The organism is Paenibacillus sonchi, from assembly GCF_016772475.1.
GTDB lineage: Bacteria > Bacillota > Bacilli > Paenibacillales > Paenibacillaceae > Paenibacillus_AQ > Paenibacillus_AQ sonchi.
Genome location: NZ_CP068595.1, coordinates 4,265,669 through 4,496,354, shown reverse-complemented (window position 1 = coordinate 4,496,354; position 230,686 = coordinate 4,265,669). Strand labels below are relative to the sequence as shown.

206 protein-coding genes and 8 pseudogenes (1 of these 214 only partly in view) are annotated in these 230,686 nt (G+C 46.5%); 41 read left to right on the top strand and 173 right to left on the bottom strand.

The window, feature by feature from the left end; all coding sequences use genetic code 11:
* The first annotated feature begins 110 nt into the window (after nt 1-110).
* The 5 genes and pseudogenes from JI735_RS19820 (at nt 111) to JI735_RS19800 (ending at nt 4,460) form a co-directional block, all read left to right on the top strand.
* Entirely contained in the window at nt 111-845 is a 735-nt protein-coding gene (locus tag JI735_RS19820; RefSeq protein WP_039833813.1) for an IclR family transcriptional regulator, read from the top strand.
* A 292-nt stretch (nt 846-1,137) separates the two neighbouring features.
* Nucleotides 1,138-1,428: a heme-degrading domain-containing protein gene (locus JI735_RS19815; protein WP_202676347.1), complete on the top strand. Its 291-nt coding sequence runs from the start codon at nt 1,138-1,140 to the stop codon at nt 1,426-1,428.
* A complete protein-coding gene (locus JI735_RS37930; RefSeq protein WP_202676346.1) occupies nt 1,344-1,577 on the top strand; it encodes a heme-binding protein in 234 nt (77 codons plus the stop codon). Before JI735_RS19815 ends, JI735_RS37930 begins: the two co-directional genes overlap by 85 nt.
* A 214-nt stretch (nt 1,578-1,791) precedes the next feature.
* Nucleotides 1,792-3,153 (top strand): GntP family permease, encoded by a 1,362-nt coding sequence (locus JI735_RS19805; protein WP_202676345.1) that lies wholly within the window; start codon nt 1,792-1,794, stop codon nt 3,151-3,153.
* A 122-nt stretch (nt 3,154-3,275) separates the two neighbouring features.
* A pseudogene (locus JI735_RS19800) lies at nt 3,276-4,460 on the top strand (multidrug effflux MFS transporter).
* 133 nt (nt 4,461-4,593) lie between these two features.
* Here the strand turns inward: JI735_RS19800 and JI735_RS19795 are convergent.
* The 6 genes and pseudogenes from JI735_RS19795 to JI735_RS19770 all read right to left on the bottom strand — a co-directional run bounded on the left by JI735_RS19795 (nt 4,594) and on the right by JI735_RS19770 (nt 12,238).
* On the bottom strand, nt 4,594-5,487 hold the full coding sequence (locus tag JI735_RS19795; protein WP_039833818.1) for a LysR family transcriptional regulator: 894 nt from the start codon (nt 5,485-5,487) through the stop codon (nt 4,594-4,596).
* A gap of 64 nt (nt 5,488-5,551) precedes the next feature.
* On the bottom strand, nt 5,552-6,772 hold the full coding sequence (locus JI735_RS19790; RefSeq protein WP_083886489.1) for an MFS transporter: 1,221 nt from the start codon (nt 6,770-6,772) through the stop codon (nt 5,552-5,554).
* A gap of 58 nt (nt 6,773-6,830) precedes the next feature.
* Nucleotides 6,831-7,490, bottom strand: a complete 660-nt coding sequence (locus JI735_RS19785) for a type 1 glutamine amidotransferase domain-containing protein (protein ID WP_039833819.1) — start codon at nt 7,488-7,490, stop codon at nt 6,831-6,833.
* Between the two features lie 454 nt (nt 7,491-7,944).
* Complete coding sequence (locus JI735_RS19780) at nt 7,945-9,834, bottom strand: ATP-binding protein (protein ID WP_051051597.1); 1,890 nt, start codon at nt 9,832-9,834, stop codon at nt 7,945-7,947.
* 122 nt (nt 9,835-9,956) lie between these two features.
* Nucleotides 9,957-11,014, bottom strand: a pseudogene (locus JI735_RS19775) (AraC family transcriptional regulator).
* Nucleotides 11,015-11,878: 864 nt separating this feature from the next.
* Complete coding sequence (locus JI735_RS19770) at nt 11,879-12,238, bottom strand: YunG family protein (RefSeq protein WP_039833820.1); 360 nt, start codon at nt 12,236-12,238, stop codon at nt 11,879-11,881.
* Between the two features lie 467 nt (nt 12,239-12,705).
* Here JI735_RS19770 and JI735_RS19765 point away from each other — a divergent pair, with 467 nt between their 5' ends.
* A complete protein-coding gene (locus JI735_RS19765) occupies nt 12,706-13,971 on the top strand; it encodes an IS110 family RNA-guided transposase (protein WP_039833821.1) in 1,266 nt (421 codons plus the stop codon).
* A gap of 601 nt (nt 13,972-14,572) precedes the next feature.
* Here JI735_RS19765 and JI735_RS19760 read toward each other — a convergent pair.
* The 14 genes from JI735_RS19760 to JI735_RS36070 form a co-directional block, all read right to left on the bottom strand.
* Complete coding sequence (locus tag JI735_RS19760; protein WP_039833822.1) at nt 14,573-15,433, bottom strand: DNA methyltransferase family protein; 861 nt, start codon at nt 15,431-15,433, stop codon at nt 14,573-14,575.
* Between the two features lie 88 nt (nt 15,434-15,521).
* Nucleotides 15,522-16,520, bottom strand: a complete 999-nt coding sequence (locus tag JI735_RS19755) for a DUF262 domain-containing protein (RefSeq protein WP_039833823.1) — start codon at nt 16,518-16,520, stop codon at nt 15,522-15,524.
* 63 nt (nt 16,521-16,583) lie between these two features.
* Nucleotides 16,584-17,942, bottom strand: coding sequence for a vWA domain-containing protein (locus JI735_RS19750; protein WP_039833824.1), 1,359 nt, complete (start codon nt 17,940-17,942; stop codon nt 16,584-16,586).
* A gap of 3 nt (nt 17,943-17,945) precedes the next feature.
* The gene (locus JI735_RS19745; RefSeq protein WP_039833825.1) at nt 17,946-19,037 is read right to left on the bottom strand and encodes an AAA family ATPase; all 1,092 of its coding nucleotides are present in this window, start codon (nt 19,035-19,037) and stop codon (nt 17,946-17,948) included.
* Between the two features lie 95 nt (nt 19,038-19,132).
* Nucleotides 19,133-19,438: a hypothetical protein gene (locus tag JI735_RS19740; RefSeq protein ID WP_157771285.1), complete on the bottom strand. Its 306-nt coding sequence runs from the start codon at nt 19,436-19,438 to the stop codon at nt 19,133-19,135.
* Nucleotides 19,439-19,494: 56 nt separating this feature from the next.
* On the bottom strand, nt 19,495-19,851 hold the full coding sequence (locus JI735_RS19735) for a hypothetical protein (protein ID WP_039833828.1): 357 nt from the start codon (nt 19,849-19,851) through the stop codon (nt 19,495-19,497).
* A 32-nt stretch (nt 19,852-19,883) separates the two neighbouring features.
* Nucleotides 19,884-20,780 carry a DUF6744 family protein gene (locus tag JI735_RS19730; protein ID WP_039833829.1) on the bottom strand — a complete coding sequence of 299 codons (897 nt, stop codon included), beginning with the start codon at nt 20,778-20,780 and terminating at the stop codon, nt 19,884-19,886.
* The gene (locus tag JI735_RS19725) at nt 20,777-20,923 is read right to left on the bottom strand and encodes a hypothetical protein (RefSeq protein WP_157771286.1); all 147 of its coding nucleotides are present in this window, start codon (nt 20,921-20,923) and stop codon (nt 20,777-20,779) included. The genes JI735_RS19730 and JI735_RS19725 overlap by 4 nt, the downstream gene beginning before the upstream one ends.
* A gap of 76 nt (nt 20,924-20,999) precedes the next feature.
* Nucleotides 21,000-21,473 (bottom strand): hypothetical protein, encoded by a 474-nt coding sequence (locus JI735_RS19720; RefSeq protein WP_039833830.1) that lies wholly within the window; start codon nt 21,471-21,473, stop codon nt 21,000-21,002.
* Between the two features lie 703 nt (nt 21,474-22,176).
* The gene (locus JI735_RS19715) at nt 22,177-22,686 is read right to left on the bottom strand and encodes a hypothetical protein (RefSeq protein WP_202676344.1); all 510 of its coding nucleotides are present in this window, start codon (nt 22,684-22,686) and stop codon (nt 22,177-22,179) included.
* A 201-nt stretch (nt 22,687-22,887) separates the two neighbouring features.
* Nucleotides 22,888-23,538 (bottom strand): hypothetical protein, encoded by a 651-nt coding sequence (locus JI735_RS19710; protein ID WP_202676343.1) that lies wholly within the window; start codon nt 23,536-23,538, stop codon nt 22,888-22,890.
* Between the two features lie 707 nt (nt 23,539-24,245).
* Complete coding sequence (locus JI735_RS19705; protein ID WP_157771288.1) at nt 24,246-25,172, bottom strand: DUF6973 domain-containing protein; 927 nt, start codon at nt 25,170-25,172, stop codon at nt 24,246-24,248.
* Nucleotides 25,173-25,444: 272 nt separating this feature from the next.
* A complete protein-coding gene (locus JI735_RS19700; protein ID WP_039833835.1) occupies nt 25,445-26,266 on the bottom strand; it encodes a hypothetical protein in 822 nt (273 codons plus the stop codon).
* 209 nt (nt 26,267-26,475) lie between these two features.
* On the bottom strand, nt 26,476-26,676 hold the full coding sequence (locus JI735_RS36070) for a hypothetical protein (protein ID WP_233475975.1): 201 nt from the start codon (nt 26,674-26,676) through the stop codon (nt 26,476-26,478).
* A gap of 358 nt (nt 26,677-27,034) precedes the next feature.
* On the opposite strand from JI735_RS36070, the gene JI735_RS19690 reads away from it, so the two are divergent.
* Nucleotides 27,035-28,093 (top strand): MBL fold metallo-hydrolase, encoded by a 1,059-nt coding sequence (locus JI735_RS19690; RefSeq protein WP_039833836.1) that lies wholly within the window; start codon nt 27,035-27,037, stop codon nt 28,091-28,093.
* The gene (locus JI735_RS19685; protein WP_039833838.1) at nt 28,090-28,305 is read left to right on the top strand and encodes a DUF3006 domain-containing protein; all 216 of its coding nucleotides are present in this window, start codon (nt 28,090-28,092) and stop codon (nt 28,303-28,305) included. Before JI735_RS19690 ends, JI735_RS19685 begins: the two co-directional genes overlap by 4 nt.
* 891 nt (nt 28,306-29,196) lie before the next feature.
* On the opposite strand, the gene JI735_RS19680 is transcribed toward JI735_RS19685, so the two are convergent.
* The 4 genes from JI735_RS19680 to JI735_RS19665 form a co-directional block, all read right to left on the bottom strand.
* Nucleotides 29,197-29,988: an MvdC/MvdD family ATP grasp protein gene (locus tag JI735_RS19680; RefSeq protein ID WP_202676342.1), complete on the bottom strand. Its 792-nt coding sequence runs from the start codon at nt 29,986-29,988 to the stop codon at nt 29,197-29,199.
* 72 nt (nt 29,989-30,060) lie between these two features.
* Nucleotides 30,061-30,270, bottom strand: coding sequence for a hypothetical protein (locus JI735_RS19675; protein WP_039833841.1), 210 nt, complete (start codon nt 30,268-30,270; stop codon nt 30,061-30,063).
* 193 nt (nt 30,271-30,463) lie between these two features.
* A complete protein-coding gene (locus tag JI735_RS19670; RefSeq protein ID WP_039833842.1) occupies nt 30,464-30,682 on the bottom strand; it encodes a hypothetical protein in 219 nt (72 codons plus the stop codon).
* Between the two features lie 93 nt (nt 30,683-30,775).
* Nucleotides 30,776-32,074, bottom strand: a complete 1,299-nt coding sequence (locus JI735_RS19665) for a Kelch repeat-containing protein (RefSeq protein WP_051051598.1) — start codon at nt 32,072-32,074, stop codon at nt 30,776-30,778.
* Nucleotides 32,075-32,298: 224 nt separating this feature from the next.
* Between JI735_RS19665 and JI735_RS19660 the strand changes: the two genes are divergently transcribed.
* On the top strand, nt 32,299-32,457 hold the full coding sequence (locus tag JI735_RS19660; protein WP_157771289.1) for a hypothetical protein: 159 nt from the start codon (nt 32,299-32,301) through the stop codon (nt 32,455-32,457).
* 22 nt (nt 32,458-32,479) lie between these two features.
* On the opposite strand, the gene JI735_RS36980 is transcribed toward JI735_RS19660, so the two are convergent.
* Complete coding sequence (locus tag JI735_RS36980) at nt 32,480-32,602, bottom strand: hypothetical protein (RefSeq protein ID WP_267918917.1); 123 nt, start codon at nt 32,600-32,602, stop codon at nt 32,480-32,482.
* 103 nt (nt 32,603-32,705) lie between these two features.
* Between JI735_RS36980 and JI735_RS19655 the strand changes: the two genes are divergently transcribed.
* On the top strand, nt 32,706-32,912 hold the full coding sequence (locus JI735_RS19655) for a DUF6680 family protein (protein WP_157771290.1): 207 nt from the start codon (nt 32,706-32,708) through the stop codon (nt 32,910-32,912).
* A 372-nt stretch (nt 32,913-33,284) separates the two neighbouring features.
* On the opposite strand, the gene JI735_RS19650 is transcribed toward JI735_RS19655, so the two are convergent.
* The 35 genes from JI735_RS19650 to JI735_RS19480 form a co-directional block, all read right to left on the bottom strand.
* Nucleotides 33,285-33,845 carry a hypothetical protein gene (locus JI735_RS19650; RefSeq protein WP_039833843.1) on the bottom strand — a complete coding sequence of 187 codons (561 nt, stop codon included), beginning with the start codon at nt 33,843-33,845 and terminating at the stop codon, nt 33,285-33,287.
* Nucleotides 33,846-34,388: 543 nt separating this feature from the next.
* The gene (locus JI735_RS19645; RefSeq protein ID WP_039833845.1) at nt 34,389-36,092 is read right to left on the bottom strand and encodes a P-loop NTPase fold protein; all 1,704 of its coding nucleotides are present in this window, start codon (nt 36,090-36,092) and stop codon (nt 34,389-34,391) included.
* Nucleotides 36,093-36,545: 453 nt separating this feature from the next.
* On the bottom strand, nt 36,546-37,445 hold the full coding sequence (locus JI735_RS19640) for a hypothetical protein (protein ID WP_039833847.1): 900 nt from the start codon (nt 37,443-37,445) through the stop codon (nt 36,546-36,548).
* A 113-nt stretch (nt 37,446-37,558) separates the two neighbouring features.
* The gene (locus JI735_RS19635; RefSeq protein ID WP_039833848.1) at nt 37,559-38,020 is read right to left on the bottom strand and encodes a HEAT repeat domain-containing protein; all 462 of its coding nucleotides are present in this window, start codon (nt 38,018-38,020) and stop codon (nt 37,559-37,561) included.
* A gap of 14 nt (nt 38,021-38,034) precedes the next feature.
* Nucleotides 38,035-38,559 (bottom strand): hypothetical protein, encoded by a 525-nt coding sequence (locus JI735_RS19630; protein ID WP_039833849.1) that lies wholly within the window; start codon nt 38,557-38,559, stop codon nt 38,035-38,037.
* A gap of 471 nt (nt 38,560-39,030) precedes the next feature.
* Nucleotides 39,031-39,318, bottom strand: coding sequence for a hypothetical protein (locus JI735_RS19625; RefSeq protein WP_051051599.1), 288 nt, complete (start codon nt 39,316-39,318; stop codon nt 39,031-39,033).
* A 40-nt stretch (nt 39,319-39,358) separates the two neighbouring features.
* The gene (locus JI735_RS19620) at nt 39,359-39,751 is read right to left on the bottom strand and encodes a zinc-finger-containing protein (protein WP_039833852.1); all 393 of its coding nucleotides are present in this window, start codon (nt 39,749-39,751) and stop codon (nt 39,359-39,361) included.
* Between the two features lie 11 nt (nt 39,752-39,762).
* Complete coding sequence (locus tag JI735_RS19615; RefSeq protein WP_157771292.1) at nt 39,763-40,143, bottom strand: DUF5348 domain-containing protein; 381 nt, start codon at nt 40,141-40,143, stop codon at nt 39,763-39,765.
* 60 nt (nt 40,144-40,203) lie between these two features.
* Nucleotides 40,204-40,683 (bottom strand): hypothetical protein, encoded by a 480-nt coding sequence (locus tag JI735_RS19610; RefSeq protein WP_051051601.1) that lies wholly within the window; start codon nt 40,681-40,683, stop codon nt 40,204-40,206.
* A 214-nt stretch (nt 40,684-40,897) separates the two neighbouring features.
* A complete protein-coding gene (radC, locus tag JI735_RS19605) occupies nt 40,898-41,287 on the bottom strand; it encodes a RadC family protein (protein ID WP_267919295.1) in 390 nt (129 codons plus the stop codon).
* 192 nt (nt 41,288-41,479) lie between these two features.
* Nucleotides 41,480-41,839 carry a hypothetical protein gene (locus tag JI735_RS19600; protein WP_233475974.1) on the bottom strand — a complete coding sequence of 120 codons (360 nt, stop codon included), beginning with the start codon at nt 41,837-41,839 and terminating at the stop codon, nt 41,480-41,482.
* Nucleotides 41,840-41,942: 103 nt separating this feature from the next.
* A complete protein-coding gene (locus JI735_RS19595; RefSeq protein WP_039833856.1) occupies nt 41,943-42,830 on the bottom strand; it encodes a hypothetical protein in 888 nt (295 codons plus the stop codon).
* A gap of 28 nt (nt 42,831-42,858) precedes the next feature.
* Entirely contained in the window at nt 42,859-43,530 is a 672-nt protein-coding gene (locus JI735_RS19590) for a RecB family exonuclease (protein WP_083886493.1), read from the bottom strand.
* Between the two features lie 4 nt (nt 43,531-43,534).
* Nucleotides 43,535-43,705, bottom strand: coding sequence for a hypothetical protein (locus JI735_RS19585; protein WP_157771293.1), 171 nt, complete (start codon nt 43,703-43,705; stop codon nt 43,535-43,537).
* A 249-nt stretch (nt 43,706-43,954) separates the two neighbouring features.
* Nucleotides 43,955-44,434: a single-stranded DNA-binding protein gene (gene ssb, locus JI735_RS19580; protein WP_039833858.1), complete on the bottom strand. Its 480-nt coding sequence runs from the start codon at nt 44,432-44,434 to the stop codon at nt 43,955-43,957.
* 44 nt (nt 44,435-44,478) lie between these two features.
* Nucleotides 44,479-45,132: a hypothetical protein gene (locus JI735_RS19575; RefSeq protein ID WP_039833860.1), complete on the bottom strand. Its 654-nt coding sequence runs from the start codon at nt 45,130-45,132 to the stop codon at nt 44,479-44,481.
* A gap of 309 nt (nt 45,133-45,441) precedes the next feature.
* Entirely contained in the window at nt 45,442-46,353 is a 912-nt protein-coding gene (locus JI735_RS19565; RefSeq protein ID WP_202676341.1) for a hypothetical protein, read from the bottom strand.
* A 51-nt stretch (nt 46,354-46,404) separates the two neighbouring features.
* Nucleotides 46,405-46,767: a hypothetical protein gene (locus JI735_RS19560; RefSeq protein ID WP_039833861.1), complete on the bottom strand. Its 363-nt coding sequence runs from the start codon at nt 46,765-46,767 to the stop codon at nt 46,405-46,407.
* Between the two features lie 204 nt (nt 46,768-46,971).
* Entirely contained in the window at nt 46,972-47,253 is a 282-nt protein-coding gene (locus JI735_RS19555) for a helix-turn-helix domain-containing protein (RefSeq protein ID WP_039833863.1), read from the bottom strand.
* Nucleotides 47,254-47,343: 90 nt separating this feature from the next.
* The gene (locus JI735_RS19550; RefSeq protein ID WP_039833865.1) at nt 47,344-47,685 is read right to left on the bottom strand and encodes a helix-turn-helix domain-containing protein; all 342 of its coding nucleotides are present in this window, start codon (nt 47,683-47,685) and stop codon (nt 47,344-47,346) included.
* On the bottom strand, nt 47,685-48,161 hold the full coding sequence (locus JI735_RS19545; RefSeq protein WP_039833867.1) for a hypothetical protein: 477 nt from the start codon (nt 48,159-48,161) through the stop codon (nt 47,685-47,687). The genes JI735_RS19550 and JI735_RS19545 overlap by 1 nt, the downstream gene beginning before the upstream one ends.
* A 679-nt stretch (nt 48,162-48,840) precedes the next feature.
* Nucleotides 48,841-50,199, bottom strand: a complete 1,359-nt coding sequence (locus JI735_RS19540; RefSeq protein ID WP_039833868.1) for a radical SAM/SPASM domain-containing protein — start codon at nt 50,197-50,199, stop codon at nt 48,841-48,843.
* Entirely contained in the window at nt 50,196-50,363 is a 168-nt protein-coding gene (locus JI735_RS19535) for a hypothetical protein (protein WP_157771294.1), read from the bottom strand. The genes JI735_RS19540 and JI735_RS19535 overlap by 4 nt, the downstream gene beginning before the upstream one ends.
* Nucleotides 50,364-50,598: 235 nt before the next feature.
* Nucleotides 50,599-50,766, bottom strand: a complete 168-nt coding sequence (locus JI735_RS19530) for a hypothetical protein (protein WP_157771295.1) — start codon at nt 50,764-50,766, stop codon at nt 50,599-50,601.
* A 295-nt stretch (nt 50,767-51,061) separates the two neighbouring features.
* Entirely contained in the window at nt 51,062-51,763 is a 702-nt protein-coding gene (locus JI735_RS19525) for a hypothetical protein (protein WP_039833869.1), read from the bottom strand.
* An 11-nt stretch (nt 51,764-51,774) separates the two neighbouring features.
* Nucleotides 51,775-52,593: a S1 RNA-binding domain-containing protein gene (locus JI735_RS19520; protein WP_233475973.1), complete on the bottom strand. Its 819-nt coding sequence runs from the start codon at nt 52,591-52,593 to the stop codon at nt 51,775-51,777.
* Nucleotides 52,594-52,658: 65 nt separating this feature from the next.
* Complete coding sequence (locus tag JI735_RS36060; RefSeq protein ID WP_233476499.1) at nt 52,659-53,672, bottom strand: TraM recognition domain-containing protein; 1,014 nt, start codon at nt 53,670-53,672, stop codon at nt 52,659-52,661.
* On the bottom strand, nt 53,672-54,409 hold the full coding sequence (locus JI735_RS36055; protein WP_233475972.1) for a type IV secretory system conjugative DNA transfer family protein: 738 nt from the start codon (nt 54,407-54,409) through the stop codon (nt 53,672-53,674). Before JI735_RS36055 ends, JI735_RS36060 begins: the two co-directional genes overlap by 1 nt.
* A 5-nt stretch (nt 54,410-54,414) precedes the next feature.
* Entirely contained in the window at nt 54,415-54,900 is a 486-nt protein-coding gene (locus JI735_RS19510) for a hypothetical protein (RefSeq protein WP_039833880.1), read from the bottom strand.
* A complete protein-coding gene (locus tag JI735_RS19505; RefSeq protein WP_083886498.1) occupies nt 54,897-55,943 on the bottom strand; it encodes a Rha family transcriptional regulator in 1,047 nt (348 codons plus the stop codon). The genes JI735_RS19510 and JI735_RS19505 overlap by 4 nt, the downstream gene beginning before the upstream one ends.
* A 170-nt stretch (nt 55,944-56,113) precedes the next feature.
* On the bottom strand, nt 56,114-57,043 hold the full coding sequence (locus tag JI735_RS19500; RefSeq protein ID WP_202676340.1) for a hypothetical protein: 930 nt from the start codon (nt 57,041-57,043) through the stop codon (nt 56,114-56,116).
* Nucleotides 57,044-57,280: 237 nt separating this feature from the next.
* A complete protein-coding gene (locus JI735_RS19495; protein WP_202676339.1) occupies nt 57,281-57,901 on the bottom strand; it encodes a hypothetical protein in 621 nt (206 codons plus the stop codon).
* A 132-nt stretch (nt 57,902-58,033) separates the two neighbouring features.
* Complete coding sequence (locus tag JI735_RS19490) at nt 58,034-59,287, bottom strand: FtsZ/tubulin family protein (RefSeq protein ID WP_202676338.1); 1,254 nt, start codon at nt 59,285-59,287, stop codon at nt 58,034-58,036.
* Complete coding sequence (locus JI735_RS19485) at nt 59,284-59,643, bottom strand: hypothetical protein (protein ID WP_157771296.1); 360 nt, start codon at nt 59,641-59,643, stop codon at nt 59,284-59,286. The genes JI735_RS19490 and JI735_RS19485 overlap by 4 nt, the downstream gene beginning before the upstream one ends.
* Before the next feature lie 661 nt (nt 59,644-60,304).
* Nucleotides 60,305-60,748 (bottom strand): prepilin peptidase, encoded by a 444-nt coding sequence (locus JI735_RS19480; RefSeq protein WP_051051606.1) that lies wholly within the window; start codon nt 60,746-60,748, stop codon nt 60,305-60,307.
* 96 nt (nt 60,749-60,844) lie between these two features.
* Here JI735_RS19480 and JI735_RS37925 point away from each other — a divergent pair, with 96 nt between their 5' ends.
* Complete coding sequence (locus tag JI735_RS37925) at nt 60,845-60,997, top strand: putative holin-like toxin (protein ID WP_411829935.1); 153 nt, start codon at nt 60,845-60,847, stop codon at nt 60,995-60,997.
* Between the two features lie 148 nt (nt 60,998-61,145).
* On the opposite strand, the gene JI735_RS36045 is transcribed toward JI735_RS37925, so the two are convergent.
* The 29 genes from JI735_RS36045 to JI735_RS19340 form a co-directional block, all read right to left on the bottom strand.
* Nucleotides 61,146-61,871, bottom strand: coding sequence for a DUF8195 domain-containing protein (locus JI735_RS36045; RefSeq protein WP_233475971.1), 726 nt, complete (start codon nt 61,869-61,871; stop codon nt 61,146-61,148).
* Nucleotides 61,868-63,598, bottom strand: coding sequence for a CARDB domain-containing protein (locus tag JI735_RS19475; protein ID WP_233476497.1), 1,731 nt, complete (start codon nt 63,596-63,598; stop codon nt 61,868-61,870). The genes JI735_RS36045 and JI735_RS19475 overlap by 4 nt, the downstream gene beginning before the upstream one ends.
* A 174-nt stretch (nt 63,599-63,772) precedes the next feature.
* Complete coding sequence (locus tag JI735_RS19470) at nt 63,773-64,663, bottom strand: copper amine oxidase N-terminal domain-containing protein (protein WP_039833892.1); 891 nt, start codon at nt 64,661-64,663, stop codon at nt 63,773-63,775.
* A 223-nt stretch (nt 64,664-64,886) separates the two neighbouring features.
* On the bottom strand, nt 64,887-65,126 hold the full coding sequence (locus JI735_RS19465) for a hypothetical protein (protein ID WP_202676337.1): 240 nt from the start codon (nt 65,124-65,126) through the stop codon (nt 64,887-64,889).
* A gap of 411 nt (nt 65,127-65,537) precedes the next feature.
* Nucleotides 65,538-66,290, bottom strand: a complete 753-nt coding sequence (locus JI735_RS19460) for a hypothetical protein (protein WP_039833894.1) — start codon at nt 66,288-66,290, stop codon at nt 65,538-65,540.
* A gap of 169 nt (nt 66,291-66,459) precedes the next feature.
* Complete coding sequence (locus tag JI735_RS19455) at nt 66,460-67,218, bottom strand: hypothetical protein (RefSeq protein WP_202676336.1); 759 nt, start codon at nt 67,216-67,218, stop codon at nt 66,460-66,462.
* Between the two features lie 62 nt (nt 67,219-67,280).
* Nucleotides 67,281-67,742, bottom strand: coding sequence for a hypothetical protein (locus tag JI735_RS19450; protein WP_039833896.1), 462 nt, complete (start codon nt 67,740-67,742; stop codon nt 67,281-67,283).
* 280 nt (nt 67,743-68,022) lie between these two features.
* Complete coding sequence (locus JI735_RS19445; RefSeq protein ID WP_039833906.1) at nt 68,023-70,230, bottom strand: AAA family ATPase; 2,208 nt, start codon at nt 70,228-70,230, stop codon at nt 68,023-68,025.
* A gap of 112 nt (nt 70,231-70,342) precedes the next feature.
* Nucleotides 70,343-71,197, bottom strand: coding sequence for an SMEK domain-containing protein (locus JI735_RS19440; RefSeq protein ID WP_202676335.1), 855 nt, complete (start codon nt 71,195-71,197; stop codon nt 70,343-70,345).
* 197 nt (nt 71,198-71,394) lie between these two features.
* A complete protein-coding gene (locus JI735_RS19435; RefSeq protein ID WP_039833899.1) occupies nt 71,395-72,267 on the bottom strand; it encodes a hypothetical protein in 873 nt (290 codons plus the stop codon).
* A 423-nt stretch (nt 72,268-72,690) separates the two neighbouring features.
* Nucleotides 72,691-73,488: a hypothetical protein gene (locus tag JI735_RS19430; RefSeq protein ID WP_039833901.1), complete on the bottom strand. Its 798-nt coding sequence runs from the start codon at nt 73,486-73,488 to the stop codon at nt 72,691-72,693.
* A gap of 360 nt (nt 73,489-73,848) precedes the next feature.
* A complete protein-coding gene (locus JI735_RS19425; protein ID WP_039833902.1) occupies nt 73,849-74,565 on the bottom strand; it encodes a hypothetical protein in 717 nt (238 codons plus the stop codon).
* Nucleotides 74,566-74,573: 8 nt separating this feature from the next.
* A complete protein-coding gene (locus JI735_RS19420; RefSeq protein WP_202676334.1) occupies nt 74,574-75,584 on the bottom strand; it encodes a hypothetical protein in 1,011 nt (336 codons plus the stop codon).
* Nucleotides 75,585-75,678: 94 nt separating this feature from the next.
* On the bottom strand, nt 75,679-75,879 hold the full coding sequence (locus JI735_RS19415) for a hypothetical protein (protein ID WP_039833904.1): 201 nt from the start codon (nt 75,877-75,879) through the stop codon (nt 75,679-75,681).
* Between the two features lie 253 nt (nt 75,880-76,132).
* The gene (locus JI735_RS19410) at nt 76,133-76,927 is read right to left on the bottom strand and encodes an outer membrane protein assembly factor BamB family protein (protein ID WP_202676333.1); all 795 of its coding nucleotides are present in this window, start codon (nt 76,925-76,927) and stop codon (nt 76,133-76,135) included.
* Entirely contained in the window at nt 76,927-77,304 is a 378-nt protein-coding gene (locus tag JI735_RS19405; protein ID WP_202676332.1) for a hypothetical protein, read from the bottom strand. Before JI735_RS19405 ends, JI735_RS19410 begins: the two co-directional genes overlap by 1 nt.
* A 19-nt stretch (nt 77,305-77,323) precedes the next feature.
* Complete coding sequence (locus JI735_RS19400) at nt 77,324-80,659, bottom strand: RHS repeat domain-containing protein (protein ID WP_202676331.1); 3,336 nt, start codon at nt 80,657-80,659, stop codon at nt 77,324-77,326.
* Between the two features lie 137 nt (nt 80,660-80,796).
* Entirely contained in the window at nt 80,797-82,833 is a 2,037-nt protein-coding gene (locus tag JI735_RS19395; protein WP_202676330.1) for a hypothetical protein, read from the bottom strand.
* A gap of 139 nt (nt 82,834-82,972) precedes the next feature.
* Entirely contained in the window at nt 82,973-84,994 is a 2,022-nt protein-coding gene (locus tag JI735_RS19390) for an FG-GAP repeat domain-containing protein (RefSeq protein WP_202676329.1), read from the bottom strand.
* 382 nt (nt 84,995-85,376) lie between these two features.
* Complete coding sequence (locus JI735_RS19385) at nt 85,377-87,290, bottom strand: PA14 domain-containing protein (RefSeq protein WP_202676328.1); 1,914 nt, start codon at nt 87,288-87,290, stop codon at nt 85,377-85,379.
* 160 nt (nt 87,291-87,450) lie between these two features.
* Nucleotides 87,451-88,491: an RICIN domain-containing protein gene (locus JI735_RS19380; RefSeq protein WP_202676327.1), complete on the bottom strand. Its 1,041-nt coding sequence runs from the start codon at nt 88,489-88,491 to the stop codon at nt 87,451-87,453.
* A 67-nt stretch (nt 88,492-88,558) separates the two neighbouring features.
* Nucleotides 88,559-90,556 (bottom strand): RHS repeat domain-containing protein, encoded by a 1,998-nt coding sequence (locus tag JI735_RS19375; protein WP_233475970.1) that lies wholly within the window; start codon nt 90,554-90,556, stop codon nt 88,559-88,561.
* Nucleotides 90,557-91,054: 498 nt separating this feature from the next.
* On the bottom strand, nt 91,055-92,461 hold the full coding sequence (locus JI735_RS19370) for an FG-GAP repeat domain-containing protein (protein WP_202676325.1): 1,407 nt from the start codon (nt 92,459-92,461) through the stop codon (nt 91,055-91,057).
* A 610-nt stretch (nt 92,462-93,071) separates the two neighbouring features.
* The gene (locus tag JI735_RS19365; RefSeq protein ID WP_202676324.1) at nt 93,072-93,920 is read right to left on the bottom strand and encodes a carbohydrate binding domain-containing protein; all 849 of its coding nucleotides are present in this window, start codon (nt 93,918-93,920) and stop codon (nt 93,072-93,074) included.
* A gap of 61 nt (nt 93,921-93,981) precedes the next feature.
* Nucleotides 93,982-95,088, bottom strand: a complete 1,107-nt coding sequence (locus JI735_RS19360) for a carbohydrate binding domain-containing protein (RefSeq protein ID WP_202676323.1) — start codon at nt 95,086-95,088, stop codon at nt 93,982-93,984.
* Between the two features lie 140 nt (nt 95,089-95,228).
* Nucleotides 95,229-95,711 carry an RHS repeat-associated core domain-containing protein gene (locus tag JI735_RS19355; protein ID WP_202676322.1) on the bottom strand — a complete coding sequence of 161 codons (483 nt, stop codon included), beginning with the start codon at nt 95,709-95,711 and terminating at the stop codon, nt 95,229-95,231.
* 248 nt (nt 95,712-95,959) lie between these two features.
* Nucleotides 95,960-96,199: a hypothetical protein gene (locus JI735_RS19350; protein WP_039835168.1), complete on the bottom strand. Its 240-nt coding sequence runs from the start codon at nt 96,197-96,199 to the stop codon at nt 95,960-95,962.
* 44 nt (nt 96,200-96,243) lie between these two features.
* On the bottom strand, nt 96,244-101,679 hold the full coding sequence (locus JI735_RS19345) for an RHS repeat-associated core domain-containing protein (RefSeq protein WP_233475969.1): 5,436 nt from the start codon (nt 101,677-101,679) through the stop codon (nt 96,244-96,246).
* Between the two features lie 295 nt (nt 101,680-101,974).
* Entirely contained in the window at nt 101,975-102,601 is a 627-nt protein-coding gene (locus tag JI735_RS19340) for a GBS Bsp-like repeat-containing protein (protein ID WP_202676320.1), read from the bottom strand.
* 697 nt (nt 102,602-103,298) lie between these two features.
* Here JI735_RS19340 and JI735_RS19335 point away from each other — a divergent pair.
* Genes JI735_RS19335 through JI735_RS19325 form a run of 3 tightly spaced genes read left to right on the top strand, consistent with a single transcriptional unit; the run spans nt 103,299 to nt 105,165 of the window.
* Nucleotides 103,299-104,393, top strand: a complete 1,095-nt coding sequence (locus tag JI735_RS19335; protein WP_202676319.1) for a discoidin domain-containing protein — start codon at nt 103,299-103,301, stop codon at nt 104,391-104,393.
* Nucleotides 104,381-104,773, top strand: coding sequence for a discoidin domain-containing protein (locus JI735_RS37920; RefSeq protein ID WP_202676318.1), 393 nt, complete (start codon nt 104,381-104,383; stop codon nt 104,771-104,773). The genes JI735_RS19335 and JI735_RS37920 overlap by 13 nt, the downstream gene beginning before the upstream one ends.
* A complete protein-coding gene (locus tag JI735_RS19325) occupies nt 104,743-105,165 on the top strand; it encodes a discoidin domain-containing protein (RefSeq protein ID WP_267919293.1) in 423 nt (140 codons plus the stop codon). Before JI735_RS37920 ends, JI735_RS19325 begins: the two co-directional genes overlap by 31 nt.
* A 56-nt stretch (nt 105,166-105,221) precedes the next feature.
* Here JI735_RS19325 and JI735_RS19320 read toward each other — a convergent pair whose 3' ends face one another.
* The 34 genes from JI735_RS19320 to JI735_RS19155 all read right to left on the bottom strand — a co-directional run bounded on the left by JI735_RS19320 (nt 105,222) and on the right by JI735_RS19155 (nt 132,883).
* Entirely contained in the window at nt 105,222-107,480 is a 2,259-nt protein-coding gene (locus JI735_RS19320) for an RCC1 domain-containing protein (RefSeq protein ID WP_202676317.1), read from the bottom strand.
* Nucleotides 107,481-107,500: 20 nt separating this feature from the next.
* Entirely contained in the window at nt 107,501-108,001 is a 501-nt protein-coding gene (locus JI735_RS19315) for a hypothetical protein (protein WP_202676316.1), read from the bottom strand.
* Nucleotides 108,002-108,013: 12 nt separating this feature from the next.
* Nucleotides 108,014-108,289 carry a hypothetical protein gene (locus JI735_RS19310; protein ID WP_202676315.1) on the bottom strand — a complete coding sequence of 92 codons (276 nt, stop codon included), beginning with the start codon at nt 108,287-108,289 and terminating at the stop codon, nt 108,014-108,016.
* Entirely contained in the window at nt 108,286-108,603 is a 318-nt protein-coding gene (locus JI735_RS19305) for a hypothetical protein (RefSeq protein WP_202676314.1), read from the bottom strand. Before JI735_RS19305 ends, JI735_RS19310 begins: the two co-directional genes overlap by 4 nt.
* A 99-nt stretch (nt 108,604-108,702) precedes the next feature.
* Nucleotides 108,703-109,803 (bottom strand): WxL protein peptidoglycan domain-containing protein, encoded by a 1,101-nt coding sequence (locus tag JI735_RS19300; protein WP_039834686.1) that lies wholly within the window; start codon nt 109,801-109,803, stop codon nt 108,703-108,705.
* An 18-nt stretch (nt 109,804-109,821) separates the two neighbouring features.
* A complete protein-coding gene (locus JI735_RS19295; RefSeq protein WP_039834685.1) occupies nt 109,822-110,454 on the bottom strand; it encodes a hypothetical protein in 633 nt (210 codons plus the stop codon).
* Complete coding sequence (locus tag JI735_RS19290) at nt 110,451-111,152, bottom strand: CpaB family protein (protein WP_157771334.1); 702 nt, start codon at nt 111,150-111,152, stop codon at nt 110,451-110,453. Before JI735_RS19290 ends, JI735_RS19295 begins: the two co-directional genes overlap by 4 nt.
* A gap of 13 nt (nt 111,153-111,165) precedes the next feature.
* Entirely contained in the window at nt 111,166-111,591 is a 426-nt protein-coding gene (locus tag JI735_RS19285; RefSeq protein ID WP_039834683.1) for a hypothetical protein, read from the bottom strand.
* 10 nt (nt 111,592-111,601) lie between these two features.
* Nucleotides 111,602-112,021 carry a DUF4320 family protein gene (locus tag JI735_RS19280; protein WP_039834682.1) on the bottom strand — a complete coding sequence of 140 codons (420 nt, stop codon included), beginning with the start codon at nt 112,019-112,021 and terminating at the stop codon, nt 111,602-111,604.
* A 59-nt stretch (nt 112,022-112,080) separates the two neighbouring features.
* On the bottom strand, nt 112,081-112,338 hold the full coding sequence (locus JI735_RS19275; protein ID WP_039834681.1) for a hypothetical protein: 258 nt from the start codon (nt 112,336-112,338) through the stop codon (nt 112,081-112,083).
* Between the two features lie 29 nt (nt 112,339-112,367).
* Nucleotides 112,368-112,775 (bottom strand): hypothetical protein, encoded by a 408-nt coding sequence (locus tag JI735_RS19270; RefSeq protein ID WP_202676312.1) that lies wholly within the window; start codon nt 112,773-112,775, stop codon nt 112,368-112,370.
* Nucleotides 112,776-112,846: 71 nt separating this feature from the next.
* Entirely contained in the window at nt 112,847-113,257 is a 411-nt protein-coding gene (locus JI735_RS19265) for a hypothetical protein (protein WP_202676311.1), read from the bottom strand.
* Nucleotides 113,258-113,272: 15 nt separating this feature from the next.
* Nucleotides 113,273-114,142 (bottom strand): type II secretion system F family protein, encoded by an 870-nt coding sequence (locus JI735_RS19260; protein WP_039834679.1) that lies wholly within the window; start codon nt 114,140-114,142, stop codon nt 113,273-113,275.
* 12 nt (nt 114,143-114,154) lie between these two features.
* Complete coding sequence (locus JI735_RS19255; RefSeq protein WP_039834678.1) at nt 114,155-115,516, bottom strand: ATPase, T2SS/T4P/T4SS family; 1,362 nt, start codon at nt 115,514-115,516, stop codon at nt 114,155-114,157.
* Nucleotides 115,513-116,223: a hypothetical protein gene (locus JI735_RS19250; protein ID WP_202676310.1), complete on the bottom strand. Its 711-nt coding sequence runs from the start codon at nt 116,221-116,223 to the stop codon at nt 115,513-115,515. Before JI735_RS19250 ends, JI735_RS19255 begins: the two co-directional genes overlap by 4 nt.
* Before the next feature lie 18 nt (nt 116,224-116,241).
* A complete protein-coding gene (locus tag JI735_RS19245; RefSeq protein WP_202676309.1) occupies nt 116,242-117,501 on the bottom strand; it encodes a hypothetical protein in 1,260 nt (419 codons plus the stop codon).
* Entirely contained in the window at nt 117,479-117,925 is a 447-nt protein-coding gene (locus tag JI735_RS19240; protein ID WP_039834674.1) for a hypothetical protein, read from the bottom strand. Before JI735_RS19240 ends, JI735_RS19245 begins: the two co-directional genes overlap by 23 nt.
* A 15-nt stretch (nt 117,926-117,940) precedes the next feature.
* A complete protein-coding gene (locus tag JI735_RS19235) occupies nt 117,941-119,668 on the bottom strand; it encodes a M23 family metallopeptidase (protein ID WP_202676308.1) in 1,728 nt (575 codons plus the stop codon).
* Nucleotides 119,669-119,680: 12 nt separating this feature from the next.
* The gene (locus JI735_RS19230; RefSeq protein ID WP_202676307.1) at nt 119,681-120,361 is read right to left on the bottom strand and encodes a hypothetical protein; all 681 of its coding nucleotides are present in this window, start codon (nt 120,359-120,361) and stop codon (nt 119,681-119,683) included.
* Nucleotides 120,331-121,692 (bottom strand): TrbL/VirB6 family protein, encoded by a 1,362-nt coding sequence (locus JI735_RS19225; protein WP_202676306.1) that lies wholly within the window; start codon nt 121,690-121,692, stop codon nt 120,331-120,333. The genes JI735_RS19230 and JI735_RS19225 overlap by 31 nt, the downstream gene beginning before the upstream one ends.
* Nucleotides 121,689-123,650 carry a VirB4 family type IV secretion system protein gene (locus JI735_RS19220; RefSeq protein ID WP_039834665.1) on the bottom strand — a complete coding sequence of 654 codons (1,962 nt, stop codon included), beginning with the start codon at nt 123,648-123,650 and terminating at the stop codon, nt 121,689-121,691. Before JI735_RS19220 ends, JI735_RS19225 begins: the two co-directional genes overlap by 4 nt.
* Nucleotides 123,643-124,335, bottom strand: coding sequence for a TraC-like domain-containing protein (locus tag JI735_RS19215; RefSeq protein WP_202676305.1), 693 nt, complete (start codon nt 124,333-124,335; stop codon nt 123,643-123,645). The genes JI735_RS19220 and JI735_RS19215 overlap by 8 nt, the downstream gene beginning before the upstream one ends.
* 95 nt (nt 124,336-124,430) lie before the next feature.
* Nucleotides 124,431-124,781, bottom strand: coding sequence for a hypothetical protein (locus tag JI735_RS19210; RefSeq protein WP_039834663.1), 351 nt, complete (start codon nt 124,779-124,781; stop codon nt 124,431-124,433).
* 18 nt (nt 124,782-124,799) lie between these two features.
* On the bottom strand, nt 124,800-125,198 hold the full coding sequence (locus tag JI735_RS19205) for a hypothetical protein (RefSeq protein ID WP_039834662.1): 399 nt from the start codon (nt 125,196-125,198) through the stop codon (nt 124,800-124,802).
* Nucleotides 125,199-125,364: 166 nt separating this feature from the next.
* Nucleotides 125,365-125,829, bottom strand: a complete 465-nt coding sequence (locus JI735_RS19200) for a metal-dependent hydrolase (protein WP_051051692.1) — start codon at nt 125,827-125,829, stop codon at nt 125,365-125,367.
* Nucleotides 125,826-126,380: an HD-GYP domain-containing protein gene (locus tag JI735_RS19195; RefSeq protein ID WP_051051691.1), complete on the bottom strand. Its 555-nt coding sequence runs from the start codon at nt 126,378-126,380 to the stop codon at nt 125,826-125,828. The genes JI735_RS19200 and JI735_RS19195 overlap by 4 nt, the downstream gene beginning before the upstream one ends.
* Nucleotides 126,377-127,057 carry a hypothetical protein gene (locus JI735_RS19190; RefSeq protein WP_039834661.1) on the bottom strand — a complete coding sequence of 227 codons (681 nt, stop codon included), beginning with the start codon at nt 127,055-127,057 and terminating at the stop codon, nt 126,377-126,379. Before JI735_RS19190 ends, JI735_RS19195 begins: the two co-directional genes overlap by 4 nt.
* A gap of 24 nt (nt 127,058-127,081) precedes the next feature.
* Nucleotides 127,082-127,357 (bottom strand): stage V sporulation protein S, encoded by a 276-nt coding sequence (locus JI735_RS19185; RefSeq protein WP_039834660.1) that lies wholly within the window; start codon nt 127,355-127,357, stop codon nt 127,082-127,084.
* A gap of 551 nt (nt 127,358-127,908) precedes the next feature.
* The gene (locus JI735_RS19180) at nt 127,909-128,535 is read right to left on the bottom strand and encodes a hypothetical protein (RefSeq protein ID WP_039834659.1); all 627 of its coding nucleotides are present in this window, start codon (nt 128,533-128,535) and stop codon (nt 127,909-127,911) included.
* The gene (locus tag JI735_RS19175; RefSeq protein WP_039834658.1) at nt 128,510-128,953 is read right to left on the bottom strand and encodes a hypothetical protein; all 444 of its coding nucleotides are present in this window, start codon (nt 128,951-128,953) and stop codon (nt 128,510-128,512) included. Before JI735_RS19175 ends, JI735_RS19180 begins: the two co-directional genes overlap by 26 nt.
* A gap of 216 nt (nt 128,954-129,169) precedes the next feature.
* Complete coding sequence (gene recD2, locus JI735_RS19170; RefSeq protein WP_051051690.1) at nt 129,170-131,410, bottom strand: SF1B family DNA helicase RecD2; 2,241 nt, start codon at nt 131,408-131,410, stop codon at nt 129,170-129,172.
* Nucleotides 131,410-132,198 (bottom strand): transcription termination/antitermination NusG family protein, encoded by a 789-nt coding sequence (locus JI735_RS19165; protein ID WP_039834657.1) that lies wholly within the window; start codon nt 132,196-132,198, stop codon nt 131,410-131,412. Before JI735_RS19165 ends, recD2 begins: the two co-directional genes overlap by 1 nt.
* 55 nt (nt 132,199-132,253) lie before the next feature.
* Nucleotides 132,254-132,529, bottom strand: coding sequence for a group-specific protein (locus tag JI735_RS19160; protein WP_039834656.1), 276 nt, complete (start codon nt 132,527-132,529; stop codon nt 132,254-132,256).
* 81 nt (nt 132,530-132,610) lie between these two features.
* The gene (locus JI735_RS19155; RefSeq protein ID WP_039834655.1) at nt 132,611-132,883 is read right to left on the bottom strand and encodes a helix-turn-helix domain-containing protein; all 273 of its coding nucleotides are present in this window, start codon (nt 132,881-132,883) and stop codon (nt 132,611-132,613) included.
* A gap of 164 nt (nt 132,884-133,047) precedes the next feature.
* Between JI735_RS19155 and JI735_RS19150 the strand changes: the two are divergent.
* The 3 genes and pseudogenes from JI735_RS19150 to JI735_RS19140 form a co-directional block, all read left to right on the top strand.
* A pseudogene (locus JI735_RS19150) lies at nt 133,048-133,272 on the top strand (helix-turn-helix domain-containing protein); the annotation flags it as partial.
* Between the two features lie 156 nt (nt 133,273-133,428).
* Nucleotides 133,429-134,016 (top strand): ImmA/IrrE family metallo-endopeptidase, encoded by a 588-nt coding sequence (locus JI735_RS19145; RefSeq protein WP_325175522.1) that lies wholly within the window; start codon nt 133,429-133,431, stop codon nt 134,014-134,016.
* Nucleotides 134,017-134,121: 105 nt separating this feature from the next.
* Nucleotides 134,122-135,327: a tyrosine-type recombinase/integrase gene (locus tag JI735_RS19140; protein ID WP_051051689.1), complete on the top strand. Its 1,206-nt coding sequence runs from the start codon at nt 134,122-134,124 to the stop codon at nt 135,325-135,327.
* A gap of 38 nt (nt 135,328-135,365) precedes the next feature.
* Here JI735_RS19140 and sufB read toward each other — a convergent pair whose 3' ends face one another.
* From sufB to JI735_RS19105, 7 genes are all read right to left on the bottom strand, one after another.
* On the bottom strand, nt 135,366-136,763 hold the full coding sequence (sufB, locus tag JI735_RS19135) for a Fe-S cluster assembly protein SufB (protein ID WP_020426758.1): 1,398 nt from the start codon (nt 136,761-136,763) through the stop codon (nt 135,366-135,368).
* Between the two features lie 19 nt (nt 136,764-136,782).
* Nucleotides 136,783-137,223, bottom strand: a complete 441-nt coding sequence (gene sufU / locus JI735_RS19130) for a Fe-S cluster assembly sulfur transfer protein SufU (RefSeq protein WP_020426759.1) — start codon at nt 137,221-137,223, stop codon at nt 136,783-136,785.
* On the bottom strand, nt 137,210-138,436 hold the full coding sequence (locus JI735_RS19125; RefSeq protein WP_039834652.1) for a cysteine desulfurase: 1,227 nt from the start codon (nt 138,434-138,436) through the stop codon (nt 137,210-137,212). The genes sufU and JI735_RS19125 overlap by 14 nt, the downstream gene beginning before the upstream one ends.
* Nucleotides 138,433-139,734 carry a Fe-S cluster assembly protein SufD gene (gene sufD / locus JI735_RS19120; RefSeq protein WP_039834651.1) on the bottom strand — a complete coding sequence of 434 codons (1,302 nt, stop codon included), beginning with the start codon at nt 139,732-139,734 and terminating at the stop codon, nt 138,433-138,435. Before sufD ends, JI735_RS19125 begins: the two co-directional genes overlap by 4 nt.
* 27 nt (nt 139,735-139,761) lie before the next feature.
* Nucleotides 139,762-140,544, bottom strand: a complete 783-nt coding sequence (gene sufC, locus JI735_RS19115) for a Fe-S cluster assembly ATPase SufC (protein WP_020426762.1) — start codon at nt 140,542-140,544, stop codon at nt 139,762-139,764.
* 280 nt (nt 140,545-140,824) lie between these two features.
* Nucleotides 140,825-141,286 carry a Dps family protein gene (locus JI735_RS19110; RefSeq protein WP_025705803.1) on the bottom strand — a complete coding sequence of 154 codons (462 nt, stop codon included), beginning with the start codon at nt 141,284-141,286 and terminating at the stop codon, nt 140,825-140,827.
* A 296-nt stretch (nt 141,287-141,582) separates the two neighbouring features.
* Nucleotides 141,583-141,885: a YunC family protein gene (locus tag JI735_RS19105; protein ID WP_039834650.1), complete on the bottom strand. Its 303-nt coding sequence runs from the start codon at nt 141,883-141,885 to the stop codon at nt 141,583-141,585.
* A gap of 222 nt (nt 141,886-142,107) precedes the next feature.
* Between JI735_RS19105 and JI735_RS19100 the strand changes: the two genes are divergently transcribed.
* A complete protein-coding gene (locus JI735_RS19100) occupies nt 142,108-142,632 on the top strand; it encodes a hypothetical protein (protein ID WP_039834649.1) in 525 nt (174 codons plus the stop codon).
* A 95-nt stretch (nt 142,633-142,727) separates the two neighbouring features.
* Here the strand turns inward: JI735_RS19100 and JI735_RS19095 are convergent, their stop codons facing one another.
* Complete coding sequence (locus JI735_RS19095; RefSeq protein ID WP_020428227.1) at nt 142,728-143,105, bottom strand: DUF423 domain-containing protein; 378 nt, start codon at nt 143,103-143,105, stop codon at nt 142,728-142,730.
* A 168-nt stretch (nt 143,106-143,273) separates the two neighbouring features.
* Between JI735_RS19095 and JI735_RS19090 the strand changes: the two genes are divergently transcribed.
* Nucleotides 143,274-143,732, top strand: a complete 459-nt coding sequence (locus tag JI735_RS19090; protein WP_051051688.1) for a hypothetical protein — start codon at nt 143,274-143,276, stop codon at nt 143,730-143,732.
* A gap of 404 nt (nt 143,733-144,136) precedes the next feature.
* On the opposite strand, the gene JI735_RS19085 is transcribed toward JI735_RS19090, so the two are convergent.
* Complete coding sequence (locus JI735_RS19085; RefSeq protein ID WP_202676303.1) at nt 144,137-145,051, bottom strand: DUF8580 domain-containing lipoprotein; 915 nt, start codon at nt 145,049-145,051, stop codon at nt 144,137-144,139.
* 204 nt (nt 145,052-145,255) lie between these two features.
* On the opposite strand from JI735_RS19085, the gene JI735_RS19080 reads away from it, so the two are divergent.
* From JI735_RS19080 to yhbH, 3 genes are all read left to right on the top strand, one after another.
* Nucleotides 145,256-145,894 (top strand): class I SAM-dependent methyltransferase, encoded by a 639-nt coding sequence (locus tag JI735_RS19080; protein WP_051051686.1) that lies wholly within the window; start codon nt 145,256-145,258, stop codon nt 145,892-145,894.
* Between the two features lie 127 nt (nt 145,895-146,021).
* Entirely contained in the window at nt 146,022-147,023 is a 1,002-nt protein-coding gene (locus JI735_RS19075) for a DUF11 domain-containing protein (RefSeq protein ID WP_039834644.1), read from the top strand.
* Between the two features lie 227 nt (nt 147,024-147,250).
* Nucleotides 147,251-148,411: a sporulation protein YhbH gene (yhbH, locus tag JI735_RS19070; RefSeq protein WP_039834645.1), complete on the top strand. Its 1,161-nt coding sequence runs from the start codon at nt 147,251-147,253 to the stop codon at nt 148,409-148,411.
* 351 nt (nt 148,412-148,762) lie between these two features.
* On the opposite strand, the gene melA is transcribed toward yhbH, so the two are convergent.
* The 6 genes and pseudogenes from melA to JI735_RS19040 form a co-directional block, all read right to left on the bottom strand.
* On the bottom strand, nt 148,763-150,268 hold the full coding sequence (gene melA, locus JI735_RS19065) for an alpha-glucosidase/alpha-galactosidase (protein ID WP_202676302.1): 1,506 nt from the start codon (nt 150,266-150,268) through the stop codon (nt 148,763-148,765).
* A gap of 108 nt (nt 150,269-150,376) precedes the next feature.
* Nucleotides 150,377-151,318, bottom strand: coding sequence for an AraC family transcriptional regulator (locus JI735_RS19060; protein WP_039834643.1), 942 nt, complete (start codon nt 151,316-151,318; stop codon nt 150,377-150,379).
* 197 nt (nt 151,319-151,515) lie between these two features.
* Nucleotides 151,516-153,570, bottom strand: coding sequence for a methyl-accepting chemotaxis protein (locus JI735_RS19055; protein ID WP_202676301.1), 2,055 nt, complete (start codon nt 153,568-153,570; stop codon nt 151,516-151,518).
* A gap of 100 nt (nt 153,571-153,670) precedes the next feature.
* Nucleotides 153,671-154,519 (bottom strand): sugar ABC transporter permease, encoded by an 849-nt coding sequence (locus tag JI735_RS19050; RefSeq protein ID WP_039834639.1) that lies wholly within the window; start codon nt 154,517-154,519, stop codon nt 153,671-153,673.
* Nucleotides 154,516-155,827: pseudogene (locus JI735_RS19045) on the bottom strand (carbohydrate ABC transporter permease). The gene JI735_RS19050 and the pseudogene JI735_RS19045 overlap by 4 nt, the downstream one beginning before the upstream one ends.
* Before the next feature lie 113 nt (nt 155,828-155,940).
* The gene (locus JI735_RS19040) at nt 155,941-157,275 is read right to left on the bottom strand and encodes a sugar ABC transporter substrate-binding protein (protein WP_039834638.1); all 1,335 of its coding nucleotides are present in this window, start codon (nt 157,273-157,275) and stop codon (nt 155,941-155,943) included.
* Between the two features lie 813 nt (nt 157,276-158,088).
* On the opposite strand from JI735_RS19040, the gene JI735_RS19035 reads away from it, so the two are divergent.
* Nucleotides 158,089-159,834 carry an alpha-glycosidase gene (locus JI735_RS19035; protein WP_039834637.1) on the top strand — a complete coding sequence of 582 codons (1,746 nt, stop codon included), beginning with the start codon at nt 158,089-158,091 and terminating at the stop codon, nt 159,832-159,834.
* Nucleotides 159,835-160,371: 537 nt separating this feature from the next.
* On the opposite strand, the pseudogene JI735_RS19030 reads toward JI735_RS19035, so the two are convergent.
* Nucleotides 160,372-168,098, bottom strand: a pseudogene (locus tag JI735_RS19030) (pullulanase).
* A 644-nt stretch (nt 168,099-168,742) separates the two neighbouring features.
* Here JI735_RS19030 and JI735_RS19025 point away from each other — a divergent pair.
* From JI735_RS19025 to JI735_RS18995, 7 genes and pseudogenes are all read left to right on the top strand, one after another.
* On the top strand, nt 168,743-169,780 hold the full coding sequence (locus tag JI735_RS19025) for a LacI family DNA-binding transcriptional regulator (RefSeq protein ID WP_039834634.1): 1,038 nt from the start codon (nt 168,743-168,745) through the stop codon (nt 169,778-169,780).
* Between the two features lie 173 nt (nt 169,781-169,953).
* A complete protein-coding gene (locus tag JI735_RS19020) occupies nt 169,954-170,133 on the top strand; it encodes a hypothetical protein (RefSeq protein WP_202676300.1) in 180 nt (59 codons plus the stop codon).
* Nucleotides 170,134-170,259: 126 nt separating this feature from the next.
* Nucleotides 170,260-170,922, top strand: a complete 663-nt coding sequence (gene pgmB / locus JI735_RS19015; RefSeq protein ID WP_039834632.1) for a beta-phosphoglucomutase — start codon at nt 170,260-170,262, stop codon at nt 170,920-170,922.
* Between the two features lie 169 nt (nt 170,923-171,091).
* The gene (locus JI735_RS19010) at nt 171,092-173,410 is read left to right on the top strand and encodes a glycoside hydrolase family 65 protein (protein ID WP_039834631.1); all 2,319 of its coding nucleotides are present in this window, start codon (nt 171,092-171,094) and stop codon (nt 173,408-173,410) included.
* Between the two features lie 278 nt (nt 173,411-173,688).
* Nucleotides 173,689-175,377, top strand: coding sequence for a glycoside hydrolase family 13 protein (locus JI735_RS19005; protein ID WP_039834630.1), 1,689 nt, complete (start codon nt 173,689-173,691; stop codon nt 175,375-175,377).
* 150 nt (nt 175,378-175,527) lie between these two features.
* Nucleotides 175,528-176,387: pseudogene (locus tag JI735_RS19000) on the top strand (AraC family transcriptional regulator).
* 174 nt (nt 176,388-176,561) lie between these two features.
* Nucleotides 176,562-177,407: a DegV family protein gene (locus tag JI735_RS18995; protein ID WP_039834628.1), complete on the top strand. Its 846-nt coding sequence runs from the start codon at nt 176,562-176,564 to the stop codon at nt 177,405-177,407.
* A gap of 591 nt (nt 177,408-177,998) precedes the next feature.
* Here JI735_RS18995 and JI735_RS18990 read toward each other — a convergent pair.
* The 5 genes from JI735_RS18990 to JI735_RS18970 all read right to left on the bottom strand — a co-directional run bounded on the left by JI735_RS18990 (nt 177,999) and on the right by JI735_RS18970 (nt 183,360).
* A complete protein-coding gene (locus JI735_RS18990) occupies nt 177,999-179,666 on the bottom strand; it encodes a PAS domain-containing hybrid sensor histidine kinase/response regulator (protein ID WP_202676299.1) in 1,668 nt (555 codons plus the stop codon).
* A 282-nt stretch (nt 179,667-179,948) separates the two neighbouring features.
* Entirely contained in the window at nt 179,949-180,656 is a 708-nt protein-coding gene (locus JI735_RS18985) for an ABC transporter permease (protein WP_233182479.1), read from the bottom strand.
* Nucleotides 180,640-181,557: an ABC transporter ATP-binding protein gene (locus JI735_RS18980; RefSeq protein WP_202676298.1), complete on the bottom strand. Its 918-nt coding sequence runs from the start codon at nt 181,555-181,557 to the stop codon at nt 180,640-180,642. Before JI735_RS18980 ends, JI735_RS18985 begins: the two co-directional genes overlap by 17 nt.
* Nucleotides 181,558-181,699: 142 nt before the next feature.
* Nucleotides 181,700-182,635, bottom strand: a complete 936-nt coding sequence (locus JI735_RS18975; RefSeq protein WP_039834618.1) for a sensor histidine kinase — start codon at nt 182,633-182,635, stop codon at nt 181,700-181,702.
* Nucleotides 182,632-183,360 (bottom strand): response regulator transcription factor, encoded by a 729-nt coding sequence (locus tag JI735_RS18970; RefSeq protein ID WP_039834617.1) that lies wholly within the window; start codon nt 183,358-183,360, stop codon nt 182,632-182,634. The genes JI735_RS18975 and JI735_RS18970 overlap by 4 nt, the downstream gene beginning before the upstream one ends.
* Nucleotides 183,361-183,502: 142 nt before the next feature.
* Here JI735_RS18970 and JI735_RS18965 point away from each other — a divergent pair, with 142 nt between their 5' ends.
* The 4 genes and pseudogenes from JI735_RS18965 to JI735_RS18950 all read left to right on the top strand — a co-directional run bounded on the left by JI735_RS18965 (nt 183,503) and on the right by JI735_RS18950 (nt 190,045).
* A complete protein-coding gene (locus JI735_RS18965) occupies nt 183,503-184,474 on the top strand; it encodes a phosphodiester glycosidase family protein (RefSeq protein ID WP_202676297.1) in 972 nt (323 codons plus the stop codon).
* Nucleotides 184,471-185,484, top strand: a complete 1,014-nt coding sequence (locus tag JI735_RS18960; protein ID WP_039834616.1) for a bifunctional glycosyltransferase family 2/GtrA family protein — start codon at nt 184,471-184,473, stop codon at nt 185,482-185,484. The genes JI735_RS18965 and JI735_RS18960 overlap by 4 nt, the downstream gene beginning before the upstream one ends.
* A gap of 465 nt (nt 185,485-185,949) precedes the next feature.
* Nucleotides 185,950-187,344, top strand: a pseudogene (locus JI735_RS18955) (SpoVR family protein); the annotation flags it as partial.
* A 310-nt stretch (nt 187,345-187,654) separates the two neighbouring features.
* Nucleotides 187,655-190,045 (top strand): transglutaminase domain-containing protein, encoded by a 2,391-nt coding sequence (locus JI735_RS18950; protein WP_051051685.1) that lies wholly within the window; start codon nt 187,655-187,657, stop codon nt 190,043-190,045.
* Between the two features lie 121 nt (nt 190,046-190,166).
* On the opposite strand, the gene JI735_RS18945 is transcribed toward JI735_RS18950, so the two are convergent.
* Entirely contained in the window at nt 190,167-191,060 is an 894-nt protein-coding gene (locus JI735_RS18945) for an AraC family transcriptional regulator (protein WP_039834614.1), read from the bottom strand.
* Between the two features lie 192 nt (nt 191,061-191,252).
* On the opposite strand from JI735_RS18945, the gene JI735_RS18940 reads away from it, so the two are divergent.
* Together JI735_RS18940 and JI735_RS18935 are read left to right on the top strand one after the other, a co-directional pair.
* Nucleotides 191,253-191,741 (top strand): DinB family protein, encoded by a 489-nt coding sequence (locus JI735_RS18940; protein WP_051051684.1) that lies wholly within the window; start codon nt 191,253-191,255, stop codon nt 191,739-191,741.
* A gap of 290 nt (nt 191,742-192,031) precedes the next feature.
* On the top strand, nt 192,032-192,388 hold the full coding sequence (locus JI735_RS18935) for a hypothetical protein (RefSeq protein WP_202676296.1): 357 nt from the start codon (nt 192,032-192,034) through the stop codon (nt 192,386-192,388).
* Between the two features lie 343 nt (nt 192,389-192,731).
* On the opposite strand, the gene JI735_RS18930 is transcribed toward JI735_RS18935, so the two are convergent.
* Complete coding sequence (locus JI735_RS18930) at nt 192,732-194,627, bottom strand: PrkA family serine protein kinase (RefSeq protein WP_039834612.1); 1,896 nt, start codon at nt 194,625-194,627, stop codon at nt 192,732-192,734.
* Nucleotides 194,628-194,802: 175 nt separating this feature from the next.
* Here JI735_RS18930 and JI735_RS18925 point away from each other — a divergent pair, with 175 nt between their 5' ends.
* Entirely contained in the window at nt 194,803-195,651 is an 849-nt protein-coding gene (locus JI735_RS18925; protein WP_202676295.1) for a DUF2161 family putative PD-(D/E)XK-type phosphodiesterase, read from the top strand.
* Nucleotides 195,652-195,722: 71 nt separating this feature from the next.
* Here JI735_RS18925 and JI735_RS18920 read toward each other — a convergent pair whose 3' ends face one another.
* The 3 genes from JI735_RS18920 to JI735_RS36970 all read right to left on the bottom strand — a co-directional run bounded on the left by JI735_RS18920 (nt 195,723) and on the right by JI735_RS36970 (nt 198,051).
* The gene (locus JI735_RS18920) at nt 195,723-196,496 is read right to left on the bottom strand and encodes a hypothetical protein (RefSeq protein WP_202676294.1); all 774 of its coding nucleotides are present in this window, start codon (nt 196,494-196,496) and stop codon (nt 195,723-195,725) included.
* 25 nt (nt 196,497-196,521) lie between these two features.
* Entirely contained in the window at nt 196,522-197,217 is a 696-nt protein-coding gene (locus JI735_RS18915; protein WP_039838381.1) for an ABC transporter ATP-binding protein, read from the bottom strand.
* A gap of 708 nt (nt 197,218-197,925) precedes the next feature.
* Nucleotides 197,926-198,051, bottom strand: a complete 126-nt coding sequence (locus JI735_RS36970) for a hypothetical protein (protein WP_267918914.1) — start codon at nt 198,049-198,051, stop codon at nt 197,926-197,928.
* 87 nt (nt 198,052-198,138) lie between these two features.
* On the opposite strand from JI735_RS36970, the gene JI735_RS36965 reads away from it, so the two are divergent.
* Nucleotides 198,139-198,273, top strand: coding sequence for a hypothetical protein (locus tag JI735_RS36965; RefSeq protein ID WP_267918913.1), 135 nt, complete (start codon nt 198,139-198,141; stop codon nt 198,271-198,273).
* Nucleotides 198,274-198,598: 325 nt separating this feature from the next.
* On the opposite strand, the gene JI735_RS18910 is transcribed toward JI735_RS36965, so the two are convergent.
* Together JI735_RS18910 and JI735_RS18905 are read right to left on the bottom strand one after the other, a co-directional pair.
* Nucleotides 198,599-199,816, bottom strand: coding sequence for an aminotransferase-like domain-containing protein (locus tag JI735_RS18910; RefSeq protein ID WP_039838379.1), 1,218 nt, complete (start codon nt 199,814-199,816; stop codon nt 198,599-198,601).
* Between the two features lie 68 nt (nt 199,817-199,884).
* Nucleotides 199,885-200,541, bottom strand: coding sequence for a response regulator transcription factor (locus JI735_RS18905; RefSeq protein ID WP_039838378.1), 657 nt, complete (start codon nt 200,539-200,541; stop codon nt 199,885-199,887).
* A 280-nt stretch (nt 200,542-200,821) separates the two neighbouring features.
* On the opposite strand from JI735_RS18905, the gene JI735_RS18900 reads away from it, so the two are divergent.
* Together JI735_RS18900 and JI735_RS18895 are read left to right on the top strand one after the other, a co-directional pair.
* Entirely contained in the window at nt 200,822-201,229 is a 408-nt protein-coding gene (locus tag JI735_RS18900) for a hypothetical protein (protein ID WP_020428040.1), read from the top strand.
* The gene (locus tag JI735_RS18895; RefSeq protein ID WP_039838377.1) at nt 201,226-202,293 is read left to right on the top strand and encodes a phosphodiester glycosidase family protein; all 1,068 of its coding nucleotides are present in this window, start codon (nt 201,226-201,228) and stop codon (nt 202,291-202,293) included. Before JI735_RS18900 ends, JI735_RS18895 begins: the two co-directional genes overlap by 4 nt.
* Nucleotides 202,294-202,797: 504 nt before the next feature.
* On the opposite strand, the gene JI735_RS18890 is transcribed toward JI735_RS18895, so the two are convergent.
* The 20 genes and pseudogenes from JI735_RS18890 to JI735_RS18795 all read right to left on the bottom strand — a co-directional run bounded on the left by JI735_RS18890 (nt 202,798) and on the right by JI735_RS18795 (nt 226,378).
* A complete protein-coding gene (locus JI735_RS18890; protein WP_020428037.1) occupies nt 202,798-203,052 on the bottom strand; it encodes an AbrB/MazE/SpoVT family DNA-binding domain-containing protein in 255 nt (84 codons plus the stop codon).
* Between the two features lie 123 nt (nt 203,053-203,175).
* On the bottom strand, nt 203,176-203,640 hold the full coding sequence (gene trmL / locus JI735_RS18885) for a tRNA (uridine(34)/cytosine(34)/5-carboxymethylaminomethyluridine(34)-2'-O)-methyltransferase TrmL (RefSeq protein ID WP_039838376.1): 465 nt from the start codon (nt 203,638-203,640) through the stop codon (nt 203,176-203,178).
* A 132-nt stretch (nt 203,641-203,772) separates the two neighbouring features.
* Nucleotides 203,773-204,861, bottom strand: a complete 1,089-nt coding sequence (serC, locus tag JI735_RS18880; RefSeq protein ID WP_039838375.1) for a 3-phosphoserine/phosphohydroxythreonine transaminase — start codon at nt 204,859-204,861, stop codon at nt 203,773-203,775.
* Between the two features lie 109 nt (nt 204,862-204,970).
* Nucleotides 204,971-205,855: a hypothetical protein gene (locus JI735_RS18875; RefSeq protein ID WP_039838374.1), complete on the bottom strand. Its 885-nt coding sequence runs from the start codon at nt 205,853-205,855 to the stop codon at nt 204,971-204,973.
* A 396-nt stretch (nt 205,856-206,251) separates the two neighbouring features.
* Nucleotides 206,252-208,876, bottom strand: a complete 2,625-nt coding sequence (locus tag JI735_RS18870) for a GH36-type glycosyl hydrolase domain-containing protein (RefSeq protein WP_233475968.1) — start codon at nt 208,874-208,876, stop codon at nt 206,252-206,254.
* 919 nt (nt 208,877-209,795) lie between these two features.
* The gene (gene glnA / locus JI735_RS18865) at nt 209,796-211,220 is read right to left on the bottom strand and encodes a type I glutamate--ammonia ligase (RefSeq protein ID WP_020432627.1); all 1,425 of its coding nucleotides are present in this window, start codon (nt 211,218-211,220) and stop codon (nt 209,796-209,798) included.
* 304 nt (nt 211,221-211,524) lie between these two features.
* Nucleotides 211,525-212,571, bottom strand: coding sequence for a 3-deoxy-7-phosphoheptulonate synthase (aroF, locus tag JI735_RS18860; protein ID WP_039838369.1), 1,047 nt, complete (start codon nt 212,569-212,571; stop codon nt 211,525-211,527).
* A gap of 319 nt (nt 212,572-212,890) precedes the next feature.
* Nucleotides 212,891-213,847 (bottom strand): 4-hydroxy-3-methylbut-2-enyl diphosphate reductase, encoded by a 957-nt coding sequence (locus JI735_RS18855; RefSeq protein ID WP_039838368.1) that lies wholly within the window; start codon nt 213,845-213,847, stop codon nt 212,891-212,893.
* Nucleotides 213,848-213,905: 58 nt separating this feature from the next.
* On the bottom strand, nt 213,906-215,354 hold the full coding sequence (locus JI735_RS18850; protein ID WP_039838366.1) for a sensor histidine kinase: 1,449 nt from the start codon (nt 215,352-215,354) through the stop codon (nt 213,906-213,908).
* Between the two features lies 1 nt (nt 215,355).
* Nucleotides 215,356-216,045, bottom strand: coding sequence for a response regulator transcription factor (locus JI735_RS18845; RefSeq protein WP_020432633.1), 690 nt, complete (start codon nt 216,043-216,045; stop codon nt 215,356-215,358).
* 122 nt (nt 216,046-216,167) lie between these two features.
* Nucleotides 216,168-217,859: a S1C family serine protease gene (locus JI735_RS18840; protein WP_039838365.1), complete on the bottom strand. Its 1,692-nt coding sequence runs from the start codon at nt 217,857-217,859 to the stop codon at nt 216,168-216,170.
* A gap of 685 nt (nt 217,860-218,544) precedes the next feature.
* Nucleotides 218,545-219,198 (bottom strand): response regulator, encoded by a 654-nt coding sequence (locus tag JI735_RS18835; protein WP_039838364.1) that lies wholly within the window; start codon nt 219,196-219,198, stop codon nt 218,545-218,547.
* A gap of 29 nt (nt 219,199-219,227) precedes the next feature.
* Nucleotides 219,228-220,283 (bottom strand): HAMP domain-containing sensor histidine kinase, encoded by a 1,056-nt coding sequence (locus JI735_RS18830; protein ID WP_039838362.1) that lies wholly within the window; start codon nt 220,281-220,283, stop codon nt 219,228-219,230.
* Between the two features lie 2 nt (nt 220,284-220,285).
* On the bottom strand, nt 220,286-221,371 hold the full coding sequence (gene liaF, locus JI735_RS18825; protein WP_039838360.1) for a cell wall-active antibiotics response protein LiaF: 1,086 nt from the start codon (nt 221,369-221,371) through the stop codon (nt 220,286-220,288).
* Nucleotides 221,372-221,630: 259 nt separating this feature from the next.
* Nucleotides 221,631-221,768 carry a hypothetical protein gene (locus JI735_RS18820; RefSeq protein ID WP_020432647.1) on the bottom strand — a complete coding sequence of 46 codons (138 nt, stop codon included), beginning with the start codon at nt 221,766-221,768 and terminating at the stop codon, nt 221,631-221,633.
* A 163-nt stretch (nt 221,769-221,931) separates the two neighbouring features.
* A pseudogene (locus JI735_RS18815) lies at nt 221,932-222,386 on the bottom strand (3D domain-containing protein); the annotation flags it as partial.
* 8 nt (nt 222,387-222,394) lie between these two features.
* Nucleotides 222,395-222,784 (bottom strand): hypothetical protein, encoded by a 390-nt coding sequence (locus tag JI735_RS18810; protein WP_202676293.1) that lies wholly within the window; start codon nt 222,782-222,784, stop codon nt 222,395-222,397.
* A gap of 140 nt (nt 222,785-222,924) precedes the next feature.
* On the bottom strand, nt 222,925-224,862 hold the full coding sequence (thrS, locus tag JI735_RS18805) for a threonine--tRNA ligase (RefSeq protein ID WP_020432649.1): 1,938 nt from the start codon (nt 224,860-224,862) through the stop codon (nt 222,925-222,927).
* Nucleotides 224,863-225,352: 490 nt separating this feature from the next.
* Complete coding sequence (locus JI735_RS18800) at nt 225,353-225,523, bottom strand: type II toxin-antitoxin system antitoxin (RefSeq protein ID WP_020432651.1); 171 nt, start codon at nt 225,521-225,523, stop codon at nt 225,353-225,355.
* A 12-nt stretch (nt 225,524-225,535) separates the two neighbouring features.
* Nucleotides 225,536-226,378 carry an SPFH domain-containing protein gene (locus JI735_RS18795; protein WP_039838359.1) on the bottom strand — a complete coding sequence of 281 codons (843 nt, stop codon included), beginning with the start codon at nt 226,376-226,378 and terminating at the stop codon, nt 225,536-225,538.
* 161 nt (nt 226,379-226,539) lie between these two features.
* Here JI735_RS18795 and JI735_RS18790 point away from each other — a divergent pair, with 161 nt between their 5' ends.
* Complete coding sequence (locus tag JI735_RS18790) at nt 226,540-226,722, top strand: hypothetical protein (RefSeq protein ID WP_039838358.1); 183 nt, start codon at nt 226,540-226,542, stop codon at nt 226,720-226,722.
* Nucleotides 226,723-226,823: 101 nt separating this feature from the next.
* Here JI735_RS18790 and JI735_RS18785 read toward each other — a convergent pair whose 3' ends face one another.
* Together JI735_RS18785 and JI735_RS18780 are read right to left on the bottom strand one after the other, a co-directional pair.
* Nucleotides 226,824-227,351 (bottom strand): S-layer homology domain-containing protein, encoded by a 528-nt coding sequence (locus JI735_RS18785; protein WP_202676292.1) that lies wholly within the window; start codon nt 227,349-227,351, stop codon nt 226,824-226,826.
* Between the two features lie 23 nt (nt 227,352-227,374).
* On the bottom strand, nt 227,375-230,686 hold the 3' portion of the coding sequence (locus tag JI735_RS18780) for a bifunctional 2',3'-cyclic-nucleotide 2'-phosphodiesterase/3'-nucleotidase (protein WP_202676291.1). 522 nt of this gene lie beyond the right edge of the window; only the last 3,312 of its 3,834 coding nucleotides appear in the window; its start codon lies off the right edge, out of view — the gene reads right to left on this strand; the stop codon is at nt 227,375-227,377.

Sequence of the window (230,686 nt, the reverse complement as noted above, 5' to 3'; positions counted from 1 at the left end):
TAATTCAATTTATATAAATCTGAAGTCGGTACAAGTCATGGCCTTACAGTAACCCCGAAGCTACATTAGAAATTTGGAGACAAAATTTATACAAGTTTAGAGGTGAATCAATGGACCAATACGAGGTTTCAACCCTAAAGAAAGGACTACTAATTCTTGACGCGTTGCAGCATGGTGAACCCATGAGAATGACTGAGATCATGCAGCGGTTTAACCTTAACAAGTCTACAACCTTTCGTCTTCTATATACGCTGGAAATGACAGGCTTTATTCAAAAAGAAGGTCATGCATACAAGGCTTCTGATTTAAAGGGGTACCATCCATCATCTGCAAATATTCGACTTAATTGGCTAGTCGTTCCATACTTACATCAATTAGCACAGGAGCTTGGCGAAACCGCATATATCGGGGTTTTGGATGGAATGAAAGTGATGACAGTACAAGTGGTGGAGGGAAATCATGCCGTACGCAGCCATACACAAGTAGGTGATTCCGCTTACGCTCATCTAAGTGCGTTTGGGAAGGTTATTTTGGCGCACCTGAGTGATGCGCAACTAAAAAAAATGCTTACACATCTTACCCAGCACAAAGCAACAAAACAAACTTTTGACGACAACCACTTGTTAAGGGAACATCTAAACGTGATCCGACAACAAGGGTACGCTATTGATGATGAAGAAACAGAAGTAGGGTTGCGCTGCGTTGCTGCACCGATATTTTATAATGACAATGTGATCGCGGCATTGGCTATATCCGGTCCTGCCGCAAGATTAAGCCGAAAAAGAGACCGGGCAGTTAGTAAAAAATTGAGGGAATGTAGCGCTAAGATATCCAGTTTGCTTTAGGATATTTTTTAACTTCAAGATTATTGTGCAGACTGCTCTTACCATACGCATATTAAAAGCTTCCTAATAGAAGGTACTAATTACAAGGAGCCCCCAGAATCTGGAGGCTCCTTATGGTTTCGATAAATAAGAAGGACTCTACCCTGTTTATGGACGAATAACAAAACGCTTCCTTCCCCTTCTACATGTTTGTTTCTGTATTAGAAACATTTTACGGTCATTTTGTTTGTTTTCGATGCGTTGAGTATGATTAACAAGGATGTTCACAATATCCTTTTCGGGAGTGGATCACATGAATATTGAGCAATTGGACTACCTGGAACATTTGGAGTATTTGGAAAAGGAACTTATACTAACAGATTTCACAAACGAAAATGCTCTGGAATTAGGATTGATTATCACTAACCTTGCGAAAGCACAGAAAATCCCAGTTGCTATTCTTATCGAACGAAACAACGTCCCTATTTTCACTTATCTAATGGAAAATACATCTATTGAATGTATCCCCATGCTGTACAGAAAAAAAAGATCGTTGATCAATATAATAAAAGCTCGGCCTACATTTCATGTTTCTCCCCGTTAGAATCTAAACCACTTGGGGGTTCGTTTCCGCTTCGTATAAAAAATGTCGGAGTGGTTGGTTCTGTTACCGTCGCTAGCTATTCTGGCATTACAGACCATGATTTTACCGTAGAAGGGCTACGGCAATTCATACGTTTTTACGAGGACTGATTTTCTTATGTTTTTTGAATATTTCACGATATAAATCTGCCGGGTTATACTGATAGCTAATCGTAAAAGTAATTTAACAGAAAGAGTGGTTTACATCTATTTAGGAGTAACGATCAAGCAACAGTCAATTGCAGCTCGTTCGAGGCTAATCCTTCTACCAGGTGCTTTCATAGTATTTTAACATAATTTCAATATCTATCGGAGGAAGCAAGATATGAATTCACTATTCGGTCTCAGTCATAATGGTACCTTAATGTTCTGGACTCTGCTGACCATCGTTTTCCTGGTCATTATGATATCAAAATATAAATGGAGTCCTTTCGTAGCTCTATTGATCTCCGCGTTGTTCCTTGGTCTATTGACGGGCATGCAGCCTGCAGATGTCATCTCTTCTATAACCGGTGGCCTTGGTGGAACACTTGGAACGATAGCGATCGTTATTGGCCTTGGTACGATGCTCGGAAAAATGATGGCTGAATCCGGAGGTGCCGAGCAAATCGCTACCACCCTTGTGGACCGTTTCGGGGAGAAACGCGTCCATTGGGCTATGATGATTGTCGGGTTTATTGTCGGTATTCCCGTATTCTTCGAGGTTGGCATCATCCTGTTGATTCCAATTGTCTTTACCGTTGCACGCAAAACGAAAATGTCACTACTGCGTATCGGTATACCAATTATGGCCGGTTTGTCAACCGTCCACGGTTTGGTGCCTCCACATCCCGCTCCGATGATTGCCATTGAAGCTTACAACGCCGACCTGGGCAAGACCATTCTTTACTCCTTCCTAGTCGGTATTCCTGCAGCGATACTTGCCGGCCCGGTATTCGGTAAATTCATCGGAAAACGGATACAAACCAAGCCGCCTGAAGGGCTTGCCGAGCAGTTTTCAGTCAAAGTCGAGCGGGGATTGCCTGGCTTTGGCATAACTTTGTTTACGATCTTGCTGCCAGTGATTCTAATGCTTATCGGCTCCGCAGCCGATATTATCGATCCGCAATCCACCAGCTTCGTATCAGTAATCTGCAAATTTATCGGTCATGAAATCATTGCATTGCTCATTGCTTCTGTTTTCTCATTCTTCTCGCTTGGATTCGCTCGCGGCTTCAATAAACATGATCTTTCCCGCTTCACCAGCGAATGTCTCGCTCCGATCGCTACGATCATTCTGATCATTGGCGCCGGCGGTGCATTCAAGCAGGTTTTGATTAATAGCGGTGTCGGCAATGCCATCGCCGAAATTGCAAGTGGTGCAAATATCAACGTTATTCTGTTTGCTTGGCTTGTCTCTGCACTCATTAGGGTCGCAACCGGCTCGGCAACAGTAGCCATGACGACCGCAGCTGGTATTGTTGCTCCCGTACTTGCCATGACGCCTGAAGCCAATGTAGAACTTGTAGTGCTAGCTACAGGTGCAGGGTCCATTGTGCTGTCTCACGTAAACGATGCCGGCTTCTGGATGGTTAAAGAATTCTTTAATATGACGGTAGCCCAGACACTGAAATCCTGGACTGTGCTTGAAACAATCCTGTCCCTGACAGGGCTTGTGTTGGCTCTTGTTCTGAATGTAATTCTTTAATGAAACAATAGGGCTCCCACAAATGCGGATATGAACATCTGACCGGGTGCCCTGCCTGCTAGTTCATAAGTATCAATTGTTATTACTTTTTAGATATTGTATAAAGACAGGAGTAACCGAACATGCAACAGTCAATTTACAGAAATCGTTGGAGGCTAATCCTACTATTAGGTTCATTCTCGGCATTAGGCCCTTTGACTATCGATATGTACTTACCCTCCTTCCCCGCCATTACGGAAGATTTCGGCACTCGAGCTTCGCTCGTACAGCTAAGTTTGACCGCTTGTCTGATCGGTCTTGGATTAGGACAGGTTATTATGGGCCCACTAAGCGACGTTCACGGAAGACGTAGACCAATTATTATATCACTTGTTCTATATTTGATTGCTTCATTCGCCTGTGCGATTTCATCGAATATTTACTGGTTTATTATAGCCCGGTTTATTTAAGGCTTTGCCGCCTCGGCCGGAATCGTAATTTCAAGGGCGATCGTTCGAGATTTGTACAATGGAGTCGCGTTAACCCGATTCTTCTCCCTGCTCATGTTGGTGAATAACCTATTTCCGCTCATCGCACCAGTGGCGGGTAGCGGTGTTCTCACACTTACTACCTGGGTTGGTGTATTTATCGTGTTAGGTGTGTGTGGAGTCTTGCTGACCGTTCTAGCTATTGTTGGCTTAAAAGAGTCACTCCCTCCCGAGGAACGAATAGCTAGCAATTTCAAACAACTCTTGCAAGGTATTCAAACACTGCTTGGAGATCGTCAATTCCTCGCTTACGCATTGTCGCAAGGCATTTTGATTGGTGGCCTATTTGCGTATGTATCTGGGACGCCATTTATTTACCAAAACATTTACGGGGCATCCCCACAGATATTCGCCCTTTTGTTTGGTTTGAACGGTCTTAGCCTCATCATCGGTTCTCAGCTTGTGGGTTGGTTGAATCTAATCTTTTCCGAGAGCCACTTCTTCGTTTTCGGACTCCTTCTGTCGGTTGCGTCCAGCCTTACAGCCCTAGCTGTTATTCTGCTGCAGGGACCCCTTCTAGCATTAGTGTTGCCGCTGTTTTGTTTAGTCGCATCAAACGGCATTACGTCCACAGCATCATTCTCACTTGCCCTAGAATCTCATAACCATGTCGCAGGAAGTGCGTCTGCGCTGCTGGGACTGTTACCGTTCTTGATAGGCGCTGTCACATCTCCGCTTGTAGGAATCGCCGGAGAATACACTGCTCTTCCTATGGGCTTGATTATCCTTGTGTCAAGTTTACTCGCGCTTTTGGCTTATTACGGTTTGCGCAAATCCTAAGGCAAATTGAAGAACAGTTGTCGGAAGACAACTGTTTTTTTGATTGTGTGGCTCCTGTTATGGAGGGATGGTATAAAGGTCTTGGAAAAGACGTCAAATGGTTCTTTGTAAGAGTTTTAGGAGGGTCTATGGTTCACATCTTATCGTGACTATTACATATATTTTTTTTCAATGCTTCACTCACGCTTTTTATCATGGGAAAGTTTCGGAATTTGATATGATAAGCTAGGTAAAGTTCATTGCTTACCCTAAAAGAAGGATAGATTATTTTTACATGTTGATTGTGTAATGATTTTTCAAGCATATAACTTGGAAGTGCACTGATTCCCTCCCCATGTTCTATTGCTGTCAAAATCGAATGAAGATCCGGAAGAACGTGCTTGATTTGCATATGCGGCCTTTTCTTAAAGTGTTCTCTCCAAAATCTACGTATGATCGGGAGATCACTACCATAACTGATCCAGTCTTGGGAGCACAACCAGGCTTCAAACCGTTCGGTATCTTCAATATCGATTTCTTTAAAGTGATAAGGCGCGACCAGCACAAACTCTTCTTGAACATAATGGATATACTCAATACCAGGGGCAGGCATTTTTTTTGACATTATAATCATGTCGAGCTTTTCTTCGATTAATAATTCAAGAATATCGGAGGCAATCCCAAAAGTCGCATTAATCCGAAACGGAAATTTGCCCAAATGGGGGGCTAAATTCTCACGAAAATATTCATGGGCTGTACCAATCTTAACCATAGGGATAGTTAAAGAAGTGTCCATCTTGAATTTTTGTGTAGTTTCTTCCAAGGCTTCGATCAACGGAACCACTTGTGTGTAAAGTTCCTTCCCTTTTTCAGTGGGGACCATCTTTCTTGTGGTTCTGGTAAATAATTTTTCGCCAAGTTCGGCTTCCAATGCCGCAAGATGTTGGCTCATTGCCGGTTGAGTCATTAGCCTTGTTTTGGCTGCTTCCGATACTGATCTATGTTTATAGATGCTGATAAAACTTCGGTACCATTCAAAATCGACCATTTCTTCATCCCCTTTAGCTATGGAAATATGAAGAAGGGTAAGCATAGCTTACCCTTACCGTAAATCAAGCCTTAATACTCTTTTTCTGTTGTTGAGCACCCCATAGCGTAAATACAATTCCGACGACGGTAACGATGGAAGCAACCCAAGGAACAGCAGCTAGTCCTCCCCCAAATTGTACATCTATAACCAAGCCTCCGACATATGCACCAAGCGCATTACCAAGGTTAAAAGCTGCAATATTTAAAGTCGACGCAAGCGTTGGAGCTTCTTTGGCCGTATTCAGCATATGGAGCTGCAATCCCGGTACTGTTCCAAAAGCAGCTATTCCCAATATAAAAATAGTGATCAAAGCAGGCACTTTATACTGATCCGTAATTGCGAATACTGCCAAAACGATGGCTAACAAAACGAGTATCCCAAGGAGAGAAGGCATTAATTTACGGTCAGCCAGTTTGCCCCCAATGATATTTCCAATCGTGATTCCGGCCCCAAACAAGACAAGAATGTAAGAGACGGAATTTGCCGAAAACTTTGTAATATCAATTAATATCGGCGAAATATAAGTGAACGCTGTAAAGACTCCTCCAAAACCAAACACTGTCATCAAAAGAGCAACATGAACAGCCGGTTGATGCAGTACACCGAGCTCCTGCCTTAGGCTGGATGGAGATGTTTCTACTTTTGGCACGAGTATGGATATTCCAATCCAAGCAATCAACCCTATTACTGTGATCGTCCAAAAAGTGGATCTCCATCCAAAGGCTTGCCCAATAAATGTGCCGATAGGGACACCCAATATATTTGCGAGTGTCAGACCGGTAAACATGATGGCAATCGCTCCAGCCCGCTTTTCCTTAGGAACCAGTTCAGCTGCGATTACAGATCCAACACCAAAAAAGGACCCATGAGTTAATGCTGCCAGAATGCGGGCTACCATTAAAACACCATAGTTCGGTGCAAGAGCAGCCAAAGCATTACCTGCTATGAAAAGAATCATTAGAAAGAGCAGCAACTGCTTTCGTTTCATTCGATGAGTCGCGACTGTGATGATGGGAGCACCTATGGCAACGCCCAATGCATACCCCGTAATGAGTAGCCCAGCTAATGGGATGGACACCTGCAAGCTTTCTGCCACTTCAGGAAGCAACCCCATGATAATAAATTCGGTCATCCCAATCGCGAATGCCCCTAATGTTAGCGCAAGTAACGCCAACGTCGGGCTTTTACTTGCAGGTTTGTTTTCTGTATTTACTGCACTCAAAATAAATAACCCCCCATCCATTTATACAAAAAAGAAGCATGGGGCCACTACTTAATATAAACAGCGGCCCACACCCCCTTTAACCTAGTTTTTCAATAACAGCTCTGGTAACAGTCAGAGTAGACTGAGGATTCTGACCTGTAATCAAATTTCCGTCAACTTCAAGATGGGATGTCCAATCTGGCGCCGCCACAAAAATGGCTCCCAATTCACGAAGCTTACTCTCAAGGAGGAAAGGAAGAACATTATCCAAGCCAGTTTGTGCCTCTTCCATATTTGTGAATGCATTCACTCGCTTCCCTGCTACAAGGGGGTGTCCATTCGATAATTTGACTCCTGTTAACCCTGCAGGACCATGGCACACTGCAGCAACAATTTTCCCCGCTTCATAAAAGTTACGGACCAATTGATGAAGGAGTTGATCATCCGGAAGGTCATACATTGTTCCATGACCGCCGGGCAGGAAAATCGCATCAAATTCATGGATAGATACATCACCGATTCGAACTGTATTTTCAAGGTGTACTGCGGATTCTAAATTTTCGCTTGGAGTATCATCATTCACGCTGTTTGGATCGATTGGACTTCGTCCTCCGAGCGGGCTTGCCACGGTAACCTGGTAGCCTTTCTTAATAAACTCGACATAGGCTTCAGCGAATTCGGATAACCAAATGCCCGTTTTTCTTCCTTCTTGTATATCTGAATGATTAGTTACTACAATCAAAATGTTCTTGTTCACTTTACTTCCTCCCTTTAGTTTGTTGGTTGGTTACAGACATTATTCTAAGATCCACCTACCAATAAGACAAATTAGATTATAACGATGTATCCATAAATAAATTTATAATAATCCTGTTGAAGAACATGACAAAGACTCTTCCGACTACTCGCCGGAAGAGTCACTTAATGGCTAACGGATGGTACAATAGATTCTTAATTAATTTACTCAGAAAACGCTGGAAAGACTAAATCAGGAAGATCTCACGGTGAATCAGGACCGTAACTTCAAATTCCCAAATGGAGTAACCGTATTGGGTCGCTCGGGTTGTGCCATACGTTACACTAAGGAACTTAAATTTGTCATCGATCGTTAACCATGTTTAACTCTTTTTATATCTGTGATTTTATCTTTTAAATATATACGGTTCATTTCCCACTTGCTGCGGTTAAGGTTAGTAGTCTCATCCATATAATTAAGCTTCCACCGTAGGAGCCGCCATAGAATGGGCCTCCTGAATGCCCAAAATGGCCATGATGGCCGTAAACCAGCTTTCTACATCTCTACTAGTATCAATCTCACAAAGCTGTTTGTAAGTCATTTTCATAGCGACTTCATGATTTAGCCTCTTTTTAGCCTGGGACACTTTTTTCTTGATCTTTATATCTTCAAGTAACTCCCAAGGATTATCCGAATTCGCTGCATGCTGCATTTGAGCCACCAAAGTGGGGACATCGTCCATTTCAGAGAAAGTCAATTCAAAACCGTATTCGGCGGCAATTGCTGCAGGATGTATGTAATTCTCCATTTCTCGTTTACTCGTGTAAAAAGCAATAGAACCATTCCCCCTGCTGTTAACCAAATTCACTTCCTTTATGTATTTTGGCTGAGCACCTTCATCCCGATCGTAAATATGGACTTCAGGGATTCCTAACGTTTTAAGATAGTTTGAAGACACCCAGTCTTTTAATGTGCTTCCGCCGAGGTGAAGCATGATGATTCGAGGGTCGTTTTCTAAATCTGGAATAATGGGATTTAAATTACGTAGCATATGGCTAACATGCTTCAAAAACCGAATATCATGCGGCCCTTCTACGCAAACAAATACTTTAACCCGTTGGTCTGGAATGACGCCTAACTGATCGGCAATCCTTTGATATACCGAATCTTCATTATGAGTGATTCGTCTATTGCCGAAAGCATCCTTCTCAATGTATCTTAGATTCTTAACATCAATGAGTCCTGCCAGTCCTGGAACATGGGTGGTAATCATCACTTGACAGTTTTCAGTTTGAGAAAGCTCTAAAAGGGCCTCAATTAGCATTTTTTGATTATTTGGATGTTGGGCTGTTTCGGGTTCTTCAATGGCATAAATAACACCTGGAGCGCCTGAAGCAGCTTGTTTACGTTCGACTTCAGCTCGAAAGAAGTTCAGAAGGACAAGCCGGCGTACACCGCTCCCACGTTTGTTAATTGGGATTTGATCATCACCGGTTAAAGAGAGCTTAAAAAGGCCTTCCCACTTCGGTTCGGACTTAAATTGAGGAGCTAATTCCGTTGCGAGAGCGGGATCCATTTGTCTAAGCTTTTCCAATGTTCTGGTTGCCACGTCCATAACCTGTCGATGAACTGTTTCTTTAATTTGTTCAAGATCATGTTCAACCGTTTTAATAGCTTGTTCAATGGAAAATTTCATCGGATCCTGGACTTCGGAGTCTTCGTCTTTACTTGGACGGTCGGCCTGAAATAAAGCAAACTGCGGGAGAAATTTCTCTAAGCTCCCCCATATGGACTTAGCGTTTTCCTCATTAAGGGAAATGAGCTGCTCTTTTAGCTGGAGATCGGAAATTTGAAGGCGAATAGCATGACGCAGGTCAGGGTTGGAACGTTGATCAATTGTGCTTAGATCGATGCTAAGTTCCTTAGCACGCTTCTTTAATTCGGGGTTCTTTACCTTAATCAGATCAATTGCATTCTGGGCTTGTGGGTGGTAACAAAGAGTGTATATCGTTTCTTTTGGAGATTTAAGGCTGCAATCGTAAATTTTATGTATTTCGAGCTCACCTTGAGAGTTGAGTAAATATTCGTCCGCTAAGGTAGTTGAGGATTGAGAATCCAAAATAACTTCTTGAGGAAAGTCAGAGAACACACACCCAATGACCACTTCTTTATCCGTATTATGTACGCAGGCATCCGTTGACTCCAGTTTGATTAGTTTATTGTTAAAAAAGATTTCCATCGCTTCGAGAATTGTGGACTTTCCAATGTCGTTTTTTCCGATGAGAGCCGTAAAATCATCAATCGGAATCTGAATTTCATCTTTGTAGGATCGAAAATTTTTGATAATGAGTCTTTTTAACTTCACTACTTTCCCCTCCACGAATTTTCTGCAAGATGGAAGTACAGCCTGCCTCAGGATAAAGTGAAGGCTATATTTACCATCTGATAGGTTTATTCTACTATATATAGTAGATTCGTAGGAGCTCATTAAAAACTTATAAATACCATCATAGTCGACATTCCTGACTGTCCTTCTGAAATCGAGTTTGTACCTAAATATTCTGCACGCCAATGGGATGGAGTATTACCTTCCCATATTCGAAAGGCACGATAGAAAGAGTTTTGATCTTCATATCCAAGTAAGAATGCTACTTCTTTAATATCGATCGAAGGCTCTGCTAAGTACTCTCGTGCCAGTTCACGTCAAGCTTCTGTCAACTGTTGCTTAAAGCTCGTACCTTCGTCGGTGAGTCGGCGCTGTAAAGTTCGGTCACTCATCCCCAACTCGCCCGAGACAGCCTGAATATCAGGTCGCCCCCGTGTGAGGGTACGCTCATTATCCACTTAACCATCTCAGTGGTTGAGCGCCTGCGTTGCTGTTCATCCAGTGATCGGTCCAGTACAGGAGTTAGAATCTCCAGTAACTCTTCGTTGTAAGAAACAAAAGAACGATCTAGATCTCTTCGATGTAGCGTCAGACGGTTACAGTTTGCTCCAACCCGAATACGGCAACCAAAGTGATTTTCAAGAGCCTGTAGGTCACCCATGGGGTGCGAAAATTCAACTCGGTGTGCTGTCAAAGGTTGACCTGTGCCCCGCCGACCTAATTCCAGCAGAGATGCCAGCGTGATTCCAATTAGCATCGGTGGACTGGCCTTCTCGTTATACTTCCATTTCAGCTTGATCTTACAAAACTCATCCTCCTCAGTGATACTTATGCTTTCAGGTGGACACAGCTGTTTATACCGTACCATGCGGCTCAGAGCATCTCGGTAGTCCCGAGCATGGTACGGAGCTAACACGGTCGGTGGGTAGTTCGCTGTTTCGAAGACTGTCGCAAGCTTGATGATTCCAATGGCAGGGTCCCCAATGAGATCCGAATAAGCCCGCCAAATCGCGAAGTATTGAGCGGTTGTGACTACAACTGGTTCAGTAATAAAGGTGAGCGGTAATCGTGCTTTGCGAACCACATCGTAGGTAGCAATTCCAAATTGACGTAATCCTGTCCAAAAGCCTGAAGGGATTTTAATACGATCATCATTGATATGGGATGTCTTATATAGATACCTCCTTTAGCTACTTAATTTTACTAAGCTTGTGAACGAAGTCCACAACTCATTTAAGTTGATAACAAGACCTCCACATAGAAGCCTCGATAGCCGAATCATGTCTCCACCCCTAGTCAGATTGCAGTACAATAACATTGCGCAATCTGTTAAACCGTATGAATGGAAAGAATGCCAAGTCGGGACTGGGTGTGGCGAGGTCACCTGTTTATTGTCAGATCGATCTCCATTATACATAACCCATTGGAACGAATACTCTCCTGTGACACACCCGCAGCGGATAACTACAGAACGCGATACAGAGGTCTTTACGGACGTTATTTCTGGAATTCTTGGTCTTTGGTATGCCTTACGGACTCCAGAGCCGTTATTCGTACCGAAAACATACAAACTAAGGATTCTCCGTGTAAATAAGTACAGCTGAGTCCGTAACTTTGCCAAAACACTGAATATTCTGCAAATAAGGTCTCCTGTGTCCGTAAGCAAGTCATAGGTGGTATAATGCAGAGCCGTTTCAATATGAACGAAAAACAACAATGCAATCTGCACTCTTCAAGGTGTTAGTTTCCTATTTCGTACCTATTCTGCCCGTTAGATTAGGAATGTAGCTTTAAACTTGAGTACAGAATTTATTTTATCGGTAATCGGACTATGTTCTTGTCCTTCATTCCGCCAATCGGTACAAGTTTTTGTCTTGGCTCGGGACACGAACTTGTACCAATAAAATAAAAAAGCCGCTAAATTAGCGACTCTCAATTGGAATATATTCTTGTCTCCCGACAAGAATCCTCTTTAATTATTCCACTAGAAGAATTAGTTTACCTATTCAGTTGTTGTTTCCAACTAGTGATAGGTGTTTAGATTGATTAGCATGTTTTGCTTAAGATGATTATACTGATTTCCATTAGTATCTTCATATGCTTCTCCTCTATCCGAAGAAAGATCCATATATATAATATCATCCGTAAATTGAGAAGCTGTAAAATCATAACGGTTTCCATTTATTATATTATAAAAATGCCACCCATCAGGCAATTTAGTCTTACAAATTTCCCCGCCTAATAAATCATTCACTACTAGTGTTGTTACACCACATTGTCCCTTTGCAGGATTGTTCTCACTCCATTTTGAACTTGATTCTAAAGACCAAGATTTAGATAAAGCATCCATTATTTCGTTCACTTTAAATTTCATATTCCTCATATAACCATACACCTTTCAATTTTATTATTTAATTAAATCTACCCAGCTGAATTGCAAATCAAATTAATTCTTGGGAAATTAATTTCTAAACGTTAATACGTTTTGAGGATCTGCTGGTGGCCGTAACTTCTACGCGGATACAACTGAGATCCGTATCCGCACTGATTGAATGATAGCGCCTAAATGTCGGGATCTATGCGGCTGGTCATCATATTGAACCACAGGGTCGGAATAAAGCAGTTATTCGTAATAGCTACTTTCGCTTTTTTCTTTCCTGTTTTCCTACAGGCAAAATGTTTTTACTAATTATATACTAGCCTAGGTCTAAGTTGAAACTATCCTGCCCGTTAGAATTCCTGTAGAATGAATAATTTGGACTTTGTACAAAAAAGAGCGCCTCTGTAACATGGGAGTTGGGTACGGGTCTACAGCCCTTTTAATCTCACCATCTAGGAGGTCGCTCTACTATGAAGTTTAAGGCTCAAGACAAGCAAAATCAACTTATTGAAAACATTTCCTCATTTCATCTAGTTGTCGGTGTAGATATTGCCCAGGAGACGCATGTCGCTCGCGCAGTGAGTTTCCGGGGAATTGCTTTGGGATCACCATTTGAGTTCGGCAGCCATGGTGAGGGCTTTCGCCTGTTCAAACGCTGGATTCAAGATCTGCTCAAGTCTTACAAGCTAAACAAAATCATTGTGGGTATGGAACCCACCGGACATTACTGGCTGAGCCTGGCTCGTTGGCTCCTAGACCAAGGAATTGAGGCTGTTCTTGTTAATCCACACCTTGTTAAAAAGAACAAAGAAAACCGTGACAATACTCCATCCAAAAGCGACCGCAAAGATGCACTCGTCATCGCAGATATGGTCAAAAACGGCTACTATTCCCCAGTACGATTCAACCCGGAGGCCTACGAGGAACTGCGGATTCTCATGGCTAATCGGGACACGGTTACCAAGCGCCTCAACAGTGCCGTTAACCAGGCTCATCGCCGGGTAGATATTGTGTTCCCAGAACTTCGGCAAGTCTTTAAAATCCTCACCTGCACGAGTAGCATTGCTACCTTAAGACTGTTTCCCCTGCCGAAAGAGATTAGCCTACTAACGACAGAGCAAGTCATTACCGGCTGGAAGAAACACGTAAAACGTCATGCGGGTTTGCGGCGGGCTGAGCTGCTTATTACACTAGCTAAATGCAGCGTTGGTACTACAAAGGCACTACGAGCCCACAAGTTGCACTTGGGTCAACTGCTCGAAGAATACGACTTGGCACAGCGCCAGCTTGAGCAGATTGAACACGAAGTACATCTCGTGCTGGAGCGCATTCCCTATGCCCAAAAGTTGCTTACCATTCGAGGTGTAAATGTAACTAGTTTAGCCGGTGTGTTGGGAGAAGCTGGTGATCTTAGTGGTTATGCACACGGAAATGCCTTACTTCGTCATACAGGTCTAAATTTGGCTGAAGCCAGTTCTGGGAAATGGCGCGGGAAAATGGTGCTTAGTAAGCGCGGCCGTCCGCGTCTAAGGCGTTTTCTTTATCTTATGACGATGTGCATGGTCATGACCAATCCAGATGTCAGGGCTCTGCACCACCACAATGTAGACGTGAAAAAACTTAAGAAAATGAAATCTATTATGAAATTATGTGGTAAAGTGGCCCGAATACTTGTAGGCCTAGCCAAGAGCAGTGAAGCATATCGCTCAGCGAAAGTATTTCCGCAAGCAGCTTAAGTGACGTTATTTCACCCGTTGATGTATTCGCAGGATAGACAAGAAGCACGGAGTATCGGGAGGCATTAAACAAAAGGGCTCGGACCCGTTCCGTTAGAAATACCGACCTCCACCCCTTAGTTAGATGTGACGAAGGAATGAAAGGGCGCTTGAGACCCGTTGAGACATGGGAGTGAAAATCGCTAGGGGTGACATGGAGACGTGCAGAATGTGGTATAAATTGGGTGATTTACCCTCACCTTTATTCTTGCATGCCCTTACGGTCGTTCCAGGCCACCGCCTCCTCTAGTTCCTTCTTATCTCTCACTTAGCTAAAGGTGAAATCCTGCGAATTCATGAGCCTGCGTAAGAAAACTGAATCATTTTGAGGGAGCTTAATGAAGCATCATCAGTCTAATACTTTATTTCCTCAGTCTAATACTTTATTTTTCAGTCAAGAACTTTATTTTCTTCTGACACCATCTCCGTGCGTTAGCGGTGTTACCTGCGCCGTCAGGCCAGCTTCAGGAGGGACGAGTACAAGCACACTACCAAGAGTTGTAGCCAGTAAGAGAGAAGCTGGCGCAATAAATTAGCACCAGCTTCTTCCCATTTTTATTAGTTACATTTTAAAATTGAAGGCTAACTGACCTATCCCTGAATCACTATTTACAATTAGTGGGATTGGTTCTTGTTCATCGAATCCCTTGACCTGACCTGGGATTGCAATCCAAGGCGCATAAAAGTACATTTGTATTTTGCAGAGTTTGATAGCAATTGAGGATATATCCATACCGGAACCACGTAAATAATAATTGGAGGCTGGCAGCAGCATTGCTCCGCAACCCACACAGGGGTCATTTACCGTTTGGCGCTTCATTTCTTCCGGTACTCCCTCAGACACCATCTTAACCATCATACAAGTGAGATGAAAGGGAGTGGGGTAATAGCCTAAACCAGCCTTATAGCCTTTTCCTGTTTGCTCACAAAGGATACCCGACAAATAATCTGTCGGATTGTCCAGTAAAAGAAATAAGTCAAATGAACGGTAGTAGTATTCATTAAGCTGTTCCGAAATCTGGAGGGCTTCCTCAGAAGCTGCAAGACCCCATAATAGCCAGTCTGCAAAATTCTCTATATTTGCTTCATGATGTTTTAAACACGATGAGAGCATTTTCTTTGTACTTTGGGCTGGATGTGACCAGGTATCTGTCCATTGAATCTGTGGAATTGGCCCACTGCCAGCAATCGTCCCCTTTAAAAGAATATCAGGCCAATATGTCCATCTTCCCCACAGTAAGTCGTCATAAGTAAACAAGAAAGGGAGTAACCATCCCCGTTTTTCGAATACTTCGTAATGATGCTTCGGTAATCCACCAATCGCTTGTGCGTACCTGCATAAAGAATCTGGTAATCCTGCAAGTTGTTCTCCCGTAAATCGTTCAACCCGATAAAGTTTAACTCGGTCCGTTTCTTTTTTCATCTCTACAGCTCCCTAGAATTCTCCCCTGCTGCACCGGGGAGGAATATTGATTCCCTGTGCAGAGGGGTCCTGAAACTAATAGGATGAATTAAGTATTCATATTTAACTCCATTTGTAATGGATACTGCTCCATATCCTTAACCATGAAACCAATCCGCTTTGAGGCAAATCCTTTACTGGTCGCTCCTTTCTGACATAGCTGACCATATGGACTATCAGTTGTATAACGGTCGATCAGAAATGACTTCGCCCACTGACCGAACTGATCTACCGACCATTGTTCCTTCCTTGCAGTCTCAACCACCTGAAACAGTGAGCCGACATGCACCTTCTTTAGACTCTTCCGTTCCTTTCCATCCCAATTGCGGAAAGCACCATACAAATAATCTATTCGATTCTCCACTTCATCCAAGACGGTTGCAGAAATCTCATTTAAGCTTGAAATAAAGCGCCCCAGCGACGCTCCACCAAAGTCAATGTCTTGCTCCATCACAACGGCTACAAACTGCCAAATCAGTTGTTCGTCTACGTAGCGCACTCTATCAGCCTCTGTAAAAGCCAGCTTCTCGAAGAAAACATGCTGGGCTGTGGCCTGTACGGCATCCCGTACATCCGCCGCTACCTTGACCCTTGTCTTTTCTGTCGATGTGAGTGGCACGGATTGATTGACCCGATAAAATAACTCTTCAACTTGTTCAAATGTGCAGTCCCGAAATTCGGTAACTGTGAAGTTATAGGTCAGAAACTCAAACTGTGCATCACTGGATAATTCCGCGCACTTCTTCCCGGCCAATCTCTCGCCATTGAAGTCTGCCGTGCCGTTACTTAGTTTGTAAAGACCATCTTGAAAAAAGAACGTCGATTCCCAGCGCTGCCGACCATCTATAACCCAAACATATCCATCTCCATTGTCCCAAACCAGAATATTTGGGATATACCAGTTCTGAATCATGGATTCAATCAAGTAAGAGCGCCGATCCTTTTTCCATACAGAATTGCGCTGAAACGGAAGATCAAACCGAATCTGATCCCGCATGTTCAAAAGGCTTTTCGTTGTCCGCTGGATACTTGCTCTTTTCATTTTCATAAAATTGACCTCCTGAAATATGAAAACGAACCGGTAGCTTTCGCCCCGGCTCGTCCCTGTATTTTAAATTTCAAATACCTGATAAACCGCCTCATCCTCAAAACTGGATGCCTTAACAATCCGATCTGAGAAAAGCTCAACCTCAGATGCCTTCTCTGTCCCCAATAAAATCGAAAGCACACGAATTTCGCGTTTCGCCTTTAGATTCTTCCATCTATCAAGAAACTCATTAGACACATTGGCATCCCCATCTGTAACGAACACAATATCTGCTTTGTTAAACCCGCTATTCTGGATGACTTTGGATGCCTGATTCAGCGGAGATTCAAAGTTGGTTCCGCCTCCACGAAACATCTCTGCCAAGTTAATCATGTCCTGTACTGTGATCTTCCCTCGTTCATAGATCAGTGGTTTACTAGCTGATCCTGAAAAGGGAATGAGTGCAAAATCCCGCCGCTGCTTCCGGGCAATACTCATAAGAGCAAGAGTAAAACCTTTAGAACGGGTATCCTGACTAGACATACTCCCTGATTGATCCAGACATAGAACAATCGGCCCTTTTCCAAGCTGCTCCTGTCCCTTTAGTTCATACTGAAGCAATTGGCCCTCCGCATATCGGCGAAGGGTATCCAGCCGTGTAGCGGGATGGCTGAGTAACATCAGTTCCGCTGGTAGCAAATGCTCCGGTGCATTGCCCATCGTTACACCACTGCGATTTGTTGTTTGCATCGCTTTGGTACGCTGTTTCTTTTGGGCGATTACCTTGAGCCTGCCCGCCCACTCTGCGATTTGCTTCATTTTCTTGTTATTAGCTAAAGACTCTCCAAAGCGAATTTGTTCTCTCAACGGCACCTTTCTCAGTTCGGCTTCCCCGCTACCAGCCTGTAAGCCACCAAAGATGGAAATAAGGTTCCCCTTGTCCTCTCTGACTTGATTTCCGGCTTGCTGGAGGGCTTGGGATAACTTTCCACCGTCTGCTTCCAGCGCCTGTTGTAGCGCGGCTACAGCTTGTGTCATAGCCTCCTGGTTTCCAGCAGTTCCTTCAGTGATTTGCTTCTTCCATTCTTCGTCATCTTTTATTTGTTGATCGATCCAGTTCGTGATCGTTTCGCTGTATCTAGCAGTGCCAAGGGCTGAGGCAATATCGTCCAGCCGGGTAAACTCCCGGAGATCATGGTATGCCTCTTCATTCATAACACGTTCCATTAAGACCCGGTTCATTTGTAACTCTGGTGGTGTCTCTGGTAAAAGTTGAGGATTCATTTTAAAAAGTCCTGCCCATACATCCCCAAGCAAAGGGCCAAGCGTAGGGAAAGCGGACTCTCCCTTACGCTCTACCTCTTGCAGCTTAGCTGACATATCCATGATCTGTTCAAAACGGCGACGATCAAACGAATCCGTATTTAAGACTGACTCGTTCATACACTATACTCCCAGCGCCAGATCAGCGACTTCTTCCATCGACTTCTTCAAAAGCTCTTTCAGATCACTGATTTCACTACGCTGTGGGTAGCTTTGAGATAGCTTCTCTATATCTGCTGACAACATCTTCAGCTTCTTCGTTGCTTCAAGCGCCTGATCCGGCGTGCTGTTCGTTTTCACGGCCTCCAGTACGTCCTTGACTTGCTGAATGGTTTCTTCCATTTGGCGCTTTACCGCGTCCTGTGCGTGTTTTTTGACAATGGCAGCGACTTTTATTCTCTGCTCGGGCCGCTCCCACAAGCTGTTTTTCAAGAGCAATACATCTTCCCTTTCGGCATAATCTCGTCCGGCCAATACTGCTTTGGCCCGAATAATGGAGAGCGACTGCTTGAATCTGCGGTCAGAGGGGTGAATGCCTTCATCCTTCAGTTCTTTGCGAATACGCCCTAGTGTTTCATACACATCATCGGGAATCGTAACCGTGTCACTGAAGAACTGAAGCTCGTACAACTCCTCCAGCGTCATGCTTGCAGGCACCGAAGCCGTCCCTTTGAGCATTTGGAGGAAGGAAACATCCTCGCCGATGTAATCCACTTCAAAGCGAATCAGGAAGCGGTCAAACAAGGCTTCCAGCCCTTCCCCCTCTTCGGGATATTCGTTCGAGCTACCAATCAGTGACATCAGCGGAACTTGTGCTGGCGCACCATCGTTATAGAATAGTCGTTCATTCACCAGCGTCAAGAGGGCATTTAGGATGGCACTATTTGATTTAAAAATCTCGTCCAAGTAGGAGATATGTGCTTCTGGCAGTTTGCTTGTAGTATTCCGCTTATATACGCCCTGCTCCAGCTCCTTCAAGGACAGCGGCCCGAACAACTCTTCGGGTGTAGTGAATCGTGTCAGCAGCCATTGGAAATATCCGGCTCCGGTAATTCGTTTAGTCAGATCACTGACCATTGCGGTCTTGGCAGTGCCGGGAGGCCCAATCAGTAAAGCGTGCTGCCGGGCAATCATAGCAACCAAAAGTGCTTCAACCACCTCTTGGCGTTCTACATACTGCTGGGACAGTGCATTTTGAATGTCTTTGATTTTCATAGTAACCCTCCACTATTCATTTTTTGAGAAACAAAAAGAGCCGAAAATTCCCGCATGGGATTTCTCAGCTCTTTATCTGCAATTCATACTGTGGATCAAGGAGTTTGATGAAATGCACCTTCCCGCTCCAGTACATCCAGCAGCAACGATTCATTTTCCGCTGCCTGCACCGGATCGGCCTCCTGAACTCCAAGCTCCGCCTTTACTTTTTGAAAGTAGCTCTCAGGAATTTGAGAATAATCAATGGTCATTACAGCTTTGAGTTCATCTGGAATGGTTTCGGTGATGCTCTCTACAACTGTGGTAGAATGCAAAGGATAGTGTTCCTCCCCGTCAATGACCTCATAGGGGAAATTCGTCGTTTTAACATCGTTAATCAACATGTCTTTAGTTCCTTTCATCGTAAAATCACCGCCCTTGTATGGATGATGCCATTATACAGCAAAGTGGCGGCTCCTTACATATGACGACCATGCTCGGGACGAATAACCGTAATCACCGAAAACAAAAGTCCGTTTCTTCGCATTTTTATTGCCAGTCCGATTGCAATCCTGCCGCTCTCTACCTGTCCTGTTATCGTCAATACCGGGTCTTCGTTGGTATACGGCGATTCACCGAAAGGATACCGAAAAGGCGCGTGCATCTCGCTTGGAGAGAAGTGATACAGCACGGATTCCACTTCCCTTTTCGCAATCCGTCTCTCCTGCATACGCTCTCCCGAATGTTGACTATAACGAACCTTATTCAGCTCAATATGCTCTCTGAGCACTTGAGAAATGAGCGTCCAATGCTCCATAAAAGCTTTTCCTTCCATGCTCGCATCCCTTTCGCTTTATAGGATCATTTTCAACTCTCCATATTGCGTAATGCCGTCCCGACCTTCTCCCGAATCATCGACACACAGCGTTCCATCTCCTTCAGATCACCGGTAATGATGCTTTCGTACTGCTTAAAGTCGGCCACAACACGCTTGGCATCAAGCAGAATCGGTTTCAGCTCATTCTTTTTCATCTGATCGCCAATCCCGCTCTCACAAGCCCGAAGCGTGTCCTGCAAATGCTCATGTAGCTTGCGGGTAATCATGTTTTTCATATCTCTGGTATCAATCAACGGGATTTTTTCCGCTTCGCCTTTCTCAAACGAAGTAACGAGCTGGACCAGGGAAATGAGCTTTGATTCGAATTGTTTTGGCACAAAATAAATGCCACCACTCGGTCTAACTGGCGTAGGCGACATACTTTTCAGGATATTGGAAATCATCGTCCGCAACGTGGTCGCGCCGTAATGCTGCCTATAGATGTCAAAACGTTGGGCGGCACTTCGCACTAATTGCTCGGCTGTAGCTGTTACATATCCAGTGTCCACCTGACCCGTTTTTCGATCCAGTACAACGGAACCAGCATCGCTGTGATAATTGAGCCGTCTGCCTTTTGTATCTTTGGTTTCACATACCAAATTTCGTTGTACAAACTCATGTGTGGAAACCACCTCACGGTACATGTAGTTTTCATATACACCGGGAGCGACTTCACGTTTGAATTTGTCACTGGTTGCTCTACGGAATGCGTCTGGAAGGCGTATCTCATTTGGCATCCAACCTTCACCCAGCCCGGAAAGAATAAGCTTGTCCTTCAGCTCATTTGGCGTAATCAGCATTTCAGACAGAGAGTGCCATGTCAGGTGACCAATTACATTTTCATGATCTGCCTTCACCGCAGCCACATCTTTTAAAATAGAGTTCATTCTCCATTACCTCCTCTGATATTTAGCAGATAGCCTACTCTCTGGCAGTATTCCGTGCGTGTCATTCCACCCAGCATGTAAGCAGCAAACGCTCGTTCAATGCGGTGCGGAATGGGGCAACTGACAATCATCCATTTTTCCATTCATCTTCGCTCCCTTCTACAAAATGAAAAATCCGAACAAGCCCAATTGCGCCTGTTCGGATTTTCTTTTTTTGAATTACAGCCTTGGCGAATACCACAAGGCTTCCTTCTGTTCCATATGCCGATTCAGCAAATCCATATCATTCATGAGTTGCTGCCGGCCTGCTTCACGCCGTTCTAAATCATCCAGTAGGGTATGCGCATACTCCATAATCTGCTGAACATTTTCCCAAAACGGTTTTCCTTTCAGGGACAAGATATCTACCTTGCCCTCGTCCTTCTCGGTACCGTCTACTCCAACAACAACATAGGTCAAAATGTAGAAATTTTTCTTACCCATGTTGTAGAAAATGCTATTTCCCAATTCAATTTCCTGTTCATCACTTCCAAAAAAATCAGGAATGACGATCTGAAGAACCTTGGATATTGTGGATATGAAAGTTTCTGTCTTTCTTCTCCGCTCCCGCTCCTCCGCTGCAAAGCTTAACGCTTTGCGCTCGGTTTCCAAGTTAACATCGATGGACTTTTCAGCTTTTTTCCAATTGAACATGTTCATCAACCTTTCTGTACTTTTTGGATAACGCAAAAAAGCCGATCTCTACATGAAAAATCCATGCAAGGATCGGCTTTGAAATACGCTTATTGGTTTTGAATAACGGTAACAAAACTTTTACAGAGTCCTTTCGGTACTCTCACCCTTATCTCTGGCAAATGAGAGCTTGGGGTATAAAACCTTTTTGCCTGCTTTAACCTCACTCTTTCTTTCCTTGTCTTCATCAAAGAAAGTCAGCAGGATCGAGGGAAACGCTTGATTGAACAAATATCCCTACTTGTATGGCTTTGTGAAGATCAAACCCTAAGTGAAGGGATTTCCTTTGTCTCCTGCAAATGGGAGTTTAAGGTGAAATGAATATGCATTTTATTATATCTCTTTCATACTTAGGATGCAAGCATATGTTCGGTTCTAAGGATTCTTATCGTCAGTTATAAGATACAGACTGTTTAGTCCACCCCAACTGTTGAACAGTATTTTACACCGTTTATACCTCATATGACGGACTGTCTTATTCTAGATGATGTGGTCAATGTAGGAAAATCCCCCAGGCTGCGGCGAAGCTTCTCATACTCCGGATCGTCAGGCTATAGATTAATCGGCGGGTTGTAGGCTGCTGTATTTTCTCTATTGGGATGATTCTGATGTCCATATGAAAGCTCCTCTACAAAAGAAAATGTGCCTATTATAGCGCCTTCCTTTATAAATTATTATAAAGTTCGTTTATAACTTCATAACACTTCTTTGATTTCTCATTAATATTTTCAATGTCTCTTACAGAAGTAGGTGTTAGCCATTCAGATGTATCTTCGGGATTTAACCAGCATTCATGCAAGTAGTTGTTATACACGTCTGTTATTTTTTCAATGATTCTCTCTTCATTAACACCAATTGAGTTCTCAATCCCATCACGACCTATGTTATTGAAGTCTCGTGGAGTACGATGGACAACTATATTTATTTCTCCAATATTACTGAAATTCTTTTCTAATGCCCCCATTATTCTTTCGATTCTTACCTTCACCTTTTCTATGTAAAACTTAGCCATTGTCTCCTTTAAAGTTTTTTGCTCCTTTCGAACTTCCAATGTAAACAAAACTCCAGCTGCACCTGCTATACCAGAAAGAACTGAGCCAATTGCTGATAATGCCTCTCCAAGCGCCAATAATATACCCCCTATTTCCCTTCTTTCTCTTCCAGTATCAGACAATAAATATTAATGGTCAAGGAAGAATATATCATAGAGTGAGTTTTCTTTGAGTTGAGTTAGTTTTTCATCTTGGGGCTGGTTCAGGTTTCGACACAGGCCAACGGAATCGGCCCGCCCTGCTCATTTCCGCACATCATCACACAAACGCACGTTCCTGTATATTAGGCCAAAGAACAGCTCATAGAAGTGCTTGTGGAATTTTCAAGTTAACTTACTGTTCTGAACAAATAAAAGTATTTTTTTTATATCGGTTCGTTTTGATTCTAATATCAGAAGGACCCATAAATGGCTAATTAAAATCCCAAGTTTATTATGTAGTCTATCACCATAAATTTTTATGAGATCAACATATTTTTTCTCATAATCCACCTTCATTTCAAGCGAGAACGTAGAAAGAAAGTCTTCGTAGTATTGCTCGTTAAATAAAAATCCCAAATTATGAGCATATTTGTTTCGAAAGTCATTAAGTTTTTTTAATGCCGGCACCCACTCTTCTTCAACAGCTCCTAGTGCCGTTGCTAAATCAAGCTTCTGCATGAATTTATACTTGCTTAAGATTTTATCGTCTAGTAGGAATTGAGCAAGTAGTTCAGTCAATTCATGTTCCACGTACAAATGTCCTCGTAGAATAATTGATAAAAAATCATTACTCTTTATATCATCAAGAAAATTTATATATTTTGGGATAATCTCATCTAATATCCCCTCTTCTGTCACTTTTAAATATGCCTGTACAATATGAAAATTATCTTCCATCGTGACAACTCCCTTCAGCATAAATATTTCGACATCTAGGTTTATTTTACCTTTTGGCATTTTACCCTGGAACAAGATTGTGCGGTTCCTTCCCATCGGCCCCAAATGCAGCTTTTACACTTCGACGGCTGTCAGGGAGGGTCTTTTAACCACTGCTGCTGTTGCTTCTTCTTCAAGAATTATTCCCCCAATAGAAAAAAGCCGATCCATAAAGGAACGACTTTGGCTGATATATGTTCGATTTTGTGCGAAAAAATGAAGATTTTGGCGAAATTCGTACACCTAAAAGAATGGCGTCTGCTCCGCATCCGCAGCAAATGCGCTGCGCCCTTTGCTTAAAAATCTTTACGGACTTTGTTACTAAAGAGGATAAATACATTCTACTGATTAAATAGAATTTGTGTCAAAATCATAAAGACTAATGTAGAGTTATTATCTCCTAATAACTAGCCACTCTCACTTTATATCTCATTAACTCCACTTTTCTTTACTTATTTGTACATAATATAGTACAAAATAGGGGTATAAATCAAAATATTAAGTAATATAGTTACGCAAACAAGTAAAATCGGAAATGGTTTTTTGTTAATGAAAAATAATATAAACAAAACAATACTGATTATCAGCAGAAGTCCCGGATAGAGGAATAAATTAGATATTTTATCTTCATTTGATATATCACCAGGAGGATAAGATGACGCATTTAGACGATCTATTTGAATCCAGATAAGAGTTCCGATCGAATAGATTATCAAAAACAGAGTATTAACTGTGATATATATTTTTTTCCTCATAACAATACCTTATTGCCAAACGCTATAGGCTGTAGCTTTATTATTTGCACTTACAGTATTGTACCAAACTAAGTCAGTCCAATATGCATCGTTAAATGCCTGTAAATAAGCATCTGAAGAACTATAACCTCTTAGTGAATATTTTCTGCCAGCCGAATTATTGCATAAATCCATAATACTAGAACCATCAAACGTATTGGTAAAGGATGTAAAACTTGCTCTTGTATCGCTTACGACTCCAGGCAGATAATCAGTGGCATAAGCAATTTTTTCAGAAGTACTACTAACAGGCACTGTTGCAACATATTTCGCACCAATTAATGCTAGCTCGTGATTATCAGCTATAGTACGAGCATCAGCCACTCCAATTGTAAAACCCATGATAAAGTTCCAAGAAAAATGTCTCAATGCATCAGCTGGGTTATCCCAAGTAACAGTTCCAAACCCATTTTGAGCGGCATATGTAATAGCTGCACTACGGGCTGTATTTGATGCTGAAAGACCATCAAGAATGTGAGAAGCACTTACTCCTGCATTCATATCTAATACAAATTCAAGTTGCTTAGTGAAGGTGCTCTCATCATATGCCATAGTTGTAATTCTATCAGTTGGTACAGGATCAATAATATTCGTGAACTCAGCTAGATAAATATCCATGTTTTCTTTTTCACTTGTTGTCAGTTCATCAAATGATTTACCTTCAACACTTTTAAAAAATTTCTGATATTCTTCAATAGCTTCAATTGAACTTTGACGTTTGGATTCAAATGAAAAATTAATATCATTAGCACTTTGTTCTACAGCACCACCAGTTCCGTAAACCTCGGATGTTACAGTTCCGGCATTATCCTCTGCAGCAAGTGCTACTGAAGGAATAGCTAAACTCATACAGATAACTCCTGAGTAAATAATGCTACTTAGTTTCTTTATTTTCAATATATTCACTCCTTTTGTAGTTGATATATAATTATTGATTTTTTTTACTTTTTTTCCATCCTACTAAACACCTGTATATTCCTTTCGTTTTTACGAAATTACACTATTTAGATATATATGAACAAAAAAAGCGAGAGGAGGTACGCCCCGGTTAAGTGCCGCTGCTGCGGCCGTGCGTGTCACTCTCGCCTGATTTCCACAGTACAAATATATCATGCACATAACCTAATGAACGGCCATTGTGCGGTCAATAATCGGTCAAAAAACGGTCATTATCTTAACTCAATACACTCTATCATACATTCATTGTTTAAACTCAATTCAAGCCTGGTGTTGTTATCTATCAAAGGTACATATTCCAACACATCTCGCCCCCTGTAGAAAGCAAACCTGTACTCCCTTTCTTTCTTATGATCAGGATTTTTTATAAATGGTGCTAGAAAATAGAACCTATTTGCCAGAGCGGTCCAGAAAATGCCTAAAAATTCTTTCTTATACTGAGCAGATTTACCTGAAAGTTTTAATTTTTTTAAGAGTAGGTCAATATCAATTTCATTTCCACTATCAACAGTTGTTGGAGTAGACGATAAATAACTGTAATCTGGAACTTCTCCATATATAAAATATTTCTTCGCTTCCTTAATTAGATCCATTATCATTGCTTCTTGTTCAACTTCGTTATAGTTGACCTTCCTATGATCAAACTCTTTAAAATAAACACGTTGATCAACTAGCGTTTGAAATTGTTTTATTAATTGGTCTTTATCAAAAACGATCTTCTTAGGACCAAACTCCTTGACCATAAAATCGTCATTTTCTTCTTCATTAACACAAAAAATGAAAATGTAATTTTTTATGTATTCTTTTGTTTTTTCTTCCGTAGGTGGATTCAAGACATCACGCATTATTTCTAAAGCTAGTTTTTGAAAGTAATCATTCGTTTTTTTTAAAAGCCGGTCAATCATTTGTTTTATATAGACTGTATCAAATGGATCATTTACTTCTGGCTTTGAAGTCATAGATACCCATAAATTTCTTTTATGAAAAATACCATCCATACCAGCTTCTTTAGTGTAATGATACAATTTCGACATACTTGTCCTTCTCTCCAAGTGTTTATTTCTATTATTGAGAAGAAAATCCAAAAAGACAACAGCCTTTTTAGGTTTCAACTTGATCAATTAAGATTTCTAATCCTAGCGAACATGCCAACACATAAATCGCCCTTGACTTCACTCTCCGATATTTTCGTTCACTCATCCCCAGCTCCCCACAAGTATAGAATCATACTCATCCTCATGGTCTAGGTAGCGCCGCTGAATAATCTCCCGCTGAGCCTTTTAAGCCGCCCCATTGCCAGCTCCAGCAGCATTGACTGCCGCTCCAATTCCAATTTCCTATCCGTATTCCATACCGCTATATTCTCCGTCGTCCGGCTTATTGCATTGGTAGAGCCGTGATAACGAGGCTCTGGACTAGCCGTGAGCGCCGCCTGACGGCGCACGAAGCCAAATGCCGGTACACACGGACCGTCCTAGATATTCCTCCACCTAGTGACGGGTCTCTGTTTCGTCGATCAGGAGAATGTCAAAAGCCAATTGTATTGCAAATTTTCCGCTTTTCCCCATGATAATCTCCTCATTCATAATATAATTCGAATGAAGGTAAGAATTTGGCCTCCACCCGGACCAAGGTAATGGGGGGATTTGTAGTAATATTCACTTTTGTTTACCATTGAATAGTTGAGAGCATAAAAAACCGAAACCTCTCCACAGGAGTAATCTAGCCGAGTTTCGTTTTATGAGTAGAAAATATTCCCTTATTCTGATAGACTACTCCCAGAACTACCCAGGGGGGATATTATGAAAAAAAGAATTGCTCTATCAATGATTTTGTCTGTTTTACTAATTTTGCTTCCTGTTATCGCTAATGCGCATCCAGGAAGAACAGATTCGAATGGCGGTCACTATTGCCGTACCAATTGTGCCAAATGGGGACTAGAAAACGGTGAATACCATTACCACAATGGTGGAGGATCTAATTCGGCTCCAGCCGCCACTGCCAAACCAACAACGAAACCAGCTACAAAGCCTACATCCAAACCAACTGCTACACCAGCTCCTACTTTGATCGTACCCAAAAAACAAAATATCGGCACGCTGCAAGTCTATTATTTTGATGTGGGCCAAGGTGATTCTACACTGATTCGGACTCCAAAAAATCAATACATACTTATCGATGGTGGTAACAATGATCAGGGTAAAAATGTAGTTAAATACCTGAACGCTCTCGGTGTAAAAACGCTTGATGCCATGGTGGCTACACATCCTGATGCTGATCATATTGGTGGGTTAGATGATGTACTAAAAGCACTCGATGTTAAATCGGTATATGCGCCAAAAGTGTCACACACCACAGAGACTTATAAAGATTTTCTAACCGCTGTAAAAAATGAAGGCCGTACAATTAAATCCGTGACCAAGGGAGTAGCCATTCCTCTGACTGGCGTTGATGCTAAATTCTTAGCTCCCATAAATTCATACGGTGATGACTTGAATGATTGGAGTGCCGTCCTTAGGGTTACTTATAAAAACAAGTCCTTCCTCTTTACGGGCGATGCTGAGAAGGCTTCAGAAAACGATATGTTAGCCGATGGTCTAAATTTAAAGGCTGATGTATTAAAAGTCGGGCATCATGGTTCCAGCAGTTCAACCAGCAAAGCTTTTCTTGACGCCGTCAAACCGAAGTATGCAGTCATTAGTGTGGGTAAAAACAATTATGGACACCCCGATTCCGGTATACTTACAAGGCTGAAAAATGCAAATGTTTCAGTATTAAGAACTGATCAAAAAGGTACGATAACCGCAATTTGCGATGGGAATAATATAACCTTCACGACAACCAAGGGGGCATCTAAATGAGGAAGGGAATCGTTGACCGCTTCGAGGGGAAATACGCCGTCATCGAATTTGACGGTAAAACTGAGGATGTCCTAAAATCAGAATTACCTGCAGAGGCTAAGTCAGGAGATACTCTGATCTTTGAAGATGGTAATGTCATAATAGACAAAGAGGATACTGCATCACGCAAAAAGGAAATCGAAGATTTGATGGAAGAACTCTTCGAAGATTAAGCAGAACCCCGGGGAAAACCCGGGTTTTTATTTATACACTCTCCAGTTAGTAATCCGTTTAGTAGTCTATTAACTGCCATCCATTATTCCCGGCCCTGCCGCTCTGTACGCCCCGCTTCGGAGAAATGTCGTAAGGCAATTCCTTTTCCACCCCTCAATAATTTCGGCAGTCTCTATCGGCTTAGACACTTCCCATGTTATGTAATTTTCGGCAGCCAGTATTTTAAACCCCTTAATAATATCCGCTGACCGCCGCCCGCTTTAACGTCCCAACTCTCTGAGAGTCGGCATCCGTTTGAAGCGATATTGATAATGAGATATGATCCGCAGCAGCTTACGTGGGGTATCGTCAAGCATATCTCCGCTCCTGCACTTGCTGCCAAGCGAGAATGTTAGCGGTCAGAAATACCCGGGGCGCACCGGTGGTTAAACATGTGGCTCTTATACGGCCATCACGGATGCCGTGTACTTCAATCTTTCGCTGCGTAATATTTCCCGCTTTGTCCATGTATATAATTTCGACGGTATGACCAATACCCATTTGCATCTTTGATCGCCTCCAAATAAATAAGAACATTAGTTCGTATTAAAGCCGCGGTAGGGATTTTTAAGCAATATAAAACCGCCAGATGGTATCTGGCGGTAGAGCATTTCAACTTAATATCTAACTTTTTAATTTGTAGACTCAACAGAAGACTATTTAAAGGTTTTTGTTGTTAAGGATTTTCAAGAAGGATAGTGAGTTAATTAGCAATGAAATCGCAAAATTTTTTAGTTAGGTTAATCTCAAGTAAAGGTTCCCAAAATAAGAATTGACCTTGAGGATTAATTTCGAACCAATAGTATTCACCATCGTCTGACTGCTTTAAATCAATTACCCCATTTTTAGATTCATTTTTTTATGAAGTCAAATATTTTATTTTCAATATCATCAGGTAATTTATATATACTGAACTTACAATTTCTTAAGATTCTCCAATCCACTTCTTCGGTTTCTATTAATACAGTAGTTATCTCATTGCCAAAACAATGCACACGGAAGTGACGAGTTCCTTCAATATACTCTTGATACATTGTGGGACACATTGTAATGTCCAAGTCATCTTTCAGGTCACTTTTGTCAATTTTCATAGCTCGAAGTGTAGTTGTTCTTGTGCCTCGCATCGGTTTAATAATTAAACTTGTATTTATTTCGTTAACAAAATTTAATAAATCAGTTTTGCTTTGTGTAACTATAGTCTTAGGTAGATTAAACCCACATAATTCAGCTGTCTTCATCTGTATTAATTTATTCGTCGCAGTTTCAGTTTCGTGAATACCATTAATCCATTCTCCTTCAAATACATTGGTGATTCCACCCATTAATGCCTCGAAAGTTTCAATATTAATAAAATCTTTATGGGATTCGTTCTCAATCTGACTTGAAATGAGCTGATTTTTCGATCTTCTTCTCCACCAAATCTTATCTAAATCTCTGATATTGATTGCTTCTTTATTATTGTCAGTGAGATACATATTATTGTACTTATTTTTGTCAGCATAAAAACTTAATCCCTCATCTCCTGCTACCTGGTCCACTTCAAATATGTAAGCTTTAGTATTAAACCCTTTTTTAAGTGCATCGCTAATTATGTAAGCATGAAAATCATCATGTATAGAAAATATACCTACTCTATTTTTCATAAATCCTGCCTCTTTTCTTTTATATATTTTTAGTGGAATAAGTTAATAACTTATTCCACTGCTTTTTTCTTTTTAATCCTGGTCGCAATCATCAGCTCTCGAGGGATTGCCGCTAGGGCTTTCACAACATGAACCCGAACCATCAAAAGTTACGGACTTGATTCCCACACTTTCTCTCATCAAATGCTCCCAACGTTTTATTTCTTCAGGACTTTCCAACATTTTAAATTCAGTAGGTTGAAAATAAAACACTGCCGGTTTTGTGTTATTTAATGCAGTCATTCTAGTCACCTCCTATTGTTTCAGTGAATATTATTCCCGTTTTATGTTCTTATATACTTTTATAACTTTTCCCCATAAAAAAGTTTGCATACTTTCGTTAGCGGCTATAGTTAAAATAAATTAATAAGCTCTCGGGAACTAAAAAATATTACAGCAGGTTTGAATCGAAATAAACCCGCCGGGCTTGACGGGTTTATTTTATGTATGCTCTAAATTCAAATCGTTCGCGGACGAACTGAGCGCCGTTAATCTTGATTGACTCCGCCGTGTATCCCTCAACGATCCCGCCGTAATCCATCAGATAGCCGATTGGGTCCGGCTCTTCCCTATACCATACGGATACCTTGGATAGTGCGAGGGCAGCCGCAAGGAAGTCGGTATCACTCTCCAGGACTTTATATGTAGTACTCAAGCAATCACTCCTTATGAAAATACCCCGCCGAATTGGCAGGGTACAGTACTTCCGTTACATCTATTTTAGCTTGACTGGAACAATGTGTAAATGTTATTTTGCAGAATATTCGTCTACGCTGAAGGTTAGTATTTTATCAAATATCACGTAATCCTTCCGGTTTGTAAAAGGGCCTTTGTTATTGTCGTGCTTATCAATGGCATACGATGCCTTCCCAGTACCAGACTGTTTATTCTCATACCAAGCAATGAAGGCATTCACTTCATCCATGCTCAGGTCAAATTCTTTTTCAAGGCCGGTGTTCATCGTCACGACCAGGATCGCACGGTCACCAGTTGGTTGCTCTGGAGTTGGAGTCGGAGCTACGGTTGGTGAGGGCGTAGGAGTCGGAGTTACGGTTGGTGAAGACGTAGGAGTCGGAGTTACGGTTGGTGAGGATGTAGGAGTCGGAGTTGATTCTGGTGCCACTGATAATTTCTCAGCAGTGTTTGTCGCTCCCCCAAAGACATACAGTGAATCATTAAAAACTATACTTCCAAATCCCCAGCGCCCAACATTTAAACTCGGTCCCGCTGTCCATGTATCTTTTTCAGGATCGTATACTTCTACTGTAGTTAATCCTGTGCTTGCACTATCATACCCACCAATAACATAAATTTTATTTTGGTAATTCACCGCTACTATAGTATCTCTGCTTGTTGGTGCGCTGCTTTTATACGTCCAATTATTAGTAACTGGGTTATAGACTTGTACTTTATTATATACAGATGTGTTGTAGCCTCCATTAAATACGTAGATCAAATCATTATAAGTAACTGCTCCTGCTCCATGAACAGCGGTAAGTAAATTTGCCTTCGTAGACCAAGTGTTTGATATAATGTCATACTCCTCAACATTACTCAAGCCTTCCGAGGATGCATTCAAACCACCAAAAACATATATTTTATTATTAACTGTAGATGAAGTAGTTAACCCTCTTGAGGTAGAGGCATTCGCTCCAGATGTCCAAGTATCAGTAACCGGATCATATATTTCAACTTTATTGGTATATGTCGTATTTAAAACTAAAGGATTTCCAGTGCTCCCACCAATTACATATATCTTACCATCCACCACTTCGGTAGAAAAAATGGATCTTGCTGTCGGCATGCTTTTCTTACTAACCCACACTTTTCTCTCAATATCATAAACGTCAACATTGTTCAAAGCGCCGTTACTATAACCACCTATAAAATATACCTTTCCGTCTACTTTCACTACCCCTGCCCCTGGTCTATTAAAGGGCATTTGATCCTGCAATTCCCACGTTTCACCTGCTGCGGACGCTTGAGTGGACAATATTCCAAAAATTAAAACAATAAGAGCTAGAACAGGAAAATATCGACGTTTCATTTTATCTCTCCCTTAATAACGTTTAATCATTCTTTTTCAATATAGACTAAAAAAGGGTGAACAAACAGTCTGTTATTCGACAGAAATTTACAATACACTTAAGGGTTATTGAGGAAATATGTGGGTTTGATTCAGGGGGCAAATTCTATGTCTACGGTAAGGAAATTTTCCCTTCAGATAGAAAACGAGGTGTATAATAATCAGAAAAGCCCGGAGGTACGCCTATGGATAAAAAGCTAAAACAAAGCTTGAAGGTCACTGCACTGATTCAGGATCCTTTCACGTTCCGGGTCCAGATTGACCACACTGACGGCCAGTTCCGTGTAGCCTTGCTCATTAACCATCACTTTGTACCGCTGATGGCCACCGACCAAGTTCCCTGACTATTCGTTCCAAACGATAGGGTCAATAGCCGAATTCATCCAGGCTCCCGTCTAGCTTCTCATTCCGGATCGCCTGGCTGAAGTCAACGCGGGGGTTATAGACAGCCGCATTGAGTTGTTCAATCGGTACGACTCTTATGTCCATAGGAATCCTCCTCGTGTGAGAATGCTGGTTGTATCATTTTTCCAGGATTTTAGTATAATGACTCTATTTTTAAAATATCGATTTGAAAAGGGTGGGCTATATTTTGAATACAGATTTGCTTGATAAATTAATCATAGGTGTGACCTCTGCTATTATTTCGGGGGCAGTTGCTGTATTTATATCGACATGGATTTATAAGAAAAATGAAACACGTAAAACAAAATTGGAAGTCTTCCGAAAGCTAATGGGTCATAGAAACGACATCCATTCAAAAGAGTTTGCAGAATCCTTAAACTCCAGTATTCTATAACTCTCCAGAAGTCATTACAGCTTTGAAAGCTTTTCATGATGTCGTTACATCATCTTATAGAAATTCCGAACAAATTGAAGGTAGATTACTCGAATTATTTAAAGAGATAAGTCGAGATCTTATAATAAGTGTTGACGCTTTTTCTGATAGTTTCTTTTTGCGACCATTTCAAACTAAAAACTCATCAAATACACAATAGTTGAGCTGGTTTTTCGTCGCAGGGTAGGTGGAAACTCAGCGTGAGACAATGAGAAGCTGCCCTCCCTGCCCTTTTCGATCCTCCACCCCACAAACACACGTTCCCGATAATAAAGCCTGAGAATGGCTCACGAAAGGTCATATATGCATATGAAAAAAGCACCGGTAAGGGTGCTAATCTGCTGGTATCTCTATTATTGATACTAATTCAAAATATTTGACAAAATGTGAACCAAACAAAGTAAGTTTTGTTTCAGTCTTAGTTAGTCTAGGCCTTCTAGCACCACGAGCGTCTATCATTTCACCAATTTGTTTATATATTGTTTCTATTGTTTCCTCCAAATTTCTTTTTCCCTTATCTATTAATCCAAGACTTTCTAAATGATTGTCGATATATTCCTCGTAGCTTTGCTTCTCTCGATATTTTTCTCGTTCACCTGGATCTTCTGGAGGAAGTGTAATTGAAAGTTTAGGGTGACGAGCAGTACTATCTCTATAGCATTGGCTAAATCGAAATAATCTTTTAAGCTCATCAACTCTCAACTCTCGAAGAACATCGAAGTATACTAACATCTTGCTTTCTTCTCTGACTTCGTTTTTATAAGTGTATTCAAGACCATTTATAATCAGATCTATTTTTTCCTCTTCGTGTTCTTCGAGCAGTTCATCTAAAATAAAGGGAAATGCCTTTTTTCGTATAAACTCATCTAAAAGTCTATTATTCTGTTCAATCATCAAGTATGAAAGACCTAATAATCGACCTTCAACTCTTTTTAGCCTGAGTTGAAGCCTATGCATTTTATATGCATTATAAACTTTACCTATATAAGGTAGAGTATCTGCCGTTCCTTCTATAAGAGCGAATACTGGTGATTCGGGACTTATTCCTAATAATTCAGTTATTCCCCCAATTTTTTCTGTTCTTATGTTCTATCCCTCCCACATCAAATTTCGACATCTAGGAATATTTTCCCTTCTATTTTACCTTGAAACAAAACTATGCGGTTCCTTCCCATCTGCCCCATATATTTTTACTAGCCAAGGATTCGACAATACTTTACTATATCCTCTAATATTTTTCGGTGAATTTTGTCAATTTTTCGTATTAGCTTTTCAGAATGCAAAAAGCGAGAGGAGATACGCCCCAGTTAATGCTGCATCACTGCAGCCGTGCGTGTCACTCTCGCCTAATTTCCACAGATCAAAAATACCTAGTAAACATTTTAATGACGCTTAAATCCACATGATTTTTATATATCCTACTTCATAATTAACAATTCATTGTTTGAAAAGTTCCTTAAGTCTATGTTGTAACATCTTATCCTCTATAGATTGATGAACTGCAGTGTCATTAACATAATTCTTGAAATCCACATAATAGTTTTCGATTTGCCAACTTCTTTGTATTGTTATCACTAGTTTTTTTATCCTATGACACCAACCCCACTGTTTTTCAGTAATTTTTCCTGATGGAAAAGGAAATAAATATTTGTAAGTCGACAAAACTGTTAATAAATCCTCTTTAATAATAGTTATTTCAGGATTTTGTTCAATTAATTGAGTCAATTCTTTCAAATGTAATGGTTCATAAAATTTCTGTTCGTAGCACTCTATTATTTTTTTGATCAAACGATTAAAACACTCAATTTTTATGCTTTTATAAATAGATTCAACCAAACTTAACGCCTTGGGACTATCTGTATGAAATTCCCAAATATTGAATTCATTCTGATCCACATCAACTTTCTTCTTTATATTCTTCTTTATTGATTCCAAAATCTCTTCGTTGCTGAGATCAAAGTCGATTGATAAAATTTCACACCAAGATATTGCAGTAGATACTTCAAAAATAATTTCATTAATACTTTCAGATCCATTTAATTGTTTAATACGTTCCACTGTTCGGTTTATAACCCCTAATATTTCCTGATCAGATGAATAAAAATTATGGGTTTTTTCCTTATAGTTATTAATTGTATTAATTGCCCCAATTAAACTTTCTTTGTTATAGGCGCCTGTCTCATACCACTTTTTTATAAAGTGAAACACACCTTTGCTCAAAACGTTATCTAGTGAATTTTGTATAATGAAATTACACAAATAATCAATCGTCCCATTCTCACTCTCTTGATAGTATGCTTTCATATACTCAACATTATTTGCTTCACCGTCTAATAATCTCAGCTCTCCATTATGCTCAATATTAAAAAAAACTGTTGCAAAGCACATACGATAAAGATCATCTTTTGTAAATTTATCTGTGAAATATTTATCCTCAATTACAGTCAAAACTTCTTCAATAAACAGACTGGTCTTTTCAAAAGTTCGCAAATTGTTGAAATCCAAAGCATTGATTTGCTCCTCTAATACTCTCCAAATGCTGTTCCCCAAAATTTGTATAGGTGCCTCATCTGCATATTCTTCAATTTTATAAATACGATCTATAGCCTTTTCTTGATAGTTGATAAACGTCTCTCTATCTACATCTTCAAGTTGGTCCGTCGCAGCGATGAGAACAATCTTTATTTTTTCTATTTTTGAAAGGCTATCTATAATACCAAACACTTCTTTAATATCAAGTTCAGGATGCTTTCTCTCCAAATCGTCGAGTACAATAACAAAATTCTTAATGCTACCTAATTCTTTATTTAAATTTTTATGTATGTTTGCTATTAACGGTATTGACAAAGAAACGCCAAAATATGAAACGTCGAGTGTATTCATTTTTTCCCTTAATACATTCATCAATTTCTTAACTTTCCCACTCGGAGCTTTATCAAGTATGTGGAAATATATTTCTTGAATTATACTATTTACATCTTTTTTCCCGAATAAAGATACATAACAGGCTTCTGAATAATTTTGAATAAAATCTATGACGTATTTGGTTTTTCCAATTCCCCAATTACCATTTATCAGTACCTTCTGGTAATGAGAATCTTTGAATTGGTCAAGAACATCCAATATTTTATTAGCTTTCATGAATCACCCTCCCATTATATGAATAATAGTATCTTAAGTATATTATAGTTTTTATTTAGTAAACGTAAATTAATTATTGAAAATGATTTACAACGAGAACCTGTCCTTCAGTGGCTTATAATCGGGGTTTAAAATGACTTTTGCTCCATTCGCCCCTTTCCGTTTATTTTATTAAAAGGGACTTAACAGAACGAAACCAATTACATGTATGTCCTTTGGTTGCAGCCTTACATACATTTGCATAAGCTTCACAAGCAGCAATTGGCCAGAAATAAATCGGCTTTTTAAAAGTACAACGCCTCTAAAAAACGCAAAAAAGCCGATCAATGCACTAAAAATCCATGCAAAAATCGGGTTCTTTTCCTAATTCCCAACCTAAAGAGGGGATCCTCGCGTCAATCAACACATGATATTTAGCATTACTGTATCACTTCAAATGTTACTTTGCTGTAATCAAAATATTTTTAAACTTTTTGGGGATAGCATGTATCCACAAAATTCTGTATATGGACCTCTGTCAGCGACACTCGGATCTGTTATAATTCGGTTGCTGTTGTCGGTCAATCTTGCAGCAGTCTGTCCAGGTTTGTGAGCCCAATTTCCATCACTGCATTGGCGATACCAATGATAATCAGAAAAGTCCGGCCCTGGCGCTATAACTAAAGCCATAAAAAAACGAGGAATTTCTTCTTCGGAAAAACAACTGTCTGTTCGGTGACATCCATCCGCAATTGCCCCCCGAGTTACTTCATTACAAGTGATTTCGTTGTACATTTGTCCCGCTCCACGTCCGGGTTGAGCAAAAGAATCTGTTCTTCGGTTAGAAGCAAAATTGTAACAATTATTTTTTCTAATGTGTTCAGAGTTATTCCAGAAATTCGGTTCAAAATTGACTTTCTCATAAGGACATGTTTGATTGATATCCTGCAACTCAAATGGCTTGGACTTATTGCCTGATGGAAATTTTTTTATTGACATGTTCTTCATTTGCCCAATAACCCACTTATTTATTTTTGACTCGAAGTTGGATTCAGAACCATCGGAGTAGTTTGAAAAATTGTGAAGTAATTTTTCAATAATTTCAATGCCTTTGGATTCTAACATTGAATAACCATTTGCCAAACCGAAACTCTCCGGCAATGCGAAAAATTGCGGCAAGTAATCGGACTCTAGAGAAATGTTAATACCACGATACCCCAACCCTGATTGATTCTGAGTAGGGGCGTCTGCATCAGTTATAACCCCTCTATTTAAAGCAATCTCCTTTAGTATTCGTTCAGCGGCATCTTTATCCGTAATTGAAAATTCAGGATTTGGTTTACCTGAATACATATCAATAGTAACTTTGAGCATTGGGAAACCTCCTGTTGTCTAATTAAATTTTTTTGAATAGTCTTGCCTGTGAGATTTAGTCTTCCCATTTTATAGAAACAAAAACTCCCGGGCCAAGACTACATTTCTAAAATTTATTGCTTTATCTTGTTATACACTTCAGTCGCAAAAAGTCTGAGCTTGTTGTTTTCCGTACTTGTAAGCTTCTTGACTTCTGATCGAATGGAGTCATTTGCATGAAATTCATCATTGGAAATGGAAGTTAAGGCCATTTTCCGAACTCCCAGATCATTGTCGTTCAATAGAAATTTCAAAGCGTCTGAAATGGAATCTCCTAAATGCTGTTGATTGTTAATGGCAGCGGCTGTTGCTACACGCACCTCAGGGATTAAACTGCTGGCACCCTCGTTTAATACTTCAGTCACTTTGTCGCTTTGTATCAGACTTGCAGTATACACTGCTCGCGGCGCCAGTCTATCTCCTCCGTTTTTAGTTATATCCAGTAGATAAGGAAGAATTTCCGGACCCATATCTGCAGCAGCATTATAATCAGGTTCATCCCGATCGAGTAAATCGATTAATGTTTCCTTTAACATGAATCAAGTCCTCCTTAAGGAATGGTCGGAATTGTATACGGGCTTTGTCTAATTGTTTCAATTTCTGGACTGACCAAATCTGGTGGAGGGTTAGTTATATTATTCGTCCCCCCTCCTGTCATCAAACGATCCAGATCGTTGACATGAGATAATCCCAGCACATGGCCTACTTCATGGCCAAGCGTCCAGACACTTGCCACTCTCGTTACTACAGCTCCAGGCCGTCCAGAAGGATGAGCAGCACAACCGTTGTAAGGAGGGATTGTGGAGCGGACGAAGTATATCGCCAGTTCATTATCCTTCATATTATTTCGGTTACTGAATAGCTTGTCCTGTTCTTGAGTCGTTTCTCCCTTAACACATCGGCCAACATCAAGATCCATCAAAAGAGGCTCTGTCAATATTTCTGTGCTTATAATATCGACTTGAATATCTGCAGTCGCATAAACTTTTTTCATGGCCTCTACCATTTCATCAATCGGAATTTGAGGTTGTTCCAGAATCTTCAAGTGCAACTTTAAAGCTTCTTTTTGTGCCATTGAACTAAGATCCTTTCTCGATTGTATTAGCAACACTTTATTATCTTGCCATCGATCTTTATTTTTATGCTTCTGTCACATATAATTTGACATCCAAATAGAACCATACGAAAAACAAGGTTGTTAACCCGGTGTATAGACAATCTTCACCAGCAGCAGACTTGAATAAAACAGCAAGTAGGTAATTGCTGCTCCAAATTTAGTAGAGTTATTCGAACTTACGCCCTAACGTCAACTGCTCCGGCATTGTGATCACAGCTTCTTTATCAAACGTATCTGTTATCCATCTTCCGCAGTAGGGATTTCCGTCTACCGAATCCGCTCGGAAGAATACTAGCCTATGACCGGCTGGGTCGATGATTCTATGCTCCAAACGCACCGGACAGCCATCAATCATATGTGTCCAATCTCCAGACGGTGTAATACAAATGGCACTGGTTAGTTCCACGCATTGCTGCCAATTGGTCAGCTTTAGCATGATAAATTAATGCCTTCACGTACGGTCTCGGCTGATCTGCGCTTGATTCCCGGTATCGGCCCGTTATATCCCGCCAGTTCCAATTGCCGCTGGGCTTTTCTGAACACATAGTCCAGGTTCTCGCCCTGCCTGATCGTCCCGTCCTGCTCCAGATGCTTATTTGGAATCCATACATTTTGATTGGTGCCGCCCAACGTATATCGCTTGGCTTTGTAATCGGTATAGTTCCGCTTAATTAACTGGAGTTCGATTCCTTTATATTGTTGAACAGCGACATTCATGGATATTCCCCCTCGTGTTCGTGTACGAACTGCTTTACAGTCATTCCTTGTACCATTCTGGCTGGCGGAGAACGAATAGAGCCTTATACAGCATGTCTCGATCAAACCATCCAAAATGACATTCATTCATTGGTATCCCAAGTGCATTAGCTAAGCATCGGTAAGCTTTTTCCCTTTTTATACTGATGTTCAGCTTCCACACTGGATCAAATAAGGAATGGCATTGCTTCTTTAATTCCCGCAGTTCACGATTAGCTAATCGACCAAGCGGTACTTTCGTCCCATTGTGAACACCAACGTAAGCATCACAAGAAGTACATTTATAACAGCGCCCATTGCCGTATTCTCGGCCGTAAATGACAGCATTGCTGGTAAAAATAACACGACTGCCACAGTAAGGACATGCTATCGGAATCGGATAATCATCTATCATTTCAGTCCCCTTTATCCTATTTGCTTTAGACGTACCCTCAGACCTTCCAATGCGACATCACTGTAGTTCACCAAGTAGTAATCCCACCCGTTATGTTCGATACAAGACTGAATCCAACGCTTCTCCTCGCCATCCTCAAACAAAAATTCAACGGCTGCTCCAGAAATGAATTCAAAGCCATTTAGCGTGTATCGACCATTGCTTCCCTTTTTCAAGCAACCTTCATCTGCTACCTCAGCAAACGCTCGTTCCAGCATCCAAACGATGTCCTCCAGCTTATCTTCTGCTTTGACATACACCCCACGCTGGTACATAGACTCAGGATCGCCGGAGTTGTAATGCCCCGGCCAATCCTTTTCGACATCATTAATCATGCGAGCGACTTTCTTCATTTGCGGCGCAATCTTTGCAGTTCAGCCTTGATTTGCTCAGGTTTACTCATATCCATCTGTCTATCCCTTCCTTTTCTTCAGCTTTTGTATGGTCAGATGCCCAATTTCAGACGCGCTCATCACCGGCTTGCCCGCTGCTTCTTCTAACGTCCATCCCCGGCTAACACGGCTGCGGAACGTACTATAGGAGATCCCCAGCCGAGCGGCCTGTTCCAATAATTCAACAGGATATTTCCCCCGTTGTTCGCGGGCTTTACAAGCCTGTTCCTGTCGATTAGCAAGCGCTGTTGTTGCCGCCCGCTCCTGCTTCCAACCCAATTGATTCACACGGTAGATGAATGTGGAGTAGCAAATTCCATTTCGTTCGGCTAATTCAACCCACCGCTGCTCTACTCTGTTCTTGGGCTGAGGAGCAGTATCAATCGCCTTCGTCTTTGACCAAGCTAATGTGCGAACACGTTTTTCAAGCAAAGCTGGTCTTATCCCTCGCTCTTTCGCCATTTCATACTCATCTGGAGCAATATAATATTCGTAACTCACAATCCCCCAACTCCTTTATAAAAATGGCAACCACCACAGAGGTAGTTGCCATAAATTAATTTTCAATTCTTTTTCCAAGTAAAGAAGGGAAAGCCCACTTCCCCCGTAATCGACTGTAGGACACTTGAATCTGCGCTTAATAAAACGGCTGCAACCCAGCGCTCTTTTCCCTCCCGACTCAACAGTTGACGTAGAAAACGCTCCTTTGCCGACATTAAACCAATCCTCGTTGTTTGAGTGATACGAACCCTTCTTTGCCAACCACGATGTGATCAAGTACATCAATGCCTATAAGCTCGCCGGCTTTTATTAAGCGTCTTGTTAAAGAGATGTCTTCCGGGCTCGGTGTCGGATCCCCACTCGGATGATTATGTACGCAAACGATGGATGCTGCGCTACACTCGATGGCTGCGCGGAACACTTCGCGTGGATGTACAATAGCCGAATTTAGGCTGCCAATAAAAATTGTCTTCCGTTCAATCACCCGATTTTTTGTATCCAGAAAAAGGACATTAAAATGTTCCTGGTGCAGCGTAATCAAGTCGCCAACACTCTCAAAAACAGCTTCCGGGCCGCTCATCACTTTTGGTTCTCCCTCTTGCATAATCTTTTTTAATGTCTCCAGCAAGTGTTGGGCCAATTTGCGCTTTTTCGGAGGTAGGGCATTCATATCTGATTCTTTCATAAGAAAATCGTTCATCGGGTTCTCCTCTCCGTGCATCCCGCCTTACGGCGGTGTTTGGATGCACACCGCCGCTTGTACCGGGCGAAGGGTTATTTGAAATAAAACATGGAATTAAGCTTTTTTTGAATCAAACCGTTTGCTTTCCTTTTTGTTACCGTACTGAAGTAGCGCCGCTTCATCCCATCCCAGCTTCTTAATCGAAGCCGCAGGCAGGGTAAGCAGTTCCCACGGATTCAGGCCTTCAACAGTTATATTCAGGGCCAGCTCTCTCAGCCGCTGTGGATCAAAGTCCCACGAAACGGTAGTGCTGTAGTTCCAAATCTTATCTCCTGCCTGAAGGGGACCGTTCTGATCTACATAAGTCTTTAAATCAGCCTTCATCTGCTTCACAGCAGCTTCTAAACGCTCCACTTCAGCAGCTACCTTCATAGCTTCCTCGTTTGTTAATACTTTCTTTTCTACGGTTGACAATCTAACCGCCTCCTCTATTATTTGGATAAAAATAAAGACGAGCCTTCCTCATAGGGAGATGACTCGTCTTTTAATAGGTGTTCATTCAAATGGTTTGAAACTTTCAAATATGGCAATCCACTACAACCAAATAATGCTCCGGGTTCACAGTTTTAATGAATATGTTATAAAAAGAATCATGAAAGATTTTAAGTTTGTTATCCTTCGGGTTTTCTGCGTACCACCCTATCTCCTGCTGTTTCGAATGCCAAACTCCGTCCGGCGTTATCACCGCAGAAGGGGAAATATTTAGCATTTCCCGAAGATAGCCTGGCTTATCTCCGTATCTTTTCAAATAGTATTCCGGTTTATAGTATCCTTTGCCCGAAATGTTTTCTTCCCAATTGTGGAATGATTTTTGGAGCATGATCTGAAAATTCGGAGCCAGTACAGCAGGCACATGCATTCCTTCAATCTCCACCGTCAGCCCTTCATATTCTTCGAGTTGTTCAGCGAAGAATATGTCCTTAATTTTAGCTGGATTAGCTTGCTCGCCTGATTTCAGCAAGAGTAAATTTGACCGTCTATCGCTAACCGTCCACCCGTCCCATTTCGCGTTCGGGTTTTCCCAATAACCCCATTTTCCGGTTTCTTCGTCCTTTAAGCGATAGCCTTCATATTGAATCATGTACTCATCAAAGGAGACGTACTTCTCCTTATGTGGAACCTGTACACGTTTCAAATGTGCAGGGACTTCATATTTCGACGCCAGACTATCGGCTTTAACCGTTTGAAAGATGTTATCGTATGGAGAAACCAACCGTCCATCTTCCATTTGAACGAACTCTTCCGATTCGGTTTCATATCTTTGCCTATATGCCTCTTCGACAATAGCGTTGAATTGAAGATATTTCTTTGGGCAACTCCCTTTACCGTTTGCTTGATAAGGGGCCAACAATTCTCCGACATTTTCCAAAACTTCCGTAATTACACCTAATGTAAAATGACCCATTGTTGTTCAACATCCTTTCTGATTTTTTCTAATATGAATAACAATCCAGCACAAATGGGCAATGCTTACAGTGGCTACCCGGTGTGGCTGGAAATAAAAAAGATTTCATATCTGAAAAGGAATCCAGACAAGAAATCTTCAATTCAATCTCTTCGGCTAAACGAAGCGCCCAGTCTCTGGCTTTCACTGCTTCCAAAAGGCTGTATACATAAGCTTCTTCACGACGAAAACGCAGGAAGTAAAGCGCGCCTCGTATTTGCTTAAGTCCTCTCACCTTCATCAGCGCCCATGCATAAAGCATTAGCTGCCATGTTTCATTCGGGCCGTAAGGTCGCCAGTTCGATTTCCAGTCCTTGAACTGGTCTTTTTTGATCCAGTCTACATACCCCTGAAGGCTGATTCCTGAGCCGAGTGGAAGCTGAAAATGAACTTCAGTTTCACCAACCTCCATCGGAGCACGGGAGAGTAATTGCTGCATTTCCTCTCCCGTTACCTCTGGATGAAAGTCGGCTTCAATGAGTCCGGCTGCTATGGCTTCTGCTTCTGTCTCCCCATTGATCTTCAGCTCTATGGCCTTATGAACAGCTTTTCCAAGTGCCAGCGGTTTCGTGACCGGCTCTGATTTGCCCAAAATGTATTTTATATAAAAGCGATACGGGCAAGTCTCGTAAAGAGATAGACGGGAATAGGAGTAGATCATTCTTTCATGTCCACTGGTCTATGTTCTTCACATCATCACACCAATTGCATTTCCAAGTTCCATCTAGTTGCTTGGTGTGATCTTCATGCCCTTCACAATTATCACAAGCAATACCAACGACACTTCCAGCGGGCATTGCTTTCATATCTTCCAACGTTACATCAAATGAATTCATAAGACATACCTCCATGTTCTGGTTTTTAATCAATAAAATTCTTCTGCCGGTTCCAGTTCATCATCATCTGGTTCAAAGTTGCCGAACTCGATCAAGACGAGCATATCTTTAATGAAACGATCTTTTTAGGAATTTGTATCCGAACAATGCTCCATCAAGTGATTTATGACTTTTTCACGACTTAGCATGATATGTACCACCTTTCATTTTTTAAGCGCTGACGATCATCAGTCATTATCGGTCAATGTATCAAAACGGAAGATCCGCATCGTTAATTCCCCAGGCATTACCCCCAGAATTCGTCCCTTGATTCGAACCATTTTGACGATTGGACTGTCCATTTCGGTTTGTACTGCCGCCTGAACTCTTCCCTCCAGAGGATTGTTGGCCCGAGCTGTTACCGTTTTGATTAGGAGTCAAAAACTGAACGTTTTGCCCAATAACCTCCGTGACATAAACGCGCCGTCCCTCGTTATTCTCATAGTTCCGAATCTGAATGCGTCCGGTCACCGCCACCTGACTCCCTTTATTCAGGTAGTTCGCGACATTTTCAGCAACCGTCTTCCAAACAACAACTGGAATAAAGTCGGCTTCGCGCTCACCACCTTGATTCGTGAAAGGCCGATCCACCGCAAGCGTAAACTGGGCCACGGCAACACCAGCAGGCGTATACCGCAACTCAGCTTCTTTGGTCAGGCGACCAATCAGTACCACTTGATTCAAACTCATATTTAAACCTCCATTTCCATGCCTGCCGCTACCGGTTCAGGGCTTTAAGGATGGGACATGTATCTTTGAATAAATTCTTCGACTTCCACGGTCCAACCTGGACGTGATGAGCGCGAGAAAAGTTCCAGCACCGGACTCAGCAGCGGAATTTCAAGAAGCTTTTCTCTTGACTGGATGCGGGCAATATAGTGTGCATACCGCCCTGAATGAATGCCAAGCAGCAGCCAGAAATACGCTCGTTCAAGCTCATGCTGTACAATCTCATTCCACTGCGTCTGCATCCAGTCCAAGGTTCGCAAGTAGTACGAGTAATCCCGCTTCCGCATGACCTGCCAGTCCGGTTCTTTTCCGCCGTAAATGACACGGTAGACTCTCCGCTGTCCGGTTGACCATTGTTCGACAGGATGCCGTTTCCGACTTCGTCTTTTATCCTGGCTTCGGTATCGCTCTTTGACTTCTTCTTCGTTTACACCTTCCAGAAGGGAAATGAAGCGCAGAACACCTCCGCTTTCACCACAGTACCAGCAGCGAAATACTTGACCCTGGCTGTTGAGCGAGAGATAAAATCTGCGCCGTTTCCCCGGCTTACTGTCCTCCTGACAAAACGGACATTTCGCCAGTACTTCTTCGTTATGAATCGTTCGATGGTTCAGCTCCAATTGATGAAGCTTCGCCACTTCCACAATCTCAGGAAGCATGGACGCTCACCGCCCGTAGTGCTTCCTCCATCGTGACGGAAAGTGTCACAGGCTCCCAATCGGGCTGTAGAACAATTCGTTTCGTCACTGTTTTAATTTCCTTGGCTGGTTCCCACCATTGCCAGCGCTTATATATCTCGCTGGCAATGGCTACATGCCTACAACTCCTTTTATTGTTAAAGTTGCACGCCGGGCATTCGTGGCTGATGAGTAAGATATCACCCATCGGCTCAGCCCGTACCAGATACACACCATCGGAAGAATTCGAAGGGAGTACACAAATCAGCGCTGTTCCATCTGTAAAGGTAATCATGCTGCATTACCGATGATATGCACTGATTTCACGATTTTAAATCCATTTTCAATTTCAACTGTCAGCTCGAATACCGAGTCGTTTTGGATGTCATTCACCTGTTCCAATGCTTCTGGAGAACGAGCAATTAACACCTCTTCTTCCCCGGTCGCTAAATTGTTGACTTTCATTTTGGCGAAGGTAACTCCTCCTGGAGAAGTGCCGGTTGCGAAATCCAGCAGTCGGTAACCCTGCGAAGTACCATTTGATGTGCCTTGTGGCTGCTCACTGGGTGTCCGTTGTTGCGTCTGCTTCGGAACTTCCCCTCTACCCTGTCGCTGTTGCTTTGAGTCTTGTGAAGACTGCTGCTTGACTGAGGATGAATTCCCGGCAGGTAACGTAGGACTACTCTCCGTGCCAGCTTCTGGAGTTGGAGTCACATCAATAACATCTAGTTCGCTTTCATCCATCATGCCAAGTCCAGCGATGGAAAGCGTCACTCTCCGCTTCGCCTTCGTCTCACATTTCATGACCGCAACGGCAAACTCATCAGGAGTGAGTGGCAACATCCTTCCCGTCGAAACCTTCTTATGCCGCAATTCATCGAAAATTTTCTCCTCCTTAATCAGAGGAACCGCACCAACCGATTCGTCACAACGACCATCGGAGGTTGTCGCCTTCGCGGTAACACAATACACGTCCCCTATACGTTCCCGGTTCGTGATTGCAATACTGATCGAATGGATCTTCCGAAGCTGATCCGTTGCATCACGCTTGGCATACAGCACCAGCTTGCCATCCAGATTCAAATACTCAAACGGACGCGTCAGCGGATTCAGGCCAAGACTTTCGCAAATCTTGCTGTAGTATTCCAGTCTCTCCTGTGGCTTCAATGCATCCAAATTGCCTTGGACAACGACCTTCTCCATTATGGAAAGTTGTGTGTTTTCCCCATCGTTTTTCAGCTCCTGTTCGTAATTTTAATTTGACTCAGTAAATGTCTTTTGCACCAGTTCATCCAGCGCCCTCCAGATCGCCGTGATTTCACTTTTTAACGGTTCCGGTGCTTCAGAAGCAGCATCATCCAGCAGAGACAATGCTTCTTCCAACGTGGATTGGACATTCTCCATGACTTCCGCTTCATACGTTTGCCGAAGCAAGTCATTCAGTACCGCTTCAGATGAAGATGCCTTACGTTCGTCTTCCCATCTGGCCTTCATCTGTTCCCACTGCTGTTCCTTCGAAATGGCAGCAGTGGGCTGGTTGGCAATTGAAGCTTCCTCTTGGCGATGCTTGGCGTGAAACAGACGCTTAAATAATCTCGTTACCTTTGAACTGGACATGAATTGCACATCCTTTCGGCGTTTGTATAAAATGCAAAAAAGCCGATCTCCACATGATTGTCTCATGCAAAAATCGGCTTTTAAAAAACAGTCTTAGGTTTTAATTAGTGAGTCATAGAGGTAGCGGCTTCTTCATCTATAATGGGCCGCATCCAATTAAAATCCTTTTTCAAATTACTGTACTAACTCGTAGGATTCATCCTTTCAAACCTTCGCTTCAAATGCCTTAAAGCCCAGCGCTCTAAAAACAGCATTGAGAGTCAGCATCTTAACATCCTCAGACCCCGCTTCGATCTGGGAGACGCAATCATGCGTTATGCCCGCTTGCTTAGCCAGCTTACATTGTGTCCATCCTAAAGCAAATCGCCTAGCTAAAACAGCATTTGCTACTGCGACCGAGAAGCTATCCAAGTAAGCAGAAATTTCAGGGTCTTGACGAGCTTCCTGTATAAACTCCAAAAAATCTTGTCCTGGCTGTTTCGGCATTCCCTCTCCCCTTTCGGACAGTACGTAAATAAAAAAAAGCCGTCTTTCAAAATGAAACTGAAAAATCGGCTTCTTAGCTTTAATAAAGTTCTAGGCTTCGTTTGCTGCGTATGCAGCAGCCTCTTCATCTGCCATAGGTCTGAGTCCTTCAATCTGTAAGGCTTTGAACAGCTTGGATAACGCATCCGGCGTAACAACAAGCCCCGCTCGATGATGAGTCAACCCCATTTCAATCACGCAGACATCAGCAAAAGATACACCCGACACATCTGCTAATTGCTGAAGATCGTAGCCCAGCTCTTTTCGTCTTTCCGTGATCATCCGTCCTATGGCCACTTCGGCACTGTCCGCATACTCAGCAACTCCCGGAACTTCCCGTAAAATAGATACAGCTTCCCTGTATCCTTTTTTCAAGTGATCGTATTTACCCATCACTCTTCATCTCCTTTTAGGTTAATGTACTTCTCTGGAGATTGGATGAATGTCGAATATACAGATTTCGTAACCTTTATGATCTTTTCAAATTCCGGAGAGTAGGTAGCTAATTTGATGGTTGCTCTTACAAATACCAAAAATTGAATGTCTTTGATCTCATACGCAAAAAACAAAGCTCTGAATGCACCAGCTCCACGCCAATTCACTCGAAATTCAAGTAGTGGAGGGTGATTTACGAGTTCTTTTACAACTCTAATGGTGTAAAGCCCTCCATCCTTACGCTTCGTTGTGAAAAATACGGTTAGAGCAAGTGGAAGCCCAATGCTTTCCAAAAAGTCCAATGCGCTTAAAACATAGAGAGACAACTGCCCCTTTTCCGGGCTACCTCCAGCTTCTTCACCCAAGGATTTTATGGTTTCAAGTACTTGAGAACAACCGTTTTCATCTTCCAGGAACCACAGAACTATCTCCATTATACCATCCCTTCATTTTTTATAAAACGCAAAAAAGCCGATTTCCACACGGAATCATCCATGTAAAAATCGGCTTTTAATCACTACTCATTACAAATCGCACGCGCATACCATTGCTTTGTTCAGAGCCTTTCGGACTTCATCATTCCTTGTCTCCAGCAAACGGGAGTTTCGGAATCCAGGGTGGCTTTCGCCTTTTGGCCTGCTTTTACCTCACTCTTCCTTTTCTCTTCTTCAGTAGAGAAAAATCAGCAGGATCGAGGGCAATGCTAATGTTCTTTTGGAACATCCCATGCTCTAAACGACTTTGTGAAGATCAAAGTCAAAGCGGTGGGCCAAACCCTTGTCTCCGGCTTATCAAAGGGAGTTTAGGGATACAAAAAATTACACTTTTATTCTAGCACATGTTGGTAAACTATACAAGCACATGTTCGCATGTAATTCCCTATCACTTCCACACACCGTCTTGCTGCCGGAAAAACGTATAGTCCTCTCGCAAATCCGTGTCCAGCATTAGCCGGGCTGACGTCAGCACTGGATTAAGACTTCGGTCATCTTAAGGTTGGTCTGGAATACAAATCAAGCATGACCACCCAAGTGTTTACAAGCACGCGTCAATAATTCATTGTCTCAATAATTCAATTCGATACCAATAGGTATTTCTCTGTTAGATCCAAATTCACACAATTTTTTCATTTTTCAATTCAATTATTTGTTTTAAAATTAAATCTAAAGAGGCATTCCAATGGATACATGACTCTTTTTCATAAAACCCCCCCTTTTTGAAATTATGTTTAACACATCCGCCCATACATAAAGGTAAGAATTTGCAATTCATACATTCATTTATTTTTAATGGATTCAAATCAACCCACTTTGTGAAATTTGAGTGGTTATGGTAGTCTTCCCAAATATGTGAACCGCCTAACGATTTATCATGAACATCTACTCCACATTTAAACACCTGCCCATTAGGATCAATACAGATGGAGTTAGGATTTTGTGCCCCACACGCTCTATATTTCACCTTTGGAATCTCAACTACATCTTCGACTTCTAAATTCGGAAATCTCTTAAGCACCTCTTTCTGAAAACTTAACACATGCCTATAAAATTCTTCAAACGAAATCGTGTCAGATTCTAAATTAGTACACACTGAACTGATAGGGCCTATCATTGAAATATATGGTATTATCCTTCTTTCTCTTGTAAATACAACTTGGTTACTAAGCTGCTCAAGGAGTTCATAAGCCATACTTACTGTTTCCCTATTAACGTTAATTCTTATTGCAATATCAATCTTTTTCGATGAATTTTTGATACCATTCAATACAGAATTAAAGCTCGGATTTCCTCCTTTGAATGGACGGTTATTATTATGTATTTGTTGTGGCCCGTCTAGAGTAATCTGAATATTGGACACCTTTAACTCTGATAATTCATCAACAATATTCGGAGTTAGTCGAGTTCCATTTGATACCATGCTTGCATTATATTCAATTTTCAGTTTATCAGTAAGTTGGATGAACTTTTCCGAGAGATATTTAATTTGTTCGAAAGCTAATAGCGGTTCACCACCATACCAATCAACCTTGAGCTTTTTATATTTACCTTGAGATAGTTTTTGATTAATTTGAGATACTACACTATCGCACACTTCTCTGGTCAATTGAATTCCATTACGCTTTTGATAACAATAGTAGCACTCAAGGTTGCAGTCCATTGTTGTTGCAATTGTTACCGAAAGAATTTGTGAATTTGAAACGGAATTGAAATTATCTTCTATAACTTGCAACTCATCAAAATCAACTGGAACAATAAATCCCCCTTTTAGAAGGGCATTAATAACCTCATTTTCTTTTTGATTATTATTTAAATAAAGTGGTTTATCGTCACAAATTCCATCCAAAATCAAAGCAACCTCTTTAGGTAATTTTATAAAACCTCCTTTTAAACAATTGAATAAAAAACTATTGTTAGAATCATCAAATTTAACTTTGTGATTGTACTTTGAACATTTAAATAGTTTGTTGTTCATACTTGACACACCGCTCTACAACCACAGAGCCTAGTCCCAGATGGTACTTCTTCAGATGGATGTATAACCCATAATTCATTTATTTTTATATTCTCAAGTTCTTTTTCTTTAAGAGTATTAATCTTTACAATTTCCAACCCTACTTTTTTTCTATCATCTTCCATTTCACGAATCCTCTTTTCAAGTTTAATTAAATTTGCTCAAATCAATCTAATAATTCAGCATAGCTAGAATCATTCATTTTTTTTGCACTGTTTAGTAGCGAGTTTGAGTAACCGATACGCTTTCTTAAAACTCCACTAACAACTGTACTTATAGATGATTCTTCCCTTATACAATTAAATGTCTTGGGAAGAATCATCTGTCCATATTCTGTTTGTAATCAATTTTTTTAATTTATCATGCTATACAGATATTTCTGCATCCGCAAAGCGTGGCACCAGATGGTACTGCATCAGCAGGTTGAAAAACCCATAAATCTTCAACTTTTAAATCCGACAATTCTTTTGCCTGAAGTGTATTAATTTTTACAATTTTGAAACCCTGCTTTTGTTCTTGATTTTCCAAAAGTATTCTCCTTTCTTCAAGAATTTACTTTTATTGTTTGAAAAGATTACGTATTATATACATACAAAAAATCAGATATTTGTTTATTCGCACAAAGTTATTAAAAAGAGTTTTTAATTGGATACGACCCAATTTCCTATTCCTAATTGTTTATTAGAACTGTGACTCTTGTGCCAAAACTACATTCCAAACGAATTCTAATACACAACAAAGGAGAGTCATCCGATAACACCGAGACCTTGGACGGCAATTATGGCCTCTACCTCAGTAGGAGACCTAACAGTGTTAAAGATTATTATCTCTGCCAGATGCCATTTTGCTGCCGAAAAAATGTGTAGTCTTCTCGTAAGTCCGTATCCAGTAATAAACGAGCAGAAGCCAGCAACGGATTTAGCAAGGATACCTCCTCCAAGTTCTCCGTTATCACTATGATCGGCTGACTACATCGGCGCAGCTCTCTTTCTGTTGCCGTCATGTCCGAATTTCCGCGCACCACCAATATATACCGCAGAAGGTCCCCAATTTGAACCTTACCTGTAAATGGCGATGCTGCGGGAAGGATTTGAAAACCCTTTTGTTTCTCATGCAGAGCAGCAGCAAATTGAAAGAACACCAGTTTGGATAATACCGATGGAATATCCCAATGACTCCAGCTATTCACACTCTGACCGGATTTCAAAAGCTGGATACTCCGCGGGCCTAACGTAAAGATCGGGATGGTATTCTTGTTCTTTTTTAACTCGTGCTGTACTAGCTTCTTCTCAGCCAGCATTCGCCTCACCTGATGCCTGCGCCAATGAAAAAGGCGAGTCATCTGCACGCTGCCGATACAGCCAATTTGCCCGATGGCTTGAAGCCCAATCTCTTCCATCGGCAACCGAATCGGAGCATAGCCCGCGGAAATCGGCTCTGATAGAATCGTAGGAACAAACATCCATTCATGCGTTAATGAAAAGGGAGACCGGGCTTCTGCCCGATCTCCATGCTGTTTCTCCATCCTGCGCCTCCTTACCGCTTCCGCGTAATTTGCCCAAAGATTTGCTCCTTTTTCATGTCAACGCGGAGAATACGAAGAAACACACGGTCGCCTTGCTTCACTTTGTCAAATGGCATATGCCGAACCAAGGCATCCACACCACGTTCCAGATTTACAAAAACACCGTATTCCACGACACCGGAAACCGTCCCAATATACTCTCCTCTCGTGTTATAGCGCTTGCTGCAATCCGGCCACGGGCTTTTATCCAGCGCCTTTTTGCTGATGACAACCTTCTTTTGCTCCCTGTCCAGTTTCAAGACTTTAACTTTAAAGTGATCTCCAATTTCTGCCACATCTCGCAAGTCTTCCGTCCAACCGTATCCAAATTCCTGAACCGGCAGCTCAATAGAGATCCCGCCAATATCCACGGTCATTACCTTGGCCTGAATGGAACGTACCACGGCGGTAATAACCGCTCCTTGCTCCAGCCACTTCCACGTCATGCCCTCCATATGTTCTATGGCTGCTTGCCGTGAAGCAATGAAAGTATCCCCATCACGGTCATAGGATACGATTTTGAAGGCTACCGGCTCGCCAAGCAGTTGCCGGAAGGCATGTGCGTCCGAAACACCGGAGAATTCCTGTGGAATATAGCCCCGGACTTCACCGACCATCACCACACCGCATAGCTTCTTCAGCTTGACCTCCACCCCGACCATTTCAGCTTGCAGGATCAGATTGTTTTGCTTGGCACTGTATATCTGCGCCCAACCTTCATCATATCCGCTTTGCTCCAGCTTATCCTTGTCATAACCTTCAATCAGTACACGCTTCAGTTCTTCGCTCATGTGTAAAACCTCCATAATTAAAATTTTGGCAATATAAATAACCTCACCGAAGGTCAGTGAGGGTGTTACTCAAATGGGTCTTCTTCAAGTGCTACATTAGGTTGCATTACTTGCTGTTTGTGAAGCTGAAATTCACTGTGTAATTTTATTAGAGTAGGGTTTTTACTTCCATAAATCCGAGACAGCATATCAAAGGCTGTATTGGCATCTTCGTGTTGGGTGATGTCTCCCCATAAATCATTCTCGTTATATTCGAGCTTTAACTCATCTAAAATCCAACAAAATAAATACATTTCAAATGCGTTTTCTTCCCTGACTTTAATATGTGTAGGAATATGTGAAATGTCTTTTATAAGTGCTTCTGTTCTCTTATCAGATTCTTTTTGTTCACTGCTTATGAAGGTCAGTCTTGATGGAAATGCCGTTTTCTCTCCTTTTTGTTCCTCAATTTTCTGTGCTGTAACCTGATCCGAAATCTGCTCATCATGTTTGTGTTTGAAATGATGTTTAAACGCCCAGAACTTTTTTGCAGGTTCCCATTCCCGCCGCTCTTTCCAATCCTGCGGCACGAACACGCCCTTGCCGATCTTCGGTGGCAGCGGCGTTCCGTCCTCCAGCAGCTTCGCTACGTAATGAAACTTCGGCAAGCCGTCCATCAATTGCGTGTAGAATATGCGGTCTTCTTCCTTTTCCGTATCCCGGTAGTTTTCAGGCAGGATGTTCGGAAGGAGCAACTGCTGTTTGAACGTGCTTTGTCTACTGATAATCTGCTTTTTGCCAAACTCCCGGCTGAATTCTACTGCATCCTGGTACGCCAAGCCGCCAAACGAAATTTTATTCCGGCAACTGGTCAGGATGGATTGCTTCATGGCTTTGGCGTTGATTTTCCCGCTCTCGACTTCAAGTTGGCCTAGAGACTGAATCGCGAAAATCCCGGCTGTCTTGAACTCAGCGGCAATGGACAGAAACAGCTCCACATCTGGGTTAATATAGCGTGAATATTCATCTACGATCATGATATGCGGTACGCGCGTGCGCTCCGTTCCCGGCCTGCGGAACGTTCCGCTTTGCAGATGCATCACGACAAATTGACCGAAGGCATCCCCAGCTTTTCGCAGCTTCCCCATTGCGGTATTGACGGCAAGGATACCCCCTCAGCATAATGCTTGTCCATATCAAAATCGGAGTGTCCCGTTAAAATAGGCTCCAAATGGCGATTTGAAGTCAGGTTCTCCAATTGGGCGCGAAGGCCAATGACAAACTGTTGATACTTTTCCTTCTGCGCCCCAAGTAGCTCGGATTGAAAAAACTGTACCAGATCGGACTCACCTTCCTTGAAACGCAACTCCTGCACCTTATCTTCCAACAGTTTCTGATCCCGCATCGTCCGAAGGACATCACCCAAATTGACATCATCCAGATGAAGACGTTTCAGCAGTTTCGTGATATTTCGCCCAGCTAACTCCTGTACCGTGGCGAAAAATGCCTCCTGCTTCCCGAACATGGATTTCAACACGGTAACGGTCGCTTCCGCCACATCGTCTTCATCTCCCTTCATCACAGGAAACCGAGCGCTGTTTGAAATCGTCGGATCGACATGAACACAGGGCAAGTTCATTTCCCCGCACATTTCATTGACCATGCCTGCCATGTCACCCTTTGGCTCAACTACGGATAGTCCCAAGGGGATACCCCGTTTCTTCATGAGAAGCAGTTGGTAGATGATCGGCTTCAGCAAGGTCGCCGTCTTCCCGCAGCGGGTAGGGCCAACAACTAGCATGTGTGTAAATAGGTCACTTCCACTCCAGCGAATCATTCACCTCACTCCTTCATCGGGATTTCTTCACCTAAGTTCAGTTCTATATCTGGACTACGAATAAATAGACGTTTGAGCTTTTTCCAGCGGTCAACGGGAGTGGGTTTGACGGCTACGAGTTGCTGCTTGCTGACATTGCCACGCCGATTCAGCAAGTTATGCTGCAAACGGGAATTGGCAAAGGTGATGAACGATGAGAAAATAAGTCCGGCAATCAGAGCAGCGTGGAAACCGGCAGCAGCAGACAACGGAGAATCAGGCTGGCCCTTTAAAAAAGCATGGAGTCTCCCGCTCAACGCCATACCCGTCCACAAAAGACCCGTAAAGAAATAGATCAGCTTATTCCGATGCTCCAGCACCCAACCGTACATGTAGACAATCAAGCACAAGATAACCGGGAGCCAACTCCAGAAACCTGCACAATCCGGCAAACGCCAATACAAATAAACCCACCCGCCGAGAGTGAGCATGAGCCATACGAATCCGATCATGGCAGTTCATTCAGAAAGTCGAACGGATCGGTATCTGTAGACTTTTCAATTGGGATAACCGGCATAAAGGAAGTGTAGTTGTAATGGACACCCTGCTCAAACTGTTGTTTGAACGGCATTATATATTCGTCATTTGAAGTCAAAATAAATATTGCTGTACCATCATCTTCCGGCATTACAAAACGACTGATTGGACGCTGCAAAACAATGACCTTGTATTCATCATCAGCAAGTGAAATACGACCGACAAAAGGTGTTTTCTCTGCCTTGATTTCAACCGACACGCAAGGCTCTTTGGCCTGCAAATATTTGACGAATTCAAAGAAGATCAGCTTCTCCAATAACTCTGCTATACTCCAGTATTCAAGGCGTTCCGATTTAATACCCATCCATTCACTTCCTCGCAGCCCCAAAGTATAGACGATTTGCTTTCGTCCATTTAGCCACAACTCATGAGGAAGCAACTCTCCTTTGCACATCATCGAATGAATATGCTTTTGCCCCACTCCGAACAGGTCAATCATCTGCTCACGCTCAATCGCTCCGATATAACCTACTGCCTGCAACAAAACATCTTTTGTCGGAAAATCAAGCACGGCGCTGACGTACACAGGATTCGGTTTGAAAGCCCACGGCTGATTCAGATCGTAGAGCGGGATCACTTCCGGCTGTTCCATTTGGATCAGAAGCTCCGGTGTCGTCTTCTGATTCAGTACCTGGACTCCGTCTTTGATCTCTTGAAATTCCTTGCTCATCCGATTGAATTCCTGAATGTAGCGCTCTTTAAACTGCATGGCTGATTTACCAGTGTATCCCATCGCCAATTTGGTAAATCCATCCCGTGTGATGGTGTACTTCGGATATTCACGGCCCCGTTCGTTAGCATAAGTTGACTGCCCAAAATTGAGCCGTGAGAATTCTTCGCTACACCCCAATGTTTCAATGTCACGCAAAACGTTTTTGTGGACTTTGCCAAATACCTCAGCCACCATCAAGCTATCCGTCACTGGATGGCCGTTCTCCAAGTAAACCAGTTCTTGCATATACAAATCTCCTTTCAAATCACTACTTGATGTGTGTTAGATAAATAGTCTGCTTTAGCTTTACGAATCCCCCCTTTCAAAACTCCGTTCAATGCTTTCTTTCGAGATACCCACAATATCTACATGTGCCGCACTTGATAACTCCTGTTTGTACCGCTCGACTTCCGTCTCTAAACAAAAAAGAAGGACTCGCCGCCCTCTCTCTGGTAAGCATCCACATTGTAATTTCTTAGGCATCGTTTATAAATCATGATGTCGCCAATCAGCACCTCAATGACATATGGCGTTGGAAGCCCGTCGCTTCTTCGAATTCCATAAAGGAATCCGTATTTGTTGCTGCCTTCCTTTACTCGGGTTAACTGCCCATATTGAGACAACAACTTTTGCAGATTTAAAAACGCGTTTGTTGACAGGATGTACTGCCGAGTCAATGTGATTCCGATTTCATCGAACGGCAGCAAATGAACGGGAATCCCTCCGGTTACTAATCCCATTTTGTTACTCATGCCTTCAAATGCGTCTTTGATGGGCCTGCTTTTGTAGTAGATCAAGTAGCCTCGCAATTTCGGGTGCTTCTTAATTTCCGTGATGATCTTTATCAGCGTCTGGTTTCTAGCATCGGGCATGAGCAGGTAGATCATATAGTCCCCCTCAGCGGTACGAAAGCCGCCGACCGTCAAATTCCCACGGTTGAGATGATATTTGCGTTTGATTGCCCGTGAGTCCATAAAAGGCACTTCCGGTATTTGCACATAAAGCTCATTTGCATCCGTAATGTACTGCCTCTGTTGGATAGACAAACCCAAATCCCTTGCCCGATAGTTCTTGCTGTCCAATAAACCGTGCTCGATTAATAAGTCCATCCCCGCTTCGGTCAATCGGACATAGGCCGCGGTTACTGTTTGGCCCGCCATCCTCTTCCCGAAAACATGCGAAGTAATCAGCCCTTCTTTCTTCATGATATACAGGCGTTTATTCCCATATTTTTCACCATTGGAAAAGTGCTTGGTCACAATTTGTCCCTTGGTCATCTCTCTTAACTCATACAGTTCGTGCAGTATAGACAGGTCGCGATCTGTCCATTCTCGCTGTCTTGGCATGGTATTCACTCCTTTCTGCTGGAAATTGAATGCGCCCCTATTTTAGCTGCTGTGGACTTGGAAGGGGGTTTTGCTGGGTTAATGGACGGGGGAGGTGGAACGAGTGGTCAGAATCTCCCGCTCAACTGCGTTTTGCGGTAGCCTCTTCCCACCTTTTCGCTCTTGGCCTCCTGACAGCTATCCCATAACCCCTTGTCTAGTATGAATTTTCAGCATTTTTTCTTCGCAAAAATCGGGTTAAGTCCGCATGGGGTGGTTATCGGGTTCGAACATACCCGAAAAATCATGCCCTGAAGCATATTTCCGACGCACATTTTCAATCATTTTCATAGCATTTTCAGAAGGCGTAATAAAAATCTGAACATGATTTTTTCGAGCCAAATCCAGAAACCCAGATTCCATTACTTCAATTTCCTTCCATGAATCATCTTCAATAAATCCAGCGTATCGAATGGCATTAATTAAGAAGCTACGGTTGCGATTATCCAAATCACGAATCATCAAATTCTCAAAAAAGTGACCAATATATATAAAGGCCGAGCGTAGAGAAGGAATATCCAGTCTTGCAGTTGCTTCCATCGTAGCGCGAATATAGTAATCCCTAACCTTGTTCTTATACTGCTTTTCCTTCATGTAGAGTGGTAACATTCCCTGGTAAGAAAGCTGATGTACGGGATACTCATCCAACATATAGGTACGATAGTGACACGGCGGATAGGCAAGCGGATCAGGTGATGTACTTTCTGGCAATCGTTGAATCCGTTCAGATAGAACTTCACCCAAATTAAAAGAAAGCATAACTGACTGCCGATACATGTCCTCCAAATCCGTCACTTCTTTTTGCTCTTGTTGTTCCATAAAAGACATCTGCATCACTCCAACTTTTTAGAATTTTGAAATGTATCTTATAAATGCTGCACTTAATATAAAAGTTAGTTTTTAACATTTAATTATGTCGCTGCATTTAATATGAAGCGTATCGCTTCCGTCTCATTCCAAGTGGTTTAAAAAGTCAAACGGATCATCGGACACTGTTTTTTGGGGGGCTGGAGCTGATTCTTCCTCTGATAGCAAGGCTTCCAGATCGACGGTTTCTTTCTTTACCAGTGACTTAAATCCAGCCAGCACTTCCGCAATAGCGTCCGTCTTCTGGCTTCGTTCATCCACTTTGCGCTCCAACTCCGCAAGTTCATCCGTCAACTTCGTCACGCCGTTCGGAAAATTGAGTCCAGCAAATACGGTATAAATCGTGACTAGCCCCGGCTGATCTCCAACATAGGTCGCCACCGGATTTTCGTCCAGAATTGGCGTGCATTCGTGTAAGAAGGATTGAATCTGCTCAACAAACGCATGAGTAAACAGACGTTTCGCCGCCGAGCTGTCGGCCACAATGCTCACTGCGCTGCTGGTTGCATCCTCAAGGTCATACCCGGCTGACAGCTCCCCACTCAACACACTTTGCTTCATCGCTTCCATATATGTTACCGGAGAAGCAAGGTCTACCGCCTGTGCAGGCAATACACATTTTGCGATATGCAAGCAGCCGCCCGTTTTTAGCATATTCAGCCATTCAGAAGCGTCGAAGTGGTAGCTGCCGTAAGGCTTGTAGCTGGCGGTGACGGTGTTCAAGTCATGGAGAAGTCGGGCCACATGGCGGTTACATGACTTCATGAAGTCTTCCACACTCTGATTCTGATGTAAGCCGGTCTGGAACAGCTTTTCATTGTCCACAACTACAATAGCCCCCAGCCCCTGCATCGCTCTCTTAATCACTTGCAGACGTTGCAGGGCATTGTCTAGCACCTTCCTTCCCTCGTTTCTACGCGGCAAAGTGAGCAGCAGGCCAAACCGCCCCGCAAAGCCTACGGTATGCAGTAAACGGATCGCCTCGATGACAGCTCCAGTTCCTGTTCCGCCACCCAAGCCACAGCAGATAAAAACGTAATCCCGGTCACTGAAATAGCTTTGAATGGTTTCGGTAATGGCCGTCTTGTGGACAGTGAATGCTTCTTGTCCGAGCTGAATATCCCGGCCTACTCCGCGTTCATATCCCGGCAGCGTAATTTTCTTTACATTCGGATAATCCGGCAGCTTGAGAAGATCCATTTCATTACTGTTAATCAGGATCGCTGTATAGGGCCGCTGTGTATTTTTTGCCGATAACCTCATCCCCGCACACGCATGAGCGATGGAGGTTCCTCCCATCCCCAGCCCCAAGAATCCATACTTCAAACTGATGTTCATTGTCCTCCCGCTTCCTTCCGTTTATTTTGCTCCTGCAACCGCTGCTGTCTGTAAATTAGCAACTCTTTGCCCAAAGGGGATAACGTATAGCGCTTGGATTTCGCGACTTCTGCTACATGTACCAGCGCTGCCCCTTCCAGCATGGCGGCGGCTTCATCCAGCAGATGCCGAGAACGGATCGGCATTTCCTCTGCCTGTGGATGTATCTGCTTATACAGAGCATTGGTCACATCACGCAATTGTTCTTTTTGCACCGGACGACTAGCCATCCTGATTGCAGCAAGCATCCACATCATGTTTTCATTCTTGGCTGTAGCCGATAGCATTGCATCCAAAATCGCTTCTCTGCTCATCAAGGACTCTCACCCCCTCCTTTCAATTCTTATCAAAACAAAAAAAAGGCCCCCGCCTTTTGACGAGAGCCTAATCATTCCATCGTATTTTGTTTTTATTTTATCTACACACCCTGTACGAGGTGCAACCAGGATGAAACTTCTGCCGATCTTACCGGTTTCATTTCAATCCAGACACTCCACAGCGTGACTCAAAACGGCTGAACTGACATCCACGGATAACGTCCTATTTCAATTCTGCGCACTTTATACGGAGTGCGACGTTCCGCTGTTCTATTCATGCTTCTGTCAAAAACATTTCAATTCACACACTCCATACGGAGTGCGACTTCCGGTTCCTCCAGATCAACATCCCAACCACGGCATTTCAATCCACACACTCCATACGGAGTGTGACGAAAAAGGAGATTGAGGACAACATTGTTGCAGTATTTCAATCCACACACTCCATACGGAGTGCGACGGTGAAAATTATGTTATTGTTCTCGTTACAAGATGGATACTACCGATTTCAAATTCAAACCTGATAAAAAAAGTATAGTTCATCCCTTGACTTATTTCCAGTTAATTCTTTCTCTTGGTATTTCGACAAATTCTGAGGTACGAATTCCCCAGTGTTTTTATGTGAGCTTCAGGTTCGCACCTGTCTCAGGCAGTCTCTCCATTAAATCCAAAGCTTTATTGGATACATAAAGATTAAAATGTTCGCTGCAAGAAAAAATGGAGCAATCGGTATCTTCAGCTTCCCGCTCCTCCAAATCAGCATCCCGATAACAGCAAATACTCCTGCTAATCCAAGCAACAGCCAAAGAAAAACCAGTGACTTCCACCATCCCATTGCTGCTCCGACAACCGTAAGCAGCTTAATATCTCCGCCACCTATTGAACCGGGAATGAACAGCGCTGCAAGATACATCAAGCTTGAAGCAGCTACCGTTCCCAACACATAGTATCCATAACCCTGATCGGCAATAAAGAGTCTCGCCAGCAGCATATAACCTAGTCCAACCAGCACCAACCGATTCGGAATGACACGCTTCTTTAAATCGGTATAAGTAGCGTAAATAAGTATTAGTACAAGTGGCAAATCAATCAGCCATCCTTCCATACGTCCTCTCCTTATCCCAAAAATGTTCTGCTACTTAATTACGCAAAAAAGCAGCCTCCGAAAAGACTGCTCATAGCAAACATGATATAATTGTACATGCAGCAGATTGGCTTGCAAGGGCGGCATGGTTCCACTTTTCCGAAAGGAGGTGGTGCCATGGAAGTTAAAGACGCATTAACTTTAATGTTAATGTTCGGGATGTTCATCCTCGCTTTGCTTACCTACTTAAAAAGAAGTAGGCCCCCTTAAGGTTGACGACCAGGGAGCCTAACTTCCACCGTTAACGAGCCAACAGCCCTTAAAAGCGGCTGTTGCAGGGGACGGTTGCAGCCGTCCTTTTCTTATTGTTATTATAAAACTAAAAATACATACATTCAATCCCTCCGCTTTAACTCTTTTACTTTTTCCATAGCTCCGATGTATCTCTCCGAATCTGCCAATCATCATACATACTGCCGTAAATCGTCACCTTCTTTGTTGCACATGCGGAGAGCTGATTACGACCAGCGTAGCTCGCCATGATCTTGACTGTATATTCACCGTCTGGTGTGCTGACTTCCGTGTAGTGCTTTCGTTCGTAAATTTCTTCCCCGGTAGAGAAGCGATAGGATTCAACCGGTAGTTCCCAGGTTGCCGTTTTATCATCCCCACTGGTCTTCACCAGTGTGCGTGTTGTTACGTATTTCCCTTTGGTATCATAAAATACAGCCTTCACATTTGTTGGCCCACTGTATTTTCCACCGAAGGGGATAGGCGTTCCTTCCAATCCCGAAGGCATTTTCGTCTCCCAATCATTGGTATACTTGGTCGTTACCTTCACTTCAAACCCATAACCCGCACGGGTAACTTCGTTAGGGTTCAATCCTTGCTTCTTTGCCCAGGGGATGATCGCCCAACTCCCCCGGCTTTCCCGATCCGTTTCCTTCGGATTTTTCTTGTCCGTTGGAATGCCTTGCTTAGTGTTGACTTCCAAATTAACCTTCAAGTTCTCATTATACGATACAGTTCGAGACTCCCATATGGGATCGGTGTAATCAGTGTACGTATAGGTGTACCAGTGTCTATCCCCATCCGAGTCGGTGTAATAACTCTCACGTGTCTTCTCGGGATACCCCGTAATCAAATTATACGTGACATTCCACTCACCGTTGACATTGCTGTTGTTACATTCATTATAATCCCCCCTTTATTCGGGGTATCCACTCTACAACCAGTTGTAGCTACATTATTTCCCCGATCTTTATCCGGACTTTCTTTCAAGGGATCTACCACAACTCTAATGCTATGAATCCCCTCTGTTCCCTTCCAAAGAAAATTACCTACTGTAACAGAAGTATTTGCAGGCAGTGTTCTTTTAGTTTCATTAATTTGTTTTTCATTCGCATAGAACCGAATCCGTACATTCGGAACCGATTGCTTCCCTACATTTTTAACCTTGGCGGTAATCGTACCCGCTTGTCCTGTCTTTAGGGAATTAGGAGAAATCGTGATGGACTGAGCGATTAGATCATTCTCTGGTCCTTTCACTTCAATCATCCATTCGCCCTTAATTGAGTTATTGTTGTATGCGGTGGTAGGAAACTCCAACGCCCGCTCCTGATGACTGGGATTGTTGATCACGGCGGTTGCCTTAATGTAATACTTACCTGGGTTCTTTCCAACGTCTAGTTTTCCAAGATACGCGTTGAACGTTGCACCTTTGGTCAGTGTCTGCGGGAGCTGAGTATATCGTGAGCCGGTATTAAACTCCGTGGTGATTGCACCACCAATTTTGACAGACAAAGTGTTGGGAATGCCGTTTTTATAAACGTGGTCGGAAGAAATAATATCTTCCCCGTCATAACGAAATTCAACCCACATTTGCCCTTCATCTGTCATGGTCAGCTTAGTAGGAACATAATCCATTGGCTGGTCCACAGAAAGGGTGACACTTTGGATCACGGTACGCCCGTACCCATCGTCCATGATAATGTCTACATCCTTGCCCAAAACGGAGGCAATTTGTTTAGCATTGATCTTGACCGTACCGGTCGCCGTTTCCTTGTCAGTTTCGATATGGATGAACTTGCCTCCTGTCAGGCTCACTGCTTGGCTAAGATCAGGAAAGGCCCCCTTCTTGACCGCAACCAACCGAATATCTCGTTCCGAATAACCATAACCATTGTAGCTGATGCTAAGAGTGCTGCCATTGGTTACTTTCATCTGCGGCCAAGCGGAGACGGTGTACAGAGCGCGGTAGCTACTCCCAACTTTTTGGGATTGGTTAAATTTGATGCCCATTCGCTGCACGATGCCTGCGGTGCGTAAAAAATCAAATCGGTCTTTGATCATATAATAGTATTCGTGCCCTGTTTTAAAAACAGGATCATCTGCGTTTAATGAAAACTTCTTTTTAAAATATTGACGCTGGTTGGTTGCAATTGGTTGACCAGACCATACAGCGTCAAATAAATCTTCAAGAGCATCCTGACTTTTATAGACCAAACCAAAACCATTCTCTTTTGAAAAGTTCGTATCAGCCGATGTCTTTTTAACATTGAAAACATCGTAGTTCTGAACAATACGAGTCTGTCCGTCGGGGAAAGCAAATAGTCCGGCCCATTGATCAAGTTGCCATGGATTATTTATCACCTGCTTGTCCAACGCCGGGATGTAGCCGTTAAAGCCCTTTTCATCCTCCGTTCCATAATTCCAGTTCACATACTTGTTTAGCATTGGTGTGGCGGCAGCCGATACAGTCTGAGTTAAAAGCGTCAAACTGGCTGCGACAGTCAACAAAAACCTCCCTACCTTAATCCTCCTCATGTACAATCTTGCTCCTTTCCCTTCGAAAAATTGTCGTACATCCATAGACAAAAAAAAGAACCTCCCCAACATAAAGGGAGGCTCTAAAATTGTGGTACCATATTTATTTAATTCCCGCACCCTGTGAGGGATGCGGCTTTGGATCGCTGTCCGTCCATACCCATCGTCATTTCAATCCACACACCCCATACGGGATGCGACAGCCAATCTTAATACTGTTTAATTTAAATCTTTTGCTTTTTGGATGACCGAGGTAAGCGGTGACCCGGAATGATTAGCTCCAACAACGATAACATCATTAGTGATACTACCAAAAAGATCGGACAAGTCTTCATTAATATTAGTATCTAACATAATCGTGTAACCTTCCCACTGATCACCTTTTGATTCAGGTTTAGAGATGGACAATGAACCGGCATCCTTGCCAATAGGATAGGAATAAGTTCTTCCTGGAATAAGCTTCACAAAAGACCCATCATCAGCATCTTTACTTCCACTCGCATCCTTCGGCAGCGTAAACGTCAGCTTCCCGCCTTCAACCTTCATATTATTGATGAAAAGTTCTTTCCCCAGCTCCTTCTCCCTCGGCCACTCAAACCCGACTTTGTACATATTGTTGCTGCTTGCAGTCGGCGTTGCAGTAGGAGTTGTAGAAGCTGTTGGTGTAGGAGTTGCCGCTGATCCAGTCGTAATCGTCACCAGATGCTGCTTCTGGTTCCATCCGACCGTTGTACCCAAAGCTTCAGAAACAAACCGCAGCGGGACATATGTTCGATTTTGTTCCAGCCGTGCCGGTACGTCCAATTCCTTGACTACCGAATCTACTGTGACCGTCTTGCTATTAATCTTCATGACTACGGTTTTAGCACCTTGCTTGATCGTTACAACTCGATCTGTGCTGTATCCTACCTTGGCCCCCAGCGCTTCAGAGACAAAACGGATTGGGATCAGCACGCGATTGTCCTCATAGTAAGGCTTGGCATCCGGAAACTTCACCGCCTTGCTATTGACTTGTACCGATACATCTACCTTAGCAGCTGCTGCTGTTCCGGCTACAGTACCAAGCAACATTGCCGCACTCATCAAAAACAAACCTGTTTTTTTCTTCATTCTTTTGCTCACTCCTTTGCTCTGGCTATTTGCATCCACTATAGCTGCGCGTTCTTGACTCATGTTGGATATTTATTAATTTCTGTGCTGTCGGTATATTCATTCAAGTACTTGAAGTATGCGCGTGCTGTCTTGAACGTATAGATTTCAACATAAAAATAGCCCCTTGTCAGGGGTTATTTATCATATGGAAATAGATTCCATATCGAAATTCAGAGCTTCGCTACTTGATTGATTCCAGTATATTCCTCTTAAAAATGAATTGCAAGAGCTTTTGTTCGGCGTATTCATGCTTTCTTTGGAATATAACTGGTGCCAGATCGTCTCCGGTTTCATAGGCTGGGGTAACATGGGGAAGAGAATCTACCCTTTGCGTTTTCCTTCGATGCTGATCCAGCCGCCGTTCCTCAGAATCCGTCTCAATGCCTCTTTCCTTTCCCCCAGCCCCAAGGTTTTCAGCCATAAAAATAGATCAGAAGCTGTTTTGTCCTGTTCCCTTTTCTTTAGGGGATGTCTTTAGTATAAAGCGCGTTCTAGAATCAAGTTGCAACAAGTTTCGAGCTTTTCAATAACAAGATAACTCAACAAAAAATAGCCCCACTAAAGGGTGATTTGACTTGGAGCTATCTTCCTTATCTGAGGATACAGCTTCGCCAATAGTTAAATTTTCATTTTATCCCCAAATCCAGTAAAGATCGAGAGCATTCGTTCATCATATTGAGAGAATTTGGTTTTCCGTTCATTAAAATCTATAATCAGATCGACTCTCTTTTCTGTGTTCAGTAACCATCACATAAAAGAAAACTGGATCAATGTCTTATAGATTCTCCCAGGTGTTCGACAAGTCATCTCTGTCCATTCTCTCCGTATATGCTCATAGATGTCGTTCACTCATAGCTTGCATCTTAGCCTCTTCAAAGTCAATGTTTATAAGGGCCTCAAGAGATCGCTCGACTCCAAAAGGAGTATTCGGCAAGTATGTTACCAAAGTCTTTCCATTGTATATTTCTAATTTGTCATCTCTAAATTTTCGGATTTCTCTTGAATAAACATGCTCAGTTATCTCCGGAATTTCCTTTTTTAACTCAAGGAATTTAGAGTGAATATAATCATATGTTCCTTTTGCATATTCAGTTGTTCTACCTTTGTCAGGAAAAGCTCCTTTATGTACAATATTATTGCGAAACTCAATAGATTTTCTTTTCATTAACTGAGGATGTCGTTTAAAAGTAATTAAATAGAGCATAATATAAGCTCCATACTGTCTTTCGGATTGCCTAGCTAGTTCTCTCCATGATTCATCAAGTTCGGATTCAAATTTAGAGTCATTAACTCTAAATATCTTATCCGCTATCTGTAATGAATCTTGCCCGTTGTAACAAGAAAAAACGTTAATACAGAACTCATGAAAACGCTCGATTGCTGCTGCAAAATTAGAAGCAGCTTCCCTATAATAACCATCGCAGAGAGCAAATAGACCCATTTTGAACAGCAGCTCAAATTTATGACGTTTAATAAAAAAAACATTTTCATGTCCTTTACTACAAGTAAATTCATAGTATAGATCATCTGTTAAATCAAAACTATACTCCTCTTCGCAGGTGACACAAGAAACATACATTATCATACAGAACCTTCTTCTATAAGTTAATTTTATCATTTCACTAAACATAGGTAAGATAAGTGTTCGAAACCATTAATCTAAGTAAAGGTTCGATCTCACAATCACGCTTTTTTGCTCTAACAATCAAAACAAGAAGTCGGAAACCAAAGCCTTGTTATAGGAGAAAGAAATCTCACTTTACAACAAATTCCCCAACTTTTTCAACAAAATTTTTCCAATCAGTAAGTAATGTAGTTGCTGAAGCAGCCCCCTTAGAAGCAATTGCTACAAAACTTTTTATGTTTTCTAATGCCTTTCTTATTCTAGGAAACTTAGGAGTTGTTGATTCTACCTGCTCTTTAATAGTCTCCAAATCATCAGTCAAACTTTCTTTCTCGTCTTCTGTCAGCAGCTCACTTGACTGAATAGTTGGTAACAATTTTTCAATCAACGACATAATTTCATCTATATCATTATTTATTATATTGCCAGTATAATTCACATCTCTCCCGGCAGCATTAATGTTTCCGTAATTGTTGCCTATATTTTGATATATATTCCCCATAACCTTTTCTCCCTCTAGAATCATAATTTTTTTAGCCATTGAATCAACAATATAATCAACTAAGGGCTTGAACGCACTGTCCAAAAAATCCCTGACTATATCATTCCAACTCCCTTTTCTGTGTATAAAGCTGTATGCAATACCTTTGACATCCTTATTTTCTAAGCAAAGATACGACATGTAATCGTATTGTGCCTTCAAATGACTAGCCTCATCAACAGGAGGTTCTATATAGTTCCAATTGGAACCTTCAAACAAAAAACATTGCCTAAAATCATACTCCACCCCGCTAATACGCTCCTGAATAATGTCACTTATGACCGGAGTTGAGTCAATATATACCTTAAACCTTATTAATTGAACAGTTGAGGTATCAGCATCACTCATTAGCATGTTGCTTGATACCCTTCTAAACTCTAAACTCAAAAGCCTCAACTCGGTCAAATTCATTATATATCAACCCCACAATACGGACAGTATACTTTGGAAACACCTGCACAATAATGAACTTTCACATGATTCTCGCAACAACCGCAAGAAAAAATTTCTTCTGTAGTATCGCGATCCTTCAGTTCTTTGATATTGGCCGCCTTAAGCGGCTTAAAATCCATTTTTATAACACTGTTCCTGCTATTTATCCTACAAGCCATTTTACCAAAAGCCTCGTTCAGTTGTTCAATCGCATAATTTGTAACCAAAGCTTGTATCTTCTCAATTGTCTCTCTTGTATAAAAATTATTTTTCTCACTAGTTAAGCCACAATATGGACAAAATAAGTCAAAGACTGGTTTATTATCATTTTGAAATTCGCCCGCGTTGACCTTGAATTCTGAATTGCAAAACGGACATTCAAGCGTTACAAATCCTTCACTATCTCCTTGGATTGAAAAAGATAAGTTCACCTGGCTCATCAAGTTTCCTCCTCGATTATTATCGTTCCTTATCATACGTAAAATAACCTCTATTATTTATCCATCATTTGCTTAATTCGAACAAAAGATCAATTTTCTCTGTTTGTCTATAAAACGCAATAATTTATTACCAACGTAAATAATCCATTAATGGAATTATACTCAAACCAACCTCATAAATGAGGTGAGGCACTTGGGGTTGAAAACCCAGTTTTAGCAAAATAGATTTGTTTTAAAAGAGTATGTACTCAATAATAAGATCTTTTTAACAATCTTAATTTTAGCTTGACAATGCTAAGCTATCATCAGTTATTCCCATCATCATATTATAATGTGCACTATGTCCAGTAACCTCAAACATCTTTTTGAAAACAAATAAATATTTTTCAACTGTATCACTAGTTACTTCGGTATATAAATCATCCATAATGTAATGAGAACCATCGTTTGCCCATGAGATAAGTGAACGACATATAACCTTTTCTTCGTTCTCAAATTTCTCAATAATATCTTCTTCTTTATAATTTCCATAAATTTTAAAATAATTTTCGATAATTCTTCTTATCAAGTTTTGGATTGTACTTGAAGATCTTTCATTCGTATATTTAATTTCTTGCCACATTAGCTCATATGATGACTTAATAGGATTTGTATCATAGCTTTTTATACAAGATACGTTATTAACTTTGCGCAAAATCCAGAAAGTTTCGTCTGCTAACTTATTTGTCCCCTTTCCCTTATTGAAAGTGACCTCTTTATGAAAATAGATATTATGTGTCAAGACGAATAATTGTTTTATTGTACTATGATTATTATTTCTAATTTTTTCAATGATATCTCTTATTAAGTTGCTTACAATAAATACAATATTACTATCCAAGCTAGAAATTGGATCATCAATCACAACAATTTTATTATCTGTAATTCTACTTCTATCATTACTTCCATTTATTAATTGAATAAAGTAAAGGAAGGTAACAAATGTTTTTTCACCTTCACTCAAAGTATCCTTTGCATTCTCACCATCTTCTCTTACTATACGATAACTTCCTTTTTCTGTTGGTTCCGAAAATTTAAAATTTGTAAAATTAAAAGAATTCAATATTTTATTCATTTCATTTATAGATGGCACTACACTAGTTATTTGATTTTCGAGTTCGACAATTTGCTTCACAAACATTTGCTTCATTTTTTTCTTGTTAGCAAGACTATGCGACATTCCATCTATCATCCTATTTAGGCGAAACTCATTTTCAACATAAGTTTTATGTGCATTTGCATTTTCGGATGCGATAAATTTCCAAATACGTGAAATCAAATTATTTCGTTCAAGATGATAATTATCTATCAATTTGTTATGATTAGTTATCTGCTCATTTGCTGCTTTAATTAGACTATTAATTGAAAAGAATTCTTCATCAAGCAATTCAAGTTCTACAGACCTACTTGGTTCACTCTTCTTTAGAGACAACAACAGTAAGTTAGCTTGATGTTTTGCATCAGCAGCAGATTTCTTACTACCTAAACCCTGCTTGTCCAAAAAAACGTTATCCAACTTTAAAATACCATCAATTCGTTCAAAAATATCTCCAACAGATTTCGAATAAAGTGTAATTGCTAATTCAAGATGCTGAATCTTTTTATTAAAATTCTCATCGAAAAGCTGATCTAGCTTAACGATAAATTCCTGTTCCAATTTTCTTTGACAGAATGGACATACTCCGTCTGCTTGGTGCAGATGACTTTGACCTTGTCTTACCCAATCACTAATATTTAATTTTGCAATTAATTGTGAAATGTCCAAATCTTCCTGTCCAATTATTTTTGTATTAAAAATACTGTCAGTTGAAGCTACATTACATTGCTCATATTCTAAATTACGTACTAACTCAATTTTTTCTTTTTGTCCTTTAAAAATATCACTACATTTCTCTTTAAGCTGATTTAACGCTTCTAATTCATGGGTACTCTGAGACTCTAATTTACATTTTTCTTTAAATTTAGCTTTTCTTCCTCTGAAACCTGTAAATGCTTCTTGAAATATATCATCGTACTTTTGTTTTAACTTCCAACATATTTCTTCAAATTCTTTATCGTTTTGATTTTGTGCCTCCCTTTTATCTTGAATATTGTTCTCCAATGCGGAGATATCATCAGAAACTTTGTTTATATTTGTTCTAATTTGTTCAATTTTTCGCTGAATTTCTTGAGACTCCTTACCTAGAGTAAAGATGCCTTTAATATCACTATTCTGATGAAAGTTTTCTTCAATGAACTCTTTATTGTAAACTATCCTTCTTAATTCTAAGTTATTCGTCCATGACACTTGACAGTGAGGATAAATTGAAGTGTTTTTTAAAAAGTCAGAAATAGTTGTTTTCCCACTACCATTTGCCCCATAAATAAAATTCACTTTTTCAAGATTATCTAAAGTTATACCAGCCGCATCATAACTAGCCTTATTTCTTACAATAATTTTATTAATCATAATGGTTCCCTCACTTTCCATGTATGTTAAAATAACTTAGCAAATGTTTGCCTCCTGAATTCCGTGCGCAATGATGTACTGTCTTAGCTAAATTGACATCCTCATTATCTTCTCAATATTTTTTCTTCCCCAAACTTGAACTAATCAAATTCATCTGATTTATAATTTCATCTTTCAATCTGTCAATCTCTATTTTTTCGTTCATTGATAAAATAACAAAATTATCTCTTTTGGATCTATTACATATTCGAATAATGTCAGATATTTTATATTCGATATCTGAAAGTTCACTTTGAAGTGGCTCTGTATATCCTGAGATGGGCTTGGTGCTAATACCTACTTTACTTGTGACACCAGAAGTTATTAAATCTTTTGCTTCTTTCAGCCCACGGATCATGTCCTCATAGCTTCCTTCACAATATCTATCATCTCGTAGAGCACTTCTATCTAGCATTCTTTGAATAACATCAAAACAATCACTATCGCTCAGAGGAGATAATACATGTACAGGAATGCTATTTTTTATCAGATCCAAAATCTCAGTCTTCTGTACTAAACTGCACCCTTTAATTCGCCTTGTTATATAATCAATACCCACGGTTTCAGAATTATTCTTCTTGTAATTTGTGTGATGAAGAAAACCTATAATCGTAATTTTGTCTACATCAACCTTGTGTTTTTCATACATTTCAATAGTCTTCTTAATTTTAGTACTGTCTGCTCTTACTGTGACTTGTAGAGCATGTTTACTTTTTCTATTAATTAGGTCAATGGCTGGTTGATTTAAGTTCTCTACGTTAGCATTCACCCAATTATTTTCTCCATCAAATTTATTAAATAAATCCATGAAAAAGGTTTCTAAAGAAAAACCAATATCATTAAGTGTCGTTTTGGTACTCAGATCTACATGATGTTTTAAAAATGAAAATAGGGCTGTAACTTGATTCATTACAAACTGATCTTGCATATTGTCTCCTCCTGACTTTACCACATTTTACAACCATGAAATTGAGTTTTGCTGCGAGAAATGCTAAGCTTTCCTTTTCGCCCCAACCTGCTTACGCCAGTAGTATTCAACGGTGGAAAGAATCCAGCTTATCTCGAAACCATCAAAGCGTTCTTGCTGCAGATCAATCAGTCAAATCCGATGAATTTGACAGTCCATTAACTATTATCTGATCCCCATTTATTAATTGACTGCTGAACTAAGAGCTTGTAAAACTCAAGAACATTATTATATTTTTCAACTAACTTAGTAGTATTCAAATCTACTAAATGTTCATTAATATAAGTTGCAACACCTGCCATTACAAACGATATTGAGCTTTCCATAGAGTAGCAAATTAATTTAAGAGAATCTTCGGTATTCTCCGGTCCAGGCTCTCCAATAAAGGCTCCATTTTGAAGTGTAATTCCATGACGCATTTGGATTAATGGATTCCCATGTTTCGCCATACATAATGTCTGATACTTTTTATATTCAGCTTCAGCCAGACTTTTAAATGGTATATCTATATTTTGTGTTTGTTTTTTTATAGTATCTTTAGTCATCTTAAATACACTCATCGGCATAGATGTAAAATCAGAATGATTAATCCAATTATCTGCTGCTTCATCATCATCTCCTATTGCTCCGATTGTGAAAGAGGTTTCGTATAAAGAAGAGGCAATTGTAGCAGCTTGTATTGGATAGCCCTTTGACCCGAGTTGCCATAGAGCACGGAGATCATTAATGCATTTTATAAGAAGGCTGTTTGAAACTAAAAATGAACTTCTCAATTCCCTATAATCTTGAGCTGGAGCAATCGTCAAAGTTTCAATTAAAAGATCAAAAGCCAGCTTTAATCCTTCTACATATGATTCCAAGGGTTTCTCAAGAATTTTTCCAGCTAAATATTCACCTTCATCAATTGTAGGCAAGTTGGTAGAAGTTCTTCTAAATCTATTTTTGCTTATCCGTTTTATTTTCGCGGAATTCTTATTATTAATACTGTTTTTCCGATCCATAATTCGGTTATAACTTCTTATAAACCTCAACAAAATTCCTCCTCAAATACTGTTAAAGTGTATAATTTTCTTGCCCGCCTAAATTTTTACTGCAAAATATATTCCATCGCCTGCTTGATCGAGGAAGCTCTCTTCGGTGAGTAGCTTGGAAAAACACTTAGCCAAAAGACACATATCTTTTCCATAATGAAAGAATAAAATGTCCTCGGTTTTAACCCGGTTTAAAACTCACTTATCGTAAACTAGCCTTCGCAACTCTTTGGCCTAGAAATCTTCATATAAAGCTTCATTAATAAATGATCATACTTAGCTTGATAAGCCGTCACACTTTTATTTATATTAAATATCGCATTTTGGCCTTTTGTTATACTATACCTTGTCGTCAAGGCAATCTCCTTAAATTTGCGAAAGCGTAGACTTGTCTTGCCACTCTATGCAGCATTATTTTATATTTTAATCTTCAACTAGAATGTTCCTATACCAATTCACCATATCTTCTCTCTTATTAAATATTAGGGGATTTATCCCATAGCGTCTTGCTATAATACCAGCTTGATTAGTAAAGTCTGACTTGCCTGTAATAAGAATACGAATCTCATCGTTAAGCAGAACCTCATTTTTTACTGCCACTTCCGGATTAAACCATCCATCCATACCATAAAACGGAAGTGAAGCAGGTATGTATGGGAGTGGATCGAAAACATTAAATTCTGCTAAATTGGGATACGTTACTTCAATTATACGTGCAACTATATCAACTCCATTTTCAACTTTTAACATAGATTTTTTGTAAGAGTCTAAATCTGTCTTAGAACTCATTAGATTAGTATACATCGCAATATCATTACAAAAGAACGCATCTGGATAAATAACATTTCCAACAATACTTTGACAAGAACCAGTAAATACAATCATTTCTGAAAATGATTTTTGAAGAAAATGAGAAGAAAAATAAACAAATTCATTTCGTGAAAATGACTCATCAAATGAAAGCGTTCCGCCAAGAGATTCCGCAAAAATCCCCATAGATAGAAGCTTTTTTTTCGAAATAAGTTTTTTCATTTCTAATACATTTTTAAAATTAATCAAAGTCTGTTCATCTGGCAAAGTTTTCAAAACATGAAACAAAGGAATTTTCTTTAGTTTCATTAAATGATCTGAAGCTGGTGAGACTACACCTAATTCCCGAATCCATTCTTCATAGTGTGATTGGTTCTCTTCCAGCTGCGAAAGTGTCGAATATTCTCCCAAAAGTATCCCCCGTTCTCGCTACTCATTTATTTAAATCTCAACAAAGTGTAATAAATAGTAAGTATCTTCTCTCCAACGGGCATAGTCAGCGTTGCGGGTAAAAATTGTGCATCCACTTCTTCGGATCCTAATGATATTATTTACTTGCAATACTGAGTTCAGGGGTCACATAGATAGCCAATAATTCCAACTACTCCAAGTTGCTTATTTGCAACCGGATATGAGTTTTGCTACAAAATTGTAAAGTTGCCTAACAGCCCAACTTTTACTGGAAATCCCTCACCTGTTTGAGCCTGAAGCTTTCGCCGATGAAGAAGAGATGCGGGAATGGTGTACGAGTCCAATCAAAAAATGTTCAGTCTACGTCTCCTTCAATCCAAGTAGCACATTCTCCAATATGTATATCAAATCAGACCTCATAGTGTTTTTAGAAAACATGTCTTTAACATCCCACACCATTCTTCCTAATCTATTAATAAGCCATATAATGGCTAAGGTCACAGAGAAAACAAGAATGAAGACAAGTATGTTATCTGCTATGCTTTTTGAGTACAATGGAGCCACGAGTTGACTAATATTGGGGACTATTAAGGTGATAAACACTGTTGGTGCAATGAATGGTGGTATTTTTTGTGTAGTTTCTTTCTCGAAAGAAAAAATTAATCTTTCAAGCTTCCACTTTTCTAAAAGATTATGCTCAGAAAGATAGTCTGTTACAATCTTCTGTTGGTAATCGTTAAACTCCTGTGTCCGCCAACCTAACTTAAACTGTTTATTCTTTCTACTCAGTCTCAATTTGTCACTTACCACTTCCTTAGCTCTTTGGACAAACAAAACTGCTAAAATAATACAAGCAAAGAGTGAAGCGAGGAATGCAACGTATGAATAATAATACAATATTTCCGGTATTTGTTTTATGAATATTTTACATACTGTAATAATGATTGAAACGACAAGACAAAAAATTACCGAGACTAACGCAATATTTAATGACATGTTGATCCATGACAACTTACTAAGGACTAGAGCCTTGACAGAAGCATTTTTTGAATAGAATTGAAAAAGTCGGTCCTTCATCTAATACCTCACTCTACGGATATTTTCGTTATAAACAGCATTCCCCCTACAACTTCATGCCTGTGGTTTTCCAAGAACTTTGGATCAGTTAGGAACTTCTTTATCATCAAATAAGTTGATTCCTCAGCGTAATTCGTAATTCTACCAAAAAGGCGTAATGCTATCGCATTCCAACGCCTTGAAAAGTAATTTGAATCTGTAGCATCAAGAATATATATTCCACCAGGTTTCAGAAGCTGATCAAAATACTTGAAAATTGTCTCAACCTCTTTTTCTTCACTCCATTGATGCCAAATTACACCTTTAAAATCTAAGACGTAATCTACTTGGGAGATGTTCTGTAATTGAAGTCTATTGGAAAGATCACTATAGGGTGTATCCTTCCAAAAATGAAATTCCAGTAGTTTATGATCTATGTTAATAGATCTATCTTCTTCAATATCTTCAAGTTGATCACAGGCAATAAATCGAATTGGTTTGTTCAATTGCTTTGCCAGTTTTATAGCGATCCTTTTTTCATAATTCGCATTGTTGGCGGCTGGGCTGATGATAGTTAACGGATCAGATTCAATTGGAGCTAACTTTTCCTCAATATATGGATAGATTTTCTCCAACCATTTTTTCTTTTCATTCAGTTTCCTTGTAGCTCTAGCCCAATCCTTTAATCTTCCAGTAGGAGAGTACTCCAAGGAAAGTAAACTAAATTTACTTCCTTCTGCTTTAAGATAACTCCGAATGATGTTATAGGGCCTATTATGTACTAAATACCCAATAGAGAAAATAAGAGCAGAATATATAAATATAGATTCAAAGAGTAAGAAAGCTGGTATTCGATAAAAAACTGATACAGCAATTAATAAAATTCCATAAGGAAAAACACCAAAAAAAGCAAGTGCTAAAGCCTTTGATCCCCCTACTCGAACTTTATTAAATTTCTGTTGGCTTGATAAATCTGTTTCGATGTTCCTTTTCATCTTATTGGCGAATGAACTACCGTAAAAATATGAAACCAATAACATAAAGAGTATAAGCAAAATTGAAATACATAAAGACCAAATAAAATTATTCAGTTCAATCTTCTCCTTCAAACTAACTTTGAAAAACACTTTTACATTAACATGAAAGAGAAATAATCCTCATCACATGCTTAATTTCATCCAGCGGAATGAAGACCAATCCCCTGTCACTAATGAGCTTCACATTACCTTGCACAACAGAAATCCTCTCCGGTGTCCCTATGTAAATCTCTTCATCTTCGGTCGAAATACTCACAACTTGCTGTTTTTTTATAGCCATATTCAGTTCTTTTAGCACACCTTATCGCCTTCCTTTATAGGAATTAATCCCCTGGTAAATAATACTTAATAACTATTACGGCGAAATTTCCGAAAAAATTTAGAGAAACCCAGAAAAAGTTATCATTAGTATTAAGTTGAATTCTTGAAAAATTCTTTTGACAGATCATGATTAAAGAAAAACGGAACAGAGCAATGTAATTCATTTGCTTTGTTCCGTTTAATTATGGGAATTTAATAGTTCTCCATACAACTTCAACATGTTAACATTATTATTTTTGTGTTACTGTAATAACTTGTGTTTTTTCTATCCAACCACTTGTATTGTTTAACAATAAAACAATCTCACCATCTGAGCTAAGAACAGGGAGTGTTAGAACGCCTTCCAATTTTATTCTCCAATTCTCTTTTCCTTCTTTACTAAATGATTGAAGATAAGAATACCCTCTACCTCTACTTTCTTTATAACTAACTGTATATACATTACTATTTATATCTACTATTGGAGGTTGACTCATAAATCCTTCAACCGCTGTCGTCCAAACTTCCTTCCCTGCGCTGTCAACACAAATAAGTTGAAAAAAGGTGGCCCCTACAAATAAAAATCCCGCGTCATTCAAAGCAGGAGATGTAATTATATCTCCCCTTTTAGGACTAAAAAGCCAGTTTATTGTCCCTTGATTGTTTAATGATATTAATTGAATATCATCAATCATATTTGTTTTAAAATATAAGTTACCAAGTTGATCAAATACTGGGAAGGAATATGGCCCACATGTTCCTATTTTGAATTTTTCTAATAAATTCCCAAATCGATCTAAAATCATCATGAACTCATCATTAGATGAAATATATATTTTCCACTCGTCGGATATAACGGGTGTTATTGAAAATTCTGCTTCATAACGAAATATCCATCTAAGGTTTCCATCTAAATCGACAGAATATAACTTTGAACCATAGGTAGTAAAATAAATATTTCCTTCACTATCTGTAACACAAGTTGATGAAACAGCATCATCACATTTAAAATCCCACACCAGATGTCCATCCCGATCAAATGCCATTACTTTATGTCCCTTTGAATCCCATCCCCCGATGTCCCAACTAAGATATAACCATTTTTCAATATTATTGGGCTGGTAAAAAAGAATCTATCCATAAAATTTCGCGAATCTTTATAATGCCAATTGATTTCACCTCTTATATTTATATTATAGAATTCCCCATCTCCTCCAAATAACAAGTCTCTTTTATTGTTTATCACATAATGATTTTGTTTCACTGCTATTGGGGCTTCAAATACAGTTCTTACAGAAGGCTTGGATGGACCAATAAATCTAGATTGTCTTGTCCAACTAACATTAGTGGCTTGCACACTTTCAGTTGAGAAATAACCAACATTGAATCCTCCTCTTCCTTCATTAATATTAAATTCCTTCATAAATACACCCTCTCTTTCTTCAAGGAATTGCAGGAACAGGAATCATTCCACCACCTAATCCTGGTATAAGAATAGGCGTTCGATTGTATAATGGTTCATAGTATTCTTGAACTATTTGTTTCGCTTCTGTGGTAGTTATAAATTCTACTTCCCCACTACGATCTTTCTTATAGAAGTAATAATTAGCCTCACCAGGCTTTAAGAAAACAATACCCATTTTTAAATCATCTAGAATTGGAATATCCGTAATAGAAGGAAGCTGGCCTCCCAGGATTAGATTCCCATCTTTCTTATACTTCTCCAATTGTTTTTTCGGATCTTCACCAAAGAGCGGCTTAACTTCATATACTTCTTTTGTTTTTGGAATGACGACATCTGCCTCATATTTTTTATAGTTTCCCCATATATCTTTTTTCGAGGAGGAAGTTATTGGATACTCTAACACGCTATTGATATTCATCCCATGTAGCTTTTTAGATATATTTAGTTGAGCTATCTCGTGAAAAGCTAGAAAAACATTTCCTAAATTTACCCCTATTGCTTCAAATGTAACTTGCTGAGCACTTAGCTTTTTTGAATTATACATCTTAGAGAGGTGTTGTAAAAATTCTACCGGCATGTGCCCTGATGGATCAGTATACTTCAATGGGTTATTTTGCACATAGGTATACAGGTTTTGACTTATTGGATTATCAATCTGCCCCTCAACCGTATCCTCATTTAAAAACCGCCCCATACTCGGATCATAATACCGTGCCCGCAAATAGTAAAGCCCGGTTTCTGGATCGTACACTTCTCCTGAGTACTTGAAGGAATTGGAGGTTCCCTCCACCTGGCTGGTGATGTTTCCCCACTCATCATAGGTGTAGTTGTTGATTACCACTCCGCTGGTATCCACGATCTGTACGACGTCACCGTGCCCATTGTACAGGTAATAGTAATCCTTGGAAGCTTTCTTATCCTTCTTCACCAGTACCCGGTCCCCACGTACAAAGTTCGCTTGTTCCACGAACACACCGCTGACGATCTTCTCTTGCGAGATCACGTCACCATTCAGGTTATAGTTCACCTGGGTCTGGGTACTGCCATTTGTCTTCATGGAACGCAGGCCATCAGCATAATATTTGAAGCTGGTTGCACTTCCCCCTTTGGTAACGGAGGTTAAGGTGTTCTGCAAATCATAAGTATAGCTTGTATCCACCGTGTCCAGACTTGCACTGCTCGTATCCGATAACGTCTGGCGGTTGCCCCGCACGTCATAGGTGTACGTCGTTTTCGCGCCATCCGGCCGGGTAATGGACAACAGGCGGTTCAGCGCGTCATAGGTATAACTTGTCGTTTGCGCGGTGCTGCTGCCTTTGCGCACCTCGCTTACAGAGATGCGATTCCCGTTATTGTCGTAACCATAGCTGTATCCCGATAGCACGTCACTGCCTTTGGTGTTCGTCATGCTCTCGGTCCAGCCCAGCGCTTTGTTGTACGTATATTCCGTCTTCAGGATGCTGCCATCTGTAAGCGTCGGGTACGTAATCGACTTCACCAAATCGTTCGCGAAGTAGCTGTACTGTACATTGGCCGAAGAAGCACCTGTGAGCGTAGAACTCCCGTTGGTTTGTACTTTATCCAATCGCTGCTTATTATACTGATAGTTCGTGTAAAAGCCCATGTAGTTGTCATTGATCTGTGTCATCCGTCCCAGTACGTCTCTCTGATTACCGATGTACGCCGAGTGGTTGCCAGATAACGAGTATGTGTTGCGCACTTGGCCCAAACTATCCAGAGTTTGCGTTTGGGTGGCCGTGAGTGTGTTGTTCGTACGCGTTTCGATGGTCTGTTTCTGCGGTGCCCCCTCTCCGAAAATCACATTCGTTTCCTGCGTTTGCGCCACATTGTTGACCATCCCGCTGATCGTGCTCTTTTTCAGTTGGCCGCTTTCGTCATACGTATATCCAAACGTGCTGCCATTGCGGTCTGTTTTTGCTGCCAATTGGCCTGCGCTGTTGTAGGTATAGCTTTCATTTTGTAAAGCCCCGTCCTGTTTCACTTTAAGCAGGCCCAGTTCGTTATACGTCTTGGTATTCAGGGTTTGCGGCGAGCCGTTTTTAGCCTGTATCGTCACTTTCGATACGTGACCATTGCCGTCATAGCTGTAGTTGGTGGTCTGGTTCAGCGCATCTTTTACGGCGGATAATCGGCCTAAGGCATCATAGGCATAGGTGGTCGTAACCCCGTCCTCGTTCACATTATGATTAGGATCGGTGTAACCTGTGATGTTTCCCGCGATATCGTATCGATAGGATTCGATAATCTGTTGTTGATTCGTTGGCCAATCCTTATAGGTGGAGGCCGAAATTTTATTTCCCCAGGCATCGTAGGTGTCCTGGACATAGTTCAGCTTCTCGCCTGTGTTCTTATCCTGAATGTAGCTTGTGTTGGTGCGCGCTTTGAATGAATAGTCGCTGACGATGAGATCTCCGTTGGCATTCGTGGCCCGGTTCTGTCTGCCCCACGCATCGTAGCTGACAGTCAATGTATTTCCAGCGGGGTCAATGGAATACACCGGACGCCCCATATCGTCATAATGATATTGCTGGTATACCCATTTTCCTGCATTATCATCGTGGTGCTCTTCCAACAGAAGAAGTCCTAGTCCATTATATAACGCATCTGAATTTGTGATAACGGCATCGTGAGTGGACAAGTTAGTTACGGTTTTAATGGTATTCACTTTTAGAACAAACGTCCCTGCGTTCACAGCATCAAAGTTCACAGAGGTCTGATTATAATAATTGTAATCGATCACTTCACTATATCTTTCTCCTTTGGTATTGGTTCGGACTGGGTAGGTTTCTTTTTTCAATCGACCCGCAGCGTCGTATTCATACGATGTAGTCTGAAGATTACCATCAGTTTTACTTTTCAGTAAGCCGCTTCCCATTTCATAACTCATCTGATTTTTCACAACTTGCTGATCCGGTTGCCCGAGGTTGAACCACTGCTGCTGTTCAGTTGGATAGGCATGACGGCTTTCCGCCCCGAAAACTGTTACAGTTTTGGCCACAGTTTTCCCATTCGAAGTCTTCTCTGCCGTTGCCTGCGAAATTCCTCCGGTTCCATTGCGATAGCTGTAGCTGTACACAGTTTGCTCCCCTAACGCATTAGTTACGGTGGCTGGTCTTCCCTCAGATGTGTACGTATATTGTTCCGTTGCGGGTGTAGCATCCGATTCATTCTGGTAACTGGATACTGCAGAAATCAGATGGTACCTTGGCTCATATTGATACGTGGTTGTATAGCGCTGTTTGAGCACCGGATTGTTATACTTCTCCCCGGTCAACGGCTTGGTTTGACTCACAACCTGTCCCCATTCGTTATACCCGGTTTCGCTGTATAAATGATTGGCTGTAGCATCGCTATCCTGGGCTGAATATTCTGAGATGGTCGTTTGGGTAGGCAACTGAGTAAATAATCCATGAAAGGCAGTATTGGTCGTTACCTTCCGCTCTCCCCCGGTTCTCGCGTTTCTGTTCGAAGGACCCGGCCTTCTTTATCAAAGGTGTTTGTAGTGGTAAGCCCATTGCTGGCTGAACTGCTTATGACTGTTGTTGCCGTACTGTAACGAAAGTCATCTGGCAAATTTAGCGGGAACTCATTAGGTTTATTGCCAGTATAGTCTCCGATATACGAATAGTTGATTTGCTGATATGCCTTTGATCCGGTAAAATCACTTCTTGATTTTATCCGGTATTCTGAAATATTTTCAGAGCTATTGAGACGACGAAGAGCCGGCTCATACTCATAATTTGTATTTGATTTATTATAGGGGTATGTCACTTTCCGCAGCATGGATGTAAATATAAAGCCGTAAGATGAGTACATAGACATATTGTTCCCGTAGTCAAAGGTAGTTTCCTCTCCGATCTGATTCGTAATGGAAGAGAGCACAGGAACATCGGTTTGCAAGGCAGGAATTCCCACCCCAGACTCAATATTAGCTTGTACTTTTTTTCTTTTCAAAATGACTCTTTGCGCTTCAGAGTTGCCATCATTAACAATAATTTCAATCTTCCCGTCCACTTTGGGTTCAATTGTGAATGTAACAACTCGTCCAGTCGTATCTTTAATAGAGGACAATATTCCATCTGTATAGTTAAAGGTAATCGCATTACCAAATCGGTCAACAATGCCGATAAGATCACCTGAAGTTGAAAAATATTCACGCTTCAGATCTAGATATTCAACATAGCCAGAAGATTTGACCTGACCATTGGTGAACTGACCGTTATTCCATGCTTCACTGACATACCGCTTGTCCTTTCCTTTATAATTCATTAAATGAGTGTAATTAGACAGTTCATCATACTCCCCAAGTTTATACACATTTCCAGTTCCTTCGTGATAGTAAATATCAGTAGGGGTGACAACTTCTAGACTGGGGAATTGGAAGGACCACCCCACCCCCAACATAGGACGTACATAACCATAACTACGGTCCCACATTTGAAAGTTAGGGTTCCAATTATCATGAAAAATGAAGGACATCCCTTGGTTCGAGTTATATTTAATTCCGATATCCAAATCCAGCCCGTCTACGCCAGGCAAATGAATCAGGTTTTCTTTTCGGTTCAGACTGCCCGACGAAGGATCGACCACTTCACTGCTCGTATTGCGGTCATTATATTGCGGCTTTTGGACTTGGTTAATCTGCGAACGGACAATCACGTCGTTGATGACGCTCGACACAGCTGCATCGAAGGCAGTGATAGACGATTGAGCCAAAAGTGTAGCAGACGAACCGGACAAATCTTCAGGTCCATAGACTGAGGACATCACAAGTGAACGTTTGCCCCAGGCAGCATCGCTCGACGTTTCGGTGTATACATCCTTTTCCACCGAAGGGCCCACGTAAAGCCCCGATTCCTTTTCAATATCCTTCTGAATATCTTCCCAAGGCAGATTCTTCTCTTGCTTCCATTTCAGGAGCTCCAGTGGTGTCCATTTCGTCTGGCCCATCACCAGAAAGTTCAACCAATACACATCGACCTTGGAGGCTCCCGCCTGAACGAGTTGTTCAATATCTGCTTGGCTCAAATCTGACGATTCCTTTGCTATCGAACGTGAAAGGCCTTGCGAAGAACGTTGCTCTGCATTTCCGCTTTGTATTTGAGCTTTTTTATGGAGAATTTTCGATTTCAAGGTGAGAATGGTGAGCAGGCCGGGGTCCTTTAGAGCATAGACCTCGCCCGATACAGATACCACCTCATCGGTAATGGGACGCTCCAGAGATAACGCCGCCAGATCTTCCGAATTTTCCGGCGCAGGAGTTGGCTCGGGTTTCGACAACGTTGAAGACAAAGGCTTCGGCGTCGCTGAAGGAGCGATTGAAGGTGCAGGATCGGTTGAAGATTTCGGCACAGAAGAGCTTACACTAGCACTTGCTCTTCCCTCCAAGGGTGGAAAACCACTCCCTATTAAAACAATTGTTAGAATTATAGCTAACCAGCGATTGAGTGGATACTTACGTTTCATCCTACAGTTCTCCTGTCATTGTATAATTTTTATCAAATAGTAATAGAAACGGGATGCATTCTTAAGGTCTTTTGATGTACCCCTGTCTTTTGAAACAATTTTAAGTTTGTAAATTTCCCCAAAGGAACTCTGGTTTAGGTTACGAGTAATCCCACACATACCAGGATTCATTGGGATAAATTACAATTGCCTCTGCTTTATGATCTCCGTCAATATCAGCTAACAAATATGACTTTGAACCGAACCCGTAGCCCGAGATCCAGATGTCGTAACTTGTGAATCTCTCACCGTCTGATATAGAAACATACCAATTTGCATGATTAACAATGACCGCATCTGACCTCCCGTCACCATTCACATCCGCTAATATTTGTTCTTCTGATCCAACCCCATGACCGGAAATCCAACGTTTGTACTCAAGGAAGCTTTTACCATTGGATAATGAAACGTACCACGATCCCTCATTTTCAAAAAAGACAACAGCATCCGCTCTCTTATCTCCATTCACATCTGTTAGAAATTCCTTTGTCGCTCCTACACCGTGCCCAGAAATCCATTTGCTGTACGCCTCAAAGCCTTTGCCCGTTGAAAGGGCCACATACCAATTTCCGCTATTTTCTATTACCGCATCCGCTTTTCCATCTCCATTCACGTCCGATAGGAATAATGCATTGGCTCCTACGCCATGACCGGAAATCCATAATTTATAGCCTTCAAACCCGCTACCATTGGACAACGCCACATACCAGCTTCCATTATTCTCTATGACAGCATCTGCCTTTCCATCGCCATCCACATCTGCTAGAAATTGATGCCCAGATCCTATGCCATGTCCAGCTATCCATTTTTGGTAACTTGTAGATTGCTGACCATTGGAGTGTGAAACATACCAACTTCCACTATCTTTAAAAAATAAAACCCCGTCTGACTTTCCGTCTCCATTTACATCCGATACGAATTGAGCATATCTCGCAGCCCCATTCTCTAATGACCAGTCCTTATAGTTTACAAACAATTGACCATTTGACAGAGCAATTCTCCATTCTCCACTATCTACGATGTAATGAGCTATATCCCCTTTCCCGTCACCATTCACGTCCATAATGCTATAGATACCTGGCTCCAAGGTACTCTCCGACAACCACTTTTCATATGATTTAAAATCACTACCCGTGGATAAAGAAACATACCAATTTCCATGATTAACAATGACCGCATCCGACCTCCCGTCACCATTCACATCCGCTAATAATTGTTCTTCTGATCCAACCCCATGACCGGAAATCCAACGTTTGTACTCAAGGAAGCTTTTACCATTGGATAATGAAACGTACCACGATCCCTCATTTTCAAAAAAGACAACAGCATCCGCTCTTTTATCTCCATTCACATCTGTTAGAAATTCCTTTGTCGCTCCTACACCGTGCCCAGAAATCCATTTACTGTACGCCTCAAAGCCTTTGCCCGTTGAAAGGGCCACATACCAATTTCCGCTATTTTCTATTACCGCATCCGCTTTTCCATCTCCATTCACGTCCGATAGGAATAATGCATTGGCTCCTACGCCATGACCGGAAATCCATAATTTATAGCCTTCAAACCCGCTACCATTGGACAACGCCACATACCAGCTTCCATTATTCTCTATGACAGCATCTGCCTTTCCATCGCCATCCGCATCTGCTAGAAATTGATGCCCAGATCCTACGCCATGTCCAGCTATCCATTTTTGGTAACTTGTAAATTGCTGACCATTGGAGAGTGAAACATACCAACTTCCACTATCTTTAAAAAATAAAACCCCGTCTGACTTTCCATCTCCATTTACATCCGATACGAATTGAGAATTGGAGCCAACTCCATTTCCTAATTGCCACTGGTTCAATGTTCTTGAGAGTGTTTTCTTGCTTAAAATGTTACCATTTAAATCATATTTATATTTGGCGACTGAGCTTTGATTTTGATAATCCGTTAAACGACCTGTCTGATCGTAAGAATAAAGATATCCATTATTAGCAAATAACTTATACATTTCTTCTACAGTTTGAGCATTTGCTAAAATTGGTGTTGAAGATACAATAAATAATACGATCACAAAAATATGCGTCTTTATTATCATGTTAAATCCGCATTTATTTTTCATTAATATCTTTATCTCCATTTCAAAAAGTTCAAGAGGGTTTTGTTATCCGGTACATTCTTACATAAATATCATAAAAATTGCCGAAATACTGAACACATAGGTCGCTGTGGAATACCCCTTCGTTAGCTTGAGCAGATTTCCGTTTGCATCGTATGTATATTGAATCATGGAGTTATCCGATAAAATCTCTGTTTCAAGTCTACCTCTGTTATACACAAAGTTCTTCTGTTTCTGGCTGGTTCCTGCCATATCGACAATGATGTAGCTGGAGGTTTTGTATCCTCCGCCCAGGCGTCAGAGGAGTAAAATGTCCCTGAAAAATGAATTAAAACACCGCTGAAAAGTAAAGCTGTCCATCGCGTTTTTCTAATACTTGAGACTTTCATAGTCCCCTTTCTGTTTATTGAGTTTTCTTAAGCAGGTTCCCATTGTTATCATAGTAGTAGTGAACAATAGTAGAATCTGAATTTCGGACATAGTCCAACCGCCCATTAGCATCATAATGATACTCTACTGGAGTATAAGATCTTGCGGGCAAATACAACTGGGCTTGTGGAATAACCTCCTTTACCTGAGCATCACTTGACCAGGACAATTGAAAGGAAGCACCGCCATCGTTTTCAAAATATTCAATACGTATGTCATAGTTTTGTCCTGCGATCAGGTTAATAGGGAGACTTGTCAATTGACTGGCCTGCGGCACCCATTTATCGATAAGTAATTGGCCGTTTACCCAAAGACGTACGCCATCGTCTGATTCTGCATAGAAAGTGTAGGTTCCGTTGTATTTCGGCCGTACGGTTCCTGTCCACCTGACTGAAAACGTATCTGCTCCTATGGAGGCATCTGGTGAACCTTCACCCCATCCAAAACTGATGCTGGCATCCGTGCGTGAGAGTTTAAAGTCTGTTAGGTCCGTGTTGTCATAGTATTCTCCCTTAAGCCCCACACCTTGAGATCCAACAGCTGATGAATACAGCTGGCTTTGAGGCACGAACTCTTTCACTTGAGTGGGGCTTTCCCATAACAGTCCAACTGCTGCACCGCCTAAATTTTCAAAATATTCGATTTGGATATCATATTGATTGCCTGCAACTAAATTAACAGTCTGGCTTTCAAATTGATTAGATTGGTTCAACCAGCGATTCAAAATAAGCTTCCCGTCAATCCATACACGTGCTCCGTCATCTGCATTGATATAAAATCTATAGGTTTCGCTATACTTTGGCTTAATCTTTCCTGTCCACCGGACAGAAAAAGTATCAGGCTCCATAGAACTATCCGGCGAAGCAGTTCCCCAATTAAAATTGACGATAGCGTCCGTTCTAGTCAGTTTTAATCCATTGAGATCCAGATTGTCGTAATACTCCCCTTTAAGACCGGTCCCTTGAACTTCTGCTGGAAGATACAATTGACTTTGGGGCACGATTTGCTTGACCTGACTGGCACTCGACCACTGTAATATTACATTGGCTCCTCCATCATTTTCAAAGTATTCGAGGCGTATATTATAGTTTTGTCCAGCTGTCAGTGTGATTGGCAGACTGGTTAATTCACTGGCCTGCGGCACCCATTTATCCAATATCAATCGACCATCGATCCATAGCCTGACACCATCATCTGCAACCACAGAAAAGGTATAGGTTTCGCTATATTTAGGTTTAATGGTCCCTGTCCATCTTACTGAGAATGTATCTTCTCCTATTGTGGAGTTTGGAGAACCTAAGCCCCAGCTGAAATTAACATTGGCATCCGTGCGTGTTAACTTAAGTCCATTGAGATCCAGATTGTCATAGTACTCTCCCTTTAGACCCACACCAGGAGATTCAGTGGGAGTATTTAGCTGGCTTTGAGGCACAACTTGTTTATTTTGACTGGTACTCGACCATTGTAAAATGGCTGTCGCTCCCCCGTCATTTTCGAAATATTCTATCCGTATATCATGATTTTTCCCACTGGTTAGCGCAATCGGCAGACTGGTTAATTCACTGGCCTGCGGCACCCATTTATCCAGTATTAATCGGCCATCCACCCAAAGTCTGACACCATCATCTGCAACCAAATAAAACGTATAAGTTTCGCTATATTTGGGCTTAATGGTGCCAGTCCACCGAACAGAGAATGTGTCTACCCCAATTGCAGAGTTTGGTGAACCTTCACCCCAATTAAAATTGATATTCGCATCCGTTCGTGTTAACTTAAGTCCATTGAGATCCAGATTATCATAGTACTCCCCTTTTAAGCCATTGCTCTCCGCTGCTGAAGCTATCCCTTTATTAGTGGTTAAATAATGTTGATTAAGAAAAATATCCATGAAATTGAAAAGCAGGACAAGAGTAACTACCAACCCAGATGTCCGTTTTATTAGTTTCAATTTACTCATTCTCCCTCGTATAAAGCCAACTTGTATGCTCGCATGGAATCTCCTTTGGCACTTGATGATGGCCATTTTAGTACATATTTCTCCAATTCTATTATTTGACCAGCTTCCAACTTTGCGAGCTTGTTCCGTTGTCTGTGTGAATCTGCAAGCGCGTACCATCCGCAGTGCTTCCTCCGGGTATATCCAGTACTTTGTTACTATTAACATTTATTAAGCTCATTGAGCCATCTGCATTCTCTCTAAAAATCCATTCCTGTGATGTTGTTCCATTATCCGTCCAGATTTGAACAGCTGATCCGTTGACTGTGCCGCCACCTGATACTTCCAGAGCCTTCCCGCTATTCACATTAATCAATTTATACTTATTGCCGCCTTTATCATAAACCTGCCATCTTTGAGAAGTCGTCCCGTTATCTGTCCAAATTTGGACCGGTGTTCCGTCTGCTGTATTTCCTCCTGTGACATCCACCGCTTTTCCATTACCAGCATTTAATAGCTTATACTCAGCTCCATTTGAAATCGCCTTGACGAGTCTCCACTTCTGAGCGGTTGTTCCATTCCGGGTCCATATCTGCACAGAGGTTCCATTTGTTGTTGCTCCGTTTGTTACATCAAGAACTTTGTTACTATGTATATTTACAAGCTCATATGTGCTGTCACCCTTATCTACAAGGTTCCATGCCTGAGCTTCTGTGCCGTTATCATTCCATAGATGGATGTTTGTCCCGTCCGCAGTTCCTCCCCCGGCTACATCGAGGGCTTTTCCACTATTTACATTGATGAGCTTAAAGGAATTACTCAATGTATTACATAACAACCACCGTTGTGCATCTGTTCCGTTATCTGATTCGATCTGAATTTTTGTGCCATTGGTTGTATTTCCCGCAAAAACATCCAGAGCCTTATTGCTGTTCACATTCATTAATTTATATTCTGAAGGCTGGCAGCTTAGATTCTTCTTCCCAATCAGGTTGCCGTTGTTATCATATTGGAAATTCACATATTTACCTTCAGATATACTCACCAGGCTTAACGCTCCTGTTTTGGTATAGGTGTATTTCATGGCAGCTGCTGTCTGAGTATTAACCATGATTAAAATCAGTATAGCTATAATTGATATATACTTCTTCATAAAATACATCTCCAATCTTTTTAGGAGAACACCCATAAATTCTACAATTCCCAATATCCCAAATATCTCAATCCACCTTCGTACTTATTAGATTCCCGTTCAGGTCATATAAGTATCTAACAACTTGATTATCCGGCATTCTTATTTGCACTAATCTTCCACTCGCATCATACTGATAAGTTGTTAATTGCTGGATGACGATATCATCGATCGAGAGGGCACCACCCCCGTGGATTCCCCAAAACAAATAGTAATTAGCTTGATCTCCTGTAGTAAACGTTACGCTTTTTGTTCCTTGAGTACCTGTGACATCGTTCCAACTGGTCCAGCCTTTCACTTCAGTATTACCGATCCCACGAGCTGAAAAATAAAAAAAGCGATTGTTATCTATTGGCTGCATATCGATGGATTTATAAGCAAAACTCACAGTGTAAGTTGTATTGCTCTGAAACTTCACTTTATTAGTATCCGTAGAGGCAAACTCGATCCATTCCTTGGATGTTGGGGAACTCAAATAGGCAGAATAAAGTCCGTTAACTACCTTTGAAGGATCGCTCGTAATGATTCCAGCTACAGGCGAAAAGTCAGTCCCACTATACGAACCCCTTTCAAAAGATTCACTGACTTTATGGATCGTGATATCATCCAAGGAAAGTGCGCCTCCCTTATGGATGCCCCATATCAAATAGTAATTTTCTTTGCTTCCAGTCGTAAAAGTTACGGTTTTCTTTCCCTTATTCCCCGTTGAAGCCTTCCAAGTCATCCAGCCCTTATCTTCCAGATTATCAGTGCTTCTAGCCAAAAAGTAGAAAAATCGCTCATTCTCCAAAGCATCCATATCTAATGATTTATAGGAAAATGTCACTGAATACGTTGTGTTCCCTTCGAACTTGAACTTACTGGGGTCACTATATGTAAATTCTTTCCACACCTCACTCAACGGTGATGTAAGATAGGCAGAATACTGTCCCGTAATTACTTTCGCAGGATCATTTGTAATGGTACCGGAGCCCGCAGTAAAATTTGTATTCGTATACGCACCGCTTTCGAAAGATTCATTCATCTTGGTGATCTCTATATCATCTAACGAAAGTGCCCCACCTTTGTAGATTCCCCAGACCAAATAGTAATTTTCCTTGTTTCCCGTTGTGAATGTTACCGTACGGGTTCCCTTGTTTCCACTGACCTCATTCCAGGTAGTCCATCCCTTATCTTCTGAATCATCAGTACTCCTTGCTAGAAAATAGAAGCAGCGATTCGCCCCTGCCGACTCCATATCAATAGCCTTATATGAGAAGGTAACTTTATATGTAGTGTTTTTTTCAAACTTGACTTTATTCTTATCTGTGTATGCGAGTGCCTTCCAGTCCTCTGTCCGCAAGGAGCTGAGATACGCCGAGTATTGTCCGCTCACTGTTTTTGTTGGATCATTTGTAATCATACCGGAGCCTGCCAAAAAATTAGTGGAAGCGAACGTACCTTTTTCAAAAGATTCGCTACTGGCAGGAGTGGTTTTTACAATCTGAATGTTATCAATGGAAAGCGCTCCGCCTCCGTGAATTCCCCAAATCAAATAATAGTTTTCTTTATTTCCGGTTGTAAAAGTCATCGTTCTGATCCCACCATCTCCGCTCGCATCCGTCCAAGAGGTATATCCTTTATCCTCCTTTGTATCCGTACTTCGCGCAAGAAAGTAGAAAAAGCGGTTGGCATCTGCTGGCTTCATATCTATGGATTTATAAGAGAAAGTCACAGAATAAGTAGTATTTTTTTCGAATTTAACTTTACTTGAATCCGTATAATTAAATTCTTTCCAGACTTCTGATGGAAGGGCGTTTAAGAACGCAGAGTATTTCCCATTCACTACTTTTTGTGGATCACTGGTAATCGTCCCATTGACCGGAACATAACCAGTGCCAGCATAACTTCCACTCTCGTATGTTTCTCTAGGTACGATAATATTTTCCGCTCCAAATGCTTTACTCTGACCAATACTTAGCATAAAAATAAAAAAGACGGTCTGTATTAAATAGATGAATAACCTGGTTCTTTTCAGAAGATTCACACTCCTTAGGGGCTATAGGAAAACTCAATTAGCAGTTACTACGCGGCTGAGATTTGAACTAAAAAAGAATCAAGTAAATTAAATGTAACCTGCTATGCTTCACCATTATCTTGTCCCTTTTTATATAGATCGATAAAATTCTCAAACTCGTTGAAGGTCATAACTCCTCAACAATCATATGACACTCGCACAATTTTGAAAATGGTGGTAATTTGTCGAAAAACAAATTTTATTGTCGATTTCATCTGTATATTTGACACATTTTTCATCAATTCGCCCAATCACCTATATAGGTTTATTTGTTGTTTTAAGTAATACCAAAAACTTGGGAGTTGGGAAAAATTTAAACTCTCATAATTCCCACTGAGTCATCAATGGTAGGCGTTTGCCAGCCCCCGTTCGTGACTTTCACCCTTGAGATGACGCCCTATGCTGGCGTACTAAAAAAGCTCTTGGAATTCAATCCATGAGCTTTTTCGGCCTCTTACGTTTATGTGATTATTTTTTTCTGCTAATTAAATTCCCGTTTTTATCGTATTCATAGTAGATTTTCATCCCGTCGGGATACGTTACTGTCTTGATCTGCCCCGCAGCATTGTACTCGTACTTCGTTATTAATAGATCTGTGCTCAAAGAAACAAAAACGTATCCTGCTGCAGGCCCTGGTGCCTCTCCTTTCGTAATTATGTCACTCTTCCCATCCCCGTTAACATCTGCCAACCATAAGCTTGCGGTATTTTTAATAATCTTTCGGCCTGAGTACCACGTCCAGGGTTCAAAGCCTGTTCCGTTACTTAATGAAAAATATAACCAACCATCATTAATCGCTCCGGCTTGTCCAATGGAGAGCAATTCTGTTTTTCCGTCCCCGTCTACATCTGCAAACCACATAGTACTGTTGTCATCGATCATTCGGGAGCCCGAATCCCAGGTCCACCATGGATAGCCGGTTCCATTACTTAAACAAACATATACTTGGCCAGAATTCGCGGCACCAGCTTGTCCTTTAGAAACCAAATCTGATTTCCCATCTCCATTGATGTCAGCAAACCACATACTGCCGTTATCATCAATCATCCGTCTACCTGAATTCCAGGTCCAATACGGGTAACTGCTACCTGTGCTTAAGGAAACATATACAAAACCTGCATTCGCAGCACCCGCTTGACCTTTGGCAAGTAGATCGGCCTTCTTATCGCCATTTACATCCGCAAACCACATGGTACTGTTATCGTCAATCATTCGTTTTTCAGAATTCCATGTCCATGTCGGGTAGCCCGTTCCGTTGCTCAGAGCCACATATACAATGCCTGCATTCCATGCTCCGGCTTCACCTTTAGAGATCAAATCCGTTTTACCATCTCCATTGACATCGTCGAGCCACAGCTTACTATTGTCTTCAAGTATTCTTGCGCTTGAATTCCAGGTCCAGCTCGAATATCCTTTTCCGTTACTAAGAGATACATATATAAAGCCCGCATTGTATGCTCCAGCCTGTCCTTTAGAAATCAGATCGGCCTTGCCATCTCCGTTTACATCGGCAAAGCAGATCGTACTGTTATCGTCAATCATCCGTTTTCCAGAATCCCAGGACCATGAAGGATAGCCAGTTCCGTTACTCAATGCTACATATACAAACCCCGCATTCCATGCCCCTGCCTCACCTTTAGAGATCATATCTGCCTTACCATCTCCGTTTACATCGGCAAACCACATATTGCTGTTGTCCTCAAGTATTCTTGCGCTTGAATTCCAAGTCCAAGGCATATAGCCTGCTGCAGCATGTGTGGCACTTGTTTTATCAGCGCCTAGAGTTGAACTCATAGTAAAAAGTACACCTAGTGCTAAGATTAATCGTCTAATTGTTCCTAGTTTACCTGAATTCGGCCATATCTTAATAATCACAAAAAAACCTCCATATTCATTTGACTGCTATGTATGTATTAAACGTAAGGAAATTACTAGTATAATGTAACAGCTATTCCATTCCAAGCATAGTAAAAACTTGTATCGAAAAATGCAGGATGTGATCTATCTTACACAGCCAGTTTCATTTAACTGTAGTTCGATAGCCCATAAACCAATCATAAAAATAAGGCTGTCTTTAACGCACACGCCCATTAAGTACTGAAAGCTCGACACCTAAATCAAGTATACCGACTTGAGAATGGTACATTAGCCAAAAAACTTAATTTTATAGCTGATCTGGGAGTAGAATTCAATAAAGATGGAGAAGTCGTACAAATTTAGAAAACTATTCGTCTGGTGGTGAATGGGAATTAAATAGACAAAAAGGCAGCGATTCCCGGGTTATTGGAGAATCGCTGCCTTGCATTTTTATTCACTGCGGCTTGCTTCCGCACATAATGGGCAAGCGAAAGCCCCCTGACCTCAAGTGTCACTTCTGACGGTTATCGAAGCAGAAAACACCGTGATCCCCGTTACTTTTAGTTGGCCAAACACACTTTCCGGCTCAATCATTCGGCGCACTGCTAAGGTGTATTCCTACGCCTTCTCAGCTTTTCTTAAACTCAACCTTGTCCACTACAAATGTGCCTCCTGAAGAAGATGTCATGTGAAAATGTACCCTCGCTGACACCGCCCCCATTGGTGGCTTTATTGTTCCGCCCACAGTAGTCCATATGTTTAAGACACTTACTTCTGCCAATGTCACTCCACTAATCATTCTTCCAGATGAATCGTAATAATTAACGATTAGTTTAACTTTTTCACTGAGCAAGTTGACTATATTAATCCGACCGCTAAGAGTATATGATGATTCCGCAGATACAGCCACTTCTTGGTATAATCCACCTATTCCAGTCATCCCAATCTTCTGAGCTTGGGTACCGGATGTTACTGTCGAGGTTGTAAGCTGATAATCCCCATAGGCTCCGTATTTTCCCCATCCATCTGCAACACCACCAATTTGAGATGCTTCGAAATCCCCATTTCCAAGCATATTTCCATCTGTAGTTTTCTTGAAATTAACCATGTCCACTACAAATATGCCTCCCGAAGAGGAGTCCATGTGAATATGAATTCTAGCCACCACCGCTCCGGTTGGAGTTTTAATCGTCCCTCCAAACGTAGTCCATACGTTTAAGGTGCTTAATTCTGTCACAGCTAACCCACTGATTGCTTTTCCTGAACTATCAAAGTAGTTGACGACTAGCTTTACTGCCCCACTTTGTAGACTGCTTATATTTATGCGGCCGTTCAAGTCATACAATGTATTCCCACTTACAGCAACATCCTGATATATGCCTCCAGTACCAGTCATCGTAAGTCTCTGGGATTGTTTACCCGAAGTTACGGTCGAGGTTGTAAGCTGATAATCCCCATAGGCTCCATATTTCCCCATCCATCTGCAACACCACCAATTTGAGATGCTTCGAAATCCCCATTTGCTAGCATATTGCCATCTATACTTTTTTCATAGTGAACATATCTACCAACAGTGTGCCTCCAGACGAAGAAGCCACTTGAATATGAATTCGTGCTATGCTAGCTCCTATTGGCGTCTTTATTATTCCACCTGTGGTAGTCCAGGTGTCGATGACACTTACTTCCGCTAAAATCCCTCCGCTGATTGCTTTTCCTGATATATCAAAATAATTTACAATCAATTGAACCTTTCCACTCGACAAATTACTTATATTTATCCGACCGTTTATGTCATATAAAGTATTCCCTCTTACAGCTATATCCTGATACAAACCTCCGACGTTGGTCATCGTAAGCTTTTGAGCCTGCACTCCAGAAGTCACGTTTGATGATATAAGTTGATATTCACCAAATGCTCCGTATTTACCCCATCCATCCCCTACACCATTCATTTGCTGTGCCTCAAAATCTCCATTTGCCAGCATATTTCCGTAGATACTCTTCCGCATCGAAACCATATCTACCACCAAAGTACCTCCAGTGGAAGAAGCCACATGAAAATGTATTCTTGCTATTAGCGTTCCTTTAGGCGTTCTTATTGCTCCTCCGACGGTTGTCCATAGGTTCTGTGCGCCTATTTCGGCAAGAGTCTCTCCACTAATTAAGTTACCTGAAGCATTATAATAATCAACCTTCAGCATCACCGTTCCATTCAGCATATTACTTGGCATTATACGGCCAATTAGCTCATATGATGTATCCCCACCTATCTGTATATCCTGATACAATCCTCCTACACCATTAGTTATTATTTTTTGAGACTGTTTACCACTTGCCACTGTAGACGTTTCTATTTCACCTTTTGGTTCTTGAAAACCTGGGCCTGTATAAGTTCTCCAATAACTCGCAGTTCCACTGCTGGTATCAGATATTTCAAAATCCCCATTTCTTATTAAATTGCCATTTGGATTTTTCCTCATTAGGTTCCCATTCAAATCGTAATAAAAATCAACAGCATTATTAATTGATTTCACTGATTCCAATCGTCCATTTTTGTCATAAAAGTATTCATCCGCATAGGTCCTTTGAGGAAACATGTCAATTATAACAAGGAACAAAATAAATAATAGCATCATATTTTTCAATATTTTTCATCTCCATAATAAGAAATAAGGTTCTTGATCTACAACTTATACTGTGCTTTACTCCTCCAGAATCTCACTTGCCTTATTTTCATAAGCGATGTGGAATGAAGAACACTTCCATGTCACTATCGATCTTCACATTACCTTGCATAACAGAAATCCTCTCCGGTGTACCTATGTAAATCTCTTGTATACAAATTCAAACTCAGCGGATTATCAATCTGCCCCTCAACCGTATCCTCATTTAAAAACCGTCCCATACTCGGATCATAATACCGTGCCCGCAGGTAGTAAGGCCCGGTTTCTGGATCGTACACTTCTCCTGAGTACTTGAAGGAATTAGAGGTTCCCTCCACCTGGCTGGTGATGTTTCCCCATTCATCATAGGTGTAACTATTGATTACCGCTCCGCTGGTATCCACGTTCTGTACAACGTCACCGTGCCCATTGTACAGGTAATAGTAATCCTTGGAGAACTTCTTATCCTTCTTAACCAGTACCCGGTCCCCACGGACGAAATTCGCCTGTTCCACGAACACACCGCTGACAATCTTCTCTTGCGAGATCACTTCACCATTCAGGTTATAGTTCACTTGAGTCTGGGTATTGCCATTTGTCTTCATGGAACGCAGGCCATCGGTATGTTAGTCATCTTTCCTCATTTCATCCCGCAAAACGCAAAAGCACCTGAACCTGTCTTTTAAAGGCAGTATTCAAGTGCTTTAAGGTTTAAGTTGACCGCGGCCCTACGCCGAGCCGTCTAATGTGTAGAGATAATGCCATAAAGCTCTGCCAACGGCCAAGACTACCATTAAACCCGGCTGAGTATTCGCCTACGCGACTTTCTACGTTCTTTTGGCACTTCGTATTTTCAAAAATCCAACATTTCTATACGATATATAGTAAAAAAAGCATCTTCATTAAATGCAAATTTTCTTTCTTTAACCACATAGTCATCTTCAAATATTTCTATAATATCACCCTTGGAGATTGTTGGGATCGGGATTTTGGTCTCTTGTTCAAAGATCAGAATATCACTTTCATAATCAAAAAATCTTGTCAGAAACACTTCTACAGGTGGAAATTTAGGTTCATATTTTGAAATCGGCATGCTTTTATTCTCCTTTTATAAATTCAGAATTTTTATCTGTTTCTTTATGGTCTTATATTTGGTGCATTTGTCCCTGAATTATACCCAGCATTCACTAATCGATTACTTATATCTAGCGGAGTTGTAGTTAAGTGTGCATAAACATTTTCTCTGCCATATTTTAGTTCTAAGTCTGTGACATCTATAGCAATATAGTAATAAGTATAACTAATCCTTTTATTATTTTTCCCGTAAAGTTTAACAGATAAATCTTCATAAGACATAGAATTGGGAGCTATATCCGTAAGATAAACTCCACTACCATAACGTGCATCCCCTCGTCTTCCACCTGCTATAGAAGGATTAATTTTTCTTGTGTCTAAAATACCAGTATATCCTGCTTCATCAGTATAATGGTACAAGATAATCCTCTCTTTGTTGTTGCCATCATCTTTACCTTTAGATTGAGCAACAGGCGGAGCTAGAGGTCTTGTTTGATTGCTGTTACTTTTATTATTCTTTCCTCCCTGAATTACTGTTAGTTTAGGTGCATCAGTTCTTGGAACCTCCACTGGTGCAGCATTCGAATGGTTCCAGATAAGGATACTTGAAGCGCCTATCACAAATATAGCTCCTTCAACTAATGCCGCCGCCGCCGCTCCCTCCAAAACACAAGCATCCCAGAAGCATTTGCCTGAAGGGTCTGTATATTTAAGAGGGTTGTTACCTACGTAAGTATATAGGTTCTGAGTTAAGGGATTGTTTATCTGCCCCTCAACCGTATCCTCATTTAAAAACCGCCCCATGCTCGGATCATAATACCGTGCACGCAGATAGTAAAGTCCGGTTTCGGCATCGTACACTTCTCCTGTGTATTTGAAGGAATTGGAAGTTCCCTCCACCTGGCTGGTGATGTTCCCCCACTCATCGTAGGTGTAGTTGTTGATTACCGCCCCGTTGGTATCCACGATCTGCACGACGTCACCGTGCCCATTGTACAGGTAATAGTAATCCGTGACGCTGTTGTTCTTTTTGTCCTTCTTCACCAGCACCCGGTCCCCACGCACAAAGTTCGCTTGTTCCACGAACACGCCACTCACAATCTTTTCTTGCGAGATCACCTCACCATTGAGGTTATAGTTCACCTGAGTCTGGGTATTACTATTTGTCTTCATGGAACGCATACCATCGGCATAATACTTAAAGCTGGTGGTACCTCCTCCTTTGGTGACGGAGGTTAAGGTGTTCTGCAAGTCATAGGTGTAGCTCGTATCCATCGTGTCCAGACTGACATTACTCGTATCCGATAACGTCTGGCGGTTGCCCCGCACATCATAGGTATACGTCGTTTTCCCGCCATCCGGCCGGGTAATGGATACCAAGCGATTCAGCGCGTCATAGGTATACCTTGTCGTTTGCGCGGTGCTGCTGCCTTTGCGCACCTCGCTTACAGAGATGCGATTCCCGTTATTGTCGTAACCATAGCTGTATCCCGATAGCACGTCACTGCCTTTGGTGTTCGTCATGCTCTCGGTCCAGCCCAGCGCTTTGTTGTACGTATATTCCGTCTTCAGGATGCTGCCATCTGTAAGCGTCGGGTACGTAATCGACTTCACCAAATCGTTCGCGAAGTAGCTGTACTGTACATTGGCCGAAGAAGCACCTGTGAGCGTAGAACTCCCGTTGGTTTGTACTTTATCCAATCGCTGCTTATTATACTGATAGTTCGTGTAAAAGCCCATGTAGTTGTCATTGATCTGTGTCATCCGTCCCAGTACGTCTCTCTGATTACCGATGTACGCCGAGTGGTTGCCAGATAACGAGTATGTGTTGCGCACTTGGCCCAAACTATCCAGAGTTTGCGTTTGGGTGGCCGTGAGTGTGTTGTTCGTACGCGTTTCGATGGTCTGTTTCTGCGGTGCCCCCTCTCCGAAAATCACATTCGTTTCCTGCGTTTGCGCCACATTGTTGACCATCCCGCTGATCGTGCTCTTTTTCAGTTGGCCGCTTTCGTCATACGTATATCCAAACGTGCTGCCATTGCGGTCTGTTTTTGCTGCCAATTGGCCTGCGCTGTTGTAGGTATAGCTTTCATTTTGTAAAGCCCCGTCCTGTTTCACTTTAAGCAGGCCCAGTTCGTTATACGTCTTGGTATTCAGGGTTTGCGGCGAGCCGTTTTTAGCCTGTATCGTCACTTTCGATACGTGACCATTGCCGTCATAGCTGTAGTTGGTGGTCTGGTTCAGCGCATCTTTTACGGCGGATAATCGGCCTAAGGCATCATAGGCATAGGTGGTCGTAACCCCGTCCTCGTTCACATTATGATTAGGATCGGTGTAACCTGTGATGTTTCCCGCGATATCGTATCGATAGGATTCGATAATCTGTTGTTGATTCGTTGGCCAATCCTTATAGGTGGAGGCCGAAATTTTATTTCCCCAGGCATCGTAGGTGTCCTGGACATAGTTCAGCTTCTCGCCTGTGTTCTTATCCTGAATGTAGCTTGTGTTGGTGCGCGCTTTGAATGAATAGTCGCTGACGATGAGATCTCCGTTGGCATTCGTGGCCCGGTTCTGTCTGCCCCACGCATCGTAGCTGACAGTCAATGTATTTCCAGCGGGGTCAATGGAATACACCGGACGCCCCATATCGTCATAATGATATTGCTGGTATACCCATTTTCCTGCATTATCATCGTGGTGCTCTTCCAACAGAAGAAGTCCTAGTCCATTATATAACGCATCTGAATTTGTGATAACGGCATCGTGAGTGGACAAGTTAGTTACGGTTTTAATGGTATTCACTTTTAGAACAAACGTCCCTGCGTTCACAGCATCAAAGTTCACAGAGGTCTGATTATAATAATTGTAATCGATCACTTCACTATATCTTTCTCCTTTGGTATTGGTTCGGACTGGATGCGTTTCTTTTTTCAGACGGCCCCCCCTATCATACTCATAGGAGACCACTTGATTGTTGCCGTCGCTTTCCCGAATGAGCCTCCCCGTCCTCATGTCATATGCCATCGTCTTTTTGACAATAGTCTGCTCTGGCGTGTTCATATTAAACCATTGCTGCTGTTCCGTCGGATAAGCATAAATGGTTTCGGCTCCATAGTGAGTTACACTTTTAGCAACTACTTTACCGCTTGCTGTTTTCTCCGCTATTGCTTGCGAAATTTGCCCCGTCCCATTCGTGTAGTTATAACTATACGTGGTCTGTTCCCCTAGCGCGTTAATTGCGGTTAGCGGTCTTCCTTCCGAAGTATAGGTGTACCGCTCGGATACAGGGTTAGCATCTGTCTCATTTTGATACCAGGACTTCGACTCCATCAGATGATACTTCGGCTCATAGCTCATTGTCGTGGTATAGCGCTGTTTCAGGTACGGATTGTTAAACTGATCACTGGTCAACGGCTTCGTTTCCGTTCCCACCCACCCCCAATTCGTATAGGTTGTTTCCTTAAAAAGGTGGTTGGCTGTAGCGTCGCTGTCCCCGGCCCCATACTCCGAAATCCTCGTTCTTGTCGGAGAATTCTGGAACAGTTCATGAAAAGCGGTATTGGCCACTACTTCTCGTTCCCCGTTTGCTGCTTGCGTATCCGTGGACAGCAGCCTGGCTTTACCGTCAAAGGTTCGGGTCGTGATCGTATTGTTAGAGGCCGTTTCACTTTGCAGTATAACTCTTGAATAGAAACGATAATCCTCTGGTACATATGGGGGATAATGATTGGGGTAGCCGGTATAATCTCCTTCATAACGATATTGGCTCTGATTATATCTTTTAGAGCCGGCCGTATCCCCTCTGGAAATGACTCGATATTCCTGTACCGAATCCATAGAATTAATGTTGCGTACCGTCTGGTCGTACTCATAAGTCGTTTTGGAATGAGGGTATGTGACTCCCTTTAACAAGGAGTAATAATTATAGTTTTGCTCTCCTCCATACCCGCTCCAAGGATCGTATACCGCAAATTGGTAATCATAATTAAAGAAGGTTTCATCCCCGTTCTGGTCTGTAATCACCCATAATACAGGTACATAGGTCACTAATTCATTAACCGTAGTCTTTACTCTTCCTTTGGTTAATGTGACCTTCTCAACCTCCATCCCTCCATCTTTCACACGAATGGTAACATTTTCTCCATAAAAGTCCCCTTCGGTGTCCAGGTTATTCTCATATTCGAATGTCACTACTCGGCCTACTGTATCTGTGATAGAACTGATGACTTCCATATTAAAACCCGAATTTTGGATAAAAGTATGTTTGAACGTAATCGTGTTGCCGAAACGATCTACAATCCCCAATAAAAGGCCTCTTGCAGAAAAATATTCACGTCTTTTATCTGCATACTCTACACAAGTCTCAGACTGATTTTGGCCATTATTAAATTCATGGCTTGAAATAATACGCTTATCCTTGCTTTTGTAATTCAAAAAATTGGTGTATTGGGTAAGCTCATCTCCATTCTGTGGGTAAGGTGCTACAGCAAAGACCCCTCCTTTCCCATCATGATAATAAGAATAACCATTACTATATTGGATCGAAGGGAATTGAAGCGACCAGCCTGTTCCGAGATTATAACGCGATAAGTAATGGTCATATCTTGCTGTGTAATGACCAGTAGATGTATATTCTAGAGCTAAGGAATGGGCTTGATTTGAGTTATACATGATTCCAATATCCAGATCCAGACCGTCTCGTCCCGGTAAATGAATTTCATTTTCTTTCCAGGTTAATGATCCGGAAACGGGATCGACAAGTTCACTGGATACATCGCGATCTCCAAATTGCGGTTTATTCGTCTGATTAATTTGCGCTTGCTTGACTAACCCGTCAAAAACACCGGAAACAGTCATATCAAAAGCGGTAACCTTGGAAGAAGCGAGTTTGAGTTGGCTGTCCGAAAGCAGATCCTCCCCGTATACAAGTGAGGTCACACTTTGGCGCTGGACTACAGAATGAGCTCCTCCCTCATCCTTGTACACAGTATTTGGAACCGAAGGCCGCTCTACTGGGGAAGCTTTCTGATCTTTTAATTCCTGTTGAATCTCTTCCCATGTTAACTTGCCTGTATGCCGCCATTTCAAAAGCTCAAGAGGTGTGTACGTGGATGGCTCCTGCAAAAGAAGATTGACCCAGTACACATCTGCCATTGACGCTCCGGCCAGAAATAATTGTTCAATCACGGATTGTGTCAAATCTTGCGATTTTTGCTTTTGATTGGTCATTGCTTGAGAGCGTGAGGCAGTATCTGACGATGGGAGTTCCAATAACCCTTGCTTTTCTAAAGTTCTCGCTTTAACTGAAAGGATGGCTGCCGGCATTCCCTGACCATATGTAGTCTTCCCTACAGAGATGTTTTCGTTGGGCAGCTCGGGTGCTGCCACAGGCAGGCCCCTATTCATCAGTCTCTCACCATCAACAGGCGCCGATTCTGAAAAGAGCGCTGATTCCTGTGGAATAGATGGAGTTGCCATCACCGTTTCATTTTTCCACATGGGGGGGCTCGGTGTCGCAGAGGGAGCGACGGAAGGTGCAGGAATGGTAGCGGACTTCGACACAGAAGAGCTTACACTAGCACTTGCGCTTCCCTCCAAGGGTGGAAAACCACTCCCTATTAAAACAATTGTTAGAATTATAGCTAACCAGCGATTGTGAGAACACTTACGTTTCATCTTACAGCTCTCCTGTCATTGTATAATTTTAGTTTTATCAAAATCGTGCATCGGTTCTTATCAGCTCTAGGGATTTAAATCTCGTTGTCCTAATACTATTTAACTATTTTCATCTCTTCTAATTCCGTACCTCCACCGCCAGCATCCCAATAATTCTGCTATTCCCATAAGCATCATAGGAATAGATATGAGTGGTGTATGCGCCGGTCTCCTTGTTATGCTTGTGGTATGGAATACGGATTCTCCAGCTTGTACTGGCTATCCGTTCTCCCTCAACCCAAGGGTTTTCCAGGTCATCATGACCATTTCTTTCCGTCCAGGTGGGAAACCGCACGGTCGTTACATTAGAAGGAACCCCTTCAACCATTACCTCGTAAAAACCACTGCTAAGATAAGCGACGGATGGATACGTAAACTTCAGTGCGTCTACTACGGAAAATTCCCATGCTCCCGCATATTTTCCATCTGCATAGATATGGGTGATGTATCTCCCAAGTTCTGAGTGATGTTTGGAGTAGACTACCGTTGCTTTCCATACCCCGTTCCCTATCTTCACCCCGTCAATCCACTCAATATCATCCTGATCTTTATAGGACGTCCACGTCGGGAATTGGACTTTTTGGACTTTGGAATCTACCCCATAAATAAAAACAGTTCCATCAGCCAATAACACCAGTAAAGGCGTAATAAATTGCGAAGCATCCACCACCTTTACTGTAAGCCCGAGAATCATTCTTCCATCCACATAGATATGGTGGGTTATAAGTATTAATACTTCCTCTGCGTTTAGGAAGCCACATATTCCCTTCCCATACAACGGACGCCAGTTTCTCACCTACATCCATTCAATATCATCCTAACCATCTGTTTCGGTCCATGTTAGAAACTCTACTTTCTGGGCGTTCTAGTAACACCAAGTACACAAAGGTCGTAAGACACGGTTGAACTGCTGATCACATACTGCCCAATTGAAGCGCTTTTGTTTCTCTTGAGAAGATTTCCATTACTGTCATATGTATATTGAATCAATGATCATTCTGGCCAATTCCCCGTTTCCCAATCTTCCTTTGTCATACACGTGAGCTAACTGTGTGAAAGATGTTCCCGAGTAATTGACTACAATATAGTCTGTTGTCTGCACATCTGCTGCATGTATGGAGGACGTTCCCCTACCGCGATTAAAGACAACACAGCAACGATCAGCCCCGAACCATTTACGCATTACTCCGATTCCTTATATTTTCATGGCTCCTCTCAACACTTTAAGTAATTCGTTCTCTCTATTTTGCATCATACGACAAAATTAAATATTTGGATATAGAGGTAATTTGTCGAAATTTATCATTAAATGTCTACATTGATTATTTTTCTTGACCATTTAAGGAACTACAAACTAGAATTCAGAATATTACATACCTAATATCCTTATGAGGAGGCTCCTGATGAAATTTCGATATGGCACGTTAATATTACTGCTTATATTGCTCGCTTATTTCAATGAACCAGCACTAGCTACCGCCGAGTCCACAACAGTCGAATCTCTAAACAACTTAAAAACCTATTACCAGTATGACGTAGGTGGTGCAAAGCTGAGCTACACACTCACTCCTTACAATACCGTCTATTGTGTTTATGATGCCAATGGCAACATGCTACGCACTGTTCAATCCGCTAAGCCTGCTCTGTTCACTTCTTCGGCGTTGACTAGCTGGGACGTCTATAAACTGGGGGATGGAAATTCAGGAAGCATCTGGTCGAGTCATGGACATCCGGTTGATCAAGGACCAGAGTGGGTAGCTGTAGACTTAGGCGATGTTCATTTTATCGGAGGAATCAGCCTGACTCCACGTAGCACTTTGAGCTTCCCCAAAGATTTCCGTCTGCAATCCAGTACCGATGCGGTCAATTGGACGGATATCCCCGGTCAAACTTACACTAGCTATTCCAACAACGGAAATATTCAAAACTTTACTTTTAACAATTCTATTGCGGCCCGGTATGTTCGAGTTCTCGCTACAAAATTAGGTAAGGATGATGCGGGGAACTATTACTTCCAATTGGGAGAGTTTGATGTTCATCTGATTAAAATCACAGCTTCCTCTAGCCTTCAGGGCTGGCCTGTTTCACGGTTAATTGACGGAAATAACTCCTCAATCTGGTCTAGTAACGCAAGTGACAATGAGGCAAGTATTGAATGGATCGCTGCAGATGCCGGAGACACAACATTTATAAGCGGAATCAGTCTGACACCACGCAGCACCTTAAGCTTTCCAAAAGATTTCAAGCTCCAATATAGCCTAGATGCCGTTAACTGGACGGATATTCCGGGACAAATTTATACCAACTATGCGAATAACGGGAATGTGCAAACCTTCTCTTTTGACAGCTCCGTAATTGGAAGGTATGTTCGGATTTATGCAACGAAACTCGGCAAAGATGATGGGGGAAGATATTATTTTCAGCTTGGGAATTTACACTGCATCATTCGAAGGTCGCTGCCTCATCCAGTCTGCCCGGATGGTCAGTGGCCCGGTTAACCGATAATAATACCACTTCCACCTGGTCCAGTAATTTACATGGAATCGCAACAGAAAGTGAGTGGGTTGCATTTCATTTGGGCCGAGCGGAGACAGTAGGGAGTGTGACTATCACACCGAGAGCTAAGTATGCTTTTCCAGTAGATTTCAAATTCCAGGCCAGCAATGATGCCGTACACTGGACTGATATTGAAGGGCAATCCTACGTCAATTATCTCAATAACGGTAATGTGCAGACGTTTACGTTTGATAGCTCAATAATCGCCAAGTATATCCGGCTTTACGTAACGAAGCTCGGTAAAGACGATGGGGGAATTACTATTTTCAATTATCTGAACTCAAAACCAATCTGGTCAACGCAGCCGCCTCTGCTACTTTAAAAGGTTGGACGGCAACCCATCTGATGGATAATAACACAAACAGCATCTGGTCCAGCCCTTACCATGCCAGCAGCATCGCTACGGAATGGGCTGCACTTGATCTGGTAAACAGTCAGTCGGTCAAAAGCATCACAGTAACGCCAAGAGGAACGTTAAGTTTCCCACTAGATTTCAAGCTGCAATATAGTAATGACGGTATTCGATGGCAGGATATACCGGGGCAAAGCTACACTAATATCAGCAATACGGGTTCCGCAAGGACGTTTACATTCAGTCAGCCGATATTGGCTCGTTTTATTCGACTGTACGCGACAAGACTAGGCGTAGATGATGCGGGCAACAATTACTTTCAATTAGCCGAATTGAAAGCAAATCTCTTATCTTCACAATAATTTGGAATGCAGCAGAGAGCGAAGCGACTGCTGATCGCTTCGCTCTGCTGTTAAAGCTATATTCCAGAAGCCAAAGTGAACGTAAACTGTGAACGATACGTCCCGACTCGCAAGCCAGTTTTGGTTCCAGGGTGATACGAACTGCCTTCTCCAGCAGAAACAATCTCTACCTTATCTGGCACTCGAAGTGTGAAGCTTTGTCCAATCTGATACTGCCCCATACCTTGGTACTCATTGGCCTGTGCCAATACAACGGGCTGATCACTAAAAACATGATTTCCGGTTTGGCTCACCATTCCAGATTGTCCCGCAAGGGTAGTGGAATTGGCGACATCTACACTCAAGGCATTCGATGGCATTTTGACCACTAAATTGTTCGTGTTATTACTATTGTCCACCACTGGATCACTCACAAAATCCGTGATCTTCAGCGTATAATTCCATCCCGCACCACTCCCTCTGCTGTCCTCAATGACTGAGTTGGTTACAGAATTAATCTGCTGATATGGGTTGGTCGTGCTAATGGTCACATTGTCCAATAATAGCCCGCTGAACTGCGAACTGAAACCACCGCCCAGTACAGTAAAGGTTACATCTTCAGAACCAATCGGGCTGCCCCAACTTGGATCTACTGTCGGCACTGGTGTTGCCGGTACCGTTGTTGGAACGGTTGTAGCTGTTGGACCCGCCGTAGGTGCAGTTGTCGGCGTGGGTGTAGCTGGTGCTACTGTCGATGTGGGTACTGCTGTAGGAGTGCTGCTTGGCACTACAGTTGGAGTTGGAGCCACTGTTGGTGTTGGCGTGGCCGTTGGAAATGGCGTAGCCCCGTTCACTGTCTTTTGGTTGGTCGCCAGTTCTTCACCTGCTTTATTGATTATCCGTACATCCACGGTATGGCTGCCAGATGGCAATGTCACCGCTCCAATGTAATCAACCCAAGTTCCATTGTCGACTTTGATCTGGGTCTTAGCATCAGGATGGGTGGTTCCAGAGTCAACACTAAAACTTCCGTTACCGTTATCTGTGATCTGCGGAAAACCAGATTTTATAATGATTGGATCATTATTCACCTCAATTTCAAGCAGCTTGCTATAAATTCCACCTTCCGCGCAGGAACGAGCCTTAAAAGATATCATACCGGCGGAGGTCAACGTTACAGGAGCCGTATACGGTAACCAAGTAGCTCCTCCATCTATGGAGTATTCACGGTTGGTGATTGCTGGGGAACTGCCGTAATCAACTGTAATCACAGACCGATTGAATTTATCCGTTGACAGCACACTCGTAGGTGTATCCAGAACAACGGGAGCCACATAGTCAACGGGGTATATTTTTGGAAATCCGGTGACGGCTGTGCCATCCGGTAACTTTACAAAATCACCGGATTCGGTGATTCCATAAACAATATATTTACCAGAGCGATCTGGAGCCTGGAACAGCGATAGATACTTTTTACTAAGTGTTGAGAATGAGGAAGCATCACTCCACGCGATTACATCATTATTGTCCTTGAGAGCATAAGTCTGAAATCCATAGGAAGCGATCTGCTTTACATTCTTTACTTCGCCGCTTGGTCCCGATACCTTTACAGGATCCGAAATCACTCCACCCCCTGCAATCCCCGTTCTGCCGGCATTATTAGCCCCGAAGGTATACACATTTCCATCCTTCAAAAACCAAAAAGCACCGGAACCATCTCCAACGACGGATTGAACTCCAGTTGCTATTGTTTTTATGGCTTGAATGGTGTTCCCACCATAGGCCCAATCCGAAAATGGAGTTCCCCAATATTTTAGATCTCCATTCTGTATGGTCGTGTATCCGACTGGTAGATATCTCGCACCAGAAAATGGATTTTTAGCTGGAGTGATGTAACGATGCACATTAGTGATGTCAACCCCAGTAGGTATGTTATACAAAGTGGGGGCACTATCCAACTCGGTTGACGTGCTACCTGGAGCCTTGTATGCATTCCAGTCAGTAAGTGAGTAATTTACTCCATTTATAGTGAAAATACGAGAGGATGCGTCCACAAGGGTAGTGTTGCCTGGTTGCATATCTACACGGCTATAGTTAAAACCGTTAAGAAAGGCCATCTGAAAATTAGCCGATGATGTGAATGCTGGGAAGTATGATGTAATATCTGCAGTCTTAGAAGTTGGTGTGGTCAGCGTGTACTTTCCCATGCCGGAACCTACCATGTAAACTGCATTGTCCTTTATAAAAATAATTGACTCCGGAGACAGTGAATAAATTTTCTTTACCCCCGTTAAGTCTGCCCCAGTTGGGTCAAGGACAAATGTAGGTATGGCCATATCGACAGCACCACCAATAGCTAACTGTCCTTTTGCTCCTGCCCCCAAGCCCAAACAGTTCCATCGCTCTTGAGTGCAAAATAACTAAATTTTGCAATATCTGAGTATTCGTTGTTTGTTAATACTTCAAAATCGACAACATCATCCAGTTTTTCGACTGCACTTTCTCCGGCTTTTTGAGTGTACAGTTTACCCGATTGTAAATATACGCTACCGATTTTAGTGCTACCATAACTATCGTAATAATTATAGTATTTTTCTGATGGACCAGGAGAAACATCCACCGTGTCAAAGCCTCGTCTTTGTAATACTTTATAGCCGTTATCCAAGCTGAAAATATTTAATTCCCTGGATTTCTCGTCAAAGGCTCCTACTTTTGAAATATGGGTGTACGCTGCTCCCTCAACGGTTTGCGTACTCCCAGAAATAACAAGTCCAGGGATGAGCAATGTAAAGGCGAGTGCTAAAGTCCCCCATCTGCGCAGTTTTTTTGGGGGATTATCTTTTGGTTTAGTGATCATATCATTTCCTCCTTATAGTCCTGCAGTAGCGGTGTAGGTGAATGTTGAGGTATATGTTCCCTGCAACAAACCGACCGTCTTGCCATTGCTGCCCTGGATCAGCTTCGGCACCGCCAGCGTATAGTTCACGCCGATCCGGTGCGTACCGGCACCCTCGGAAGGAACTACGCCGACAATTCGCTCATCCTCAGAGCTGAGTACCTTCCCCGTTGCCAGTTCACCATTTCCAGAAGCAAAGTCGATAGTCGTTCCGACCAACGCACCTTTGTACGAAGCCGTGAACGTCACCGCCGAAGCTGGAATGACAAATTCAACTGCTGCACCACCAATCGTCCGCGACAGCTTAAAATCCGTTGCTCGCAGCGTGATGCCCCACCCGGCTGCCGTACCCGCGCATCCATGACATACAGGTCATTTGTGGCTTGTGTAGTCTGCGTGTTCTTCACGCTTAAGGTCACGTCTGAAAACCGGGGCTGGGTCTGGGTCATTTGTAATCCAGAACCCGTCACCGTCACCTCCGACTCATCCGTCTCTGCGTGTACTGCTGACAATGGAAGCAGCAGCATGATGGATGTACATAAAGCTAACCATACTTTTTTCATTCTTCATTCCTCCTGATATGGTCTGTGTCAGGTAGCATTTGCCTGACCTTGATAAATACCGCCTCACCTCCTCAACCTATACAAAAAAGCGCAGACCCCTTAAGAGGAGCCTGCGCCTGATTGTTCAACCGGTATAGGGTTTGTGCTGTCATCCTGCGACTGAGCTTCTTTCTTCTTACGCTTGGACAATGCAAGCGAAAGCCATACGGCTAAGATCAATATCAAAATAAACAGGAAGAAGACCAAAATAATGATCCAGCTATGTTGCCATAACCAGTCTTCAAATGTCTGTTTGACCTCAATCTTGCCGGAATCTATAAGTGCCTGCTTGGACTGCTGTGAATTCTCTCTTGTCACCGTGAAGTTAAACGTACGGTTAATCGTCTTACCGGAAAATGTTGCTTCGTAATAGACGGAATACGTATCCGGCAGCAACAGCTTCTCATTAACGACATAGACCATGTTTGCTGTTGTTCCAGCATAGATGGAATCAGCGGCATAATCGCTCTGGTACATGACCTGATTTTTACTATCTCGGACGATAATCTTTCCTTTAGGCTTTTCAAGAATCGTGCCGCTGTTGGACAAATCAATCGTCAATCGTGAGTTTCCAGCAGGAATGTAGTCATGCCGGAATGCGTCGATACTCATCGTATGCTTGGACTGCTTCGGTTTGTACTCTAATACGATTTGAACTCCAGCGCGGTTTACCACATCAATCGCAACACTTGCTTGCTGGGACAGGGATTTGGCAGGGCTGGCCGGGATACGTTCCTCCGCAGCTACAACCCCAACATACTGACCTGGAGTAAGCGACTTCGGAACCTTTACCCTGAAGCTGAATTGTCGTTCTTCTTTGGGAGCAAGGGTCACGTTTTGTACCTTCTGTGGCGATAGCCAAGAGCCAACCAGTGTCTGCGGCTGTTCTTTTTCGCCAAAGCTCCTTCCGCCGTTTTGGGCTGGCCTAGCATCAGCGGGATACACGGTGAGTGGTAGCGGCTCATTTTTCAAATTACGAAGATAGAAGGTATATTCCCTTACCTGTCCGGGCTGTACCGTGTCCTTATAATAGCCCCGACCTTCTTCAACCGCTTTAATCGGTGAGATCGTAAAAGAGCTATCCGCACTGGCGATGCCCGCCAGCCCAAAACAACTCATACATAACATAAATAACAGCGCTCCAACCTTTCTTATTTCCATACAAAACCTCATTTCTATCTATAATCCTGCAACCAGCGTACTGACCAGGCTTGCCCGATACTCCCCAGATAGAAGCCCGATTTGCTGCCCAGCCTTAAGATCACTTCCACCCTCTACGGACACAATCTGAACTGATGGAGGAAGGGCGACCTTCAAAAGCAAATCTGCCTCAAATCGTCCTTTTCCTTCCCCTTCTTCGGCCTGAAGTACCGTTTGGCTATCGCCAGAAGCAAACGTTCCAGCGTAGCCAACAGGCAGGGTATGCGCATCCTCTGAAGCCACATTTTGAACCAAAAAAGAAACGGAAGCAGCCATAATCTCCGCTCGCACTATCTCTTTGCCTCTTTGCTGCTTGATTGTAAAATTGCTGAGTTGGGCGGTATACTGCCATCCCGCTGTATGTTCCTGATTTATTTCAAGCTGAAATCGCATGGTGAGTTCTTGTGGTTGTTGCAGATCCAGCGATACCGATGACGCGGACAACAATGACACTGCCAATTTCGACTCATACACATTTCTATACACATTAGAAATGACATCGCCTGATTTAAAATAGGCCGTTTCTGTGACTGTCTGAGCTTCCACACCAGTAATCGGCTGTAGGCTACTCAACAAAAGACACATCAGCCCTAGAGCCCCCCAACGCTTCATTGCTCGTTACCTTGCGTACCGGTCGGCACCAGATACACCTTGCCTTCCTCTTGATACTTAATCAACGCAGCAGCGACTAACGGATTATCCGTTTCAATAATCGCAATCGCCGGAATCGGATTCTGGTTTTCTTCACTTTTCGGCTCATACCCATTTTGGTTCTGGCGGTCTTTGACCAATAGATTTTTCAGCAATGGGTCTGTTTCCGGTGTAATCAGTTTCGATGTCTGCTCACCCCGCTCATTTCCAACCTTGATATATACGAACGCATCCACCTTCACACCGGGCTTAATATAGTCCCCTGCGCTGCGTACTTGGTCAGTTGTAACCCCGACAAACATACTTCCCTTTTTCAATGCAGCGCTGGCTCCATACTTGCTTTCCTCTGCTTTTACCAGCATAGATTTAGCTATCGGTGTATTTTGCGGTATCCCCACCTCGTTTGCTACCCAGTTCTGTTCCTCCAGTTCCTTAGCGTCTGTGATGGCATCCGCTGGAGATTCACTTTTCACCACATTCCGAAACGTCCATTTCACCGGATGATTCGGCTTTACGTTCTCGCTGGCTACCGCAACGTATATCATTTCGGTGCGGTTTGAGACATTCCGGTTCTGAACAAAGACACCCGCTCCGGCAAGCAATATTGAACAAAACAAAATAACCAAGCGACGCGTCGTTTGGTTCCATAATCGTTTCAAATGCTTCACTCCCTCAAATAAATTCGGATAAGTAAGGTGTATGCTTTTTGACCGTCAACGGCCATACCGATAACCCGAGCCACTTCCCGGCAATCAGATCGATACGTGTATCAAACTGTGCTTCAATGCGTGGTATCTCACCGCTGTACTTCAAGTACACGTCAAGGGTACTTCCATGCAACAAGTCGTTCGCCATCTCCGAATTCAAATTCAAATTTTGGATTAACGACACACGCAAGGCTTCTCTGGCCGCATCTACATCGACCTTCAGACCTCCCCGTTGGTTATCTATCTCTTTCGTACCGGCGACAATCGCTGCATCCAGTGCCTGCTCTATACTTTTTTCAACTTTCAGGTACGTACCGTAGGTTACAACGACATCCCGGAACAAAAGCAGGGCAAAAGAGGATAACAAAATAAGAGCGATATTCCGTAGCATTTTATCCCTCCTAACGTAAATACGTATGTGCCAGCCCGCTTGTATGGACTTTGATCGGTATCGTGATTTCTTGACCCAATGGCTTTAGCCCGATGAACCTATAATTCATGCTGACATTCAGCTCAATCGTGGCTCCACGCTGAACTAACTTGGGGGTCGCCTCAACCGAAATTGCAGCGGGATTCAGCCCTTGGCTGAGAGCCAGATAATCAAACTGGCTGCGATTCGTGGCATCATAACCATTCTCAGACTTGATAATCTCCATTAACTCATTAGCAGCAATGGTCAGCTTCTGCTTTTGGGTCATATACCCGTACACATCAACCGCGCAATAGAGCATGATGGAGGCGATCAATAAAAAGAATAAAATGGCAATCGCATGTCCTTCCCCTCGGTTGTTACTCAGAACAGAGCGCATTTTTCGAAGCATGGCTCTCCTCCTCTCTGGTAGAAAAGGGCGGGGATGGGGTTCCCGCCCTAACGTTCCAATTAAGAGAGACCATCAATTTTGCCTGTAATGTTGGCAAACAGTTTAGGCAACCAGCCCTTGATAAGCCCCCAAATTAGGACAATACCCAGTACTGCAACCAGCGCATAGCCGAGGATTTCGATGATGGTTGCCCCCTCTTGGTTGCGAATCGGCATAAGCGCCTTGACCGTCAGTTCAGTCAGCTTATCTTGTGCTTTTTCCTTGAAACGACGAACCCGTACTCCAACTTTTTCTTTACCCATTGTCCATGTTTGCATAAATAACATCCTCCTATGTTTTAGAAAATTTAAATGGATTGCATTTCCGACATCACTGCTACAAAAGCCATAATCACCGCAATAAACGCATGTACAGCCACTAACACGTACAGCCCCTTCACCTTTTGGGGTTGATTCCGGGTCACCTCCTTTAAGGACACCAAGCGGAGTTGTCTCAACTCGTCCTTGATGCTCTCAAAGTAAGATTTGGCTTCTTCATATCCGGCATTGTTACCAATCTTGACGGCCGCAGCGAATTCCCGCATCACCGGTACACCCGTTTCCTTGGCGAAAAGATCCATTGCTTCACCCACGCTCATAATGCGTAAATTGGCATTCAGACGGGAAAGCATTTTTCGTGTACGCGGCCCGCTCGTTTCCTCCAATCGCTGAATCGTCGTGATAAATGACTTCCCGGTTTCCAGAGCAATCATCATCTTAGAAATGAGCTGCGGCAAGTCTTTCGTGATCTCTGTCTGGCGGCGTTTATACGCTTTGGGGATTTCGTTCAGTTGAGCTGCAAAAAAAGAACGATTCCCGCAGGAATCGCAACTAAAAGCGCAGGCGCACCCAAGATAAACGGTAATACCGCAAGAGGAAGCGCGCCAATGACAGACTTGACCAAAATGCCCGCAACTTCCATCTCAAACGAATGTTCCTTGTCCAGCGCCATATACATCCGGCGCAGCTTGCCAATCATCCCCCAACCCAGCTTTTGCTCCAACCGAGGTAAGCGATCCGCCATTGCCAACGTTATCGGATCAAACTGCATCCGCTGGCGTTCGGCTGCGCTTTTGGATAGTAGAAGCGCTTGAGTCGCATACCGTTTTTCACGGACAAATCCGGGTAATAGCACATGCAGCAGCCCTACAGTCAACATCAAAACTCCGACAAACAAAATGCCATTTGCAACAAGCAATACGCATCCCTCCCCTTAAAGTTCATCTAAATTGAGTGATAAAAAATCGTCCCCTTTGCCAACCGCAAATAGAGAGGCGGTAGCAAAAGAGACGATGAATATCTGACCATACCATGTATCCAGAAACAAATTCCCGTTGTTACTACTCAGTGAGGATAAGAGGATCGGCATCATCCAGCTCATTGCAACGATAATGACCAACTGTCTCCGTTTGCTTTTTGCTTCAATCTCCAATTCTTTGACCTGGGCAATGTCCTCACTGATTTGCTCCACCGTTTCTTTCAGGCTATCGAGAGAGCGGCGATGAAAACCTTCCATTTGAGCCATCAGAAGCTTAACCCCAAAGTCCTCCAGCTTACGGATACGAATTTCGGCATACAGTTCTTCCAGTACACGTTGCAAGGGCAAGCCGATTCGCAGCTTATCACAAGCGACCTGAAACATGGACTTCGTGCTACCTTCCATATCCGGCAAAGCAGATTCTAGTGCCTTCTGCACATGACCGAAATCCCCCATCTTACTGATCCACAACCGAAGATTGGACGGCAGTTCAAACAAAAGTTGCGTCCGTTTATTCCGCTTTACTTTAAGGATGATATATCTTGGTAGTGTAAAACAAAGAGCCAAGCCCAATGCAATAAAAAAGTAGTTACCTGTAAATAGTGCGATGAGCGCGATGAGCGCTCCGGCCAATCCGATTATCCATAAAAATTCCTTGCTGGACAGATTCCAACCTGCACCCTCGGCTTCCTTTCGGAGTGTTTCATACCCAAACGCCTTGGATAATGAAAAGGATTTAGGTTTATCTCTCGATTTCGGCAAGAGCAAGTGAAGCGTTAATAAGGCCACGCCTGCATACCAGAACACCATGTACCCACTTGTCATTCCCATGCCCCCTTACTCACACCAGCGGGAAATAACTTCTACCGGTGCGCCTTCTGTAATGAGTTTATTTTTCAATTTTCGAAGCTTCCCTACCTGTTGAAATTGCTTTACATTCGGATCAAACGTAAAGATGGTATTGATCAGCGGCTCTTCCGTTCCTTCAAAACCAAGTATTTCTGCGATTTCAAAAACAACGCGTATCCCTTTTCGTTTTCCTGATTCAGTCTCATACTCGTAATATTTTTGAAACAAGACCAAATTAAAAGCCATAGCAATTTGTGAAGCTACCGTGCGATTGTTCCCGGCCAATTGCAGGAAACGGACTAAAGCTTCCTTCGCTCCGTCTGCGTGAGTGGTCAGATGTACAATGTGTCCCGTGTTAGCGGCGACAAGAGCTTGTTGTGCCGCATGTTCATCCCGCATTTCACCAATCAATATGACATCTGGATTTTGCCGCAAGCTCGTTTTGACCAGCTTCGGAATGGTATACGCTTTGCGTTCATCGTCATGCTCTTTCACAATAACAGAGGCAATATTCGGATAGTCCTGATAAGTCGTTTTCCCTTTCAGCATCATTTCCTCCGAGTCCTCAATGCAGAAGAAACGGATAAGACGGTCATAGTAGGATGGAAACCGAATAAGCTGCGTGGTTTTCCCGCTATTGGTTCCGCCTGCAATGATCGTTTTCACGCCATAAGGCAGGATGTCAGCCAGAAACCGAGAAATGTCCACCGAAATGTTACCATAAGCAATACACTCCTCATCCGAATACACGTCTGGCGGAAACTTTCGGATGGATACAACAGGGCTACCGGTACTGACCCCGCCCCTTGTCACATCCATAATGACGTTAATCCGAAAGCCACGATAATTGGCATCAATGATCGGCTCGTTAGCCGTTAGTGTCTTGCCAATAGGCATAAGCATTTTATCAATCGTCCGGTAGATGTGGTCATTATCCTGAAAACGTATCTCCGTCATATGTACAGGGAATCCGTCTTGTTCAACAATCACTTCACCGGGGCCATTAATCTCAATGCTGCTGATGCTTGGATCATCTAGCGCCGGTTGCAGCACACCCATTTCCGTGATTTCGGTCTGCACAATGCTTATGACTTCTTCCATCGGCATACTGAACTGAAGGCCGCGCTGCTCCTTGATGTAATCTGAGATATGATACTTAATGCGGTTCCGAGCCGTTTCATCGACAAATGCTTTTACAAAGTCGTCATTGTGCTGGTCAACGAGATACCGCTGTGTTTGTTCCAGCACTGAACGCAAGCTCGCTTCGTCACTGCGGGTACGAGAGGTCGATTGTAGCACCACGCGCGGTTTGTATTGCACATACTCCACAGGATTAATGATACCGATCATACGCTCACCCTCCCCAACTTCAGCAGCTCTGCGGGCTGAGCGATTAGATTGAAATCCTTCTTGCTCTGTTCTCGGATGATAGAATGACGGGACTCGCTGAACATCAGGAGTTGGTCCGCACTGAAGCCGTAGTCTTCCTTCATTAGCGTATACGCGCCCACCGTTCGAATCCATTCGATGGCTTCCTGCGCTGCCAGTACCACCTTATCGGCTGCACGAAGCGCAAAAAAGGTCATGGGATGAATAAGCTGGCCTTGCAGCACAAAGAACACCCAATCATAGCCGCTGAGTTGGGCTTTCAAGTAAGCTGGCAATTCCAACAGGGTTTGTTCCTGTTGCAGCTTTAGTAGCACCGGAGAATCCGGCTTGCTACGAGGCTGAATGAGCAAACAATCCGCGCCTTCGTGCGGGAATAGATACGAATGAAAGGGTTGAAGCATCCCCCGGTCATAGTCAATTAGCAGTTGGTCAATGGTTTGTACTGAAGCGACTTCTTCCAATCCAAAACGATAGGCAATACGAGGAACACCCAAGCAAGGAAACTCCACTATCGCTACACTCTCTTCGGCTTTACGCAGCAGCGGCAGTAGCGCCTCTAGCAACTCTGTGCTGTCGCCTCCAGCCGGATTCCAAAGTGCCATGACTGTAGCTGACCGCTGCGTTCCAGGCTGTGTATATTCTGCTTTTTTAAACATCTTTTGAAGCAAATCGTTCCCCTCCTTTTTCTACAGTGTTTTTGCAAAGCGTCTCTTTTTCGGCGCTTTTGCAGGCATCAGCGGTGCAACCCAATCGGATTTCCCCTCAAATGGATTGGGGGCATACGGAACATTCATGACCGGAACACCGAAAGGCTCCAGCAGTTCCTTTGTTTCCTTGAACATATCCGGGTCGGCATAATTGACAAGCACATACCCCCGGATGTTCGTTAACAAGGACACGGTTTGGTTTTTCAAGGCATCCCTTACATCCCACGGAGCTGCGGAAAGCACGGCCAATTGGAGATCGCAACGCAGCCACTCTGACATTGCAGGACTGGCTCGCTCCTCTACCGCACTGCCAAGATCCAGCACAATGAGGTCAAAAGGTAAGGCCAACAGAGCAGGAATCCGTTCTGGCGACACATTCGGGTATAATGTGATTCCCTCTTGTTCTGTGAAGGGGTATGCAAGGCTGGCGAAATCAGATGATTTGTCCGGCAGTTGGCATTCGATAGCCGCTACCTTCATCCCCTCTTTGGCAAAAGCAGAAGCGAGCGCAAGCACCGTATGTGTGGTACCGCTGCGCGGTTTCAATCCGATTACACCCACAGCCATCGCCCGCTTAGGAAAGTCAAACCGTAAGCTGGCTGCAGGAGGTTGCTCTGCTTCAAGCGCCTCTGTCAGCTCCTGCAGCTCCTCGTCACCTTGGTGCTCTGCTTCTTCCAACTTCTTTAGCGCTGCTTCCGTCCGCCTGTTGCGAGCATCTTCCCTCTTCTGAGCCATCCAGTTTCCTAACCGCTGGACATGGTGCTTAAAGCTGTCCTTGGACTCCGGTTTCTGCTGAAATTGAACTTCAGTGCCCGGGGTTGGTGGAGCAGGGCGTTTAACACCCTGCTCTCCAAACTCCGGTACGTCCGCCAATGTCTTCTTGGAATATAGCCAATGTTCAATATCTGCCAATTGGAACTGTTCTGTCATATACACGTCGTAAATGCCGAGCATTCCCAACTCTTTGACCCACTGCGTATCAACGGAAGATAGAATGACAATCAAGCGCAGATCAGGCGCGGCGACTCGAATCCCCTTGAGGAGCTTCACACTCTCTGAGCGATTCACGCCTAGCGCCCCGTCCACTAGCGCGGTATCGGCTTCAATACTCCCCGCCTCCACTGCAATTTGAAATTGTTCCAACGTTACATCCGTTCCGCTGACAACATATTCACGCTCCAGCAAAGCCTCTTTCAATGCTGGAAGAAGGGAAGCTTCAAAGACCAGATGAAGTTTCACTTGCGTTTCCCCCTTTACCAAACAACCACTTTAAAACGGACAAAAGGAAATCTGTAATTTGCGGCCAATAATTGAGGATCAGGTATCCCAAAAAAGCAAGTGCCAGGAAAACAAAAGCAGCGGACAGCAGACGGCGGAAAAACAGCCCCCCGATCAATAACAGCCCAAAGACAACAAGCGCTAGGATAATATAGAGTTTGCTGCCACCGACCACAACAACCTGGAGTTCCGTTGCTTTCTGCTCCATTTGCTTGCCTAGCTTATCCGGGTTAAAGTCCTCACTTTGCTGCTGGATCTGCTCAGAGAGCTTCGGTGTACTTGATGCCGTACCGGTCGCACTGGCAGCAGCGGCAACCAGCGGCTGGGCCATCGTGAGCATTAGCAGCAGGGCAATTAGCGTTGTCACTGAACGATAAACATTCATTTGTTCCCTCCTCACTTAAAAGTTAGAAAATTGCTGATAAATGCTGGAGACATTTCGCCACCAATTCGGATCAGCGGCATAATACCCATTTGGATTATTGCGGCTGGAAAGCCACTCAATGGCATCCACAGTGGACGGCTTCTCCTTCGACAGCTTCACTATCGTTTTGGCCGCGATGCGGGCCGCTTCACCAGTCGTTAGCATAGAGCCGCGCCCCACCTTCCAGCTTCCGAAGACATTCCACGGATTGCGGATAATTTTTTCCGCGCTGGGATTCGAGCGTGGAACAAAACTCTGCTCGGCTCCAGTAATGGCGATGAGCAAGTACGGGTCTATGTTTTGACTTTTCGCCGCTTGGTCAATCAGCCTAAGCACATCAGCATTAGCCAACGCGGAGTCTCGGTCATTCAGCCATTGAATAAGAACTGATATATTTAGCGCCCGGTAAGTCAAAATGGAAGATGCAGATTCGCTGTAACCGAAATAGAGCAATGGATTAACAGGAGTGCCACTAAGCCGCACTTCGAAATGCAAATGTGGCCCAGTGGAGCTACCGCTATTGCCTGACTCAGCAACCTGCTCTCTGGCCGTCACCACTTGTCCGTTCAAAACATCTACCCGATTCAGGTGGTAATACCGCGTTTCCAGACCGTTGTCATGCTTGATGATAACGGCTTGCCCGGCTGTACCCATCGCTCCGGCGAAAATGACCGTTCCTTCACGCGCAGCAAAAACAGGCGTACCCGTAGGCACACCGATGTCAATTCCATTATGCATTTTTTTCACACCAGTAATGGGATGAATCCGCACCCCAAACGTAGAGGTAATGTCCCTCCCCTCAGTCGGCCATATAAGCTGCCCGTTCACCGGTGTCCAGTCTGTCATGGGATTGTCACTGCCGTCATCGTTGGATAGAAACGACAGCCAATATTCCAGCAAAAAATCCTGGTCACTTGCTCGGGTAACTCCATGCTGCTTCAGGATATGTCGCAGGGGTTTCCAGTTATCCTCCACGGTTTCCACACGCTCCAGCCGCGGCTCAACAACCTTGGTCGAGAGCGGTCCGGTTGCGGAAGGCGTGGTGCTTGTGCTGACCTCATTTTTATACGAATAGTCATAAGTTCCGTAAATCGTTTCGGCCCGTTCTAGCAACTTCACTGGAACGGATGTTTGAATCGTCCTCACCTCATAGCTGGGCGGTCCAGTCATCGGGGAGTTTGGATTTCCTTCCACCTCGACCACCACTTGTTGGGTCGTGACCTTTTCTTTTGTCACCCACGTAAACCGGGGCCGAACTTCTTTAAAGGTTTGCTCCGGGTGCAACGTCAGTTCTTTCGTTTTTGTCCCACCATAGGTTTCCAAGAAAGACGGATCATTTAGTGCTCGGTCTACCGCCGCCAGCCACTCCCAATTGAATGCATATGGCTCGACCTGAAGCTGCTGATCGGCTGTAAGTCCTTCCTTCCATCTTTCGGCGAGCGCTTGGTACTGCTCAAAAATGTCGTCCTGCTGCTTTTCAGATGTACCATAAAACCAACTGGCAACCCGATCTGTGGTATTGTCCCAGGTATCGGCAATCGCCTGTTTAGGCATTTCAAAGATTAGCACATATGCTAAAAACATCAGAAGCAAAATGCCCAGAAGGGGTAGCGTAACGGGTGCAGTTTTAACCAGTATAAATTTAAGCAGCTTTTTCCCGAGCTTTTTACCAAGACGTTTAGCCATTTGCCATGCCTGCTCCATACGACCCTCCGTTCACAAGTCATAGTTGTAATGTCTACCGCTGGGAGTAGATCGGGGCTGTTCTGATTGACCTTCGCCTGTGTCTTGACGGATGTCGGTATTCGGAGAGATGTGTTCCGCTTGTACATGGCCGCCCGTGATTTTCACACCTGCTTCAGATGTGTTTCCATCTACCCGGATTGAATTTGCTTTTACATCTCCACCCGAGGAGCCGTTATTGGTACCGGATTGGTTATTTGAAACGGAAATGCTATTCGATCTAACTTTGCCACCATTGATCATGATTCCGCTATTTACAACACCCCCGGAACTAGCAGGCTTTGTCCCCGTCTTTGGTGATGACTGGCCCGCTCCGCTGCTAGATGAACCAACTCCAGTTACTCTGCCAACAGTTCCCGTTGAACTTGTCGCTCCCGGTACAGGATTTGAGGACTGCTGAACATCGGATCGACTTCCTCTGTTTGCTTCCCACTGCAACAACTCAACAGGTGGTGTACCCCTGTCCCCTCCGATTTCCTCAGACCTTGTTTCTTCTGGACCATCTATTGCTGATGCAGCCTTATTACTTTGAAACCCACCTACTGCTTTATTTCCTAGCCACATCCCCCCTTTTACAAGTCCTTCGGCTCCTTTACCTAGCGCTCCCCCTGCCTTAGCACCAATCAGCGCACCGTAAGCGGGATTGCCAGCCATAAGTCCAATGGAGGTTCCGGCAACGGCTCCGGCTGCTCTGCTCCCATAATGAAGGGCATACCCTGCCGCTTTGCCTCCCATTTGTCCGGCACTCTGTTTCCAGTTACGCTGCTTGGGCTGACTGATCGCAGGTACGGGGGCCAAGTTTCCTGAGCTTCCCTCTGCCGAAGCTGTACTCCCCCCTCCAGCATTTCTTGAGCTTCATTTCCTCCGCTCTTGGATGACTTTTTCCCCTTTCCACCATTAGGTTTAAACATTCGCCCAAGGGCCATCATCGTACCAAAACCCATCATTTTGCCTATAGAAGCCTTACCGCTGTCTTCAGCACCAAGCAGGCGGTAGACGAGCGCTTGAATGGAAGAAAAGCCAAATAAGTAGGCGACGATCACCCAATTGGATACATCGTCGCTGCCATAATAAAGCAGCAAGAAAAAAAGCCCCAGTGCCAGTGCATGAGCACAGGGCAAGAGCATTTGCGAAATAAATTCGTTCCACCACATTTGCAAGGATTGCCTATACTTTGGAAAGATCGTCAGTATGGCTGAAATCACGAAGGTGGATACTAACACCATGAGGTTAATTATGCGCATTGTGTACTGATAATTGAGCAACGCCGCCATGATTGCTGCTAGCAGAACCAGTAGGGCCACCACGAATCCGCGATACTTGACCATATCATCGTATCCCGTCCCGCTGCCCCAAATCATGTTTAAAAACAAATCCGGTTTTATACCGTGATCCAGCATCGTAGCCCAGATCAGGCTCGTAAACTTCTGAGTGACATAAGCCACGAAGCTCCAGAGATAATAACCGAAACGGATGGACAGTAAACCGACCAAAAAGGCCAACATATAGTCCTTTGCCTTTGAACGTCCGTCTGCACTCATTCCTTGGAACAGCAGCAGACCTGCAATCAGCATGACGGCCAGAATGAAGGGAAACGGCATAAAGCGCTCAAAGCTACTGTATAGCGCGTCAATGGCGTTCATCATACCTTCGGTAAAAACACCTAGATATAGCCCGTCTCTCACATCCGAAGAATTGTCAGCACTGGGGTCTATGCCGAATACCAGAACGACTACATCCTTTGCTCCAAAGAACTTCAGAAGAAAATTGGAAACCGAAATAATCGGCTCTGCTATCGTCCGTTCCATTAGGCCGGGCTTGTGTTCGTCATCCTCATAATACTTTTGCATCTGCTTCCCAATCACACCCTGATTCCCTTGATTGCTTGGGCTGGGTGTTGAACCAGCAGCAAAAACAGGCGATACCTGGACAACCAGAAGGAGAGAAAGCAGGAGAACAAAAGCAAAGCGCGTCACCTTGCTCATCCCACAGCCGCCTCTCGCATTCGCCGCTTTCGTTCCTGATACGCCGGGTCATTCGGATCACTGGTAAACATCATGTTTTCCAGCGGCGAAGCATCGACATGGACTATTGTGGATTGATTATCTACTTTTACCACCAGATCACCTTTGCGGGCCTGATAGACCAGATAGTCCGCCTCACCCTCCGTCAACGCCAGTTTTCCGCGTACCGCATCAATATCGAGCGTTTCCTGGATACCAATCAGTTTGACTGGACTATTTTTGATTGCAGCCATACCTGCTTGAGAGCGCGTGTATACTTCAAGCCCTTGTGTGACAGATACGACACCGGTATTGGTTGCACGACCTTCCCGATAAGCACTCTCCGCCCAAATCGCGCCAAAGTCTTCATCCAAAAAGATGTTCTGTGATTCTTCGATCACCAACTGCTTTTGGATCTCCGGGAACTTTTTGGCCCAGCATTCCATCATCCAGCGTTCGGCAACAAATAAGCCGATGGGTCGCATAATTTCCGGGTCCAGCCGATTAATCGCAAATCCGAACACAGGTGCATGCTTCAGTTCCACAGTAGATGGCTCATCAAAGATCGCATAAGAAGGCATATTTCCGAGACGAGTAAACGGCTTTAACATGTCGGCGGCTTTTCGAACCGCCTCTTGACTGCTTGCCGCCATACGCTGGTATAACCCAACCAGTTCCGGCATAACCTTCCGCTGTCTACCAACCCGAAATTGTCCTTGCTCTCCCTGCGTAGGCGTGTCTTCAAACAGACTTTCAACCTCATGGCTAATACCAGCTTCCTGATACTGCTCCCGTATAGCATGACCGATGAATACCTTCACTTCTCCGGTCAGTGCAGTTCTGTCATAAACAGATATCATCTTAAACGCCAGCGCCTGAACAGAGTTAGAAGCTTCCTCAAGGTCAATGTAGCGATACCCATCTGCTAGTTCTGTAATGTCCACATCATAAGGATTAATCCGATGCTTGGACTTTTCATGCAGCTCCATTGATGGGCAGCCAATCATACTCAAGAAATCCCCATACTCGCCCTTCCAGTCGATGATGCCTACCCTCCTGCCAATATGCGCCGAACGGTGAATAACCAACATCACCGCATACGTCTTGCCCGCGCCAGACCGACCAATAATACACATATGATAATTAGTCAACTCCGGGTGCCAGTTATCAAGCCACACCGGACGACCCAAACGGTCTTTACCGATAATAATGCCGCTGCGGTGGCTGAGTCCACCACCGATGAATGGGAATAAATCAGCTACGTTAGAGCTTTCGAGCGACAAGAAATGCTCTTTCATAATCTCCGGGGAACAAGTCGGCAACACAGATTTCAAGGCCGCGAGCTGCTGACCATCCGCCGCACGGAGGAAGATTGACTTCCCGGCAAAGCGCTGGACCAGCAAGCGGCATAGCTGCATGACGGACTTCCATTCGGTAGAACTGGCAATAACCTGAATACAAACCCGGAAGCTTTTCTCAATGTTCAATCGAATCCGCTTTTGTCTGTCTTTTAAATCAGCGATTTCATCCCGCATGGAATCAATCTTACGAACGTCTTTTTCCTCGACTAAATCGGAATAGAGTCCAGCAATACGGCGACCAATCTCATTTAGCTCCCTATCGTTGCTGGATGGCATGATATGAATCGCTACATCCACATCCCCGTTGCCATACTCACCAATGAGCAAGGAATCCAGCATTCCTGACCACGTATTGCCTGAAGCTATTTCAGCAAAGAATGAGCGGTAGAACCGGGAGGGGATCATCGTTCCTCCCACTTCCACAGCGTAATCGGTTGCTTTGGTCCCACTCCCGACAACTTGACCAGGAATCACTTCATTCATGATCGACGGCGCAGCAAAATCTACGCCTTGCGCCTTGCCTTCGTAAGATGCGGGCTGCACCACTTCTTTCGGTGTCGATCTCCTATGCTTAAACATGCTCTGTCGCGCCTCCTTTCCATTTGGCGTTTAACGAGCGTTTTTCTGGCTGGAATGCACCTGCTTCAATAGCATCCATCATCCGTGCATGAGGCGATAAATCGCGCTGCAACGTCTGATAGGTGTAATTCCATACTCCCGCCTTATCCAGCCGCTGATATTGCATATTGGCCTGTTCACAGAAGCTGAAGATCATTTCAGCGGCTTCCTCCAGCATCTGCTCGGCCAAATCCGCTTTTTCAGCAGCCGTCATGCGGTCCTTGGCAGGAACAGCCCGGCCAAGCCAACCATCTACCGTTCCATTCCCGGTCTTCAGGCCTGGTTGAGCGGTGGACGATGCGCTGTACCGAAGAATGACATACCCTTTGTAGTGGCGGATTCGCCCTTCTTCCGTGGACTGCTCCAAATAGTCCGCAACCTCACTGCCGCTCTGCTTGAGCTTTTCCGGCAAGTTCAGCTTATCTGGCTGATCGCGGTAATATGAAGTGTAGTCCCTCATTTCAAAGAGTTGGGACTGCATGACCAGTGTGTATGGAATGCCTATCGTGTTCACGAGCGCCAAAAAGTTCAGCCATACCGCTCTGTTCTCTTCCCTTGAGGCATTTTCGAGATTGGCAGGCTGAACTTCAAGCACCATTTCAAACGAATCTCCATTCTGCACAAGACCGTCCATGCTGACATCCACATCCTTAAAAAGCAGTTCTTGTATACTGCTTGTCTTTCGTCTTGACCGTAACCACCAAACAGCGACGAACAGTAGCAACAGGAATATCAAACCCTTCATCGCTTCCCCTCATCCCAAACTGGTGTCCGGTACTTTCGGTAATAATAACATCGCTGACGGAACCGCAGGGCAATCAGAAGACGGTAATACCGCCAAATCGGCAGGCCCGTCTTCGGATGTTTTGCATAACACAAATACAGACAGAGCGCAAAAGGAATCAATTGATGCAACCGCGAGTACAGCCAGTCATGGCCGATAGGAGGTACAAGCTGGGCAAAGCGATATGATAAAAAAGCCCCCGCCGCCCACCACAATGTCTGATCCAGGCTTAACGCTACGCCAAAGATTCGCAGAAAGGTTTCCTTAATCTTGCTCTGGTACGGAACCGGATGATATTGTCCCCACATGTTCTCACCTCACATAAGTTACAGCTTACCTAGATCAATACCAAGAAAATTGAAAATCATCCCTAGAATAGATTCTGTCCAGAATGAGAGAATGAGAAAGACCACAAAGAACATAATTCGGCCTTTCGTCTCCCTGAGTGAATCTGGTGAAAAGCCTGCTCTAAAATAGCAAATGCCCAGCCAAATGCCAAACACCACCGTCAGCGTCACAAAAATTTTGCGTGCCGACGATATGACCTTTTGAGTAGAATCATCCACTTGTTTTTCCAGCCCGGACACATTGTCTTTCCCTTGGCTGCTCACAATCTTGTCCTTAATCGAATCAGCGTGTGCACTCTGTAGGGTCAAGCTTAGACCCAGTATGGCAAACAACACCAGTGACAGCATGATTCCACTGCGCTTTAACCTCAACCTCACGATATGGCCCCCTCCTTTCTCTTCTGTACCACGCCTGTTCGTTTATCGCGCCGATATTGACTGACGACCCAAACGACAGCGTGTTTTTGACTAATCCAGCCAGCAAACAATGGCTTCACCTCCTTCCAACTTTATAAAAAAAGCGCCTGCAGCTAGAGTGCAGACGCTACGCGTGTAGCATATTCAAAAAAAGCAGATATCCGCCAGTAGCCACCCATGCACCCCAGCAGGCAATCGCTGCAACCTCGATGGCAATGGGGGGAATGCCGAATAGTGGAACACCGAATTTAATGGGTATCGGCCATAGCAAGGCTACGTAGCCAGTAAATAAGTCCAGCAGAAGATGAGAGCCATACCCAACCGCAAATGCCACTGCCCAGCTAGGAGACATCGCATGGAGAATAAACCATAGCCCTGCTCCCAGTAGCAGGGAGTGGGTCACCGTTCGTTTGCCTGGAACCTTCTCTAATATGCTGGGCAGCAGCGGAATAAACCGGCCCAACAAGCTGTTTGGACGGTCAATATCCGGCAGCAGACTGGCGACAACAACAATAGCAAGTGGGGCTGGGGAATGGATGCCCAGCACTGCCGCTGCTGTTATACCGCCGATAATATGCGAAACGCCATTCATAATCCAGCCACCGTCTGCTGTTGCCAAATCATGGCGATGAAGAGATTAGCAAGCGCCGGATCGAAATGGCTTCCCTTATGCTGGGCGATGTACTCAAGCGTGTCTTCTACGCTCCATGCGTTCTTATAGCTTCGTTCCGAAGTCAGTGCATCGAAGACATCGCACAATGCGACAATACGGCCACATAACGGAATTTGTTCCCCTTTTAATCCCCTTGGATATCCACTACCGTCCCAGTGCTCATGATGGGTAGCTACGATGATTCTCGCAACGTCCATCATCGGATTCATCTGGTAAACAGACAGGATAGACAAGCCATATTCGACATGTCGCTGCATACGCAGCCGTTCTTCGGCGGTCAATGGCCGATTGGCCTTAAGCAACGATTCGGGAATCGAAATTTTACCAATATCGTGATACACGGCGGCTTCACCGATTAATGCCGCCTCACCAGCGCTTAACCCCGCCTGCACTGCAAGCGCTTCGGCTAATTGACCGACTTGTTTGGCATGGACAGCATCCAACAAGTCCAATACATTTTTAAAAATCAAGGGGTTTCCTCCTTCAATATGTGATTCAGTTCCTCACGAAGCCACTTGGCGGCCTCGCTTCCGGTATCCAACACCTTCTGAACTGTTGTTAGCACCTGTCTGGCTTGCTTTTGCTCCTGATCGCATTCTGGTTTGGCAAGATGACTGACCCCTTCCTGCTCCAAAATCGTTTTGCGCAGTTCGCGTGTGCTCATTGCCTCGTCACTCGCTTTAACCAGCATCTTAGCCGGTTGGTGTGCGTGACTTGCGACTCGGTGATGATACCAACTTAGGGAAGTGTTACGTGATTCCGGTGTTGGAAAGGTACGAAATACATGCACCAGCTCCCGGATTTGAGCCGGGCTAATACCAATTTGTGAAGACAAATACTTTTGTCTTGCCCCTGCGGAGAGCATAGCATCAAGCAGTTGACCTTTGACAAAGCGAGTTTCCTGTTCTTGCTCGTCCACCTGAATGTATGCTTGCAGTAAGTCCTCCACCTTGGGCTGTGGGACGGGCTGCGCTGCCGGTTGCTGAAAGGGCAGCTTAAGTACAGACGCGATGTCTTCCGGCGTTACGCCTTCGCATCGCTCACCCGTTACCGGGTCTACATATTCGCAACGATGCTCGGAATCCTCTCTAATCTGCCTAATCGTCTGTGGGCTGTGGATGCGCTCTGGCTTGGTCAATGTTTCCATTGGACTTTGCTCCTTTCACCTTGGCTACAGTGCTGCTTCGAGCGGAAGCGTCCCCACATGCAAGGCTAAACCTGTAACTGACTCACCATCCAGTTGATGTTTGACAAAAGAGGGCGTGCAGACGAGACGAACTTCTTGCGCAGTCATCAAGCTACCAGCAACCGCAACCGCCTTGAGCGCCTGATTCACAGCTTTCGCGCCGATGGGCTGGAGTTCTGCTTGTCCCTCCTGGCGCATCGACCATACGATTGCGCCTGCCAATTGGTTCACTCTGGATTTAGCCGATACTTTAAACAACATGTGATCTTCCTCCTTTTTTGTGGTATAGGCGGGCTACTGTATTTCTGCAAACTGAAAATTAAAAAGCCCCCAACCCGTAATCCAGGTCAGAGACTTCGCAAAACGTCAGCGCACGCGCATACCTTTTGTAATTTGGGGGCTGGGGGCGGCAGGGATTATCTGAAGCGCTCGATGTGCCACGCTTCCGCTCTACCGACAACGTAACAGAACACCGTCCATCGCTTCTCCCCACTCCCCACCAGCCCCAAGGGTTTCAATCATTAAAAAAAGAACAGGTATAGATGCGCCTGTTCTTTTTCTATGGAGTTGGGGGATGTCTTTATTATGCTGCGCGTTCTAGACTCAAGTTGATTAATCTTTGTCTTCCGATCTACAACTCCGTGTTCGCAATATATAGAGTTAGAATATATAAACTGCCAAATCTCAAAAACCTTTGTTGTATAAGGCTTTTTCGACCTTTGGGGTAGGAAAATTTCTGCCTACATGTAGGAAAATTTTTGCCTACCCCCTTTCGAGACTACTCCCTGTTCAGCTCTAAAGGCAAAAAAAAATTAGCGCTTCCTCCTGAAGCGCTTCTCCCGTTCTACCAGCCTTGCATACTCATCATTTAGCCTAAAATCCAGCTTCCACGGTAATAAAACTTTACTCTTTTCCATCCGATCAAAACTGGCGACTTGTCTCGCCGCCATCATATTGATTTTATTCCGATCACCGGAATAGGACACTTCTGGATTCACATAGAGTGGACGTTCGCTCACCACTCTACCGTAATTCTTAATCTGAGATGGATCTACAAGTTCGTAAAGAATCCCTTTATGAATCAAATGGTGAATCAGTCCTCGGGTACTCCGCAGCTCCCGCTTGAGTAAGGCGGCGATATCCGTAATGCTGCAATAGCGATCCAGTGAAGGATGGATAATGAGATTCGTCCCAAGTTCGACTAAAACGAGCAAATCCACAAAGAGCGCTTTTTCTGCATTCGTCAAATACTCCTGCTGAATGATACACCAAAAATTTTCATTGATGAGCGGTGAAAATCTGGCCCTGTTCTTTTCATTTCTGCGGATATACATAAATCCTTTTTCATTGGCCTTTTGTTCTTCCGCATTCATAATTTCAGGATGGAGTTCTTCTCGTTGTTTCGCTCTGTACTCAGCCTCTTGTAGTCTCTTCCTCATGTAAATGTCTCCATTTTCCGTAGCGTTTCCCAGCAACCAATGAGATAGGAAAAAAGATACCTCTATCTTCAAGGTATCGTCGCATTATTACTGCTTTTTCAACAACCTTCAGTGGTACTCGGTCCGGGTGGGCAACAATCATAATTTCTGGATGTACACTCCAGCCCTTTTCAGTTTGGAGCAGAATCCCTTTTTCTATTAAAGACTTGATTAGCCCTCTTACACTACGTTCCGAACGCTTGATCTTTTGGGCAATGCCTTCTATAGTAGATTTCTTTAAATCATTCTCTTCATCCATCAGAATTGAAATATCCATTAAAAATGCTATCTGGGCTGATGTTAAGTATGAATGTTTAGTTATGAAAATAATGTTATCCGATACGTTGTATACTACTTCGATCTCTTCAGTTTCGTTCATTTTTACCTCCCTATAAGCCTTTACTATACCCAACATAAATACATTCACTCAGTAAAACAGAAAAAAGTGTAATATTGACGGTTTCCAGATTCCAATTATGCTGCAACAGCTAGACTCATGTCGGATAGATTTTCGTAGGCAAATCAAACGTTCGCCTTGCTTGACTGTTCTCAAAGCTTCCACAATGATATGCACATTTCCATATTTTTTTCGAACTTACCGAGTCGCACAGACTTTGCTCATTTGCAGCATATGCAGTTCAATCTCTGCTCTCAGCCCCGTATTGCGTTGAATCAGCTTATTATTGCCTACAGCAATGTTCAATGCCTTCCGAGTACCAATCATCGCACATACCCGTTCTGCCCTTGTCAGCCCCGTATAAATCAGATTTCGAGCCAACATGACATAATGACTGGTCGATACCGGCATAATGACAACTGGGGCTTGTCCACCTTGAGCTTTATGGATGGTGATCGCATAGGCCAACCAAACGTCCTTTAGTTCCTTCTTGTTATAGGTAACAGCTCTACCTTGAAATTCGCAAACCAGTCCGATTTCGTCCGTCAGCTCCCCTTCCTCATCTCGAAGGAATGTGGTTCCCACAACTACACCTATATCTCCATTAAGAACTCTCTTGTTGTAATCATTGCGAACCTGAATGACCTTATCACCCTGACGATAAATGCGTTCCCCGATCACCAGCTCCACTTTACCCACAGCCGGAGGATTTACCGCGGCCTGCAATGCACGATTTAATTCCTCTGTGCCAATCACGCCTTTCTTCATCGGGCTAAGAACCAGAATATCCTCCAGCTTGTAGCCCTTCTCCAGAAACCGCAGCACACTTCGGACAATCAGGTAAGCCGTTCGCTCTGGGTCAGCCTGTTCAATGAAAAAGAAATCATCCTTATCCTTATCTATGACAATAGATTCGCCTTGGTTAATTCGGTGCGCGTTCATAACAATCTGGCTTTCCTGTACTTGCCTGAAGATTTCTGTTAACCGGACATGCGGCACTCCGGCTGCAATCATGTCATGCAGTACGTTACCCGGCCCTACAGAAGGGAGTTGATCGCTGTCTCCAATCAGAACAATTTTCGTTTTGGAGCCAACCGCTTGAAAGAAATAATACGCAAGTTGAAGGTCTTTCATGGACACTTCATCGACAATAATCAGGTCATATGGAAACGGCATTTCCTCTCCATACATAGGGTCAGCCCCAGGACAAAATCCTAGCATCATGTGAATGGTTTCTGAATCCAAGCCGGATACTTCCCCCAGCTTGCGCGCTATGCGTCCTGTTGGCGCACATAGACCGATGTTGGCCTCCGGGTACTCCTTACAGTAAACTTCAATCATCGCCTGAACAAGCGTGGTCTTCCCCGTCCCTGGGTTTCCGGTGACGATCAAAAGCTGCTGCTGAAACAGCTCACGTATCGCTTCACGCTGCTTCTCTGCTAACACGATGCCATGCTGTAATTGATACTCCCGAATAGACAATTCTCGTATTGTATGCTCAATAGTAGGCATAGCAAAGCCAGCCCGGTTTGCCATGCAAGCCAGCTTATGTGCGAGTTTCTTTTCATAGATGTACAGATGCTTCGGGTATACCCTATCGTTTTCCCAAATGACCTGTTCATGGGCAGACATCAGTTGTAATTCGGTTTGCACATCCTCTTCCAAAACATTATTCAAAAGCTCTTTTGTTCGCTGGGTAAGCTCAGTTTCGGGGATATAGCAATGACCACCACCATAGCACAACTCATTCAGCACAAAATGTAATGCTGCATTCAGGCGATACGGTGAGTCGGAGCTGATCCCAACCGACCTAGCAATTTCATCTGCCTTCAAAAAACCAATCAAACGGATTTCTGTTAGTTTGTAGGGATTTCGGCGTACAATATCTACACATTCCGCTCCCCATTGCTTGTACATTTTAGTCACAGTATCCGCGGTTATCCCATAAGGCAGCAACGTCATCATGATCTGCTGAATTTCAAAATTACCCTTCACGCTTTCAGCAATCTGTACAGCGTACTTTGCACCAATACCTTTAATTCCTGTTAGGCAATCTGCTCCCTCGGCCATAATGCATTCAAGAGCCTGATCTCCAAGACGCTGCACGATCAGTTCGGCCCGTTTTTTCCCACATCCCTTCACAAATTTGGACGCAAGAAATGAAGTGATCTGATCTTTGGTCTTAGGCAGCGGGCGTTCCCAATGCTCTACAGCAAATTGCTCCCCATATTTGCTGTGCTGCTCCCAACGGCCGTGAACCGTAACATTCTCTTTTTTGTTCAGCCCAAACAATGAACCTTTAATCGCATACGGTTCGCTGCCGTTATCTGGTTGCCAACATGCAATTCCGAAGTTGTTATCTGCATTCAAACTTCCGTTTCTCGGATGAATAAAGTAAAGGATATGTCCAGTGCTGGACTCCAGTTCGGCGGTTTCCATCAGCCTTTACCTACGTTGCGTATGTAATTCAGTAGACGGGTGATGATGACCGTTGGAGATAGTTTGTCGGACTCATCGATTTGTAATATAATGGTATTCATCATAGACTTAGGAACACGAACGCATTCCTTACCACCGCGAACCAGCGTCTTTATTCTGCTCATCAAGCTGTCCATTTTCACTTTTACTAATTCTGTCGCAACCATGCCTTTATCTTCTTCATATGTAGTTTCGGTCAGTTGACTCATGTTTTGTTCAGCGGCCTTCAATACTTGTTCTGCAACTACACGTTCTTCTTCGTTGCTTGCAATATTGACTTGATGGAGAGCTTCCTTTACACCACGTTCAGTTTCGTTCACCTTGGATACTTCCGATGCAGTTGCGTTTTCCTGAACGGGTACAGCAACCTCGATCTTTTCTTCCATGTCAAGACCAAGCATATTGTGAAATTCTTCGGCACCAATGATTTGACCTGAATTGGTAAATTGCTTCAAAACACCTGGGATACTCTTAATAAGGTGCCACACATCTGCGGGAATATAGGCAGATTGGTTGTTTTCATCAACGGAGTAGTTCATTTCAAGAAAAATATATCCGGGCATCACCGCACGTTGAATTTCTTTGCCAAAGCTACCGTCACTAAGTATGCGGACTGTAGATTCTGTAAAATTATGAATAGCTTTAATCCATTTTTGAGCAGTTTCGCTTTTAGAAAATGCCCATTCCATCAGCTTTTGAACGTTGTTTTCTTTGCCAGTCTTGACTTGGATTGCAAATGCGGCTCCCATGCTTACTTGCCCCCTAAATTAATAATTTCTATGCTTGTGACATGTTTTTTAATGTTCATCCCGTTTGCTCAAGTAGCCATTCCCTTAAAAATTCTCTTGTTTCATGCGCCGGAAAGTACCATTTACCACCTACTTTTCGTTTAGGGAATCTAGGATCGAAAAAGAAATATTCTTGAATTGTATTCCAACTCATACAAGTTCTTTTTTTTAGTTGGTTCGTATCCCAAAAAACAAATTCATTGTCAAATTCCTGAATAAGTTGCTCCACTTGCTCACGACAAATTTTGAGAATCTCTGCTTTGTTTATCGTTACGGAAAGAAAATCTTTCATTTAATCACCTCGCCAGTTGTGCGTTGTTTTGCTGAGTTAGCGATGACAGACAGGAGCAGCAGATTAACAGTAATCTTTCTATTAGGCGGAGAACTGCTTTTTTACAAGTTCAGCTCTTTCAAATATTTCTTTTCGCTTTTGTACGTTTTTTTCGTATTTCTTTCCCAAAAAAATATGATCATATTTTATATCAAACAGGATCATTAACTTTTCCAGTATTTTGTTAGGTAAGTTACTGGAATCTTGCTCATAATTCCAAAGAGTTTTTGCACTTATATTCAAAATACCAGCTAATTCCTTTTGGGATAAACAAAAGCTTTCTCTGAGCTCACTAATACTTTTTGTTTTATTCATTTTACTACCTCCCAACAAATACGTATTTTTCGTATATAAATACATGATCCAAGAATAATACGTTTTAAACGTATTGTCAACGATGTAATCCTTGTTTTTCATTTGTTAATACCGTATTATAGGAATAAATTACGGTTATTTCGTATTTTCAAGGAGCTTAGACCATGGAAAATGATCCGAAGGTTATTATTGCGGAAAACATTAAAAAGTATTTAAATAAAAATAAAATGTCACAAAAAACATTAGCAGAAAAAATTAGCCTCCGCCCCTCAACTGTTAGTGATTATTTAAACTATCGCTCCAAACCATCACATGGAGTAATACAAAAGATTGCTGACGTCTTCGGGGTTCATAAAAGTGATATAGATACAACGTTTAAGTATGAAAATACTCAAGAACCTCTTATAATTAAAGAAGAAAATGAAGAAAAAAAGCATACTATGCTCTTAATGTAAAGGAAACTCGAGATATCGCTAAGGAAGTTGAGCAAATTCTCGCCGACTTGGAATCTGATAAAGCTCTCGCATTCAGCGGAGAACCAATGGATGAAGAAACAAAACGCTTGTTTGCCATTTCCCTTGAAAACTCACTGCGGCTGGCAAGGGAAATGGCGAAGAAAAAATATACTCCAAAAAAATATAGAGAAACTGAATAATCAGAGGATGGGAGACAGTATGATTAAACACGCTGTTACCCAACTGGTCAAAAAATACAGAACGAACGATCCCTTTGATATTGCATCCCAGAAAAACATTCTTGTTTTTTTTGAATTGTTGGGCGAGATGTTTGGCTATTATAATTACAATCGTCGCTTCCAAATGATACACATCAACTCGGAAGCTAAAATAGAAGAACAACGCTTTACCTGTGCACATGAACTAGGTCATGCAATTTTGCATTCTAATGTCAATACCCCTTTTTTGAGAAAGCACACTCTTTATTCTGTAGATCGAATTGAGAAGGAAGCTAATCGCTTTGCTGTAGAACTTCTCGTTCCTGACGAGTTACTTCTAAAAGGTGCAACGATCCAAGAAGTTGCTGCTCTCTGTGGCATTCCTGAAGAAGTAGCAAAGTTAAAAGAACTTTCAAATCGGAGTTTTTGGCAAAACGAGGATTCATTTTTTCATCCTTAATCATTTCAATATAGTTCAAAAACAATAGACCTTTGCGCACTCCTGCCGTAAGGTTTTTTAAGTTTACATATGAATAGAACAAACGTTCGGGAGGCGATACTTAATATGGCAACCTTCAGAAAACTTAAAAGTGGGAAATGGCAGGCTCGCGTATCAAAAGAAGGCGATGAGTTCAGTATAGGTACATTTCGAACAAAAAAAGAAGCAGAAATCGAAGCAGCTAGAGTCGAAGAAAGAATATATTACGGTCAGACGTTAAATGACCGCAATATGCTATTTAGTGAAGTCGTTGAGATATGGATGAAGCATAAGCGGTCCAATTTAAAAGACTCTACTTTCGAACAGGTAGAAACTATTGTAAGACTACACATCCTCCCTTATTTTGGTAATAAGAGAATCATGAAGATCCGGCGGTCTGAAATAAAAGATTGGATTCAATCGTACGTGGATATGAAGGATGAAAACGGGGAACCGAAATATTCATACGGCTCCTGTACGAAGTATCTTTCGGTTATAAAAAGTATTATTCATTATGCTGTTTATGAAATTGAGATCCTTGAAAAAAACCTTGCTGATAAATTAAAGGTGTCTATAAAGGACTCAACAAAAAAGAAAGAACCTGTAAAATATCATTCTTTAAGTGAATTAAACAAACTTCTCGATTTTATGAAAGAATACAAACACCAACGATTTGAAGGCTATCCTATATACTACACTCTCATGTACTTTCTGAGCCGATCTGGACTACGGATCAGCGAAGCACTAGCATTGAGATGGTCAGACTTAAAAGGAGATAAAATAACAATCGAAAGACAAACCAGTAGAAATAATAACAATGCATTGAAACTGACCACTCTTAAGAACACGTCTTCCTATCGTACAATTCGAATAGAAACGGATGTGGTAGGAGTTTTGGAGAAATTTAAAACTATTCAAGACAACCTCATAATGAATAGCCCAACATTCCATCAAAACAAAGACGGGATCATTTTCCAAAACTATCTTGGCAATTACTTAACTCCTTCGACTGTGCGTGAGTCAATTGAAAAATACTGTACTAAAGCAGGGGTTGAATATAAGGGGACACATGGATTCCGGCATACTCATGCTGTTTTGCTTCTTGAGTCTGGAGCAAGTCTTCTGTTTGTATCCAAACGGCTGGGTCACAAAACAATAAAAACCACAGCTGACACATATCTTTCGATAACTCAAAAAATAGAAGAAGACGAACTTGAAAAGTTCGCCTCCTACACTAAAAGAGAAATTGAATCGGCACAAAATCGGCACGACCTTTTAATTCCTTCGCAATAAACCCCCAAAAAGGCTGATATATCAAGCTTTTCAGAAGGTTATCCTATACTGCCTTCCATTTCGAACTTGATAAGACGGTTCATTTCTACCGCATATTCCATCGGCAGTTCTTTGGTGAAGGGTTCAATGAAGCCCATAACGATCATCTGGGTAGCTTCGGCTTCGGTAAGACCACGGCTCATCAGGTAGAACAGCTGCTCCTCGGATACCTTGGAGACGGTCGCTTCATGCTCCAGCACGATGTTGTCGTTCATGATCTCATTGTAAGGAATGGTGTCCGAAGTGGACTGGTTATCCAGAATGAGCGTATCGCATTTGATGTTCGACTTGGCGCCTTCCGCTTTGCGGCCGAAGGAAGCAAGACCACGGTACGTTACTTTACCGCCGTGTTTGCTGATCGACTTGGAGACAATTGTCGAAGTGGTGTCCGGTGCCAAGTGAATCATTTTGGCTCCTGCATCCTGGTGCTGGTCTTTGCCTGCAACCGCGATGGACAATACAGAACCTTTGGCTCCGCGGCCTTTGAGCACAACCGCAGGATATTTCATCGTCAGCTTGGAGCCGATGTTGCCATCGACCCATTCCATCGTTGCATTCTCTTCAGCAACGGCACGTTTGGTTACCAGGTTATAGATATTCGGCGCCCAGTTCTGAATGGTTGTGTAGCGGACGCGCGCGTTCTTCATGCACAGGATCTCTACCACCGCACTGTGCAGAGAGTTCGTGCTGTAGATTGGAGCGGTACAGCCCTCTACATAATGCACGAAGCTGTCTTCGTCGGCAAGAATCAGGGTACGCTCGAATTGGCCCATGTTCTCGGAGTTAATACGGAAGTAGGCCTGCAGAGGCACTTCACATTTTACGCCCTTCGGAACATAAATGAAGCTTCCGCCCGACCATACCGCGCTGTTCAAAGCAGCAAATTTGTTATCCGCAGGCGGGATAATGGTGCCGAAGAACTTCTTGAACAGCTCCGGGTGCTCCCGCAGCGCCGTGTCGGTATCGGTGAAGATGACGCCCTGATCTTCAAGGTTCTTCTGCATGCTGTGGTAGACAACCTCGGATTCGTACTGCGCCGAGACACCTGCCAGGAATTTCTGTTCCGCTTCCGGAATCCCCAGCTTATCGAAGGTTTCCTTGATCTCGGAAGGCACTTCCTCCCAAGTCTTCCCTTGCTTCTCGGAGGGTCTTACATAATACTGGATATCGTCAAAATCCAATTCGTCAAGATTGCCGCCCCATTTAGGCATCGGCATTTTATAGAACTGCTCCAGGGCTTTCAGGCGGAAATCCAGCATCCATTCCGGTTCATTTTTGATGGCGGAGATTTCTTTAACAATTTCGGCCGTAAGTCCTTTACCAGACTGGAATATCGACTTATGCTCGTCACGGAACCCATATTGGTACTCTTCCATATCAGGCGCTTTCTTAGCCATGGTGTCAGCCTCCTTGTTTTTAATGTTCTTGGTGATGCTCTTCTTCCACGTCTATGCCTTTGCGCAGCGCGTTCCATGCGAGTGTCGCACATTTGATCCGCGCCGGAAATTTATTAACACCGGAAAGGGCTTCGATATCTTCGTAATCTTCAAAATCCACTGCTTCCCCCTTCATCAGGGAGGAGAACCGGTCAGCCAGCTCTAGCGCATGCTCTACGGTCTGGCCTTTGACCGCTTCCGTCATCATGGAAGCCGACGACATGCTGATCGAACAGCCTTCGCCGCTGTAACGGGCGTCCTTCACGACGCCATCCTCCACCTTAAGCTGGAGCGTAATACGGTCGCCGCAGGTAGGGTTGTTCAGCTCGATCTTCAAGGCGTCATCTGCAAAAGAACCACGGTTCCGGGGATTTTTATAATGATCCATAATTACACGTCTATACAAGTCATCCAAGTTCATAGGCGAAATACTCCTTTGCCTTAATTAAGGCTTGGACCAGCGCATCTACATCCTGTTCTGAGTTGTACAGGTAGAAGCTGGCCCGGGCCGTCGAACTGACCTGCAGCCAGCGCATCAGCGGCTGGCAGCAGTGATGCCCGGCACGGACAGCCACGCCTTCGGCATCCAGCACCGTAGCCACATCATGCGGATGGACATCTCCGAGATTGAAGGTCACCACGCCGACTTTACGGTTTCTCGGACCATAAATCGTCAGGCCGTCCACCTCCGAGAGGCGCTGCTCCGCGTAAGCGGCCAGCTCCATCTCATGACGGTGGATTTCATCCAGCCCGATTTCCTGCAGGAAATCAATCGCTGCCCCGAGGCCGACCGCACCGGCAATGATCGGTGTGCCGCCTTCAAACTTCCAGGGCAGCTCCTTCCAGGTAGAATCATAAAGGCCGACGTCGTCGATCATTTCACCGCCGAACTCCACCGGCTCCATGGCTTCCAGCAGGGCCTTCTTGCCGTACAGGGCGCCAATGCCGGTAGGCGCAAGCATCTTGTGGCCGGACAGTGCGTAGAAATCGCAGTCGAGGTCCTGAACATCCACCTTCATATGAGGTGTGCTTTGAGCTCCGTCGACAACGATTACTGCGCCGTGGCGGTGAGCGATGGCTGCCAGCTCTTTTACCGGATGGGAAATGCCCATTACATTGGAGACATACGCTATGGCGACGATTTTGGTCTTATCCGTAATCGTCTGCTCGGCATCCTCAAGCGTGATGGACCCGTCCTTCTGCAGAGGAATGAACTTCAGGGTTGCCCCTGTCTTCTTCGCCAGCTGCTGCCATGGAATAAAGTTGCTGTGATGCTCCATCTGGGTGATGACGATCTCGTCGCCTTCACCAACGTTGGCCGGGCCGTAAGACGAGGCTACAATATTCAGAGCCGTCGTTGTGCCGCGGGTAAAGATAATCTCCTTCGTGCTGCGGGCGTTAATGAACTTGGCCAGCTTCTCGCGGGCCCCCTCGTAAGCATCCGTAGCCCGGCTGCCGAGCGTATGGACACCACGGTGCACGTTGGAGTTATCCCATTCATAATAGGACTTCACGGCTTCGATGACCTGGCGCGGCTTCTGTGAGGTTGCCGCGCTGTCCAGATATACCAGCGGATGCCCGTTGATGGTCTGATTCAATATGGGAAATTGCTCCCGGATGGCGCTGCTGATCATTGGCCTAACTTCCTTTCCACAAGAGATTGGAGCTGATTGCGCAGTCCCTCCAGTGGAATTTGCGACACTACAGGAGCAAGGAAGCCGTATATGATCAGTTTTTCTGCATCATGCCGCGGAATTCCGCGGGACATCAGGTAGTACACCTGCTCGTAGTTAACCTGTCCTACGGAAGCGGCATGGCCTGCTGTTACATCATCTTCGTCTATAAGCAGGATCGGATTCGCGTCTCCGCGCGCCCCGGGACTCAGCATCAGAACTTTTTCCGTCTGCTGGCCATCGGCACGGGTTGCGCCCTTCTCGATCTTCGTAATTCCGTTAATAATGGAGGTCGCCGCATCCCGCATCACCGCACGGGTGATCATGTCACTCGGCGTGTTTTTGCCGAAATGCTGCGCCTGGGTCGTATAGTTCAGCTTCTGCGAGCCTGATCCCACGGCGATGACTTTGGCATCGGAGCTTGCCCCGTTGCCCTTCAGCACCGACTTGGTGTCGCTGGCTGTATCCCCATAGTTCATCTCGCCGACAATCCATTCAATCGTTCCGTCATTCTCCACAACGGCGCGGCGGTAAGTCACGTCAGTCGTGTCCTCACCTAACTGATGCACTGTGGCATAGCGGACTTTGGCTCCTGCACCCACGAACACCTCAACCGCACCATTGTGCAGTCCGGCTTCAGTTTTGTCCGACACATAGTTGTCGACATAGGTCACTGAGCTGTTCGTGTCGGCAACAATCAGAATATGCGGAACAAAAGCCGCTTCGGCATCATCGGTAAGCAGCACCGCCTGCAGCGGGGTCTCGACCACCACGTTCTTCGGAACATAGAGGAATACCCCGCCGTTCCAAAGGGCCGCATGCAGCGCGGCTAAAGAGTGCTCATCAGGCAGTACGGCCTTATGCAGATAGCGCTGCACCAGATCGCCGTGCTCTTTGACCGCAGTCTGCAAATCGGTGAAAATTACGCCTTGTGCTGCAAGCTCCGGTGCAAGGCGGACATAGATGGCGCCGGAGTTGCGCTGTATAATCAGGCTGCCTTCTTCCTGATCCTTGATCAGTGCGGCAACAGAAGCAGGAGCTTCACTAAGTGCAGTGATGGCCTGGCCTGCTTTGTAGGTTCCATAGTTATTCACATTCCAGCGGTCAATCCGGGTCTTCTCCAGTTTCGGCAGTGCCAGGCCAGCGGCCAGCGTAAGTGCGTTCAACCGGCTGTCCTTCAGCCAGCCCGGCTCGCCGCTGCTCTGCGACCAATCGGCGAGCAGCTGTGCATCCACCGGAAGAATGGTTTGTGTCGTCATAAGTGGTTTCCTCCTTCCTGGCGTCTCTTAAGCTTCCTGTCCTACGGTTTCATCTTCAATGCCGAGTTCTTCCTTGACCCATTCATAGCCTTCCGCTTCCAGACGTTCTGCCAGCTCAGGACCGCCGGATTTCACAATCCGTCCCTGCATCATGACATGTACAAAATCCGGCTTAATGTAATTCAAGAGGCGCTGATAGTGGGTAATAACCAGGAAGCCGCGTTCCGGGCTGCGCATCGAGTTGACGCCTTCAGCAACAATTTTGAGCGCATCAATATCCAGGCCGGAGTCAATTTCGTCAAGAATGACGATCTTCGGGTCCAGCATCATCATTTGAAGAATTTCGTTGCGTTTCTTTTCACCGCCGGAGAAGCCTTCGTTCAGATAGCGGTGCAGAAACTCAGGGTTCATATCCAGTTCCTTCATTTTAGCTTCCATTTGACGGATGAAGCGGATCAGGGAAATTTCATTTCCTTCTTCACGGCGGGAATTAATGGCGCTGCGCAGGAAGTCGGAGTTCGTTACGCCGCTGATTTCACTCGGATACTGCATCGCCAGAAAAAGACCGGCGCGCGCGCGTTCGTCAACAGCCATTTCCAGCAGGTCCTCGCCTTCAAGAACGGCTGTGCCCTCGGTAACCTCGTACTTGGGATGGCCCATCAGTGCGGAAGCCAGGGTGCTTTTACCGGTACCGTTTGGTCCCATGATGGCGTGAATTTCGCCGCCCTTCATTTGAAGGTTGATGCCCTTCAGAATTTCTTTTCCTTCAATCGTCGCTTTCAGTCCTTCAATGACAAAATCTGCTGCCATAATAATGTTCCCCCCATTGTTCGATTTGCGAAATCAGAAAGCTGTATTGTAACAGGTAATCCCTGATGCCAGCAAAAATTAGATTGTATATCACATTAAAATAATTATAAAGTGAAACGCAGTGATTATCAATGATTCTCACTAATTTTATTACAAACCGATTTTTTTTACAAACATGTATTTTCATATCCGGTTTCACGGATCGACAAAAGGCAAAAAATAAAGCCTCCGTACCGGAGGCTCTACTCTATTTGGAACTGCGTGTATGAGACAGGAAAGATCAACCCAGGAAAGAACGCAGCATCCACTGATTTTTTTCCAGATCGCTGCGGATTTTGATGAACAGGTCCGCTGTTGGCTGATCGCTCACCTGCTCGGCCAGTTCAATGCCTTCTGTTAGCTCTTCAGCTACAGTGGCGAAGTCCTCAATCAGCGTCTGAACCATGCCCCGGGTATCTTCCTTGCCGGTCGCTTCCTGAATGGTTGCGAGCTCCAGATATTCCTTCATGGTCGCTGCCGGACTGCCCTTGATGCTGAGCAGGCGTTCAGCCACCTCGTCCATTTTGAGGGTAACATCATCATACAGCTCTTCGAATTTTACATGCAGGGAGAAGAATTGCTCACCCTTCACATACCAGTGATAATTATGAATTTTGACGTACAGCACGTTCAGGTTGGCAACCTCACGGTTGAGTACTTGTTCGAGTGAAGTGGTGTTGACTTTGTTCGATGCTTTAGCCATTGTATAATCCCTTCCTTATCCATAATTTAGCCGGCTGCCTGTCCATGGTCCGGCAATGCAGTGTCTATATTGAATTTACCCTTCCGTACAGAAGACGAAACAAGAAATATGACCGGGCGCCACCGGCTGGAATCCCTGCTGTCCCCATAAATCGAAAGCTATGTATAGGATGAGCCAAGCCCGCTTCCCTTATGCCCCGTCCGCATAAAACCGTCTCCACTTGGCTCACTAGGCACAGAAAAAGAGGCCCGCAGGCCCCGCTTAATCCATACACCAGTACATCACAGAGTGCTGCCTTACAGCATGAGGAGGAGGGCATCCGCACCAGTTATTCCGGGTACAATCCCCAGCTTCTCAGCCTCTATCGTTACAGACTCCAGCGGGGCAGCCAGAAGCTGCGGCAATGTTCTCACGCCAACGGCCCGGGCTGCAATGATCCCCCGGTCGCTTAGCGTTTCGTTAAGAAGGCCTACATCGAGCGCTCCGCACATGATATATCCTTTGCTCGTGCTGATGGAAAGCAGCGTAGTTTTCGGAAGCTTCACTTCAACACCAACCAATATATGCCCGCCTACATTAACAGGCTCCATTGTAACCACTTGCACTACCTCCTTCTACTTTATCCTCATCACGATGTATGTGTATGCTGTTTTTCCGGGCAGCGTGTGGGCGATAGACCTAAATCCCCTGCAAAACGCAGGGGTCAATAGTCCTTGTTTTTTCGAGAAGGAGGTATATGCTTATTGTTTAATTAGTGGTATAGTTTATATACTTTAAAAATTGAATTTCTAATTGTGTCTACTGACAAAGCTGGGGGATTTATGGACAAGAAACTACAACATACGGATGGCAATTATCTGTTCAATGTCGACATCCTGATTAACGCCCGTACTAACCCGCTTGCACTGCAATATTTACTTGAAATATTGAACAGCAACGACAAAATCACAGATTTCAACATCAACTCGGGTCTTGAGCTTGGAAGAACGATTGACCATCTGCTGCGTTCCGCGAAGCTTGCCCTGAAACATGAATCTGCAGCAGCCGTTCAAGTCCCTGTGAAATTGCCAGTGAAGCCAACGGACAAGCAAGCCGGCAAGCCCGTATCCAGCAGTATTCCTGCTGACGCGCCAGGAGAGACCCCTGCAGATGCATATGGAAAAATCAGATTATACATTCAGAACAACCAATTGGTCCGGCTCCGCGCCAACCGTCACGGCAAACAGGTTTCCATGCCCTGCCGTATTCTCAATTTTGATGAAGCGGCCAATTCAATCAGCGTATACCATGTGGATGAAAAGCAAGTGTACACGTTCAAGCTCAATGAGATTGACGAATTTTCGTAGTACCTTTTTGCTGTGGTCCCGCGCCAGCAAGCACCTGCCCGGATTGTCCAGGCAGGTGCTTGCTGGTTTGTATGGACCTTGCGGCTCAGCAACATTCACTTGTTCCGGGACAAAGCTTCCCAGGCCAGGCAAAGCCACCCGGCCAGAAAACATACCCCTCCAAGGGGAGTAATTGCTCCAAGCACCTTGATACCGGTAATGCTCAAGGCATACAGGCTGCCGGAGAACAAAATAATTCCCAGAATCAGCAGCCTCCCTGCCCAGCGCAGGCGTGAACGCTCTCCCCATTGACCCGCAGCCAGCCCGATAAGAATCAGCCCCAGTGCATGAATCATGTGGTAATGTACACCTGTCTCGTACACCTTAAGGTAATCCTCGCTGATTACCGGTTTGAGCAAATGCGCTCCGAACGCGCCTATGCCGACGGACAGCATGGCAAGCAAGGCTCCCCAGGCCATAAATCTTCGTTGCATGGATACACAGCTCCTTAAGATTGAACTTCCCCTATCTTACCGTAACCCGGCTGTTTATTTCCAGCAGCCGCTGCTACATTTTACAAACAAGACTTGCTTTTGCCGCCATCTTATGGAAAAGTGGATACTATCAGTCATTAATCCATTCAGGACATAAGGAGTGCACCCATGGACGATTATTCTACGCCACACACAGATCCTTCCTCACCACGGCCGCAGAGTACGGTCCCGGAGACGGGATTACCACCACAGCAGCATGCAACGTATGAAGAGAACAAACGGGACTTCAAACATTCCGGACCCGGAATTGCCTCGTTCATCATCGCCTTGATTACCCTTATAGGCTATATTATCGCCTTTGTAGTTGTAGGTGTCCGGTCCTCTTCCCTTGTAAACGGAAGCGACTCCTTTATTGCCGATAGCGCAGAGGCTATCTTCTATCTCGGAATATCTGTGCTCATCCTGGCAGCATTCAATGTCATCGGAGGGGTGCTGGGCATTATCGGGCTTACTCTCCGCAAGCGCCGCAAAGTGTTTGGGATCATCGGCACTATCATTAATGCGGTTTTTCTGCTGCTGTTCATGCTGATCATCTCCACCGTACTCGTAAATGCCGGCTCCGTTTAAGACTTAACCCGTACCAAGCACAAGGGACCGGTTCGGAAGCTCTCCGGAATCGGTCCCTTATTGTGCTTCTATTCTGTTAGTATATGAGCTGAACTGGAGAAAGTTTGGGGAACGTGATGAGGCTCATCAGGAACTGAAGCTAAGTGGAAAAAGTAAAACTATTTAGCTGAAATCCTGGCTACAAAAGGTTTTAGTGGGATTTTGTACACTTAATTCATGCTTATTCATCCCATATGGACGATATCAGCCGGATTAGTGGTACTTTTTCCCACATAGAATACTCCGTAAGCCGAATGAGTTAAATTAGTGATACTTTTTCCACTAACAAAGACTGCCCTTTTCATCGATTTTTAAGTTCAATAATTGCAGCTCCTGCTATGCTGCTCCCTCAGCCTGCCCACCGGCTACTGGCTGACCAGACTGTCCAGCGAAGCGTAGACATGCGGCCCGAAGCCTTCCGAGGCTTCACGCTGCGGAATGTTCAGCCTGATCACATACCCCTGCCCTGCAATCTCCTTCACCGCATACTCGCGGGTCAGCCCGTTCCCCATGGCTGTAAGATAGAGCCGGATACCGGACATCCGCCGGCCACGTTCTTTTTGATCGAGTGCGGTCACTTTCCCTGTAGGGGACAGTTCCTTTTCGCCCTCCAGCTTAAGGGAATCGAGATTGAAGTCCGAAGGCAGCTTGGTGATCTCAGCGTAATACTCCGGGTCAACTTTCATGGCCAGTCTGCCGGTCTTCGCATCAAAAGTGAAGATATCAAATACATACAGCGAATAGCCGTCGCCGGCAGCGAGCACAGCCGTCTTTTCTTCCTTCATGCCTTCCAGTGTCAGACTGAATGGCTTCGACTTGGGGAGCGCTGCCTGGGAAGGAGCTGCACTGCCGCTCTCTGCGGACTTCTCCAGCTTCGAAAGCACCCGCTGCCGGACGGAGGGATCTCCCTCTACACTCCGTTCGACATATTCAAAAACAACCGGGTCATCCATACTTAGAGCCTCTGGAGCCTCTTCCAATCCTGCGCCCAGCTCAAAGGATGTCGCCCCCTCTTCTGTCTTGATCTCTACAGAATGATTATCAATCTGCCCGACATAGATACCTGTCCCCTGAATCACTTGCGATTCCTCCGCAGGGGAGGAACTCGGCTGGGCTGCAGGGCTTGGTGACGGCGAAGCCGTACTCTCTGCAGGAGAGGGTGAAGCCGTAGGTGACGGCTCTCCCGGAGCCTCGGCTGGTGTATTGCCGCCGCAAGCAGTTATAGCCAGCATCAATACAGCGATGGCTGCCAGAACAGGTAATTTGCGTTGCGATTTCATGTTGATTGCCTCCTCTTTGTTGAAGCGGTAAGATTGCCGCCTGGCTTGGCTTACTCTTATAAACGTTTAACCCTTCTCCAGGGTTGCATAAACTTACTCTACGTTTACGGCTTGGATAGGCGTACACCGGAGACAGGAGGCGGTGAAATTAATACAATGCTGTAAAGCCTTATTTTTGAGCCATTCCCTGAAGGAGTGATTTCCTTGAAAATCGATATCGGCTGCGGCTCCGGCAAAGAAACCGGTTATCTTGGAATCGACCGTACCGCTTGGCCCGGAGTAGATATCATCTGCGACATAAATGAAGGAATTCCACTGCCGGACAACACTGCCGAATTTGTTATGGCCAGCCGCGTATTGCCGTATGTGAACAATTTATTTGCGGTAATGGCGGAAATTTACCGGATTAGCATCCATAAAGCCGTAATCTGTATTCTGGCGCCTTACGCCCACAGCTTCCCTCACCTGTCCAATCCTCTGTTCAAGCAGAAATTCGACGAATACACCCCCCGTTATTTTACAGGAAGCTTTTTCCAGACTGCCGCTGGGGCAGTTTCACCGGAAATCCCCGATTATCCGGCGCCTGTGCCTCCCTTTGATTACAGGCTGCTGCGGATGGAGCTGTTCTATCAGTATCCTTTTGACGACACGCTTTATGAAGCTGAGGAGCTGGAGATTCTGAAGACGCTGCAGTCCAATGTCGTTCATGAAATCATGTACCATTTCGTTGCAGTCAAGAAGCCCGCCACCCCTGAAGAGCTTGCAGCCATGAGCAGGAAAACCTATCCCGAACCGCAAGCGCTTCTGAAGCGGAGAAGACACGCACAAAACAGGCAAGTATAAATATAATATCCCGGGCTATCCATGGACAAACAATTTTCAGACAAGTCAGGCATAGCCTATTATAAGTAGAAATAGAGCATACCGACGTCAATAAAGAAGCCGGTTTGCTTTTTTTTCGTTCTCACCCATGAGCTCATTCCTTCATAAGGAGGTAAAAATTATTCCTCTAGTCGTTCGGGCTACTATAAACGCCACGGGAGCTATCACGTTCACAGGCAATACGCTGGGACTGAGCCGCTCAGACACAACGGGCATTCCCGGAACACAGGACAGTATCGGAGCATTCGCTACAGTGAATACAGCCTCCGTATTCGGAACCTATCCGGCGGGAACGGCAAACCTGTACCAGAACAACAGCTCTTCAGCGATACTGACAATCCCCTCAGGAAGTACGGTGCTGTATGCTGAGCTGATCTGGGGCGGCTCCTATATCAACGGTTCTGTCAATCTGAGTTCAGCCATCAACAATCCGGTCTCCTTCACAACCCCGGCCGGAACCACTTTAAGTGTGCCGCCGGATTCAGATACCATTACAGGCTTTGCCACCCCGGTAACTGGAGCGCTGGGCGGCCGCATTCTGTTCAGCGCACAGGAAGGGGACGCCAACCGTTCAGGAGATCAGGCGCTGTTCGGTCCGACATCGAATACCCAGGTTGCGTTGGCCAGCCCCAACAACTTTGCCAATAACTTTTTTGCTTCCCAGATCAACAATGATACCGGCGCGCTCAATACCACCGGCACCTTCGGAACCCGCAACCAGACCAACGGCAGTCCCGGAACCAATATCATCGGCAGACGGCAGGGCTGGGATATTACCAATGTGGATGTCTCGGCAAGACTTGTGAACAACCAGTCTTCCGCACTGCTGACCCCAACGACATCCGGCGATGTCTATGTGGTCAACGGAAATGCGCTGCAAATTGATATCAACGCCCCTAAGATCACCTTGACCAAAGGCTCCAATGTGGCCGGGACGGTCGTCGGTGATACCGTGACCTATACCGTAACAGTCAGCAATACAGGCACGGCCAGTCCAACCAGCGCCGTATTGTCGGACACTTTGCCGACAGGGTTAACCTTTGTGAACAGAAGTGTTGTAGTAGCCGGTGTGGTACCGGCCTTCGTATGATATTACAGCAGGCGTCCCTTTCGGGACATTGACGCTCGGCACCTCTGTAACAGTTACATATCAAGCCACGGTCACTTCATTGCCGGCCCAGCAGACTGTAGCGAAATACGGCCTAAGAAGGTTCACATATCCCCCATCCCCATGAATATACTTTAGTTACAACCTGCCCTTCATTTATTGCACCCCTTGTGCCCGTACCGATTCATATTCCATGGGAGGTGGTCATCCTGCCGCAATCATCCGGTCATTCCGCGTTCGTCGTATCCAAAGAAGACTGGTCCCTTCACCGTAAAGGCCATCAGGATCAGGAGCGTCATCAGCAGAAGGTCCGGGAAGCCATTAAGGATAATTTGCCCGACCTTGTGACCGAAGAGAATATTATTATGTCTGACGGCAAGCAGATCGTGAAGGTGCCCATCCGCAGTCTGGATGAGTACAGGATCATCTACAATTTCCGCAAGCAAAAGCATGTCGGCCAGGGCGACGGCGAAAGCCAGGTCGGCGATGTGCTCGGCCGCGATTCCCAGTCCGCCCATCCGGGCAAAGGCGACAAGGCGGGCGATCAGCCCGGCCAGGATACCGTAGAAGCGGAGGTTGACCTGGAGGATCTGGAGGACATTCTGTTCGAGGATATGGAGCTGCCTCATCTGGCCCCCAAGACACAGGAAGAGATCGAGGTCAAATCTATCGTCTTCAACGATATCCGCAAAAAAGGCATGATGTCCAACATTGACAAAAAACGCACCCTGCTTGAGAATCTGCGGCGCAACGCCAGCCGCGGCAAACCTGGCATACACAGCATCAGCCCCGACGACCTGCGTTACAAAACCTGGGACGATATTACCGTTCCGCATTCCAATGCGGTGATTATTGCGATGATGGATACCTCCGGCTCCATGGGCACCTTTGAAAAATACTGCGCCCGCAGCTTCTTCTTCTGGATGACCCGTTTCCTGCGCCGCCAGTACGAGAAGGTCGAGATTGTGTTCCTGGCGCATCATACGGAGGCCAAAGAGGTCAGCGAGCATGATTTCTTCACCCGCGGCGAAAGCGGGGGAACGATCTGCTCCTCAGCTTACCAGAAGGCCCTGGAGATTATCGACAGCCGTTATCCGCCCTCCAAATACAACATTTATCCCTTCCACTTCTCCGACGGCGACAACCTCACCTCTGACAATGAGCGCTGCGTCAAGCTGATCGGCGAACTGCTGGAGCGCAGCAACATGTTCGGCTATGGGGAGGTTAATCAATACAACCGCAGCAGCACGCTGATGTCCGCCTACCGCCATCTGAAGCAGGAGCAGTTCATGCACTATGTGATCAAGGACAAAAAGGAAGTCTATCAGGCGCTGAAGACGTTTTTCGGCAAAAGAGAGGCTGTAAAATGAGCAAAAACCTCCACCCGGAAGGAGTGGGGGTTTTTGCTCATTTCATCCGTCAAGACGCGGACAGGAGATTCAGGAGATCCGCTATTCGGTCAGATCCGGCGTTTTCCCAGGTCAAACGGACACAGGTGCGCTTATTTGACCGATTCTCCCTCATTTGGGGCCTGAAAGAATAATATAAAGGCTCCTGTGTCCGAATCATCCGGAAAAGGTGGCTTTTTCCCAAAATAACGTCTGCTCGGTCCACAGGCCTCACGGAAGCTGATTCAGATACTTTGCAGGGACCCAACTGATATGTGAAAAAGCCCTCCCGTCCAGGGAAAGCTTCATCGTTGATTCACTTGCCGCTTAAGCCTAGTTCACCTTCTCGCGGTCCTTGCCTTTGTCAGACTCACCGGCGTTCTTGTTGGCCGCTTCACGGTCCTGCATCATCTCGTCCACGGACTTCACCTTCAGCCGGGCCGCCCCGGCATTATCGGCCAGTGTCGGTACGAGGTCACCGGAAGCCAGACGCACCTTCGCTTCGGCAATCGCCGCGCCGTATTGCGGCAGCCACGCTTCTCCCGCCACCAGCATCTCATCCACCATCTGCCAGATCTCCTTCGGATTGCAGACCGCTCCGACCAGCGGGTCCATCATGAAGGCCTGACGCAGCAGCTTGTCATCGCCATGTACAGCAGCCTCGACAGCGAGACGCTGCACGGAAATGCTGACATTGCACACCGCAGCGGGACCCAGCGGCAGTTCCCCGACCACAGGCATGGAGATGCCGTTATGATCGACATAACCCGGCGCTTCAATAATCGCATCGTCCGGCAGATTCGTAATGATGCCGTTATTGACGGTATTAAAGTGGCCTCTGTACACTCTGCCTGTCTCCAGCCCTTCAATAATATAGGAGCCATGCTCTTCGCCCCGGTGCTCAGGCGTATATTCCAGTGCCGGGTCCTTCATCCAATTGGGAAAATCAGTCTCGAACCAGTTGCGTCCCTCCGTGCAGACCCGCAGGTAGCCTCCGGTCTCTCCATTAATCCAGCTGCCCAAATCAATCCAGTCCATGATTTCACCGCTGCGCTTGCGGTACCACGGCACATACTCACTCAAGTGGCCATTGGACTCGGTGCTGTAATAGCCGAAGCGGCGCAGCATATCCATCCGCACCTTTTCGGTCCGGCTGAATTCCGGGTGCTTTTCAAAAGCTTCAAGCAGCCCTCCGGTCAGATCCCTGCCCTTATGCTTCGCGGAAATATACCAGGTCTGGTGATTGATTCCGGCGCAAATGATATCCACCTCGGATTTCTCCAGCCCGTAGACCTCAGCAATCTGGTGATGTCCATGCTGCACTCCGTGGCAGAGCCCGATCGTCCGCACACCGCCGTATTTGTTGCAGGCCCAGGTCAGCATAGCCATTGGATTCGAGTAATTGAGCAGCAGCACATCCGGCGCAGCCGCCTCTCTGATATCCCGGCAAATCTCCAGCATCTCGGCAATCCCGCGCTGCCCGTACATAATGCCGCCTGCGCATAAGGTGTCGCCCACACACTGGTCCACGCCATATTTCAGCGGAATATCCACATCGGTTGCAAAAGCCTCCAAACCGCCCATACGGATTGTGCAAAATACGTACTTGGCATCCTTGAGCGCTTCTTTGCGGTTCGTCGTAGCCGAGATCACGATCTTGAGGCCATTCTCCCGGATATCCCGCTGGCACAGCTCGGTGACCATCTGCAGGTTATGGGGATTAATATCCATAAAAGAGACTTCAATCTCCTTAAATTCCGGTACAGTCAGCAGGTCACGCAATAAACCGCGGGTAAAGCCAATGCTGCCCGCCCCGATAAACGCTACTTTAAAAGACATCGCCATCTTCCTCCCAATGAATGAATTCTACCTGTCCATTGTAGCAAGGAGGGGACGGGAAGCGTTATCAATATCATGACCATTTTGCCGGTTATCTGTCAACAATCCTCACCTGTCTTGAATGTCCGGCTGGGCATCGCTCCACGAAAAGCGCTCCAGCGAATTACGGTACTCCACCGGAGTACAGCGGGTGTACTTCTTGAACAGGAGATGAAAATACTGCCGGCTGCTGATGCCTACATAGTCGGCGATTTCCGCCACAGGGATTTCGCTCTGTCCGAGCAGCATTCTGGCCTTCTCGATCCGCAGCATATTCAGGTAGTCGGTCAGCGTCCGGCCCGTATGCGCGCGGAAGATCCGGTGCAAATAGCCGGGATGCAGGCTGACCTCGGCGGCAACCTCTTTGACCTGAATACTGCGGTCATAGTTCTGATGGAGAAATTCAACCGCACGCCGCACATAGAGCTGTGCCGGCTGCTGGCTGGCCTGCAGCTGTTCCCTGCGCAGTCTGGAGAGCCGCAGCAGCAGCTCAGAGAACAGCAGCCCGGTCATTATGCTTCCGCGCCCCTTCCCCTGTCCTTCCCTTTCTACGCCATGCTGGTCCAACTCCAGCACCAGCGATTTCAGCACATGAAATACCTCTTCCGGGTCCGGCAGCACCAGACTTCTGAAAGGCTCCCGCAGCAGCCCGGCCAAATCAGCCTCCGCTTCCGCCAGCCTGGCGATGGAAGGAACCGCTCCCGAAGCTGCCGTGAAGCCAAATTCCACATTCAGCATCCGGCAGGATGTTCCTTCTTCCACGATCAGCCGGTGCGGCACATTGGCATCAAGCATGATCAGTTCTCCCCGCTTCAGGCGGAAGCGCTCCTCCTCATCCGGCTCCTGCCGCACCTCGACCACGCAGCTCCCCGAGATCAGATACATAATCTCCGTTGAATTATGCTGATGGAATGCCATCGTATACGGATTCCACTGTTTATAATAGTAGGCAAAAAAATGCGGCCCATACTCTCCGTCCAGCAAAGCCTGCTGAAACAGGCTTCCGTTCAGTTCCGGCAAGCAAATCCCCTCCTTCCCAAATGACCTGATCCTGTTCTACAGGACAAAAGCCTCTGCGCTGCCGAATGCCGGCCGCAGAGGCTGAATCTGGGATTATTGTTATCCAGGCAAATTAATCCGATATGAAGTAAGTTTCATTATACAAAAACTTATAGGATTTATCTACGCAGCACTGCGGCTTATACGGCCTAGCCGTGAAAGGAGACCAGCGACTGCTTCAATTCCTCTGCAAGCTTTTCCAGCTTGCCGGACAGCGCAACCAGTTCCTCGCTTACCGTGAACTGCTGCGAGGACATAGAAGCAACTTCTTCGGTGGAAGCACTGGTCTGCTGCACAACCGCATGGACACTGGCCATGGATTCGCCCAGCCGGTGCTGGTACTCCATCAGCTCCGTGATGGACGCCGAAGACTCATTCAAATAGCCGATGAACTGCTCCATCTCCGCACGGACCCCTTCAAATATACTGGAAGATTCCCGTACGGAGGAAATCTGCTCGCGGAAGAGCGGAGCCGTATCGCCTACCACCTGGACCGTATTTTCAATCCGGCTGCTGATCTCTTCAGTAATCTTCGATACCATCGCAATCGATTGGTTGGACTCGTCAGCCAGCCCTCTGATTTCGTTTGCGATCACGACAAAACCTCTTCCGGCCGCCCCGGCTCTAACCGCTTCTATGGAAGCATTAAGCGCCAGGATATTCGTCTGCTTGTTCACGGCAATCATCGGGGTCAGGATGCTGCGGATCAAATGGGCGCTCTCGCGCAGCTTCATGGAATTCTCCTGAATCAATTCCATCATCTGCACGGTTGATTCACTCTGGGCCACCAGTGTCTTCATCAGCTCTGCTCCCTGGTCGCTGACCGCGATCACCTTCTCTGCCGAAGCGTCCATGGCGCTGTTGATCTCCTTCACTTCCGTGATCTGGAGGTTCATCCTTTCCACGTTGCGGTTGCTGCTCTCCGCTTCCAGAGCCAGGCTCGCTGCACCATGGGCTATTTCTCCCGTAGCTGCCGCCACCTCTCTCGCATGGGTAGAGGTGACGCTGGACGCATTCACCAGCTGCTCCGAGGTAGCCAGCACCTGGGCCGCCGAACGGCTGCTCTGTCCTGCCAGCAGCGAAATCTGCTCCATCATCTTGTTGAAGCTGTGTCCCAGCCGCCCAATCTCATCCTGTCCTTTGAAATGGGTGCGCACCTGAAGATTACCCTGCTCCCCTTCCTCCATCAGCCCGGCGAGCTTGCCCAGCGGACGACCGATCAGCCGCACCAGAACGTAGCCGATAACCAGTGCAATTACTGCCGCCGCGAGGACCACCGACAGCGTTATGTAGAGCAGACGGTCGGCTGATTTCGTGAAATCACTGACCGGGGCATACCCCATCAGTGTCCACTTGGCCGTATCCAGCGGCTGATAGACCACAAGCTGAGAGGTGCCCTGCTCATTGCTGGCGGTAAACGACTGCCGCTCTCCCTCCGCTGGCTCTGCTGCCGGATGGATGTATGAGGGCTCGCCCAGCAGCTTGTTATCCGCGCCATATACAATGTTTCCGTCCGGGTCCAGAATCCGGATTTCTCCCGTAAGCCCAATATGCAGGTTGGAAAGGATATCCGTAAGCGCTTGGCCCTTAATCTCGATCAGCATGTAGTACTCCGCTTCAGGATGCTGCATATTCCGCAGTAAACGGCCCATCGTCAGCGAGGATTGGTCATACATATCGAAGAAACCTTTGGCCCGTACCGGGAACCAGACGGGATTGCCCTTGGCGGCATCAAGCTGCTTCACTCTTGCCTGGATGCCTTCAGCGCTGCGGACGGAGCTGATGCCCGTCGACTTGTAAGACTCGGCATCCACCAGGCTTTTCGACACCAGCCGGATGCCCAGGAGCCGTCCGTCGGAGCCTTTTACCGAGTCCAGCTTGCGGCGGATGCGGTCCTCAGCATCCACTTTGGCAACGGTTGCGGCTCCGGGGCGGCTCACCGTTTCCATATCTGCTTTTAGAATGGAATCCACAGCAAACTGCCGGGAGAGCGCTTCGTACTCGGCAAATAAAAAGTCCAGCTTGTCTGCTGCCTGCACTATAGACTGGGAGGAAGCCGCAGCCACCTGATCCGTGATAATGCCTTTGGCGGCATAGTAGGAGGTCAGGCCCAGGACAGAGGACAGCAGCACAATGGTACAGAACAAAATGACGAACAGCTTCATGCCTACCGATCTAAATCGCGAGTTACGCGGCTGTTTCATTACTTACTCTCTCCTCATGACAAAATAAAGGTACAGCCCTTAATAGACAACATAAAGGCTGTACCCCGTGTTTCAACAATTCATAAAGCAGGCAAAACAACTATCCTTTGCTGGCGCCCGCAGTCAAACCGTCCACGAGCAGCCGCTGCAGGAAAGCGAACAGAATCATAATCGGTACGGAAATCAGCACAGCTCCCGCTGCGAACAAGGTAAAATTGGAATTCTGCATGGTATTCACCATATCCCACATCCCGACGGCGACCGTCCAGTTATCCTTGGTCCGCAAAATCAGCTTGGCAAAGATGAAATCCACCCATGGGCCGACAAATTGAGTAAGCGCCATATAGGTAATCATCGGCCGGGAGAGCGGAAGGATAATCCGGGCAAAGATCCCGAAGTTGCTGGCTCCGTCAATCCGCGCCGCTTCATCCAGTGAACGCGGGACGGTATCCAGAAAACCCTTGGCAATCAGTGTCCCGCCCAGCGGCGCTCCTGCCGCGTAGACGATAATCAGTGCCAGATGGGTATCCAGCAGGTTGAACTCCTTGAGCAGCAAATAGATCGCAATCATACTCATGAAGCCCGGGAACATCCCGAGAATGAGCAGTACCGACATGGTAGTCTTGCGGGTTTTGAAGCGGAATCTGGATAGCGCGTAACTGGTCAGAAGGGTCAGCACCACACCGATCAGCATAGAGAATACGGCGATCTTAAGTGTATTCGCATACCAGGTCCCAAACATGTACACCGGTGAAGTGAACAGTTCCTTATAGTGGTCCAGAGTGAAGTGTTCAGGAATCAGCGTCTTGCTGTACAATGACTTACCCGGCCGGAAGGATGACAAAAGAATCCAGAGCGCCGGATAGATCGCAGCAACCGCGAGCGCAATCAGAATAATGTAACTAAAGCTGAGGCGAAAAAAGTTCGCAAGCTTGCGTCCGATGATCATTGAATCATATCCTCCTCTTGGAATGACTTGGTACGGCGGTAATTGTACAGGGAGAACCCGGCGACAATAATGAAGAGTATAATCCCTATCGCGGAAGCCATATTATTTTTGTTCTGATCCAGCGTAAGCTTGTACAGCCACGTTACCAGCAGATCCGTTGATCCGGCATACTGGTAATTCCCGTTGACCGGATTCCCCTGAGTCAGTAAGTAGATCGCATTAAAGTTGTTGATATTGCCGGCAAATTGCATAATCAGTGTAGGTGCAGTAGAGAACAAGATCATTGGAAGTGTAACAATGCGGAACTTTTGATAATTGGTAGCCCCGTCCACTTCGGCTGCTTCGTACATATCACGCGGGATTGTAGTCAGCACACCCATAATCAGCAGCATGGATACCGGAATACCTACCCACATGTTAACCATAATGACGGTAACCTTAGCCCAGAACGGATCGGTCAGCCAAGGCAGACCCCCAGCCCGAAATAGCCGAGATACTGGTTGATCGGGCCGAATTGCCCGTTGAACAGGTTGCGCATCAGCAGCAGTGAAATCATCTGCGGAATGGCATACGGCACAATCAGAATCAGTCTCCACAGACCCTTGAAGCGGATGCCTTTTTGGTTGATCAGCAGGGCAACGAGCATCCCGCCGAAATAAGTAGTTATCGTGGATAAAACCGCCCAGATGATCGTCCAGGTAAGTACCCCGTAAAAGGTATGGCTCCAGGATTTAAGGACCAGCAGATTACGGAAGGTTTCAAAACCTACCCAGTCCACCAGCTTCGCCGGCGGGATGTGGTCCGGAGCGGCGTAGTTCGTAAAGGCCAGCATGATCATAAAAATAATCGGCATGATGGTGAAGAATAAAATACCGATTCCCGGAAGCAGCAAAAAGCTCTGGGCAAATTTATAATCCAAAATGTAGCGTACGGACTGTTTGAATGTATTCGAAGGACGACCGGTTTCGCGTTCTTCTCCGGTTTTATGGGCATCCCTAATATTCATATACCAGGCAATCAGGAATAACACAAAAAACATTAAGGTAATCAGGCTTTGAATCAGAATAACGATAGAATGGTCTCCGGGCACCATTTTGGCGATCCCTTTTACCTTTTCCAGATGGCTAGGTGAATCCCCGAGTGTAGTAATCCCCAGAACGCCTCTCCCAAATTAGCAATGAAATAGACCAGAGCTCCAGCCTCTACAGCTATAAAAATAAGCCCTTTAATGAATTGGCGGTTATATATTTGTCCCAATCCCATAAAAATGGTCGACAGTATTGCGGCTCTCGTACGGTGTCGCTGCATTTCCCTTCCGTTCTCCTCTCCGCGCGGAATTCAGGAAACCGCCCGCCGCTACCCGGAGCGGCGGGCGAGTGAATTCCACTGTGTGCTATTGTTTTGCTGTTGAAAAACTGCTGTTACTTTGCAGCTGCACCGTTATTGAGGTCTTTAATTTGCTGTACTGCTTTGTCCATAGCCGCTTTAGGATCTGCATTGTTATCCCAGATTTCCGGAAGCGCTGCGTTCACAGGACTCCATACATTGCCCATTTCAGGAATGGACGGCATTGGCTGGGAGTTTTTGGCCTGCTCGGCAAAAGCAGAGATATACGGATCGCCCGTAATTTGCGGATCCTTCAGTGCTTCGTTATTGGTTGGAATCGAACCAACCAGTTTATTGAGCTCAAGCTGGGACTCCTTGCTTGAAGCAAATTCAGCATACAGCTTCGCTGCATTCGGATATTGTGTATAAGCGTTGACAGCAAAAATCTTGATGCCGGAGAACGTAATGGCCGTTTTGCCGTCGACCGTAGGTACTGGAACAACCCCCAGCTTATCGCCAAGCGCTTGCTTGTAGGCTGCAAGCTCCCAAGGACCTGTCATGTCCATAGCAACATCGCCCGAGCTGAACAAGCTGCGCTTAATGTCTGCATTGATATCACCGCTCTTGATTGGCAGTACTTCCTTCAATTTGACGAAAGTTTTCAGCCCTTCGATTGCACCTTCATTGTTCAGGCCGATATCGTCTTTGTCTGTGCCGTCTTTACCGAACAGGTAGCCGCCAGTAGAGGCGATGAAGGGATAACCAAAGTACATGTTGCCGACTTCCCACATAATTCCGTATTTGTTTTTGGCTTTGTCTGTGAACGTTTTGCCGAAGGCAATTACGTCATCGAAGGTTTTAGGCGCTTCTTTGACCAGTGATTTGTTGTAGTAAAGGGCATAGGTTTCTGCCGCTCTTGGGTATCCGTACAGCTCGCCGCCGAAGGATGAGCCCACGATGGAAGCTTCGGTGTTGGCAGCTTTGGTCTGCTCGGCAAAGATATCGTTTGGAAGCAGCAGGCTCGCGCTTGCGGCTTTGCCCAGATTGTCATGCGGGATCAGCACAACGTCAGCAGCCAGGCCGGATGGACCATCCTGCGTAAGTTTGCCTACCTGATCCGGTGGTGCCACCTCTTCAATTTTCACTGGAACGTTATATTTTGCTGTGAATTGCTTGGCGATTTCTTCGGCAAAAACTCTCTCTTCTTTACTTTCCCATACGAGCAGCGATGCACCCTCTTCCGGTTTAATGTCGCCTGCTGCCGTAGCGTCGCCGCTGTTCGCAGCATTAGTTGCTGTTGCATTATCTGCTGGCGCTGTGGTTGCCGCAGCATTTTCCCCGTTATTGCCGTTGTTGTTAGAGCTGCACGCTGTAATGGACACTGCCATTGAGAATGCTGCGGTGAGAACCATGAGCTTTTTCAATTCCATTGACTTAACCCCTCCTAAATTTGTGTGTATCTTGCATGACGCTTACGATGTTGCCAGATCTTGCGCAAACGATTTCAGGGGTTTCAAAAAATGTATGTATTTATTTGTGCCCCGTCTATAATACGCTTCGGCAAGTTCCGGAAAGCGCTTCATTACTCTATTTCATAATACAACAGTAATGAAAATTGTAAAAACGTTTGCACATAGTGTATTTAGGCATATTTGCCCATTTAACTGAAGGGAAACCGGTTTTCCTCTCTTTTTCAAAAGGAAGCTCCTATTCTTACTGATTTACGGTAAATCATTTCTGTAACTCCACGGAAAGGTCAATTTTCACCCTTTTATTGTATTTTAATGGATTTTATTATATTTTATTGCTTATTTATCCTAAAAGGAAACCGCTTTTCCACCTTTTAAAATTTTGTGCAATGGTTTGAACTAAAGTGTTGAACCCTTAATTATTCCATGCTATAATCCAAAACATTATAAGCAGCCTCATCTGCCGGACAGACATTCCTGCAAACAACTAGAAGGCAATGTAACTTCAAAAAAGGTACAACCTCGGACAAGCTACCGCCGTCAGTTGTACCTTTTTTTGCTGTGGACTGGGATGCACCCGTCAGTGCAGCTAAAGCATATCAATTATGCAAAAGTGCATAGAAGGTACACCGCCTCTGCCGCCGGTGCTGCCGAAACCCGTTTGCCCGGATGCTGTTCCGGCTGCTTATGCTTACCAACCTTAGGCGTTTGCTGCCGAAGTCCATTTTGCACAATGCTGGTCAAGGAAACAAAACTTTTAGGAGGAATTATTCAATGTTACTGGAAGCTGTCTACCACCGCCCGCGGTTAAACTGGTCCTATGCCTATGATCACGAGACGATTCATCTGCGCCTGCGCGCCAAAAAAGGGGATTTAACCGAGGTCTTCGCCTGGGCCGGCGATAAATATGCATGGGACGCTACCAAGGAGCTGATCCCGATGACACTGTTCACCTCGGATGCTATGTTCGACTATTGGGAGTGTTCTTCGGTGCCCCCGTACCGGCGGCTGAAATACGGATTTCTGCTGCAAAAAGGGCATGAGCGCATCTGGATGACAGAAAGCGAGTTTGTGACTGAGCGTCCGGCGAATCCCAACCGGCTGTTTGAATTCCCGTACATAAACCGTGGTGACGTTTTTACTCCACCCGCTTGGGTGAAGGATGCTGTTTTTTACCAGATTTTCCCTGAACGATTTGCTAATGGCGACCCCAGCCGGAATCCGGCCGATGTGCAGCCTTGGGGCGAAACGCCTACACCGGAGAACTTTTTCGGCGGCGATCTGCAAGGGGTCATTGACCATCTGGATCATTTAAGCGAGCTCGGCATAACCGGCATCTACTTCACCCCGATCTTCACCGCCACCACTAACCACAAATATGATACGGAAGACTATATGTCAGTCGATCCTCATTTCGGTGATGTAGAGACGCTGAAAAAACTGGTCGCCGCCTGCCACGAACGCGGAATCCGCGTGCTGCTGGATGCGGTGTTCAACCATTCGGGCCGAACCTTTGCCCCGTTTGTGGACGTCCTCGAAAAGGGCGAAGCTTCCCCCTTCAAAGACTGGTTCCATGTCCGTGAGTTTCCGCTGCAGGTAGTGGATAATATACCGACTTATGATGCTTTTGCATTCGAACCCCTGATGCCGAAGCTGAACACCGAGAATCCCGCTGTAAAAGAATATTTGCTGAAGGTCGCAGAATACTGGATCACCGAGGTAGGCATTGACGGCTGGCGGCTCGATGTTGCCAACGAGGTGGATTTTGAGTTCTGGCGTGATTTCCGCAAGGTTGTCAAACGGGCGAATCCGGATGCCTATATCCTGGGCGAAATCTGGCATGAATCCTCACCTTGGCTGGAAGGCGACAAATTCGACGCGGTCATGAATTATCCCTTCACCGACGCCGTGCTCGACTTTTTTGTCTTTGGCACACTGGATGCCGAAGGCTTCGCCAACGCTATTGGCAAACAGCTCTCCCGCTACCCGCTGCAAGCGAGCGAAGTAGCCTTTAACCTGCTGGACAGCCACGATACGCCGCGTCTCTTGACTCTGGCCGGAGGGGATAAAAATAAGCAAAAGCTCGCCTCTTTATTCCAGTTCACCTTCATGGGCACACCTTGCATTTATTACGGTGACGAAATCGGCATGGACGGCGAGGGCGACCCGGGCTGCCGAAAATGCATGGAGTGGAACCCGGAACAGCAGGATCTGGACCTGTTCAGCTTTTACCGCAAGCTGATTGAAATCCGCAGCAGCCATCCGGCGCTTCGCACTGGCACCTTCACCTTCCTGGAAGCCGGGCCGCAGGGAAGCAAGCTCGCCTACGAACGCCGTCTGGGCGATAACATCATCCTGGTGCTTGTCAACACAGAGGAAACGGCGCAAACCTTCTCCCTCGATGTAGAGGACCGCAACTGGGAGAACCTGTTCACCGGCGACACCCTGCGCGCCGAGCGCAGCAAGCTCTCCATCAAGCTGCCTGCCTACGGCTATGCGGTGCTTAAAGCGCTGCTGTAAGAGAACACGGCAGCTATGGTTAGGTTTAAGCAGCCAATAGTGTATCGGCTGCCGGCCCAGTCGAAGCCGAACGATCATCCGAAGCGGAAAAAGGTTAACGAATCCGTCCTGGAGCTGGGTTAGTGGGAAAAAGTACATCTAATTCGGCACATCTGGCCTTCCGGAGCTGGCTTAGTGGGAAAAAGTACATCTAATTCGGCTCGTCTGGCTTCCAGAGCTGGGTTAGTGGGAAAAAGTACCACTAATTCGGCCGTAACCAGCTATATGAGGTGAAATGTCTTAAATGAAGTGGACAAAATCCCACTAAACCTTGTTGCGGCGGGATTTTCAGCGAATTAGTTTCACTTTTTCCACTTAACGATATGAGTCTCGCAATGAGAGATGCAGGACATATATCTTCCAACACCCAAAGGGCACTCTTCCCGGTGAAGAGTGCCCTTTGGGTGTTATTTATTTACTTTGCTAATCCGCCCATGTTGCTTTACTTTGCTATTTTACTCTGTTGATTTACTCAGCTTTTGAACCCTTCCGAACAGGTTACTTTCCAAGCAATCTATAGATCACCTGGGCAGCTTCGGCCCGGGTCATCCGAGCTTCCGGTGCGAACTTGTTGGCTGCTCTGCCCTGCAGGAGTCCCTGCTCTGCTGCGGCACTCACATATGGGGCAGCCCACGAGCTGATGCTGGAAGCATCGGCAAACCGCAATACGCCATTGGCCGGTTCGAGCTTCTTGCCTTGCTTCAACTCCAGCGCCCGGATAATCATAACAGCCATCTCCTCACGGCTGATCACAGCATCCGGTGCGAACAAGTCCTTGCTGCACCCAGTCACAATCCCCTGACGGACTGCAGCCGACACATAGGAAGCATACCAGGCATCTTCCTTCACATCCGTGAATCCGCTCTGCTCTTTTGTCTTCACATCCGTGAATCCACCCTGCTCTCCCGCCTTCACATCCTGCAATGCAGCCTGACCTTCAGTCAGAAGGCTAAGCGCGCGCACAAGCAGCGCGGTGAATTCCGCACGGGTGACGGGGTTCCCGGGCTTGAACTCGGAGGCCGTAACACCTGTAATCACCTGCTTCGCGCTAAGTGACTTAATCGCTGTTTCTGCCCAATAGGCAGCCGGAACATCTGAGTAGGCTTTATTGATCACAAGCGCTGCATATGTGCTGAAATGTGTTACCCCGGCTGTAATAATATCCCCTTGCTGCGATCCCCCAACATATTGCAGTGAACTGTTGTCCCCCAAATAGTAGACACCAAGCAATACCTTATCGGGGTTCCCTTTAAGCTGGAAGGCCAGCTTGACCGGTTCTGCGAACGAGGTCACCGGGACCCGCTTACCATCCTTGCGGACAACTTCAAGTCTGAAGTCATAGAGGTCCGATGCCGCAGTTACCGACATATTATCCTTGCTAAGCCCCGCAAGCAGAGTGCTCGCCGCATTGCTTGCAAGCGGTGCCGCGCCCAATAGAATCTGCGCGCCTTCTGCATCTACTCCAGTTAAGGTTCCTTGGATTGTGCGGAGAACCTGGACAGGCAGCGTTATGGAAAGACCGCTCATTTTGAGCACCAGATCATTTGTCCCCAGCATGGCCGCAGCCTGAAGCGGAAGGAGCGCCGCTTGCTTGCCTGAAGCAAGTTCCACTGTGACTTTGCCATCCTTGCCGTTCTTTAGACTGTCCCCGTTTATAAGCTGCGTATCAGCAGCCGGGGTGGCCGTTGCCGTAATCACCGGATTCCAACCAGACCCATTTCCAGGTTCCGGCGTTGGTGTTGGCGTTGCTGTTGGCGTCGGCGACGCTGTTGCAGTTGGTGTTGGCGTAGGTGTCACCTTCGGCACAACGGCCAGTATAACCGTTCCCCCGTCACCCCTGCCCGGCAGCTCAACCCTCACTTTTTGATCCCCTGATACCGTATAGGTTTTGCCGCTGTATTCATCCACAACGGCAGCCTGTGCGGCAAAAGGAACCGGAAGGCTTACGGATACCGCCTCAGCCTTTGTATTGATAGCCGTTACAATGTTTGCTCCGTCATACTGCTTGTCAAAAGCCAGATACCCCAGCTCATCAGAGCCTGCCAGCTTGGTACGGATACCTTTGGAATAGATTTGTGAGTACTTGGCACGGATATTCAGCAGCTTCTGATAGTGATCGTGAAGCCCCTGTTCCGCACTCAGCTGATCCCATGGCATATCCCCGCGGTTCTCGCTGAACTCTCCTTTGGACAAGTCCCCGGAATTCGCACCGGAACGTCCCAGTTCTTCCCCGTAGTAAATGACCGGTTGTCCCTTTGCCGTAATCTGCAGGGCGGCAGCAATCTTCAGCTTGCTCTTGTCTCCATCCACATAATTAGACAGGAAGCCGTTTTCGTCATGGCTGCTCAGGAACTGGGCCATCATTCCGGTATTGTCCATTTGGGCCTCCCGGTGTTGCAGATACGTATCCACAACCGAGATTTTGCCGTCTGTAAAATCCTTCGCGGCGTTCTTGAAGCCGAAATCCAGCAGACCGTCCATCTGGCCGGAGTGCAGGTTGCCGCCGTCATTGTCCAGCGTGCCGCCAAAATATTCACCGGTCAGCTTGAAGGCTGGATCGATGGCGGTCAGCGCATTTTTGAACGCTTTCCAGGTTGTTCTGTCCACATGCTTCACGGTGTCCACACGGAAATAGTCAATCGTGTCTCCGCGCTCCGTCCGTGCGTTGTCCAGCCAGCCGGTTTGCCAGTCGATAAGGGTCTGGCGGACCGCCGGATCTTCGGTTTTGAAATCGGGCAGGCCTGCCAGCTCACCCTTGATCGGGTCCGTATCAGCGGATACGCCATCCTTGCGGAGCATACCGTCAAAACGCGCCTTATCCTCAGCCGTAACCCCCGGATAGTTGTCTTCGGCCTTCAGGCCGTATCCGGCATGATTCAGCACGACATCCACCATGATCTTGATGCCTTTGTCATGAGCCTTTTCGATCAGCTCTTTGAAGGTTGCCATGTCGCCCAGATGCTCATCCAGCTGAGTGAAATCTTTGGCCCAATAGCCATGGTAGCCATACTGCGTACCGTCGAAATCGGCACCTTTGTTGAAATCAATATTGTCCACAACCGGCGTAATCCACAGGGTATTGATCCCCAGCTTCTGAAGATAATCCAGGCTATCGATCATTCCGCGGAAATCCCCGCCGTGATAGGCTTCCGGGTGGGTTGTATCAACATCCGCATTGTTCGCCGCGTCCCCATCCCTGAACCGGTCCGTAAGAGTGAAGTAGATCCGCGCTTCATCCCAATCGAAATCAAGCTGTCCGCCCGTATAGGTTCTCGCCTTCACTTCAACCTGGGCAGTCCCTTTGTGCGTATTGCCATATTGATCCAGCAGGGTAATTGTAATGCTTTTTAGGCCTGCCGGCACGCTGTTCTTCACTGCAACCGTCTGCTGCAGAAGCTCTGTATCCAGCTTCACTGCTTCCGGTCCGCCGAGAGCGGACAGGTCCATATAACCATCCACGTAGGATACCTGTTCCTCTGACGCAGCTTTTACCGTAACCACTGCATTCTCATTGGAGTTGATAGCCCCCGGCTGAACTTCCGCAGTAACCGTCACCTTAGGGATATGATAGGCTACAACGGATTCCCCGTTCACGGTGTTTTTCGGGTCAGTCAGTTCTTCGGTCACTCCGTCTTTAGTTACAAGAAAACTATATTTATACGTTCCTTCCTGCACATCCTTCAGCTTATAGCTGAACCATTCCTCCGCTGCCTCATAAGCCATCGGATATTCTTTACCGTTCACTTTAACCTTGACCCCGCCGATGGTTTCCTGTTGATCTGTACGGAACAGCGCATCATCCCGGTACCGGAACGTGATCGTTCCGTCTTTCATCACCGGACCGTTAATCACCGGCTTGATATCAAGCTCTTTTACCATGCTGGTCACAATCACTTTAGTAAAAGCTTCGCCCGCCGTCAGCGGAATGACCCGGTCATCCGGATAATCCTGCTTGCCGGTATTCCAGTCCGTGCCTTTGCGGAGGACAAACCCGACACTCGTCGCATTCGGCGCCACCTCAATCAACACACTGGCCTTGCCATCCTTGAAGGTGCTGAAATCGATCTGATCGTTCTTCACACCTGTATTCCACACCCAGAGATTCCAGCCGGCGTAATCCTTGTCGTCACGGACGTAGGTAATTTGCACATACCGTTTGGTGTCTACCGGCTCTTTGGTCACTTCCACGTTCACCTTGGCAGAGAGTCCGCCATATGTGATTGTTATTGTGGCTGTTCCCGGCTTCACGCCTTTGACCAGTCCTTTGCTTGTCACCGTGGCAACCGCCGGGTTGCTCGATATATAGGCTGCTGCATTCGTAACCGTTCTTGCGCTGCCGTCTTCGTATTTGGCTGTTACAGCTGTCTGATGCGTGCTGCCGGCCTGAAGCGCATATCCCGTACTGTCCGTTCCCAGAGAAGCCAGAACAGCGGCGGCGGCATCCTTACGGATGACCACAGCAGTAAGAGGGTCCAGGGTAATTGAAGTTGACGTTAGCGTGAAGCCGCTCAGGCTTTCCGCAGGAATCGCCTTCACTCCGGCCTGATCATTGTCCACAAGCACCTGGCCTCCGGTTAAATCCTCGGAAAGGGTCAAAGTTCTGGCAGCATTGTCACCGTTCATGAAAACATAGTAGAGTCCGGTTCCGTCAGTCGCTTTATTCTTGTAGCCGATCACCAGATCGGTTGCTTTGATTTCCGGTGCTGTGATCAGATTGACATTCGTGTCCACCAGATTTTTATCGCCAAGCCGGAAGGCATCGGTGGATTTTCTCAACTGAATGAGCCCGGAGGTGTATGCCCTTGTCGTATTCTGAACCGGGTAATTCACTTCGTCCGACGCTTTGGCCCAGTCGAACATGTTGACCGCATCCGACGAATCATAGGAATCATGGATAAAATAGCCAAAGGACTGTCCGTTCGCACCCTTTATTTCCGTATATTTCTGTTCCGGAATTCCGGCTGCCTTCCACTGCTTCGTGCGTCCATACTCCTGGCCTGCCTGTATGAAGGCTGTGCCTTGGGAGGTCATCTCCAGCAGATTGCCCAGCCGGATCCGCTGCTGAATTTCCAGCTCATCAGCAGGAATTGACGGGTCCTTTTTAATCGAATACGCAATGACATCATGCAGCGTCAGATTGTCATGGGCCTCGATGTACGGCACAACATCTCCCGGATCATCGGCCGGAATATTCGAAGGCCGGGCTGTGATATTGTTGAAAATCGTGGCGATAGAGCGGGCTCCCCCGTAATAAATCGGGGCTCTCCTTCCAAGCCATGGCCGGACTTCAGCTCATTGCGGAATTCATCGGAAAATACGCCAACGCTGTCCGTTTTGTCCATCCATGCCTGATCTGCGGCTTTGCCGGCCAGTGCCGGATCGGAGGCATCCCCGGCGAAGGTTTTCCAGCCTTCACCGATGAACAGCGCCTTCGGATTGATAGCTTCAGCGGCATCATAAGCCGCCTGAACGGCATCGTAGGTGGCATCGCCCATCATGTCCCAGCGCATACCGTCTATTTTGTATTCGCTGAACCAGTATTTGACCGAATCCACCATCAGCTTCTCGGCCATCTTGTGGCTGGTCGCCAGATTGTTGCCGAAACCGCCGACAAAGTTGCCGTTCGCATCCTGAAAAGCGTAGTAATTCGGTACGATATCATCCAGAAAATCCTTCTTCGCCATATGGGTATAGACGACATCCAGAATCACACCCATACCCGCTTCATGGACTGCATCAATCAGGCCCTTCAGCTCTTTGATCCGCTCTTCGGGATCAGCAGGCTGCTGCGAATAGGCGCCATCCGGCGAGAAATAACTATGGGGATCATACCCCCAGTTGTATTCATTGTTTTGGGTGGAATAGCCGGACTCCCGGTGGGTCATCTGCGTTTCGTCCCCGTTGTACCAGGCCATGACCGGCATCAGTTGAATGTGGGTGATGCCCAGGGATTTGATATAATCCAGCTTTTTCGCAAAAGCCGCATACGAGCCCCAGCGCTCGCCGCCCAGTTCGCTTTCAATCGACACGTCAGAGGTGAAATCCCGCACATGGACTTCATAAATAACAGCATCCTCGCGTTTCTCGTAGCCAGGGATATCCCCGGCCCGGTAGTCCGGCGGGTTCGTGCCGCTCAGGTCAACGATAGCCGCCTTGCCGACCGTATCCCCGTCAGGTCCTGCCGCCCCCGTGGAGTCCACGGTGAACACAGCCATTGACTTGGCATAAGGATCAAGCACCGGCTTGGTTACGCCGTTATTGGTCACCTCATACTGATAGTAGTAGCCACGCACATCCTCTGCTGCAGCAGCCTTACTCAGATCAGACGGCTTCAGCTCTGCCGACCAGACGCCTTTATCGCCTAGAGTCAGGCTTACTTGGCCCACCTGCTGTGAGGCATCTGTCTTGCTGTACACATTTGCAACGACACTGCTGGCTATAGGTGCCCACAGCTTCAAAGTAGCCGATTGGTCCGCCGGGTGATAGGTAGCGCCCAGATCGTCTCCGGTGTAATTGTACATTTCATCAATCATCCGCCAGCCTGCGGAAGCGGATACATTTTTCCCGGAATAAGCTACGCTCAGCGGAGCCTTCTCCAGCGCAAAAGCGGCTGTGTCCACCTCAACCGAAGTCGTGCTTTTTATCGCTGCGGCAGTGACTGGAACCGGAGTGCCCTCTTTGTCCGTTACCGTAATGGAGGACTTTAACCCGGCAGCATCCAGTCCGTCGGTTAATGTGAAGGTGAGCAGAATTTTGCGGGTCGAGAGGATTTCCGCCGACACCAGGCTCACGGGCTGCTCGCCAAACGGGGATACATATACATGGTCATCCCCCTGTTTGATCCACAGCTGATTGTAGCGGTCCAGCAGCCTGAAGGTTTTGTCGCCTCCGTCTTTATCGCCGCTGGAGCGGTTGACCACCAGAAAGCCTATTTTTTGGGCATCCGCTTTTAGCGGAACATCCACATAGGCCCCGTAAGCATCGGTATGCTCCGCAAGAAAAGGAACGGCATCACCCGGCCAGGTTACCGGTTCAGAGGCTACCTCATCCCACAGCCATAAGCCGTACTGGCTCCAATTGCTGTCTGCTCTCGCATAATGAACCCGGACCGTATCGGCCGGCAATACAACCGGTTCATACGGCGTCACGGTATCCGAGCCTTCCTTAACCCACACCTCATTGGTCTGCGGCGTATTGATTATGAACAGTTTGTTGCCTCCGTCTTTGGCCTCCGTACTGCGGTTGACGACGAGGAACGAGACTTTTTTCGCTCCCGCCTTCAGCAGCACATCGACATAAGCTCCATAAGCATCGGTCTGCCCTTCAGGAAAAGGGGTTGCACCTGACGGCCAGCTCGCGGATGGCGCAGCCACATCATCCCACATCCACAGCCCCAGACCGGCATAATCCCCGGCTGTCCGGCTATAATGAATCCGCAGCTGCCCCTCCGGTACAGGAGCGGCTGCTCCTGGAGCATTCGGCACGGTAAAAGAGGCTTTCACCCCGTGATCCTGCGCGTTAAACGTAAAGGTGACTTTTGAAGCGGCAGGAAGGTTCAGCTTCTGCTCCCCGCCAGGATAGAACATATCCGTATCTGGTGTATCTCCGGGAACATAGACTCTATAGGCATATTCCCCTGCGGGAAGTTCAGCCGACCGTTCATAGACTCCATCCAAATCCGGATCAGACAACGTGGCTTTCGCATCAGCCGGAGAAGAATCCTGGGCATCGCCAAGCTCCGTTTGCAGAGTGCCGGTCAGCCTGGGCAGCTTATCAGCCTCAACCGGTGTGTAGTACGTGGAATCTGCAATTTTTTTCGTGAGGTCATTATAATAAAAGGTGACGCTGGTCTCGGCAGCAAGCGATATCTGAATATTGCCGTCCTTATTGACCCCTGCGGAATTGGTATAATTGCCGTATCCGTAGCTTTCCTCCCAGCTGCCATTCAACGCGATCTTGTACTCATAGACGCCGGCGGGCAATATGCCCGTGAACCTGTACAGGCCATTGTCCACATAGGTCATCTCAGTTACGCTGGCAGCAGGGTCCCAGTCCCCCGCAGGCTCGGCTTCCGTGGATAATTCCGATTGAAGGCTGCCTACAAGCACTACCTTGGACGCTGCCGCATTCACCACGCTGCCTGGATAAAAAGAAAAATAGGAACATACAAGCACCACAATCATACTAACCGAGAATGCCTTCTTGCCCCATAATGCCCATTTCATTATTGCGGATACCCCCCATAATTGAATTTTGACCTCAAGCCACTCAACCCTGCTCCCTTTGTTTCCCCTCCTCCTGTCAGAATATATCAGTGCTGCCCTCTGAATCACTTGTTCATGCGCAAACGTTTGCGATTAACGGAATGCATACTTGATTTCATCAATTCAAACATTGATACAGAATGGCAGCCCAAAAACAGCAAATGTAAGCGCTTTTTCTATTATGTCCACCATACTAATCCAGTATCTGGAATGTTGTCAACCTCCATTTCGAATAGTGCGCAGCGTCCGCTTCACCTATCCAGATTGCATTTGCATAAAATCACACCCTGAAATTGCACAATTTTGCACAGATTTAGAATATAGCAACATTAAAATAAGTCTTATCCTGCTTAAGCTAAAGCGGATTGTTTCGTTTGCACTTCCTTAACAAACATGCCCCCCCTTACTTGGCCCATCCTGAAACATCAGCATCCCTTCCCTTTGTATAATCGTCTGTACCAGAGAGAAGTTCAGGGGACTGCTATTTCCCTCTCTCCAGCAGGACTGCTGCAAATATCCCTGAAAAGGAGTTTTCACTATTTACAATTAACAGCACTTCGATTAATATTACAGAGTAAAGCAAACGGTTCCATGAGGAGGTTTCTATGACAGTTACCATCAAGGATGTGGCTAAGAAAGCGGGAGTATCTCCCTCCACTGTATCCCGGGTGTTGTCAGGTCATCCCAGAATTAGCCTAGAAACTTCCCGTAAAGTCAAAGAGATTATGGAGGAAATGGGCTACACTCCGAATATGATGGCCAAAAGCCTGGTATCGAAGACCACGAACAGCATTTGCATCATTCTACCGAAGCCGGCTGAAGAGCTGTTCTCCAATTTATTTTTTATGGAATTAATCCGCGGGATCGTTACACAGTCCAGCCGTTCCGGCTATGATGTGCTGATCAGCTCCGGCGCGAACGAGAAGGAAGAGCTGGAATCTGTATCCCGGCTGCTCAAGGGGCGCCGTGTTGACGGCGTTATTCTGCTGTATTCACGCAAAGATGATGCCGTGATTGATTTTCTGGAAACGGGTGGCTATCCCTTTGTTCTGGTAGGACGAAGTGACCGCTATGAGGATATTTTATCGGTGGATAATGATAATATCATGGCTTCTTTCGATGCTACCAACCACTTAATTTCCATGGGACATGAACGCATTGGTTTCGTAAGCGGGCCGCCCAATCTCATCGTTTCACGCGACCGGCTGGAAGGCTACCGCAAAGCGATGGCAAACAGCGGACTGGAAATGCGGGCAGAATGGATTGTCGAAGGCGAGTTTCTGCAGGACAGCGGCTACAGGGCGATGTCTTTTTTCATGAATCTCCCGAACCGTCCCACAGCACTCGTCGCAGTCGATGATATGGTTTCATTCGGTGTGCTGAGAGGGCTTAATGAGCTGAACTACAAAGTTCCTGAGGATCTGGCGATCGTCAGCTTTAACAATATTCCATTGTCGGAATTGTCCAGCCCACCAATCAGCAGTATCGATATCGGCATTTATCATCTTGGCTACACAGCTTCCCAGGTGCTGATCCAGAGCATCCAGAAGCCGGATAACCATGACGGATACACGAACCGGTTCGTGATTCCCCACCGCTTGATCGTCAGAGAGTCATCCATGCACTCACCCGTGAAAAAATGATTTGGGAACAAAATAAATGAAGCAACCGATGCTTCATTTATTTTTTCGAAACTTGTACAAACGTTTGCGCTACATAAAAAGTCTTCTTTCGTAACACTAACAACAGGCGCATTGTTGTATGTTGTGCAGGATTTCAGCCAGTTTGGCGGGTTCAGCCCCCAGATTGTTGCACGGTGTGCAGGATTCCAGCCAGTTTGGCGGGTTCAGCCCCCAGATTGTTGCACGGTGTGCAGGATTTCAGCCAGTTTGACGGGTTCAGCCCCGGATTGTTGTATGTTGTGCAGGATTTCAACCAGTTTGGCGGGTTCAGCCCCCAGATTGTTGTACGGCGTGCAGGATTTTTACAGGTTTAACGCAATGGCTGAATTTTCACTTCATCATCATGACAATTCGTATGATCCACTCTTCCCCTTTTGCAAAGGCATTGTACGATGCAACAGCAGGGAGCCGGAGCTTACACTACTTTTAGGAGGTTCAATATGTCAGAAATCAAAGCCTGTTTGTTCGATCTGGACGGCGTACTCGTCGACACCGCCAAATATCATTACATCGCCTGGAGAGAGCTGGCCGAGCAGCTTGGCTTCGTCTTCACTGAGAAAGACAATGAACGGCTCAAGGGCGTCAGCCGGACGGCTTCGTTGAACATTCTGCTGGAAATCGGCGGACTAACCCTAGACGAAACCCGCAAGGCCGAACTAGCCGAGCAGAAAAACAACCGGTACGTCGAGTACATCGCCAAGATGGACAGTTCGGAAATTCTCCCGGGTGCACTGGATTTTCTCAAGGAATGCCGTGCCCAAGGCATCAAAACGGCTCTCGGCTCGGCGAGCAAAAATGCAATGCTGATCCTGAACAACACCGGCCTTACCCCTTATTTCGATGCCATCATCGACGGTACGCATACCAGCGCCGCCAAACCCGATCCCGAGGTTTTCCTCCTCGGAGCCAGAGCAACCTACACTGAGCCCGGGCAATGCGTCGTCTTCGAGGATGCGGAAGCCGGCATCACCGCCGCCATCCGCGCCGGCATGCGCAGCGTAGGAATTGGCTCGCCCGAAACTCTGGGAGCTGCCAACCTTGTGGTCCCTTCGCTGGCGCACATCAGCGTTGCAGCCCTCAGGGAATCATTTGCAGGTGTTTGACGAACATTAACAGTTATAGGCAATGCGAGTCACTTCTGCCCTACTTTCTATAATAGAACTATGTGTGAGAACTGGAGTTACGTGATAGCTGAGCGGCTTAACACGTAACCTGCAACGTCGAACGGATAGTTCCATTTATATCATCCCCTATCTAAAAGGAGCGGTACTTATGAAACAATATTTAAAAATCGACGAATGGTCCATTATCGAAGAATCCTTTGATCCGCAGACCCAGGAAATTTCCGAAAGCGTCTTTAGCATCGGCAACGGGTATATGGGCGGACGCGCCAATTTTGAAGAGCAGTACAGCGGGCACAGCCTGCAGGGCAGCTATATGGCCGGCGTCTACTACCCCGACAAAACACGGGTGGGCTGGTGGAAAAACGGCTATCCGGAGTATTTTGCCAAGGTGCTGAACAGCACGAACTGGATCGGCATCAACATTGATATTGACGGCACACCGCTGGATCTGGCAGCCTGCACCGTCAGCGACTTCCGCCGGGAGCTTAACATGAAGGAAGGCACATTGTCCCGCAGCTTCACCGCAGTTACGGCTGAAGGCAAGGAAGTCCGGGTCGACAGCCTCCGTATTGTCAGCATGGCCCGCCGTGAGATTGGCGCCATCCGGTACTCGATCAGCCCGGTTAATTTTGCCGGTGAGCTAACCATTACCCCTTACCTGGACGGCGACATCAAGAACAAAGACGCCAACTACGACGAGAAGTTCTGGAATGAAGTGGAGAAAAAAAGCGGACCGGATGGCGGACATCTGACACTGAAGACCAAAAAACTTGATTTTCACGTCACCTCTGCCTATCTCTTCGACATCCTCCTGAACGGGGATAAGCTGACCCGTGAAGCCGTTACCCTCGAGGAAGAGAAATATGTAGCCAGCAAAGTAAGCTTCCCGGTAAAATCCGGCGATCAGGTGGTTATTTATAAATATGCTGCCAATGTCACCTCCCGCAATCACGGGCTGGGCCAGCTGGTTGAAGCAGCAGAAACCGCACTGCACAGCGCGCGGGAGGCCGGTTTTGCGGCGCTTCTGACCGAACAGGCTGAGGCCTGGAAGGATAAGTGGAAGGAAAGCGACATTATCATTGAAGGCGATGTATCCGCGCAGCAGGCGATCCGGTTCAATATTTTCCAGCTGAATCAGACCTATACCGGTGAAGACGACCGGCTGAACATTGGACCTAAGGGCTTCACCGGGGAAAAATACGGCGGCAGCACCTATTGGGATACTGAAGCTTATTGTGTGCCATTCTACTTAAGTACTGCCGATTCTTCGATTGCCCGCAACCTGCTGATCTACCGTTACAAGCATCTGGAGAAGGCAAAGGAAAACGCCCGCAAGCTCGGCTTCAAAAAAGGCGCGCTGTATCCAATGGTAACGATGAACGGCGAGGAGTGCCACAACGAGTGGGAGATTACATTTGAAGAGATCCACCGCAACGGCGCCATTGCTTATGCAATCTATAACTATGTGAATTACACCGGAGACCAAGCCTATCTTGGCCAATACGGCCTGGAGGTGCTGGTGGAAATCTCCCGGTTCTGGGAGGAACGCGTGCACTACGTGCCGCACAAGGACAAATATGTAATGCTCGGTGTCACCGGCCCGAACGAATACGAGAACAACGTCAACAACAACTGGTATACGAACCGGATGGCCTCCTGGACGATGGAATACACCCTGGAAGCGCTGGCGTATCTGCAGGAGAATGAATCCGCCCGTTATGCGGAGCTTGTCGACAAGCTGGAGCTGGCAGAGGATGAAACTGCAAAGTGGAACGACATTATCGCCAAAATGTACTATGCAGCCGATGAGGAACTCGGCATCTTCCTGCAGCAGGACGGCTTCCTCGACAAGGAGATCATCCAGGTCAAGGATGTGCTGCCGGAGAACCTTCCGCTGAACCAAAAATGGTCCTGGGACCGCATTCTGCGCTCCTGCTTCATCAAACAGGCCGATGTGCTGCAGGGACTCTATTTCCTCGGCGACCGTTATGATCTGGAGACCAAAAAGCGGAATTTCGACTTTTATGAGCCGATTACCGTCCATGAGTCCTCCCTCTCCCCTTGCATCCATGCAATTCTCGCCTGTGAGCTGGGATACAAGGAAAAGGCGTATGAAATGTACCTGCGCACATCGAGACTGGATCTCGACAATTACAACAACGATACGGAAGACGGCTGCCATACCACCAGCATGGCCGGAACCTGGATGTCGATCGTGCATGGCTTTGGCGGACTGCGGGTGCAGGCTGACCGGCTGATCCTGAATCCTTCCAATCCGGGCCACTGGACAGCTTATTCGTTCAAAATCATGTTCCGCGGCTCCCGCCTGAAGGTGAGTGTAACCGATGTGCAGGTTACAGTGGTCAATGAAACGGATATTCCGGCGTCCATCACGATTTACGGCAAGGACTATACGGTGAACGGGCTGAGCAGCGTTACTGCTGAAGGCTCATCCGTTACGGTGTAATTGCTGCTGCCCCGGAGGCTTAGTTCCTTCGGGGCTGTTTCTATAAGTTGAACTGGAAAATTAAATCAGCAAGAAAGGTGGAGGGGAATTTGGAAGTGTAGGAGCGAACGCGTCCGCCTTTGTCTCCGGATTTCATCCGCTGCCAGCGGAATAATGAAAAAAGAAATCTGGAGACAACAGCGGCCGGAACTCCAAATCTTCCCTGGAGCCGACACTATTGCTGGTTTCATTTTAGGGCTCATTTTATCTTCCAATACCATTCAAAGGAGCTAATTCGCATGAACAGAACCTTTTGGAAAGAAGCCGTAGTCTATCAGATCTATCCACGCAGCTTCCAGGACAGCAACGGAGACGGGATCGGAGATTTGCGGGGGATTATCTCCCGGCTCGATTATCTGCACAAGCTGGGGGTCGATGTCGTCTGGCTGTCGCCGGTCTACAAATCTCCAAATGACGACAATGGTTATGATATCAGTGATTACGAGGATATTATGGATGAATTCGGCACCCTTGGCGACTGGGAGGAACTGCTGGACGGGCTGCATGCACGCGGCATCAAGCTGATGATGGACCTTGTCATCAACCATTCCTCGGATGAGCACGCCTGGTTCGTGGAATCCCGTTCCTCCAAGGATAATCCGTACCGGGATTATTACATCTGGCGGCCCGGCGGTCCGGCTGGCGCACTGCCGAACAATTGGAGCTCCATCTTCAGCGGCCCGGCCTGGGAACTGGATGAAAAAACAGGCGAATATTATCTGCATCTCTTCTCTCGCAAGCAGCCGGACCTCAACTGGGAGAATCCGGAGCTGCGTGAGGCGCTGTACAAGATGATGGCTTTTTGGCTGGACAAAGGGGTAGACGGGCTGCGGATGGATGTCATCAATATGATTTCCAAGGTGGAAGGCCTGCCTTCCGCCCATTATGAGGGTCTTGCTCCCGGCGAGCTGGCCGGCGGCGGAGAATATTATATGAACGGTCCGCGTGTCCACGAATATTTGCAGGAAATGAACCGGAAGGTTCTCTCCAAATATAATGTAATGACCGTTGGCGAGACGCCGGGTGCCACGGTAGAAGACGCCATCCTGTATACCGCTGAAGACCGGAATGAGCTGCAGATGGTCTTTCAATTCGAGCATATGGATGTGGACTCCGGCCCCGGCGGCAAATGGAATGTCGCCCCCTGGAACTTGACCAAGCTGCGCGATATCCTGCATAAATGGCAGGTAGGTCTGGCGGACCGCGGCTGGAACAGCCTGTACCTGAACAACCATGACCAGCCCCGGATGGTCTCCAGATTCGGCAATGACCGGGAATACCGCGTGATTTCGGCCAAAATGCTTGCTACCCTGCTGCATACGCTAAAAGGCACACCTTACATTTATCAAGGCGAGGAAATCGGTATGACAAATGTGCAGTTCCCGCAGCTTGAAGATTACAAGGACATTGAAATCCATAATATGTACAAGGAAAAGGTGACGGATGGCGGCGGCGATCATGAAGCCATTCTGAAGGCGATCCATACTAAAGGCCGGGACAATGCCCGCACGCCGATGCAGTGGGACTCCTCCCCCAATGCCGGATTTACCGAAGGAACTCCGTGGCTCAAGCTCAATCCGCGCTATGAGGAGATCAATGTGGAACAGGCGCTGGCTGACCCGGATTCGGTATTTTATTATTATCAGAAGCTGATCCGTCTGCGCAAAAACCATCCTGTTATGGTCTATGGCGATTATGAACTGCTGCTGCCGGAGCATGAATACATTTATGCCTATACCCGGACGCTGGAAGGGGAACGGTGGCTGATCTTGTTGAATTTCTGCGAACACCCGCAGACCGTAGATCTCCTGGATGAACTGAACGCTGTGACTGAAACGATCATCAGCAACTATCCTGAGGAGCAGCCGGCCATGGACCGGGAAACCCTGCGTCCTTATGAAGCCAGAGTCTGCCGGCTGGGGGGCTGACTCCTTCTCCACTCCTGGGCTATACTATAAGGAAGATGCTCTGCTGGATGCGGGGATGGGGTCTGACCTGACCTGTCTGCAACGAGCAGAGAATAACAGGACCACCCGGGAGCAGGCATGATAGGATGGGTTCAAAGGGAGATGGCAGACTTGGAATGGCTGATTCGTATGAAAGATGCACTGGATTACATGGAGAGCAGGATGACAGAGCCGCTGCGCATTGAGGATGTTGCCAAGGTGGCCCATGTCTCCCCGTTTCACTTCCAGCGGATGTTCGCCATGCTGACCGGAGTTACAGTGGCAGACTATATCCGCAAACGGAGATTGACCCTGGCAGCCCAGGAGCTGGCTATTTCAAAGATCAGGGTGCTCGATGTGGCGCTGAAATACGGATACGAGTCCCCCGAGGCATTCGCCAAAGCGTTCCGCAAGGCGCACGGGCTAGCCCCCTCCGCCGCGCGGGAGCCCGGGGTGCAGCTCAAAGCATTCCCCCGCCTCACCTTCCATCTATCATTGAAGGGAGATCAGGAAATGGAATACAAAATCGTAGAGAAACCTGCTTTTACTGTGATCGGCAAATCCATGGAGGTGACTACGCGGGACGGAGAAAATCTCCGCAGAATCCCGAGTTTTGGAATGAATGCAATGCGGACGGCACTTCGGATGAGCTGATTGAAATCGGTACGGGCAAAGATTGGCTCGGCATCTGTATGAGCATGGATATGGAGAAGGAGCTGCTGTCCTACTGGATCGGAGTCGAAGGCACACCTGAAACCGACCCGCAGGGATACGAGACCGCAGTGGTTCCGGCTGCAAGCTGGGCCGTATTCACTTCAGCCGGCCCGATGCCCCATGCGATTCAGAAGGTGTGGCAGCGGATTTTTCAGGAGTGGTTCCCGGGGACCGGCTATGAGCATACGGGCGGACCGGAGTTTGAGCTGTACCCGCCAGGCGATACGGGTGCAGAGGATTATGTCTGTGAAGTGTGGATCCCGGTGCAGAAGAAGTAGCCCTCCTACATTTATTTTCAAGATCAGCCGTCCGAAACGGCTGGTCTTTTTTCGCGGCTTCAGCGGCAAAACTATTATTTCATTTTGAGAATCCGCGCTGGCTTGGTATAATTACAGATTATATGGATCATATTATGGAAGTTTGTCATCCGAGAACCGGTGAAGGAGAAATTCATGTCTATCGTAAAAATCTTTTCAGACAGCACTTCCGATTTGCCGCAAGGCTGGAAGGAAACGTATGATATTGGCATCATTCCGCTGTATGTCGTATTTGAAGACGCTACTTACAGGGACGGGGTGGATATTACACCTGAGGAAGTGTACCGCCGGGTAGCCGCTCAAGGTGCCCTGCCGAAGACCGCAGCCCCCTCGCCCGCTGATTTCATGGCTGCCTTTGAGCCGGTAATCCGCAGCGGAGGAGACGTCGTCTATATCAGTCTATCCTCTGCTTTATCCTCTACATACCAGAATGCCCTGCTCGCGGCAGTAGAGTTCCCGGAAGGACGGGTGCATGTCGTAGATTCGGAGACGCTGTGCGGAGGGATTGCCCTCCTGGTCATGAAGGCTGCCCGTGCTGCCGCCAGAGGCCAAAGTGCTCCGGAGATTGCCGCTATGGTAAAAGAGTGCCGCAGCCAGGTGCAAACGGAGTTTGTTGTGGATACGCTGGACTACCTGTACATGGGCGGACGCTGCTCCGGCATGCAGAATTTTATCGGCAGCCTGCTGAAGATCCGGCCAGTGCTGCGTTTGATTGACGGCGCCATCGTGCCGGTCAGCAAGATTCGCGGCAAAAAGGAAAAGGCGGTCGAGCAGATGCTGCACCACGCCCTGGAGCATGCTATCACTATCGACAAAGAGCTTATCATTGTTGCCCACACCCTCGCGGAAGAGGATGCCAAGTATTTGGAGAAAGCACTGCGTGAGCAGACGGGTTCCGGCGAAATCGCCATCATTCACGCCGGCTGTGTGATTGGAAGCCACTGTGGTCCAGGTACCGTCGGTCTCATGTATATGCATTAGAAGTCACTGCATATCCTGATTGCCCGCACCACAAGTGGTGCCAGCAATAGAGTACGGACGGCAATTAGAGCAACAAAAGGAGTTACGATGCCTGGTCTGCACACCATCCATTTTTACAGGTAGACTACTTTATAGGGCATGCATATCTCCTTAGTCCAGGAGCTAAGTGGATTTTCTCCACCTAATTTTCACTATTTTGTTCTTTTTTAGAATTTAGGTGGAATGTATCCACTTACATATTAACAAATATCCAATTATAGCCCCAATGCTCCATTCCTGAATGAATTAAGTTTACTTTTTCCACCTAACTCACGGTTTTCTGCATATTTTGCTGGATTAAGTTTACTTTTTCCACTTAGCGATTGCGAGCTCTGACCAACGGCGGGAGATTCTGCACACAAACAGTCTGCCGCACAAAAAGTCTCCACGCAAAAAGCAGCAGGTCTCCGTCACTGGAGGCCTGCTGCTTTGGATTATAGGGCAATATGAATATGTGCTGTTTTCTGCAGCAGCTCCTGCGGGAAAGGTCCGCTGAGGCCTCCAGCCTCCGGCTGTCCGGCTGTCTGGCTGTCCGGTCACACCAGAACAGCCTTAAGGAGTGATATCCGCCTCAATCTCCTCCTTGATGAAGGGAAGCATGAAGCGGAAGGTGGAGCCCCGGCCTTCTTCGCTCTCTACAAAAATCGTTCCGCCCATCAGCTCCACCAGCTGCTTGCAAATGGCCAGTCCAAGCCCCGTGCCGCCGTATTTGCGGTTGATGAAGGGATGCAGCTGGGAGAAGGATTGGAACAGCAGATTCAGCTTGCTGTCGGCAATTCCCACCCCTGTATCCCGCACTGAAAATTCCAGCAGATACTCCGGCGAAGCCGGGAGCTGAATATTCTTCACGGACAGGGTAACGCTGCCCCGTTCGGTGAATTTCAGCGCATTGCCAACGAGATTGACAATAATCTGCCGCAAGCGGCTGGGGTCGGTAGTGACCATGGACGGCACACTGGTATCCGCCCACCACCGCAGCGCCAGCTTTTTCTCTTCCGCTTTGGGAGTAAATAAATCTATGATGCTCTCCATCATCTCGCGCAGATCAAATTTCTCCGACAGCAGCGGCATTTTCCCGGCTTCCATTTTGCTGAAATCGAGAATGTCATTCAGAATTTTGAGCAGGCTGTGGCTGCTGCTGCGCAGAATCTCGGCGTAGGTGCGCTGTTCTTCCTCAAGCTCCGTTTCCAGCAGCAGATCGGCCATCCCGATCATTCCGTTCATTGGAGTGCGGATTTCATGGCTCATCATCGCCAGAAAATCCGCTTTTGCCTGAGCGGCCTGCTCTGCTGTTTCTTTGGCCCGGAGAATCTCCCGCTCATTTGTAATATCGCTGAAGGAACCCACCACCCCGCATATCCTGCCTTTATGCATAAGCGGAGCAATCCGGCAGCTGACAAAAAAGCTGGTGCCGTCTTTCCGCCAGAAGATTTCGTCCCCTTTGCTGCGGGTACGGCCGTCCTGGAGAGTCTGCGCGATCGGAGATTCAATCTTCTGGTACCTTGACCCGTCTCCATGGATATGATGAACCTGCCCGGCAAAAGTCCGGCCAATCAGTTCAGCGGGAGCATATCCCAGCATATCTGCCCCTTCACGATTGATAAAAAATATTCTTCCCTGTGTATCCAGTCCAAAAATCCCCGCCGCAACAGAGTTCAGTATCAGGCCAAGATGCTTGTCTTCAGACATCTCCGGCGCCAGCTCCGCCTGCTGCTGTTCCGCTGCTGCCCCGATTGCGGCCAGCATCTCTTCATGCCCCGGTGCCCGGTCATCCGTCCATTCCAGGGGAGGCTCCTCCCGGGTGATGAGACTGCCGAGCCACTTTTCAACCTCAAGCGGAAGACCGCAGCTCTGGTCATAATGGATAATAGCAAATACGCCTGCGATTCCTTCCTCCGCTTGTATTGGCACATACGTAATGGCCGCTGGGCTGCTTCCGCTGCCCTCTTCCACCGGCAGCTCCACCCTGGAGCCGATGCCTCCAAGCGCTGCGGCAAAATGTTCCTCTCCGGGAGCCTGCGGCCGGGAACAGGACAATGGCTCAGGAAGCTCTACCTCCGCTTTTGCTCCAGCAGCCGCTTCAAAAGCACGGTTGCTCTCCACATAGTACCCCTGCCTGTCCAGCACAATTATCAGGTCGGGATGATGATCATATAATGCTTTATAGGCGCCTTCCCCGGAAAGCACCCGGTCCAGAATAGAAGACCATTCTATAGGCATAGCCCACCTCCTCTGCTGCTTCGATCCGGTGTCCTCATCTATTCAGAAACTGCGGTCTAACTGTCTATGTAATTTCAATCTGTACCCCGCTCGGAATTTGCTGAATAATACACTATTATAGCAAAAAAACCGCAGTTGGTCGCCATAAAAACATTGATGCCAAGCGGTTTTATAGCAAAAAAAAGTCCCTCCACGGATGCGCAGGGACGTACAGAACAACCCTGGCATCGCAACGGAGGAACTCTGGAAATGAAAACACTCGCAGGGGGAATTGAATTACATTCAGGCAATATCCTTCTGTTCGATATTCCGGATCGACAGGTAAGCGATGGCTACGCCAACCAGACTGAGGAAGATGGAGATCCCTACCAGATTGCTCAGCCGGAAGCCGCCAAAATCGGAGGAACTCACGCTGACAAACAGCACCGCTGTAACTATGGTAGCGGTTACGGATTTTTTACGCATTCCGATGTATAAAGGAATGAGTCCAATTCCTGCCGCAAATATCGCATCCATCCCCATCCGGAGCAGCTCTCCAGGAATACCAGCCCAATCCAGCTGTCCAGGAATCGCATGGGTGTAAGAGTTAATTCCAATCAGGAGGGCGCTAATCAAAATATCTGATATAAAAACGCTGAGCAGTGTAAAGAGGAACACGATGATAATTTTGGCGCCCAGGAGTTTTTTACGGGAGATCGGGTACATAAAGAGCAATGTAATGGTATTGTTCTTATATTCGTCGATCACCAGCTTGCTCAGCACAACCGAAGCAAACACCACAAAGGTCACTTTGACCATAACATACAAGCCTTGGAACATCTCTGCATAAGTCTTGAATTCCCCGCGGCCGCTGCCGTCCTCAGCGTCAACGTAAGTAAGCAGCAGCATAAAGCCCAAAATCATTAACACGGCAATGGCCACACCTTTGAGCATACCTGTTAGTTTGTTCTTACGGATTTCCAGTTGTATCAGCTTAAGCAATGCCTTCACCCCCCATCAGTTCCACAAAATGATCTTCCAGCGAATGATTCTTCTTACTCAGGCTTTCCAGCTCCACGCCCGCTTCTACCAGTGCTTTATTCAGTTCAAGCTGCTGCACGGCATCGTAAATGCGGATCGTCCGGGGGTCCAGCACCTTGAAGTTGGTAAGGCCCAGCTTGTGCTCCAGCACAACCACCGCTTTGCTGCTCTCTCCGGTAATCAGTTCGATGTATTGCGTGTTCTGGCTGCGGATCATATCCATCGCCACTTCCTCCAGTAAAATTCCGTCACGGATCACGCCGATGGTGTCGGCAACCTGTTCAACCTCCCCCAGAAGGTGGCTGGAGATCAGCAGCGTCATTCCATATTCCCGGCTCAGCATGCGGAACACTTCACGCATTTCCTTGATGCCCATGGGGTCCAGTCCGTTGATCGGCTCATCCAGGATGAGCAGCTCCGGTTTGGTCATTACCGCCCGGGCAATGCCCAGCCGCTGCTTCATCCCCAGGGAGAACTGCTTGACCGGCTTTTTGTCCACACCCTTCAGCTTGACCAGTTCCAGCGCTTCTTCCATGGCCCTTGCATCGTAGTACCCCATATACTCCCCGTGCAGCTGGAGATTTTCTCTCGCCGTCAGCTTGTCATAGAACACCGGATATTCAATAATGCAGCCCATGCGCTTCAGCATTTCATAGGAATGGTCTGTCATGCTCTCTCCAAAAAATTCGATATTCCCCGCTGTCGGCTTCACCAGATTGGTGATCATTTTCATTACCGTGGTTTTACCCGCCCCGTTCGGTCCCAGGAACCCGTAAATTTCGCCTTGCTTGACGCTCATATTCACGCCGCTAACAGCCTCTTTGCCTTGATACTCCTTGGTTAAATCCCACGTTCGCAATATGGTTGTCATTCCCGTTATCCCCTTTGGCTTCTTTGTTTGTCTTCCTGGTTCTTATTGTACACAGCGGAATTTTCTTTTTTATTACCTGAACCTTACAAAATTCTTAAGCTGCAGACATAAGCCCCGGGAAGCCGCCGGACCCATAAGAGCATCAGAAAGTCTGCCTGCGAAAAGAAAGCGTAAATGCTGTTTTGACATGAGGTTTGCTGCGCAAGGTAATACTGCCGTTCATCTGTTCTGTCAGCCGTTTGGTGATGGTCAGCCCCAGTCCGCTCCCCTGGTAATCGCGGTTGCGGGAATCCTCCAGCGTATAGAGCCGCTCGAAAACCTTGTCCTGGTCGCCTTCAGTGATGCCCTTGCCCCGGTCCCACACCTCTATGCACACCTGATCCCCGTCGCTGTACAGCCTAAGCCCAAGCACCCCGCCGGCATCCCCGTACTTGATTGCATTGGAGAGCAGATTCGACAGCACCCGGTCCAGTGCCTCTTCGTTGCCCATAATATACAGCGCCTCATCCGGGAGATCAATGTCCACTTCACTGCCCTTGGCATTGAGAATTTCGTAGAAGGAGAGAATGTTTCTCCGGCAGACCTCACCCAGCTCCACCCGTGACAGGGGAATGTCCTTATCCCCGCTCTCCAGCTTGGCCAGATCAAAAAAACTGTTCATCAGCCGGATTACTTCTCCTGCCTTGGCATGAATCATCCGCAGAATCTTCTCCTGCTCCTCCTTGGCCATCACCTGATCCTGAAGAACCGTTTCAATATAACCAAGTACCACCGTCAGCGGGGTTTTTAGATCATGAGAGATGTTCGCCAGCATGCTGCGCATGGACTTTTCCAGCTTGGCAAGCTCTACTGCCCCCCTGTGGTTGACGTCCAGCAGCCGGTTCAGGTCGGTAAGGAGCTTTTGCAGATGAGGATCGCTGTTGAACAAAAGCAGCCTTTCATGCGAGTCCCGGTCCATAATGTCCGTAAGCTTGGTATGGATATATTCGAGCTGGCGGGAATGCTCCCGCAAACGCAGGTATTGCCATAGGATCACGAGCAGAAGCAGCAGCACCGCCACACTCCAAAATGCAATCATTCCAGCACATCCCCCAGCTTGTAGCCAATGCCCCATAGTGTTTTGATGTACTCCGGCTTCGACGGGTCATCTTCAATTTTTTCACGCAATCTGCGCATATGTACATTAATGACATTCTCATCCCCGTAATATTCATCTTCCCAGACGCTGCTGTAAATCTGCGCTTTGGTATACACCCGTCCGGGACTGCTTGCAAACAGTCCCAGAATCTGGAACTCCTTGGCGGTCAGCTTGACCTCCTCCCCGTTCTTCAGCACCGAGAAATTATCGAGATCCACAGTGAGTCCGCGCAGTGAAATTATATTAGCCTTCTCCTGCACCGGAGCCGCTTCCTGGCCGGGACCTCCCACAGCAGCATACCCGGCCCGGCGGATTGCCGCCTTCACCCGCGCGGCCAGCTCGATCATCGAGAACGGCTTCGTAATATAATCATCCGCGCCGAAGCCGAGGCCCAGCGCCTTGTCCACATCACTGTCCTTCGCGGACATAATCAGCACAGGCACCAGGCTGTCCCGGCGAATCGTCTGAAGCACATCGCTGCCGCTCCGTTTGGGCAGCATGAGATCCAGCAGAACCAGATCATAACCCCCGCCGCGGTGAAAAAGCCTCTCCGCCGCATCCCCGTCGAATGCCGTCTCCACCTCATACCCCTCTTTTACCAAATACGAGCGCACCATTTCACTGATGGCCTCATCGTCCTCTATCAATAACACACGCTGTGGCATGTCCGAACCTCCCTGTAATTCAAAATATGCTGGTTAAAGTATACCATCAATCCAAATCATCCGGTCCATTTCTATTTCAGTTTCATTAAAGGTAGGCCAGGTATGATCATCTTAACAACTTACTTGATGAGGTGATCCTTCAATGATGAATAGGCGAAGAAAACATGCCTGGAGCTTCAAACGCAAACTGCTGGTCGTGATGATCGTGGTCCTCCTGGGTCTCGGTACAGTGATATATAGTCTCGCAGACCGTTACCTGATTGAACATGTCGAAGTTGTCGTAGCAGATGACACAGCCGCAGCCGACAGTGCAGGAAATGCAGCTGTGTCAGCAGCCGAAGACAATGCCTCAGCCGATGACTGGAATTATTCCAGCGACGCTATCCAGATCCGGATCGACCAGGTGCAGACCGGGTCCGGCCCGGACCAGATCACTTATTTTGTCGCAGACGTGGTCCTTAAGGATGCAAGCAGCCTGCGGGCTGCTTTTGCCGACAACAGCTTTGGAACAAATATCACGGAGAATACCTCGGAGATAGCCGCCAGCAACAATGCGATTTTTGCCATCAACGGCGATTATTACGGCTTCCGTAACGACGGGGTGATTATCCGCAATGGCACCCTCTACCGGGATGACCCGGTGCGGGATGCGATGGCGCTGTTCGGAGACGGGACGATGCAGACCTACAGCGAGGAAAAAGTTTCTTCGTCCGACCTGCTGGCGCAGGGAGCCGCCAACACGCTGTCCTTCGGGCCGATTCTGATTCAGGACGGCAAGATCGCCAGTGATTTCAGCAATGTCAAAATCGATACCAATTTCGGCAACCGCTCCATCCAGAATGCGAATCCCCGGACCGCGGTGGGCATGATTGCCCCGAACCATTATGTATTCGTCGTAGTAGACGGGCGCAGTGAAGGATATAGCCGGGGAATGACCCTGACCGAGCTGGCAAATGTCATGTCGGATCTCGGAGCCACCGAAGCCTACAATCTGGACGGCGGCGGCTCATCCACCATGTACTTCATGGGACGGGTCGTGAATAATCCGCAGGGCAAGAACCAGGAACGCGGCGTCAGCGACATTCTGTATATCAAAGAGGGGGCAACATCATGACTATACTGATCCCGGCTTATAAACCCGATGAACGGCTGCTGGATTTAATTGAACAGCTCTGCGATGATCAGCTTGGACCGATTGTCCTTGTAGACGACGGCAGCGGCCCGGCTTACCAGGGAATCTTCAACATTGCAGCAGCATTCGGCTGCACGGTTCTAACCCATCCGGTCAATTTCGGAAAAGGGCTCGCCCTCAAAACAGGGTTCCGGTATATCCGGGAGGCCGGGCTGCCAGACTATGTGGTCTGTGCGGATAGTGACGGCCAGCATCTGCCCCATGACATTAAGCGGGTTGCCCGGGTCCTCCAGAACCAGACCACTCCCGGAATCGTCCTGGGCAGCCGCCGCTTCAGCGGGACCGTCTCCCTGCGCAGCCGCTTCGGCAACTCTGTGACACGTGTTGTCTTTTCCCTGACTACAGGCACCAAAATTTATGATACCCAGACCGGTCTGCGCGGCTTCTCCCCTCAGATGCTGGACTGGTTGTGCCAAATTCCCGGCGAACGCTTCGAATACGAAATGAATATGCTGCTCACCGCCCATCGGGAGGGTTATACGATTACTGAAGAGTTTATTGATACCGTGTATCTGGATGATAACCAATCATCTCACTTCCGGCCTCTGGCGGATTCCTTCCGGATCTATCTGCCGCTTCTAATGTTCAGCACTTCATCGCTGGTATCGGCCCTGCTCGACTTCACCCTGTTATTCCTGTTCCAGCGTCTCACCCATAACCTGTTCCTGTCGGTTGCCGCCGCAAGATTATGCAGCTCCATCTTCAACTATTCCATGAACCGCAGATACGTGTTCACCGGCGGCAAGATGTCCAAGCTGCAACAGTCGCTGCCCAAATACTTTGCGCTGGTGCTCCTCGTGCTGCTGTTCAATTACGGGCTGCTCTATTTCTACAACGAAAAGCTGATCATCCCGCTCGCCGCCGCCAAGCTGCTTACCGAGGTCTCGATTTTCCTGTTCAGTTACTGGGCGCAGCGGAGGTTTGTGTACTGAGGAGGAGCCGACGATAGCTGGTTTGCAAAATCAATGAAGATAGCGGACGCTAGTTCTTGGCGCTGGAAGCTTCTGTCTGAGACCTCAGGATAGCTAACTGTATTCTGTACAGCTAAAATGCGGTCTAAACGCCTGTTTTTAGCTTTAAATGTATTTTGTACAGTTATAAAAGGCAACTTGAGTTGTTTTGCTCAAATGGGCAAAATTTAAGTGCACGAAGTACAGTTATCTTAGAATTGTGCTGATATTCCGTCCATTTAATTGTACAAAATACAGTTGCCGCTTAGGCGGACGGATATCTGGAACATCAGATCTACGCCTGCCTGTTTACATTCTCACTCCCCCATCATACTCCCCTCCCTCCTCCCATATACATTAAAAGAACAATTCCGGATGCGGCCGCAGCACCTTGGCGGCCTTGTCAGAATAGGTTGCAGCATAAGCCCAAGCTGGAGGGAGAGATGGATTCATGCCCGGAGATGAGATTCAGGCGCTGGAACGGGCGATTGCCGAAATTACGGAGATTGCTTCCGGGTTTGGGCTGGATTTTTACCCGATGCGTTATGAGATATGCCCCGCTGACATCATTTATACGTTCGGTGCTTACGGAATGCCTACCCGGTTCGGGCACTGGAGCTTCGGCAAAAATTTTCACAGGATGAAGTCGCAATATGATTTTGGACTGAGCAAAATCTATGAGCTTGTCATTAACTCCAACCCCTGCTACGCCTTCCTGCTGGACGGCAACTCACTGGTCCAGAACAAGCTGATTGTCGCGCATGTCCTCGCCCACTGCGATTTCTTCAAAAACAATATGCGCTTCTCCATGTCCAACCGCGACATGGTCGAGAGCATGTCGGCCACGGCGGACCGGATCGCCGATTATTCAGTGACTTACGGTATAGATACCGTGGAGAGCTTCATCGATTCCGTGCTGGCGGTTCAGGAGCATATCGACCCCAGCCTGATCCAGCCCCGCAAGCTGGGCAAGTCCCACCTGCTCGAAGCCAAAATGAAGGAGCGCAAGGACGCTCCTCCCGGGGCAGCAGCCCGGCCAATCCCTACGAGGAACTCTGGGATCTGGAGAACAGCAAGGCTGCCGGCCCGGAACCGGAAACGGCCGGAAAACGCAAGTTCCCGCCCGAGCCGGAGAAGGATATGGTCTGGTTCATCCAGCAGTATTCAACGGCGCTGGAGGATTGGCAGCGCGACATCATGACCATGCTGCGTGACGAAATGCTCTATTTCTGGCCCCAGATGGAGACGAAGATCATGAACGAAGGCTGGGCTTCGTATTGGCACCAGCGGATTATGCGCGAGCTGGATCTGACACCTGAGGAGACGGTGGAATACGCCAAGCTCAATTCCTCGGTCGTTCAGCCCTCCCGGCAGAGCCTGAACCCTTACTACCTGGGGCTGAAGATCTTCGAGGACATCGAGCGCCGCTGGGACCGCGATAAAATGTTCGAGGTCCGCGAGCTGGACTCGGACATCTCTTTTATCCGCAGCTATCTGTCGAAGCAGCTGGTCAATGATCTGGATCTCTACGTCTTCGAGAAGAAAGGCCCGGAGTGGAAAATCACCGACAAGGCCTGGGAGAATGTACGCGACCAGTTGGTGCTGGCCCGGGTCAACGGCGGCTCACCCTACCTGGTCGTCCAGGATGCAGACTACGAGCGCAACGGCGAGCTGCTGATCGTCCACCGCTACGAGAGCATTGAGCTGGATCTGAAATATCTGGAGCGCACCCTGCCGCACATCTATGCGCTGTGGGGCCGCACTGTCCATCTGCAAACCGTGGTGGAAGACAAAAAAGCCCTTTTTACCTATGACGGCAAAAAGGTACAGCGGCGGTTTATGTAGTCTTCTCTTCGCTGCCCGCCGGGCTATTCCCTATACAAACTGAACTCGAGATTTTCCGATTTTGGGATTGGCCGTGACTCCAGAGAATGTTTGGAATATAGTTACCTCATCCCGCCCTCCTGACCCCCTGCTACCCGGCAGGGGGTATTTAAATTAAATTTACTCCAGCAGCTTAAATATAAATTATCCCATTTTTGTTTTAATAGTATCGGAATGGGTTATATATCTTCTGTTATTTATAATGGGTAATTATGGATCAATCCATAAATTAGGCTCATCCAGACAAACCAGACGGGAGAGGACATTAGTGAAAGTGCAAGTGAAACAATTGGCAATGATTATGCTCATCATGTGTGTAGTTTTAACGGGCTGCATGGGAGGCAGCAGCGAAGCCGGCCCGCAGCCGTCACCCGCCCCGCAAGCCAGTGCGGCTGCAGAGACAAAGCAACCTTCAGGGAACCCTCTACCGGACGCTTCGCAGACGGTGTACGATCTGAAGCAGAAGTACGATACAGACAATAATCCGGGCATTATGCCAATGTACAACGTTGATCAGGATATGGAATTTATATTCAGGTTCAATACGGATCTCGGACCAGAAGCTATTGGACATACGCTGTCCGTACATACCGATATCAAGGCACTGCCGGAGAGCAAGGTGGGGACCCTTGAAGATTCACAGCTTGTAGATGGCAAAAGCGTATACTCCATCAAGCCGCTTGGCTTTGGTGTACTCGCTTCCGATTCCCTGCGCGAAGCCGGAGGCAGCTCCTGGGGGAACGCCCCCGTATACTACATCCGGCTCAACTATGACCTGGATGCGGCAACACCTACTCCGCTGAAGCAGCCGATTATCATTCCGTTTACGGTGAAATCGGATCTGCCTGTGCCGAATCTGCAGGCCGACATCAGCCCTGACGGCAGACTGTCACTGGTCTGGAGCGAGGTGCCGGGAGCAGAGAGCTACAATATTTACAATGCTTCGCATATCACGATGGAGAATACCAATGAGGCACTGAGCGGCGCGGAGCAGGGATATGCGGATCAGCGTCCGCTGCTTATCGCGACAGTTCCCGGCACTTCTTTTAACGATTTCATGAAGGACGGGCGCGGCGCGCTTGGTATTGTGGATGAGACAATCACGAGCCTCCAGAACAACAATGTTCAAGGTGAATATTACGTAACCGCCGTTCAGGGAGACAAAGAGTCCAAGTTCAGTGCCTCGGTGGATACTGTTGCGCTGTCCAAACAACTGCCGCGTACCGTGGCTTCCGAAGATAATTTCAATCTGAATTTGTTCAAGAGCGCCGGGGAACTGCCCAAGACAGTCCCGATCCAATATATTGACGGCTCCAAAGCCCCGGCAACTGTTATTTACGACACCGATTCCATCACCATTCAGCAGTCCGGTCCAACCGATGTCCAGTTCTCCATTCAAGGCACAGCGCTAAAGGGGTATGTCCAGGTTGAGAAGTTGACGGATGCGGATATTGCGAGTCTGGCGGCTGCCCAGAGCAAAGGGGCCAATCAAGGGTATGTGGAACCCAAGAATAACACGGATTATGTTCCTGCACCCGATGTGCCGACCATCATTGACAATAACGGGAATGCCGGCGAATCCGGTGATAATGTCATTGACCAGCAAAAAGAAAATACCCGCAGCAAGGTAGACGAAGGGAACAAGCAGGCCGTACCTGCGTCAAAGATACCGGCAACCCTGATTCATGCGGACTCTGCTCTGGAAGAGTATCTTGCCTTGAATCTGATAAGCGGGAAGACCGAAATTTCACTGCAGGCCTTCCCGGAGGCGCAAAATGCACGCACCCTGATGGATGAAGTGGAAAAAGTAATCTACCAGAACCCGCTCATTCTTGGATTCCGCGGTTACAGCTACGACTATAAGACCCTGACTCTGCATACAGAGTTCGATGATCCTGCCGAGGTCATCTTGTCCAAACAGCTGGAAATCCTCGCAGAGGCAGACAAAGTGATTGCAGCCGCCATCAAGGACGGCATGAACGCAGATGAGAAGCAGATGGCAATCTACAATTATTTGAATGACAACACCACCTACGACGATGCCGCGCTGGAGAATGCCAAGCAGCAGCAGTTCAAGAGTGTGGATGCCAAGTTCAACGATTCCTTCAGTACCTACGGCATTCTGGTCAAAAAGGTTGGCGTATGCATGAGCTATGCTCACACCTTCCAGCTGCTCTCTGACCTGGCCCAGGTCCCTTCGATGGTGGTCACAGGAACGATGGACGGCGTGAATCACGCCTGGAACAAAGTGAAGATCGGCGGGGAATGGGTCAATGTCGATGCGACCAATAACGAGACCAATTCCGGACTTCCGTATCTGCTCTACAATTCCAACGATGCCACCGCCGCCAATGTAGATTATGTCATGGACAACTCCTCCTGGCTGGACCATGAGCTGTCCCAGTTCCAGGCAACCAGCAATGCCCACGATTATTACGTGACCCATGGCCTTGAGGCCGATTCGCTTGAAGCCTACAAGACCAAGCTGGCCGAGCAGTTGAAGCAAGGGAAGACCCTGGTTGTGCTGCGCGTCCTGGCCGATACCGACAGTGCGGAGCTTACGCAGAAAACCGCCGAGGTCATTAAGCAATATGATGCAAGCAAGCTGGCCAATGCAGGTATGATCGAATTAGGAAGCTACGTCGCAATTCAGCTGTAGGCTATAAAAAGAACGCCAAAAGGCAAGCTCCCTCCAGCGGGGCCTGCCTTTTGGCGATTTAGGATGAATAGGATTAAGCTTGACGGCTGTAGTATAACGCAGCTCCGCAGCTCCAAAGTTCCTATTTTCCCGCCCGCTCCTTCACAGGAACATAAATCTCCATCACCGTGTCCACCCGGGAATGACAGCGCTCGTCGTAAAACTCAAAGTTGAGCTTGCCTTCATCGTAGATATATCCGCTGCCGGGAAACCACTCTTCAAAAATATACTTCCAGGTGCTCTTGATGGTCTGCACGAACTCTTCCTGATCCTTCCCTTCGGAGGTATCCACTGGCGGTGTGGTGAACACGGCATATTCAGCTTCAGGTACATTAACGGTTAACATGTCATCGATGACCCGGCTGAAGTCCTCCACAATGACACCGAGCAGATAAACAGCATTTCCGCTGTCAAAAGCCGGAATACACAGCCCCACTTCTCCATGCTTGGGCGGATTCAGAAGCTCGTACATTTTGGCTTCCAGATTTTCTCCTTCATAGTGGCTCCAGAACGATGCAATATCCTTCGTATAATTCCCTTCCGCTACATTCGTTTCTATGCCGTAGCCTGCAACCTTGAATGCAGGTTTCTGTACAATCACTGGATTCATCATATAACCTCCAATTTCTATTTTAGAGCCCATCCGTAAAAAGCCTTCCATCCGCGCCGCATACTGCGTGGGACTGTAGCCAAAAGCTTTGCGGAACGCCTTCGCGAATCCGCTCTGCGTCTCAAAGCCATAATCCAGCGCAATCTCGATAATCCGCTTGCCGCTGAACAGTTCGACTGCGGCCAGGGACAGCTTCCGGCTGCGCACATACTCCATCACGGACATCTCTTTGCATAAGCTGAAAACCCGGCTGAAATGATACAACGAATATCCGGCCTCTGCTGCGATCTCATCGGCAGTCAGATTATTCTTTATATTTTGTTCGATATATTCAATGCTTCTTTCGATATCCTTGCTGTAATTCACTGAGTCACCCAGCCTTTCCCCGATCGGTGATTTTATTATAGCAGCCGGCTGTTAAGCGGGCTGTTCCTGTTTTGCTAAGCTGCGCTCCGCAGCACCTTGTCCTAAACCTGACAGGCTGCAGTCAAGTTCCATGAGGTATAGTTAAGATACAGAAGAAAAATCTGGATATACATTTGAACTGGAGGTCATTTCATGGCAGCGAAAACGAACGAACAGCTCGTGTTTGAATTTCAATCTCTAATCCCCTACATCCAATCCCTCGCTACCCTGGAAGACGCAGATTGGGAAACCCCGGTCGCGGCCGGCAAATGGACCTTAAAAGAAATGCTGTGCCACATTACGCAGTGGGACAAGTATTTTTATGAGGAGGCTTTCGCCAAAATACAGAATGGCCAGCCGCTGGCCAGCAGGCATCAGAACTTCGATGAGTTCAACGCCCGCGCCATCGAATATGCCAAGTCGCTGACCACGCAGGCAGCCATCGGGCAATTCGTGCTATACCGGACCAAAATCCTGGAGACCGCCGCGGGATTGAGCGATGAAGAATTCACCAAGGCTTATCTGGACGGAGATGGCAAGAAATTCAGTATCCGGGGATATCTGAGAGACTTTATTCCCCACGACAAACACCATAAGCGGCAAATGGAGCAATATCTAAAAACGATGAAAAGCGGCAAGTGAGAGTAACGGAGGGAATTGGGGACTGCAGGAGCCGTAACGGCGAATACGTTTTTCTTAAGAAGGGTATCAATTCAACTCTACTATGAATAGGCTGTTATCATTAATTAAATAATGGAGGTATCCCCTATGACCCAAGGGAACGAATATCTTAACAGCCAAATGAATTCACCTGCATATCCTTATTCCCCCGTTACACAACTTTCCCCTATTCTCACTACTACCATCTCGTCCGTTCAGAAAGCAGCCCGGCAGACAGCCAAAACCCCAAAAAAGAACTTGTAAACGGCTATATGAACGCAAATGTTGGCAGCGGACAGGGCGTTCACGTCAATACCGGAGGCGAAGTGGGCGGCAAACACGGCATTGGCTTAAATGCCGGCGGCAGCTTAGCCCATAACGGCGCGGGTATGCATGCCAGCGGCCATATGGGCGCCCCGGCTTACGGAATACATGCGCAAGGCAATACCCATCTGAACACCAGCCAGGGACTTGGAATCAATGCCGAAGCCCAGGCCTTAGGCAAATACGGAGTGGCAGCTCAGGCAAAAACACAGCTCGGCGGCGGTCAAGGCGCCGGATTCCAAACGGGGGCGCAGCTCGGGGAGAATATGGTCTGCAGGCCAATGCAGAAGGCCACCTGGGTCTAAGTCAAGGCGCCGGCTTCAATACCGGGCTTCAGCTCGGCGGGGACAATGGCCTCGGTGCACAGGTACAGGCACAGCTCGGCGGCGGCCAAGGAGCAGGCCTAGGAGTCGCCGGACAGGTAGGCAAATATAATGGGCAGTTAGGCTTTAACATCGGCGGCAAGGATAAGGAGTCTTAGGGAGCAGAACTGTCTGAGGATTAATCCGGTTCGGGCTCTTTAGAGCAGGAGGGGGCGGCCAGCCCCCGTCCTCCTGCACCGTATCCATACGAGTACACCTGTTATGGGACAAGCCTATCCAGAAAAAGGACCGCCAGCAGGCAGTCCGTGCAATTTTTTCTGATACCTCAGCGGTTCAACAGGCTTCCGACATATTTCAGCAGCTCATTGGCGCAGATCGGGCAGTAGCCGTGGTCGTCGATCAGGCGTCTGGAGACTTCGTTGATACGCTTGAGCTGGCTTTCATCCGGCGTTTTGGAGGAGGTGGTGATTTTGACGATATCCTTCAGGTCGGCAAACAGCTTTTTCTCAATGGCTTCCCTCAGCCGGTCATGGTTGTTGTATTCGAACTTTTTACCTTTGCGGGAGTAGGCGGAAATCCGGATCAGAATCTCTTCGCGGAAGGCTTTTTTGGCATTCTCGGAAATGCCGATCTGCTCCTCGATCGAACGCATCAGCCGCTCATCCGGCTCCATTTCCTCATCCGTCAGCGGATCGCGGATTTTGGTCCAGTTGCAGAAAGCTTCGATGTTGTCGAGATAGTTCTCGAACAGCGTCTTGGCGGATTCCTCAAAAGAGTAGACAAAAGCCTTTTGCACTTCGCTTTTGGCCAGAATATCGTATTCCTTCCGGGCAATGGAAATGAAGTTCAGATAACGCTCGCGCTCTTCCTTCGTAATCGAAGGATGCTGGTCCAGGCCGTCCTTGATCGCCCGCAGCACATCCAGCGCATTCATGCATTTCAGGTCGTTTTTGATCAGCGCACTGGAAATCCGGTTGATGACATAACGCGGATCAATGCCGGACATGCCTTCGTCCAGATATTCCGTCTGCATTTCCTTGAGATCCGCTTCCTTATAGCCTTCGACCTCTTCGCCGTCGTACATGCGCAGCTTTTTGATCAGATCCATGCCCTGCTTCTTGCTCTCCTTAAGCCGGGTCAGGATAGAGAATATCGCTGCGGCCCGCAGCGCATGCGGGGCAATATGCACATGCTTCATGTCGCTTTGGGCGATGAGCTTGGCGTAGATTTTTTCCTCTTCGGACACTCTCAGATTATAGGGGACCGGCATGACAATCATGCGGGACTGGAGTGCTTCATTCTTTTTATTGGAGATGAAGGATTTATACTCTGTTTCATTGGTATGGGCAATAATCATTTCATCTGCAGAGATCAGCGCAAACCGGCCGGCCTTGAAGTTCCCTTCCTGGGTCAGTGACAGCAGGTTCCAGAGGAATTTCTCGTCGCACTTGAGCATTTCCTGGAACTCCATCAGCCCCCGGTTGGCCTTGTTCAGCTCCCCGTCGAAGCGGTAAGCGCGCGGATCGGATTCCGAGCCGAATTCGGTAATGGTCGAAAAGTCGATGCTGCCCGTCAGATCGGCGATATCCTGCGACTTCGGATCGGACGGACTGAAGGTCCCGATCCCGACGCGCTCCTCCTCCGACAACAGCACACGTACCACTTTTACCTGTTCGATGTCGCCGTGATATTCATTTTTGAGCCGCATCTGGCAGGAGGGGCACAAATTGCCTTCGATGCGGACCCCCAGCTCCCGCTCAATCTCCGGGCGCAGCTCCAGCGGAATCAAATGCAGCGGGTCCTCATGCATCGGGCAGCCTTCTATGGCATAGACCGCTCCTTCATCCGTCCGCGAATACTGCTCCAGCCCGCGCTTCAGCAAAGTAACCAGCGTCGATTTGCCCCCGCTGACCGGTCCCATCAGCAGCAATATCCGTTTGCGCACATCCAGCCGCCGGGCGGCGGAATGGAAATACTCCTCCACCAGCTTTTCTACTGCACGGTCAAGTCCAAATATCTCCTGCTCAAAAAACTTATACCTTTTGCGGCCGTTGATTTCCTCTACGCCGTGTGACTTGATCATGTCGTATACGCGGGAATGAGCCGTTTTCGCGGGAGAGGGGTCTTTTTTCAGCAGTTCTATATACTCCTTGAAGGTGCCGCTCCACGCCAAACGGTCGTTCTCAGCCCGATACGAAGCTATACGCTCAAATATATCCATTGCTCGCTGCCTCCTCTTGCGCTCCTACTTGCTCCACCAGCTTAGAAAGTGTATTACATAACTATGCGGTGAGCCTGGAATAGTTGACCTCTTTTTTGCTGTGCTATAATAGAGCAACGCTAAAAAAACAGGGAAAATGCATATACCTTAAAAATAGGGCGCAGGAGTGACAACAATGGCGGTTAAGCATGAAACGGAGCTGTATGCTCCTTTGAAGAGTTTTTTTGAGAAGCAGGGTTATGACATCAAAGGCGAGGTGCGGACCTGCGATCTGGTGGGCCTGCGGGGGAATGAAGAGCAGCCGCTGATTGTGGAGATGAAAAAATCGTTCAACCTCGCCCTGCTGCTGCAGGGGGTTGAACGGCTGCGGCTCAGCCCGAACGTCTACCTCGCGGTAGAACGCGTCCGGGACAAAAAAGGCGCGGTGAACCAGCGCTGGGGCGAGCTTACCGGGCTGTGCCGCCGCCTCGGCCTCGGGCTGGTCACCGTGGTCTTCTACAAGACCAAGGCCCCGCTCGTCGAGGTGCTCGCGGAGCCGGGCGACGCGCCGCCTCAGGTCCGCAGCGGCGCAAGACGGCGCGAGCGCCTGCTCTATGAGTTCCGCGAGCGCAGCGGGGACTACAACACCGGAGGCAGCACGCGCGTCAAGCTCGTGACGGCCTACCGCGAGAAGGCGCTGCGCGTGGCCGTCGCGCTGCAGGCGGCCGAGGCCGAAGCCGCCGAGGCGGCCGGAAGGCGCGCTGCGCGGAGCGGCGCGCCAGGGGCAGACGCAGCAGCGGCCGGCGCTGCTGCGTCTGCCGGGGGCCCGGCGGCTGCGCCCGGCCGGGCGGAGGCACCGCGCGGCGTGACCCCCGCCGAGCTGCGCAAGCGAAGCGGCGTGCCCGGCGCCGCCGCGTTCCTGCAGAAGAACTACTACGGGTGGTTCTTCCGGGTGGGGCGCGGCCGCTACACGCTCACGGCCGCCGGAACCGCGGCGCTGATCGAATACGCCGCAATCGCGGAGATCAGCTCGGGCAAGCTGTAGACCGCTGCGTTTTAATAGCATTCACACTTTTTTGTTCACAGCCTTCCCGCTACAATCTTAGCCCGCTGCGCTTATTTCCCGAGGATTTCATACTTCCGGGAATTGAACAAATACCGGCCGATGGCTCCCGCAACCAGCGCTACCAGAAGGTTCATGCCCACAGAGGACCATTGAATCGACTCGTTGATATCGGCCGGCTGGACCCGGCTGACCGGGCTGACCGTAAGCAGGTTCGCATATTGCTTGAAGGTCTCCGCTGCGGACGTTCCGATGCTCCAGTGCCAGCTGTTCCGGACCACCAGCGCAAATTGAATGCCGACCACCAGGACCATTACAAGAGCTATGCAGAGATGGCTGAGCAACGGTTTGCGCAGTCTTTTGGCAGCGGCAAGTGCCAGTCCCATCACAGCCAGACCGGCAGGAATGCTGCACAGCTTGGACAGCACCAGATAAGCGATGCCCAGAGCCGGGTTGTCCGAATGCATGATCCGCTGCGGATACAGGCCTGCCGGATTCACAAACACATCAAGTAAAGAGGGAAGCCACACCAGGATAAGCCCCAGCATAAAAACCGCCGACTTCACACCGAACAATGCCGAGGTTCTAAGGGGCAGCAGATGATTAATCGGCATGGTGCCGGTAAAAAACTCGCGGTAATAATCCAGATAGATGTATACAGGCAGCAGAATGCCGATCACCATGTTCACCAGAAGAAAGACAAAGGACAGATCCTGATCCTGGCTGAACAAAAAATACAGATTCGTAAGCACGCTGATTCCGGTGAATGCCGCGAAGACGGCGCAATGTTTCCGGCATTCCAGTTTGAATTGGTTAAGTTGAACCATGAAGCTCTCTCCCTTATTTTTGAAATCATCCGACCAGCTGTTTAAAAATCTCCTCGATAGGCATCCCGTAATCCCGCTGCAGCTCCCCTATCCCTCCGTACAACTGCACCCGGCCTTCATTAACAATTGCTATATCCGTAAACAGGCTTTCGACATCATGAATGAGATGTGTGCTGAGCAGTATGGAGCTTTCCGGGTCAAAATGGTCCAGGATGATCCGCATGATCTTGTCCCGTGTCGAAGGGTCCACCGCTGCCAGCGGCTCGTCCAGAACATACAACTTCGCTTTCCGCGCAAAGACGAGGGAAATACTCACACGCTCCTGCATCCCCTTGGACAAATTCTTCACCTTTTCCTTGGGGTCCAGGCCTAGCTCTTCAATCATGGCGTAAGCCATATCCAGCTGAAAGTCAGCGAAGGAGTTCCGAAAGAACGAGATACACTCCTCTATTGTCATCCAGGGATAAAGAAATTCACGGTCAGGCAAATAAGACACGATCTTCTTGGTATCCAGGCCGGGCCGTCGTCCGCAGACGGTAATGGACCCCCGGTAATCGCGCAGCAAGGATACAATCAGCTTCATCAGCGTAGTTTTCCCCGCTCCATTCGGACCCAGCAATCCTACAATCCGCCCCTTCGGCAGGGTGAGATTCAGATTGTCCAGGGCCACCTTTTTGCCATACCTTTTGGTCAGGTTGCTGCACTCCAGCACGTTCTCCATCACTTGCATCTCCTTAGCTGTGTATTCTGCTTCTGCTTTCCATTTTGCACCAGTCCCTCTGCTTCTTTTAGACGCCCGCCACCGCCCAATCCCCGCAGCCTGCATCAAATTCAAGACATTGTTCTTCGATTTGTCATAAAATATGCCGCCCGCTGACCCGGAGCAGGCCACACAAAAAGGCGGTCCTCGCGAAGGCCGCCTTCCTTTGGGGGGAATGGATCCCCCCGCCTTATTCTGTTCAGCAGACTTACTGAAATTCTAGCCGCAAATGATGCGGACAGGAGATCCCGTATTCACGTTATAGCGGATTCTAGGCCCGAATCTTCAGTAAAACTAGACTTATTCGTAAAATAGCACCTGCTCTCTCCGTTTGACTCTACAAATGAATAATTCCGTTTGCTCCTGCCCACCTGCAGCCTTATCACCTGAGATTCCCCGTCGATCTAGTGGAAAAAGTATCACTAATTCGCTCGACACTACTGTTCTCCGAAGGTTAAGTGGAAAAAGGTCAACTAATTCAGCTCATTTCACCATTGGACGAAGAATATAGCTCAAATAAGTTTACTTTTTCCATTTAAATCTCAGGATTATTGAATTTCGGGAAAAATAAGCTCCCTTTTTCCAACTAGCGCTTGCGAAGAAGCCGGTGAGCAAGCGCTTGTTGGAATGAGGAAATCTAGACCGGCTGATCCCTCAGCTTAATAGTTTTTAAGATAAGGCCAAACTGGCCTTCTCCGCTTCAACAACGGCATTTCTGCCGTTATTTATGGCCAAACCGGCCTTCTCCGCTTCAACAACGGCATTTCTGCCGTTATTCGTTACAAATTCGTCCAAAGGTGTTTATCCCCAATTTCCTGCATAATTTATCCATATGAAGAATTAATTATAGTTACCGGTATATAAACAAAATCACCCTGGCAGATGAATAACAACACGGGGCTTACGGCCGCACGGATTCCCTACCGCTCCCAAATCAACGGGGGCATGCTGAATACGGATCGCCCTATTCCTTCACGATCTATCCGCAGCCGTTACGGACAGGAAAGCCCTTATTGAAAGAAGATTCGTCTATTCCGCAGGACTAACGGACTGAGATGCCCTTATTTGTCCCTTTCCCCTTTATTCCAGTCTCCATCGAACGATATAACGGCTCCTGAGTCCGTAACTGCTGAAAAAGTAAGATTTTTGGCAAAATAAGGGCTCCTCGGTCCGCATCAGTCCGCAGATGGAGCCCAGTCCTCCTGTGGAGCCCCACCCTCCTGCATCGCTTATATTCTCTAAGGCTTCCAAGATATCCACAATTTTTTACACTGTATAGTTCCCTATCCACTATCCAACGAGAAAAAAGCCCTTTTCAGGGCTTTAACAAAAAACGCCACGCTCAGCTCCGTGCCGTAAACTCCGTCACGGCCTCGCTCATCAGGTTCATGCCCAGCAGCAGCTCATCCCGGCCGGGATGGCTGAAGTTAAGGCGGATGCGTCCGCTTCCTCCGCTCACACTGCACAGCGGGCCGGGCAAAAATGCCACGCCCTTGGTCAGCGAGGCCTTCAGCAGCGCCATCGCATCCAGGCCTTCCGGCAGCGTTACCCACAGGAACATGCCGCCAGCCGGCAGACAATAGCTGCTGCTCTTCCAGGCCGGACGCTTCAGAAGCTCCGCCATCAGCTTCAGCCGGGTATTGTACTCCCGGTTGAGGAGCGCGATATGCTCACGCAGATCAAAGGCCGTCACATCCAGCAGATGATGCAGCAGCCGCTGGTTGAGTGAGCTGGATTGCCAATCAGCCATCTGCTTTGCGGCAGCCATCATCCCGATCAGCTCACGGCTGCCCGCCGCCCAGCCCGTCCGCAGCGCAGGTGCGACCGTTTTGCTGAAGGAGCCAATGTAGAGCACATGTCCGCCCTCGCTGACATTCTCCAGCGCATACAGAGACGGATACTTCACGGAAGGATGCTCTGTGTACCTTTGAAAATGCAGATCGCCATAAGAGTCATCCTCGACGATCAGCAGATTGTGCGTGGTACACAGCTCCAGCACTTCCTTGCGTCTGGCCAGACTCCAGAGAATTCCGCTCGGATTCGTGAAGCTCGGCGTAGCAAACAGCATCTTGGGCCGGTGCAGGCGGATCTGGGTACGCAGATGCTCCGGCAGCAGACCGTCCTGATCGCCCCGGACCGGAATAATCACGGCACCCTGCATCCGCAATGCCTGCAGAATACCCGGAGAAGTCGGATTCTCCACCAGCACGCGGTCTCCGGGATCAATATAAACCCTGGACAACAGATCAATCGCTTGTTGACTTCCCGTTGTCAGCAGAACCCCGCCTGCGGCAACCGCCACCCCTTTGGCCTTCAGCCAGTCCCCGGTCAGCCATTCGCGAAGAGGCCCATACCCTTCAGGATCACCATATTGCAGCGCCCCGGCGTCTGCTGAGATCACTGTGGAAGCCGTTTCAGCCAGTAGAGACAATGGAAACAATTCTTCGGCAGGCAGCTCTTCAGCCAGTGAAATCAGCGTCCCCCTGCGCGTCTCTGTACGTATGCTCAGCAGCGGTGAAGAGTGTAATGTATGTGCGCGGGCAGAAAACTCATATTTCATATGATCCCCCCTTCTCCCTGGTACCAAGAATATTCCTTTCCGGCCGGCATTATGTCGTTATGCTGGGGCTAAGCGTACATTTGCTTGTTTTGTCTGGAGAAAAGCGCGAACTTTTCAATCGCTTGCGCTCTTGTAGACACCTCCAGCTTCACATAAATCTTCCGCAGATAATTATCGATAGAACGGCGGCTGACTTCGATTTCAAGAGCGATTTTATCGTATGTAATTCCCTGAACGATCCGTTCCATAATGAACATTTCGGTCTGGGTCAACTGCAGTACCCCATCCAGCCCGCGCGACGAAGCAACCGGACGGAAACCGTCCCGGGCCCATTCCAGCGGAATGGACAGAAAACCTTCACGCAGCCCGCTGATCATCTGCAGCAGTTGACGCGGAGATGCTCCCTTGGAGAGCACACCGCTGGCTCCAAGCTCAATAAGCGGCTGGAACAGCTCCTTGTCCTCTTCCTCGGTCATAATGATGAAATGGGTGCTTTTTGAGCTTTGCTTCATCTCCACCAGCGCACCCTCGACATTGCCTTCCGGCATTTGATAATCCGTCAGCACCAGATCCGGCTGCTGTTGTTGTACCGTGCGGACGCCCTCGCTCCAGTTGGAGAACATCCCCACCACCTCAATCTCCTTGCTTTCCTCCAGAATCAATTTTGTACCCAGCATACTTGTGGGATGACATCCCACGATGATCACCCGCCACACCTTCATCATTAATGCCCAGACCTCCTGCTATCTATGTATTTACCCAAAAAGGGAAGCGCCATAGCGTTTCCTGTCAGTACGCATGCAAGGCTCAGGAGGACTTGTCAATTTTGCCTTCTTTTCCCTTGAATACGTCCATCAGAGCTTCCAATCTATAGAAATTGTATCGTAGTAGTTAAATAGAGCGCAATTAATTTTTCACGTTGATATAAGTCTTTTCACTTTTGCGAATATCGTAAAAGTCTGATAGAATGAGAACTTGAAAAAAATTTGCCTGAGGTGATATTCAATGCAACCGCTAGCGGAATCGACACCGGTACACTCGCGCCGCACTTCAGCGAGAAACGGATCTTCCGTAAAATGGTTTTTACTGTTCTGGATAGTGATGATCGGGCTCGGCTTTTACGCCGTGTACAGCTACACCAACCATCTTAAGGAGCAAGTGCTAAGCTCGCTTAGCACCCAGAGCCAGCAGCAGCTTACCGTTTTGAAGACCGATTACGAGTCGCGAATTGGCGTCCTCTCCCAGCAAGTCAAGGAATTGCAGAGCACTGTGGACACCTTTAACGAACTTCTTACCTTTACCAAAGATAATGCCAGCAACAAGACAGATAACAGCAACAAGCTGTACACCCAACTGAACGAGGTCCGCAAACAGCTGGCAGCGCTGCAAAAAGAAATGGATCTGCTGAAATGATGACGCCGGTTAAAAGAGTCAACCGTTTTTTTATGCTGCTGACCGCGCCGTTTCTTGGCCTGCTGCTCTGCCTATGGTGGTACCAGCCGCCGCTTGATCTGAATTTGGATGTTGGGCAATTCGCTGCGGAGCCCGGACCGGTCAAGGAGACAGCTGAGCTGCAGAGTGCGCTTACTACAGCCCAGGCCGCGGCCTCTTACACCATCCATTCCATCAGTGCCAGCGCGAAGCTGTACAATCAGACGACCAATGCCATGAATGCGCTGGTCCAAATGGCGAAGACCCAGGCATCGCGTCCGGAACTGATCTATAACCGCCGGATCAGCTCCAGATTGGGCATTCCCGCCGATGTCGCGAGAAGCGACCGGATAACCATTGAACTCTACCGGCTAAATCCCGGCAATTATACAGCTTACGCAATGAAAATAAAATTGAAGGACCCGGCCGCCATGAAAATGAGTCTGGCTGGAGACGGCAAAGGCGGAGCGGAAACGACACTGCAGGCCGCGAACCGCTACGGCGCAACTGCCGGCATCAATGCAGGCGGGTTCGCCGACAGGGCCGGCAAGCGCTACCCGCTCTCCACAACCGTTATCGGCGGGGAGTATCTGTACGGCTTCGAATCCACCTACAAGGATCTCAGCTTCGTTGGTCTGAACGCTTCCGGCCAGCTGATCGGCGGTAAATTCTACAGCCGGACACAGCTGGACCAGCTGCAGCCGGTTTTCGGAGCCACCTTTGTGCCGGTCCTGCTGAAGAACAGCGCCAAGGTGCCCATCCCGGCCAAATGGCAGCTGTCCCCGAAGCGTGCTCCACGTACGGTGATCGGCAAGTACAAAGACGATCAGCTGCTGGTGATGGTGGCAGACGGATATAACGAAAATGGCAACTCCGGGGCAACTCTGGAAGAGCTTCAGAACAAACTGTCGAATATGGGCGTCATTGACGCATACAATCTGGATGGCGGCGGGTCCTCCTCTTTGATTTTCAACGGACGGGTCATCAATAAGCCTTCAGATGGAAATCTGCGCAAGGTCCCTACCAATTTTCTCTTTTTTAAATAATCATTATGTATAGTCTATGCGGTAAATCACATTTTCATTTATTTTTGGAAGACCGCGGGGTATAATCAGGGAAACGAATACAGTCACTCATGGAGGTGCACGCATGTCGTTTTCCCTTACCTTTTGGATTATCTCCCTTGTGTTCCTGTTGTTTCTGGCTGGTATCCTTACCGCTGCGTACAACGATGACCAGACCAAGGGCCTGTAGAAGCCGCAGATAGTTGCTAAGCCCACCCTTATATTTCAAACAAAGAGCGCCACACAAATGTGCGGCGCTCTTTGTTTTGGGGCAGTAGAAGGATGTAAAGGCTCACATAGCTGTTCATCCTTCTTCCCTTAAGTGAATGGTTACCGCCCTATGGCACAGCAGTCGCCGCTTGGCTGCAGCCCACTTTCGTAAAAAGTCTGGAATCGGTAATCCGCCAAGAGGGCGCAGGTTTGTTGCCTTTCCTATGTACAATTGCCACTTGCGCACTTTCTCTTGGAATGCCTGATCTGATCTGATTAGGCGTGTCTTGACAATTGGGTCATTTCAGTCAGGCAATCCGCACAAATATAACGGTCTTTATATTCGCTTACGCCTTCCATCGATCCGCAAAAAACACATTTCGGACGGTAACGCTCAAGAATGATATGATCGCCCTGCACCAGAATTTCTACAGGATCACCTTCATTCATTTGGTATCTTTTACGCAGGGACTTAGGCAGAACAATTCTACCCAGCTGATCTACTTTTCGAACTACGCCAGCAGGTTTCATATTTAACGTACACTCTCCTGTTCAACAAAAAATTAGTATCTACTACTTATTTCGGCACTATTCTTCTATTTCGTTACCTAAATGTCGAATCCTGCTGAAGAAATTAAAAAAATATGTTTACTTTTAGAATAGTTGGGGGAAATTCAGCTGCCGGAGCGCTTCATACACAATAATTGCCGCAGAGTTGGACAAGTTTAAGGACCTAACCGCCTCACTCATCGGCATGCGCATAGCAGTTTCTTTGCCGGCTTCGAGAATTTCAGCGGATAAGCCCTTGGTTTCTTTGCCAAAAACAAAAAAATCCCCATCCCGGAATGCGAAATCGGTATAGCGCTTGTCCGCCTTCGTAGTTGCATAGAAGAACCGGCCTTCCGCATACTTCTCCAGCACTTCCCCAAAGGAATCATGATATTCAATGTGTACGGCATGCCAATAATCCAGACCGGCACGCTTCAGTGTAGCATCGTCTGTACGGAAGCCCAGCGGGCGGACCAGATGAAGATGGGTGCCTGTTGCTGCACAGGTGCGGGCGATATTGCCGGTGTTGGCCGGAATCTCCGGTTCCACCAGCACAATGTGTAATGCCATAATGTAGTGAACTTCCTCTCTGCAGGCTATTCAGCCCGTTGATGTGTGTAGGAGGCATGGCGGTCAGCATATAAAGTCTTATATTGCAGAAAACCTTCCGCCAACAGGCGGAAGGTTCGAAATTTGCATTCATTAACCTTGAGTTTGCTGGAAATGCTTCATGAAATCAGACAGCGCCTTAATGCTCTCATAAGGGACCGCGTTGTAGATGGAAGCACGCAAGCCTCCCACACTGCGATGGCCCTTCAGCCCCACAAAACCTTCCTGCTCGGCCGCTTTGACAAATTGCTTCTCCAGCTCTTCCGACTGCATCCGGAAGGTCACGTTCATAATGGAACGGCTGCCTGCTTCCGCAACTCCGCGGTAGAAACCGCCGCTGCCGTCGATATGATCATACAGCAGAGCTGCTTTGTCGCGGTTCTTAACTTCAATGCCGGCCAGTCCGCCTTGCTCCTCAATCCATTTTAACACTTCGTTAACCATATATACAGAGAAGGATGGCGGCGTATTGTACAGAGAGTTGTTCTTCAAATGCGTATCGTAACGCAGAATCGTCGGAATATTGGAAGGCGACTTGGCGATCAGCTCTTCCTTGACAATCACGACAGTAACACCGGAAGGTCCCAGATTCTTCTGCGCCCCGGCATAGATCAGCCCGAATTGATTCACATCAAAGGAACGGCTGAGAATGTCGCTGGACATATCCGCGATCAGCGGAATGGAACCGGCATCCGGATACTCCGCATATTGTGTTCCTTCGATCGTCTCGTTCGAGGTAACATGCAGATATGCCGCATTGTCCGCAGCCTTGATGCTGCTCAGCTCGGGAATGGCCAGGAACTTCTTGTCTTCGGAAGATGCGGCGGCATGTGCGCCTCCAACCAGCTTCGCTTCCTTAAATGCCTTCTCTGCCCAGCTTCCTGTCATGACATAGCTGCCGACCTTGCCTTCAGTGACAAAGTTCATCGGGATCATGGCGAACTGTGTGCTTGCTCCGCCTTGAATGAACAGAACCTTGTAGCCTTGCGGATTGCCGAGGAGCGAAAGCAGACGTTCCTGCGCTTCATTATGCACGGATTCGTATATTGCCCCACGGTGCGACATCTCCATAATGGACATTCCGCTTTCCCGGAAATCGACAAACTCCGCCTGTGCGCGTTCAAGTACTGTCAGCGGCAATGCCGCCGGACCCGCGTTAAAATTGTATGCTCTCTTGCTCAAAATTGCTCCCCACCCTTTCTCTCCTATGAATATGGATATCGATATGATAGCAGTAATCACACACACCAGCAAGTATAATTATTCACATAGGAGGTAAGATCGCAGTCCTTCACAAGGTAAAAAACTGATAGCTGCGGCTCCAATGCTTGCTGTGACGCGGTAAAATACTGATGTTCACAAAAACCTCGGGAGAAATTACATGTTTTTCTCCCCACAGCGCCATCCGCTCTGCGGCAAAATCCCCGCTCTCCCTCACACCGGCTCCGCTTGGCTTATGCCGCAGCTCCCAAAAGCTTCTGTCATCCATTTTATCCCAGACGCCCAGCTTGCAGTAAAACGGCCGCTCAGGCTCCGCCTTCCATGTAAGGGAATTGCCGGATACCGCCAGCAGATCCGCTGTATAGGACGATTCGGGGTCTTCCACTCTTAGTCCGGCCGGGATTCCCAGTTCATAGTCCGGGCCGACGCTTGCACCGTTAATCCCCACAAAGTTATGAATGTATTCTTCCGTATGCAGCGGCTTGTCGCCCATGTTCTCCAGCGCGTAGGAAATATTCAGCCGGTCTCCGAGCAACGTGATCTTTTTAGTCAACCGTATGCTGTAGCCGCGGCACTCCATCGGCTGAACCGTATAGGTGACCGACTGTGCACTGCGCTCCTCTTCAATTTTGAATGGAATAAGCGGATAGTTTCCGAAAAAGTCATAGGGCTCATCGCTTACCTTCTGAAGCAGCCCAACTCCCAGCTTTGGGAACCACTCCCCGGCCGCTGCTTCCTCATAGCCAATTGCCCGGGAAATGCCGAACTCATTGCACAGCCCCATCCCCCCGCTGCCATGACCTGGAACCAGGCTTTCCGGCACACAGAATGTATGCCTTCCCTCAAGCAAAGTCACCCCTGTAATAAATCCGGTCCAGTCAAAACGGGTACCGCTGTACTCTCCGACATCCGCTATATCTGCCTGGAGTATGCCGTTTGAGAGACTGTAAGCCATCTTCAATCCTTCCTTTCCATATCTATATAGAGTGAACTTAAGATATTTACATTAGGGACTTCGTCGGGACTACGGAGAATGTTTGGACTTCCGGCCGCTGCCCATCTGCAGATTTCTTGATTTGTACCGCTGTTCGCGGTGGAAATCCGCAGACAAAGGCGGACACTTTCGCTCCGTAAGTATCCAAACTTCCCCTCCATCCCTTTTCCCTTTTGTTAGTTTTTCAGGTTCACTTTATATAGCAGTATTTATTAAACCCTCACTTATTAAACCATTGATTCTGCCGGAAAGCATCTCATATCATGACGATGGTTTCAAGTGCCTCTTTACCTGTGAAAAAGCGCCCGCCGCCGCAGATGCGGTGAAGCTGGCGCTCCTCTCATGATATTTCAGCTGTTATGCCAGCACCACCTGCAGGAGATGGAACCCTTCTTCCGGCAAGGCGGCCAGCACGCTGCGGGGAATCAGAACACCCTCTGAGACGCGCTGAAGCGTCACCTCAGCGCCGTTCAGCGTAACGGAATGGATCTGGTAGTCTCCGTACTCAGCGCCGCTTGCAGCGGTGTAGACAACGTCCAGCCCGCGCTCCGCAAAAATGGTCCGTATCGATGCTTTCCCGTCCTGGTCAAACTGGTCTTTCATCAGCTTAGGCTGAAGCAAGAGATCGCCGAGCTTTCCTTTGACCCCGAATACTTCGGTAACCATGGTCAGCAGCAGCCAGCTCGCAGAGCCAGTCAGATACGTATACATGCCTCTGCCTTGCTCATTAATGTACTCCGGAATGCCGGGATACATCCGGCTGAGCTCGAAATTTACGCTCAGGCTGTACAGTGAATCCAGCACCTTGCGCCCTTCTTTTACATAACCGCGCTTATACAGCGCATTTCCGTACATCACGGTCATATGGCTGAACATAGCCCCATTCTCTTTATGTCCAAAGGCAAACCCGAACGCGCGGCCCAAATTCTGCTGGATGCCGCCAAAATCCGAATTCAGCCGGTACCCGATTTTCTCATCATACAGATTGCGCTCCACCGCTGCGATGATCTGCGGAATCTGCTCAGGAGCGGCAGCATGGCCGAGGAGCGGAAACACCTGGCCTGTCAGCGTCATCCGGATGCTGCCGCCGGCTTCTCCTTCCACACGTTCCCCGTCATTATTGTAATAGCCGTTGAACCAGCCGTCTCCCTGATTGCTCTGTATCCACTCGTTCCGGCGCAGATGGTCAACAATCCACTCGGCCTTCCGGGCCAGATCATCCGCTATCCTGTCCAGCGCAAGCTCCGAACGGACGCCGCTTACCTTGTTCGGTGCAGCAGCATAATAACGGTCCAGCAGTCCCCGCTTGGCGGCTACGGACTCATAATCCACGGCATCATGTAATGAATCCAGCAGCAGCGTCATTTCTTCCGCCAGTTCCAGCGTTTCAAGCCCTTTGCGCTCTTTCAGCGTGCGCAGCAGCCGGGAAAGGTCCAGCAGATTGCTGGCATAGAAGGAGGTGAAGGTGACACTTTCACCACGCTGTGCCGCCATATCCAGACCGTCATTCCAGTCCGCGCCTTCCAGCAGAATATTGTTGTGTTCCCCTACGTTGAAGAACGGAACAAGGTTTTGCAGCAGAATATGCTCCAGAATGGTTCCCGTATAAGACTCTCCGTTCGCAGATTGCAGAGTGCTGCCTGCGGACGCATCCCAGGAAGCGTCCCGCTCCCGGCAGCGGGCCATAAAGGAATCCCGGAAGTAGCTCTGCTGCTCAAGCAGAAAGTCCAGATCCCCGCTCTGGTCCAGATACAGCATGGTGGTGAGGAACGGCCACGCCCCGTGGTCCATCCATACGCGCGGAATATTGTTGCGGTCGGCGATGAACTCGCCCGGCTGCTGGCCGATAATCGTCGCATTGCTGCCGTCGATTCGGACCCCGGCATAGTTATTCAGCAGCAGACTGCGCACATCTCCCGGTTCCATGATCAGCAGCGCCAGGCAGTCCTGCCAGAGATCCCGCCAGCCGCGGCCGCCACGGCCGTAGTCATGGTACGGTAAAAAGGAATTGCCATACAGTCTGCGCAGCACCGGCTGCAAGGTGACCCATTTCATCCATTGGTCCGCTACCGGATTATTGGTATGAAATTCCACTGTGTTCACCTTGTCGGCCCAGAACGATTTATTCTCCCGGAGCATGGCGTCAAAAGCTCTGGCAGAGCCGTATTTGTCCATCAGCGCAGCAACATCGATTCTTTCATCGCCGATCGCCAGCACAAGCACATATGAAATGCTGTGGCCCGGCTGCAAAGCTGCTGAAGCAAACCGCAGTCCGCCAAGCGCCTCATAACCTTCCCTATGTACACCGCCGCCTGCGCCGGTTTGCGGTTCCCGGTTCAAAACCACCGCTTCCGGCCAATCCAGACTTCCGCCTTCACCAATGAATTCCTCCTGTACCGGAAAGAAACCGGTTGGCTGTCCGCCGCCTTCTGCGGCCCCAAACACACCATATGAGGTGTGATTTACCCGGTGTCCGCGCTCATCGAAGGAAAGCGCCGGCTGCACTTCAACCCCATGCGCAGAGGTATAAATCCGGTTCAGCAGCGAGGTGACATGCCGGTGGTCCCGCAGATCATCCGCTGAACGCGCATAGAGCGGAACCGCTGCCGTAGGCGTCACAGTCAATTCCTCAGCAGAGATATTGGTAAGCACAACCTTCATAAGCTCTACCTTATCGTTTCCTGCGGGTACAAAACTGGTGATTTCCGCCTTGATGCCAAACTCCCGGCTCTCACGGGTGACACGGTGCCACAGCAAACCCGCCTCCAGTTCTGAATCGTCAGCCTCTTCACCATACATACCGGCATTTTGCCGGGCGGAGTTCCCTGCTGCCGACCAGGCCCCTTTGCCGTCCACATACACCCAGAAGTTGCGGGAAGCCCGGGAGTTATGCAGATCTTCCACAGATAAGGGCGGAGTAAGAAATGTATTATGGCCTGAAGTGACTTGACCATGAAGCTTCGGACTGACAGAAGACATCATCCCCCCTCATTGACCAGAGGAAAATATAAAAAACTGCTCCGTTCAGGCTGCTTAAGACGGAAATCCCCGTTGCTTCCGGTAAAAACCCATCCTGTTTTCGACTGATTCATTGTATTCATCCTCTCTATTGCTCCTAATTGTTCCTATTTTATTGCTCATACTCCCATTGCTCATTGCTCATACTTTACTGTTCATACTTTACTGTTCATACTCTATAGCTCATACTCTATTGCTCATAGGCAAACTATATTGAGGTTAACCTAAGCAAGTTAAAACGGCAGACCGTTACGTTAAAACATAACAGAAACCGGTTTCGAATTTTATTATTACATCGTTGCATTTCTTTGTAAAGATTTTTCTGAAGTACCGTGAGATAAAACAAAAAACCTTGGAACAAGCCGCTTTTATAGCAAATCCAACGCTACCCAAAGCTAATTTTATGATACAATTTTAACGAAACTACTTTCGTAAATAGTCATAATCAGCATCAAAAATGATTATTCCATTATAATTTTTACTTCGAAAATAGATTACCCGCAAAAAAAGAAAGCGTTCTCCATATTAAAAATCTGAAACCTTAGTCATCATCGCAGTAAGTTTTCGAAACTTTTTCGTAAAATCCAGATATATTTCTTCCATATTATATAGATTAAACTCGAGATCCGTAGACTCATAGTAGATCACAATAGCGGATTCGTGGCATGACTGCACTTCGCTGCATAGATACCAAAGCAGAAGCTCCTTGCCTCTGCCAGACTATTCCCAGAGGCCGTTAGCTCCTTCACAGCGCCCCTTTGACTTCATCCTTCACAAAGGTACCACTGTACCGCTGCAAAGCCCGTAGAAAGGCACACAGCGCAAAAAAAGAAGCCCCCGGTTTCCCGGAGGCCTCTTGATTTATTCGGATGATTAAGCGATCTTATACATCAAAGTACAGGGAGTATTCATGCGGATGAACACGAATGGCAACCGCTTGAGCTTCGGAACGTTTCAGAGCGATGTAGTTATCGATGAAGTCCTTAGTGAATACGCCGCCCTCTGTAAGGAATTCGTAGTCAGCTTCCAAGGAATCCAGCGCTTCTTCCAGTGTGCCTGGAACGCTGCGGATTTTCTCTTTGTCTTCATCGGCCAATTCGTAGATATTCTTGTCCAGAGGACCATAACCCAATTCAACAGGGTTGATCTTCTTCTTGATTCCATCCAGACCTGCCATCAGCATTGCGGAGAATGCCAGGTAAGGGTTGGCAGTGGAGTCCGGTGTGCGGAACTCAATGCGACAGCCCTTAGGTGTCACAGCAGCTACCGGGATACGGACTGCAGCGGAGCGGTTACCTTTGGAGAATACGAGGTTAACCGGTGCTTCGTAGCCAGGAACCAGACGTTTGAACGAGTTCGTGCTTGGGTTGGTCAGTGCGATCAGTGCCGGAGCATGATACAGGATACCGCCAATGTAGTTCAAAGCCATTTCACTCAGGTTGGCATAAGCGCCTTTTTCGTAGAACAAAGGGGAATCGCCGTTAAAAATGGATTGGTGAACGTGCATCCCGCTGCCATTGTCGCCGAACAGCGGTTTTGGCATGAAGGTTGCCACTTTGCCGTATTGGCGTGCAGTGTTTTGCACAATATATTTGTAAGTCAGGAGATTGTCGGCTGTTTTCTTCAGCGTGTCAAAACGGAAGTTGATTTCCGCTTGGCCTGCAGTTGCCACTTCATGGTGATGGCGTTCGATTTCGAGGCCTGCTTCACTAAGCAAACGGCACATTTCACTGCGGATATCCTGCTGGGAATCCACTGGTGCTACCGGCACGTAGCCGCCTTTAACACCTACTTTGAATGCCAGGTTGCCGCCTTCGTCTTTGCGGTTGGTGTTCCATACCGCTTCTTCGGAATCTACGAAGTAGGAGGAGCTGTTCATTCCGCTCTCATAACGCACATCATCAAAGATAAAGAACTCGGACTCAGGTGCGAAGAATGCTGCTGTGCCTACACCGCTTGCTTGCAGGAACTCTTCTGCTTTTACTGCGATACCACGCGGGTCGCGCTCGTAACGTTCGCCATCAGGTGTGAAAATGTCGCACATGATGTTAAGCGTTGGATGAGCTGTAAAAGGATCGATGTATATAGTGCCAGGATCAGGCATCATAACCATGTCTGATTCTTCAATCCCACGGAAACCTGTAATGGAAGAACCGTCAAATGCAACACCGTTCACAAATGTTTCTTCATCAACAGCAGAAGCTGGAAGTGAGATATGGTGAGCACGTCCACCCAAATCTACAAAACGAAAATCCACCCATTCGATATTGTTCTCTTTGATCGTCTGCAACACTTTTTCAACCGACATGAATTAATTCCTCCCCAAGTTCCGAACATTAGGCCGCTCACAGTATCAAATGTTCTTGTTTTTAATTTTTTTGCTGTCGTCATTATAAATCCCAAACCTAACATCGTCAATGCTTATGTCAGGTATTTCTTGCAACAATGTAAGATATTCTGACGCTTTGGTGAAAAATGCGCACCTTGTGCAACCGCCTGTTATGCTCACGCCGGCATACGAAAAAACAGTCCTCATTCCCGCCCGAAAGCGGGATGGAGGACTGCCCAAAAAGGGACGGAGGACTGGCCGGACGCCTTGCTTGCCGCAGCTCTTAAAGGGCGGGAGCTGCCTCAAGCGAATTGGAGAATCTGCGCCCGACAAGCGGTGCCAGCTTCTCCAGATCTCTCAGAAGCTTATCAAACTGCTCAGGGAACAGAGACTGCACGCCATCTCCCGTCATAGAGTTGTCCGGGTCGGTATGCATCTCGATAATCAGACCATTGGCTCCCGCAGCAACCGAAGCCTTGGCCATCGGCTCAACCAGCTCACGCCGGCCTGTGCCATGACTTGGATCGGAAATGACTGGAAGGTGGCTCAGGTTCTGAAGCACAGGAATTGCTGACAGGTCAAGCGTATTGCGTGTGTATGTTTCGAATGTTCGGATTCCGCGTTCGCAGAGCATGACATCGCGGTTGCCTCCGGCCAGAATGTATTCCGCCGCATTCAGCAGCTCATCGTAAGTCGCGCTGAAGCCGCGCTTCAGCAGCACGGGCCGCCCGCAGGTCCCAAGCTTGCGCAGCAGGTCAAAGTTCTGCATATTGCGTGTGCCGACCTGAAGAATATCCGCATGCTCCGCACAGATATCAACATACTCCGGTGTCATTACCTCCGTGATCGTCAAGAGGCCATGGCGTTTGCCCGCTTCCGCCATCATCGTGAGGCCTTCCACGCCTACACCCTGGAAGCTGTAAGGACCCGTCCGCGGCTTGAAGGCTCCGCCGCGCAGCACCTGGCCGCCGGAAGCCTTGACCAGACGGGCAATCTCATCGATCTGTTCAGGGGATTCCACGGCGCAGGGCCCGCCCATGATCACCAGATTCTCCCCGCCGATTTTTACACCGCGGATATCAATAACCGTATCCTCCGGGTGGAAGTCACGGCTCGCGAGTTTGTAAGACTTGGAGATCTTCACTACGTTCTCCACGCCTTTCATCTGCCGCAGATGCTCGGCCAGCTTCGGAGTGACTCCGCCCACCAGACCAATCACCGTATGATCCGCACCGCGCGAGAGATGGACCTGCAGGCCTTCCTTTTCAATAACAGCGATAATTTCGTTAACCTGCTCCTGTGGCGTTTGATTGGATGTAATGACGATCATATGATAGCTCCCCTTTTTGGACAAATATTCTTAAATCGGCTATAAAAATAATAAAAAACACTATTTCGCTACGACGCGTGTACGCTTTTAAGCACTAAAGTAATTTTAACTCATTTACCCCTATTAGTCAATCTGAAATCAGCCGTATGGTCTGCTTTATGTCCATATTATGGCGGTGCCTCTCTGTTTTCCCTCTAATTCCCTCAGGTAACTTCAGGGTACATTTCCGGATTCCGCCATAGCAGAAAAGCACGCAGCTCCCAAAAACCGGAAGTCGCGTGCTTTCTACTTAAGGTATAAGTCAGCATGGGAAATCTAATCAGGTAATGCTTGCGCTCTTGTTCTTCACTGGAGGCAGCAGCTTCGACATGTTCACGGTACGCTTGATCTCCCAGGTCTCAGGGAGAGCAGGATCATACTGCTCCAGGTAGCTGATGACTTCCTTCGTAATCGGCGTAGGCGTAGATGCCCCTGAGGTTACCCCGACCTTGGTAATTCCCTGCAGCCATTCCGTCTTCAGCTCCGACAGATCGGCGATACGGTGTGCAGGCACACCGGCAATTTCCTCCGACACCTGGGCCAGACGGTTCGAGTTGTTGCTGCGCGGATCGCCGACAACGATGACCAGATCACACTGACCGGCCTGCTCCGCGACCGCTTCCTGGCGTACTTGGGTAGCCATGCAGATCTCGTTATGCACCTCTGCACCAGGGAAGGTCTCCAGCAGCTTCTTCATAATATGCTTGATATCCCACTGGCTCATGGTAGTCTGGTTTGTAATGACGATCCGCGAAGAGGGAATGGACAATCCGGCAATTTCCTCTTCCTTCTCGATCAGATGAACATGCTCAGGCGCAATCCCTACGGCGCCCTCCGGTTCCGGATGGCCTTTCTTGCCGATATAGATAATCTCGCAGCCTTCGGCGACCTTTTCCTTGATAAGGTCATGTGTCTTCGTTACATCCGGACAGGTGGCATCGACTGTGGTCAGTCCTTTGGCCCGGGCCAGACGGCGAACCTCCGGCGATACGCCATGGGCGGTAAAAATCACCGTGCCGCTGTCCACTTTATCCAAAATATCAAGACGGTTGTGTCCGTCCAGCGTAATAATTCCATCGTCCTCAAACGAGTTGGTAACATGGCTGTTGTGCACAATCATGCCCAGTATATAAATCGGCCGGGGCAAATCAAGATTTTGCGCGGCCTGCCGGGCCATCACCATGGCATCGACGACGCCATAGCAATAACCCCGGGGAGAAATTTTGATGACTTCCATGAATTCACCGGCTTTCTGCTGTCGTAGACTGCTGTAATAGGACCTGCCTAATTATACCCTATTCCAGCGGCGGAGCAAAGAGAAGCGGCAGCCAGATGACAAAAGTCGTCCCCTCGCCCTGGCGCGTAACCACCTCGACCGAACCTCCATGCTCATCAATAATCCACTTGGCAATCGACAGCCCGAGGCCGATTCCTTCGGTAATTCCCCGCGATTCATCAGCACGGTAGAAACGGTCAAAGATATGCGGAACCTCGTCCTTATCCATTCCGATGCCGGTATCGGAGATGCGGATTCCCACCTGGTTCTGATAAAACACAGCGTCCATCGCAACCTCGCCGGAAGGAGTGTATTTGAAGGCATTATCAATAAAAATAAATAACATTTGCTGCAGATAATCCTTGTTGCCAACAATATATTTGCCGTTCAAATGGCCGAGACTTCCTACGGACCATTCCGCCTGCCGCGGCAGGAAGGACGCTCTGCGGGCCACTTCGGTCATCATCGGCTCCAGGGCTACCGGTTCAATATCAAATGTCCGGCCGGTATCGGCCCGGGCGAGCGACAGCATGTCAGACACCAGGCGGCTCATGCGTTTGGATTCATCGGCGATATCCTTGACCGATTCAATCGAGAGCTGGCGGATCTCCGCTTCTGTCATCCGGCTCTCAGCGGGGTTCATTTCCCATATTTTTTGCAGCAGATCAATATTCCCGCGGATGGTTGTAAGCGGTGTCCGCAGCTCATGCGAAGCATCGGACACAAAGCGGCGCTGAGTGGCATAAGAATCCTCAAGCTCTGTATAAAAGCCTTCCATCCGCCCAAGCATGCTGTTGACGGTCTGGATCAGCCGTCCAATCTCATCCTGCGGTCCATCATATACAATCCGCGAGCTGAGGTCGGTTCCCGTCTGAATTCCGTTGGCCGCTTCAATAACCTTGCCGATCGGACTCATCGCCTTGCGGGCCAGGAACAGGCCGAAGGTGAATGCCGCGATCAGAGTGGCGAAGGAGCCGACGGTCAGAATGTTCTTCAGATTCAGCATCATCCGGTCCTGCTCACCGACATAAGCAGCAACCTGGAGCACTCCTGGATGGGTGGCCAAGTCGTCCGAAACATTTACTGCCATTTGATACATCAGAAACGGATTGCCTTCATAGCTTGTTCGAATAAAGCCCTGCTCATTTTTTAGTGAATCCTGTTTTGGAATTTCAAACGAAAAACCTAGATCCTCCATGTTGGTGCTGGGAATCATCTTACCTACATCATACACATACATCTGCGCATATAGATTCTGTCCCTCAAACCCCACAAGGGTAAGCTTCCTCGTGCCGTCGATATTCCAGGTCGGCTTCAGTTGCAACTGGTTCGACTGTGCTTTGAGCCGATCCTTTATATCACCATAAGTATTAAAATACACAAATCCGTAAATTGCGGCTGATAAGGCCAGCAGCATAACGGCCAGAATCCCTGAATACCAAGCAGTCAGCCGCAATCGTATCGACATATTAGTCACCTCTTAGGATGTAACCGGCTCCCCGGATCGTCTGAATCAGTCTTTTGCCCCCGTGCTCCTCGGTTTTCTGGCGAAGCATGGCAATATATACTTCAAGCACATTGGATTCTCCGCTGTAATCATAACCCCAGATTTTGTCCATGATCAGATCGCGGGACAGCACACGCTTCGGATTCTGCATAAATAAATGCAGCAGCTCGAACTCCTTTGCTGTCAGCTCCAGACGTTTGCCGCCGCGGGTAACCTCCCGCGAGTCCACATCCAGCGTAATATCCTCGTAGGAGACGGCCTGGTCGGAGCTTCCTCCGCCCTGCTCGCTTTTGCGGCGCAGCAGCGCGCGCACACGGGCCAGAAGCTCTTCCAGCGCAAACGGCTTCACCAGATAATCGTCCGCTCCGAGATCCAGACCTTTTACCCGATGCTCAATTTCATCCTTGGCCGTAAGCATTAGAACCGGAACCGTGCTTCCCCCTTCGCGCAGACGCCGGCAGACCTCGAATCCGTCCACCTGCGGCATCATCACATCCAGGACAACCACATCCGGATCACTGTTCAGTACAGCGCGCAAGCCATCAGCCCCGTTCGTGGCCGTTTTTACGTCATAGCCCTCAAAAGCAAGACCCCGGCGCAGCATGGAAATAATTTTTTCATCATCATCAATAATTAGAATATTCGGCCGCATCCAAACAACCCCCATTGTCCAAATCGTATATCTCTATTGTAACATGATTGCTAGTATTAGCAGCCAGTGCAGCAAAAACGGAAGGGTCTCCCCTTCCGCTCTGCACCTCACCGTCCGGTATCTTACTGCTTCTGAGTTTGTGAAGTGTTGAAGTCGTTTTTATTGCCGATGGTTACAGGAAGTTCAAGCGTTTTGCCGTCACGTACAACGTTGAGCGTGATTTTGTCACCCACTTTGAGGGTCTGGATGTAGGTAATCAAATCCTGGCTGGTTGCATACTTCTTGCCGTTAGCACCTGTGATAATATCGTAAGGACGCAGATCAGCGGTGTAGGCCGGCGATTTGAAGATGATTTCCGCTACGACGGAGCCTTCTTTAATATCCGTACCCATTTGCTTGGCGACCTCATCGGTAATGGTCATGAGTGATGCGCCGATGAACGGAACAGGCTCTTTAGGAATTTCCTGGTTGGCTTCGAGTTTGTCAACAACCTCTTTAATGGTATTTACCGCAATGGCAAAACCAATACCTTGAGAATCCGTGCTTACGGCTACGTTCATTCCGATAACCTGGCCATTCAGATTAAGCAGCGGGCCGCCGGAGTTACCAGGATTGATGGACGCATCTGTTTGCAGCAGGTTTTTGTAATTCCGGGTGCCGCTGCCGTCTTCTTCGTTGATGTCAATGCTGCGGTTTTTGGCGCTGAGCACACCAGCCGTAACGGTATGGTCAAAACCCTGCGGGTTCCCGATAGCCACCACTTCAGAGCCGACCTTGATGCTGTCAGAATCGCCAAGCTGTACGGTCGGGAAGTTTTTGCCTTCAATCTTCAGCACCGCCAAATCCAGATCCTTGCTGACGCCAAGCAGTTTAGCTTCATATGGCTTAGTGTTGCCATCTACAGTTACCTGAATTACATCTGCGTTGTCAACCACATGCTGGTTGGTCAAGATATACCCTGCGGAGTCATAAATAAAGCCTGTTCCGATTCCGAAAGGTGTGAGCTGGGAAGAATTCGCGCCGGAATTCGAGTCTGAATTCGAGTCTGAATTCGAGTCTGAATTCGAGTCCGATCCTGAGCCGGAAGAACTGTTGCCGCCAAATTGATCACCGAAGAAAAACTGTGAAAACGGATCGCTAAAATTTGGATTGGTTGAGTTTCGGCGGGAGCTTGTTTTCACCAAAGTTTCAATCTTGACGACTGCCGGTCCAACGGCGTCCACTACCTTCGAAGCATCCGTTGTGCCTGTGAGCAGCGAAGTTGTCGTGGTTGCAGGTGTGACATCCGCGCTGCCGTTAGCCGTCTTCGCCGCAGTGTTCGATACAGTTGCCATAGTGACCGGGTCCCCAGTGAACCAGTTGCCGCGATCGGCCATGAACATGGAACCGGAGAGAACCACCATCCCGGCCAGAAAAGAGACCAGCACCGCTTTTACCGGCTTCTTCGGTTTGTGGTTATACTGCCAGCCGTTGCCGCCGTCCGCTCCATTCCCGCCGCTGCCGCCCCGTCCGCCATTGCCGTCAAATCCGGTTGTGCGGATCGAGGTGCTGTACGGTACCGGTCTGACCGGCTGTGGAGGCGTAACCTCTACATGTTCCGGTTCCCGGCGGTTGTAGTGCTGCGGATCATCCGGGTTCATCTCATCTTTGTTAAGCGATTTGAAAGGTCCGTAAGAGTAATAGTAGGAAGAGCCGGATTCAGTAGATTCATTATTATTGCTGCTGCTATTGCTATCCCATTCCCGCTCCGGCGAGGGTTCATTATCACGATTAAAGTTGTTTTCGCGGCCATAGTTGTTTTTGTTATCGTCCATGTTTATCTTTCCTCCCGCACCTTGCGCTATCCGGCAAGGGTTAATTTGTTTTCTTGGTCTTATTTTGTACTTTAAACCTTAAGGTCACATTAAAAACAATTTAAACGGAGATAAAAGATAAAAGATGACGGGTGGACCCGTGTGTCAGGCTGCACCGCTGTTAAACTCGTGTTCCTTTGAATTGATCCTGCGGGTGGAACACGAGTTTAAAGGCGGCCGTAAACTTTCCGCTCTGACACACGGGCCCCTTGCAGGGTAGCAGAGATCCGATATTCGCTATGTTATTCGCGAATGGAAGCGAAAAAAAGGCCCGGGCGCACAAAACGCGCCGGACCCTTAATTGTATTTCGTACATTTAAAATAGTGGATGTTGTCGCATCCCAAAGGTTAATTGTATTTGGTACACTTATTTTTTGGAAAAAGCATGGAAGTCAGCCTTTGACCCAAAGTTAGTTGTACAAAATACAGTAAAAATGAAATCATTGCCTCATTCACTCGAAATAGCTGTATGAAGTGCAGTTAGGCCTTTTTCCAGTTAGGTCAGGTCAAGTTACCTATAAACTATTCGCGCAAATTGCTCTATTAGTAGAGTGAACTTAAGAATTCAACCTGCTGCATTGGCGAAATCCTTGATCCACGAGGGTTTCAAACAATCAACTGGCAATTATACTAAATTTCAGCATATTCAACCCTGCGCCCAGCCTTTGCGGTGGGCATATATCGCCAGTTGGGTACGGTCATCCAGCTCGCATTTCATCAGCAGGTTGCTGACATGCGTTTTTACAGTTTTGATGCTGATATGTAGTTCCTCGCCGATATCCTTGTTGGTCTTGCCTTCGGCAATGAGGAGCAGCACTTCCTTCTCCCGTTCCGTAAGGCCGGAGGAATCTCCCTGCACCGTCCGCTGGCGGATGCCCCGGGTAAGGGCCTGGGACACATCGCCGGTCATAACCGGCATGCCGCGGAATGCACCTTGCAGCGCGTAGATCAGCTCCTCTGCCGAGACGGTTTTGAGCACATAGCTCACTGCGCCGGCTTCAATAGCATCCACGACAAGATCATCCTCCAGGAAGCTGGTGAGAATGACGATTTTGAGGCCCGGAAATTCGGCCAGTACAGCCCGGGTAGTCTCTGCGCCGTTCATCACCGGCATCATCAGGTCCATCAATACCAGGTCAGGCAGCGCCTCCTGCCCCCAGTTCCGGAGCATATTGAGCGCTTCCTGTCCGTTCGCCGCCTCTCCGATGACTTCAAACATCGGGTCCAGCATAAGATATGTTTTAAGGCCCATCCGGACCATATCATGATCATCAACAAGCAGAACTTTAATGATACTCATGTTTATCCTCCTCAGAGTTTTAATCATGGTCAGCCCTCAGCCGCACCAGCGCTCTCCAGCTCCGGACCGCCCTGCAGAAATTTGGGTATATGTACGCGGATCGTGGTCCCCGCTCCCTTGCGGCTGATGATTTCCACCTGTCCGCCGAGCTTCTCCGCCCGTTCCCGCATCGTTGTCAGTCCGTAGGAGCCTTGCTTATGCTGCACATGCTCGAAGCCCTGGCCGTCATCGCTGATGCTCAGCACCACTTGTCTCGGCACTTCGCGCAGCGACAGACTGACCATACGCGCGCCTGCATGCTTGACAATATTCGCCATGGATTCCTGTATGATCAGGAACAGCTGATGCTCAATCGCTTCGGACAGCTCTCCCTGCAGCTCAAGCTCCTTCACGCCTTTAAGTCCATTCTGACGGCAATAATCCGGGAACCATTTCTCCAGCGCTTCGAAGAGATTGCGCCCCTCCAGCTCCACCGGCCGAAGCTGGGCAATCAGGGCTCTCATCTGCTTCTGGGCCATTTGGGACATGGTAATCAGCTGATCCATAACGGTCTTGCCGTGCTCTGCGTTCCGTTCCAGCACTTTAGGCAGCGAAGAAGCGGACATATGAATCGCGAACAGCTGCTGGCTCACCGTATCATGCAAATCCCGGGCCATACGCCTGCGCTCTTCAAGTACCGCACTCTCCGCTGCCTTTTCCTTCTCGATCACTTCCTGCTCGCCTAAACGCTGCAGCAGCTGCATTTTATTCTCCACCGTGTCCATCATCATGTTGAATTCGTGGTACACTCTGGTAAAAGACTGGTCGTCGCTCTCAGGCATCCGGACCGAAAGATTGCCTTTGGCTACTTGAAGCATATTCAAGTCCAGAAGATCAATCCGCCGCTGAATCCGCTGGCCCGCCATATACCCGACAATTACCGTGAACAGTACAATCCCTATGCAGAGATACAGCCACATGCGGTAATCCTGAACCTCGATATAGCCCAGGCATGTTCCGGCATACATAAGTCCGGCGGTTACACCGCCGCTAAGAAGAAAATACACCAGCAGCATCCATTTGGTATTGCTCAGCAATTTCCCCATCCCTAACCTACCGTTTTGATTTTTATGTCGCCGATGAAGGCACTGACATTAATGCGGACTTTTTTGCCGGCTTCCTTATAATAAGGGGTCTTGCATTGGACATTGCTCATAAACCCGCTCCGTGATTGTTCCAGAACCTGCATGTCTCCGATAAAAGAGCTGCTGTTGACCTTAACTCCCAGATTCATGTCTTCCGGCACGTACACCTTGATGTCCCCTACAAAAGCAGAGATATTAATCTTGGTCTCCCCGTAAGGAATCTGCGCATTGGTCAGATCCAGCACGGTGTCGCCGATGAACTGCGAAATATTCGTATTTTTGAGCTGGAAATGATCCTTGCCCATATGAACATCCCCGATAAAAGCGGAGCGGTGCGTCGTTTCCTTAGAGTCATCCGTATCGTTAAATCTGCCATGCCATTCGCCATGCCGGCGGGCGTGGCGCTCGTGACGCTCCTGGCGTCTGCGTTCGTGCCGCTCATGCTTTTCCTGCCAGCGTGAATCTGCCGAAGAGCGGATATGCCCGTTGTCCTCATCCTCGTCTTCATCATCCTTCTGCAGATACTCGTTCCAATCCCGCTGGCCCTCAGGCTTGCCGAATTTCTGCTCGAACTGCTCATCGAGTGTGGATTCAAGAGGCTTGGGAGGTTCCACATCCAAAGAGCTTTTCCCGGGTCCCGGAGGATAAAAAGTTGGCGGTGCTGGCGGTGCCGGAGGTGCCGGAGGAACGGGAGGAGTATGGTCCCGCGGTTTGAAGATGACATACAGCCCGCCGCCGATCAGCATAACGGGTATCAGCAATTTGAAGAAATCACCTGCCGATACATAAAACCAATCCAGGTTGCGGCCCAGGAAAAACACCCCAAGCGCGAGATAAAAGAAGCCCCAAAACACAGATGATCCCTTGCCGTGGTCATTGGTGGACAGAAAATTCTGCACACCCATAACAATAAGAATAACCGGCCAATAATCGGCGAACAAGGAACCTACGTTGAAATCAGTGTACCCCATCTGCCTAAGCAGAAACATCGCTCCCAGTCCAATCAGGATCAGCCCCCCGAGGATCTGGCTGGTGAATCGTCTTTTCATCCTTCATTTCCCCTTTATATTGATGTAGCTCACTTCGTTCAATCTTATAGCCTTAGTCTACAGGAACAGGCGGCCGGAGAACAGCGCCGGGAGAAGGAAACTTGACTCAGTCTCTGGACTGAGCAGTATGGGAAATAAAGTAAATTTTGGCGCAATAAAAAGGCCGCCCCGCCGCTCAGGAACTGAACGGGATCGGGACAGCCGATTAAATAGCAGATGCAATTTGAAAGCTATCGCTCCAAAAGCTTAGACAACAGCATTACTGCTGTGGTTTTTGGACCGGTTTGGCAATACTTTGCTTCGATGCGCCGTCATTTTCAACAGCAAACTCAGCATTGAATTTTTCATTAGGTGTTTTATAGTTTTCTTGGACCTTTGGTTTTTTAGAAGTAGCCACGGAACTCACCTCCCTTGTCTCTTGGCAGCCTGAATTCAGATTGCGTCCGAGATTCTAACGAAAGAGGCTTTGCTTTGCCCCCGTCCGTATTATGAGAAAGGCAGGACCTATTTATGCATGACCAAGTGAAATAAAATTCATACTGCCGGTGTATACGGCGAGTCTAAATGACTTCCTCCAGCAGATCCTGCGGGATGGCATTATAAGTTTGGATGGCCTGCCCCAGACTCTTCAGCATGTTCTCGGTACATTTTCCGTTCCCCCGCTTAATGAGCTGAACCACTACCGTCTTTTTCCCCACTCCTTGTAGACCTGCTTGGTGGTGCTAAAATAAAGATCAATCTTCCGGCCTTTAATAGCCGAACCTGTATCCGCTACAACCGCGTAGCCATAGCCGGGTATATACAGCACGCTGCCAAGCGGAATTACTTTCGGGTCGGCGGCAATGGTCGATACGGCATTTTTATCCCGGCGGACTTTGACACCTGAATAGGTGATACCGTACTGCGGATGCTTTGCGGTTTTACCTGTAGACTCATAACCTGCTGTATAGCCTGTAGCCGTTACTTTTAAAGAAGAGATAATCTGCTCCGGTGCAGGTGCCGCTACCTGAATGGATGCCGGCCTCAGCGGCTGCTTCGCCGGTGGTTGGACTGCTTGTGGAGCTGCCGGATGCCCGGGAGCCTGAGCCGCTGCCGGCCGGCCCGATTGGGCGAGCGCCTCCGAACGGGAAACCCCTCTGGAAACGGACTCCCCTGAGCGTACAGTGCGGCTTGGCCAACCGCAAGCACGTCATTCCGAGTATGGCTGCTGGCACTGCAGAACGGCACAGCATCCTTTGTATATTGCGGATCAAGTGACATTGTTGTACTGCTTAGCTGATTTGCAGTGTCTCCCGTCCCGTTAGCTTCCACCCGCTTGCGCCCGAAATCAGGATAGACTCCGGCAGCAGTCAGCAAAAGTACAATAGTGACGAAAAGACACCAAAACCTCTGGCATAAGCCCATTTTGTTCATTAGTTAAACCTCCCCCTATTAGCGAAGGTTTCCCGTTTCACAAAATTTTATACCTGCAACCGCAAGGTTACGGACGCAGGGGGCATATGACAGAGGCTTATAAATGGCAATAACACTATCAGGATATCTGCGGCAGCAGCTTAGATTACACGCTCCGCAACTTCCTTAACCAATGTGGCGATGACTTCCTGCAGCGGCTGGGCACCGATATCGCCTTCGCCGCGTTTGCGGATTGAGACGCTTCCCGCGTTCATCTCGTTTTCGCCGACCACGAACATATAAGGCAGCTTCTCCAGCTGTGCTTCCCGGATCTTGTAGCCCATTTTCTCGTTGCGCAGGTCCACTTCGGCCCGGATTCCGCTGGCCAGCAGCTTCGCTTCAACATCCTTGGCGTAATCATCAAATGCCGAGGATACCGGAATGATCTTCACCTGCTGAGGGGACAGCCAGAGCGGCAGGGAACCGGCAAAGTTCTCCAGCAGGAAGGCTACAAAACGTTCCATGGTACCGAGGATACCACGGTGAAGTACGACCGGACGGTGCTTTTGGCCATCATCGCCGACATACTCCAGCTCAAAGCGCTCAGGAAGCAGGAAGTCGATCTGTACGGTGGACAATGTTTCTTCTTTGCCCAGCGCCGTCCGGATCTGCACGTCCAGCTTCGGACCGTAGAACGCGGCTTCCCCGTCCGCTTCAAAGAACGGCAGGCCGGCTTCTTCAGCCACTTCGCGCAGCATCCGCTGTGCAGTCTCCCACATTTCATCGTTCTGGAAATATTTCTCGGTATCCTGCGGATCGCGGTAGGACAAGCGGAAACGGTAATCGTGAATGCCGAAATCGCTGTATACCCGCTTGATCAGATCCAGTACACGGGTGAACTCGCTCTTAATCTGGTCCAGACGGCAGAAGATATGGGAATCATTCAGCGTCATGGAGCGCACGCGGTGCAGACCTGTCAACGCGCCGGACATCTCATAGCGGTGCATCGTGCCAAGCTCAGCGATACGGATCGGCAGATCGCGGTAGCTGTGCATCGAGCTTTTATAAATCATCATATGATGCGGGCAGTTCATCGGGCGGAGGACGAATTCTTCAGTATCGATCGTCATCTTGGGGAACATATCTTCCTGGTAATGCTCCCAGTGCCCGGAAGTTTTGTACAGCTCCACGTTGCCAAGCACCGGAGTGTATACATGCTGATATCCAAGGCTGGCTTCCAAATCGACGATATAACGTTCCAGAATACTGCGCAGCTTTGCGCCTTTGGGCAGCCAGATCGGCAGACCCTGGCCTACCAGCTGGTTGAAGGTGAAGATTTCCAGCTCTTTGCCGAGCTTCCGGTGGTCGCGTTTCTTGGCTTCCTCCAGCAGACGCAGATGCTCATCGAGCTGTGCTTTTTTGATCCAGGCTGTTCCGTATACACGTTGAAGCATCTTGTTCTTGCTGTCGCCGCGCCAGTAAGCTCCGGCTACATTCATCAGCTTGAACACTTTGATCTTCGCTGTGGAAGGGACATGCGGACCGCGGCAGAGGTCAAAGAACTCTCCCTGTTCATAAATCGTGATCACGCTATCCTCAGGCAGCGCCTCGATCAGCTCCAGCTTGTACGGATCGCCCAGCTCGCCGAAACGCTCCAGCGCTTCCTTCCGGCTGACCTCTTTGCGGATAATCGGCAGATTCTCGGATACGATACGTTCCATTTCCTTCTCGATCTTCAGCAGATCCTCCGGATTCAGCGGGTGCTCCAGATCCATATCATAGTAGAAGCCGTCTTCGATTACCGGGCCTACCCCCAGCTTAACCTCCTTGGTTCCGAACAGGCGCCGTACCGCCTGCGCCATCAAGTGGGCAGTACTGTGGCGCATCACTTCGAGGCCTTCCGGCGAATCCAGGGTCACGATCTCCACCAGCGCACCTTCCTGCAGCGGCGTTGCCAAGTCTACAACAACCCCGTTCAGCTTGCCTGCTGCCGCATTCTTGCGGAGCCCGCTGCTGATCGAAGCCGCTACATCGTCAATGCTGCTGCCATCCGCGTATTCCCGGACCGAGCCGTCCGGAAGCTTAATATTTACCGACATGATTATTCCTCCTGAAAGTTTTGTGAGGATCGAAAGCATCCACTTAGTTTTGTGAGCATCTGCTCCTTAGGCTATCAATACATACAAAAAACACCCGTCCCGCAAAGGGACGAGTGATTGCACCCGTGGTTCCACCCAAATTCGATTCCGAGCCTTCAAGAATCCTTCATCAGCATGGGAATAACGGCCATGAACCGGCGGTTCTTACTATCCCCTGCAGGCTGTCCGCAGACAGCACCCTGGAGTTCATAACCGCAGCTACAAAGGGGTAGATCGGTTACCGGATACCGGAGGAAATCGCAGCCTGAAGTTCCCTCTCTCTGAAGCGGCCCTATAGTAACAATCCCTATCTTTGTCAACGCTGTTAACATGAATCATGTGTAATTATAATTCTGTCTCCGGCGTTCCGTCAAGTCAATCCCTTCAATTATCATCCGCATTACCACCGCCAAAAAAAATCAGGGCAGAAGCTGCCTTCTGCCCCGCAACTCTATTCTTCCCGGCGTTTCCGTTCAGGCAAGCGGCCTGCGCGCTTCAAAGCCTCACGCAGCAAATACTCGATATGTCCGTTTACGCTGCGAAATTCTTCTCCCGCCCACCGTTCCAGCGCTTCGTGCAGTTCGGGATCGATCCGCAGCGGAAAGCTCTTCTTGGCCGCCATGATGAACCGTCCTTAGTATAACGAGCCGGCGTTAATGACCGGACTCGCTCCGCGCTCGGACACAATCGCTACCATCAGATTGTTAATCATCGCCGCCTTGCGTTCTTCATCAAGCTCTACTACACCGCTCTCTTTCAGCTGGCGGATCGCCATATCCACCATACCGACGGCACCCTCCACAATAATCTGCCGTGCGGACAGAATAGCAGAAGCCTGCTGGCGCTGCAGCATGGTGCTGGCGATTTCTGTTGAATACGCGAGATGCGTCAGGCGCGCCTCAATGACTTCAACACCGGATAAGGAAAGACGCTCCTGCAGCTCCGCTGCCAGCTCCTTGGCGATTTCATCTGAATTCGCCCGCAGGGACATCCCGGACTCGTTAAAATTGTCGTAAGGATACCGGCTGGCCACATGCCGCAGCGCGGTCTCGCTCTGAATTTCTACAAAAGCCATATATTTGTCTACATCAAACAACGCTTTGGCCGAATTGACAACCTTAAATACGATAACTGCAGCAATCTCAATCGGGTTCCCCTCGACATCATTTACCTTCAGCTTCACACTGTTGAAATTACGCACCCGCAGGGATACGGTCTTGCGGATACTGAACGGAATGACGGCAAAAAGTCCGCTGTTGACAATGGTACCGACATATTTACCAAAAAAGGTAACCACGACTGACTTATTCGGCTGTACTACCGTAATACTCGTACAAAGCACACCTGCTAAGACGAACAGGATTACGGGAACTGCAGCATAATCATAAGCTGCACCATAAATCCCCCCTGCCACACAGATGGCAATAAGCGCAATAACCAAAAAGCCGCTAACCGGATGCAATGTTTTTTCTTTCATGAAAGGCACCTCCAGAAGATATGTATTTGATATAATTATGATATCACTTTTGGATATGAATGTAAACATAAAAATCACTGCACTTTAACCGTTCTTCTTTTATAATACGAATCTATCAAGGCCATAATCTAAACTATTAATTGAAGAAGGAAGTGGAACACATGAGTGTTAAGGAACAAGTACTGGATATTATCAAAGCATCAGAAACACCGCTCAGCGCAGGCGAGGTTGAAAAGCTGTCCGGTCTGGAACGCAAAGCCATCGACAAGGCATTCACCGAGCTGAAAAAAGAAAATGCGATTGTTTCCCCGATCCGCTGCAAGTGGGAAGCTGCCGTCAAATAACGCACTCTACTCCTGCCTGAACATCAAAAGAGCTCCGCTGCCATCTAAAATCGATGGGCGGAGCTCTTTTTTGAATGACTAAGTCATGCCAGATTCAAAGCTTAGGAAGCTTTCTTCTCCAGCATACGGTAAATGATGACCGCTGCCTGTGCACGGGTAGCATCGTTCTTCGGCGCAAATTTCTTTCCATCTACTCCGTTGACAATGCCAAGCTGTGTAAGCTGGGCTACAGCCTCTTGAGCATAGGATGCGATCTTCGCCTTGTCGCCAAAGTCGGCAAGTGCAGATGCTGTGTCGATGGACTGCAATTGATCCTTAAGCGCAGCCGCGATCATAAGCGCCATTTCTTCACGGGTCACTTCTCGGCCCGGCTCGAACTTGCCGTTGCCGGAGCCTTTCACAATACCGGCGTTAACAGCAGCAGCAATCGCATCGGTATACCATACCCCTTGCTTCACATCGCTGAATTTGGTGCTTGCTCCTGAAGGAGTAAGGTCCAGTGCACGAACAAGCATCGTTACAAATTCTGCGCGTGTTACTGTTTTGTTCGGTGCAAAGTTTTTGCCGTCTATTCCTTTAATAATCCCCTTGGCCGCCAAAGCGTTGATGGCCTCCTGAGCCCAAGCCACTTTGCCCAAATCTCCAAAAGTGATTACAGGCGTTGGTGTAGGAGCCGGAGTTGCAGTTGCGGCCGGTGCAGGCGTTGCCGTTGCAGCCGGTGCAGGCGTAGCCGTAGGTTTTGGCGTTGCAGTTGGGGCAGTACCCCTCCGCCTCCGCCGCCTTGACCCGGAGCAGGTGTTGAAGCCGTCAGATTATTCGTAATCCGGCCTTCAATCGCGGCTGTAATCGGGCCGCCCTTAAACGTATTCTTAACGTAATCATAGAAGACATCCAGGTCAATCGGACCTGCCAGGGATTCACTGGCTTTGGTCAGTACACTATAGTTGTCGCCGCCCGCAGCCATGAAGTTATTGACCACTGCCGTGTAGCTTTGTGTCATGCTGATCGGCGTTCCGTCGGTTTTGGTCAGGCTGGCAATCCGGTCAGCCACCGGCAGGTACATATTTGCGGTATATTTCAGACCGGAGATCTGAAGGGTTTTGGTGTCAGCCGTTCCGTCAGCTTTGGTTCCCCATTGCTGCTGAAGCAGGGTCTTGATCTGCTCACCGGTCAGCGTCAGCTTCACCAGCGTGTTGCCGAATGGCTGGACTTTCGCCAGGTCGCCAAAAGCTACATTACCTTTCGGAAGATCGGCGCGGATGCCGCCCGGATTCATGAAGGCGAAATCTGCGCTGTTGCCTTTGCCATCTTTAAAATCAGCCTGGCGCATAGCGTCGGCAATCAGGTTGCCGAGAGGAGCTTCGTTATTGTAAGCATCCGTACGGGTAACCGAACCGTCTGTGGTGCCGACTGGTAGAGTTAACTCCGGATGAAGATTAAGGTACTTGTTCACCAAGGCCACCGTTTCAGCGTCCGGTTCCACTCCTTTTTGGAAGGTTGAGGTTACAGTAGCGGATTTGGCTTTGACATCCTTGGTTTCCGAGTCGATCACCAGTGTGATGTCTTCAAATGCTGTGCCGTAGGAATAAGCCTGAACAATCAGCTTACCGTTCACTACACCATTGGCAAGCGCATGATTGTCGCCGGCCACGATGACATCAACCGGTGAATCGGCGGGAAGAGCCTTGGCCAAATCCGCGGCTTCGCCCGTAGTCACATCCCCTTTGGTGGTTGCCGGGTCATGGGCAAGGACAATAATCGTTTCAACGCCTTGCTTCTGAAGCTCTGCAGCATATTTGCCAATCGCCGCAACCTCTTCCTCAGCGCTCAGGAATTTCACTCCGGCTGTACCGGCCGGAGATACCTTGCTTGGCGTTGCTTTGGTAACGACGCCGATAAATCCGATTTTAACGCCGCCCACTTCTTTGATGGTATAAGGTTGGATAATTGGTTTTCCGGTATCTTTGTCAACTGCATTGGCATTAATATAATCAAAATTTACAGGTGCATGGGTAATGGTGGTCTTAACAGGATCTACACCTCCATAAATTTGTGCTTTCAGCGCTGCGACGCCCTGGTCAAACTCATGGTTGCCCAAAGTTCCGACATCGAACTTCATCAGGTTCATCCATTCCAGCGTCGGTTTGTCGCGCTCCATTGAGGACACCGGAGCTGAAGCTCCTACAGAGTCTCCATTGTGGACAAGCAGCGAGTTCGCATATTGCGCGCGTGCCGTTTTCAGGTAAGTTGCCAGAATCGCAGCTGTACCCACAGCCTTATCGCCTACAAAAGACGTAGTATCCAATTGGCCGTGGAAGTCATTGATTCCAAGAATATGAACCTTAACATCACCGCTCAGATCGAGGTTGTAAATTTCAAACCCTTTATCGTTCTGTGTGCCGGTATCCGTAATTTTATCATCCTTGCGCAATACATTCTTAGCCTTCGGAGAAGAGGTGAAGGTTACTTTGACATCCCCTTTGATCGGCGCAATGGACCAGTTGTTGTCGGCAGGCTGATTCACAGTACCTGCTTCCTTGATATAATCCATCAGAATCTGACGGTTTTCTTCCAGCGTATCAATGATCAGTTTGCCGTCTTTGATAGGGAAGTTACCGCCGCCGCTCGCACGGTAGTTATTGGTAACCACGATGAATTTCTGATTCATATCTAGCGGTTTGCCGTCATAAGTAATGGAAGTTATCCGGCTGGAAGAACCGTCATTAATCGTTCCATCCGTTTTGTATTTTGCATTTTTGGTCACATCAATCTTATATTTAATTCCGTCAATAACGTCGAAATTATATACGGCGAACTTGGAGTTGAGCAGCTCCTGCGGCGTAGTAACTGCCGGATCGATGCGGTTGAATGCCCCCGCACTCATCTCTACCCATTCTTTTACCGTAGCGCCGCTGACCTCGACCGCTTTCAGCGTATTATCGTAGAGGTACAAGTCACTTGCACTGCGAATGGTCAATGGTCCTGCTTCGATTTCCGTATACTCTTCCGGACCGTTGCGTCCGGCCTTGAAGGGTGCTCCTACACTAAGAATGGCCTTCCCCTTGTACTGGGCCAAAGAGGGATCTGTATTAATCAGATTCTCGACATAACGCTTCTGGGCATAGGTTACGATCTGAACGGTCGGATCATCCTGCACCAGAGCAAAAAAGCTGTTCATAGGTACGGTTGTTGTGCCGAGCGTTTCATTGACGTACTTCATTGTGGCCTGATGATTGGCAGCAACAGCCGCGTCTACCTCAGGGTCCGGTTCCACATTGGAAATATTCACTTTGTTCTCGGTTCTGTAAATCGAACGTGTCGAGGAAGTGGAAGCGGATTTGTCCACCTTCCAATGCCCGCTCTTAGCCGGGTCCGGACTAATGGCAAGGTCGATCAGGCCCAAATACCCGCCGCCATAACCGGCTTGAACTGCGGGAACGCCATTAATTTGGCCTTTGGCATTGTCAATGCCGGGCAGCTCGTTGCCAGCGGCATCCTTGAATGATGCATCCAGTGCTTTCACATCCGCCGCAGGGAATACCTTATGGGTATGGGAGAACGTAATGGCATCAATGCCTGCAACCTTGCTGAGCGCATTAATGTCATTTTCAGAGAAGTCTCCTTCCACAGCGGACCCGTCAAAACCGGTATGCGCCATAGCTACGATAACATCGGCACCTTCAGCCTTCATTTGCGGAACAAATTTGCTGGCTGTCGCAGCAATGTCTTTAGTGATGACCTTGCCTTCCAGGTTGGCTTTGTCCCAGTCCATGATCTGCGGTGTCACCAAGCCAAGAAGACCGACCTTGATGGTCTGCTCTACTCCGTTGCTGTCTTTGACCTTTTTATCCAAAATCTTGTATGGCGTAAAATAGTTCTCATCATTCTCAGGATTGTTATCCTTGTCATCCACATACACGTTTGCATTCAAATAAGGGAACTTCGGAAAATTATTAGAATGGCT

What these genes read in the sequence shown, in the direction of transcription:
- JI735_RS19820 (WP_039833813.1), top strand. Translation starts at nt 111, where the DNA reads ATGGACCAATACGAGGTTTCAACCCTAAAGAAAGGACTACTAATTCTT.
- JI735_RS19815 (WP_202676347.1), top strand. Translation starts at nt 1,138, where the DNA reads ATGAATATTGAGCAATTGGACTACCTGGAACATTTGGAGTATTTGGAA.
- JI735_RS37930 (WP_202676346.1), top strand. Translation starts at nt 1,344, where the DNA reads ATGTATCCCCATGCTGTACAGAAAAAAAAGATCGTTGATCAATATAAT.
- JI735_RS19805 (WP_202676345.1), top strand. Translation starts at nt 1,792, where the DNA reads ATGAATTCACTATTCGGTCTCAGTCATAATGGTACCTTAATGTTCTGG.
- JI735_RS19795 (WP_039833818.1), bottom strand. Translation starts at nt 5,487, where the DNA reads ATGGTCGATTTTGAATGGTACCGAAGTTTTATCAGCATCTATAAACAT.
- JI735_RS19790 (WP_083886489.1), bottom strand. Translation starts at nt 6,772, where the DNA reads ATGGATGGGGGGTTATTTATTTTGAGTGCAGTAAATACAGAAAACAAA.
- JI735_RS19770 (WP_039833820.1), bottom strand. Translation starts at nt 12,238, where the DNA reads ATGAGGAATATGAAATTTAAAGTGAACGAAATAATGGATGCTTTATCT.
- JI735_RS19765 (WP_039833821.1), top strand. Translation starts at nt 12,706, where the DNA reads ATGAAGTTTAAGGCTCAAGACAAGCAAAATCAACTTATTGAAAACATT.
- JI735_RS19760 (WP_039833822.1), bottom strand. Translation starts at nt 15,433, where the DNA reads ATGAAAAAAGAAACGGACCGAGTTAAACTTTATCGGGTTGAACGATTT.
- JI735_RS19755 (WP_039833823.1), bottom strand. Translation starts at nt 16,520, where the DNA reads ATGAAAATGAAAAGAGCAAGTATCCAGCGGACAACGAAAAGCCTTTTG.
- JI735_RS19750 (WP_039833824.1), bottom strand. Translation starts at nt 17,942, where the DNA reads ATGAACGAGTCAGTCTTAAATACGGATTCGTTTGATCGTCGCCGTTTT.
- JI735_RS19745 (WP_039833825.1), bottom strand. Translation starts at nt 19,037, where the DNA reads ATGAAAATCAAAGACATTCAAAATGCACTGTCCCAGCAGTATGTAGAA.
- JI735_RS19740 (WP_157771285.1), bottom strand. Translation starts at nt 19,438, where the DNA reads ATGAAAGGAACTAAAGACATGTTGATTAACGATGTTAAAACGACGAAT.
- JI735_RS19735 (WP_039833828.1), bottom strand. Translation starts at nt 19,851, where the DNA reads ATGGAAGGAAAAGCTTTTATGGAGCATTGGACGCTCATTTCTCAAGTG.
- JI735_RS19730 (WP_039833829.1), bottom strand. Translation starts at nt 20,780, where the DNA reads ATGAACTCTATTTTAAAAGATGTGGCTGCGGTGAAGGCAGATCATGAA.
- JI735_RS19725 (WP_157771286.1), bottom strand. Translation starts at nt 20,923, where the DNA reads ATGGAAAAATGGATGATTGTCAGTTGCCCCATTCCGCACCGCATTGAA.
- JI735_RS19720 (WP_039833830.1), bottom strand. Translation starts at nt 21,473, where the DNA reads ATGTTCAATTGGAAAAAAGCTGAAAAGTCCATCGATGTTAACTTGGAA.
- JI735_RS19710 (WP_202676343.1), bottom strand. Translation starts at nt 23,538, where the DNA reads ATGGGAAGGAACCGCACAATCTTGTTCCAGGGTAAAATGCCAAAAGGT.
- JI735_RS19700 (WP_039833835.1), bottom strand. Translation starts at nt 26,266, where the DNA reads ATGTCGAAATTGTATCATTACACTAAAGAAGCTGGTATGGATGGTATT.
- JI735_RS19690 (WP_039833836.1), top strand. Translation starts at nt 27,035, where the DNA reads ATGAAAAAAAGAATTGCTCTATCAATGATTTTGTCTGTTTTACTAATT.
- JI735_RS19685 (WP_039833838.1), top strand. Translation starts at nt 28,090, where the DNA reads ATGAGGAAGGGAATCGTTGACCGCTTCGAGGGGAAATACGCCGTCATC.
- JI735_RS19680 (WP_202676342.1), bottom strand. Translation starts at nt 29,988, where the DNA reads ATGAAAAATAGAGTAGGTATATTTTCTATACATGATGATTTTCATGCT.
- JI735_RS19675 (WP_039833841.1), bottom strand. Translation starts at nt 30,270, where the DNA reads ATGACTGCATTAAATAACACAAAACCGGCAGTGTTTTATTTTCAACCT.
- JI735_RS19665 (WP_051051598.1), bottom strand. Translation starts at nt 32,074, where the DNA reads ATGAAACGTCGATATTTTCCTGTTCTAGCTCTTATTGTTTTAATTTTT.
- JI735_RS19660 (WP_157771289.1), top strand. Translation starts at nt 32,299, where the DNA reads ATGGATAAAAAGCTAAAACAAAGCTTGAAGGTCACTGCACTGATTCAG.
- JI735_RS36980 (WP_267918917.1), bottom strand. Translation starts at nt 32,602, where the DNA reads ATGGACATAAGAGTCGTACCGATTGAACAACTCAATGCGGCTGTCTAT.
- JI735_RS19650 (WP_039833843.1), bottom strand. Translation starts at nt 33,845, where the DNA reads ATGATTGAACAGAATAATAGACTTTTAGATGAGTTTATACGAAAAAAG.
- JI735_RS19645 (WP_039833845.1), bottom strand. Translation starts at nt 36,092, where the DNA reads ATGAAAGCTAATAAAATATTGGATGTTCTTGACCAATTCAAAGATTCT.
- JI735_RS19640 (WP_039833847.1), bottom strand. Translation starts at nt 37,445, where the DNA reads ATGCTCAAAGTTACTATTGATATGTATTCAGGTAAACCAAATCCTGAA.
- JI735_RS19635 (WP_039833848.1), bottom strand. Translation starts at nt 38,020, where the DNA reads ATGTTAAAGGAAACATTAATCGATTTACTCGATCGGGATGAACCTGAT.
- JI735_RS19630 (WP_039833849.1), bottom strand. Translation starts at nt 38,559, where the DNA reads ATGGCACAAAAAGAAGCTTTAAAGTTGCACTTGAAGATTCTGGAACAA.
- JI735_RS19625 (WP_051051599.1), bottom strand. Translation starts at nt 39,318, where the DNA reads ATGAATGTCGCTGTTCAACAATATAAAGGAATCGAACTCCAGTTAATT.
- JI735_RS19620 (WP_039833852.1), bottom strand. Translation starts at nt 39,751, where the DNA reads ATGATAGATGATTATCCGATTCCGATAGCATGTCCTTACTGTGGCAGT.
- JI735_RS19615 (WP_157771292.1), bottom strand. Translation starts at nt 40,143, where the DNA reads ATGAAGAAAGTCGCTCGCATGATTAATGATGTCGAAAAGGATTGGCCG.
- radC (WP_267919295.1), bottom strand. Translation starts at nt 41,287, where the DNA reads ATGCAAGAGGGAGAACCAAAAGTGATGAGCGGCCCGGAAGCTGTTTTT.
- JI735_RS19595 (WP_039833856.1), bottom strand. Translation starts at nt 42,830, where the DNA reads ATGGGTCATTTTACATTAGGTGTAATTACGGAAGTTTTGGAAAATGTC.
- JI735_RS19590 (WP_083886493.1), bottom strand. Translation starts at nt 43,530, where the DNA reads ATGATCTACTCCTATTCCCGTCTATCTCTTTACGAGACTTGCCCGTAT.
- JI735_RS19585 (WP_157771293.1), bottom strand. Translation starts at nt 43,705, where the DNA reads ATGAATTCATTTGATGTAACGTTGGAAGATATGAAAGCAATGCCCGCT.
- ssb (WP_039833858.1), bottom strand. Translation starts at nt 44,434, where the DNA reads ATGAGTTTGAATCAAGTGGTACTGATTGGTCGCCTGACCAAAGAAGCT.
- JI735_RS19575 (WP_039833860.1), bottom strand. Translation starts at nt 45,132, where the DNA reads ATGCTTCCTGAGATTGTGGAAGTGGCGAAGCTTCATCAATTGGAGCTG.
- JI735_RS19565 (WP_202676341.1), bottom strand. Translation starts at nt 46,353, where the DNA reads ATGGAGAAGGTCGTTGTCCAAGGCAATTTGGATGCATTGAAGCCACAG.
- JI735_RS19560 (WP_039833861.1), bottom strand. Translation starts at nt 46,767, where the DNA reads ATGTCCAGTTCAAAGGTAACGAGATTATTTAAGCGTCTGTTTCACGCC.
- JI735_RS19555 (WP_039833863.1), bottom strand. Translation starts at nt 47,253, where the DNA reads ATGCCGAAACAGCCAGGACAAGATTTTTTGGAGTTTATACAGGAAGCT.
- JI735_RS19550 (WP_039833865.1), bottom strand. Translation starts at nt 47,685, where the DNA reads ATGGGTAAATACGATCACTTGAAAAAAGGATACAGGGAAGCTGTATCT.
- JI735_RS19545 (WP_039833867.1), bottom strand. Translation starts at nt 48,161, where the DNA reads ATGGAGATAGTTCTGTGGTTCCTGGAAGATGAAAACGGTTGTTCTCAA.
- JI735_RS19540 (WP_039833868.1), bottom strand. Translation starts at nt 50,199, where the DNA reads ATGAACAACAAACTATTTAAATGTTCAAAGTACAATCACAAAGTTAAA.
- JI735_RS19535 (WP_157771294.1), bottom strand. Translation starts at nt 50,363, where the DNA reads ATGGAAGATGATAGAAAAAAAGTAGGGTTGGAAATTGTAAAGATTAAT.
- JI735_RS19525 (WP_039833869.1), bottom strand. Translation starts at nt 51,763, where the DNA reads ATGGAGAAACAGCATGGAGATCGGGCAGAAGCCCGGTCTCCCTTTTCA.
- JI735_RS19520 (WP_233475973.1), bottom strand. Translation starts at nt 52,593, where the DNA reads ATGAGCGAAGAACTGAAGCGTGTACTGATTGAAGGTTATGACAAGGAT.
- JI735_RS36060 (WP_233476499.1), bottom strand. Translation starts at nt 53,672, where the DNA reads ATGCATCTGCAAAGCGGAACGTTCCGCAGGCCGGGAACGGAGCGCACG.
- JI735_RS36055 (WP_233475972.1), bottom strand. Translation starts at nt 54,409, where the DNA reads ATGATTCGCTGGAGTGGAAGTGACCTATTTACACACATGCTAGTTGTT.
- JI735_RS19510 (WP_039833880.1), bottom strand. Translation starts at nt 54,900, where the DNA reads ATGATCGGATTCGTATGGCTCATGCTCACTCTCGGCGGGTGGGTTTAT.
- JI735_RS19505 (WP_083886498.1), bottom strand. Translation starts at nt 55,943, where the DNA reads ATGCAAGAACTGGTTTACTTGGAGAACGGCCATCCAGTGACGGATAGC.
- JI735_RS19500 (WP_202676340.1), bottom strand. Translation starts at nt 57,043, where the DNA reads ATGCCAAGACAGCGAGAATGGACAGATCGCGACCTGTCTATACTGCAC.
- JI735_RS19495 (WP_202676339.1), bottom strand. Translation starts at nt 57,901, where the DNA reads ATGGAACAACAAGAGCAAAAAGAAGTGACGGATTTGGAGGACATGTAT.
- JI735_RS19490 (WP_202676338.1), bottom strand. Translation starts at nt 59,287, where the DNA reads ATGAACATCAGTTTGAAGTATGGATTCTTGGGGCTGGGGATGGGAGGA.
- JI735_RS19480 (WP_051051606.1), bottom strand. Translation starts at nt 60,748, where the DNA reads ATGGAAGGATGGCTGATTGATTTGCCACTTGTACTAATACTTATTTAC.
- JI735_RS37925 (WP_411829935.1), top strand. Translation starts at nt 60,845, where the DNA reads ATGCAGCAGATTGGCTTGCAAGGGCGGCATGGTTCCACTTTTCCGAAA.
- JI735_RS19475 (WP_233476497.1), bottom strand. Translation starts at nt 63,598, where the DNA reads ATGGATGTACGACAATTTTTCGAAGGGAAAGGAGCAAGATTGTACATG.
- JI735_RS19470 (WP_039833892.1), bottom strand. Translation starts at nt 64,663, where the DNA reads ATGAAGAAAAAAACAGGTTTGTTTTTGATGAGTGCGGCAATGTTGCTT.
- JI735_RS19465 (WP_202676337.1), bottom strand. Translation starts at nt 65,126, where the DNA reads ATGGCTGAAAACCTTGGGGCTGGGGGAAAGGAAAGAGGCATTGAGACG.
- JI735_RS19460 (WP_039833894.1), bottom strand. Translation starts at nt 66,290, where the DNA reads ATGATAATGTATGTTTCTTGTGTCACCTGCGAAGAGGAGTATAGTTTT.
- JI735_RS19455 (WP_202676336.1), bottom strand. Translation starts at nt 67,218, where the DNA reads ATGAGTGATGCTGATACCTCAACTGTTCAATTAATAAGGTTTAAGGTA.
- JI735_RS19450 (WP_039833896.1), bottom strand. Translation starts at nt 67,742, where the DNA reads ATGAGCCAGGTGAACTTATCTTTTTCAATCCAAGGAGATAGTGAAGGA.
- JI735_RS19445 (WP_039833906.1), bottom strand. Translation starts at nt 70,230, where the DNA reads ATGATTAATAAAATTATTGTAAGAAATAAGGCTAGTTATGATGCGGCT.
- JI735_RS19440 (WP_202676335.1), bottom strand. Translation starts at nt 71,197, where the DNA reads ATGCAAGATCAGTTTGTAATGAATCAAGTTACAGCCCTATTTTCATTT.
- JI735_RS19425 (WP_039833902.1), bottom strand. Translation starts at nt 74,565, where the DNA reads ATGAAGGACCGACTTTTTCAATTCTATTCAAAAAATGCTTCTGTCAAG.
- JI735_RS19420 (WP_202676334.1), bottom strand. Translation starts at nt 75,584, where the DNA reads ATGTTATTGGTTTCATATTTTTACGGTAGTTCATTCGCCAATAAGATG.
- JI735_RS19410 (WP_202676333.1), bottom strand. Translation starts at nt 76,927, where the DNA reads ATGGCATTTGATCGGGATGGACATCTGGTGTGGGATTTTAAATGTGAT.
- JI735_RS19405 (WP_202676332.1), bottom strand. Translation starts at nt 77,304, where the DNA reads ATGAAGGAATTTAATATTAATGAAGGAAGAGGAGGATTCAATGTTGGT.
- JI735_RS19395 (WP_202676330.1), bottom strand. Translation starts at nt 82,833, where the DNA reads ATGAAACGTAAGTATCCACTCAATCGCTGGTTAGCTATAATTCTAACA.
- JI735_RS19390 (WP_202676329.1), bottom strand. Translation starts at nt 84,994, where the DNA reads ATGGAGATAAAGATATTAATGAAAAATAAATGCGGATTTAACATGATA.
- JI735_RS19385 (WP_202676328.1), bottom strand. Translation starts at nt 87,290, where the DNA reads ATGGATATTTTTCTTAATCAACATTATTTAACCACTAATAAAGGGATA.
- JI735_RS19380 (WP_202676327.1), bottom strand. Translation starts at nt 88,491, where the DNA reads ATGAAGAAGTATATATCAATTATAGCTATACTGATTTTAATCATGGTT.
- JI735_RS19365 (WP_202676324.1), bottom strand. Translation starts at nt 93,920, where the DNA reads ATGGGGAAATATGGAGCCTATGGGGATTATCAGCTTACAACCTCGACC.
- JI735_RS19355 (WP_202676322.1), bottom strand. Translation starts at nt 95,711, where the DNA reads ATGAAGACAAATGGCAATACCCAGACTCAAGTGAACTATAACCTGAAT.
- JI735_RS19350 (WP_039835168.1), bottom strand. Translation starts at nt 96,199, where the DNA reads ATGCCGATTTCAAAATATGAACCTAAATTTCCACCTGTAGAAGTGTTT.
- JI735_RS19345 (WP_233475969.1), bottom strand. Translation starts at nt 101,679, where the DNA reads ATGTGGAAAAATGAAACGGTGATGGCAACTCCATCTATTCCACAGGAA.
- JI735_RS19335 (WP_202676319.1), top strand. Translation starts at nt 103,299, where the DNA reads ATGAAATTTCGATATGGCACGTTAATATTACTGCTTATATTGCTCGCT.
- JI735_RS19320 (WP_202676317.1), bottom strand. Translation starts at nt 107,480, where the DNA reads ATGGCCATACCTACATTTGTCCTTGACCCAACTGGGGCAGACTTAACG.
- JI735_RS19315 (WP_202676316.1), bottom strand. Translation starts at nt 108,001, where the DNA reads ATGATCACTAAACCAAAAGATAATCCCCCAAAAAAACTGCGCAGATGG.
- JI735_RS19305 (WP_202676314.1), bottom strand. Translation starts at nt 108,603, where the DNA reads ATGAAAAAAGTATGGTTAGCTTTATGTACATCCATCATGCTGCTGCTT.
- JI735_RS19300 (WP_039834686.1), bottom strand. Translation starts at nt 109,803, where the DNA reads ATGGAAATAAGAAAGGTTGGAGCGCTGTTATTTATGTTATGTATGAGT.
- JI735_RS19295 (WP_039834685.1), bottom strand. Translation starts at nt 110,454, where the DNA reads ATGAAGCGTTGGGGGGCTCTAGGGCTGATGTGTCTTTTGTTGAGTAGC.
- JI735_RS19285 (WP_039834683.1), bottom strand. Translation starts at nt 111,591, where the DNA reads ATGCTACGGAATATCGCTCTTATTTTGTTATCCTCTTTTGCCCTGCTT.
- JI735_RS19280 (WP_039834682.1), bottom strand. Translation starts at nt 112,021, where the DNA reads ATGCTTCGAAAAATGCGCTCTGTTCTGAGTAACAACCGAGGGGAAGGA.
- JI735_RS19275 (WP_039834681.1), bottom strand. Translation starts at nt 112,338, where the DNA reads ATGCAAACATGGACAATGGGTAAAGAAAAAGTTGGAGTACGGGTTCGT.
- JI735_RS19270 (WP_202676312.1), bottom strand. Translation starts at nt 112,775, where the DNA reads ATGATGATTGCTCTGGAAACCGGGAAGTCATTTATCACGACGATTCAG.
- JI735_RS19260 (WP_039834679.1), bottom strand. Translation starts at nt 114,142, where the DNA reads ATGACAAGTGGGTACATGGTGTTCTGGTATGCAGGCGTGGCCTTATTA.
- JI735_RS19255 (WP_039834678.1), bottom strand. Translation starts at nt 115,516, where the DNA reads ATGATCGGTATCATTAATCCTGTGGAGTATGTGCAATACAAACCGCGC.
- JI735_RS19240 (WP_039834674.1), bottom strand. Translation starts at nt 117,925, where the DNA reads ATGAATGTTTATCGTTCAGTGACAACGCTAATTGCCCTGCTGCTAATG.
- JI735_RS19235 (WP_202676308.1), bottom strand. Translation starts at nt 119,668, where the DNA reads ATGGAGCAGGCATGGCAAATGGCTAAACGTCTTGGTAAAAAGCTCGGG.
- JI735_RS19230 (WP_202676307.1), bottom strand. Translation starts at nt 120,361, where the DNA reads ATGGCTGGCAATCCCGCTTACGGTGCGCTGATTGGTGCTAAGGCAGGG.
- JI735_RS19225 (WP_202676306.1), bottom strand. Translation starts at nt 121,692, where the DNA reads ATGAGCAAGGTGACGCGCTTTGCTTTTGTTCTCCTGCTTTCTCTCCTT.
- JI735_RS19220 (WP_039834665.1), bottom strand. Translation starts at nt 123,650, where the DNA reads ATGTTTAAGCATAGGAGATCGACACCGAAAGAAGTGGTGCAGCCCGCA.
- JI735_RS19210 (WP_039834663.1), bottom strand. Translation starts at nt 124,781, where the DNA reads ATGTGGGGACAATATCATCCGGTTCCGTACCAGAGCAAGATTAAGGAA.
- JI735_RS19200 (WP_051051692.1), bottom strand. Translation starts at nt 125,829, where the DNA reads ATGAATGGCGTTTCGCATATTATCGGCGGTATAACAGCAGCGGCAGTG.
- JI735_RS19190 (WP_039834661.1), bottom strand. Translation starts at nt 127,057, where the DNA reads ATGGAAACATTGACCAAGCCAGAGCGCATCCACAGCCCACAGACGATT.
- JI735_RS19185 (WP_039834660.1), bottom strand. Translation starts at nt 127,357, where the DNA reads ATGTTGTTTAAAGTATCGGCTAAATCCAGAGTGAACCAATTGGCAGGC.
- JI735_RS19180 (WP_039834659.1), bottom strand. Translation starts at nt 128,535, where the DNA reads ATGAGGAAGAGACTACAAGAGGCTGAGTACAGAGCGAAACAACGAGAA.
- JI735_RS19175 (WP_039834658.1), bottom strand. Translation starts at nt 128,953, where the DNA reads ATGAACGAAACTGAAGAGATCGAAGTAGTATACAACGTATCGGATAAC.
- recD2 (WP_051051690.1), bottom strand. Translation starts at nt 131,410, where the DNA reads ATGGAAACCGCCGAACTGGAGTCCAGCACTGGACATATCCTTTACTTT.
- JI735_RS19165 (WP_039834657.1), bottom strand. Translation starts at nt 132,198, where the DNA reads ATGGGAGCCGCATTTGCAATCCAAGTCAAGACTGGCAAAGAAAACAAC.
- JI735_RS19160 (WP_039834656.1), bottom strand. Translation starts at nt 132,529, where the DNA reads ATGAAAGATTTTCTTTCCGTAACGATAAACAAAGCAGAGATTCTCAAA.
- JI735_RS19155 (WP_039834655.1), bottom strand. Translation starts at nt 132,883, where the DNA reads ATGAATAAAACAAAAAGTATTAGTGAGCTCAGAGAAAGCTTTTGTTTA.
- JI735_RS19145 (WP_325175522.1), top strand. Translation starts at nt 133,429, where the DNA reads ATGAAGAAACAAAACGCTTGTTTGCCATTTCCCTTGAAAACTCACTGC.
- JI735_RS19140 (WP_051051689.1), top strand. Translation starts at nt 134,122, where the DNA reads ATGGCAACCTTCAGAAAACTTAAAAGTGGGAAATGGCAGGCTCGCGTA.
- sufB (WP_020426758.1), bottom strand. Translation starts at nt 136,763, where the DNA reads ATGGCTAAGAAAGCGCCTGATATGGAAGAGTACCAATATGGGTTCCGT.
- sufU (WP_020426759.1), bottom strand. Translation starts at nt 137,223, where the DNA reads ATGAACTTGGATGACTTGTATAGACGTGTAATTATGGATCATTATAAA.
- JI735_RS19125 (WP_039834652.1), bottom strand. Translation starts at nt 138,436, where the DNA reads ATGATCAGCAGCGCCATCCGGGAGCAATTTCCCATATTGAATCAGACC.
- sufD (WP_039834651.1), bottom strand. Translation starts at nt 139,734, where the DNA reads ATGACGACACAAACCATTCTTCCGGTGGATGCACAGCTGCTCGCCGAT.
- sufC (WP_020426762.1), bottom strand. Translation starts at nt 140,544, where the DNA reads ATGGCAGCAGATTTTGTCATTGAAGGACTGAAAGCGACGATTGAAGGA.
- JI735_RS19110 (WP_025705803.1), bottom strand. Translation starts at nt 141,286, where the DNA reads ATGGCTAAAGCATCGAACAAAGTCAACACCACTTCACTCGAACAAGTA.
- JI735_RS19100 (WP_039834649.1), top strand. Translation starts at nt 142,108, where the DNA reads ATGGACAAGAAACTACAACATACGGATGGCAATTATCTGTTCAATGTC.
- JI735_RS19095 (WP_020428227.1), bottom strand. Translation starts at nt 143,105, where the DNA reads ATGCAACGAAGATTTATGGCCTGGGGAGCCTTGCTTGCCATGCTGTCC.
- JI735_RS19090 (WP_051051688.1), top strand. Translation starts at nt 143,274, where the DNA reads ATGGACGATTATTCTACGCCACACACAGATCCTTCCTCACCACGGCCG.
- JI735_RS19085 (WP_202676303.1), bottom strand. Translation starts at nt 145,051, where the DNA reads ATGAAATCGCAACGCAAATTACCTGTTCTGGCAGCCATCGCTGTATTG.
- JI735_RS19075 (WP_039834644.1), top strand. Translation starts at nt 146,022, where the DNA reads ATGAGCTCATTCCTTCATAAGGAGGTAAAAATTATTCCTCTAGTCGTT.
- melA (WP_202676302.1), bottom strand. Translation starts at nt 150,268, where the DNA reads ATGTCTTTTAAAGTAGCGTTTATCGGGGCGGGCAGCATTGGCTTTACC.
- JI735_RS19055 (WP_202676301.1), bottom strand. Translation starts at nt 153,570, where the DNA reads ATGAAACAGCCGCGTAACTCGCGATTTAGATCGGTAGGCATGAAGCTG.
- JI735_RS19050 (WP_039834639.1), bottom strand. Translation starts at nt 154,519, where the DNA reads ATGATCATCGGACGCAAGCTTGCGAACTTTTTTCGCCTCAGCTTTAGT.
- JI735_RS19040 (WP_039834638.1), bottom strand. Translation starts at nt 157,275, where the DNA reads ATGGAATTGAAAAAGCTCATGGTTCTCACCGCAGCATTCTCAATGGCA.
- JI735_RS19035 (WP_039834637.1), top strand. Translation starts at nt 158,089, where the DNA reads ATGTTACTGGAAGCTGTCTACCACCGCCCGCGGTTAAACTGGTCCTAT.
- JI735_RS19025 (WP_039834634.1), top strand. Translation starts at nt 168,743, where the DNA reads ATGACAGTTACCATCAAGGATGTGGCTAAGAAAGCGGGAGTATCTCCC.
- pgmB (WP_039834632.1), top strand. Translation starts at nt 170,260, where the DNA reads ATGTCAGAAATCAAAGCCTGTTTGTTCGATCTGGACGGCGTACTCGTC.
- JI735_RS19010 (WP_039834631.1), top strand. Translation starts at nt 171,092, where the DNA reads ATGAAACAATATTTAAAAATCGACGAATGGTCCATTATCGAAGAATCC.
- JI735_RS19005 (WP_039834630.1), top strand. Translation starts at nt 173,689, where the DNA reads ATGAACAGAACCTTTTGGAAAGAAGCCGTAGTCTATCAGATCTATCCA.
- JI735_RS18995 (WP_039834628.1), top strand. Translation starts at nt 176,562, where the DNA reads ATGTCTATCGTAAAAATCTTTTCAGACAGCACTTCCGATTTGCCGCAA.
- JI735_RS18990 (WP_202676299.1), bottom strand. Translation starts at nt 179,666, where the DNA reads ATGCCTATAGAATGGTCTTCTATTCTGGACCGGGTGCTTTCCGGGGAA.
- JI735_RS18980 (WP_202676298.1), bottom strand. Translation starts at nt 181,557, where the DNA reads ATGACAACCATATTGCGAACGTGGGATTTAACCAAGGAGTATCAAGGC.
- JI735_RS18975 (WP_039834618.1), bottom strand. Translation starts at nt 182,635, where the DNA reads ATGATTGCATTTTGGAGTGTGGCGGTGCTGCTGCTTCTGCTCGTGATC.
- JI735_RS18970 (WP_039834617.1), bottom strand. Translation starts at nt 183,360, where the DNA reads ATGCCACAGCGTGTGTTATTGATAGAGGACGATGAGGCCATCAGTGAA.
- JI735_RS18965 (WP_202676297.1), top strand. Translation starts at nt 183,503, where the DNA reads ATGATGAATAGGCGAAGAAAACATGCCTGGAGCTTCAAACGCAAACTG.
- JI735_RS18960 (WP_039834616.1), top strand. Translation starts at nt 184,471, where the DNA reads ATGACTATACTGATCCCGGCTTATAAACCCGATGAACGGCTGCTGGAT.
- JI735_RS18940 (WP_051051684.1), top strand. Translation starts at nt 191,253, where the DNA reads ATGGCAGCGAAAACGAACGAACAGCTCGTGTTTGAATTTCAATCTCTA.
- JI735_RS18935 (WP_202676296.1), top strand. Translation starts at nt 192,032, where the DNA reads ATGAACGCAAATGTTGGCAGCGGACAGGGCGTTCACGTCAATACCGGA.
- JI735_RS18930 (WP_039834612.1), bottom strand. Translation starts at nt 194,627, where the DNA reads ATGGATATATTTGAGCGTATAGCTTCGTATCGGGCTGAGAACGACCGT.
- JI735_RS18925 (WP_202676295.1), top strand. Translation starts at nt 194,803, where the DNA reads ATGGCGGTTAAGCATGAAACGGAGCTGTATGCTCCTTTGAAGAGTTTT.
- JI735_RS18920 (WP_202676294.1), bottom strand. Translation starts at nt 196,496, where the DNA reads ATGGTTCAACTTAACCAATTCAAACTGGAATGCCGGAAACATTGCGCC.
- JI735_RS18915 (WP_039838381.1), bottom strand. Translation starts at nt 197,217, where the DNA reads ATGGAGAACGTGCTGGAGTGCAGCAACCTGACCAAAAGGTATGGCAAA.
- JI735_RS36965 (WP_267918913.1), top strand. Translation starts at nt 198,139, where the DNA reads ATGAATAACAACACGGGGCTTACGGCCGCACGGATTCCCTACCGCTCC.
- JI735_RS18910 (WP_039838379.1), bottom strand. Translation starts at nt 199,816, where the DNA reads ATGAAATATGAGTTTTCTGCCCGCGCACATACATTACACTCTTCACCG.
- JI735_RS18905 (WP_039838378.1), bottom strand. Translation starts at nt 200,541, where the DNA reads ATGATGAAGGTGTGGCGGGTGATCATCGTGGGATGTCATCCCACAAGT.
- JI735_RS18900 (WP_020428040.1), top strand. Translation starts at nt 200,822, where the DNA reads ATGCAACCGCTAGCGGAATCGACACCGGTACACTCGCGCCGCACTTCA.
- JI735_RS18895 (WP_039838377.1), top strand. Translation starts at nt 201,226, where the DNA reads ATGATGACGCCGGTTAAAAGAGTCAACCGTTTTTTTATGCTGCTGACC.
- JI735_RS18890 (WP_020428037.1), bottom strand. Translation starts at nt 203,052, where the DNA reads ATGAAACCTGCTGGCGTAGTTCGAAAAGTAGATCAGCTGGGTAGAATT.
- trmL (WP_039838376.1), bottom strand. Translation starts at nt 203,640, where the DNA reads ATGGCATTACACATTGTGCTGGTGGAACCGGAGATTCCGGCCAACACC.
- JI735_RS18875 (WP_039838374.1), bottom strand. Translation starts at nt 205,855, where the DNA reads ATGGCTTACAGTCTCTCAAACGGCATACTCCAGGCAGATATAGCGGAT.
- JI735_RS18870 (WP_233475968.1), bottom strand. Translation starts at nt 208,876, where the DNA reads ATGATGTCTTCTGTCAGTCCGAAGCTTCATGGTCAAGTCACTTCAGGC.
- glnA (WP_020432627.1), bottom strand. Translation starts at nt 211,220, where the DNA reads ATGTCGGTTGAAAAAGTGTTGCAGACGATCAAAGAGAACAATATCGAA.
- aroF (WP_039838369.1), bottom strand. Translation starts at nt 212,571, where the DNA reads ATGATCGTCATTACATCCAATCAAACGCCACAGGAGCAGGTTAACGAA.
- JI735_RS18855 (WP_039838368.1), bottom strand. Translation starts at nt 213,847, where the DNA reads ATGGAAGTCATCAAAATTTCTCCCCGGGGTTATTGCTATGGCGTCGTC.
- JI735_RS18850 (WP_039838366.1), bottom strand. Translation starts at nt 215,354, where the DNA reads ATGTCGATACGATTGCGGCTGACTGCTTGGTATTCAGGGATTCTGGCC.
- JI735_RS18845 (WP_020432633.1), bottom strand. Translation starts at nt 216,045, where the DNA reads ATGCGGCCGAATATTCTAATTATTGATGATGATGAAAAAATTATTTCC.
- JI735_RS18840 (WP_039838365.1), bottom strand. Translation starts at nt 217,859, where the DNA reads ATGGACGATAACAAAAACAACTATGGCCGCGAAAACAACTTTAATCGT.
- JI735_RS18835 (WP_039838364.1), bottom strand. Translation starts at nt 219,198, where the DNA reads ATGAGTATCATTAAAGTTCTGCTTGTTGATGATCATGATATGGTCCGG.
- JI735_RS18830 (WP_039838362.1), bottom strand. Translation starts at nt 220,283, where the DNA reads ATGGGGAAATTGCTGAGCAATACCAAATGGATGCTGCTGGTGTATTTT.
- liaF (WP_039838360.1), bottom strand. Translation starts at nt 221,371, where the DNA reads ATGAAAAGACGATTCACCAGCCAGATCCTCGGGGGGCTGATCCTGATT.
- JI735_RS18810 (WP_202676293.1), bottom strand. Translation starts at nt 222,784, where the DNA reads ATGAACAAAATGGGCTTATGCCAGAGGTTTTGGTGTCTTTTCGTCACT.
- thrS (WP_020432649.1), bottom strand. Translation starts at nt 224,862, where the DNA reads ATGTCGGTAAATATTAAGCTTCCGGACGGCTCGGTCCGGGAATACGCG.
- JI735_RS18800 (WP_020432651.1), bottom strand. Translation starts at nt 225,523, where the DNA reads ATGGCGGCCAAGAAGAGCTTTCCGCTGCGGATCGATCCCGAACTGCAC.
- JI735_RS18795 (WP_039838359.1), bottom strand. Translation starts at nt 226,378, where the DNA reads ATGAAAGAAAAAACATTGCATCCGGTTAGCGGCTTTTTGGTTATTGCG.
- JI735_RS18790 (WP_039838358.1), top strand. Translation starts at nt 226,540, where the DNA reads ATGAGTGTTAAGGAACAAGTACTGGATATTATCAAAGCATCAGAAACA.